Source organism: Actinomadura macrotermitis (genome assembly GCF_009604375.1).
Taxonomy (GTDB): domain Bacteria; phylum Actinomycetota; class Actinomycetes; order Streptosporangiales; family Streptosporangiaceae; genus Spirillospora; species Spirillospora macrotermitis.
The window spans coordinates 615,922-840,737 of the sequence record NZ_WEGH01000001.1; the positions used below are offsets into that span (position 1 = coordinate 615,922).

Annotated in this window: 212 protein-coding genes, 2 tRNA genes and 1 pseudogene (2 of these 215 only partly in view); 93 read left to right on the top strand and 122 right to left on the bottom strand. The window is 73.6% G+C overall.

Annotation, left to right across the window (positions count from 1 at the left end):
* Both ACRB68_RS02805 and lipB read left to right on the top strand, forming a co-directional pair.
* Positions 1–340, top strand: partial view of a Type 1 glutamine amidotransferase-like domain-containing protein gene (locus tag ACRB68_RS02805; RefSeq protein ID WP_153530689.1) — the 3' end only. The gene continues 398 nt to the left of window position 1, outside the view; only the last 340 of its 738 coding nucleotides appear in the window; its start codon lies beyond the left edge, outside the window; it ends in the stop codon at positions 338–340.
* A gap of 38 nt (positions 341–378) precedes the next feature.
* Positions 379–1,101, top strand: a complete 723-nt coding sequence (gene lipB / locus ACRB68_RS02810; protein WP_328594064.1) for a lipoyl(octanoyl) transferase LipB — start codon at positions 379–381, stop codon at positions 1,099–1,101.
* Here the strand turns inward: lipB and ACRB68_RS02815 are convergent.
* Positions 1,098–1,598, bottom strand: a complete 501-nt coding sequence (locus ACRB68_RS02815; RefSeq protein ID WP_328593672.1) for a YfbM family protein — start codon at positions 1,596–1,598, stop codon at positions 1,098–1,100. The genes lipB and ACRB68_RS02815 overlap by 4 nt on opposite strands.
* A gap of 163 nt (positions 1,599–1,761) precedes the next feature.
* Here ACRB68_RS02815 and lipA point away from each other — a divergent pair, with 163 nt between their 5' ends.
* Both lipA and ACRB68_RS02825 read left to right on the top strand, forming a co-directional pair.
* A complete protein-coding gene (gene lipA / locus ACRB68_RS02820; RefSeq protein ID WP_328593673.1) occupies positions 1,762–2,691 on the top strand; it encodes a lipoyl synthase in 930 nt (309 codons plus the stop codon).
* Between the two features lie 36 nt (positions 2,692–2,727).
* Entirely contained in the window at positions 2,728–3,423 is a 696-nt protein-coding gene (locus ACRB68_RS02825) for a DUF4191 domain-containing protein (protein ID WP_153530690.1), read from the top strand.
* A 47-nt stretch (positions 3,424–3,470) separates the two neighbouring features.
* Here ACRB68_RS02825 and ACRB68_RS02830 read toward each other — a convergent pair whose 3' ends face one another.
* A complete protein-coding gene (locus ACRB68_RS02830) occupies positions 3,471–3,947 on the bottom strand; it encodes an RDD family protein (RefSeq protein WP_153530691.1) in 477 nt (158 codons plus the stop codon).
* Positions 3,948–4,123: 176 nt separating this feature from the next.
* Between ACRB68_RS02830 and glnA (ACRB68_RS02835) the strand changes: the two genes are divergently transcribed.
* Positions 4,124–5,548 carry a type I glutamate--ammonia ligase gene (glnA, locus tag ACRB68_RS02835; protein WP_153530692.1) on the top strand — a complete coding sequence of 475 codons (1,425 nt, stop codon included), beginning with the start codon at positions 4,124–4,126 and terminating at the stop codon, positions 5,546–5,548.
* Here glnA (ACRB68_RS02835) and ACRB68_RS02840 read toward each other — a convergent pair.
* The 3 genes from ACRB68_RS02840 to ACRB68_RS02850 all read right to left on the bottom strand — a co-directional run bounded on the left by ACRB68_RS02840 (position 5,536) and on the right by ACRB68_RS02850 (position 7,561).
* On the bottom strand, positions 5,536–5,850 hold the full coding sequence (locus tag ACRB68_RS02840) for a hypothetical protein (protein ID WP_153530693.1): 315 nt from the start codon (positions 5,848–5,850) through the stop codon (positions 5,536–5,538). The two genes, glnA (ACRB68_RS02835) and ACRB68_RS02840, sit on opposite strands and share 13 nt — an antisense overlap.
* Positions 5,851–6,094: 244 nt before the next feature.
* Entirely contained in the window at positions 6,095–6,295 is a 201-nt protein-coding gene (locus ACRB68_RS02845; protein WP_153530694.1) for a hypothetical protein, read from the bottom strand.
* 81 nt (positions 6,296–6,376) lie between these two features.
* On the bottom strand, positions 6,377–7,561 hold the full coding sequence (locus ACRB68_RS02850; RefSeq protein WP_153530695.1) for a helix-turn-helix domain-containing protein: 1,185 nt from the start codon (positions 7,559–7,561) through the stop codon (positions 6,377–6,379).
* A gap of 287 nt (positions 7,562–7,848) precedes the next feature.
* On the opposite strand from ACRB68_RS02850, the gene ACRB68_RS02855 reads away from it, so the two are divergent.
* On the top strand, positions 7,849–8,223 hold the full coding sequence (locus tag ACRB68_RS02855) for a hypothetical protein (protein WP_153530696.1): 375 nt from the start codon (positions 7,849–7,851) through the stop codon (positions 8,221–8,223).
* Positions 8,224–8,550: 327 nt separating this feature from the next.
* A complete protein-coding gene (locus tag ACRB68_RS42350) occupies positions 8,551–9,912 on the top strand; it encodes a hypothetical protein (protein WP_207709556.1) in 1,362 nt (453 codons plus the stop codon).
* 47 nt (positions 9,913–9,959) lie between these two features.
* Here the strand turns inward: ACRB68_RS42350 and ACRB68_RS02865 are convergent, their stop codons facing one another.
* The 3 genes from ACRB68_RS02865 to ACRB68_RS02875 form a co-directional block, all read right to left on the bottom strand.
* Entirely contained in the window at positions 9,960–10,334 is a 375-nt protein-coding gene (locus ACRB68_RS02865; protein WP_153530697.1) for a carboxypeptidase-like regulatory domain-containing protein, read from the bottom strand.
* A gap of 74 nt (positions 10,335–10,408) precedes the next feature.
* Entirely contained in the window at positions 10,409–11,398 is a 990-nt protein-coding gene (locus ACRB68_RS02870; RefSeq protein ID WP_153530698.1) for a trypsin-like serine peptidase, read from the bottom strand.
* Between the two features lie 306 nt (positions 11,399–11,704).
* Positions 11,705–13,639, bottom strand: a complete 1,935-nt coding sequence (locus ACRB68_RS02875; protein WP_153530699.1) for an AAA family ATPase — start codon at positions 13,637–13,639, stop codon at positions 11,705–11,707.
* Between the two features lie 156 nt (positions 13,640–13,795).
* Here ACRB68_RS02875 and ACRB68_RS02880 point away from each other — a divergent pair, with 156 nt between their 5' ends.
* From ACRB68_RS02880 to ACRB68_RS02890, 3 genes are all read left to right on the top strand, one after another.
* Positions 13,796–15,964: a DEAD/DEAH box helicase gene (locus ACRB68_RS02880; protein ID WP_153530700.1), complete on the top strand. Its 2,169-nt coding sequence runs from the start codon at positions 13,796–13,798 to the stop codon at positions 15,962–15,964.
* A gap of 82 nt (positions 15,965–16,046) precedes the next feature.
* Complete coding sequence (locus ACRB68_RS02885) at positions 16,047–16,451, top strand: OsmC family protein (protein WP_153530701.1); 405 nt, start codon at positions 16,047–16,049, stop codon at positions 16,449–16,451.
* A gap of 140 nt (positions 16,452–16,591) precedes the next feature.
* Positions 16,592–17,488: a phosphatase PAP2 family protein gene (locus ACRB68_RS02890; RefSeq protein ID WP_153530702.1), complete on the top strand. Its 897-nt coding sequence runs from the start codon at positions 16,592–16,594 to the stop codon at positions 17,486–17,488.
* 12 nt (positions 17,489–17,500) lie between these two features.
* Here ACRB68_RS02890 and ACRB68_RS02895 read toward each other — a convergent pair whose 3' ends face one another.
* A complete protein-coding gene (locus tag ACRB68_RS02895; RefSeq protein ID WP_328593674.1) occupies positions 17,501–20,566 on the bottom strand; it encodes a bifunctional [glutamine synthetase] adenylyltransferase/[glutamine synthetase]-adenylyl-L-tyrosine phosphorylase in 3,066 nt (1,021 codons plus the stop codon).
* 197 nt (positions 20,567–20,763) lie between these two features.
* Here ACRB68_RS02895 and ACRB68_RS02900 point away from each other — a divergent pair, with 197 nt between their 5' ends.
* Entirely contained in the window at positions 20,764–22,143 is a 1,380-nt protein-coding gene (locus tag ACRB68_RS02900; protein WP_153530703.1) for an FG-GAP and VCBS repeat-containing protein, read from the top strand.
* 71 nt (positions 22,144–22,214) lie between these two features.
* On the opposite strand, the gene glnA (ACRB68_RS02905) is transcribed toward ACRB68_RS02900, so the two are convergent.
* Positions 22,215–23,576 (bottom strand): type I glutamate--ammonia ligase, encoded by a 1,362-nt coding sequence (gene glnA, locus ACRB68_RS02905; protein WP_153530704.1) that lies wholly within the window; start codon positions 23,574–23,576, stop codon positions 22,215–22,217.
* A gap of 259 nt (positions 23,577–23,835) precedes the next feature.
* The gene (locus tag ACRB68_RS02910; RefSeq protein ID WP_328593675.1) at positions 23,836–24,648 is read right to left on the bottom strand and encodes an ABC transporter substrate-binding protein; all 813 of its coding nucleotides are present in this window, start codon (positions 24,646–24,648) and stop codon (positions 23,836–23,838) included.
* Positions 24,649–24,772: 124 nt separating this feature from the next.
* On the opposite strand from ACRB68_RS02910, the gene ACRB68_RS02915 reads away from it, so the two are divergent.
* A complete protein-coding gene (locus tag ACRB68_RS02915) occupies positions 24,773–25,921 on the top strand; it encodes a terpene synthase family protein (RefSeq protein WP_153530706.1) in 1,149 nt (382 codons plus the stop codon).
* Here ACRB68_RS02915 and ACRB68_RS02920 read toward each other — a convergent pair.
* Entirely contained in the window at positions 25,901–26,869 is a 969-nt protein-coding gene (locus tag ACRB68_RS02920; RefSeq protein WP_153530707.1) for an ArsR/SmtB family transcription factor, read from the bottom strand. The two genes, ACRB68_RS02915 and ACRB68_RS02920, sit on opposite strands and share 21 nt — an antisense overlap.
* Before the next feature lie 75 nt (positions 26,870–26,944).
* Between ACRB68_RS02920 and ACRB68_RS02925 the strand changes: the two genes are divergently transcribed.
* Together ACRB68_RS02925 and ACRB68_RS02930 are read left to right on the top strand one after the other, a co-directional pair.
* A complete protein-coding gene (locus ACRB68_RS02925) occupies positions 26,945–28,195 on the top strand; it encodes an MDR family MFS transporter (protein ID WP_328593677.1) in 1,251 nt (416 codons plus the stop codon).
* Positions 28,196–28,228: 33 nt separating this feature from the next.
* On the top strand, positions 28,229–30,022 hold the full coding sequence (locus ACRB68_RS02930; RefSeq protein WP_328593678.1) for an NAD+ synthase: 1,794 nt from the start codon (positions 28,229–28,231) through the stop codon (positions 30,020–30,022).
* A gap of 19 nt (positions 30,023–30,041) precedes the next feature.
* On the opposite strand, the gene ACRB68_RS02935 is transcribed toward ACRB68_RS02930, so the two are convergent.
* On the bottom strand, positions 30,042–31,781 hold the full coding sequence (locus ACRB68_RS02935) for a S15 peptidase family protein (protein WP_207709557.1): 1,740 nt from the start codon (positions 31,779–31,781) through the stop codon (positions 30,042–30,044).
* A gap of 94 nt (positions 31,782–31,875) precedes the next feature.
* Between ACRB68_RS02935 and ACRB68_RS02940 the strand changes: the two genes are divergently transcribed.
* On the top strand, positions 31,876–33,054 hold the full coding sequence (locus ACRB68_RS02940; RefSeq protein WP_153530708.1) for a glycoside hydrolase family 1 protein: 1,179 nt from the start codon (positions 31,876–31,878) through the stop codon (positions 33,052–33,054).
* Positions 33,055–33,100: 46 nt separating this feature from the next.
* Here the strand turns inward: ACRB68_RS02940 and ACRB68_RS02945 are convergent, their stop codons facing one another.
* Together ACRB68_RS02945 and ACRB68_RS02950 are read right to left on the bottom strand one after the other, a co-directional pair.
* On the bottom strand, positions 33,101–35,359 hold the full coding sequence (locus tag ACRB68_RS02945) for a glycoside hydrolase family 3 C-terminal domain-containing protein (protein WP_153530709.1): 2,259 nt from the start codon (positions 35,357–35,359) through the stop codon (positions 33,101–33,103).
* Entirely contained in the window at positions 35,325–36,050 is a 726-nt protein-coding gene (locus tag ACRB68_RS02950; RefSeq protein ID WP_328593679.1) for a TetR/AcrR family transcriptional regulator, read from the bottom strand. Before ACRB68_RS02950 ends, ACRB68_RS02945 begins: the two co-directional genes overlap by 35 nt.
* A gap of 198 nt (positions 36,051–36,248) precedes the next feature.
* Between ACRB68_RS02950 and ACRB68_RS02955 the strand changes: the two genes are divergently transcribed.
* From ACRB68_RS02955 to ACRB68_RS40910, 4 genes are all read left to right on the top strand, one after another.
* A complete protein-coding gene (locus tag ACRB68_RS02955; RefSeq protein ID WP_153530711.1) occupies positions 36,249–37,781 on the top strand; it encodes an ABC transporter substrate-binding protein in 1,533 nt (510 codons plus the stop codon).
* 63 nt (positions 37,782–37,844) lie between these two features.
* Positions 37,845–38,786 (top strand): ABC transporter permease, encoded by a 942-nt coding sequence (locus tag ACRB68_RS02960; RefSeq protein ID WP_153530712.1) that lies wholly within the window; start codon positions 37,845–37,847, stop codon positions 38,784–38,786.
* A complete protein-coding gene (locus ACRB68_RS40905) occupies positions 38,783–40,534 on the top strand; it encodes a dipeptide/oligopeptide/nickel ABC transporter permease/ATP-binding protein (protein ID WP_153530713.1) in 1,752 nt (583 codons plus the stop codon). The genes ACRB68_RS02960 and ACRB68_RS40905 overlap by 4 nt, the downstream gene beginning before the upstream one ends.
* Positions 40,531–41,385: an ATP-binding cassette domain-containing protein gene (locus ACRB68_RS40910; protein WP_328593680.1), complete on the top strand. Its 855-nt coding sequence runs from the start codon at positions 40,531–40,533 to the stop codon at positions 41,383–41,385. Before ACRB68_RS40905 ends, ACRB68_RS40910 begins: the two co-directional genes overlap by 4 nt.
* On the opposite strand, the gene ACRB68_RS02975 is transcribed toward ACRB68_RS40910, so the two are convergent.
* The 4 genes from ACRB68_RS02975 to ACRB68_RS02990 all read right to left on the bottom strand — a co-directional run bounded on the left by ACRB68_RS02975 (position 41,352) and on the right by ACRB68_RS02990 (position 47,352).
* Positions 41,352–42,887: a beta-N-acetylhexosaminidase gene (locus ACRB68_RS02975; RefSeq protein ID WP_153530714.1), complete on the bottom strand. Its 1,536-nt coding sequence runs from the start codon at positions 42,885–42,887 to the stop codon at positions 41,352–41,354. The two genes, ACRB68_RS40910 and ACRB68_RS02975, sit on opposite strands and share 34 nt — an antisense overlap.
* 72 nt (positions 42,888–42,959) lie before the next feature.
* Positions 42,960–45,008: a SpoIIE family protein phosphatase gene (locus tag ACRB68_RS02980; protein ID WP_328593681.1), complete on the bottom strand. Its 2,049-nt coding sequence runs from the start codon at positions 45,006–45,008 to the stop codon at positions 42,960–42,962.
* A 175-nt stretch (positions 45,009–45,183) separates the two neighbouring features.
* Positions 45,184–45,768, bottom strand: a complete 585-nt coding sequence (locus tag ACRB68_RS02985; protein WP_153530715.1) for a TetR/AcrR family transcriptional regulator — start codon at positions 45,766–45,768, stop codon at positions 45,184–45,186.
* An 18-nt stretch (positions 45,769–45,786) separates the two neighbouring features.
* Positions 45,787–47,352: an MFS transporter gene (locus ACRB68_RS02990; RefSeq protein WP_235958716.1), complete on the bottom strand. Its 1,566-nt coding sequence runs from the start codon at positions 47,350–47,352 to the stop codon at positions 45,787–45,789.
* Positions 47,353–47,583: 231 nt separating this feature from the next.
* Between ACRB68_RS02990 and panB the strand changes: the two genes are divergently transcribed.
* On the top strand, positions 47,584–48,432 hold the full coding sequence (gene panB / locus ACRB68_RS02995; protein WP_153530717.1) for a 3-methyl-2-oxobutanoate hydroxymethyltransferase: 849 nt from the start codon (positions 47,584–47,586) through the stop codon (positions 48,430–48,432).
* A gap of 40 nt (positions 48,433–48,472) precedes the next feature.
* Here the strand turns inward: panB and ACRB68_RS03000 are convergent, their stop codons facing one another.
* The 3 genes from ACRB68_RS03000 to npdG form a co-directional block, all read right to left on the bottom strand.
* Complete coding sequence (locus tag ACRB68_RS03000) at positions 48,473–49,135, bottom strand: hypothetical protein (RefSeq protein ID WP_153530718.1); 663 nt, start codon at positions 49,133–49,135, stop codon at positions 48,473–48,475.
* On the bottom strand, positions 49,132–49,470 hold the full coding sequence (locus ACRB68_RS03005; RefSeq protein WP_153530719.1) for a winged helix DNA-binding domain-containing protein: 339 nt from the start codon (positions 49,468–49,470) through the stop codon (positions 49,132–49,134). The genes ACRB68_RS03000 and ACRB68_RS03005 overlap by 4 nt, the downstream gene beginning before the upstream one ends.
* Before the next feature lie 231 nt (positions 49,471–49,701).
* On the bottom strand, positions 49,702–50,394 hold the full coding sequence (gene npdG, locus ACRB68_RS03010) for an NADPH-dependent F420 reductase (protein WP_153530720.1): 693 nt from the start codon (positions 50,392–50,394) through the stop codon (positions 49,702–49,704).
* A gap of 65 nt (positions 50,395–50,459) precedes the next feature.
* Between npdG and ACRB68_RS03015 the strand changes: the two genes are divergently transcribed.
* On the top strand, positions 50,460–51,068 hold the full coding sequence (locus tag ACRB68_RS03015) for a hypothetical protein (protein ID WP_153530721.1): 609 nt from the start codon (positions 50,460–50,462) through the stop codon (positions 51,066–51,068).
* A 3-nt stretch (positions 51,069–51,071) separates the two neighbouring features.
* On the opposite strand, the gene ACRB68_RS03020 is transcribed toward ACRB68_RS03015, so the two are convergent.
* Complete coding sequence (locus ACRB68_RS03020; RefSeq protein WP_153530722.1) at positions 51,072–51,251, bottom strand: hypothetical protein; 180 nt, start codon at positions 51,249–51,251, stop codon at positions 51,072–51,074.
* Between the two features lie 65 nt (positions 51,252–51,316).
* Here ACRB68_RS03020 and map point away from each other — a divergent pair, with 65 nt between their 5' ends.
* Together map and ACRB68_RS03030 are read left to right on the top strand one after the other, a co-directional pair.
* Positions 51,317–52,168 carry a type I methionyl aminopeptidase gene (map, locus tag ACRB68_RS03025; protein WP_153530723.1) on the top strand — a complete coding sequence of 284 codons (852 nt, stop codon included), beginning with the start codon at positions 51,317–51,319 and terminating at the stop codon, positions 52,166–52,168.
* Positions 52,169–52,264: 96 nt separating this feature from the next.
* Positions 52,265–52,909 (top strand): ComEA family DNA-binding protein, encoded by a 645-nt coding sequence (locus ACRB68_RS03030; protein ID WP_235958717.1) that lies wholly within the window; start codon positions 52,265–52,267, stop codon positions 52,907–52,909.
* Positions 52,910–52,918: 9 nt separating this feature from the next.
* Here the strand turns inward: ACRB68_RS03030 and ACRB68_RS03035 are convergent, their stop codons facing one another.
* The gene (locus ACRB68_RS03035; RefSeq protein ID WP_235958719.1) at positions 52,919–53,563 is read right to left on the bottom strand and encodes an NAD(P)-dependent oxidoreductase; all 645 of its coding nucleotides are present in this window, start codon (positions 53,561–53,563) and stop codon (positions 52,919–52,921) included.
* A gap of 69 nt (positions 53,564–53,632) precedes the next feature.
* Between ACRB68_RS03035 and ACRB68_RS03040 the strand changes: the two genes are divergently transcribed.
* Both ACRB68_RS03040 and ACRB68_RS03045 read left to right on the top strand, forming a co-directional pair.
* A complete protein-coding gene (locus tag ACRB68_RS03040) occupies positions 53,633–53,986 on the top strand; it encodes a winged helix-turn-helix transcriptional regulator (RefSeq protein ID WP_153530725.1) in 354 nt (117 codons plus the stop codon).
* A gap of 131 nt (positions 53,987–54,117) precedes the next feature.
* Positions 54,118–54,834 carry a metal-dependent hydrolase gene (locus tag ACRB68_RS03045; RefSeq protein ID WP_194293176.1) on the top strand — a complete coding sequence of 239 codons (717 nt, stop codon included), beginning with the start codon at positions 54,118–54,120 and terminating at the stop codon, positions 54,832–54,834.
* Positions 54,835–54,895: 61 nt separating this feature from the next.
* Here ACRB68_RS03045 and ACRB68_RS03050 read toward each other — a convergent pair whose 3' ends face one another.
* Positions 54,896–56,002, bottom strand: coding sequence for a baeRF3 domain-containing protein (locus tag ACRB68_RS03050; protein ID WP_153530726.1), 1,107 nt, complete (start codon positions 56,000–56,002; stop codon positions 54,896–54,898).
* Between the two features lie 185 nt (positions 56,003–56,187).
* Here ACRB68_RS03050 and ACRB68_RS03055 point away from each other — a divergent pair, with 185 nt between their 5' ends.
* Positions 56,188–57,264 (top strand): S1C family serine protease, encoded by a 1,077-nt coding sequence (locus ACRB68_RS03055; protein WP_328593682.1) that lies wholly within the window; start codon positions 56,188–56,190, stop codon positions 57,262–57,264.
* Between the two features lie 3 nt (positions 57,265–57,267).
* Here the strand turns inward: ACRB68_RS03055 and ACRB68_RS03060 are convergent, their stop codons facing one another.
* The 9 genes and pseudogenes from ACRB68_RS03060 to ACRB68_RS03100 all read right to left on the bottom strand — a co-directional run.
* Entirely contained in the window at positions 57,268–58,953 is a 1,686-nt protein-coding gene (locus tag ACRB68_RS03060) for a class I adenylate-forming enzyme family protein (RefSeq protein ID WP_153530727.1), read from the bottom strand.
* Between the two features lie 79 nt (positions 58,954–59,032).
* The gene (locus ACRB68_RS03065; protein ID WP_153530728.1) at positions 59,033–59,686 is read right to left on the bottom strand and encodes a response regulator transcription factor; all 654 of its coding nucleotides are present in this window, start codon (positions 59,684–59,686) and stop codon (positions 59,033–59,035) included.
* Entirely contained in the window at positions 59,683–60,912 is a 1,230-nt protein-coding gene (locus tag ACRB68_RS41925) for a sensor histidine kinase (RefSeq protein ID WP_328593683.1), read from the bottom strand. Before ACRB68_RS41925 ends, ACRB68_RS03065 begins: the two co-directional genes overlap by 4 nt.
* Before the next feature lie 60 nt (positions 60,913–60,972).
* Positions 60,973–63,021: a bifunctional copper resistance protein CopD/cytochrome c oxidase assembly protein gene (locus ACRB68_RS03075; RefSeq protein WP_153530729.1), complete on the bottom strand. Its 2,049-nt coding sequence runs from the start codon at positions 63,019–63,021 to the stop codon at positions 60,973–60,975.
* A 2-nt stretch (positions 63,022–63,023) separates the two neighbouring features.
* The gene (locus ACRB68_RS03080) at positions 63,024–63,611 is read right to left on the bottom strand and encodes a copper resistance CopC family protein (RefSeq protein ID WP_153530730.1); all 588 of its coding nucleotides are present in this window, start codon (positions 63,609–63,611) and stop codon (positions 63,024–63,026) included.
* A 102-nt stretch (positions 63,612–63,713) separates the two neighbouring features.
* Positions 63,714–65,348 (bottom strand): AMP-binding protein, encoded by a 1,635-nt coding sequence (locus ACRB68_RS03085; RefSeq protein WP_328593685.1) that lies wholly within the window; start codon positions 65,346–65,348, stop codon positions 63,714–63,716.
* 46 nt (positions 65,349–65,394) lie between these two features.
* Positions 65,395–66,660, bottom strand: a complete 1,266-nt coding sequence (locus ACRB68_RS03090) for a DUF5685 family protein (RefSeq protein WP_153530731.1) — start codon at positions 66,658–66,660, stop codon at positions 65,395–65,397.
* 74 nt (positions 66,661–66,734) lie between these two features.
* Positions 66,735–68,033 carry a helix-turn-helix domain-containing protein gene (locus ACRB68_RS03095; RefSeq protein WP_153530732.1) on the bottom strand — a complete coding sequence of 433 codons (1,299 nt, stop codon included), beginning with the start codon at positions 68,031–68,033 and terminating at the stop codon, positions 66,735–66,737.
* 15 nt (positions 68,034–68,048) lie between these two features.
* Positions 68,049–68,396: pseudogene (locus ACRB68_RS03100) on the bottom strand (PucR family transcriptional regulator); the annotation flags it as partial.
* 112 nt (positions 68,397–68,508) lie between these two features.
* Between ACRB68_RS03100 and uraH the strand changes: the two are divergent.
* The 5 genes from uraH to ACRB68_RS03125 all read left to right on the top strand — a co-directional run bounded on the left by uraH (position 68,509) and on the right by ACRB68_RS03125 (position 73,529).
* A complete protein-coding gene (gene uraH / locus ACRB68_RS03105; protein ID WP_153530733.1) occupies positions 68,509–68,859 on the top strand; it encodes a hydroxyisourate hydrolase in 351 nt (116 codons plus the stop codon).
* A gap of 111 nt (positions 68,860–68,970) precedes the next feature.
* Positions 68,971–70,425, top strand: coding sequence for an NCS2 family permease (locus ACRB68_RS03110; RefSeq protein WP_153530734.1), 1,455 nt, complete (start codon positions 68,971–68,973; stop codon positions 70,423–70,425).
* A gap of 58 nt (positions 70,426–70,483) precedes the next feature.
* The gene (locus ACRB68_RS03115; RefSeq protein ID WP_328593686.1) at positions 70,484–71,674 is read left to right on the top strand and encodes a glycerate kinase; all 1,191 of its coding nucleotides are present in this window, start codon (positions 70,484–70,486) and stop codon (positions 71,672–71,674) included.
* Between the two features lie 117 nt (positions 71,675–71,791).
* Entirely contained in the window at positions 71,792–72,910 is a 1,119-nt protein-coding gene (gene ald, locus ACRB68_RS03120) for an alanine dehydrogenase (RefSeq protein ID WP_153530735.1), read from the top strand.
* Between the two features lie 25 nt (positions 72,911–72,935).
* The gene (locus tag ACRB68_RS03125; protein WP_153530736.1) at positions 72,936–73,529 is read left to right on the top strand and encodes a histidine phosphatase family protein; all 594 of its coding nucleotides are present in this window, start codon (positions 72,936–72,938) and stop codon (positions 73,527–73,529) included.
* 12 nt (positions 73,530–73,541) lie between these two features.
* Here ACRB68_RS03125 and ACRB68_RS03130 read toward each other — a convergent pair whose 3' ends face one another.
* Entirely contained in the window at positions 73,542–74,606 is a 1,065-nt protein-coding gene (locus ACRB68_RS03130; protein WP_153530737.1) for an Lrp/AsnC family transcriptional regulator, read from the bottom strand.
* Positions 74,607–74,676: 70 nt separating this feature from the next.
* Here ACRB68_RS03130 and ACRB68_RS03135 point away from each other — a divergent pair, with 70 nt between their 5' ends.
* The 4 genes from ACRB68_RS03135 (at position 74,677) to ACRB68_RS03150 (ending at position 79,356) form a co-directional block, all read left to right on the top strand.
* A complete protein-coding gene (locus ACRB68_RS03135; protein WP_328593687.1) occupies positions 74,677–75,888 on the top strand; it encodes a M20 metallopeptidase family protein in 1,212 nt (403 codons plus the stop codon).
* Positions 75,885–77,270: an MFS transporter gene (locus tag ACRB68_RS03140; protein WP_328593688.1), complete on the top strand. Its 1,386-nt coding sequence runs from the start codon at positions 75,885–75,887 to the stop codon at positions 77,268–77,270. Before ACRB68_RS03135 ends, ACRB68_RS03140 begins: the two co-directional genes overlap by 4 nt.
* An 87-nt stretch (positions 77,271–77,357) precedes the next feature.
* On the top strand, positions 77,358–77,657 hold the full coding sequence (locus ACRB68_RS03145) for a metal-sensitive transcriptional regulator (protein WP_153530738.1): 300 nt from the start codon (positions 77,358–77,360) through the stop codon (positions 77,655–77,657).
* A gap of 163 nt (positions 77,658–77,820) precedes the next feature.
* Positions 77,821–79,356 (top strand): MDR family MFS transporter, encoded by a 1,536-nt coding sequence (locus ACRB68_RS03150; RefSeq protein WP_153530739.1) that lies wholly within the window; start codon positions 77,821–77,823, stop codon positions 79,354–79,356.
* Positions 79,357–79,362: 6 nt separating this feature from the next.
* On the opposite strand, the gene ACRB68_RS03155 is transcribed toward ACRB68_RS03150, so the two are convergent.
* From ACRB68_RS03155 to ggt, 3 genes are all read right to left on the bottom strand, one after another.
* A complete protein-coding gene (locus ACRB68_RS03155; RefSeq protein ID WP_153530740.1) occupies positions 79,363–80,214 on the bottom strand; it encodes an oxygenase MpaB family protein in 852 nt (283 codons plus the stop codon).
* A gap of 126 nt (positions 80,215–80,340) precedes the next feature.
* Positions 80,341–80,706, bottom strand: coding sequence for a divalent-cation tolerance protein CutA (gene cutA / locus ACRB68_RS03160; protein ID WP_153530741.1), 366 nt, complete (start codon positions 80,704–80,706; stop codon positions 80,341–80,343).
* Between the two features lie 29 nt (positions 80,707–80,735).
* Positions 80,736–82,607: a gamma-glutamyltransferase gene (gene ggt, locus ACRB68_RS03165; RefSeq protein ID WP_456356032.1), complete on the bottom strand. Its 1,872-nt coding sequence runs from the start codon at positions 82,605–82,607 to the stop codon at positions 80,736–80,738.
* Between the two features lie 277 nt (positions 82,608–82,884).
* Here ggt and ACRB68_RS03170 point away from each other — a divergent pair, with 277 nt between their 5' ends.
* A complete protein-coding gene (locus tag ACRB68_RS03170) occupies positions 82,885–84,582 on the top strand; it encodes an APC family permease (RefSeq protein ID WP_153530742.1) in 1,698 nt (565 codons plus the stop codon).
* A gap of 13 nt (positions 84,583–84,595) precedes the next feature.
* Entirely contained in the window at positions 84,596–85,357 is a 762-nt protein-coding gene (locus ACRB68_RS03175; protein ID WP_153530743.1) for an NUDIX hydrolase, read from the top strand.
* A gap of 55 nt (positions 85,358–85,412) precedes the next feature.
* Here the strand turns inward: ACRB68_RS03175 and ACRB68_RS03180 are convergent, their stop codons facing one another.
* From ACRB68_RS03180 to ACRB68_RS03190, 3 genes are all read right to left on the bottom strand, one after another.
* Positions 85,413–85,670 (bottom strand): hypothetical protein, encoded by a 258-nt coding sequence (locus ACRB68_RS03180; RefSeq protein ID WP_153530744.1) that lies wholly within the window; start codon positions 85,668–85,670, stop codon positions 85,413–85,415.
* A 93-nt stretch (positions 85,671–85,763) separates the two neighbouring features.
* Complete coding sequence (locus ACRB68_RS03185; protein ID WP_153530745.1) at positions 85,764–86,057, bottom strand: MTH1187 family thiamine-binding protein; 294 nt, start codon at positions 86,055–86,057, stop codon at positions 85,764–85,766.
* A gap of 8 nt (positions 86,058–86,065) precedes the next feature.
* A complete protein-coding gene (locus tag ACRB68_RS03190) occupies positions 86,066–86,452 on the bottom strand; it encodes a DUF7715 family protein (RefSeq protein ID WP_328593689.1) in 387 nt (128 codons plus the stop codon).
* 135 nt (positions 86,453–86,587) lie between these two features.
* On the opposite strand from ACRB68_RS03190, the gene ACRB68_RS03195 reads away from it, so the two are divergent.
* On the top strand, positions 86,588–87,352 hold the full coding sequence (locus tag ACRB68_RS03195) for an enoyl-CoA hydratase-related protein (protein WP_153530746.1): 765 nt from the start codon (positions 86,588–86,590) through the stop codon (positions 87,350–87,352).
* Between the two features lie 33 nt (positions 87,353–87,385).
* Here ACRB68_RS03195 and ACRB68_RS03200 read toward each other — a convergent pair.
* A tRNA-Ile gene (locus ACRB68_RS03200) sits at positions 87,386–87,459 on the bottom strand.
* 168 nt (positions 87,460–87,627) lie between these two features.
* Here ACRB68_RS03200 and ACRB68_RS03205 point away from each other — a divergent pair.
* The 6 genes from ACRB68_RS03205 to ACRB68_RS03230 all read left to right on the top strand — a co-directional run bounded on the left by ACRB68_RS03205 (position 87,628) and on the right by ACRB68_RS03230 (position 94,857).
* On the top strand, positions 87,628–88,338 hold the full coding sequence (locus tag ACRB68_RS03205) for an LppX_LprAFG lipoprotein (protein ID WP_153530747.1): 711 nt from the start codon (positions 87,628–87,630) through the stop codon (positions 88,336–88,338).
* Positions 88,339–88,351: 13 nt separating this feature from the next.
* Complete coding sequence (locus ACRB68_RS03210; RefSeq protein WP_153530748.1) at positions 88,352–89,872, top strand: MFS transporter; 1,521 nt, start codon at positions 88,352–88,354, stop codon at positions 89,870–89,872.
* An 85-nt stretch (positions 89,873–89,957) separates the two neighbouring features.
* A complete protein-coding gene (locus ACRB68_RS03215) occupies positions 89,958–90,956 on the top strand; it encodes an alpha/beta hydrolase (RefSeq protein WP_153530749.1) in 999 nt (332 codons plus the stop codon).
* 124 nt (positions 90,957–91,080) lie between these two features.
* Positions 91,081–92,451, top strand: a complete 1,371-nt coding sequence (locus ACRB68_RS03220) for a WS/DGAT/MGAT family O-acyltransferase (RefSeq protein ID WP_207709558.1) — start codon at positions 91,081–91,083, stop codon at positions 92,449–92,451.
* A gap of 300 nt (positions 92,452–92,751) precedes the next feature.
* A complete protein-coding gene (locus ACRB68_RS03225; protein ID WP_153530751.1) occupies positions 92,752–94,125 on the top strand; it encodes a WS/DGAT/MGAT family O-acyltransferase in 1,374 nt (457 codons plus the stop codon).
* Positions 94,126–94,278: 153 nt separating this feature from the next.
* Positions 94,279–94,857, top strand: coding sequence for an Rv1733c family protein (locus ACRB68_RS03230; RefSeq protein WP_153530752.1), 579 nt, complete (start codon positions 94,279–94,281; stop codon positions 94,855–94,857).
* A gap of 25 nt (positions 94,858–94,882) precedes the next feature.
* On the opposite strand, the gene ACRB68_RS03235 is transcribed toward ACRB68_RS03230, so the two are convergent.
* From ACRB68_RS03235 to ACRB68_RS03245, 3 genes are read right to left on the bottom strand one after another with little or no spacing between them, the layout of a single operon-like run.
* Entirely contained in the window at positions 94,883–95,671 is a 789-nt protein-coding gene (locus tag ACRB68_RS03235) for an ABC transporter ATP-binding protein (protein ID WP_328593690.1), read from the bottom strand.
* A complete protein-coding gene (locus ACRB68_RS03240; protein WP_153530753.1) occupies positions 95,668–96,696 on the bottom strand; it encodes a FecCD family ABC transporter permease in 1,029 nt (342 codons plus the stop codon). The genes ACRB68_RS03235 and ACRB68_RS03240 overlap by 4 nt, the downstream gene beginning before the upstream one ends.
* Positions 96,693–97,709, bottom strand: coding sequence for a FecCD family ABC transporter permease (locus ACRB68_RS03245; protein ID WP_328593691.1), 1,017 nt, complete (start codon positions 97,707–97,709; stop codon positions 96,693–96,695). Before ACRB68_RS03245 ends, ACRB68_RS03240 begins: the two co-directional genes overlap by 4 nt.
* 96 nt (positions 97,710–97,805) lie before the next feature.
* Between ACRB68_RS03245 and ACRB68_RS03250 the strand changes: the two genes are divergently transcribed.
* Both ACRB68_RS03250 and ACRB68_RS03255 read left to right on the top strand, forming a co-directional pair.
* Complete coding sequence (locus ACRB68_RS03250) at positions 97,806–98,825, top strand: ABC transporter substrate-binding protein (RefSeq protein WP_153530754.1); 1,020 nt, start codon at positions 97,806–97,808, stop codon at positions 98,823–98,825.
* Complete coding sequence (locus tag ACRB68_RS03255) at positions 98,825–99,622, top strand: siderophore-interacting protein (RefSeq protein ID WP_153530755.1); 798 nt, start codon at positions 98,825–98,827, stop codon at positions 99,620–99,622. Before ACRB68_RS03250 ends, ACRB68_RS03255 begins: the two co-directional genes overlap by 1 nt.
* Here ACRB68_RS03255 and ACRB68_RS03260 read toward each other — a convergent pair whose 3' ends face one another.
* The 3 genes from ACRB68_RS03260 to ACRB68_RS03270 are packed head-to-tail and all read right to left on the bottom strand — an operon-like array spanning position 99,623 to position 102,486.
* A complete protein-coding gene (locus ACRB68_RS03260) occupies positions 99,623–100,423 on the bottom strand; it encodes a DUF72 domain-containing protein (RefSeq protein ID WP_153530756.1) in 801 nt (266 codons plus the stop codon). It lies immediately after the preceding gene.
* 30 nt (positions 100,424–100,453) lie between these two features.
* A complete protein-coding gene (locus ACRB68_RS03265; protein ID WP_153530757.1) occupies positions 100,454–101,113 on the bottom strand; it encodes an SGNH/GDSL hydrolase family protein in 660 nt (219 codons plus the stop codon).
* Positions 101,110–102,486 carry a DHA2 family efflux MFS transporter permease subunit gene (locus ACRB68_RS03270; RefSeq protein ID WP_153530758.1) on the bottom strand — a complete coding sequence of 459 codons (1,377 nt, stop codon included), beginning with the start codon at positions 102,484–102,486 and terminating at the stop codon, positions 101,110–101,112. Before ACRB68_RS03270 ends, ACRB68_RS03265 begins: the two co-directional genes overlap by 4 nt.
* Before the next feature lie 100 nt (positions 102,487–102,586).
* Here ACRB68_RS03270 and ACRB68_RS03275 point away from each other — a divergent pair, with 100 nt between their 5' ends.
* From ACRB68_RS03275 to ACRB68_RS03290, 4 genes are all read left to right on the top strand, one after another.
* Positions 102,587–103,201, top strand: coding sequence for a TetR/AcrR family transcriptional regulator (locus tag ACRB68_RS03275; protein ID WP_153530759.1), 615 nt, complete (start codon positions 102,587–102,589; stop codon positions 103,199–103,201).
* Positions 103,202–103,468: 267 nt separating this feature from the next.
* The gene (locus tag ACRB68_RS03280; RefSeq protein ID WP_207709559.1) at positions 103,469–104,374 is read left to right on the top strand and encodes a metallophosphoesterase family protein; all 906 of its coding nucleotides are present in this window, start codon (positions 103,469–103,471) and stop codon (positions 104,372–104,374) included.
* 49 nt (positions 104,375–104,423) lie between these two features.
* A complete protein-coding gene (locus ACRB68_RS42355) occupies positions 104,424–105,644 on the top strand; it encodes an MFS transporter (RefSeq protein WP_207709560.1) in 1,221 nt (406 codons plus the stop codon).
* Positions 105,641–106,585: a TolB-like translocation protein gene (locus ACRB68_RS03290; RefSeq protein ID WP_207709561.1), complete on the top strand. Its 945-nt coding sequence runs from the start codon at positions 105,641–105,643 to the stop codon at positions 106,583–106,585. The genes ACRB68_RS42355 and ACRB68_RS03290 overlap by 4 nt, the downstream gene beginning before the upstream one ends.
* Before the next feature lie 32 nt (positions 106,586–106,617).
* Here the strand turns inward: ACRB68_RS03290 and ACRB68_RS03295 are convergent, their stop codons facing one another.
* The 5 genes from ACRB68_RS03295 to ACRB68_RS03315 all read right to left on the bottom strand — a co-directional run bounded on the left by ACRB68_RS03295 (position 106,618) and on the right by ACRB68_RS03315 (position 108,645).
* Complete coding sequence (locus ACRB68_RS03295; protein WP_153530761.1) at positions 106,618–107,169, bottom strand: hypothetical protein; 552 nt, start codon at positions 107,167–107,169, stop codon at positions 106,618–106,620.
* Positions 107,170–107,242: 73 nt separating this feature from the next.
* A complete protein-coding gene (locus ACRB68_RS03300) occupies positions 107,243–107,422 on the bottom strand; it encodes a DUF397 domain-containing protein (protein WP_153530762.1) in 180 nt (59 codons plus the stop codon).
* A complete protein-coding gene (locus ACRB68_RS40920) occupies positions 107,419–107,610 on the bottom strand; it encodes a DUF397 domain-containing protein (protein ID WP_153532233.1) in 192 nt (63 codons plus the stop codon). The genes ACRB68_RS03300 and ACRB68_RS40920 overlap by 4 nt, the downstream gene beginning before the upstream one ends.
* A gap of 22 nt (positions 107,611–107,632) precedes the next feature.
* Entirely contained in the window at positions 107,633–107,806 is a 174-nt protein-coding gene (locus tag ACRB68_RS03310) for a DUF397 domain-containing protein (RefSeq protein WP_153532234.1), read from the bottom strand.
* A gap of 29 nt (positions 107,807–107,835) precedes the next feature.
* Positions 107,836–108,645, bottom strand: coding sequence for a helix-turn-helix domain-containing protein (locus ACRB68_RS03315; RefSeq protein ID WP_153530763.1), 810 nt, complete (start codon positions 108,643–108,645; stop codon positions 107,836–107,838).
* 154 nt (positions 108,646–108,799) lie between these two features.
* Here ACRB68_RS03315 and ACRB68_RS03320 point away from each other — a divergent pair, with 154 nt between their 5' ends.
* Together ACRB68_RS03320 and ACRB68_RS03325 are read left to right on the top strand one after the other, a co-directional pair.
* Positions 108,800–109,183 carry an ATP-binding protein gene (locus tag ACRB68_RS03320; RefSeq protein ID WP_194293177.1) on the top strand — a complete coding sequence of 128 codons (384 nt, stop codon included), beginning with the start codon at positions 108,800–108,802 and terminating at the stop codon, positions 109,181–109,183.
* 1,547 nt (positions 109,184–110,730) lie between these two features.
* Entirely contained in the window at positions 110,731–112,104 is a 1,374-nt protein-coding gene (locus tag ACRB68_RS03325; protein ID WP_153530765.1) for an HNH endonuclease signature motif containing protein, read from the top strand.
* A gap of 562 nt (positions 112,105–112,666) precedes the next feature.
* Here ACRB68_RS03325 and ACRB68_RS03330 read toward each other — a convergent pair.
* Positions 112,667–112,742, bottom strand: a tRNA-Asn gene (locus ACRB68_RS03330).
* A gap of 157 nt (positions 112,743–112,899) precedes the next feature.
* Between ACRB68_RS03330 and ACRB68_RS03335 the strand changes: the two genes are divergently transcribed.
* Entirely contained in the window at positions 112,900–113,229 is a 330-nt protein-coding gene (locus tag ACRB68_RS03335) for a YtxH domain-containing protein (RefSeq protein WP_194293178.1), read from the top strand.
* A 41-nt stretch (positions 113,230–113,270) separates the two neighbouring features.
* On the opposite strand, the gene ACRB68_RS03340 is transcribed toward ACRB68_RS03335, so the two are convergent.
* Entirely contained in the window at positions 113,271–114,176 is a 906-nt protein-coding gene (locus ACRB68_RS03340) for a LysR family transcriptional regulator (protein WP_153530766.1), read from the bottom strand.
* An 85-nt stretch (positions 114,177–114,261) separates the two neighbouring features.
* On the opposite strand from ACRB68_RS03340, the gene tdh reads away from it, so the two are divergent.
* Both tdh and ACRB68_RS03350 read left to right on the top strand, forming a co-directional pair.
* A complete protein-coding gene (tdh, locus tag ACRB68_RS03345) occupies positions 114,262–115,299 on the top strand; it encodes an L-threonine 3-dehydrogenase (protein ID WP_153530767.1) in 1,038 nt (345 codons plus the stop codon).
* 8 nt (positions 115,300–115,307) lie between these two features.
* A complete protein-coding gene (locus tag ACRB68_RS03350) occupies positions 115,308–116,480 on the top strand; it encodes a glycine C-acetyltransferase (RefSeq protein WP_328593692.1) in 1,173 nt (390 codons plus the stop codon).
* On the opposite strand, the gene ACRB68_RS03355 is transcribed toward ACRB68_RS03350, so the two are convergent.
* From ACRB68_RS03355 to ACRB68_RS03395, 10 genes are all read right to left on the bottom strand, one after another.
* Positions 116,477–116,974: a hypothetical protein gene (locus ACRB68_RS03355; RefSeq protein WP_153530768.1), complete on the bottom strand. Its 498-nt coding sequence runs from the start codon at positions 116,972–116,974 to the stop codon at positions 116,477–116,479. The genes ACRB68_RS03350 and ACRB68_RS03355 overlap by 4 nt on opposite strands.
* A 17-nt stretch (positions 116,975–116,991) precedes the next feature.
* On the bottom strand, positions 116,992–118,311 hold the full coding sequence (locus ACRB68_RS03360; protein ID WP_153530769.1) for an MGH1-like glycoside hydrolase domain-containing protein: 1,320 nt from the start codon (positions 118,309–118,311) through the stop codon (positions 116,992–116,994).
* A gap of 64 nt (positions 118,312–118,375) precedes the next feature.
* Positions 118,376–119,179, bottom strand: a complete 804-nt coding sequence (locus ACRB68_RS03365) for an HAD family hydrolase (RefSeq protein WP_328593693.1) — start codon at positions 119,177–119,179, stop codon at positions 118,376–118,378.
* The gene (locus tag ACRB68_RS40050) at positions 119,176–120,288 is read right to left on the bottom strand and encodes a cysteine protease StiP family protein (RefSeq protein ID WP_328593694.1); all 1,113 of its coding nucleotides are present in this window, start codon (positions 120,286–120,288) and stop codon (positions 119,176–119,178) included. Before ACRB68_RS40050 ends, ACRB68_RS03365 begins: the two co-directional genes overlap by 4 nt.
* Positions 120,285–121,658 carry a phosphoribosyltransferase family protein gene (locus tag ACRB68_RS40055; RefSeq protein WP_328593695.1) on the bottom strand — a complete coding sequence of 458 codons (1,374 nt, stop codon included), beginning with the start codon at positions 121,656–121,658 and terminating at the stop codon, positions 120,285–120,287. Before ACRB68_RS40055 ends, ACRB68_RS40050 begins: the two co-directional genes overlap by 4 nt.
* Positions 121,655–122,812, bottom strand: a complete 1,158-nt coding sequence (locus ACRB68_RS03375) for an HpcH/HpaI aldolase/citrate lyase family protein (protein WP_153530771.1) — start codon at positions 122,810–122,812, stop codon at positions 121,655–121,657. The genes ACRB68_RS40055 and ACRB68_RS03375 overlap by 4 nt, the downstream gene beginning before the upstream one ends.
* A gap of 154 nt (positions 122,813–122,966) precedes the next feature.
* Entirely contained in the window at positions 122,967–123,545 is a 579-nt protein-coding gene (locus tag ACRB68_RS03380) for a TerD family protein (RefSeq protein ID WP_153530772.1), read from the bottom strand.
* A gap of 31 nt (positions 123,546–123,576) precedes the next feature.
* On the bottom strand, positions 123,577–124,692 hold the full coding sequence (locus ACRB68_RS03385; protein ID WP_153530773.1) for a DUF475 domain-containing protein: 1,116 nt from the start codon (positions 124,690–124,692) through the stop codon (positions 123,577–123,579).
* A 45-nt stretch (positions 124,693–124,737) separates the two neighbouring features.
* On the bottom strand, positions 124,738–125,316 hold the full coding sequence (locus ACRB68_RS03390; protein WP_153530774.1) for a TerD family protein: 579 nt from the start codon (positions 125,314–125,316) through the stop codon (positions 124,738–124,740).
* A gap of 76 nt (positions 125,317–125,392) precedes the next feature.
* Complete coding sequence (locus tag ACRB68_RS03395; RefSeq protein ID WP_328593696.1) at positions 125,393–125,968, bottom strand: TerD family protein; 576 nt, start codon at positions 125,966–125,968, stop codon at positions 125,393–125,395.
* A 176-nt stretch (positions 125,969–126,144) separates the two neighbouring features.
* Between ACRB68_RS03395 and ACRB68_RS03400 the strand changes: the two genes are divergently transcribed.
* The gene (locus ACRB68_RS03400; protein WP_328593697.1) at positions 126,145–127,395 is read left to right on the top strand and encodes a molecular chaperone DnaJ; all 1,251 of its coding nucleotides are present in this window, start codon (positions 126,145–126,147) and stop codon (positions 127,393–127,395) included.
* Here the strand turns inward: ACRB68_RS03400 and efeB are convergent.
* The 6 genes from efeB to dnaG all read right to left on the bottom strand — a co-directional run bounded on the left by efeB (position 127,392) and on the right by dnaG (position 133,971).
* On the bottom strand, positions 127,392–128,660 hold the full coding sequence (gene efeB / locus ACRB68_RS03405) for an iron uptake transporter deferrochelatase/peroxidase subunit (protein ID WP_328593698.1): 1,269 nt from the start codon (positions 128,658–128,660) through the stop codon (positions 127,392–127,394). The genes ACRB68_RS03400 and efeB overlap by 4 nt on opposite strands.
* Complete coding sequence (gene efeO, locus ACRB68_RS03410; RefSeq protein ID WP_153530777.1) at positions 128,657–129,799, bottom strand: iron uptake system protein EfeO; 1,143 nt, start codon at positions 129,797–129,799, stop codon at positions 128,657–128,659. The genes efeB and efeO overlap by 4 nt, the downstream gene beginning before the upstream one ends.
* 145 nt (positions 129,800–129,944) lie before the next feature.
* A complete protein-coding gene (locus tag ACRB68_RS03415; protein WP_153530778.1) occupies positions 129,945–130,415 on the bottom strand; it encodes a YbjQ family protein in 471 nt (156 codons plus the stop codon).
* A 39-nt stretch (positions 130,416–130,454) separates the two neighbouring features.
* Positions 130,455–130,823 (bottom strand): hypothetical protein, encoded by a 369-nt coding sequence (locus ACRB68_RS03420; RefSeq protein ID WP_153530779.1) that lies wholly within the window; start codon positions 130,821–130,823, stop codon positions 130,455–130,457.
* A gap of 65 nt (positions 130,824–130,888) precedes the next feature.
* Complete coding sequence (gene rpoD / locus ACRB68_RS03425; RefSeq protein ID WP_328594067.1) at positions 130,889–132,034, bottom strand: RNA polymerase sigma factor RpoD; 1,146 nt, start codon at positions 132,032–132,034, stop codon at positions 130,889–130,891.
* A 71-nt stretch (positions 132,035–132,105) separates the two neighbouring features.
* On the bottom strand, positions 132,106–133,971 hold the full coding sequence (dnaG, locus tag ACRB68_RS03430; protein WP_328593699.1) for a DNA primase: 1,866 nt from the start codon (positions 133,969–133,971) through the stop codon (positions 132,106–132,108).
* Between the two features lie 76 nt (positions 133,972–134,047).
* On the opposite strand from dnaG, the gene ACRB68_RS03435 reads away from it, so the two are divergent.
* From ACRB68_RS03435 to ACRB68_RS03480, 10 genes are all read left to right on the top strand, one after another.
* On the top strand, positions 134,048–134,647 hold the full coding sequence (locus ACRB68_RS03435; RefSeq protein ID WP_153530782.1) for a putative glycolipid-binding domain-containing protein: 600 nt from the start codon (positions 134,048–134,050) through the stop codon (positions 134,645–134,647).
* Positions 134,648–134,724: 77 nt separating this feature from the next.
* Entirely contained in the window at positions 134,725–135,027 is a 303-nt protein-coding gene (locus tag ACRB68_RS03440; RefSeq protein WP_328593700.1) for an urease subunit gamma, read from the top strand.
* Entirely contained in the window at positions 135,024–135,335 is a 312-nt protein-coding gene (locus ACRB68_RS03445; protein WP_328593701.1) for an urease subunit beta, read from the top strand. Before ACRB68_RS03440 ends, ACRB68_RS03445 begins: the two co-directional genes overlap by 4 nt.
* Positions 135,336–135,430: 95 nt before the next feature.
* A complete protein-coding gene (locus ACRB68_RS03450) occupies positions 135,431–137,146 on the top strand; it encodes an urease subunit alpha (RefSeq protein WP_153530783.1) in 1,716 nt (571 codons plus the stop codon).
* The gene (locus ACRB68_RS03455; protein ID WP_207709562.1) at positions 137,146–137,820 is read left to right on the top strand and encodes an urease accessory protein UreF; all 675 of its coding nucleotides are present in this window, start codon (positions 137,146–137,148) and stop codon (positions 137,818–137,820) included. The genes ACRB68_RS03450 and ACRB68_RS03455 overlap by 1 nt, the downstream gene beginning before the upstream one ends.
* 12 nt (positions 137,821–137,832) lie before the next feature.
* Positions 137,833–138,483 carry an urease accessory protein UreG gene (ureG, locus tag ACRB68_RS03460; protein ID WP_153530784.1) on the top strand — a complete coding sequence of 217 codons (651 nt, stop codon included), beginning with the start codon at positions 137,833–137,835 and terminating at the stop codon, positions 138,481–138,483.
* On the top strand, positions 138,480–139,196 hold the full coding sequence (locus ACRB68_RS03465) for an urease accessory protein UreD (RefSeq protein ID WP_328593702.1): 717 nt from the start codon (positions 138,480–138,482) through the stop codon (positions 139,194–139,196). The genes ureG and ACRB68_RS03465 overlap by 4 nt, the downstream gene beginning before the upstream one ends.
* A 51-nt stretch (positions 139,197–139,247) precedes the next feature.
* The gene (locus ACRB68_RS03470) at positions 139,248–141,512 is read left to right on the top strand and encodes an ATP-binding cassette domain-containing protein (protein WP_153530786.1); all 2,265 of its coding nucleotides are present in this window, start codon (positions 139,248–139,250) and stop codon (positions 141,510–141,512) included.
* Positions 141,513–141,557: 45 nt separating this feature from the next.
* Positions 141,558–142,025 carry a GNAT family N-acetyltransferase gene (locus tag ACRB68_RS03475; protein WP_153530787.1) on the top strand — a complete coding sequence of 156 codons (468 nt, stop codon included), beginning with the start codon at positions 141,558–141,560 and terminating at the stop codon, positions 142,023–142,025.
* A gap of 452 nt (positions 142,026–142,477) precedes the next feature.
* Complete coding sequence (locus tag ACRB68_RS03480; protein ID WP_153530788.1) at positions 142,478–142,987, top strand: hypothetical protein; 510 nt, start codon at positions 142,478–142,480, stop codon at positions 142,985–142,987.
* 12 nt (positions 142,988–142,999) lie between these two features.
* Here ACRB68_RS03480 and ACRB68_RS03485 read toward each other — a convergent pair whose 3' ends face one another.
* The 4 genes from ACRB68_RS03485 to ACRB68_RS03500 all read right to left on the bottom strand — a co-directional run bounded on the left by ACRB68_RS03485 (position 143,000) and on the right by ACRB68_RS03500 (position 147,662).
* On the bottom strand, positions 143,000–144,583 hold the full coding sequence (locus tag ACRB68_RS03485) for a methyltransferase domain-containing protein (RefSeq protein ID WP_153530789.1): 1,584 nt from the start codon (positions 144,581–144,583) through the stop codon (positions 143,000–143,002).
* A gap of 102 nt (positions 144,584–144,685) precedes the next feature.
* On the bottom strand, positions 144,686–145,444 hold the full coding sequence (locus tag ACRB68_RS03490; protein ID WP_153530790.1) for an ABC transporter permease: 759 nt from the start codon (positions 145,442–145,444) through the stop codon (positions 144,686–144,688).
* Positions 145,444–146,748 carry a DUF1349 domain-containing protein gene (locus ACRB68_RS03495; protein WP_153530791.1) on the bottom strand — a complete coding sequence of 435 codons (1,305 nt, stop codon included), beginning with the start codon at positions 146,746–146,748 and terminating at the stop codon, positions 145,444–145,446. Before ACRB68_RS03495 ends, ACRB68_RS03490 begins: the two co-directional genes overlap by 1 nt.
* Complete coding sequence (locus tag ACRB68_RS03500) at positions 146,745–147,662, bottom strand: ABC transporter ATP-binding protein (RefSeq protein ID WP_153530792.1); 918 nt, start codon at positions 147,660–147,662, stop codon at positions 146,745–146,747. The genes ACRB68_RS03495 and ACRB68_RS03500 overlap by 4 nt, the downstream gene beginning before the upstream one ends.
* Before the next feature lie 134 nt (positions 147,663–147,796).
* Between ACRB68_RS03500 and ACRB68_RS41940 the strand changes: the two genes are divergently transcribed.
* The 3 genes from ACRB68_RS41940 (at position 147,797) to ACRB68_RS03515 (ending at position 150,831) form a co-directional block, all read left to right on the top strand.
* Positions 147,797–148,753 (top strand): sensor histidine kinase, encoded by a 957-nt coding sequence (locus tag ACRB68_RS41940; RefSeq protein WP_207709563.1) that lies wholly within the window; start codon positions 147,797–147,799, stop codon positions 148,751–148,753.
* The gene (locus tag ACRB68_RS03510) at positions 148,750–149,415 is read left to right on the top strand and encodes a response regulator (RefSeq protein ID WP_153530794.1); all 666 of its coding nucleotides are present in this window, start codon (positions 148,750–148,752) and stop codon (positions 149,413–149,415) included. The genes ACRB68_RS41940 and ACRB68_RS03510 overlap by 4 nt, the downstream gene beginning before the upstream one ends.
* A gap of 216 nt (positions 149,416–149,631) precedes the next feature.
* A complete protein-coding gene (locus ACRB68_RS03515; protein ID WP_153530795.1) occupies positions 149,632–150,831 on the top strand; it encodes a hypothetical protein in 1,200 nt (399 codons plus the stop codon).
* A gap of 72 nt (positions 150,832–150,903) precedes the next feature.
* On the opposite strand, the gene ACRB68_RS03520 is transcribed toward ACRB68_RS03515, so the two are convergent.
* Entirely contained in the window at positions 150,904–151,194 is a 291-nt protein-coding gene (locus tag ACRB68_RS03520; protein ID WP_153530796.1) for a hypothetical protein, read from the bottom strand.
* Between the two features lie 140 nt (positions 151,195–151,334).
* Here ACRB68_RS03520 and ACRB68_RS03525 point away from each other — a divergent pair, with 140 nt between their 5' ends.
* Positions 151,335–151,583 (top strand): winged helix-turn-helix domain-containing protein, encoded by a 249-nt coding sequence (locus tag ACRB68_RS03525; protein ID WP_153530797.1) that lies wholly within the window; start codon positions 151,335–151,337, stop codon positions 151,581–151,583.
* Between the two features lie 175 nt (positions 151,584–151,758).
* Complete coding sequence (locus ACRB68_RS03530; protein WP_153530798.1) at positions 151,759–152,625, top strand: LLM class F420-dependent oxidoreductase; 867 nt, start codon at positions 151,759–151,761, stop codon at positions 152,623–152,625.
* Between the two features lie 24 nt (positions 152,626–152,649).
* On the opposite strand, the gene ACRB68_RS03535 is transcribed toward ACRB68_RS03530, so the two are convergent.
* Positions 152,650–153,378, bottom strand: coding sequence for a DUF4389 domain-containing protein (locus ACRB68_RS03535; RefSeq protein ID WP_153530799.1), 729 nt, complete (start codon positions 153,376–153,378; stop codon positions 152,650–152,652).
* Between the two features lie 86 nt (positions 153,379–153,464).
* Positions 153,465–154,532 carry a TetR/AcrR family transcriptional regulator gene (locus tag ACRB68_RS03540; RefSeq protein ID WP_153530800.1) on the bottom strand — a complete coding sequence of 356 codons (1,068 nt, stop codon included), beginning with the start codon at positions 154,530–154,532 and terminating at the stop codon, positions 153,465–153,467.
* A gap of 87 nt (positions 154,533–154,619) precedes the next feature.
* On the opposite strand from ACRB68_RS03540, the gene ACRB68_RS03545 reads away from it, so the two are divergent.
* From ACRB68_RS03545 to ACRB68_RS03585, 9 genes are all read left to right on the top strand, one after another.
* A complete protein-coding gene (locus ACRB68_RS03545) occupies positions 154,620–155,771 on the top strand; it encodes a cytochrome P450 family protein (protein WP_328593703.1) in 1,152 nt (383 codons plus the stop codon).
* 149 nt (positions 155,772–155,920) lie between these two features.
* Positions 155,921–156,823, top strand: coding sequence for an alpha/beta hydrolase family protein (locus ACRB68_RS03550; protein WP_153530801.1), 903 nt, complete (start codon positions 155,921–155,923; stop codon positions 156,821–156,823).
* An 87-nt stretch (positions 156,824–156,910) separates the two neighbouring features.
* On the top strand, positions 156,911–157,624 hold the full coding sequence (locus ACRB68_RS03555; RefSeq protein WP_153530802.1) for a GntR family transcriptional regulator: 714 nt from the start codon (positions 156,911–156,913) through the stop codon (positions 157,622–157,624).
* The gene (locus ACRB68_RS03560) at positions 157,596–158,411 is read left to right on the top strand and encodes an ABC transporter permease (protein ID WP_153530803.1); all 816 of its coding nucleotides are present in this window, start codon (positions 157,596–157,598) and stop codon (positions 158,409–158,411) included. The genes ACRB68_RS03555 and ACRB68_RS03560 overlap by 29 nt, the downstream gene beginning before the upstream one ends.
* Complete coding sequence (locus ACRB68_RS03565) at positions 158,408–159,214, top strand: ABC transporter ATP-binding protein (protein ID WP_153530804.1); 807 nt, start codon at positions 158,408–158,410, stop codon at positions 159,212–159,214. Before ACRB68_RS03560 ends, ACRB68_RS03565 begins: the two co-directional genes overlap by 4 nt.
* Positions 159,211–160,257, top strand: a complete 1,047-nt coding sequence (locus ACRB68_RS03570; protein WP_153530805.1) for an ABC transporter substrate-binding protein — start codon at positions 159,211–159,213, stop codon at positions 160,255–160,257. The genes ACRB68_RS03565 and ACRB68_RS03570 overlap by 4 nt, the downstream gene beginning before the upstream one ends.
* Positions 160,257–161,132, top strand: a complete 876-nt coding sequence (locus ACRB68_RS03575; RefSeq protein ID WP_153530806.1) for an NAD(P)-dependent oxidoreductase — start codon at positions 160,257–160,259, stop codon at positions 161,130–161,132. Before ACRB68_RS03570 ends, ACRB68_RS03575 begins: the two co-directional genes overlap by 1 nt.
* Entirely contained in the window at positions 161,129–162,256 is a 1,128-nt protein-coding gene (locus ACRB68_RS03580; protein WP_153530807.1) for a mandelate racemase/muconate lactonizing enzyme family protein, read from the top strand. The genes ACRB68_RS03575 and ACRB68_RS03580 overlap by 4 nt, the downstream gene beginning before the upstream one ends.
* 14 nt (positions 162,257–162,270) lie before the next feature.
* Positions 162,271–163,689: an aldehyde dehydrogenase family protein gene (locus ACRB68_RS03585; protein ID WP_153530808.1), complete on the top strand. Its 1,419-nt coding sequence runs from the start codon at positions 162,271–162,273 to the stop codon at positions 163,687–163,689.
* On the opposite strand, the gene ACRB68_RS03590 is transcribed toward ACRB68_RS03585, so the two are convergent.
* The 21 genes from ACRB68_RS03590 to ppdK form a co-directional block, all read right to left on the bottom strand.
* Positions 163,686–164,414: an ABC transporter ATP-binding protein gene (locus tag ACRB68_RS03590; RefSeq protein ID WP_153530809.1), complete on the bottom strand. Its 729-nt coding sequence runs from the start codon at positions 164,412–164,414 to the stop codon at positions 163,686–163,688. The genes ACRB68_RS03585 and ACRB68_RS03590 overlap by 4 nt on opposite strands.
* Entirely contained in the window at positions 164,411–165,145 is a 735-nt protein-coding gene (locus ACRB68_RS03595) for an ABC transporter ATP-binding protein (protein WP_153530810.1), read from the bottom strand. The genes ACRB68_RS03590 and ACRB68_RS03595 overlap by 4 nt, the downstream gene beginning before the upstream one ends.
* Positions 165,142–165,927 (bottom strand): ABC transporter permease, encoded by a 786-nt coding sequence (locus ACRB68_RS03600; protein WP_153530811.1) that lies wholly within the window; start codon positions 165,925–165,927, stop codon positions 165,142–165,144. Before ACRB68_RS03600 ends, ACRB68_RS03595 begins: the two co-directional genes overlap by 4 nt.
* Positions 165,924–166,862 (bottom strand): ABC transporter permease, encoded by a 939-nt coding sequence (locus tag ACRB68_RS03605; RefSeq protein ID WP_153530812.1) that lies wholly within the window; start codon positions 166,860–166,862, stop codon positions 165,924–165,926. The genes ACRB68_RS03600 and ACRB68_RS03605 overlap by 4 nt, the downstream gene beginning before the upstream one ends.
* On the bottom strand, positions 166,862–168,355 hold the full coding sequence (locus tag ACRB68_RS03610; protein ID WP_207709564.1) for an ABC transporter substrate-binding protein: 1,494 nt from the start codon (positions 168,353–168,355) through the stop codon (positions 166,862–166,864). The genes ACRB68_RS03605 and ACRB68_RS03610 overlap by 1 nt, the downstream gene beginning before the upstream one ends.
* A 26-nt stretch (positions 168,356–168,381) precedes the next feature.
* Positions 168,382–169,332: a P1 family peptidase gene (locus ACRB68_RS40930; RefSeq protein WP_328593704.1), complete on the bottom strand. Its 951-nt coding sequence runs from the start codon at positions 169,330–169,332 to the stop codon at positions 168,382–168,384.
* On the bottom strand, positions 169,329–170,567 hold the full coding sequence (locus tag ACRB68_RS40935) for a cytochrome P450 (protein ID WP_235958726.1): 1,239 nt from the start codon (positions 170,565–170,567) through the stop codon (positions 169,329–169,331). Before ACRB68_RS40935 ends, ACRB68_RS40930 begins: the two co-directional genes overlap by 4 nt.
* Positions 170,564–171,862, bottom strand: coding sequence for a hypothetical protein (locus ACRB68_RS40940; protein WP_235958727.1), 1,299 nt, complete (start codon positions 171,860–171,862; stop codon positions 170,564–170,566). Before ACRB68_RS40940 ends, ACRB68_RS40935 begins: the two co-directional genes overlap by 4 nt.
* A complete protein-coding gene (locus ACRB68_RS03620) occupies positions 171,859–173,157 on the bottom strand; it encodes a glutamine synthetase family protein (protein ID WP_153530813.1) in 1,299 nt (432 codons plus the stop codon). The genes ACRB68_RS40940 and ACRB68_RS03620 overlap by 4 nt, the downstream gene beginning before the upstream one ends.
* Positions 173,154–174,578: an APC family permease gene (locus ACRB68_RS03625; RefSeq protein WP_153530814.1), complete on the bottom strand. Its 1,425-nt coding sequence runs from the start codon at positions 174,576–174,578 to the stop codon at positions 173,154–173,156. Before ACRB68_RS03625 ends, ACRB68_RS03620 begins: the two co-directional genes overlap by 4 nt.
* A complete protein-coding gene (locus tag ACRB68_RS03630) occupies positions 174,575–175,348 on the bottom strand; it encodes an alpha/beta fold hydrolase (RefSeq protein WP_153530815.1) in 774 nt (257 codons plus the stop codon). Before ACRB68_RS03630 ends, ACRB68_RS03625 begins: the two co-directional genes overlap by 4 nt.
* Positions 175,349–175,450: 102 nt before the next feature.
* Positions 175,451–176,983, bottom strand: a complete 1,533-nt coding sequence (locus tag ACRB68_RS03635; RefSeq protein ID WP_153530816.1) for a dipeptide ABC transporter ATP-binding protein — start codon at positions 176,981–176,983, stop codon at positions 175,451–175,453.
* Positions 176,980–177,969 (bottom strand): ABC transporter permease, encoded by a 990-nt coding sequence (locus ACRB68_RS03640; RefSeq protein ID WP_153530817.1) that lies wholly within the window; start codon positions 177,967–177,969, stop codon positions 176,980–176,982. Before ACRB68_RS03640 ends, ACRB68_RS03635 begins: the two co-directional genes overlap by 4 nt.
* Positions 177,966–178,904 carry an ABC transporter permease gene (locus ACRB68_RS03645; RefSeq protein ID WP_328593705.1) on the bottom strand — a complete coding sequence of 313 codons (939 nt, stop codon included), beginning with the start codon at positions 178,902–178,904 and terminating at the stop codon, positions 177,966–177,968. The genes ACRB68_RS03640 and ACRB68_RS03645 overlap by 4 nt, the downstream gene beginning before the upstream one ends.
* Complete coding sequence (locus ACRB68_RS03650) at positions 178,901–180,601, bottom strand: ABC transporter substrate-binding protein (protein WP_207709565.1); 1,701 nt, start codon at positions 180,599–180,601, stop codon at positions 178,901–178,903. The genes ACRB68_RS03645 and ACRB68_RS03650 overlap by 4 nt, the downstream gene beginning before the upstream one ends.
* Before the next feature lie 99 nt (positions 180,602–180,700).
* Positions 180,701–181,159 carry a GtrA family protein gene (locus ACRB68_RS03655; RefSeq protein WP_328593706.1) on the bottom strand — a complete coding sequence of 153 codons (459 nt, stop codon included), beginning with the start codon at positions 181,157–181,159 and terminating at the stop codon, positions 180,701–180,703.
* Positions 181,160–181,217: 58 nt separating this feature from the next.
* A complete protein-coding gene (locus ACRB68_RS03660; RefSeq protein WP_153530818.1) occupies positions 181,218–181,439 on the bottom strand; it encodes a hypothetical protein in 222 nt (73 codons plus the stop codon).
* Positions 181,440–181,445: 6 nt separating this feature from the next.
* Positions 181,446–182,678, bottom strand: a complete 1,233-nt coding sequence (locus ACRB68_RS03665) for an NAD(P)/FAD-dependent oxidoreductase (protein ID WP_153530819.1) — start codon at positions 182,676–182,678, stop codon at positions 181,446–181,448.
* Positions 182,679–182,848: 170 nt separating this feature from the next.
* Positions 182,849–184,174: a deoxyguanosinetriphosphate triphosphohydrolase gene (locus ACRB68_RS03670; RefSeq protein ID WP_153530820.1), complete on the bottom strand. Its 1,326-nt coding sequence runs from the start codon at positions 184,172–184,174 to the stop codon at positions 182,849–182,851.
* Between the two features lie 19 nt (positions 184,175–184,193).
* Positions 184,194–184,952 carry a YdcF family protein gene (locus ACRB68_RS03675; protein ID WP_153530821.1) on the bottom strand — a complete coding sequence of 253 codons (759 nt, stop codon included), beginning with the start codon at positions 184,950–184,952 and terminating at the stop codon, positions 184,194–184,196.
* Positions 184,953–185,094: 142 nt separating this feature from the next.
* Positions 185,095–187,782 carry a pyruvate, phosphate dikinase gene (gene ppdK, locus ACRB68_RS03680; RefSeq protein ID WP_328593707.1) on the bottom strand — a complete coding sequence of 896 codons (2,688 nt, stop codon included), beginning with the start codon at positions 187,780–187,782 and terminating at the stop codon, positions 185,095–185,097.
* Between the two features lie 307 nt (positions 187,783–188,089).
* Between ppdK and ACRB68_RS03685 the strand changes: the two genes are divergently transcribed.
* The gene (locus ACRB68_RS03685) at positions 188,090–189,967 is read left to right on the top strand and encodes a glycoside hydrolase family 15 protein (RefSeq protein ID WP_153532245.1); all 1,878 of its coding nucleotides are present in this window, start codon (positions 188,090–188,092) and stop codon (positions 189,965–189,967) included.
* Between the two features lie 226 nt (positions 189,968–190,193).
* Positions 190,194–190,868: a hypothetical protein gene (locus tag ACRB68_RS03690; RefSeq protein ID WP_153530823.1), complete on the top strand. Its 675-nt coding sequence runs from the start codon at positions 190,194–190,196 to the stop codon at positions 190,866–190,868.
* Between the two features lie 77 nt (positions 190,869–190,945).
* On the opposite strand, the gene ACRB68_RS03695 is transcribed toward ACRB68_RS03690, so the two are convergent.
* The 3 genes from ACRB68_RS03695 to ACRB68_RS03705 all read right to left on the bottom strand — a co-directional run bounded on the left by ACRB68_RS03695 (position 190,946) and on the right by ACRB68_RS03705 (position 194,210).
* On the bottom strand, positions 190,946–192,334 hold the full coding sequence (locus ACRB68_RS03695) for a glycine--tRNA ligase (protein WP_153530824.1): 1,389 nt from the start codon (positions 192,332–192,334) through the stop codon (positions 190,946–190,948).
* A 214-nt stretch (positions 192,335–192,548) separates the two neighbouring features.
* A complete protein-coding gene (locus ACRB68_RS03700) occupies positions 192,549–193,823 on the bottom strand; it encodes a DUF1906 domain-containing protein (protein ID WP_153530825.1) in 1,275 nt (424 codons plus the stop codon).
* Positions 193,824–193,925: 102 nt separating this feature from the next.
* Positions 193,926–194,210 (bottom strand): antibiotic biosynthesis monooxygenase family protein, encoded by a 285-nt coding sequence (locus tag ACRB68_RS03705; protein ID WP_153530826.1) that lies wholly within the window; start codon positions 194,208–194,210, stop codon positions 193,926–193,928.
* Positions 194,211–194,249: 39 nt separating this feature from the next.
* On the opposite strand from ACRB68_RS03705, the gene ACRB68_RS03710 reads away from it, so the two are divergent.
* From ACRB68_RS03710 to ACRB68_RS03735, 6 genes are read left to right on the top strand one after another with little or no spacing between them, the layout of a single operon-like run.
* Positions 194,250–194,576, top strand: coding sequence for a DUF6703 family protein (locus tag ACRB68_RS03710; RefSeq protein ID WP_153530827.1), 327 nt, complete (start codon positions 194,250–194,252; stop codon positions 194,574–194,576).
* A gap of 38 nt (positions 194,577–194,614) precedes the next feature.
* Positions 194,615–195,556, top strand: coding sequence for a metal ABC transporter substrate-binding protein (locus tag ACRB68_RS03715; protein ID WP_328593708.1), 942 nt, complete (start codon positions 194,615–194,617; stop codon positions 195,554–195,556).
* A complete protein-coding gene (locus ACRB68_RS03720) occupies positions 195,553–196,245 on the top strand; it encodes a metal ABC transporter ATP-binding protein (RefSeq protein ID WP_153530829.1) in 693 nt (230 codons plus the stop codon). The genes ACRB68_RS03715 and ACRB68_RS03720 overlap by 4 nt, the downstream gene beginning before the upstream one ends.
* 5 nt (positions 196,246–196,250) lie before the next feature.
* Positions 196,251–197,111: a metal ABC transporter permease gene (locus tag ACRB68_RS03725; RefSeq protein WP_153532246.1), complete on the top strand. Its 861-nt coding sequence runs from the start codon at positions 196,251–196,253 to the stop codon at positions 197,109–197,111.
* Positions 197,108–197,494, top strand: coding sequence for a Fur family transcriptional regulator (locus tag ACRB68_RS03730; RefSeq protein ID WP_153530830.1), 387 nt, complete (start codon positions 197,108–197,110; stop codon positions 197,492–197,494). The genes ACRB68_RS03725 and ACRB68_RS03730 overlap by 4 nt, the downstream gene beginning before the upstream one ends.
* 51 nt (positions 197,495–197,545) lie before the next feature.
* Entirely contained in the window at positions 197,546–197,971 is a 426-nt protein-coding gene (locus ACRB68_RS03735) for an OsmC family protein (RefSeq protein WP_153530831.1), read from the top strand.
* Positions 197,972–198,034: 63 nt separating this feature from the next.
* Here the strand turns inward: ACRB68_RS03735 and ACRB68_RS03740 are convergent, their stop codons facing one another.
* From ACRB68_RS03740 to recO, 3 genes are read right to left on the bottom strand one after another with little or no spacing between them, the layout of a single operon-like run.
* Complete coding sequence (locus ACRB68_RS03740; RefSeq protein ID WP_153530832.1) at positions 198,035–198,814, bottom strand: TauD/TfdA dioxygenase family protein; 780 nt, start codon at positions 198,812–198,814, stop codon at positions 198,035–198,037.
* A gap of 58 nt (positions 198,815–198,872) precedes the next feature.
* Positions 198,873–199,670: an isoprenyl transferase gene (locus tag ACRB68_RS03745; RefSeq protein ID WP_153530833.1), complete on the bottom strand. Its 798-nt coding sequence runs from the start codon at positions 199,668–199,670 to the stop codon at positions 198,873–198,875.
* Positions 199,667–200,428, bottom strand: a complete 762-nt coding sequence (gene recO, locus ACRB68_RS03750) for a DNA repair protein RecO (RefSeq protein WP_328593710.1) — start codon at positions 200,426–200,428, stop codon at positions 199,667–199,669. The genes ACRB68_RS03745 and recO overlap by 4 nt, the downstream gene beginning before the upstream one ends.
* Before the next feature lie 130 nt (positions 200,429–200,558).
* Here recO and ACRB68_RS03755 point away from each other — a divergent pair, with 130 nt between their 5' ends.
* Positions 200,559–201,587: a M4 family metallopeptidase gene (locus ACRB68_RS03755; RefSeq protein ID WP_153530834.1), complete on the top strand. Its 1,029-nt coding sequence runs from the start codon at positions 200,559–200,561 to the stop codon at positions 201,585–201,587.
* Between the two features lie 43 nt (positions 201,588–201,630).
* Positions 201,631–201,888 (top strand): protealysin inhibitor emfourin, encoded by a 258-nt coding sequence (locus ACRB68_RS03760; protein ID WP_153530835.1) that lies wholly within the window; start codon positions 201,631–201,633, stop codon positions 201,886–201,888.
* A gap of 134 nt (positions 201,889–202,022) precedes the next feature.
* Here ACRB68_RS03760 and leuA read toward each other — a convergent pair whose 3' ends face one another.
* The 8 genes from leuA to ACRB68_RS40950 all read right to left on the bottom strand — a co-directional run bounded on the left by leuA (position 202,023) and on the right by ACRB68_RS40950 (position 210,282).
* Complete coding sequence (gene leuA, locus ACRB68_RS03765; RefSeq protein ID WP_153530836.1) at positions 202,023–203,732, bottom strand: 2-isopropylmalate synthase; 1,710 nt, start codon at positions 203,730–203,732, stop codon at positions 202,023–202,025.
* A 260-nt stretch (positions 203,733–203,992) separates the two neighbouring features.
* Positions 203,993–204,688, bottom strand: coding sequence for an urea ABC transporter ATP-binding subunit UrtE (urtE, locus tag ACRB68_RS03770; protein ID WP_153532248.1), 696 nt, complete (start codon positions 204,686–204,688; stop codon positions 203,993–203,995).
* Positions 204,689–204,764: 76 nt separating this feature from the next.
* Positions 204,765–205,514 (bottom strand): urea ABC transporter ATP-binding protein UrtD, encoded by a 750-nt coding sequence (gene urtD, locus ACRB68_RS03775; protein WP_153530837.1) that lies wholly within the window; start codon positions 205,512–205,514, stop codon positions 204,765–204,767.
* Positions 205,511–206,596 carry an urea ABC transporter permease subunit UrtC gene (gene urtC, locus ACRB68_RS03780; protein ID WP_328593711.1) on the bottom strand — a complete coding sequence of 362 codons (1,086 nt, stop codon included), beginning with the start codon at positions 206,594–206,596 and terminating at the stop codon, positions 205,511–205,513. Before urtC ends, urtD begins: the two co-directional genes overlap by 4 nt.
* Positions 206,593–207,471: an urea ABC transporter permease subunit UrtB gene (gene urtB / locus ACRB68_RS03785; RefSeq protein WP_153530838.1), complete on the bottom strand. Its 879-nt coding sequence runs from the start codon at positions 207,469–207,471 to the stop codon at positions 206,593–206,595. Before urtB ends, urtC begins: the two co-directional genes overlap by 4 nt.
* A gap of 75 nt (positions 207,472–207,546) precedes the next feature.
* Entirely contained in the window at positions 207,547–208,773 is a 1,227-nt protein-coding gene (gene urtA, locus ACRB68_RS03790; RefSeq protein WP_235958729.1) for an urea ABC transporter substrate-binding protein, read from the bottom strand.
* 124 nt (positions 208,774–208,897) lie between these two features.
* Positions 208,898–209,674: a dimethylargininase gene (gene ddaH / locus ACRB68_RS40945; protein ID WP_328593712.1), complete on the bottom strand. Its 777-nt coding sequence runs from the start codon at positions 209,672–209,674 to the stop codon at positions 208,898–208,900.
* Positions 209,671–210,282, bottom strand: a complete 612-nt coding sequence (locus ACRB68_RS40950; RefSeq protein WP_153530839.1) for a zinc ribbon domain-containing protein — start codon at positions 210,280–210,282, stop codon at positions 209,671–209,673. Before ACRB68_RS40950 ends, ddaH begins: the two co-directional genes overlap by 4 nt.
* Positions 210,283–210,382: 100 nt before the next feature.
* Here ACRB68_RS40950 and ACRB68_RS03805 point away from each other — a divergent pair, with 100 nt between their 5' ends.
* Positions 210,383–211,069 (top strand): hypothetical protein, encoded by a 687-nt coding sequence (locus tag ACRB68_RS03805; RefSeq protein WP_153530840.1) that lies wholly within the window; start codon positions 210,383–210,385, stop codon positions 211,067–211,069.
* Here the strand turns inward: ACRB68_RS03805 and era are convergent.
* The 4 genes from era to ACRB68_RS03825 all read right to left on the bottom strand — a co-directional run bounded on the left by era (position 211,060) and on the right by ACRB68_RS03825 (position 219,740).
* A complete protein-coding gene (era, locus tag ACRB68_RS03810) occupies positions 211,060–211,983 on the bottom strand; it encodes a GTPase Era (protein WP_328593713.1) in 924 nt (307 codons plus the stop codon). The genes ACRB68_RS03805 and era overlap by 10 nt on opposite strands.
* A 58-nt stretch (positions 211,984–212,041) precedes the next feature.
* Positions 212,042–215,350 (bottom strand): AfsR/SARP family transcriptional regulator, encoded by a 3,309-nt coding sequence (locus ACRB68_RS03815; RefSeq protein ID WP_153530842.1) that lies wholly within the window; start codon positions 215,348–215,350, stop codon positions 212,042–212,044.
* A 47-nt stretch (positions 215,351–215,397) separates the two neighbouring features.
* Positions 215,398–217,521: an MMPL family transporter gene (locus ACRB68_RS03820; protein ID WP_153530843.1), complete on the bottom strand. Its 2,124-nt coding sequence runs from the start codon at positions 217,519–217,521 to the stop codon at positions 215,398–215,400.
* Positions 217,522–217,610: 89 nt separating this feature from the next.
* Entirely contained in the window at positions 217,611–219,740 is a 2,130-nt protein-coding gene (locus tag ACRB68_RS03825; RefSeq protein ID WP_207709566.1) for a hypothetical protein, read from the bottom strand.
* Between the two features lie 331 nt (positions 219,741–220,071).
* Between ACRB68_RS03825 and ACRB68_RS03830 the strand changes: the two genes are divergently transcribed.
* Positions 220,072–220,407 (top strand): cytidine deaminase, encoded by a 336-nt coding sequence (locus tag ACRB68_RS03830; protein ID WP_328593714.1) that lies wholly within the window; start codon positions 220,072–220,074, stop codon positions 220,405–220,407.
* 4 nt (positions 220,408–220,411) lie between these two features.
* Here the strand turns inward: ACRB68_RS03830 and ACRB68_RS03835 are convergent, their stop codons facing one another.
* From ACRB68_RS03835 to ACRB68_RS03855, 5 genes are all read right to left on the bottom strand, one after another.
* Positions 220,412–221,053, bottom strand: a complete 642-nt coding sequence (locus ACRB68_RS03835) for a hypothetical protein (RefSeq protein WP_153530844.1) — start codon at positions 221,051–221,053, stop codon at positions 220,412–220,414.
* Positions 221,054–221,107: 54 nt separating this feature from the next.
* Positions 221,108–222,430, bottom strand: a complete 1,323-nt coding sequence (locus tag ACRB68_RS03840) for a hemolysin family protein (protein WP_153530845.1) — start codon at positions 222,428–222,430, stop codon at positions 221,108–221,110.
* A 34-nt stretch (positions 222,431–222,464) separates the two neighbouring features.
* Complete coding sequence (gene ybeY, locus ACRB68_RS03845; RefSeq protein WP_153530846.1) at positions 222,465–222,944, bottom strand: rRNA maturation RNase YbeY; 480 nt, start codon at positions 222,942–222,944, stop codon at positions 222,465–222,467.
* The gene (locus ACRB68_RS03850) at positions 222,945–224,003 is read right to left on the bottom strand and encodes a PhoH family protein (RefSeq protein ID WP_153530847.1); all 1,059 of its coding nucleotides are present in this window, start codon (positions 224,001–224,003) and stop codon (positions 222,945–222,947) included.
* 131 nt (positions 224,004–224,134) lie between these two features.
* Positions 224,135–224,479, bottom strand: a complete 345-nt coding sequence (locus tag ACRB68_RS03855; protein WP_153530848.1) for a histidine triad nucleotide-binding protein — start codon at positions 224,477–224,479, stop codon at positions 224,135–224,137.
* Positions 224,480–224,703: 224 nt separating this feature from the next.
* On the opposite strand from ACRB68_RS03855, the gene ACRB68_RS03860 reads away from it, so the two are divergent.
* Positions 224,704–224,816: the 5' portion of a SigE family RNA polymerase sigma factor gene (locus ACRB68_RS03860; RefSeq protein ID WP_153532254.1), read on the top strand. The gene runs 475 nt beyond the window's last position; only the first 113 of its 588 coding nucleotides appear in the window; the start codon lies at positions 224,704–224,706; the stop codon falls past the right edge of the window.

The following is a 224,816-nucleotide window of genomic DNA, read 5'->3' on the forward strand; positions in this document are numbered from 1 at the left end:
GAGCGCGGGCGCGCTCTGCTGGCACGTGGGCGGCAACACCGACTCCTTCGGGCCCGAGCTGCGGCCGCTGGACGACGGCCTGGCGTTCCTGCCCTACTCGTGCGGCGTGCACTACGACTCCGACCCGCAGCGCCGCACGCTGCTGCACGCCTCGGTCGGGCAGGGCGTGCTGCCGGCCGGGTACGCCGCCGACGAGTCGGTCGCGCTGCACTACGTCGGCACCGAGTTCGTCCAGGCCGTCTCCTACCGCCCGCAGGCGGGCGCCTACCGGGTCGAGCCGGACGGCGCGGGCTCGGCCAAGGAGTTCCGCATCGAGCCGCGGCTGCTCACCACGCCGTGAACGGGGCCGCGCCGCATAGGCTGGGCGCCGTGAGCGATGTGGACACAGTGGACACGGCCTCGACCGTGACGGCCGAGGCGGGCGCGCGCGAGCTGGTCGTCGTGCACGCGGGGTTCGGCGCCGCGGCGGTGCCCTACGAGGCCGGCTGGGACCTGCAGAAACGCACCCAGGAGAAGCGGATCGCCGACGAGATCGGCGACACGGTGCTGCTGCTGGAGCACGAGCCGGTCTACACGGCGGGCAAGCGCACCGAGCCGCTGGACCGCCCGATGGGCGACCCGGGCGCGCCGGTGGTCGAGGTCGACCGCGGCGGCAAGATCACCTGGCACGGGCCGGGGCAGCTGACCGGGTATCCGATCGTCAAGCTGCGCGACTCCACCGGCGGGGTGGCGTTCGTCCGGCTGCTGGAGCGGATGATGATGGACGTCTGCGCCGAGTTCGGTCTCGCCACCAAGTTCGTCGAGGGCCGCAGCGGCCTCTGGGTGCCCGGCACGCCGGACCGCAAGCTCGGCTCGATCGGCCTGCGGGTCCGGCGGAACGTGACGATGCACGGCTTCCAGATCAACTGCGACTGCGACATGTCGTGGTTCGACCGCATCGTCCCGTGCGGGATCCGGGACGCCGGCTCCACCAGCCTGTCCCAGGAGCTCGGCCGCCCGGTGCCGGTCGCCGAGGTCGTCCCGCTGGTGGAACGGCACCTGGCCAGGCTGCTGGGCGCCGGCGCGGTGCTGCACCGCACCACCGCCCAGCTCGCGCTCTAGACGGGGGCCATCGCCTTGTAGACGGCTTCGCCGCCGTCGGCCGCCGCCTGGAAGAAGCGCGACAGCTCCTCGTAGGCGGGCCGCAGGACCCGGTCGCGGACGGCCGCGTCCAGCCCCTGCGCGCCCTGGACGCCCGCGGCGGCCATCGCGGCGGGGTCGTAGCGGCCCGCGATCCGCTCGAACGGGGTCGCGGCCAGGTGGTCGGCGGCGGGCTTGACCCGGGCCGCGTCCAGGTAGACCACGTCCAGGCCGAGCTCGTCCGCGCCGTCCTCGGTGAGCAGCCGGCCGCCGCACACCACGTCGGCCTCGGGCTGGCGGCCGTCCCAGGCGTCCCCGGTGATCATGAAGTGCAGCGCCTGCCAGGCGCCGCCGAGATCCAGCGGCCGCCGTTCGGCCCGCCAGCCGGGCGCGCCGAACAGCCGGCGGGCGATCCGGGCCGGATCCGGATCCCCCTCCAGTACCGTCGGCACCCTGAGGTACGACATTGCCAGACCCACGGCGGTCCTCCTGCGAACGTCCTGCTGCTCGATGACAGGGAGTCACCCTAAGAGATCGGCGGCTACGCAGTGTGGAAACACCTGAATCGACGCATGATCGCCGCCGTTTCGTGCCGTAGGCCGCGATGTGCCGAGCCCGGTGATCGGCACGTAGGCTGGCACCGTGACGACGGCGACACCTGAGGGGCGCAAGCTCCTGCGCATCGAGGCCCGCAACAGCCAGACCCCCATCGAGCGCAAGCCCGACTGGATCAAGACGCGGCTGAAGATGGGCCCGCAGTATCGCGAGCTCACCGCGCTGGTGAAGTCCGAGGGCCTGCACACGGTGTGCCAGGAGGCCGGCTGCCCCAACATCTACGAGTGCTGGGAAGACCGCGAGGCGACCTTCCTCATCGGCGGCGACCAGTGCACCCGCCGCTGCGACTTCTGCCAGATCGACACCGGCAAGCCCGCCGCGTTCGACCGCGACGAGCCGCGCCGCGTCGCCGAGTCGGTCGCCTCGATGGGGCTGAAGTACGCCACCGTCACCGGCGTCGCCCGCGACGACCTGGAGGACGGCGGGGCGTGGCTGTACGCCGAGACCGTCCGGCAGATCCACGCGGCCGTGCCCGGCTGCGGCGTCGAGCTGCTGATCCCCGACTTCAACGCCGACCCCGCCCAGCTCGCCGAGGTGTTCGGGTCGCGTCCCGAGGTGCTCGCGCACAACGTGGAGACGGTGCCGCGCATCTTCAAGCGGATCCGCCCCGGCTTCCGCTACGAGCGCTCCCTCGAAGTGATCACCCGCGCCCGGGAGGCGGGCCTGGTCACCAAGTCCAACCTGATCCTCGGCATGGGCGAGACCCGCGAGGAGGTCTCCGAGGCGCTGCGCGACCTGCACGCCGCGGGCTGCGAGCTGGTCACCATCACCCAGTACCTGCGCCCCTCCCCCCGGCACCACCCCGTGGAGCGCTGGGTCAAGCCCGAGGAGTTCGTGGAGCTGTCGGCCGAGGCCGAGGCGATCGGCTTCGCCGGGGTCATGTCGGGGCCGCTGGTGCGCTCCAGCTACCGCGCCGGCCGGCTCTACCAGCAGGCGGTCGACGCCCGGCGGGCATGACCGACGGACGGGTGACACCCGACTATCCTTAGCAACATGTCGAAAAAGCCCACGGACGGGGCCCAGGAGCGTCCGGGCCGCCTCAAGCAGATCCGCATGGTCGCCCAGGTGCTCAAGCAGGCCGACCCCAAGGCCCTGCCGATCGTCTTCGCCGCCGCGCTCGGCACCCTGGTCGTCGTCATCCTCATCGGGCTGCTGATCGGCCAGCTGTGGTTCTTCATCCCGCTGGCGGTGCTGGCCGCGTTCGCCGTCGGCATGATCACCTTCGGCCAGCTGGCGCAGCGCGCCCAGTACAAGGTGATCGCCGGGCAGCCCGGCGCGGCCGCGGCGATCCTGAAGAACGCCCGCGGCGGCTGGACCGTCACCGAGGCCGTGAGCGGCAACCGCAACCTCGACATGGTGCACCGCGCGGTCGGCCGGGCCGGCGTGGTGCTGGTCTCCGAGGGCCCGCGCAGCCGGGTCGGCCCGCTGCTCGGCGCGGAGAAGAAGCGCATCTCGCGCGCCGCCCAGCAGGTGCCGATCTATGACGTCCAGGTCGGCGACGAGGAGGGGCAGGTCCCGGTGGACAAGCTCCAGCGCCACCTGATGAAGCTGCCGCGCAACCTGACCAAGGCCCAGGTCGCCGAGCTGAACGACCGGCTGCAGGCGCTGCCGCGCAACATGCAGATGCCGAAGGGCCCGATGCCCAAGGGCGCGCGGATGCCCAAGGGCCCCAAGCCGAAGACCCGCTAGACGACATGAGAAAAGCGCCCCCGCGGGGGCGCTTTTCTCGTTTCCGGCTAGGCGTTGACGACGACGGTGTTTGCGGCGCGGTCGTGCATGCCGCGGTAGTCGCGGTCCCAGATCATCGCGGGCACCACGAGCACCAGCAGCAGCGTGCGGGCGAGCGACCAGCCGAGGCCGACCGGGCGGCCGTCCAGGCGCGCCACCCGGATACCGCAGATCCGCTTGCCGATGGTGAGGCCGAGCAGCCCCGTCAGCAGCCACACCTGGACCGCGAAGACCACCAGGGTGGCCATGCTGCGCTGCGGCGGCGTCCAGTCCAGGACGCGCGTCAGCAGGCTGGCGACCAGCAGCGACAGCGCCCAGTCGATGAACAGCGCGCCGAGCCGGCGGCCGTAGCCCGCCACCGCGCCGCTGCCGCTCTCGGGCAGCCCGAGGCGCTCACCGGGCTTGCCGAGATCGACCCCCGCCGACCGGGCCCCGCCCAGCCACGTCTGCGTCCACCGCTGCCCGGTCTCTTTCCCGCTGCTCATGAGACATACGGTATCCGTTTCCGGGTAGGGCTCCGTGTCGAGCGTTCGCCCCGGACCCCGCCGGGCCGTGAGCAACGCCACAGAGTGATTCGTAACACAGGCGAAACATACGGGACACGGCCGGGAAACGGCCCTTCCGTAGCCTGCGGAAGCCAAGAGCGCCCCAAGGAGGCTGGATGTTCAGCAGCGCCGACGAGGTCCTGAGCTACATCAGGGACGAGGATGTCCGGTTCGTGGACTGCCGGTTCGTGGACCTGCCCGGCAAGATGCAGCACTTCACGTTCCCGGTGGAGAGCTTCGGCGAAAGCGTCTTCAGCGAGGGCCTGATGTTCGACGGCTCCTCCGTCCGCGGATTCCAGGAGATCCACGAGTCGGACATGCTGCTGCTGCCGGACCCGTCCACCGCGGTGGTCGACCCGTTCCGCCAGCACAAGACGCTGAACCTCAACTTCTTCGTGCACGACCCGCTGACGGGCGAGCCCTACAGCCGCGACCCCCGCAACGTCGCCAAGAAGGCCCAGGACTACCTGCGCGGCACCGGCATCGCCGACACCGTCTACGTCGGCCCCGAGGCCGAGTTCTACATCTTCGACGACGTGCGCTTCGAGACCAAGCAGAACGCCGGCTACTACTACCTCGACTCGATCGAGGGCGCCTGGAACACCGGCCGTGAAGAGCCCGGCGGCAACCTCGGCGCCAAGCCCCCCTACAAGGGCGGCTACTTCCCCGTCCCGCCGATGGACCACTACACCGACCTGCGCTCGGAGATGGTGGCCCAGCTGCTGGACGTCGGCATCCACGTGGAGATGCAGCACCACGAGGTCGGCACGGCCGGCCAGGCCGAGATCGACTTCCGCTTCGACACGCTGCTGAAGACCGCCGACCAGCTGATGCTGTACAAGTACGTCGTCAAGAACGTGGCGCGCGCGGCGGGCAAGACCGTCACCTTCATGCCGAAGCCCATCTTCGGCGACAACGGCTCGGGCATGCACGTCCACCAGTCGCTGTGGAAGGACGGCTCGCCGCTGTTCTACGACGAGGTCGGCTACGCGGGCCTGTCGGACAACGCCCGCTACTACATCGGCGGCCTGCTGAAGCACGCCCCGTCGCTGCTGGCCTTCACCAACCCGACGGTGAACTCCTACCACCGCCTGGTGCCCGGCTACGAGGCCCCGGTCAACCTGGTCTACTCCCAGCGCAACCGGTCGGCGTGCATCCGCATCCCGATCACCGGCTCCAACCCCAAGGCCAAGCGGGTCGAGTTCCGCGTGCCGGACCCGTCCTGCAACCCCTACCTCGCCTTCTCGGCGATGCTGATGGCGGGCCTGGACGGCATCAAGAACAAGATCGAGCCCGCCGAGCCGGTCGACAAGGACCTCTACGAGCTCCCGCCGGAGGAGGCCCGCGCCATCCCGCAGGTGCCCGGCTCGCTCGACGCGGTCCTGGACGCCCTGGAGGCCGACCACGACTACCTCCTCGAGGGCGGCGTCTTCACGCCGGACCTCATCGAGACGTGGATCTCCATGAAGCGCGAGTTCGAGATCGACCCGATCCGCCTCCGCCCGCACCCCCACGAGTTCGAGCTGTACTACGACATCTGATGCGTCACCGAAGGGGCGTGCCGACCTCGGCACGCCCCTTCGGCGTCCCACCACAAAATCGCCGGGTCCTCCAGCACCGCAGCGACCTCCCCCGCCGCGCACACCGGTTCGTCGCAAGGCGCCAACGCAACACCGACCGCCCAGAACCAAGGCACCCCGTCGATCTCGCCGACGACAACCTCGTAGCCGACCCCCGGCGTCTCCGCCCGCCACACCCTGAGCCGCGCCACCTCTTCGGTGATCAGCCGAGAAGGACACCCGAGCGCGCCGGCCAGCCGGACAAGGTGGTTGATCGGCGTCACCGCCCCCTCCCGCAGGACGCGGCGGCACGGACTGCGGGTACGGTGCCGCGCCGCCGCGCCGTCTGAGCGCCGCGCGGCGCCGATCTCCCGCCATGCGCCCACGCCCAGGCCAGAGGACGCGCGGCCTCCCGGTCTTGCAGCGCGGGCTCCGGCGCGAACGGCCCCCGCCACTGCGTCCAGGCCGGCCAGTGGACGGGCAGCCGTACGACGTGCCAGGTAGGCGTACGTCGACGCATGGTCACGTTCATCGCCCCTGCTCCACTTCGTGCAGCTCTTGGAGCTGCTCGCGCAGGAGGGCAGCGGTGTCGGTGACGATCTCGGACACGACATGTGGGCCGGTGCGCAGCGCCCACCATCGGCCCCGGTCACTGATCAGGAACGACCAGCCAGAGAACTCGCGGCGGAGGAGGCTCAGCTCCTCGGCCGCATCGCGTGCCTGCTTCATGACGCACAGGATCGCCGCGCGCACTTTCCGTAGTGCACCAAGATGGTGCACCGCATTCCTTGCCGAAGAGCGAGCGCGGCGCTATGCGCTCATGCGGTGGTGGAGCCTGCGTAGCGGCTCCGGCAAGGTCCGGCGCGCATCGACCAGATGCGCCACGACGGACCGCGCCGTGGGGTGGAAGTGCGTCATCTGCGGGGCGGTCCGTTCGGCGCCCGCCAGCCGCTTGAGAGCCCGCTCGTGGGCGCCCGTCTCCAGCAGCGCGCGGGCCATGTCGATCTCGTGGTGCGCACTCCGCTCCGGCGGCAGGGACGCCAGCGTGCGCTCACCGATCCCCGCGTCGCGGCGGGCCGCCTCGTCCATGTCACCGAGCTCGACCGCGACGGCCGCGCCGTGCACCGCCGCGTTCGGCATCGTGACCTGGAGGCCGTGCACGTCCGGCACCGGGCCGGCCGCGCGCAGGCGCTCGGTCGCGCTGCCGTGGTAGTCCCACGCCCGCGACGCGTCGGCGGCACGGGCCGCGATGATCGCCGACCGCAGCTCGACCGCGCCGGCCAGCTCGACGGCGTCCGGACGGGCCGGGTCCACCGTGGCCGCCGCCCGGTCCAGCAGGGTCAGGGCGGCCGCCGACTGGTCCATCGCGGTGAGAATGAGCACCCTGGCCAGGGTCACCAGCACCATTGGATGTGGGTCCTGGGCCCGGCGCGCGGCGTCGGCCGCGCGCTCGAGCAGGGCCAGGGCGTCACCTCCGTAGCCGAGGCGGCGGGCGAACGAGGTCGCGTCACGGTAGGCGCGTGACAGCAGCGCCCAGGTCCGGGCGTCATCGAGTTCGGCGGCCCAGTACGTCAGCTCTTCCAGAACGGCGGGCAACCGCGCGCCGAGTTTGGTGAGCTGCGCCTGATGGATCAGATGCCGGGCCGTGGCGACCTCGGCGGCGAGCTCGTCCAGCGAGCGCGGCGGGCCGTCCGGCTCCAGCCCGACTCCGGCGGTCGCCATGATCCGGCGCAGCTCGGGGATGGCGGCGTGCACCTGGTCGTCCTGACCGGCGAGGTGGTAGGGCTGGCCGAACAGCTCGGCCGGGTCGACGCCGAGCGCCCGCGCGGCCGCGGCCACGAAGGAGGGCGTGGCGGCCTTCTTGCCGCCCTCGACCTGGGCGATGTGGCCGCGGCTGTAGACTGTGGCCTGCGCGAGGCCCTGCTGAGTGAGGCCGCGCCGCTTCCGTGCGCGAGCGAGCCGCATGCCGACGGTTTCGGGGGGAGCCTCAGACATAGGTCTCGCACCTTCCTGAGTGGTCGCCCCCTCAGGCTACGGTGCGGGGCCTTCCACCGTCAGGGGCAGAGCGGCTCCAGCGCAACCAGCGTGCATTTCCCCAGCGCATCCGGCGCCGGCCTGACAAGGCGACGTATCGACATCTCCCGCACTGGCTGGATCATCCCGACATCGCCGGGTTGAGCGAGGCGCTGCACTGACAGGGCGGCGGGCCGAACCGCCCGGATTCGCCGGTGGTTCAGACGATCTTGGTTGCTGAGCCGGGGCGCGGGCTGGAGGATGGCCCGATGGAGCTGAAGCCTGTGGCCCTTTATCGGGAGATGTACGGCGGGGAGCGGGAGGATCTGCCCTCGATCCACAACGCGAGCGGCCGCATCGTCGAGCCGGATCGGGCGCAGATCCTGGAGTACATGCGCACGGCCAAGTCCGGGCTCGACGTGATGGAGGCGGTGCCGGACCTCTTCACGCCGGGCGAGCACGTCAACACCTCCCTCCAGACCGACGGCACCTGGATCTGGCGCGTCGACAGCGTCCGGTATGCGACGATCCGGCCCCTGGTGCTGCCCGCCTTGTTCATCGAGGACGTCCGGGCCCGCGGCTACGTGCCGCCGGCACCCGAGTGGACCGAGGAGTTGTCGGCCGCCGTCCAGCGCTGGTGGTGACCTCAGCAGCTCGTCGTCCCGGCGGCGTGGAGCGGCGTCACCCATCGCGTGGTGAGACCGTCCCGCTGTTCCAGAGCCGTCCAAGGAGACCGACCGCGACCTCGTCGATTAGATCCGCACCTCTCCTCCGAGAGCCACTGCACGGCGGCGCTCAGCGCCGACGAACGTCCCTCACCACGAAGAACGGCTCTCGATGCCAGTGCCACGACGCTCTGTGCGTGGCGGTCCGCACCGTCGCCGCTCCGGCATTCCAGGCCTGATCGCGAGCTCCCGAACGGAGGCCCACATGCGGTGGATCAGCATGCAGAGCCGCACTATTTTGGGCGCGTGACGAGCCTCGATCATCCGCAGTTGTCCGGGCTGGGGCGCAATCCGGCGGCTCCTGAAGACGTCCTGATCCGTCTGACCGCGCACGAGGCCGGCAGGCACGGGGTGACGCAGCGTCGCGGGCGGTTCTCCGATGCCGTCGCCGAGGCCCTCTTGACGCACGGAGGCGGTGATTCGGCGGTGTCTCTTCACGGCGACCGGATTTCTCCCGCGATGCGGCAGAGGATCGCCGAGCATCCCGATCCTGCGGTCCGTAGCGCCCATGGGGATTTCATCCGCCACATGGTGGACCGCGAAGTGGAGATCGGCATAGACCTTCTAGAGGGTCTCTATGGCCGCCCCCGAGCGTCGCTGGCCGGCGCGTCGGATCCGAAACTGCGGGCCGCGATCGCGCGTGCCTGGCACGACAGGCCGATGGCCGTGCAAGAGGGGTTGCTCGCCGACCCCGATCCGCGGGTCCGTGCAGCCGCCACTTTGCAAAAGCAGCCGGGTGTTCCTCCGGAATGGGCGGACCGATGTCTTGCCGACCCGGCTACGCAAATCAATGTGGCGCGCTACCTGCCATTGACGATGGGCCAGTTCACCGCGCTCATGGAGATCGAGAAAGCAGAGGTCAAGCAAGCAGTCGCCTACAACCCGCATCTGTCCGCTGCGATGGTCGCCCGGCTCCTGGACATCGACGACCCGCTCGTGCGTGTCGCGGTGGCGCAGAGCCGCCATGTCGACGACGAGACCAGAAACCGACTGTATGCGCTGGTGGAAGCCGAGCATGCCGAGGGCAGCTTCGCGGCCAAAGTGGCGCTGCATTGGTATTTCGGCGAGCCGCTCTGGCTGTGTGAATTGCCGCTTGATGAGCGGATGGCCTACCTGGACTGCCCGCATGCGGTGTTCCGGCGTGTTCTGGCCTCCTGCTCGGACCTCCCTGAGGAAGCCTGGAGGCGGCTCGACAACGACCCGGTCGTCTCGGTTCGTCGAGCCGCCGCACGCCGCCCGGACACACCGCCGGAAGTCCTGGAACGGCTGGTACGTGACCATGGTGACGTCGTCAACATCGCGCCGGGCCTGGTCGAGCACCCTAACTTTCCCCGGCACAGGCTGCGCACCTTCATCGACGAACCGAACCCTCGTGTGCGGTACAGCGCCCTGGCCGATCCCGAACTTCCGGTGGCGGCCCTTCAGCGACTGGCCGCCGATGCGGAAGACTCCGTGCGCCGTGGGGCCGCCAGACATCCCAACATCACCGATGCGCTGTTGGAGCAACTGCTATCGGACCCCGATCCCAACGTCGTCGATGATGCCGCTGCCAATCCCGTGCTGCATCCGACCTGGATGTACCGCATCCTCAACGACGCCGACCTATGAAGTCCGGCCTGCCGGTGGCGGGCACGCCTGGGGCGAGTTCGTTCTTCTCAGCCGAGGATGAGGTCGGCGGTGAGTTCTTCGCCGGGGTGCAGGACCAGGTTCGTGGCGTGGGCGGTGCCCTGGGCGCAGCGGGCGGTGAGGGTGTAGGTCGCCGACGGCAGCGGCCAGCGGTAGTGGCCTTCCGCGTTGGTCACGGCGGCCAGTTCGGGGAGGGCCGGGGCCGGGTGGGACGTCGCCTCGGGCAGGACGGGGCAGTCCGGCACGGGGGTGCCGGCGGCGGTCAGGACGCGGCCGGAGATCGCGCCCGCCGGGCGGGGCTCCGCCGGGTCGGGCGGGTCGTCGTTCGAGCGCGGGGTGTCGGGGCCGGTCGTGCAGAGGGCCGTCAGGGCGACGGCTGCGAGCAGGCATCCGGTTCGTCGCATGGCTTCCGCTCCGGAGATGGGGCCGCGCCCCCGGCGGGAGGGATGGAGCCGGGGGCGCGGTGTCCTTCAGTCCGTCATGCCTTCCAGGTGTTGTAGTTGTTGAACGCGGCCTCGGTGATGCGGGTGCCCCGGTTGTAGGACGAGCCGCCGTACAGGCCGTAGGTGTGGACGGCGATGGCGCAGTACGCGCCGCAGCCGGGGATGCGCACCGCCGAGCCGCTCTGCCCGTGGTAGGTGTCGATCGAATAGAACAGCTGGCGGGTCGCCGAGGACGCGATCGGGCCCGACATCTGCCACATGGTGTTGCTCGGCTTGTCGCCCGGGTAGCCGGTGATGTTGACCTGGGTGCCGTCGTAGGACGCGGTCTGCCACTGCAGGCCGAACCAGCCGACGGTGTTGCCGACGGTGCAGTTCAGCTTGATCGCGCCGTAGTCGTACTCGGGGTTCTGGCTGCTGGTCCAGCCGCTGACCGAGTAGACGTTGGTCCAGCCGCACGACCCGTACGGCGTGGAGGTGCCGTTGCGGCCGGGCCAGAACACGAAGTTGCTGCTCCAGCCGTGCACGTTGGCCGCGTTGTCGTGGAAGTAGACGCAGTGGCCCGCGGTGGCGACGGTGTTGTCGTCGTACAGGAACGCGGTACAGCCGTAGGTGCCGCCGTTCGGGGCGGTGAAGGTGAGCTTGCCCGCGACGCGGTTCGGGTAGCTGGCGGTATCGGTGATCTGGGTGCGGCCGTCAGCGCCGATGACGTCCTTGGCCTTCAGATCGCCGCCGAGCATCTTGACGTTCTTGGGGAACTTGCGGGTGAAGCTGACCCCCTTGGCGTCGGCGATGCGGCCGCTGCCCTTGGCGCCGGCCAGCGACGTCTTGGCGGTGCGGGCCGCTGCGGCCCCGACCGTGGTCTTACCGCTGGCCGAGCGGGCGACCGGGGTGTTCGGGGCGGGTGCGGCGGCCGCGCCGGCCGTGGGGGCCGCGAGGACGGCCGCGCCGAGCGAGAGCGTCGCGGCGGCCGTCAGGACGGTCCGGCCCCAGCGTCGCGCGGCGTTGTCGAAGAGAGTGCTGTTCACGCAGAATTCGCCTTTCCTGGTGCGGCCTTTAAGGCCACGAAGGGGGGTTTCCGGGATTGGCGTTCCCGGCGACTTTTCGTCGCCCTATTTATGGCAGCTCACTTCGAAGGAGACCATGGCCGTGTCCTGATGCGGCCGGGGCCGGGAGTTCGGCGAAAGAATGGTGAGCAGGGAGGTGACCGGCACTGAACAGCCCGGAAAGGCGCGTCGTGTGAGGTGCCCCACCCTTCTCTCTGGGGGAAATGGACAGCGGTGAGCATCCGGTGGGCAGGAAATGAGCATTGACAGGGGCCGCTTTTTGGGCCGTCACCGGGCCCCGTCCTGCCAGAGCAGGTCCGCGACCCGTTCGGTCCCCTGCGCCAGGTGCCTGCGGTAGGTGCTGAACGGCACGCCGAGCGCCTCGGCCGCCTCGGCCTGGGTCCGGGCCGGGCGCAGGAAGGTCTGTTCCAGGGTGCGGAAGAGGCGCTGCCCGCGGGGGTCGTCCGCCAGCCGGTGGATCGCGGCGCACAGCTGGTCGCGCAGCGTCTGCGGGTCGCCCGGGCGGGTGGCGAGCAGGGGGTTCGCGGCCAGCCGGTCGGGGGCGTGCAGGTCGCGCAGCGCCCGCTTCACGGCGTTGGTGAACTCCGCGCGGGTCAGGGCGGCGGGGACGGCCGCGTCCGGTTCGCTGGCCAGGTCGAGCCACGCGCCGGCCGTCAGGCGCCGCCAGTCCAGGACGAACGCGGCGTAGCGCGTCTCGCCCACGGTGTGGTCGGCCTCGGGTATCCGCCGGTAGCCCGCGCGCAGCAGCAGCGGCGCCGGGTCGGCCGGGTCCACGAAGCACGACACGAAGTCGAACGTCAGCCCCGGCGTGCTCAGCAGCACCTGCCCCCGGTAGGCCACCCCGGCGTCGCGGGAGGCCGAGGTCCGCTGGTGGCGCTCGCGGTCCATGAACGCCAGCACGTAGGTCACCTGCTCCCCCGGCCGGACGGGCCCGTGCGCCTGCGCGTGCGCCCAGGCCGCCGCGATGCCGGGGTCCTGCGCGCGCTCGGCGTCGGTCAGCGCGTGCAGGCCGACCTGGAGGGTGAAGCCGGTGAGGCGGGCGTCGCCCTCGGTGCGCAGCGCCACCGGCGCCGCCGCCGGGTGCTCCAGCCACCGCGCGACGCGCCGCGCCGCCTGCGGCCCCTCGTGGCGTTCGGTCATCGCCAGCATCTCCGCGTGGTCGGCCGGCGTCGCCCGGTCGGCGTGCGCCTCGCCGAGCCGGGGCCAGTCCCAGTGCGCCCGGAAGTCCGCGTCGTGGCGCAGCAGGAAGCTGTGGTCGTCGATCAGCCGGCGCAGTTCGGGGCCCGTCCCGCCGGTGATCCGCGCCGCCAGGTGCGCGCGTGTCCGCCGGTGCAGGGCGGCGAACCCGGCGGGGTCGCGGCCGCGCAGATCCTCGATGATCACCTCGCGGGCCAGGTCGTGCGGGTACAGCCCGTGCGGGCCCTGCTCGACGAACGCCAGTCCGCGCAGCCAGGCGAACAGCTCCCCCGCCGCGGCGCCGAGGACGTCGCGCAGCAGCGGTTCGGTGGTGTGCCGGGCGTGCGCGCAGACCTGCAGCGCCGTGCGGTGCAGGTCGCTCGGCGCGTCGCCGGTGAAGCACTCCGCCAGCCTGCGGACGGCGCCCGGGTCCGGTGGGCCCGCGAGCAGCGCGAGCGCCAGCGGGTGGCCCTGCGCCGCCGCCAGCGCGGGCCCGTGCCGGTGCCCGGCCATGCCCTCCACCCGCAGCAGCTCGCGGGCCTCGGCCGGGGCGAGGCCGCCGAGCGGCTCGACGCGCAGCAGCTCGCGCCAGCCGGCGTCCTCGCGCCACGGGCGGGCCGGCGGGCACCGGCCCGCGATCACCACCACGGTGTCGGCGGGCAGCCCGGGGACGAGCTCCTCCCGGACCCACCCGTCGAGGGCCGTCAGCGCCTCGTAGGCGTCGATCAGCAGCACCAGCCGCTTGCCGACCCGGCCGGCGAGCGCCTCGGTGAAAACGGCCCTGTCGGCCGTCCGCCCGTCTACGCGCACGGTCTCCGCGCCCGTTTCCTCGGCGACGCGGGCGAACGCGCCGAGCAGTTCGGTTTTGCCGATGCCGCCGGGACCGTGGACGAAGAGCACGCTGAAAGGGGGTTCCGGCGCTTCCAGCGCCTCCCGTAACAGCCGGAGGTGCGTTTCCCTGCCGACGAATCTTCGCCGCCGTGCCTTGTTCAATCGTTCCGACACCGTCATGTCCGCACCGTTCATGGCTGTCACGTTAGGCTCCGGGCCTGCCGCTGCATTTACCCGCGGCTTATAAATCCGCCGCGCCCTTGCTGGCCTTTCCGATACAGCGGCCCGGGCCCGTCCGTCGTACCCCGGTGGCATCATGTCTGCGGACCGCGGTGGAGAGGGCAGGGCACGATGGCGCAGCAGAGCTTGGCGAGGCGCGGCCCCGCCGGTCCCCGGGAGCTGCTGCGGGAGGCGCACGGCCTGCTGGACGCGGCGCGCACGCTGCAGGCCGACGACCGGCGGGCCCGCGCGCAGGTGCACCGCGCGCTGGAGCCGCTGCGCGACGAGGTCGCGCGGGCGCGCCTGGCCGAGATCCCGCTGTCCCGGCTGAAGGACGTCACCGGCGGGCGGCTCCGGCTCGGCCCGCTGGAGGCCGCCGGGTTCGGCACCGCCCTCGACGTCCTGGACGCCACCCCCTACCGGCTCCAGCTGCTGCCCGGCGTCGGCCCGCAGACCGCGCAGCAGCTGCACGCGGCCGCGCGGCAGCTCCACGAGGCGGCGCAGCGCACCGCCGGGGTGCGCGTCGACGTCGACCGGCGCGACGCGGCGTCGTCGGCGCTGGTGACGGCGCTGCACCGGGTGGTGAACGCCGGCCCCGACCTGCCGCGCGCCCGGAAGACCGCGGCGCAGGTGGACGAGCGGCTCAGCCCGCTGCTGGCCGACGCGCGGCCCGCGCGCAGCTGGTGGCGGCGGCTGGTCGCGACACGGGCGCAGCGCGACCGGGCGCAGGCGGCGCTGGCCGAGCTCGCCGCGGCGCTCGGCGAGCTGCGCGAGGCGCCGCTGCTGCTCGGCCAGGCGTCGGTCGACCTGCTGCGCCCCGAGCCCGCGGCGGACGTGGCGTGGCTCGACTACGAGCTGCGCGCCGCCGAGTACCAGACGCAGCTGGCCGAGATCGCCGCGGTGGACCCCGACCGGGAGGCCGCCGAGGGGTTCCTGCCGAACGAGCTGGCCGAGCAGGTGAAGGCGCAGCCGCTGGACGACGCGCACCTGCGGGTGTCGCTGCGCGGCTACCAGGCGTTCGGCGCGCGGTTCGCGCTGGCCCGGCGGCGCGTGATCATCGGCGACGAGATGGGGCTCGGCAAGACCGTGCAGGCCCTCGCCGCGCTGGCGCACCTGCGGGCGGAGGGCGCGACGCACTTCCTGGTGGTGTGCCCGGCCAGCGTGCTGATCAACTGGGTGCGCGAGATCGAGGCGCACAGCGCGCTGCCCGCGCACCCGGCGCACGGCTCGGGCCGGGCGGGGGCGCTGCGGGCGTGGGCGCGCGACGGCGGCATCGCGGTGACGACGCTGGACAGCCTGCACTCGCTGGCGCCGCCGGACGGCGTCGAGGTCGCCATGCTGGTGGTCGACGAGGCGCACTACGTCAAGAACCCCGAGACGCGCCGGTCGGCGGCGGTCGCCGCGTGGTGCGGCCGCGTCGAGCGGGTGCTGTTCCTCACCGGGACGCCGATGGAGAACCGGGTGGCGGAGTTCCGCAACCTGGTCGCGCACCTGCGCCCCGAGCTGCTGCCCGAGATCCGCCAGAGCGACGCCGCGCTCGGTCCGCGCGCGTTCCGCACCGCCGTCGCGCCCGTGTACCTGCGCCGCAACCAGCGGGACGTGCTCGTGGAGCTGCCCGATGTCGTGCACGTCGACGAGTGGGAGGAGTTCAGCGCCGCCGACGCCAGGGCCTACCGCCGGGCGGTCGAGGCGGGCAACTTCATGGCGATGCGCCGCGCCGCCTACGCCGACCCGCAGCGGTCGGCGAAGCTGCGGCGGGTGGTGGAGCTGGTCGGGGAGGCGAGCGAGAACGACCTGAAGGTCGTGGTGTTCTCCTACTTCCGGGACGTGCTGGCCGCGGTGCAGGACGCGCTCGGGCGGGGCGTGCACGGGCCGATCTCGGGGGACGTGCCGGCCGAGAAGCGGCAGCGGACGGTGGACGACTTCGCCGCCGAGCCGGGCCACGCGGTGCTGCTCGGGCAGATCCAGGCGGGCGGCGTCGGGCTGAACCTGCAGGCGGCGTCGGTGGTGATCCTGTGCGAGCCGCAGGTGAAGCCGAGCATGGAGGCGCAGGCGGTCGGGCGGGCGCACCGGATGGGGCAGGTCCGCTCGGTGCAGGTGCACCGGATCCTGACGCCCGGCAGCGTGGACCAGCGGATGCTGGAGATCCTGCGGGCCAAGGCGGGCCTGTTCGACCAGTACGCTCGGCGCAGCGACCTGGCCGAGGCCACCGCCGACGCGGTGGACGTGTCGGAGCCGTCGCTGGCGCTGCGGATCGTCCAGGACGAGCAGGAGCGCCTCGCGGCGGGGCATATGGGGTGATTCTCCGGGAAGAAGACCGCCTGGCCGGTTGTTGTGCGCGGGGCGCACGGCGCGACGATCAACGACGATCAAAGGGGTTGCGATGGCGACGGTGAACGTGGAGCGCACCGAGGACGGCTTCCAGGCCACCAACGACCGCGGTGCGCGGGTGGCGATCGGCGACGGCGACACCGCGGGCGCGTTCACGCCGGTGGAGCTGCTGCTCGCCGCGCTCGGCGGCTGCGAGCTGGTCACGGTGGAGCCGCTGACCGCGCAGCGCGGGCACCGCATGGTGCGCCTGGCCGCGACGGTGTCGGCCGACAAGGTCGCCACCAGCCGGCTCGGCACCATCACGATCAGCTACGACGTGGAGCTGCCCGCGGGCGACGACAAGGCCGGCGACGTGCTCGCCGCCGTCGCCGGGCGGGTGCACGACAGCTACTGCACCGTCGGCAACGCGCTGAAGGAGCCGATGAAGGTCGAGCAGGTCCTGCCGGACGGCGGGTGACCCCCCTCGTCTCCGGTCCTCCTCCCCCTGCCTCCCCCAAAGGTCCGGATGGCTCGTCGAGGACGTACTACTCAAGTCTGAGATGAAGACCATTCGTCGCGGTGATCTCAAAGGGTGGCCGCGCCGCAAAGATAGGTAGCATGGCCCAAACCGCCCCAGCAGCTCCCCGCGGCCAGACCGACCAGGCCCGCGCCGGAGAGCGCGCGTCCGTCGCCGGCCGCTGGCCGCGCGCGCTGACCGCGCCCCCGGTGTGGCGCGAGCTCCTGCTCATCGCGCTGTTCTACACCGGCTATACGCTCACCCGCATCGTGCTGGTCCAGGACGGCACCGCCCCCGCGTTCCGGCACGCCGACCAGATCCTGGCCGCCGAGCGGTTCCTCGGGGTGGACGTCGAGCTCGGCCTCAACCACATGCTGCTGCAGGTGCCGTGGCTCGCGCGGGCCGCCAACGTCTTCTACGCCACCGCGCACTTCGCCGTGACGCTCGGCGTGGTCGTCTGGGTGTACCGGTACCGGCCGCAGGACTACCGCTGGCTGCGCACCTCGATCATGGTGGCGACCGGGGTGGCGCTGCTCGGCTTCTGGCTGTACCCGCTGGCGCCGCCGCGGTTCCTGCACGACAAGGGCTTCATCGACCCGGTGACGGCGCTGCACTCGCTCGGCCTGTACGCCAGCGACGCCTCGGGCAGCCTCACCAACCAGTACGCGGCGATGCCGTCGATGCACGCGGGCTGGGCGCTGTGGTGCGGGTTCGTGGTCGTCCGGCTGGCGACCCGGCGGTGGGCGCAGGTCCTCGGGGTGCTCTACCCGGCGACGACGGTGTTCGTGATCTTGTCGACCGCCAACCACTACGTCCTGGACGCGGTCGCGGGCATCGCGCTGATCGGGGCGTCGCTCGGCGCGGCGTGGCTGCTCTACCACCGCTGCCCGGCGGTGGTGCGGCTGCGCTACGAGCGGGCGGCGGGCGCGGTCGGCTCGCTCACCGCGCGGGTGTGGCGCGACGCCCGGCAGGGCGCGGCGGGCCAGTCGGCCCCCTGACCGCCCCGCCGGCTACTCCTCGGCGCCGTAGAAGACGCGGTCGACGACGGCGCGGGCGCGGCGGGCGTGCCGCCGGTAGTCCTCCAGCAGCTCGCCCGTCGCGGAGTAGCCGAGGACCTGGGTGACGGCGCTGCGCTCCTTGTGGTGGTCGGTGGGCAGCAGGTCCGAGGGGCGGCCCCGCACCAGCATGATGGCGCCGCGGATCCGGGTGGCCAGCTCCCAGGCCTCGGCCAGCACCTCGGCGTCGCCGGGGTCCAGCAGGCGGGCGCCGACGGCGGCGTCCAGCGCCGCCAGGGTCCGGGTGGTGCGCAGCGCGGGGATCTCGGCGGCGTGCTGGAGCTGCAGCAGCTGGGCCACCCACTCCACGTCCGACAGGCCGCCGGGGCCGAGCTTGGTGTGCAGCCGGCGCTCCACGCCGCGTGGCAGCCGCTCGGACTCCATCCGCGCCTTCAGCCGGCGGATCTGGCGCAGCGCGTCCTCGCCGACGCCCTCGGCGGGCCAGCGCACCGGGTCGATCAGCTCGCGGAACCGCGCGCACAGCCCCGCGTCGCCGATCATCGGGTCGGCGCGCAGCAGCGCCTGCGCCTCCCAGGGCGCCGACCAGCGGGCGTAGTAGGCGGCGTAGGAGGCCAGGGTGCGCACGAGCGGCCCCTGGCGGCCCTCGGGACGCAGGTTCGGGTCGATCTCCAGCGCCGGGTCGGCGGCGGGCAGCGCGAGCAGGCGGCGCAGCTCCTCGGCGACCGAGTGCGCGGCGCGCCCCGCGTCGCGCTCGTCGGCGCCGGGCAGCGGGTCGTGCACGAACATGACGTCGGCGTCGCTGCCGTAGCCGAGCTCGTGCCCGCCGAACCGGCCCATCGCCACGATCGCCATCCGGGTCGGCAGCGGCGACCGCCGCTCCATCTCGATCTTGGCGATGGCGGTGGCCAGCGCGGCCTCGATGGTGACGGTGGTGATGTCGGTGAGCGCCTCGCCGACGGTCCGCACGTCGGCCAGGCCGAGCAGGTCGGCGACCGCGATCCGGAACAGCTCGCGGCGGCGGATGCCGCGCGCCGCCTGCACCGCGTCCTCGGCGGGGACGGCCCGGCCGTCCTCGACGCCGGCGTGGCGGTGGACGGCGGCGAGCGCCTCGGCGCGCAGCGACTCGTGCGGGCGCGGCTGCAGGTCGGCGGTGCTGCCGAGCATGGCGACCGCCTCGGGCGCGCGCAGCAGCAGCTCGGTGGCGTAGCGGCTGGAGCCGAGCACCCAGGCCATCCGCTCGGCGACGGTCACCTCGTCGCGCAGCAGCCGCAGGTACCAGGGGGTGGTGCCGAGGGCGTCGCTGACCTGCCGGAAGCCGAGCAGGCCCGCGTCGGGGTCGGGGGCGTCGGCGAACCAGCCGAGCATGACCGGCAGCAGCGTCCGCTGGATCGCCGCGCGCCGCGACACCCCGGAGGTGAGCGCCTCCAGGTGCCGCAGCGCGCCCGCCGGGTCGTTGTAGCCGAGCGCCTCCAGCCGGATGCGCGCGGCCTCGGGGGTGAGGCGCGCCTCCTCCTCCGGCAGCCGCGCGACGGCGCGCAGCAGCGGCCGGTAGAACAGCTTCTCGTGGATGCGGCGGACCTCGCGGGCGTGCCGCCGCCACAGCGCGGTGAACTCGGCGACCGGGTCGGCGCGCAGGCCGAGGGCGCGGCCGAGGCGGCGCAGCCCGGCGGTGTCGTCGGGCACCAGGTGGGTGCGGCGCAGCCGGTGCAGCTGGACCAGGTGCTCGACGCGGCGCAGGAACCGGTACGCCGAGGCGAGCGCGGCGGCGTCGTCGCGGCCGACGTAGCCGCCCCGCGACAGCGCCTCCAGCGCGTCCAGGGTGGTGGGGCTGCGCAGCGCCTCGTCGCTGCGGCCGTGCACCAGCTGCAGGAGCTGGACGGCGAACTCCACGTCGCGCAGGCCGCCGGGCCCGAGCTTCAGCTGCCGCTCGGCCTCGGCGGTGCGCTGGTTCAGGTCGGCCTCGACGCGCCGCCGCATCGCCTGCACGTCCTCGACGAAGCTCTCCCCCTCGGCGGCGGCCCACACGATCGGGGTGATCGTCTCCAGGTAGCGGTCGCCGAGGCCGGCGTCGCCGGCCAGCGGGCGGGCCTTCAGCAGCGCCTGGAACTCCCAGGTCTTGGCCCAGCGCTCGTAGTAGGCGCGGTGGCTGGCCAGGGTCCGCACCAGCGGCCCGGCCTTGCCCTCGGGCCGCAGCGCCGCGTCCACCTCCCACAGGGCGCCCTCGGCGGTGTGCGCCGAGCAGGCGCGCATCATCGCCGAGGCGAGCCGGGTGGCGGTGCGCAGCGCGGCGTCCTCGGCGTGGCCCTCGCGCGCCTCGGCCACGAAGACCACGTCGACGTCGCTGACGTAGTTCAGCTCGCGGCCGCCGGCCTTGCCCATGCCGATCACCGCGAGCCGGCAGGTCCCGTGCTCGGGCACCTCGGCGCGGGCGACGGCCAGGCCGGCGGCGAGCGCGGCGGCGGCGAGGTCGGCGAGCTCGGCGGAGACCTGCGCGACGCCGGCGGCGCCGGTCAGGTCGAGCCCGGCGAGGGCGAGCACGCGGCGGCGGTAGGCGGCGCGCAGCGCGTCGAGCGTGCCCGGGCCGGCGTCGCGCGCGACCGGCTCGGCGGCGTCGGGGTCGGCGCCGACGGCGCGCAGCAGGTCGGCGCACAGTTCCCGGCGGCGGGCCCGCCCGGCCTGCTCGCCGTCCTCGTCGGCCGGGGCGGGGCCGTCCTCGCGCAGCACGGTCCAGTGGCCGGGGTGGCGGGCCAGGTGGTCGCCGAGGGCGGCGCTGACGCCGAGGACGGCCAGCAGCCGCTCCCGGGTGCGCGGCTCCTCCTCCAGGGCGGCGCGCAGCTCGCCGTCCCCGCCGTTCTCGGCGGCGGCCTCCAGCAGCCGCAGCAGGCCGGCGAGCGCGAGGCCGGGATCGGCGGTCCCGCCGGTCGCCTCCAGCAGCGCGTCGCCGGGGAGCACGGGGGTCTCCAGCAGCAGCCGCTCGGCATGGGCCGGGTCGGTGAAACCGAGCCTGACGAGGCGCCCGGCGAGGGAGGGACGGCGGTCGGAACTCCAGGACTCGCTCACGCCAACACCGTAATCCGCCGGGGGCCTCAAGGTGGAGCATGCGGTCACGAGAAGATCCCGGTCTTCCGGGCACGGCCGGAGGTTCGTGGCTTATTCGGACACAGTGTCCGGTTCACCGGACGGCCGGCGAAATCCCGGTAAACCGGCAATGATCTTGCTGCGTCTTCTTCGTGCCCACCCATCGAAGAGAGGCACAGATGAGGCTTCGCACCCTTTCCACCGCCGCCGCGGCGGTGACCGTCGCGCTCGGCGCGATGGCCGTCCCGGCGCACGCGGCCCCCGCCAAGCGGCCCGCGCTGCCCGGCGACTTCAACGGCGACGGCTACCGCGAGGCGGTCTCCGCCGCGCCGAACGCCACCGTCGGCGCGCACCGGGCCGCCGGGCTCGTCGCGATCGTCTACGGCGGCAAGCAGGGCGCCTCGGTCAAGCGGCGCCAGATCCTGACGCAGGCGAGCGCGGGCGTGCCCGGCGACCCGTCCGGGGACGCCTACTTCGGCGCGGCCACCGCCTCGGCCGACTTCGACCGCGACGGCTACGCCGACCTGGCGGTGGCGGCCGGCGTCGACCGCGCCGCCGGCGTGATCGTGTACGGCGGGCCGAAGGGCCTGTCGGCGCGCACCGCCGCGCTCGCCGGCCCCGGCTACACCCGCCACATGGTCACCGGCGACTTCGACGGCGACGGCAAGGCCGACCTCGCCGCGGTCACCGGCGACACCGTCCTGCTGTTCCGCGGCGTCGGCGCCCGGCCCGGCGCACCGCAGGTGATCAAGGTCGCCCGGCCGAAGGGCGAGAGCGCCCGGCTCTTCCCGGTCGCCGCCGACTTCACCGGCGACCGCCGGACCGACCTGGTGCTGCTCGGCACCGCCACCACCGACGGCGAGACCGTGGCGACCTGGGGCGAGCTGCGCACCGGGACCGCGCAGGGCCTCGGCGGCCGCCAGGTCTTCGCGAGCGGCGGCGTCGGCGAGGCCGGCGCGGCCGGCGACGTCAACGGCGACGGCAAGGCCGACCTGGTCCACCAGCGCGACCTCGGCGACGACCCGAAGCCGGGCTCGTTCGCGGTCCGCCTCGGCGGCGCCAAGGGCTTCGGCGCGGCCCGCAACTACACCCAGGACACCAAGGGCGTCCCGGGCAGGGGGGCCAAGGGCGACGGGTTCGGCCAGGCCCTCGCGGTCGGCGACGTCGACCGCGACGGCAAGGCCGACGTGGCGGTGGGCGCGCCCGCCGCGACCGTCGGCAAGGCCCGCCACGCCGGGACCGTCACCGTCCTGTACGGGGCCAAGGGCGGCCTCGGCACCGCCCGGGCGCAGCTGCTGAGCCAGGACGCCAAGGGCGTTCCCGGCGCGGCCGAGAAGGACGACCAGTTCGGCCGCGCGGTCTCCTTCACCGACGCCAACGGCGACGGCAAGGCCGACCTGCTGGCCGGCGCCCCCTACGAGAACAACGGCGAGGGGCGCCTCTACGTCTTCCCGGGCACCCGGGCGGGCGTGGCGGTCAAGGGCCTGGTCGAGGCCGGCCCGGCCACCCTCGGCGTCACGGCCCAGGGCGCCCAGCTCGGCAGCGACCTGCTGCGCTGATCCCGCACCGCAGCACATGAGAAGAGGGGGCCGTTCCGCAGCCGGCGGAACGGCCCCCTCTTCGCCCGTTCTCAGAGAATGGCGATCATGCGCTTGCGCTCGTACTCGCTGACCTGGCGGCGGTAGTCCTCCCACTCCTGGCGCTTGTTGCGCAGGAAGAAGTCGAACACGTGCTCGCCGAGCACGTCGGCCATCAGCTCGCTGCGCTCCATCACGTGGATCGCCTCGTCCAGGCTCTGCGGCAGCGGCTCGATGCCGAGCGCGCGCCGCTCGGCCGGGGTGAGCGCCCACACGTCGTCCTCGGCGCCCGGCGGCAGCTCGTAGCCCTCCTCGATGCCCTTCAGGCCGGCGCCGAGCATCGCGGCGAACGCCAGGTAGGGGTTGGCGGCGGTGTCCAGCGAGCGGAACTCCACCCGCGTCGCGTGGCCCTTGTGCGGCTTGTACATCGGGACGCGCACCAGCGCGGACCGGTTGTTGTGGCCCCAGCAGATGTAGGACGGGGCCTCGCCGCCCGCGCCCGCGGTGGAGCCGACGCCGCCCCACAGCCGCTTGTAGGAGTTCACCCACTGGTTGCAGACCGCGGTGATCTCGGCGGAGTGCCGCAGGATGCCCGCGATGAAGGCGCGCCCGACCTTGGACAGCTGGAACTCCGCGCCGGGCTCGTAGAAGGCGTTGCGGTCGCCCTCGAAGAGCGACATGTGGGTGTGCATGCCCGACCCGGGCTGCTCGGTGAACGGCTTCGGCATGAAGGAGGCGAACACCCCCTGCTCCAGCGCCACCTCCTTCATGACCAGCCGGAACGTCATGATGTTGTCGGCGGTGGTGAGCGCGTCGGCGTAGCGCAGGTCGATCTCCTGCTGGCCCGGGCCGCCCTCGTGGTGGCTGAACTCCACCGAGATGCCCATGGCCTCCAGCATCGTGATCGCGTTGCGCCGGAAGTCGTGCGCGGCGCTGTGCGGGGTGTGGTCGAAGTAGCCGCCGGAGTCGACCGGCGACGGCTCGCGGCCGTCCTCGGGCCGGTCGCGCAGCAGGTAGAACTCGATCTCGGGGTGGGTGTAGAAGGTGAACCCCAGGTCGGCGGCGCGCGCGAGCGAGCGCTTCAGCACGTAGCGCGGGTCGGCGAAGCTCGGCGTGCCGTCGGGCATGAGGATGTCGCAGAACATCCGGGCCACGCCGGGCGCCTCGCTGCGCCAGGGCAGCACCTGGAACGTGGCGGGGTCCGGCTTGGCGATCATGTCGGCCTCGTACACCCGGGCGAAGCCCTCGATGGCCGAGCCGTCGAAGCCGATGCCCTCGCCGAAGGCGCCCTCCAGTTCGGCGGGCGCGACCGCGACCGACTTCAGGAAGCCGAGCACGTCGGTGAACCACAGCCGGATGAAGCGGATGTCGCGCTCCTCCAGCGTGCGGAGCACGAACTCCTGCTGACGGTCCAATGCCCTCTCCCTCTGCTGCGGTGCCGCCCGGGCGGCGGGCGCGGACGCCCGTCTTCACGGCCCATGCCCGTCCCGGACGTGGTCTAACGAGCCGGACGACGTCCGTGCGGGGATCGGCCAGGTACGGATGCTCCGCAGTATGCCCGGCCGCTGTTACCACTACGTTACGGAACTGGGCCGGACCTGGTGGAACACCCCCGCGGGATGCGCCGACTTCACGGCAAACTCTGCCATATGCGGAGGCATGCCCCGGCAGCCGTCACCGGCTCACCGGCGGCGGGCCGATCCACTTCTCGTGGATCCGCTTGTAGGAACCGTCCGCGCGGGCCTGCGCGAGGGTGCTGTTCAGCAGCGCCAGCAGCCCCGGGTTCTCGTCGCGGCGCACCGAGAAGGCGTACTTGCGGCCGATGTCGAAGTCGCCGCGCAGGGCGAGGCCGGCGTTCGCGGGGTCGCGCAGCCAGCCGCTCGCCACCGCGTGGTCGACGACGGCGAGCCGGACCCGGCCGGTGCGCAGGCCGTTCAGCAGCGCCGCGGGGCCGGTGAACGAGACCGGCTCGGCGGCGGTCTTCCCCAGGCTCTCCTCGCCCGCGCTGTTCGCCCACGTGCCGATCTTCAGGCCGGACGCCGCCACCGCGGCCATCGTGGCGTAGCGCGGCCCCTTCCTCCCCACCACCGCCTGGAGGGCGTTGTAGTAGGGGTCGGAATAGCCGATGTAGGCGGCCCGGGCCGGCTCGACCGGCAGCCCGGCGGCCGCCACGTCGCACATGCCCTGGCCGACCGCGATCCCCGACCGCAGCGTCTCGAACGGGGTCTGCACGAACTTCAGCCGCACCTTGAGGCGCTTGGCCACCAGGTCCAGCAGGTCCACGTCGAACCCCGCCACCCGGCCGCCCTGCACCGACTCGAACGGCGGGTTCGGCAGAGACGTGCAGACCGTCAGCCGCCCTTTCTCGATCAGCTCGGCGCCCTGCACGGTGACGCCGGAGCCGCTGCCGCACCCGGCGGCCGGGACGACGGCGAGGGCGGCGGCCGCCGGCCGCAGGACCGCCTGGCGAAGGGATCGTCCGGACACGGGTCCTCCTGTTCCGTTCTCGAAGACCGCCGAACTATGCCATGCCCGCGGCCTCAATGTTTCCGCAAACTTGACGTGGCGCTCACGCCCGCCCCACCCGGGGGTCCCTAACGTGGTGGGCACCGTGAACGTCACCCTGCTGCTCTCGCTCGCCGGCCGCGTGCCGCCGCCGCCGGACCTGCCGCCCGGCCCGCCGCCGCCGCGCCCGGACGCCGGGCCGCTCGGCGAACGGCTGGACACCTGGGCGCGCAGCCGCGGCCTGGTGCTCGGCGACCCCACCGCGTCCGCGCTCGGCCGGGCCCGCTGCGACCGGCTGGCCGCGCGGCTGTTCCCGGTCGCGCCGCTCGGCCGGGTGGAGCTGGCCGCCCGCTGGCTGGTCTGGGCGTTCGCACTCGACGACGCCCTGGACACCGCGCCGCTCGGCGACAGCGCCACCGCCGTGCACGACCTGTACGAGAACCTGCTGACGGCGCTGCGGCGCGACCGGCCCCGGCCCGGCGCCCAGCCGCTGGAGACCGCGCTCGTCGAGCTGTGGCAGCAGACCGCCCCGGGCTTCAGCCGCGTCTGGCGGCACCGGTTCGTGCAGCACATGCAGGAGCACCAGGTGGGCTGCGCGGAGGAGGCCGTCAACCGGCGGGTGGGCAAGACCCCTTCCCCGGCCGGCTACCCGGGGCTGCGGCGCCGCGCGAGCGCCCCGTTCCTGTACGACCTGGTCGAGCCGACGCTCGGCATCGAGCTGCCGCCCCGGCTGCCGCTCACCCCGGGCTGGAAGGCGCTGGTCGAGGGCACCGCCGACCTGGTCGCCTGGTCCAACGACGTGGTCTCCCACCGGGAGGAGGCGGCGCGCGGCGACACCCACAACCACGTGGCGGTGCTGGGCGCCGCGCACGGCCTGACGGCCGGGCCGTCGCTGGACGCGGTCGCCGGCCGGATCGCGGCCCGCGCCGAGGAGGTCACCGCGGCGGTCAAGGCGGTGCACGGCTCGCTGGACCGGCTCGGCTTCTCCGCCGCCGAGCAGGCCGACATCGCGCGGATCATGAAGGTGGTGCGGGACGCGCCGCGCGCGCACCTGGAGTGGCTGTGGGAGTCGGGCCGCTACCGCACGGCCCAGCGGACCGTGGCCCAGCACGTCCCGGAACCGCACGTCCCGGAACCCCACGTCCCCGAACAGCACGTCCCCGAGCGGCACGAGCCCGGGCAGTACGAGCCCGAGCAGTACGAGCCCGAGCAGTACGACGGCCTGCTCTCGGTCTCACTCAGCCGGGTCGACTAGCGCGTCCCCGGCCCGGGTCCGCACGTACAGCACCCGGCGGCCGAGCCGCTGCCCGCTCACCAGCCCGTTGGCCCGCAGCACCCCGAGGTGCTGGCTGACCGCGCCCGGCGTCACGCCGAGGCGGCGGGCGAGCCCGGTCGTGGTGGCCGGGCTGCCGAGGGCGGTGAGCAGCTCGGCGCGGCGGCGCCCGACGAGCGCGGCGAGCGCGTCCGGCGGCGCGGCCGGGGCGGTCTCCCACAGCGTCGCCACGCCGAGGGGCGGGTAGCTGAGCATCGGCCGGTAGGGCGGGACCATCACCGACACCCGCGGCCACACGAACGCGCTCGGCACGAGCAGCAGCCCCCGGCCGCCGAGCTCGCAGTCCATCTCCCACGGCCGGTCCACCCGCAGCGTGCCGCCCCGCCAGGCGACGGCGGGGTGCAGGTCGGCGAAGACCCCCTCGGCGCCGGACGTGGCGAGCGCCCGGGTCCGGCGCAGCACGTCGCCCTCCAGCAGGTCCTGGACCCGCTCCCAGGACGGGGCGAGCGCCACCGCCCAGTACCGCTCCAGCAGGTCGGCGACCAGGTCCAGGGTCCGGCCGGGCTCGGCGGCCAGGGCCGTCCGCTCCGGGCCGGGCGCGTCGCCGCGGCCGACCCAGCGCAGCTCGGCGGCGACCACCTCCGGCGGGGTGGCGCGCACCACGGCCAGCTCGGCGGCGAGGTCGGGCAGCGGGGACTCCGGCGGCGGGGTGAGGAAGTCGGGGACGTAGCCGGCGGCCGGCACCAGGGCGCGCAGCGGCGCCAGGTCCAGCCCGCGCAGCCGGGGCCGCACCGCGCGCGCCCACGGCAGGTGCAGCGCGTGCCCGGCGGGGTCGGCGAGCACCCGCAGGCTGTTGACCAGCTCCCACAGCGGGGAGAAGGCGAACCGGACGCGCGCCACGTCGTCCGCGCCGAACCCGAACGTGATCATTTCCGTCCTGACCTGGTCCTTTCAGCCCAGCCTAAATCAGTTCCGGCGGCGCGGCGCCCGCCGGATGATCGTGGGGTGACCACCGTGGACCCGCCCCCCGCCCTCGCGCCGCCCGGCCGCGTCGCCGCCTTCCTGCACCCGCGCCTCGGCGGCCTGCCGCGCGCCTTCTGGTGGCTGTGGACCGGCAGCCTGCTGAACCGCCTCGGCACCATGGTCGAGCCGTTCCTCGGCCTGTACCTGGCCTCCGTGCGCGGCCTGTCGCTCGCCCAGGCGGGCCTGGTGGTGTCCGTCCTCGGCGTCGGCTCGCTCATCGGCCAGCTCGCCGGCGGGGTGCTCGCCGACCGGTTCGGCCGCCGGATCACGCTGACCGGCGCCACCGTCGCGACCGGCGCGGCGATGCTGGCGGTCGGCTACGCGCGCGGCATCGTGGCGATCACCGCGGCGGCGCTGCTGCTCGGCCTGGTGCTGGACATGTACCGGCCGGCGGCGCAGGCCCTGGTCGCCGACCTGCTCCCGCCGGCCGAGCGGCCGCGCGCGTTCGGGCTGATGTTCTGGGCGGTCAACCTCGGCTGGGCGGTCGCCATGGCGCTCGGCGGATTCCTGGCCGAGCAGGGCTTCCTCTGGCTGTTCTGGATCGACGCGGCGACCTGCGCGCTGTTCGGGTTCCTGGTCTGGCGCGCGGTGCCCGAGACCCGGCCCGCCCGCGACCGGGACGCCCCCTCCCGCGGCGGGTTCGCCGACGTGCTGCGCGACCGGGTCATGGTGGCCTACACCGTGATCACCCTGGTCTACACGTTCGTGCTGATGCAGGCCATGACCACGATGCCGCTGGCGATGCGCGAGCACGGGCTCGGCCCGGGCGACTACGGCCTGGCCATCGCCGCCAACGGGGTGCTGATCATCGTGGTGCAGCCGCTGGCCGGCCGGTGGCTGGAGCGGCGCGACCACAGCCGGGTGCTGGCCGCCGGGGGCGCCCTCGTCGGGATCGGCTACGGCCTCACCACGTTCGCCGCGTCCGTGCCGGGGTACACGGCGGCGATCCTGGTGTGGACGCTCGGGGAGATCATGGCCGCGGCCGTGCTGCAGGCCGTCGTCGCCGACCTGGCCCCCGCGCACCTGCGCGGCCGCTACGGCGCGCTGTACGGGCTGGCCTGGTCGGGCGGGTTCCTGCTGGCGCCGCTCGGCGGCACGCAGCTGCTCGGCCACGGCGGCGCGCCCGCGCTCTGGCTCACCTGCGCGGGGCTCGGGCTGGCCGCGGCGGCGGGCTGGCTGGCGCTCGGGCCGGCGGTCCGGCGCCGCCGCGCCGCCCTCTTCTCGTCAGATTGACGATACCGGGGTGCGGTCCCTTACCCTGGGCGGGTGGCACAGCTCCGGATAGCGCTCGCGCAGGTGAACCCGACCGTCGGCGATCTCGGCGGCAACGCCGATCTCATCGTGGCATGGAGCCGCAGGGCCGCCGAAGCCGGCGCGCACCTGGTCGCCTTCCCCGAGATGATGCTGACCGGCTACCCGATCGAGGACCTGGCGCTGCGGGCCTCGTTCGTGCAGGCGTCCCAGCGCGCCCTGGAGCAGGTCGCGCGGCGCCTGGCCGACGAGGGCCTCGGCGACCTGCCCGTCGTCACCGGCTACGTGGACCGCCGCGCCGTCAGCCTGGTACGCACCGGGCAGCCGGCGGGCTCGCCGCTCGACGCGGCCGCCTGGCTGCACGGCGGTGAGGTGCTGGTCCGCTCGGCCAAGCACCACCTGCCGAACTACGGCGTGTTCGACGAGTCGCGCGTCTTCGTGCGCGGCGACCGGCTGCCGGTCGTCCGGCTGCACGGCGTGGACGTGGCGACCGCCGTCTGCGAGGACCTGTGGCAGGACGGCGGCCCGGTCAGCGTCACCGACACCGCGGGGGCGGGGCTGCTGCTCGTCCTCAACGCCTCGCCCTACGAGCGGAACAAGGACGACGTCCGCCTGGAGCTGTGCGCCCGGCGCGCCCGCGAGGCCGGCTGCGCGCTCGCCTACGTCAACATGGTCGGCGGCCAGGACGAGCTGGTCTTCGACGGCGACTCGGTCATCGTCGGCGCCGATGGCGACCTGCTGGCGCGCGCGCCGCAGTTCACCGAGCACCTGCTCGTCGCCGACCTCGCGGTGCCCGCCGCCGATCCCGCGGCCCGGCCGGGCCGCGTCCCGGCCGACGCGCTGGACGGCACCACCATCACCATCGACCGGCGGGTCCTGTCGCCGGACCCGCTGCCGGCCTACCCGGTCCGGCCGCAGGAGCTCGCCGAGCCGCTGGACGACCTGGCCGAGGTCTACGGCGCCCTGGTCCTCGGCACCCGCGACTACGTCCGCAAGAACGGCTTCCGCTCGGTCCTGGTCGGCCTGTCGGGCGGCATCGACTCGGCCCTGGTCACCACGATCGCCGCCGACGCGCTCGGCCCGGACAACGTGCACGTGGTCATGCTGCCGAGCCGCTACTCCTCCGAGCACTCGGTCTCCGACGCCGAGGAGCTGGTCAAGCGGCAGGGCGTGCACGCGCGGATCGTGCCGATCCGCGGCATGGTCGACGCGTTCGAGGCCGAGGTGGAGCTGCACGGCCTCGCCGCGGAGAACCTGCAGGCGCGCATCCGCGCCACCGTGTGGATGGGCCTGTCCAACGAGCACGGCCACCTGGTGCTGACCGGCGGCAACAAGAGCGAGCTCGCCACCGGCTACTCCACCCTGTACGGCGACTCGGCCGGCGGCTTCGCCCCGATCAAGGACCTGGTCAAGACGCTGGTGTGGGACCTGTCGCGCTGGCGCAACGGGCGGGCCGGGTCGGACCTGCCGTTCCTGCACCCGTTCACGGGCCCGCCGATCCCCGAGGCGATCATCGCCAAGGAGCCGTCGGCCGAGCTGAGCCCCGGCCAGCGCGACAGCGACAGCCTGCCGCCCTACGAGGTGCTGGACCCGCTGCTGACCGACTACGTCGAGCGCGACCTCGGCCGGGACGCGCTGATCGCGGCGGGCCACGACCCGGCGCTGGTCGAGCGCGTCATCCGGCTGGTCGACCTGGCCGAGTACAAGCGCCGCCAGTACCCGCCGGGCCCGAAGGTCACCTCGAAGAACTTCGGCCGCGACCGGCGCGTCCCCATCACCAACCGGTGGCGCGAGCCCGCGGCCGACTGAGCGGTGCCGGCCACACGGGTCAGGCGACCGGCAGGGTGAGGACGCCGGGTCGGTCCTGGTCGGTGCGGACGGTCACCGGCAGGACGGTCCGGTTGCCCAGGTAGGACAGGTCGCTGGAGGCGATGACGACGCGCAGCCGGTGCCCGGCGCCGAACCGGTGCACGATCCCGGGCAGCTGGACCGTCAGGGGCTTGCGCACGTCGGTCACGCGGACCGGGGAGACCAGCCGGTGGGCGAGGGTGGCGGTGCCGTCCGGGGCGACGTCGTAGAGCTTGGCGAACAGGACCAGGCGGCCGTTGACTCCGGCGCGCTGCGACTTCTCGGCGGCGGGTGAGGACAGCCGGACCGCCAGCGTGGGCGAGCCGGCCACGTCGGTGTCGCGCGCCAGCGGCGCGCTGGTCCAGCCGGCGAAGGTGCCGGGCGCGTCGGCGGGCGCGACGTTGTCGAAGCTGCCCTGCAGCACCGACAGTTCGGAGAAGGACGTCGGCCAGGCGCCCAGCGGGTTGCGGTAGGTCGCGCTCCCCTTCGCCACCTTGCTGCGGGCGGCGACCAGCCGGTCCCGTCCCGACAGGTACAGGCGGGTGGAACGGGTGGGTGCGCTGCTGTAGGCGGGGGCGGCGTCGCCCTTGTAAGAGACCCAGGGGCGGAAGTAGGCGAAGCGCGGCCCGTTCTCGGCGGGTGCGCCCTTGAGGTAGTGGTCCAGCCAGGCCGCCGCGCGCCGTCCGACGTAGCTGCTGTCGGGGTCGTCCAGGTTCAGGTCGCCGGGCTGCCAGGTGCCGCTGTGCCCGCCGGAGGCCCAGATCATCTTGGCCGGGACGCCCCGCGCGGTCAGCGCCCGGTAGGTCGCGGTCGCCTCCTGGAGGTTGAACAGGCTGTCGGACTGCCCCTGCACGAGCAGCGTCGGCGCCTTGATCCGCGCCAGGTGCGAGGTCACCGAGGCGGCGCGCAGGTAGGACAGGCTGGCGCGCTGGGGGACGCCGTACCAGAGGCTCTCGCCGACGGCCTGGCAGAGGACGGTCGGGAAGTTCGGGCAGCCGGCCAGCCGCGCGGGGTCGTCCTTGGCGCCGGCGACGCCCCGGTAGGCGCCGAGGCCGAAGAAGCCGGCGGCCCACAGCAGCTTGGTCGCGCCGGGGCCGGTGGTGAGCCTGCCGTCCGCGCCGAGTTCGTTGTTGGGCGCCAGGGAGTAGCTCAGGTCGTTCCAGGTGATCAGGGGGACGAGCGCGTCGATGCGGCGGTCGACGGCGGCGGCCGCGAACTGCGCCCCGCCGCCGTAGGAGCCGCCGATCATGCCGACGCGGGGGTCGCCGGGCGCGTCCAGCAGGACCGCGTCCAGGCGGGTGCCGTCGTCGGCCGCCGCCGTCCCGGCGAGGAAGTCCACCAGCCGGCGGGCCGCCCGGCCGTCGTACTCGGGGTGGTCCAGGGTGATGCGGCAGGTGCTGCCGCCGGCGCCGAGGCCCGAGTAGGCGAGGACGACGTAGCCGCGGCGCGCGAACGCCCCGGCCGTCCCGGCCTGGTCGTCCTTGGAGCCGCCGAACCCGTTGGTGGTCAGCAGCGCCGGTGCCCGCCCACCGGCGGCGGGCCGGTAGAGGTCGGCGACGACGGTGCAGCGCTCCTTGCGGTCGGGGCCGACGTGCACGGTGAAGCGCAGCGTGCGCGCCGGGGCGGTCTCGGCGTGCGCGGCGGGAACGTGGACCAGGGCCGTGACCAGCAGGGGGAGGGCGGCGACCGCGGACGCGGGCAGGGCGGGGCGCAAGGGCACGGGGGGCTCCAGGTGGGGGGCGGGGAGGCCGGGCGAGCAAATCTAACCACCTGGTAAGTTTTTGCGCTAGATCACACGGCCAAGGAGCTCCGGCATGCATCTCCCCTTCCCGAACGGCTTCCTGTGGGGCGCCGCGGGCAGCGCCCACCAGACCGAGGGCAACAACGTCGCCAGCGACATGTGGGCCCTGGAGAACCGGCCCGGCGGCTTCCTCCCCGAGCGCAGCGGCGACGCCTGCGACGGCTACCACCGCTGGCGCGAGGATCTGGACATCGTGCGGGACCTCGGACTGAACGCCTACCGCTTCGGCATCGAGTGGGCGCGGGTGGAACCGGTGGAAGGCCAGGTCTCGCTCGCCGAGCTGGCGCACTACCGCCGCCTGATCGAAGGCTGCCTGGACCGCGGCCTCACCCCCGTGGTGACGCTGCACCACTTCTCCAGCCCGCTGTGGTTCCAACGGCGCGGCGGCTGGACCGACGCCGGGGCGGTCGAGCGGTTCCGCCGCTACGTGCGCGCGGTGCTGCCGATCCTGAACGGCGTCACCTGGGTCTGCACCATCAACGAGCCCAACATGCTCGCGATGATGGCGAACATGGTGAAGCGGGAGAAGCGCGAGGAGAACGTCGCCGGCGCCATGCCGCCGCCCGACCAGGCCGTGGCGGAGGCGCTGATGACCGCGCACCATGCCGCGCGCGAGGAACTCGGCGCCGCCGCCGGGATCAGGTCGGGGTGGACCGTCGCGAACCAGAACTTCGAGGCGGCCGACGGGGCGGAGGCCGAGCGCGACGCGTGGGCGTGGACGCGCGAGGACCAGTTCCTCGACGCCGCCGCAGGCGACGACTTCATCGGCGTGCAGGCCTACACCCGCGTCTGCATCGGCCGGGAGGGGGCGCTGGACGTCCCGGACGGCGCCCGCCGCACCCTCACCGGCTGGGAGTTCTACCCGGCCGCGCTCGGCAACGCCGTCCGGCACACCGCCGCGCGCATCCCCGGCGTGCCGATCCTGGTGACCGAGAACGGCATCGCCACGTCCGACGACGCCGAGCGCGTCGAGTACACCACCGGCGCGCTGGCGGGGCTGCACGAGGCGATGGCCGGCGGCATCGATGTGCGCGGCTACCTGCACTGGTCCCTGCTCGACAACTACGAGTGGGGCACCTACCACGCGACCTTCGGGCTGGTCGCGGTGGACCGGCGGACGTTCGCGCGCACGGTCAAGCCGAGCGCCCGCTGGCTGGGGGACGTCGCCCGCGCCGGTGCGCTGAGCGGCTGACCCGCCGGTCCGCCCCGTCCGCGACGGGGCGGACCGCCCGCGCGGGTCAGCCGCGCGCCTCGGCCTCCCGGACGGCTTCGATGAGCCGGTCGATGCTCTCGGCGGTCAGGCCGATGCCGAAGGTGGTGAACTTGGCCAGCGGGACGCCCCGGGCCAGGGCGCGCAGCGCCGGCGAGCTCGGCGCCGCGCCGGGCGCGCCGCGCAGCAGCCCCTTCAGCACCGGACCGCCCACGGGATGGTCGAGCCACTCCCCCAGGGTGGACATCCGGCCCAGGACCGCGACGTGCCCGTCCCCTGGGGTGGCGAGCTCGGCGCGGGCCCGGATGTCGCGGGAGGACGCGCCGACCTCCACGGTGAACCGGCCCGGGTCGATCGCCCACTCCCCGCGCGCCGGCGACCACCGGGCGATGTCGCGCCCGCCGAGCGTGAACCGCACCCGCGTCCCCTCGCCGGGCTCCAGCCCGACCTTGGCGAATCCGCGCAGCTCGTGCCGGGGGCGGGTGGGCGCCTCCTCGTCGAAGGCCACGTACAGCTGGACGACCTCGTCGCCGGCCCGCTCGCCCACATTGGTGACGGTGACCTCGACGGCCCACTCGTTCGGCGCCGTCTCGCGGGCGTCCAGGCCGGAGTACTCGAACCGGGTGTAGCCGAGCCCGTGCCCGAACGGGTAGGCGACCTCGGTGCCGAGGGTGTCGTGGTGGCGGTAGCCGACGTAGCGGCCCTCGCCGTAGACGACGTGCCCGTCCGCGCCGGGGAAGTGCAGGTAGGAGGGGACGTCGCGCAGGCGCAGCGGGATCGTCTCGGTGAGGCGGCCCGAGGGGCTGCAGGCGCCCAGCAGCAGGTCGGCGATCGCCGCGCCGCCGGCCTGGCCCGGCAGCCACGCCTCCAGGATCGCCGCGACGTCGTCGCGCCACTCGGCGACCGACACCACGCCGCCGTTGGCGAGCACGACGACGACCCGCCCGCAGGCCCCGGCGATCTCGCGCAGCAGGCCGGTCTGCACGTCCGGCAGGTCGATGCCGGCGCGGTCGAACCCCTCGGACTCGGCCTGGTCGGGCAGGCCGAGGAAGACCAGCGCGACGTCGGCCCGCTCAGCGGCGGCGACGGCCTCCTGCGCCAGGCCGGCGTCCGGCTCGCCGTCCAGCCGGTAACCGGCGGCGAAGTCCAGGGTGGCGGCGGGGCCGAATCCGCCGGTCAGGGCGTCCCAGGCGTTGTCGAGCCGGGTGGGGACGACGTGGGAGCTGCCGTGGCCCTGGTAGCGCGGGGTCCGGGCCAGCTCGCCGATCACGGCCACGCGCTGCCCGGCCCGCGGGTCCAGCGGCAGGACGTCGCCGTCGTTCTTCAGCAGGACCGCCGACGCGCGGGCGGCCTCGCGGGCGAGTTCGTGGTGGGCGTCGACGTCCCAGCCGGTGAACCGCTCCGCCGTCCCGGCCCGCCGGGCGAGGGCGATCACGCGTCCGGCGGCCCGGGTGACGTCCTCCTCGGCCAGCCGCCCCGACCGGACGGCGTCGACGATCTCCTGGTCGGTGCCGGTGGGCGGCATCTCCAGGTCGAGCCCGGCGGCGAGCGCGGCCACCCGGTCGTTGACGGCGCCCCAGTCGGAGACCACCGCGCCGCCGAAGCCCCACTCCTCGCGCAGCACCTCGGTGAGCAGCCAGCGGTTCTGGGACGCGTGCACACCGTTGATCTTGTTGTAGGAGCACATGACCATGGCCGGGTCCGCCGTGCGCACGATGTGCTCGAAGGCGGCGAGGTAGATCTCGCGCAGCGTCCGCTCGTCGACGTCCGCGCTGATCCGCATCCGGTCGGTCTCCTGGTTGTTCGCCGCGAAGTGCTTGACGCACGCGCCGATCCCGAGCGACTGGATCCCGGTGACGACGGCGGCGCCCATGGCGCCGGTCAGGTGCGGGTCCTCGGAGAAGTACTCGAAGTTGCGGCCGCACAGCGGGGAGCGCTTGATGTTGACGCCGGGGCCGAGGACGACGTCGGCGCCGAGCGCGGACGCCTCCCGGGCGAGCGCGGCGCCGACCCGGCGGGCCAGGCCGGCGTCCCAGGACGAGCCGAGCGTGACCGCGGGCGGGAAGCAGGTGGCCGGGACGCTGACGTCGAGCCCGAGGGCGTCGCCGCTCCCCTCGGCCTGGCGGCGGATGCCGTGCGGGCCGTCGGCGAGGGTGAGCGCCCGCACCCCCGGCACCGCGGTGGTGTGCCAGGTGTCGCCGCCGGAGGTGAGCGACGCCCGCTCTTGCAGGGACAGGGCGTCCGGGGACGGGTCAGGATTCGCCGGCTGCTGGTCGGGACGGGTCATGCGCCACCTCGTTCGATGGATCGGTGTCGGTCGGCCGGGCCGCGGTTCCGCGGCCCTCGGCGGGAAGCTTGAAGGGCTTGGGCGAGACGTGGACGGTGAGGCCGAACTGCCGCAGGAACGCCACGACGCAGGCCTGCATGTCGATCGCGTCCGGCTCCAGCAGCCACTGGGTCTGCAGGCCGTCCATCAGGCCGAGCAGCTGCCGGGCCGCGAGCGCCGGATCGTGCTCCAGCGGCGGGGACGCCTGGGCGAACAGCTGCCCGAACGCCCAGGTCAGGCGGTCGCGCAGCACCTGGTAGCGCTGGACGAAGTAGTCGTGCGCCGGGTGCTCGGGGTTGACCGCCTCGCCGGAGATCTTCACGTAGAGGCCGACCAGCCCCGGGGTGCGCATGTTGCGCGACACCACGCCGACGATGTCGTCGAGCAGCTCGTCGGCGCGCGGCTCGTGGCCGGGCGGGAACAGCAGCAGCGCGTCGTGGCGGTCCCGGCGGCCCAGCACCTTGATCAGCAGGGCCTCCTTGCTGGGGAAGTGGTGCAGCAGGCCGGCGTGGGTCAGCCCCGCGTGCGCGGCGATGTCGCGCAGCGACACGGCGTGGAAGCCCGACCGGGAGAACAGCTCGGCCGCCGAGTCCAGGATGCGCGAGCGGGTGCGCTCCCCCTTGGTCGGGCGGCGCGGGGAGGGGTCGGTCACGGGCGGGCCTTTCTGCGAGGTCGGCGGATCCGGGCGCCCCGGGGGCCGCGCGCGGGCGCGGCCGGGCACCGCCGCCAACGCTACGGCCTGGACCTCCGCGCACGCCGCGCCAAAAACCTACCACGTGGTTAGTTTTCTCTGTATGCTCGCCGAAATCTCGCCGTAAGGGCGGTTTTGCTCTCAAGACGGAGTGAATCCATGAAGAAGACCAGCAGAGGCGCCGCCATCGTCGCGGCGGGCGCCGCCGCCGCGGCCGTGCTCACCGGATGCGCCGGCTCGGGCGGCGCCAAGGGCGGGACCGATGCCCTGAACATCGCCACGCTGACCCTGCCGCAGAGCCTGGACCCCGCGGACGCCAACGGAAGCGCGATGCCGTTCTTCCAGGCGGTCTACGACACGCTCATCAAGCGCGAGGCGGACGGCTCCTACAGCCCGATGCTCGCCACCAAGTGGGAGTACGACACCGACCGCACCGAGTTGAGGCTCACCCTGCGCGACGGGGTGAAGTTCGACGACGGCACCCCCTTCGACGCGACCGCCGTCAAGGCGAACATGGAACGCTTCGTCAAGAAGACCGGCGCCCAGGCCAAGACACTGAAGGGCGTCAAGGCCATCACGGTGGCCGACAAGACCCACCTGGCGCTGAAGCTGGCCCAGCCCGACCCGGCGATGCTGTTCTACCTCAGCGACGCGGCCGGGCTCATGGCCAACCCGGCGGCGTTCGCCAAGCCCGGCGACCCGCTGAAGACCAGGCCCGACGGCACCGGCCCCTACGACCTGGACGCCAAGAAGTCGGCCATCGGCACCCGGTGGGTCTACAGCAGGGCGCAGAACTACTGGGGCACCAAGCTGCCCTACGACTCCGTCACCATCAGCTACTTCGACAACGAGACCGCGATCGTCAACGGCATCCGGACCGGGCAGATCGACGCCGCCGTCCTCCAGGACGCCGACCAGCAGGCCGGGATCGAGTCCGTCCCCAAGATCGTCAAGACCAAGCAGGAGTTCGACTTCCAGGGCCTGGTGCTGTTCGACCGCGCGGGCGTCCGCACCCCCGCGCTGCGCGACCCCCGCGTCCGGCAGGCGCTGAACTACGCGATCGACCGCAAGACGATGCTCGCCAAGCTCCGCCAGGGACGCGGCGAGGCCACCAGCCAGATCTTCGGCACCGGCGCGGCCGGCTACGTCAAGGAGCTCGACGGCTACTACGCCTACGACCCCGCCAAGGCGCGCGACCTGCTCAAGCAGGCCGGGCAGGCCGGCGGGTTCACGCTGAAGCTGCCGCGCGTGTCGGCCATCGTCCCCGACGCGCTGGCCTCGTCGCTGCAGACCGACCTCGGCGCCGTCGGCGTCAAGGTCGCCTGGGACAACGTCGACGGCGGCGCGATCCGGCGCATCTTCACCGAACGCGGCTACTCGGCCATGGTGATGAACCTCGGGCAGCCCACCACCGACTGGCTCGCCATCAGCGACTACGTCCTGCCCGGCGCCTTCAACATGTTCGGCTACACCGACGACACCGTGAAGGGGCTGCTGCCCAAGATCCAGGCGGCCGAGGCCGGCGGCGCCAAGGCCGAGCTGCGGGCCCTGAACGAGCACCTGGTGAAGGACGCCTGGTTCGTGCCCTTCTACCGGATGTCCTACCTGCACGTCTCCGACGGCACCGTGAAGATCACGCCGCAGTCGGGCATGGCCGTGCCGTCCCTGTACGACTACGCCCCCGCCAAGTGAGACCCGGCCGGGAGCGGGCGCGCGGCCCGCTCCCGGCCGGCCCGTCAACGGATGCCGAGGCCCATGCTGAACTTCGTTGCCCGCAGGCTCGCCGCGGGGGCGGTGCTCCTGTTCGTGATCTCCTTCCTGTCCTATCTGCTGCTGTCGGTCCCGCACCTGGACGTGGGCCGCCAGCTCCTCGGGTCCGGCGCCGCCCAGGACCTGGTCGACGCCAAGAACGCCGAGCTCGGCCTGGACCGCCCGGTGCCGGCCCGGTACGCGGACTGGCTGGCGCACGCGGTGCGCGGCGACCTCGGGACCTCCTGGTTCACCGGCGAGGACGTGCGGCAGGCCGTCGGCACCCGGCTGCCGGTCACCGCCAGCCTGATGATCGGCGTCCTGCTGGTCACCGCCGCGGTGTCGCTGCTCCTCGGCGTGTGGGCCGGCGTGCGGCGCGGCCCCGCCGACCGCCTGGTGCAGATGCTCGGCGTCGCCGGCTACGCGCTGCCGGGCTTCCTGGTCACCCTGGTCATCGTGGTGGTGTTCGCGGTGCGGCTCGGCTGGTTCCCCGCCATCGGCTACACCGGACTCACCGAGTCGGTGCCGGGCTGGCTGTCCACGATCACGCTGCCGGTGCTGTCGCTGTCGCTGGCCGGCGTCGCGGGCGTGTCCCAGCAGGTCCGCGGCGCGGTGATCGACGTGCTGCGCCAGGACTACGTCCGCACGCTGCGCGCCCGCGGGCTGCCCCCGTCGCGGATCCTGTTCCGGCACGTGCTGCGCAACGCCGCCGCCCCCGCGCTCACCACCCTCAGCCTGCAGTTCGTCGGGCTGCTCGGCAGCTCGGTGCTGGTGGAGCAGATCTTCGGGCTGCCCGGCATCGGCAGCATGACCGTCACCTACACCACCCGCGGCGACATCCCGGTGATCATGGCGCTGGTCATGGTGACCGTGGTCCTGGTGGTCGCGGTCAACCTCGTGGTGGACGTCCTGATCGGCTGGCTCAACCCCAGAGCGAGGAGCGTATGAGCGAGACCCCGCCGCCCGCCGCCGCCCGCCGGTCCGGCGCGGCCCGCCGCGTCCTGCGCAACCCGCTCGGGCTCGGCTCGGCGCTCGTGCTGGCCGTCATCGTCGCGGCCGTCCTGCTGGCGCCCGTGCTCAGCCCGCAGGACCCCGACCTGGCGAGCCTGCGCGACTCCTTCGGCGGGCCCGGTCCCGGCCACCCCCTCGGCCTGGACTCCGCCGGCCGCGACATCGCGTCCCGGCTGCTGTACGGCGGCCGCGCCACCCTCGGCGGCGCGGTGCTCGCCGTGCTGGTCGCGCTGGCGGCCGGCGTGCCGGCGGGGCTGCTGGCCGGCTACCGCGGCGGCCGCGTCGACGCCGCCGCGAACTGGGTCGTCAACCTGGTCATGGCGCTCCCGGCGATGGTGGTGCTGCTGGCCTGCCGCGCCATCCTCGGCCCCACGGTATGGGTGCTGATGGTCGTGCTCGGCCTCCTGGTCGCGCCCGCCTTCTTCCGGCTGGTGCGCGGCATCGTCGCCGGCGTGCGCAACGAGCTGTACGTGGACGCCGCGCGGGTGTCGGGCCTGTCCGGCACCCGGATCGTGGCGCGCCACGTGCTCGTCGTGGTGCGCGGCCCCATCATCATCCAGACCGCCCTGGTCGCCGGCATCGCCATCGGCCTGCAGGCCGGGCTGGAGTTCCTCGGCATCGGCAGCGGCTCCGCCCCGACCTGGGGCGCGATGCTGAACGAGGCGTTCAAGAACATCCAGCGCGCCCCGGGGATGATCGTGTGGCCGGGGCTGGCGCTCGGCCTGACCAACGCGTCCCTGGTGCTGCTCGCCGCCGCGCTGCGCGACGCGCTGGAGGACCGCGGGACACCCCCGGCGCGCCGCCGGCCCCGCCCGCCCAAGGCCGCTCCCCCGCCCGGCGGCGAGCCCGGCCGCGCCGGGCTGCTGTCGGTGCGCGGGCTGACGGTCGCCTACGCCCTCGCGGACGGCCGTTCCAAGCAGGTCGTGCACGGCGTGGACCTGGACGTGCGGGCCGGGGAGATCGTCGGGCTGGTCGGCGAGTCGGGGTCGGGCAAGACCCAGACGGCCTTCTCGATCCTCGGCATCCTGCCCGAGGGCGGGCACGTCGGCGCGGGCAGCGTCACCGTCGAGGGCCTGGAGATCGTCGGCCTGCCCGAGCGGGCGCACCGCGCGCTGCGCGGGAACGCCGTCGCCTACATCCCGCAGGAGCCGATGAGCAACCTGGACCCCTCCTTCACCGTCGGCGCCCAGCTGATGGAGCCGATGCGCCACCGGCTCGGGATCTCCCGGGCCGAGGCCCGGCGCCGCGCGCTGGACCTGCTGCGCATGGTGGAGATCACCGAACCCGAGCGCGTGTTCGGGTCCTACCCGCACGAGATCTCCGGCGGCATGGCGCAGCGGGTGCTGATCGCCGGGGCGATGTCGTGCGACCCCGGGCTGCTCATCGCCGACGAGCCGACCACCGCGCTCGACGTCATGGTGCAGGCCGAGGTGCTCGGCCTGCTGCGGCGGCTGCAGCGCGAACGCGGCCTCGGCGTCCTGCTGGTGACCCACGACCTCGGCGTCGTCGCGGACGTGTGCGACCGGGTGGCCGTGATGCACGACGGCCGCATCGTCGAGACCGACACGGCCGAGCAGGTCCTGAGCGACCCGCGCGACCCCTACACCCGGCGGCTGCTCGGCGCGGTGCTGGACCACGCGCCGGCCCGCGCGCCCTGGCAGCCTGCGGCAGAGGAGACGGTGTGACGAAGGACGACGACCTGCTGGTGATCGAGGACCTGCGGGTCTCCTTCCCCGGCAAGGGATGGCGCGCCGCGCCGAACGAGGTGCTGAAGGGCGTGTCGCTGAACGTGCGCCGCGGCGAGACGCTCGGGCTGGTCGGCGGGTCCGGGTCGGGCAAGACGACGATCGGCCGGGCCGTCCTCGGGCTCGTCCCGGTGGGCTCCGGCGGCATCACCTTCGCGGGCGAGCGCATCGAGCGGGCCACCGGACGGCGCCGCAGGCTGCTCAGCCGCGACATCCAGGTCGTCTTCCAGGACCCCTACACCTCGCTGAACCCGTCCCTGACCATCGGCGACACGCTGTCCGAGCCGCTGCGCGCGCAAGGGCAGGGCCGGGCCGGCGCCCGCCGCCGCGTCGGCGACCTGCTGGAGCGCGTCGGGCTGCCGGCCGACGCCGCCTCCCGGCTGCCGCGCGAGTTCTCCGGCGGGCAGCGCCAGCGCGTCGCGATCGCCCGCGCGCTGGCGATCGGCCCGAAGCTGATCGTGTGCGACGAGCCGGTCTCGGCGCTGGACCTCACCACCCGCAAGACCGTCCTGGACCTGTTCCTGGAGATCCAGGAGCGGACGGGGGTGTCCTACCTGTTCGTCTCGCACGACCTCGCGGTGATCCGGTACATCAGCCACCGGGTCGCCGTCATCCACCATGGCGAGATCGTGGAGACCGGCGAGGCCGCCGAGGTGACGACCCGGCCGCGGCACCCCTACACGCGGAACCTGCTGCTGTCGGCGCCGGTCGCCGACGTCGCCGGGCAGCGCGCGCGCAGGGAGGCGTTCGAACGCGCCTACGCGGGGCCGAACACTTCCGCCGAGCGGTAGTAGCCGCCCCAGCCGAGGCGCTCCCACCAGCCGCGATGCGCGGACAGGCGCCCGCGGTAATCGTCCCAGCCGGTCTCCGCGGACGTCCACGCCTTCTCCGCGATGCCCGGCAGGCGGGGCAGCAGCAGGAACGCCAGGTCGTCGAAGTCCTTGACGGTCTCGCACCAGATCGCGGCCTCCACGCCGGCGAGCCGGGCGCCGGCCGGGATCTCCGGCATGGCGTCCGGCCGCCAGGCGAACAGCTCCCGGCACGTGCGCGGCTCGTAGGAGCCGAAGCCGACCTCGGTCCGCCGGGCGGTCTGCCCGTCCAGCAGCGAGTCCTCGGCGTAGCGGCGGTCCAGGTACAGGAAGCTGCTGGCCGAGGCGAGCACCGGCGCGCCGGCGGCGACGGCCGCCGGGACGTCGCGCCCGGCCTCGGCGAAGGCCTCGGCCATCATGTCGACGAACGGCAGGTACTCCGGCGGCGCCGTCGCGCGGGCGGCCTCGGCGTCGAACTCGTCCCCGCGGCCGATCCACGCCTGCACCGTCTCGTGCGGCGTCAGCGCGCCGGACCGCGCGCCCTCCTGCCAGACGACGACCTTCTTCCCGGTGCCGCGGGCGATCTCCAGCGCCCGCGCGGCGAACCGCGCGTACAGCTCGGGCGGCATGCCGAACGCCTCGTCGCCGCCGAGGTGCAGGTACGGCCCCGGAGTCAGCGCGGCGAGCTGCCCGAGCGTCTCGGTGACGAACCGGACCGCCTCCTTCGACCCGGGGTCGAGGAAGGCCATCTGCCGATGCGCGGGCTTGTGGTCGCCCTGCAGCCCGGGGTAGGCGCGGACGGCCGCCAGCACGTGGCCGGGCATGTCGAGCTCGGGGACGATCGTGACGAACCGGGCGGCCGCGTACGCGACGATCTCCCGGTAGTCGTCCTGCGTGTAGTAGGGCCGGCCGCCCTCCTCCGCGGTGAGCTCGCCCTCGGGCCAGCACGCCGGGTCGGTGAGGCGCGGCCAGCCGTCGATCTCCAGCCGCCAGGACTGGCTGTCGGTGAGGTGCAGGTGCAGCACGTTGAACTTGTACAGGGCCAGCAGGTCGACGACCTTCTTGACCTGGGCGACGGTGAAGAACCGCCGCGCCACGTCCAGTGACAGCCCCCGCCACGCCAGGGCCGGGGCGTCGCCGATCCGCACCCCGGGCACCACCGAATCCGGCCCGATCAGCTGCGCGAAGGTGGTGGCGCCCCGGAAGAGCCCTTCGGCGGAGGACGCGCGCACCGTGGCGCCGTCCTCGTTCACCGTCAGCTCATGGCCTTCTCCGGGACCGGCCGCGGCGTCCAGCGCCAGCACCAGGTCTCCCTCGCCGCCGGCCTGGACGACCGCGTCCACCCCGTGCACGCGCGCCAGCAGGTCCGCGACGACCTCCCCCAGGCCGCGCAGCTCCTGCGACGGCACCGCGACGCGCACCCGGGCGCCGAGCCGCAGGCCGGGCCCTTCCGGCGTCATCCGCCGGGGCAGTGGAACGATCAAAACCGGCTCCTTCGCCGTGCCTGTGCGGGCGCATGCCCGCTATGCCGGTGTCTCACCCTGCCGTGCGCCGGGTCACTCGCGGTGGTGGGCCTCGCCCGGCCAGGACGTGACCGGCTCCTCGGGCTCGGGGTCCACGCCCGGGACGACCTGCTCGCACCACACGACCTTGCCGGCGGCGGTGCGGCGGGTGCCCCAGCGGCGGGCCAGCTCGCTCACCACCAGCAGGCCGCGGCCGTTCTCCTCGTCGTCGGCGGCGTGCCGCAGCCGCGGCAGCGCCGCGGAGCGGTCCAGCACCTCGCAGACCAGGGTGCGCTCCAGCAGCAGCCGCAGCTGGATGCCGCCGGGCGCGTACCGCAGCGCGTTGGTGATCAGCTCGGACGCCAGGAGCTCGGTGGTGTAGGCCAGGTCCTCCAGGCCCCACTCGGCGAGCTTGGCGCGGACCAGGCCGCGGGCGCGGCGGACCGCGGCCGGGTCGGTCGGCAGCGACCAGGACGCGCACCGGTCGGCGGGCAGCCGGCGCAGCCGGGAGATCAGCACCGCGATGTCGTCGCGGTGGTGGTCGGCGTACACGCCCGCCAGGGTGGCCTTGGCCATGTCCTCCATCGAGCGGGTCGCGGTGCCGGGCCCGAAGATGCCCTTCAGCCGCGCCAGGCCGTCGTCGATGTCGCGGCCGCGGTTCTCCACCAGCCCGTCGGTGTAGATGACGAAGACGCTGCCGTCCTCGACGGTGAACTCGCGGCTCTCGATCGCGGCGCCGCCCGACACCCCGAGCGGCGGCGCGGGCGGGATGGACAGGTACTCCTTGGCGCCGTCCGGGCCGACCAGCAGCGGCGGCAGATGGCCCGCCGAGGCGATCTCCAGGGTGCCGGTGGTGGCGTCGTAGACGGCGTACACGCAGGTGGCGAAGTGCGGCTCCTGCTCGCCGAGCTCGACCATCAGCTCGTGCATGACGCCGAGCGCGTCGGCGGGCGGCAGCTCCAGGTTGGCCAGGGTGTGCAGCGCGGTGCGCAGCCGGCCCATGGTGACCGCGGCGCGCACGCCGTGCCCGGCGACGTCGCCGACGATCAGCGCGACCCGGGCGCCGGGCAGCGCGATCGACTCGTACCAGTCGCCGCCGACCTCGACCAGCTTGCTGCCGGGCAGGTAGCGGTGCCGCACCTCGACGGTGGAGGGCGCGGTCAGCCGGTTCGGCAGCAGGCTGCGCTGCAGGGTGAGCGCGGTGGCGCGCTCGCGGCTGAACAGCCGGGCGTTGTCGATGACGATCGCGGCGCGGGCCGCGAACTCCATCCCGATCTCGACGTCGTAGGCGTCGAAGCGACGGAACCCCGGCACCCGGGTGCAGGCGATGAAGCCGAGCAGGGTGTCGCGGGCGATCAGCGGCAGCAGCACCATCGACACGCCGGTCAGCAGGTCGCCGGCCGGGCCGCGGCGCCACCGGGCGGCGATGTCGCCGGCCGTCTCGGCGGCGACGTGCGGCAGGTGGACCGGCCGCGCGCTGTCCAGCACCTGCCGGTAGGGGGTGCCCTCGGGGTAGATGAGGACCTCGCCGACCGGGAAGGTGGCGGTCCACATGGGGTTGTTGTCGTCGGAGGTGACCGCGAGGCGGCGCAGCACCGCCGAGCCGGACTCGGCGTGCACCTCGTCGGCGGCGACCAGGCTCTCCAGCACCATCACCGAGGCGGTGGTGCAGTAGTGCGGGACGATCACCTCGACCAGCTCGCGGGCCGACTGGTCCAGGTCCAGGGACGCGCCGAACCGGGTGAGCGGGTCGTCCATCAGGGCCCGCCGCATCAGCGCCGGGTCCTGGTAGCGCTCGCTCGGCGGCAGCGCCACCCGGACGAACAGCAGCCCGGCGGGCCGCTCGCCGGGGTCGCCGACCATGGGCTGGGCGGTGACCACGGCGTCGGTGGTGGCGCCGTCGCCGCGCCGCACGGTCAGCATGCCGGTGCGCTCCTGGCCCGCGCCGACCGCCTCCAGCAGCGCCTCCAGGTCGGCCTTGGCCTCCTCGCCGACCAGGTCGGCGGCGGGGCGGCCGATGAGGGCCGCCGCGTCGTGGCCGAGGACGGCCGGGGCGTTCGGGCCGCACTGCACGATCCGGCGCCCGCCGTCGATGCCCAGCACGAGCGTACGAGAAGCGGAATCGTTGGCGGGCGCATCGCCACGCGGCGCCATCACGGATCTCACCTGACGCGCTCCAGACCGGTCGTCATACCACTCCCCTGCGCCAGTATGGGGCATGAGGCGTGATCCCGGGGAGAAGATCACGCTTACTGGACCGAAATGGTGAAGATGATCCTTAAAGGGCGATTCCGCGGAGCAGCGCGTCCACGACCCGCTCGGGATAGTCCGGCGGCAGCGCCTCCTGGGAGGCCGGCATCCCGAACGCGCCGATGAGCATCGCCAGGGTGACGTCCAGGTCCAGGTCGGGCCGCAGCTCGCCGCGCTCGATCCCGAGGCGCAGCGCCGCCCGCATCATCTCCCGGCGCGGCTCGATGACGTCCTGCCGGTAGCGGGCGAACAGCTCGGGGTACTTCTCGGCGCTGCCGAGCAGGCTGTGGAAGCAGCGGCCGTGCGGCCCGCGCCGGCCGGCCGCCAGCGCGCGGGCCACCATGAGCAGGTCCTCGCGCGCGGACGCGCCGACCGGCGGCGGCACCGGCGCCTTGGCCGTCGCCAGCGCCCCCACGATCAGCGCCTCCTTGTTGGGCCAGCGGCGGTAGATCGTGGTCTTGCCGACCCCCGCCCGGGTGGCCACGGCCTCGATGGAGACCCCGGCCACCCCCGTCTCCTCGGCCAGCAGCTCGAGGGTGGCGTCGACGATCGCCTTCTCGGCGCGCTCGCTGCGCGGGCGGCCCGGCGGGCGGGTGGTCATCGAATCGGTCATAGCGGGTTCACTTTATAGTCACACCCCGGCCGGTTCCTGCTCCGGCGTGGGCGTCGCCGCGGGCGCGTCGTCCCGCTCCTGCCGCCCCGGCATCCAGCGCAGCACGACCAGCGCGCCGGCGAAGGCGATGATCATCGCGACGAGCGACGAGACGTGCATCGCGTGCACGAACGCGGCGTTGGCGGGTTCGGCGAGGCTCGTCCCGGCCGCCCCCATCCGGTCGGCGACCGCGTGCGCGCCGGCGATGGACTGGCCGGCCGCCTCCCGCGCGGCGGGCGGCAGCTCGGCGAGCCGGTCGTGCAGGTCGCCGCGGTAGACCGAGGCGACGACCGAGCCGAGCACGGCCACGCCCATCGCGACCGCGACCTGGCGGGCGGTGTTGTTGATGGCCGACCCGGCACCCGCCTTCTCGCGGGGCAGCGCCGACATCACCGACTCGGTCACCGGCGGCATGACGTTGGCCATCCCGGTGCCCTGGACGAAGAAGACCACCCCGAGCACCCACAGCGGGGTGTGGGCGCCGACCGTCATGAACCCGCCGAGCGCGACGCCGACGAGCGCGAGGCCGACGGCGCACACCGCCTTGGCGCCGAACCGGCGCACCATCGCGGCGCTGCGCGGGGAGAAGAACAGCTGCGCCGCCGCGAACGGCAGCACCATCGCGCCCGACTCCAGCGGCGACAGGCCGCGGACCGACTGCATGTAGAAGGCGGAGAAGAAGAACACGCCGGAGGCGGCGAAGAAGCAGAGCGCGATCGCGGCGACGGCGACCGACATGCGCGGGTCGCGGAACAGCTTGACGTCGAACGCGGGGTCGGGGGTGCGCGCCTCGTGCCAGACGAACAGCGCGAGCACGGCCGCGCCGGCCAGGATCGGGCCGAGCACCGCGGGCGTCAGCCACGCGCCCTTGTCGCCGCCCTGGATGATGCCGTAGGACAGGGCGACCAGGCCGACGATCGACAGCAGCACGCCGAGCGGGTCCAGGCGGCCGGGGAGCGGGTTGCGCGACTCGGGCACCAGGAAGGCCATGAGCAGCGCCGACACCACGATGATCGGGACGTTGATCAGGAAGACCGAGCCCCACCAGAAGTGCGCCAGCAGCAGGCCGCCGGTGACCGGGCCGATCGCCACGGCGAGGCCGACCGCGCCGGCCCAGATGCCGATGGCGCGGGCCCGCTCGGCGGGCTCGAACACGTTGGTGATGATCGACAGGGTCTGCGGCATCACCGCGGCGCCGCCGAGGCCCATCAGGGCGCGCGCCCAGATCAGCTGCTCGGGCGACTGCGCGTAGGCCGAGGCCAGCGAGGCGACGCCGAACACCAGCATGCCGCCGACGAGCACCCGCTTGCGGCCGAGCCGGTCGCCGATCACGCCGAAGGTGAACAGCAGGCCGGCGAAGACGAGCGTGTAGGAGTTGATGGACCATTCGAGCTGGCCCTGGGTGGCGCCGAGGCCCTTGTGCGGGTCGGCGATGGTCTTCAGCGCGACGTTGAGGATGGTGTTGTCGAGCACCACCACCAGCAGGCTGAGCGTCAGCACGCCGAGGATGGCCCAGCGGCGGCGTTGGACGGTCTGCGGATCCAAGGAAGTCCTTCGGGGGGAGTTTCGGTACATCGGGAAGAAGAATCGATACGAGTTCGTTCCGTATCGAAGGTACGCCCCTTCCTAGCGATACGCAACCGTATCGTTTCGATAGCGCGCCGGGCCGCCGGTTCGAGATCCCGGAATGTCGGGGGTACCCGAATCGTTGTGGAAGTGGCACGATCGAACAGGTCTGGGTACGCCACCGTGGCGCCTCAAGACCGGAGGTAACTCATGTCTTCTTCTGCTGCGTCCGCACAGCCGACCGCCCTGTACGGCGGCCAGAGCGGGCGAAGGGTCACCGTACGCGACATCGCCGCGGCCAAGGAGCGGCACGAGAAGTGGCCGATGCTGACCGCCTACGACGCCCTCACCGCGCGGGTGTTCGACGAGGCCGGCATCCCGGTCCTGCTCGTCGGCGACTCGGCCGCCATGGTCGTCTACGGCTACGACTCCACCATCCCGGTCACCGTCGAGGACCTCATCCCGCTCACCGCCGCCGTCGTGCGCGGCTCCAAGCGCGCGATGGTCGTCGCCGACCTGCCGTTCGGCTCCTACCAGACCGGCGTCGCCGAGGGCCTGGCCACCGCGACCCGGTTCCTGAAGGAGACCGGCGCGCACGCGGTCAAGCTGGAGGGCGGCCGCCGGGTGCTGCCGCAGGCCGAGGCGATGGTCGCCGCCGGCATCCCGGTGATGGGCCACCTCGGCCTCACCCCGCAGTCGGTCAACGTCTTCGGCGGCTACCGGGTGCAGGGCCGCGGCCAGGCCGGCGACGAGCTGATGGCCGACGCCAAGGCGCTGGAGGCCGCCGGCGCGTTCGCCGTCGTGCTGGAGTGCGTGCCCGAGGACCTGGCCGCGCGGGTCACCGCGTCGCTGTCCATCCCGACCATCGGCATCGGCGCCGGCGACGGCACCGACGCGCAGGTGCTGGTCTGGCAGGACATGGCCGGGCTCACCCCGCACACCGCCAAGTTCGTCAAGAAGTACGCCGACCTGCAGACGATCCTCGGCGACGCGGCCCGCTCCTACGCCGACGAGGTCGTCGGCGGCGCCTTCCCCGCCCCCGAGCACTCCTACCACTAGCACCCGGCATCCCCGCCCGCCAGGGGACGGACGCCCGCGCTCAGGCGAGCGCGGGCGTCTCGCGTTCGGGGGTGATCTCCTCGCGCATGGTGTCCACGGCCGCGCGCAGCACGTCCGGGCCCGCCACGTTCATCAGCAGCAGCCCCAGGTTCAGCGCCCGCTGCCGGTCGGTCATGTCACTGCCCGCGAGCGCCTCCACCGCGGTGCGCAGCGCGGCCTGGTCCTCGGCCGGCACGTTCTGCAGCAGCCCGAGGCAGTAGGTCGGCAGCGCCAGCTTGGCCTCGGCGAACGAGACCTCGCGCATGATCTGCCCGGCCTCGGCGGCGCGGGTCTTGGCCTGCATCCGGTCCACGCCGCGGTCGGCGGCGGAGAGCAGTGAGGTGAGCAGCGTGCTCGGCCCGACCGCCACGTCCTCGTCGCCGACGCGGACGGTGAACACCGCGCTGCGGAAGACCATCATCGAGCCGAGGCTGGCGACCAGGATCTGGGTGGCGCCGGCCACATCCGGCGACTTCACGCCGAACTTCCAGCCGAAGGTGTGCAGGATCAGCAGCGAGCCGGCCCCGGCGGCGCCGTTGATCAGCACGTACGCCCAGGTGCTCGGCACCCGCACCAGCGTCATCGGGCGGTCCCGGTAGCGGCTGACCAGCTCGGCGACCCCGACCAGGCAGGCCAGCGAGACCGTGACGAGGTAACCGGTCATCCAGCCGACCCGCCCGCCGTCAGGCGGACCGCCTCCTCGGTGCCGGACTCCACGCTGACCAGGCCCCGGTCGCGCAGCAGCTCGACCGCCTCGGCGATCTCCAGCAGGCCGAGGCCGGTGCCGTAGCGGATCTGGTCGAAGGTCTGCGGGCCGTGCGCGGAGGCGAGCTGGTCCAGCACCTTGCGACAGGCGTCCGCCGGGTCGGGGCCGGCCGGGTGCGGCAGGAACGACGGCGGCATCCCCGACTCCCGCGCGGCCTGCGAGCGGGCCGCGCCCTCTCTGTCGGTGGGTGCGAGGAACGTGCTCCACGGATCCGCCGAGCGGTTCTGTCTCATGTTCACCTGCCCTGTCCCGGCCCGATCATAGGCCGCATCGGGGTCAGGGCGCCTGGAAGACCGCAAAAGGGCCTCCGCAGGCCGGGATCGGCGCCCGGGTCCGCCCACCTACTCCCCCACGTCAGCACTTGGACGCGCGGAAGTCGACTACCGCTCCCGTCAGTATCGCCTTAACCGGTACCGCCGTGCCGGGCGGAGCGGGCGGGGGGCGGCCCGCTCCGGAGGCCGGGATCAGACGTCGGTGATGCGCAGGCCCGCGTGCGCCTTGTAGCGCCGGTTGATGGAGATCAGGTTGGCGGTGAACGCCTCGATCTGGTGGGCGTTGTGCAGCCGGCCGCCCCAGACGCCGCGCATGCCGGGGATGCGGGCGGCGAGCGCCTGCACGGTGTCGGTGGCCTCGCGGTCGTTGCCGAGCACCAGCACGTCCAGCTCCATCTCGCCGACCCCGGGGTCCAGGAGCAGCTTGGCCGACACGTGGTGGAACGCCGCGACCACCCGGCTGTCGGGGAGCACGGCGGCGGCCTGCTCGGCGGCGCTGCCCTCCTCCACCGGCAGCGCGTACGCGCCCTTGCCCTTCTCGAAGCCGAGCGGGTTCACGCAGTCCACCACGATCTTCCCGGCCAGCTCGGCGCGCACCGACTCCAGCGTCGCCCTGTGCCCCTCCCACGGCACCGCGACGATCACCACGTCGGCCTGCCCGGCGGCCTCGGCGTTGGCCGCGCCGCGCACCGGCAGGTCCGCGCCGAGGTCGTCGGCGGCCTCCTGCGCCCGCTCGGCCTTGCGGGAGCCGATGACCACCTGGTGGCCGGCCAGCGCGAACCGGCGCGCCAGGCCCTTGCCCTGGTCGCCGGTGCCGCCGAGGATGCCGATGGTCAGACCGCTCACATCGGGCAGGTCGTGCGGGCTCTTCTGCTGCTCAGTCATAGCGCCGAGTCTGCCAGGTGGTCATCGGGGCGAAACCACCTGCCCCGGGCGGCCGGTACGGCACCATGAGAGCCGTGGACGCCGAACAGGTCACGATGCTGCGCGAGGTGCTGTCGGCCACCGGCTGGCTGGAGCGCACCGAGGAGTTCGGGCGGGCGCTGCGGATGTCGACGCGCACCCCGGGCGGGCTGATGCTGGTCGGCACGCCCGCCGAGGAGCCCTGGCACCTGGCCGCCCACCTGGACGACGAGAGCCGGCTCGCCCGGCTGCCCGGCCTCGCGCCCACCCTGGTGCGCTGGTCGCCCCCGCCCGGCGCCCCGCCGCACCTGGCCGTCGGCCTGGAGCGGCTGGAGGCGGCGCGGCGCGGCGAGACGCTGTTCGTGGTCGCCGAGCGGGAGGCGCCCGTCCCGCTGCTGGAGCGGGTCGACGACGCCCGCCGCACCGGCGCGGTGATCCTGTCGCTGGACGGCGGCGACCGCGAGCTGCGCGGCCTCGCGCACGAGACGCTCACGGTGCCGCCGGACGACGCGCTGGTGTCCTTCGACGGCGCCCAGCACCTGGTCAGCGCGGCGGCGGGGCAGCGGCCCGTGGTGCCGGCCGCGCGGCGCCGGCCCGGGCTGCGCGACCGGCTGGCCAGGCTGCTGGACGCCGTCAGCGGCCCCACCCTCGACTAGCGGTCAGTCGTCGTCGTCCTGCTTGCGCCACGCCTCGTTGCGCTGCCGGGCCAGCTCCAGCGCGCCCGCCGCCGCCGACTCCGAGGGGTAGGGGCCCATTCGGTCCTTGTCGGGGCACCCGGGGCCGTGCTCGACCTTCATGTGGGTCAGGCAGAACCACCAGTCGCCGTCGTTCTCGCTCATCACATTTCTCCGATCTTGTCGCCGCCCCGGATCGTGCCCCGATCCGGCTGACTACACTCCACACCATGACGACCGAGCTTCTCCGGCCAGGACAGGTATCGCCCATGCGCAAGGTTCCGGCGCACATCCCGCGCCCGGAGTACGTGGGCAAGAAGCGGCCGAAGACCGGCGAGCCGGACGTCAAGTCCCCCGAGATCATCGAGAGGATGCGGGTGGCCGGCAAGATCGCCGCGCAGGCGCTGCAGGAGGTCGGCAGGCACGTCCGGCCCGGGATCACCACCGACGAGCTGGACGTCATCGGGCACGAGTTCCTGCTCGCGCACAACGCCTACCCCTCCACCCTCGGCTACCGCGGGTACCCCAAGTCGCTGTGCACCTCGGTCAACGAGGTGATCTGCCACGGCATCCCCGACACCACGGTGCTGCGCGACGGCGACATCATCAACATCGACATCACCGCGTTCGTCGACGGCGTGCACGGTGACACCGACGCCACATTCCTGTGCGGCGACGTCGACGAGGAGTCGCGGCTGCTGGTCGAGCGCACCCAGGAGGCGATGATGCGCGGCATCCGCGCCGTCCGCCCCGGGCGCGCGCTGAACGTGATCGGCCGGGTGATCGAGTCCTACGCCAAGCGGTTCGGCTACGGGGTGGTGCGCGACTTCACCGGCCACGGGATCGGCACCACGTTCCACTCCGGCCTGGTCGTTCCGCACTACGACGACCCGTCCGCGACGACGGTCATGCAGCCGGGCATGACGTTCACCATCGAGCCGATGCTGACGCTCGGGTCCTTCGACTACGACATGTGGGACGACGGCTGGACCGTGGTCACCAAGGACCGCAGGCGCACCGCGCAGTTCGAGCACACGCTCCTGGTGACCGATGACGGCCATGAGATCCTGACACTGCCCTGAGCGTTCCGGGAACGCCTCGTCACAGAGCACACCCCGCGGGAGTCGCCTCCGATGAACGTGCCGGCGCCGTACGAGCCTCGTGTCCCCTCCGACAGCATGCCGCCAGGCCGCGCGGCGCTCAGCGTGACCTGGGCGGCGCTGCCGTTCCTCAGCCTCGGCTTCGCCACCCCGTTCGTCTTCGGGGCGGCGGCGCTGTGGCGGCGCTCGGTGCACCTGCTGGTGTCCTCGGCCGCCTACATCGCGGTGTTCGCGCTGCTGATGACGATGCTGCCGGACGCCTCCGGCGACGACGGGTCGCAGAGCGCCGCCGGGGCGCTGATGTTCGCGCTGGCGGTGGTGGGCTGCGGGCACGCGTTCCTGATCCGGCGCCGGGTGTTCGACCCCGACGGCCTGGCCGGCATCGGCAACGACGCGGTGGTGGAGCGCGTCCGCCAGCAGCGGCTGCTGCGACAGAAGGCGCGGGCCCTCGCCGCGAGCGACCCCGGCCTCGCCCGGGAGCTGCGGATCGGCCGCCCGGACCTGCCGCGCCAGTACAAGGACGGCGGGCTGATCGACGTCAACCACGCCCCGGCCGAGGTGCTGACGCTGCTGCCGGGCGTCACCCGGGAGCTGGCCGGGCGGATCGAGCGGGTGCGGGAGGAGGCCGGCGGGTTCATGTCCGCCGAGGAGCTGTCGGCGCTCGCCGGGCTCCCTCCCGCGATCACCGGGGACGTCGCGGACTACGCGGTGTTCATCCGCTGACGTCCCCCGCTAGTAGGCGACGGTGATGCGGCGCCCCACCGCCTGGCCCTTCTCCAGCTCGTCCACCAGCGCGACGGCGTAGTCCTCGGCGGTGATGAAGCTGGTCCCCTTGTCGTCGGCGAGCACCTGGTCGCCGCCCACCCGGTAGTGCCCGGTGCGCTCGCCCGGCTCGATCGCCGCGGCCGGGGAGATGTAGGTCCAGTCCAGGTCGCCGGCCTTCTCCCGGAACAGGCCGAGCAGCTCGCCCTGGGCGAGCGCCTCCTGCTTGTACATCTCGGGGAAGTCCGGGGTGTCGACCAGGCGGACGCCGGGCGCGGCCTCCAGGCTGCCCGCGCCGCCGACCACGACGACGCGGCGGACGCCGGCCTCGCGCGCGCCCGCGATGACGCCCTCGCCGGCGGCGAGCAGCGGCGCGACGGTGGGCGAGCCGTCGCGCGGCGGCGAGACGGCGAGGACGACGGCGTCCTTGCCCGCGGCCAGCGCGGCGACGCCGGCGGCGTCCGCGGCGTCCAGCCGCTCGGTCCCCGCGGCGCCGCCGCGGGTGGTGCCGGTGACCTCGATGCCGCGGGCGCGGGCCTCGGCGGCGACGCGGGAGCCGATCATCCCGGTGGCGCCGATCAGCAGGATCTTCATGGTCTGGACCTCCGTGCTCATGGTGACGGGCTTGACGGTATCCATCGGATACTGGTTACTTCAATGTGCCCTTGATATCTTCTGGAAACTATGGAGAACGGCGACGCTTTCGATCCGAACTGCCCCACCCGGCTGATCCTCGACCGCATCGGCGACAAGTGGTCGGTCCTGGTGGTGCTCTCCCTGCGCGAGGGCCCCCGGCGCTTCACCGAGCTGCGCGACGCGATCGGCGGCGTCACCCCCAAGGTCCTTACCCAGACCCTGCGGGCGATGGAACACGACGGCCTGCTCACCCGCGAGGTGTTCGCCGAGGTCCCGCCCCGGGTGGAGTACACGCTGACCCCGCTCGGGCAGTCGCTGCACGCGCCGATCCGGTCCGTCACCGAGTGGGCCGAGCGGAACGTGCACGCGGTCCTGGCGGCGCGCGCCGCGCACGCCGGCTGACCCGGAACCGCGCCGCGCACCGCCCCGTCCAACCGGACGAACCGCCCCTACGGCGTGCCGCCCGCGATAACGATCTTTAGCGGGCTAACCTGCGGGTCGGGACACCGGACGATTGCGGGGGAACCGGCGCGATGATGGGGAAGACGCACGCGCTCAGCGGGGCGCTGCTCTGGCTCGGCGCGATGCCGCTGCTCAGCCAGGACCGGCTGCTCGGCGAGCACGCCCTGCACCTGGACGCCAAGCAGCTGCTGGCCGGGGCCGTGGTGTGCGCGGGCGCCGCGCTGCTGCCGGACGTGGACCACCACAACGGCCGCATCGCCAACACCTTCGGCCCCATCACCAACGTCTTCTGCAAGTACGTCGGGAAGATCTCCGGCGGGCACCGGCACGCGACGCACTCGCTGCTGTTCGCCGCCGGGATGGGCTGGGCGATGGACTGGCTCGCCACGAACTACGTCTACGGCTGGTGGGCGGCGCTGTTCGTCATCGTCGGGTTCGGCCTGCGCGGCGTCGGCCTGGACTTCGAGGGCAAGGAGCCCCAGTCGGCGATCGCCGACTGCGTGCTGGCGGCCATCGCGGTCTACCTGATGCACGACCTGGACATGACCTTCGTGGGCTTCGCGGTCTTCCTCGGCTGCGTCGCGCACGTGATCGGCGACTGCCTCACCCCGCGCGGCTGCCCGGTGCTCTGGCCGATCCCCTGGCGGATGGAGGTGCCGGTCATCCCGCGCACCGACGGCAAGGTCGAGCGCTGGGTGGTCGCGCCGCTGCTCAGCCTCGGCGTGGCGATCCTGGCGGTCCGCTCGGTGCTCGGCGACGTCGGCGCCCGCTGGCTGACCAAGGGCTGAACCGCCCGGAACGGGACGAGGCCCCGGGGGGCGTGGACCCGGGGCCTCGCGCATGCGGCGCTCAGAAGCGCAGTACCAGGGCGATCCGGCCGTGGTCGACCAGGAAGCCGTCGGAGACGAAGGTGACCTCGCCGCCGTACTCCAGCGCGGACTCGATGACGTTGTCCACCGCGTCGTCCACCACGTCGGCGCCGCGCAGCGCGCCGGGCCTCCCGTCGACCGGGACGAACTCCCCGCCGTCCGTCTTCACCGCGGAGGCGTAGTAGCCGCGCTCGACGACCAGGTGCTCGCCGCGGCCCTCCTCCACCATCCGCATGACGTCGGGCAGGCCGGCCGCGTAGCGGTCCAGGCCGCGGGCGGCCTCCAGCTCGGTGAGGACGGCGACCTCGCGCAGGTCCTCGTAGGCGGCGCGCACCGGCCGGGCCAGGTCGGCGAGCACCGCGGGCGGCGCCTCGTCGTAGCTGCCGTCGATGCGGCCGGCCACGGTCGTCTGCGGCGCGGCGTACTCGTCGAAGAGCGCCTGGTGGCGGGTGACCGCGGCCACGATGACCGGCCGGCGGTCGTGGGCGAGCACCTTGTCCAGCGCGCTGACGGCCTTGCGGACCAGCTGGCGCTGCGGCTCGTCCTTGTTCGGCGAGCCGCCGGGCGCGGACCGGTTGCCGAACTTCTCGTCCAGCCGCAGGGGCCGCACCGGGAAGCCCGCGCCGGCGTGCTCGGTGATCTCCTCCCCCTGCACGTCCATCAGCCGGGTGCACTGCTCGGTCAGCACCAGCAGCCAGTACTTGGAGCTGCGCGAGCGGGTGTAGGCGGCGACGAGGTCGCGGGTGGCGAAACTGGTGTCGACGATCACCCGCTCGTCGACGCTCTGGTCGATGGTGAAGACGTGGTGCTCCCCGTCGGGGCCGGCGAACAGCACCAGGCCGTCCTCGGCCTCGCGGCGCAGGTCGAGCTGCTGGCTGGCCTCCTCCAGGGTGCGGTACATCCGCTCGGCGATGTCGTCGGTGACCCTGGTGTCCTCGTGGAGCCGGCGGCGCACCTCCGTCAGCAGGTTGCGCAGCCGGATCGGATCCTGCTGGTTCTCGGGCGGGCGGCGGGACGTCGGCATGAGCACCGAGACCGCGGGGTAGGCCCGCGGCTTGCGCAGTTCGGACAGAGTGGCTGCGTCCATTGATCCCCCGATCGGATGGGCTGTTCCTCTGTGCCTCATTTCTAACGAACCGCAGGTAAACGAGGTGTAAGCCGGGATTGAGGATCGGGGTCGGGTTAAAGGGCGGCCCCGGCCGGATTCAAGATCGCGGAGCGGCGGTCACGAACCGCGCCGGGCGGGCAGGAACCCGGTGGAGGTGGGCCTTCGTGAAGATCGGGACCAGGGACATCGGGAGCCGGGGCGGCACCTGGCCGGGCGCCCTCGCCCTCGCGGGCGCGCTGCTGCTCGCCGGCTGCGGCGGGGACGGCAAGGCGGCCTCCCCCGCGCCGGCGGCGCCCCCGGCCGGCGGGCAGCCCGCCGGGCAGCTCGAACAGCAGTACGAGAAGATCGTCAACGACGTGCTGCCCTCGGTGGTGCGGATCGCCACCGACCAGGGCGAGGGGTCGGGCGTGGTCTACGACGACAAGGGCGACATCGTCACCAACGCGCACGTGGTGGCGGGCGCCCGGCGGATCGAGGTGACCGCGGCCAGCGGCGGGTCGCCGCTGAAGGCGTCCTTGGTCGGCGCGTTCGCGGCCGACGACCTCGCCGTGGTCAAGGTGCAGGGCGGCGGTCTGCGGCCGGCCCGGTTCGGCGACTCGGGCCAGGCCCGGGTCGGGCAGATCGTGCTCGCCATGGGCAACCCGCTCGGCCTGGCCGGCAGCGTCACCAACGGCATCGTCTCGGCGCTGAACCGCACGGTGTCCACCAAGCGCGAGGGCGCCTTCCCCGGCGCCACCATCGGCAACGCCATCCAGACCAGCGCCGCGATCAACCCCGGCAACAGCGGCGGCGCGCTGGTGACGCTGAGCGGCGAGGTCATCGGCATCCCGACCGCCGCCGCCTCGGACCCGCAGATGGGCGGCGCCGCGGTCGGGATCGGCTTCGCCACGCCGAGCAACACGGTGAAGGCGATCGCGCCGCAGCTGATCCGGAGCGGCAAGGTCGGCAACACCGGGCGGGCCGCGCTCGGCGTCACCGTCCGCACGCTGGTCGACCCGCAGAGCGGGCGGCAGAGCGCGGTCGTGGTCGTCGACGTGGCGGCCGGCGGCGGCGCCGCCAAGGCCGGGGTCAGGCCCGGCGACCTGATCATGGCGGTGAACGGGACGCCGACGCCGAACCAGACCGCGCTCGCCGAGGTGCTCGCCACGCTGAAGCCGGGCGACCAGGCCAAGGTCGACCTGCAGTCGGACGGCGGGCGGCGCACCGTGACCGTCACCCTCGGCGAACTGCCCGGCGGTTAGCGGTCAGAGGCGGTCGCGCAGCTCCCGCTTGAGGATCTTGCCGGCCGCCGAGACCGGGATCTCGTCGACGAAACGGACCTCGCGCAGCCGCTTGTAGTGCACGACCTGCGCGTTGACGTACTCGATCAGCTCGTCCTCGCCCACCTCGCCCGACCGCACCACGAACGCGGTCGGCAGCTCCCCGGCGGTCGCGTCGGGGCGGCCGACCACGGCGGCGTTCGCGACGGCGGGGTGGGCGAACAGCTTCTCCTCCAGCTCGCGCGGGTACACGTTGTAGCCCTTGTAGAGCAGCATGTCCTTCTTGCGGTCGACGATGGCCAGGTAGCCGTCCTCGTCCAGCGCGCCGATGTCGCCGGTGCGCAGCCACCCGTCCGCGCCCAGCACCGCGGCGGTCTCCTCGGGCCGGTTCAGGTAGCCGGTCATCACCTGCGGGCCCTTGATGCAGACCTCGCCCTCCTGGCCTGCGGGCAGGCCGGGGGTGGCGTCGGTCACCGCCGGCTCGTCCACCGCCACGACCTTGACCCGCGTGTCGGCGACCGGCGGGCCGACCGTGCCGATCTTGCGGACGCCCGACAGCGCGGCCGGGTTCGCGGTGGCGCCCATGGTGACCTCGGTGAGCCCGTAGGCCTCCACGACCACCGCGGCCGGGAACGCCTCCCTCAGCCGCGCGATCATCTCGTGCGACAGCGGCGCGGCGCCCGAGCGGACGGCCTGCACCGACGACAGGTCGCGCCCGGCGAACGAGGGGTCGGCCAGCAGCGCCGAGAACAGGGCGGGCGCGCCGCCGAGCGCGGTCGCGCCGAACCGCTCCATGTCGTCCAGGAACGCGGGCACGTCCAGCCGCGGATGCACGATGACCTTGGTGCCGGCGATCAGCAGGTTGCTGAGGTAGCCGACGGTGCCCATCGCGTGGAACCAGGGCGCGACGTTGACCAGCACGCCCTCGCCGAGCGGCACCGGGTAGTCGGGGTCGTCCGGGGCCGTCTCGACGCGCAGGCCGTGCTCGTCCGCCGCCGGGACGGCCCCCGCCCCCGCGCAGGCGAACTGCAGCACGTTCACCACGACGTTGCGGTGCGGCAGCATCACGCCCTTGGACCGGCCGGTGGTGCCGCCGGTGTAGGCGATGTGCGCCAGGTCGCGCCGCGTGTCGATCTCCACCGCGGGCGGCTCGGCGGGCTGCCCCGCGCCGATCTCACCGAACGCCACGCCGCAGGCCGCGAACGCGCCGTCGCAGACCTGCGCGGGGTCGGCCGGGCCGAGCGCCCCCGCCAGCACGACGGTGCGCACCTTGGTGCGGTCCAGCGCCGCCGCCACCGACGCCGCGACCAGGTCCAGCGTCACCACCGCGACGGCGCCGCAGTCGGCCAGCTGGAAGGCCAGGTCGTCGGGCGGCAGCAGCGGGTTGCACGGCGAGAACGTGGCGCCCGCCAGCAGCGTCCCGTAGTAGGCGATCGCGAACTCGGGGACGTTCGGCAGGTGCAGCGCGACCACGTCGCCGCGGCCGATGCCGCGCGCGAGGAGCCCGCCTGCGAACCGGGCGGCCTCGGCGGCGAGCTCGGTGTAGGAGATGTCGCGGCCCATGTAGTGCAGCGCGGTCCGGTCGCCCCACCGGTGCGCCGCCCCGGTCAGGATCGCGCCCACCGGCACGTCGGGGTAGTCGAGGGTCAGCTGCGGAGACGTCGCGCCCATCGTCGTCCTTCCGGAGGATCCGTGCAGGTAACCCACATAGAATCGCGTTCGGAACTCCGGGCGCAAGTACCCGCTTATGTCAGCCGGGGGTGATGAACCCCGTCTCGTAGGCGAAGATGACCGCCTGCGTGCGGTCGCGCGCCTGCAGCTTGCCGAGCACGTTGCCGACGTGCGTCTTGACCGTCTGCGGGCTGACGAACAGCGCGGCGGCGATCTCGGCGTTGGACTGCCCCTTGGCCATCAGCCGCAGCACGTCGGCCTCGCGCTCGGTGAGCCGCTCGTGCCAGCGCGCCCCGGCCGGGCGGCCGGCGTCGCCGTGCTCGGCGGCCAGCGCCCGGATCGCCGCCGGGAACAGCAGGCTGTCGCCGCCGGCGACCAGCCGGATCGCCTGCACGATCTCCTCGGGCCGGGCGCGCTTCAGCAGGAACCCGCTGGCGCCCGCCTTCAGCGCGTCGTAGACGTACTCGTCGTTCTCGAAGGTGGTGACGACGATGATCCGGGGCGGCTCGGCCATCGTCTCCAGCAGGCGCCGGGTCGCCTGGATGCCGTCCAGCTGCGGCATCCGCACGTCCATCAGCACCACGTCCGGCCGCAGCCGCGACACCTGGCCGGGGACCTCCGAGCCGTCGGCCGCCTCGCCGGCGACCGCCATCCCCTCCTCGGCGTTGATGATCGCCGCGAGCCCGGCCCGGATCAGCCGCTCGTCGTCCACCAGCAGCACCTTGATCGTCATGAACCGGACCCTACTGGCAGGGTCACCCCGACGCGCCAGTCGTCGCCGTCCGGGCCCGCGGCGAGCTCGCCGCGCAGCACCGTGACCCGTTCCCGGATGCCGCCGAGGCCCCGGCCGCCGCCGGGGCGCGGCCCGGTCCGCGCGCCCGCCAGGGGGTTGCTCACCTCGATCTCCAGCCGCTCGCCCGCCACCGCGATCCGCAGCCGCACCGGGACCTTCCCGGCGTGCTTCAGCGCGTTGGTGAGGCTCTCCTGGACGATCCGGTAGGCCTCCCGCGACACCGCGGCGGGCACGTGCGCGACGCCGGGGTCCACCGCGGCGTCCAGCGCCACCCCGGCGATGCGGGTCTGCTCCAGCAGCCGGTCCAGGTCGGCCAGGGTCGGCTGCGGGGCGGTGCGGGAGGCGTCCTCGCGCAGCAGCCCGAGCACGTGGTCCAGGTCCTCCAGCGCCGCGCGGGCCGACTCCTCGATCGCCGACAGGGCCTCGCGGGCGAACGCCGGGTCGCTGTCCAGCACCCGGCCCGCCGCGCCCGCCTGGAGCGTGACGACGCTGAGCGCGTGCCCGACCGAGTCGTGCAGCTCGCGGGCCAGCCGGTTGCGCTCGGCGAGCCGGACCGCCCGCGCCTCCAGGTCGGCCAGCCGCTCGGCGGCGGTCGGGCCGAGGAAGCGCGGCGCGAGCCAGGCCAGCAGCGTGCCCGTCCCGGCGATGACGGCGAGGGTCGCGGCGAGCGAGCCCACCCCGACCGGCACCGCCAGCCACTCCCAGGGGCCCCAGCGGCGCGCGTCCAGCCACAGCACGCCCCGGCCCCAGTCCACCACCGGCGACAGCGCGGTGACGACCGCGAACGGCGGCACGGCCAGGCTGAGCGCGCTGATCACCACGCCGGCGTGCAGGTGCAGCGCGAACCAGGCGCCCGCGCGGGCGCGGCTCTCCCAGGAGCGGGCCGCGCCGACCGGCAGCGCGGCCAGGCCGCCGCCGATCAGCTCCTTGGCCGCGGCGCCCTCCAGCAGCCGCACCGCCGGGACGAGCCCGGTGACGAACGTGGCGATGCCCGGCAGCACCAGCAGGATCAGCACGCCCTTCAGCACCGGCCCGCCGAGCGGCAGCGGCGGCACGAAGCTCATGCCGAGGAACCAGTAGGGCATGAGCAGCGCGCCGCCCACCACCAGGTAGGACCAGCGCCGCCAGGTGGTCTTGGCCAACAGGAGGCGGAGCAGTCGGGACACGCCCCGATCCTCGCAGAGCGCACCCGCCGGCCACTCCCCCGCGCGGGGGATATCCCCAGGTCAGCCCTTGCGGGTGCGGTCCTGTTCGGCGAGCTTGGCGAGGCGGGCGTTGTAGGCGCCGAGCTCGTCGTCGGCGGCGCCCGCCTCGCCCCTGGCCTCGGCGCGGTCGGCCCGGCGGTCCTCCCGGCGCGCCTGGCGCTGGTCGTCGGAGAACCACTGGAACGCCAGGACGATCAGCACGATGAAGGTCGGGATCTCCCCGAAGCCCCAGGCGATGGCGCCGCCGGTGTGCTGGTCCTTCAGGATCGAGGTGGCCCACTCGGGGTGCACCGCGGTGTACCAGCCGCGCGCGAGCGGCTCGCCCAGGTTCATCAGCGCGATGCCGAAGAACGCGTGGAACGGCATGGTGACGAACAGCAGCAGGATGCGCCCGGGGTAGGGCAGCTTCCGCGGCGCCGGGTCGACGCCGATCAGCACCCAGAAGAACAGCGAGCCCGCCGCCAGGAAGTGCACCATCATCGCGATGTGCCCGAGGTGGTTGCGCATCGCGCTCTCGAACAGCGGGGTGAAGTACAGCGCGAACGTGCTCGCCACGAAGATGATCGTGGCGACCGCCGGGTGCGCGATGACGGCCGTGTAGCGGCTGTGCAGCGCGGCCGTCAGCCACTCGCGCGGCCCCCGGTCGCCGCGGACCGCGGCGGGCTTCAGCGCCCGCAGCGCCAGCGTCACCGGGGCGCCCATCACCAGGAAGATCGGGGTGAGCATGTTCAGCACCATGTGCTGCACCATGTGCACGCTGAACAGCACCGGCGCGTACCGGGCGACGCCGGTCTGGGTGACGACGACGATGCTGAGCAGGCCGAGGAACCAGCAGGCGGTGCGCAGCCACGGCCAGGAGTCGCCGCGCCGCCGCAGCCGCAGCACGCCGGCCAGGTAGACGCCGCCGAGCACCACCGCGAGCGCGGCGAAGAAGAAGTCGAACTGCCAGAGGGTGGCCAGCCGGCCCGGCGTGATCGCCGGCGGCATGTCGTAGCCGATGAGGGCCTTGACCGGGCTCTCCTCGGTGGTGGGGGCGGGCGGCGCGGTGCGCGCGAGCGCGACGGCCAGGCCCATGGTGGCGGCCATCACCGCCGCCTCCACCCCGGCGAGCCGGGCGAACGCCCCCCGCCTGCCGTCCGCGACGGCGGGCAGCGAGCGGGTGCGGTGCCACCAGCCGAACCAGCCGAGCACCGCGAACGCCACGATCTTGCCGAGGGCGATCCGGCCGTAGTCGGTGGACAGCAGCTCGGCGGGGTCGGGCAGCCGCGCGATGACGTTCACCAGGCCGCTGACGCCGACCAGGACGTAGCACCACAGCGCCATCCGGCTGAACCGGTCCGCCATGACGGCGAGGCGGTCGCGGCCGAGCAGCGCGTGCGCCGTCACGACGGCCAGGCCGCCGACCCACGGCGCGACGGCGGCGACGTGCAGCGCGACGCCGGTGACCGCGACCGAGTGGTTGGCGGCCGAGGCCGAGTGGCCGGTGAGCGGCGGCGGCAGCAGCGCGATCACGGCGAGCGCGAGCAGCCCGGCGGCCGCGGCGGGCGTCGTCGTGGTGCGCGCGAGCAGCGCGACGACGACGGTCAGCAGGACCACCAGCATCAGCGCGGTGCCCTGCGGGAGCTGCCCGACGTAGCTGCTCAGCTCGCTGCCGGTCAGCACCTCGCCGACCGGCTGGCCGAGCACGTCGGCGACGGTGAACACCAGCGTGGCGGCCGCGGCGGCGCCCCACCCGGCGGCGGACCAGGACGCGGCGCGCAGGTAGCCGAGCGCGTCGTCGCCGAGCCGGACCGCGCCCTTGCCGCCGCTGAGCGGCAGCAGCGCGACGGCGGCGAGCAGCGCGCCGACGGTGACCGCGCCGCTCAGGTCCATCAGCACCCGGGCGACCGGCAGGCCCCAGCGGGTGAGCGCGCCCGCGTCGCCGAGGCCGGGGATGACCTTCTCGGCGACGGCGCCGCCGAGCACCAGGCCGGCCACCATGACGGCGATCGCGGCGGCGATCGCGACCACCGCGGTCCGCGCGACGGCGAGAGCGCCCTTGGCCGGGGTCTCGGTGCTGCCCTTGGTCATGGTCACTTCCCGGCGGGGTGCTTGCGCTTGGCGCGGAACACGATGGCGACGCCGATGCCGATGCCGAGCAGCCCCCCGATCACGATCATCGCCCAGGTGACGCCGCCCGAGCCGGACTTCTTCGCGGCCTTCTGCCCGTTCTCCGGCGCGGCGGACGTGGCGGGCGCGGCGGACGTGGCGGCCTGCGACGGCGACGCGGAGGCGACGGACCCGGTCGCGGTGAACGCCAGGTCGGCCTTCTCGATGCGGTGCCCGTCCTCGCCGACCACCGCGTAGGCGACGGTGTAGTCCCCGGCGGGCAGCGGCCCGTCCACCTTCTGGGTGACGGTCTTGCCGTCGCGGACGGCCTCCCCCGCCTGGAACGTCCGGCCCTCGCCGTTCTTCACGATCACCTTGGCGACGCTGATCGTGTCACTGAACTCCAGCCTCACCTCGGTCACCGCGGCGGCCGTCGCGTCCTTGCCCGGCGTGCTGGAGACCAGGCGGGTGTGCGCCAGCGCGGGCGTGGCGAGCAGCGTGCCGAGGGCGAGCGCGAGCGCCGCGACAAGGCCGAGGCGGCGCAGCGGCCGCCGGATCGTTCGGATCATCATGGGAGGCCGGGTTCTCCAGGTGGGGTGGACAGGCCCGTCCAGCCTACTGACGCCCCGCACCACCCCGGCACGGGCTCGCAACCACGGGCTCGCACCACGGGCTCACCAAACCGGCAGGTGGGTCCTGCGGTGCTCGGCGAACTCGCCTACGAGCCACCCGGCCGCGTCCTCGCCGAGCGGCTCATAGGCCAGGTCACGGCCGGGCCGCCACCAGACCGGGTCCCCGGTCGTCCAGCCGGCGCGGCGCAGCGGCTTCTTGTCGACCTTGCCGGTCGCGGTGAGCGGCATGGCCGCCACGATCCGCACGAAGCGCGGCGCCCACTTGGTGCCGAGGTCGGGCTGGGCGGCCAGGAAGGCGGCGAACGCGGCGGGGTCGAAGCCGCCGCGCAGCTCCAGGGCGGCCATGACCTGGTCGCCGGTCCGCGGGTCGGGCACCGGGTAGACGGCGCACATCACCGCCTCGGGCCAGCGCGCGAGGATGCGCTCGACGGGCGCGGCGGCGAAGTTCTCGCTGTCCACCCGGAGCCGGTCGGCGCCGCGCCCGGCGAAGTAGAAGAAGCCCGCCTCGTCGCGGTAGCCGAGGTCGCCGCTCCAGTAGCGGCCGTCCCGGACGCGCTCGGCGGTCGCCTCCGGGTCGTTGTAGTAGCCCTCGAACGCGGCGGCGACGTTCAGGCCGACCAGCTCGCCGATGGCCTCGCCGGGGTTGGCCAGCCGGCCGCCGCCGTCGAAGCGGGCCCGCGCGCACTCGGCGCCGGTCGCCGGGTCCAGCACCGCGACCTCGGTGCCGTGCGCGGGCAGGCCGAGCGCGTCCGGCGGGGTGTCCGGCGTCTTGCGCAGGGCGATGGCGCCCTCGCTGGACCCGTACCCCTCGATGATCCGGCAGCCGAAGCGGGCGCCGAACCGGGCCAGGTCCTGCGCGGACGCCTCGGTGCCGAACGCCGCCCGCAGCGTGTTCCCGGCGTCGTCGGGGCCCTCCGGGGTGGCGAGGATGTAGGCCAGGGCGCGGCCGACGTAGTTGAAGTAGGTCGCCCTGTACCGGCGGACGTCGGGCAGGAACCCCGAGGCGGAGAAGCGGCGGCGGAGCGCGACGGTGGCGCCGGTGCGCACCGCCATCGCCAGGTTCGCCATGATCGCGTTGCCGTGGAACAGCGGCATCGCGCAGTAGGCGACCGAGTCGCGGCCGATGCCCATGAGGTCCGCGCGGCCGGCGATCGCGGCCAGCCTGCCCTGGCTGCACACCACGGCCTTCGGGGTGCCGGTCGAGCCCGAGGTGAACAGCAGCAGGAGGCGGTCGCCCGGCGCGATCGCGGACACGTCCGGTCCGGGCGGGTCCGCGGGCAGGGCGGCCCGGTAGCCGGCCGAGTCGACCAGCAGGGCCGGCAGGTCCGTCTCCAGCAGGCCGGCGTGCGCGGTGTCGGTGACGATCAGGTCGCAGTCGGTGTGCCGGACGTCGGCGGCCAGCTCCGCGCCGCGCCGGGTCGGGTTGATCCCGACGACGGTCGCCCCGGCGAGCGCGGCGCCGAGGATCCAGAACACGTACTCGGGGACGTTCTCCAGCAGCACCCCGACGTGCCGGGGCCGCCCGGGCGGCCCCGGGACGCCGGCCAGCAGCGCCGCCCGGGCGCGGGCCGCGTGCACGACCTGCGCCCAGGTGCGGGTCTCGTCCTCGAACAGCAGGCCGGGGTGATCGTCGCCGGCCCGCTCCAGTACCAGTCGCGCGAAGGTCGCGTTCGCCACGCCGCGAGACTGTCACCAAGCAGGCGCTTGGTCAATAGCCCGGTGGTCAGGCGCCGCAGTCGCAGCACCCGCAGCAGTCACAGCAGTCGCAGCTGCAGCAGTCCCCGCAGCCGCAGTCGCAGCTCCCGCAGTCACCGCAGTCGTCGCAGTGGCGCGTGCACCAGCAGCGGTCGTCGCAGGACTTGCCGTGGTGCTCGCTCCACTCTGGCTGGAAGACGCCGCAGGTGACGCAGACGAGCGCTCCGGTGAAGCAGGGCACGGGGAAACCGGGACGGCGCGGCCTGCCGAAGTGGCCCCCGCCCCCACCACCACCGCCGTGACCCATGTTCGGCGGGATCCATCCACCGCCGCCACCGCCCTGCAGCGGCGGGTAGTCCTGCCCGCCGTAGGACTGCTGCGGCGGATAGGGCTGCTGCGGCTGGTGGGGCGGATACGGCTGCTGGCCGTAGCCGCCGCCAGGGTAGGCGGCGAAGACGCGGTCGACCGAGCGGCGCACCTCGCGGTCCAGCAGGGCGCGGACCAGGCGCCGGTCGGCCAGGTCCAGGTCGCCGAGGGCGAGCTTCAGGCCGTGCAGGGCGTCGTCGCAGTGCCGCCGCGCCTCGGCCGGGGTGGTGCCGGTGGCGATCAGGGGGTTGTAGGCGCCGGCCGCCAGGTCGCCGGTGACGTCCTCGACGGCGTCGATCAGGTGCGCGAGCCGCCCGAAGAAGCGGCCCGCCTCGGCGAGCGTCTCGGCGTTGTGCTCGCGGCCCGCCAGGACGGCGGTGTGCGCGAAGACGGCGGCGACGGCCGTCTCGGCGGGCTCGGTCAGCTCCAGCAGCCCGAGCCCGCCCGCGCGCTCCAGCTCCGGCTGGCGGGCCACCGCGTCGCGCAGCACGGCGGGGTCGAACCCGACGGCCGCGCCGGTGCGCGCCCCGGCGGCGTCCCAGCGCCCGGCCATCCGCCCGGCGGCGGCCGCGACCAGCCGGCGCGCGTACGGGCCGTCGCCGTCGGCCACGTGGTCACGGGTCTTGCCCGCCGCGAGCAGCAGCGACGTCGCGGCGGCGAGCTGCGCGCCCTGCGCCCGCGCGGTGACGACCTCGGCGCCCTTCATCCCGCGCAGCGCGCACGGCCCGGCCGTGCGGCGCGGCGAGCGGTCCGGGGCCTGCGCCTCCACCAGCACCGACACCAGCAGGCCGTCGTAGTTGGTGACCAGGCGCGCGGCCTGGCCGTGCTCGGCCCGCAGGGTCAGGCAGAGGCCGCACAGGTGGGCCATCCAGTCTTTGAACAACGAACCGCACAAGACGTGCTTGCACGGACGCACCACTCCGAACATGCGTGGAGTCCCCCCACCTAGGCGATCGCGACATTATTCACCGACGCGACCGCCCGGGGGGCGGTTCCCTCGGCTCAGACGCCCGCGCAGGTCAGCGCGCGCCGGTAGGCGGCGAGGCGGGGCTCCTCCTGCGCGCCGGTCTCGGCGAGCAGCTCGGCGAGGTCGAACCAGGTCTGCGCGGCCCCGCGGGCCGACTCCATCCGCTCCAGGTGGGTGGCGGCCGCGGTCAGCACCTCCACCGCCCGGTTGCGGCGGCCGAGCCGCACGCACGCCTCGCCGAGCACGGTGAGCGCCCACGCGGTGGCGCGGCGCGGCGCGTCGCCGAGCAGCTCCAGCGCCTGCTCGGCGAGCGCGACGGCCTCGCCGGGGCGGCCGAGCGCGGTCTCGGCGCGGGCCAGCTCGGTCAGGCAGACCGCGACGTCGATCTCCCCGGCGGCGCTGGCGCTGCTCTCGGCGCGCACCCGGTTCAGCAGGTCGCGGGCGTGCCCGGCCTGCTCGGGGCGGGCCCGCAGCAGCAGCCCGGCGTAGGTGACGCGCAGCCGGTTCAGCTCGCGCGGGTCGGGCTCGTCGGCGGCGAGCAGCAGCGCCCGCTCGGCGAGCGCGACGCCCTCCTCGTACTCGCCGCGCAGCTCGGCGACGGCCGCGGCCTCCCGGTAGGCGGCGACCCGCGCCCGCGAGCTGCCGATCCGCTCGGCCCGCTCGACGAGCTGGGCGGCCAGCTGGCGCGCCCGCACCAGGTCGCCGCGCTCGACGAACGCGGCGAGCAGCTCGGCGCCCAGGTGCACCGCGGCGTCGGTGGAGTCGGCGCCGGTCGCGACCAGGTGCCGCTGCGCCTCCTCGGCGACCTGCACGCCCGCGCTGACGTCGCCGCGCAGGCGCAGGCAGCGGCTGAGCGCGACGTGCACCCGCGCCCAGTGGTCCAGGTCGGTCTCGGCGGACGCCTCGGCGGTGAGCGCGCGCAGCTGCCCGATCGCCTCCTCCAGCTCGCCGGCCGCCTCCAGCGCCAGGGCGTGCCCCCAGCGGGCCTGGTGCAGCATGTCGGGCAGCGCGACGGCGTCGGTGCTGGCCAGCACCTCGGCGAAGCGGGCGCGGGCCTCGGCCGCCGCGCCGTTGCGCAGCGCGATCTCGGCGTAGTCCAGGGTGACCCGCAGCTCGTCCACGACGTCCTCGCTGACACCGCTGACCAGGTAGGTGGCCGAGCAGCTCAGCTTGGCGGCCAGCAGGTCGATGACGCTCGGCGCCGGCACCCGCTTGTCGCTCTCGATGAGCGAGATGTAGCTGTCGGACAGCTCGGGATAGGCCAGTTGCGCCTGGCTGATCCCCTGCCGGATGCGCAGCGCCCGGATCCGCTGCCCCAGTGTCTCGCGATCCATCGTGTGACCACCCGCCTACGAGGTCCCCACCGGCTGCGCGGCGCGCAGGGCGAGGAAGAAATCGACTCGATCTTCCAGTGTGCCGAGATCCCGCCCGGTGAGCTCCTCGATCCGCCTGATTCGGTATCGAAGCGTGTTCACATGGACGTGCAGCCGGCTCGCGGTCCTGTTCCAGGAACCCGAGCAGGCGAGGAAGACCTCGAGAGTGTGCACGAGCTCGGCGCCCCGGTCGCTGTCGTACTCCTCCAGCGCGCCGAGCAGCCGCCGGCGGAACGACCGGCGCACCTGCGCGGGCACCGAGGCCAGCAGCAGCGCGTACGAGTCGATCTCGCCACCGGGCGTTCCCGCCAACTCTCGCGTTCGCACCACGGAAGGCTATAGCGGACCGCCGCCGGAAACGCGCACAGGCCCTCCCCCGTCACCACGCGCGACGGCGACCGCACGCGCGCCGCGGCCGTGCGCTGTACTTAACGTCATGACCGTATCCACGCACGTTCTCGACCAGCAGCGCGGCCGGCCCGCCGCCGGCCTGCCGATCCGCCTCGACCGCCACCGCGGCGACACCTGGGAGCCGCTCGCCGAGGGGGTCACCGGCGACGACGGCCGCTGGACGGCCCCGGCCCCCGAGGGGGCGGCGCCCGGCGCCCCCACCGAGCAGGGCACCTACCGGCTGCGGTTCGGCAGCGGCCCCTACTTCACCGGGCTCGGCTCGGCCACCTGCTACCCCGAGATCGCCGTCGTCTTCACCGTCGCCGACGGCGGCGAGCACCACCACATGCCGTTGCTGCTCAGCCCCTTCGGCTACTCCACCTACCGGGGCGCCTGACCTGCGCCGACGCACCCGCCGTCGGCGACGGGGTACCGGTTCAGCCGAAACATGTCACGGGCAGTTAACCTGTGCTGGCATTTTTCCCCGCCGACACCACGGAGCGCACCGATGTCCCAACCCACCACCGCCACGGCGGAGGACACCCCGCCCGGCGGTCCCCGCGGCCCGCTGGACCGGTTCTTCGACCTCACCGGGCGCGGGAGCACCGTGCCGCGCGAGCTGCGCGGCGGCGTCACCACGTTCATGGCGATGGCCTACATCATCCTGCTCAACCCGATCATCCTCGGCGGCGCCAAGGACATCAACGGCGCGGCGCTGTCCATCCCGCAGCTGACCACGATGACCGCCCTGTCGGCGGCGGTCACCACGATCGTGATGGGCCTGGCCGGCAACGTGCCGATGGCGCTGGCCTCCGGCCTCGGCATCAACGCGGTGGTGGCCTTCCAGGCGGCGCCGCAGATGACCTGGCCGCAGGCGATGGGCCTGGTGGTGATCGAGGGCGTGATCATCGTGCTGCTGGCGGTCAGCGGCGTGCGCCAGCTGATCATGGACGCGATCCCGCTGGCGCTCAAGCACGCCATCGCGGTCGGCATCGGCTGCTTCATCGCGCTGGTCGGCCTGGTCGACTCGGGCTTCGTCACCTCCAGCGCGGCCAGCCCGCCGCTCGCCCTCGGCATCGGCGGCAAGCTGTCCACCTGGCCCACGCTGGTCTTCGCGGTCGCGCTGATCCTGATGATCGTGCTCTACGTGCGGCGGGTGCCCGGCGCCATCTTGATCAGCATCCTGGCCGCCACCGTGCTCGCGGTCGTCATCCAGTCCAACGCCAAGATCCCCGCGCGCGGACCTGGCTCGTGGGGCGTGGTCACGCCCGAGCTGCCCGACAAGTACTTCGCGATGCCCGACTTCGGGCTGTTCGGCAACGTCGACCTGTTCGGCGGGTTCGGCAAGGCCGGCGTCATCACCGCCCTGGTGGTGCTGTTCACCCTGGTGCTGTCGGGGTTCTTCGACGCGATGGGCACCATCCTCGGCATCAGCGACGAGGCCGGCCTGGTCGACGACAAGGGCCGCGTCCCGAACCTCGGCCGGATCCTGTCGGTGGACGGCCTGTCCGCCGCGTTCGGCGGCCTCACCAGCTCCTCGGCCAACACCGTGTTCGTGGAGTCGGCCGCGGGCGTCGGCGAGGGCGCCCGGACGGGCCTGGCCAACATCGCCACCGGCGCGCTGTTCGCCGTCACGCTGTTCCTGACCCCGCTGGCCGGGGTCGTCCCCGCGCAGGCCGCCGCGCCCGCCCTGGTCGTGGTCGGCGCGCTGATGATGGCCCAGGTCGCCAAGCTGGACTGGGACGACCTGGACATCGCCATCCCGGCCTTCCTCACCATCGTGTTCATGCCGTTCACCTACTCCATCACCAACGGCGTCGGCGCCGGCATCGTCGCCTACACCCTCATCAAGGTGGTCCGCGGCCGCGCCCGCGAGGCGGGCTGGCTGCTGTGGATCGTCTCGATCGTCTTCCTGCTGTACTTCGGTTTGAACGTCGTGGAGGAGGTTCTGGGTGTCAAATAGTGCCGACATGGCGTAAGGAGAAGGTAGGGCCTTACCCCCCGGCGTGAAAGGCGTGGCTGTGGTCTCCGCGGACTCCCCTTCCCGACATCGCCCGCGCGGGCACGTCCTGCTCGCGCCCGGCCGGTTCAAGGGGTCGCTGACCGCGGCGCAGGTGGCCCGCCACCTGGCCGCCGGGCTGCGCCGCGCCCGGCCGGACGTGCCGGTGGTCGAGCTGCCGGTCGCCGACGGCGGCGAGGGCACCGCCGAGGCCGCCATCGCGGCCGGCTGGCGGCGGGTGCGGGTGCGGGTGTGCGGGCCGACCGGGCGGCCGGTCACCGCGGCGCTGGCGCTGGACGGCGACACCGCGGTGGTCGAGCTGGCCGAGGCGTCGGGGGTGCACCGGCTGCCCGGCGGCGAGCCGCGGCCGCTCACCGCGACCAGCTTCGGCACCGGCCAGCTGCTCGCCCACGCGGTGCGGCTCGGCGCCCGGCGCATCGTGCTCGGCCTCGGCGGCGGCGCCGCCACCGACGGCGGCGCCGGGCTGGTGCAGGGCATGGGCGGCCGGCTGCTGGACGCGCTCGGCAAGGACCTGCCGCCCGGCGGCGCGGCGCTGCGCTCGCTGCACGCGCTGGACCTGCGCGGCCTGCCCGACCTGTCAGGGGTGCGGGTGGTGGTCGCCGGCGACGGCGCCGGGCCGCTGCTCGGCCGCACCGGGGCGGCGGCGGCCGCGGGCGCCCACCGCGGCGCCGGCCGCGAGGAGGTGCGGGCGCTGGACGCGGGGCTGCGCCGCTGGGCCGACCTGGCCGAGGCCGCGTCCCGCCGGCCGGCCCGCGACCGCGCGGGCGCGGGCGCGGCGGGCGGCGTGGGGTTCGCCGCGCTGACCTTCCTCGGCGCCACCGTCGAGCCCGGCACCCCGTTCATGCTGGACCTGCTCGGCGTCGCCGGCCGGGCCCGCGGCGCGCGGCTCGTCGTCACCGGCGAGGGCTCCCTGGACACCGCCTCGCTGCGCGGCCGGGCCCCGATCGGGGTGGCGCGCGCGGCGGCGCGGGCGGGCGCGCCGGTCGTCGCGGTCACCGGCCGGCGCGGGCTGACCGGCGAGCAGCTGCGCCGCACCCGGATCCAGGCGGTGTACGCCCTCACCGACATCGAGCGCGACACCGGGCGGTGCATGCGGCAGGCCGGGCCGCTGCTGGAGCAGCTCACCGTCGCGATCGCCGCCGAATGGCTGCCCCCGCTGCCCCCGGAGAAGGGACCCGGGCAAGTTACATAGTGTCAGCCGATCGGGGAACACCTATACACCTTGGACATGGCATGGAATGCCGTCCAGAGCTCACCCTGAAGGCATAACACCAGGCGGACGCCCTGGCGGCACTGACGGAGGAGACCAATGAAGGTCGGCGTACCCCGCGAGATCAAGACCCACGAGTACCGCGTGGCCATCACCCCCGCGGGAGTGCACGAGCTCACCCGCAACGGGCACGAGGTGTTCGTCGAGCGCGGCGCCGGGATCGGCTCGGCCATCCCCGACGACGACTACACCGCCGCCGGCGCCAAGATCCTGGACGGCCCGGACGCGGTGTGGGCCGAAGGCGACCTGATCTTGAAGGTCAAGGAGCCGGTCGCCGCCGAGTTCCACCGGATGCGCCAGGGCCAGACGCTGTTCACCTACCTGCACCTGGCCGCGTCCCGCGAGTGCACCGACGCGCTGCTGGAGCGCGGCGTCACCGCGATCGCCTACGAGACCGTCCAGCTGCCGAACCGGTCGCTGCCGCTGCTGGCCCCGATGTCGGAGGTGGCCGGCCGGCTCGCCCCGCAGGTCGGCGCCTACAGCCTGATGAGCTCCAACGGCGGCCGCGGGCTGCTGCCCGGCGGCGTGCCCGGCGTCGCCCCGGCCAAGGTCGTGGTGATCGGCGGCGGCGTGTCCGGCCTGAACGCGGCGCAGATCGCCGTCGGCATGGGCGCGGACGTCACCATCCTGGACGTCAACGTCGACCGGCTGCGCGGCATCGACGCGATCTACCAGGGCCGGCTGAAGACGCTGGTGTCCAACGCCTACACCATCGAGCAGGAGGTGCGCGCCGCCGACCTGGTCATCGGCGCGGTGCTGATCCCCGGCGCCAAGGCCCCCACGCTGGTCTCCAACGCCTTGGTCGCGCACATGCGGCCCGGCTCGGTGCTGGTCGACATCGCCATCGACCAGGGCGGCTGCTTCGAGGACTCGCGCCCGACCACGCACGCCGACCCCACCTACCAGGTGCACGGCTCGATCTTCTACTGCGTGGCCAACATGCCCGGCTCGGTGCCCAACACCTCCACCCGCGCGCTGACCAACGTCACGCTGCCCTACGCGGTGCAGATCGCCAACCTGGGCTGGCGGGACGCGCTGCGCGCCGACCCGGCCCTCGCGCTCGGCCTGAACACCCACGAGGGCCAGGTCGTCTACGCCGAGGTCGCCGAGGCGCACGGGCTGGCGCACCAGCCCCTGCAGGCCGCCCTCGGCGCGTGAGAAGGGCGCCACGTACAGTTGGCCCATGGGCGAACTGATCATTGTGCGGCACGGCGAGACCGAGTGGAGCCGGGCCCGCCGGCACACGGGGCGGACCGACCTGCCGCTCACCGCGCGCGGTGAGGAGCAGGCCCGGACGCTGGCCCCGCTGGTGGCGGCGCGCGACATCGTGCGCGTCGTCACCAGCCCCGCCGAGCGGGCCCGGCGCACCGCCGAGCTCGCCGGGCTGGTGGCCGACGACGTCGATCCCGACCTGTGGGAGTGGGACTACGGCGGCTACGAGGGCATCAGCAGCGCCGACATCCGCCAGGACCGCCCCGGCTGGTACCTGTGGGCCGACGGGGTCGTCCCCGGCGACGCCGAGCACCCGGGCGAGAGCGTCGAGCAGGTCGGGGCGCGCGTCGACCGGGTGCTGAAGCGGGTCCGACCGCTGCTGGAGGACGGCGACGTGGCGATCGTCGCGCACGGCCACGTGCTGCGCGTCCTCACCGCCCGCTGGCTCGGCCTGGAGCCCGCCGAGGGGCGGCTGTTCGCCCTGGACACCGGGACGCTGTCGACCCTCGGCACCGAGCACGAGCGGCCCGTCGTCTCCTCCTGGAACGTCCCGCCGCCGGCCTGACCGCCCGCCCGCTCAACCGCCGCGCAGCCGCTCGACGAACGCGCCGAGCTCGGCCTCGCTGCCCGGGTCCTCCCACCGCCAGAACGGCACGTTGCGCAGGTGCCGCCCGTCCGGGTCCAGCAGCTGGCCCGCGTGCTTGAGCTGCCACAGCACCACCGCGCGGTCGGTGATGGCCAGCTGGGGGAAGCGGCGGCCGAGCCCGGCCTCGAACGCCTGGATCTGCTCGACCGACCGCAGCCACACGTTGAACAGCAGCTTGTCCGAGCCGGTCAGCGACGAGCACATCCGGGTCTCGCGCAGCCCCGTCAGCAGCCCGGTGATCCGCGCCACCTCGCCGGGCGGCGCGGCGCCCCACAGGTACACCGAGACCGGGAAGCCCGACAGGGAGCGGGCGACCTCGCACCGGTACAGCAGCGCGCCGCTCTCCTCCAGCCGGGTGAGGCGCCGCCGCACGGTGGTCGGGCTGAACCCGCTGCGCTCGGCCAGCCGGGCGACCGGCATCCGGCAGTCCTCGGCGAGCAGCCGGGCCAGCTCCAGGTCGCCGGGGGCCGGACCGGCCCCCGTCCGGCCCGCCGGGCGGTCCCCGGCGAGCAGGCCGCGCTGGGCCTCGTCCAGCCGGTCCAGCCGCCACCGGCTGCCCTCCACGTGCAGGGCGGTGGCGAGCTGGCTGCGGGTCGCCGCGACGCCCGGCAGCCCGCCGAGCCGGAAGCCGACGTAGCGCGCCAGCTCGGCGTGGTCGCGCAGCACCACGGTGAGCAGCAGGTCGCGGCCGCCGGTGACGTGCTCGACGTTGAACACGTGCGGGTCCTCGGCGATCTCGGCGGCGACCTCGTGCAGCCGCCCGGGCACGCAGTCCACCTCGATGTAGGCGACCACCGGGCGGCGCGGCTCCACCAGCACCGGCAGGCAGGCGATCCAGGCCAGGCCCTCGCGGGTCAGCCGGGCCCAGCGCCGCGCGGCGGTGGTGGCGTCCACCCCGAGCACCGCGCCGATCCGGCGCCAGTCGGCGCGCGGCGCGGTCTGCAGGGCGGTGACCAGAACGTGGTCCAGGTCGTTCAGGGCGGTCGTTCCGTGCATTCGATCACTGGTTTCCGGTGGATTCCGGCGCCTGGCCGGGAGTGTGGCGTGCGTTACGCACGATACCCCCGTGAGCCTCTACGACGACGCCCGCGAGCTGCGGGAAGAACTGTCCGAACTCCGCCGCGACCTGCACCGCGAGCCCGAGCTCGGCCTCGACCTGCCGCGCACCCAGGACAAGGTGCTGGCCGCGCTGGACGGCCTCCCGCTGGAGATCACCACCGGCCGCGGCCTCAGCTCGGTGACCGCCGTGCTGCGCGGCGGGCGGCCCGGCCCGGCGGTGCTGCTGCGCGGCGACATGGACGCGCTGCCGGTGCACGAGGACACCGGCCTGGACTACGCCTCCACGGTCGAGGGGGTGATGCACGCCTGCGGCCACGACCTGCACGTGGCGGGGCTGGTCGGCGCCGCCCGGCTGCTGGCCGCCCGCCGCGCCGAGCTGGCCGGCGACGTGGTGCTGATGTTCCAGCCCGGCGAGGAGGGCCTCGGCGGCGCCAAGATCATGATCGACGAGGGGGTGCTGGACGCGGCCGGGGACCGCGTCGTCGCCGCCTACGCGCTGCACGTGTTCTCCACCGTGCTGCCGCAGGGCATGGTCGCCTCCCGGCCCGGCACCGTGCTGGCCGGCTCGGACGCGGTCCGGGTGACCGTCCGGGGCCGCGGCGGGCACGGCTCCTCCCCGCACGCCGCGATCGACCCCGTCCCGGCGGTGGCCGCGATGGCCGGCGCGCTGCAGACGATGATCACCCGTGAGCTGGACGTGTTCGACCCGGCCGTGCTCACCATCGGGTCGATCCACGCCGGCTCGGCAGGCAACGTCATCCCCGAGACGGCGACGTTCGAGGCGACCGTCCGCTCGTTCTCCGACGCCGCGCACCGCAGGGTCCGCGCCGGGGTCGAGCGGGTGGTGCGCGGCATCGCCGCCGCCTACGGCGTCGAGGCCGACCTGGACTACCGGGAGCAGTACCCCGTCACCGTGAACGCCGCCGGCGAGGCCGCGTTCGCCCTCGGCACGGCCCGCGAGGTGCTCGGCGGGCAGCGCGTGGTGCAGGCCCCGCAGCCGATGGCGGGCTCGGAGGACTTCTCCTTCGTGCTGCAGCAGGTGCCCGGCGCGTTCCTCGGCCTCGGCGCGTGCCCGCCGGACCGCGAGCCGGCGACCGCCCCGATGAACCACTCGCCGCAGGCGGCGTTCGACGACGCGGTGCTGCCGGACGCCGCCGCGCTGCTGGCCGAGCTGGCCGTCCGCCGGCTGGACCGCGCCGCCGCGGAGGCCACGCCGTGACCACCACCGCCCCGCGCCCGGCGGCGGGCGCGCCGGTCTCCTCGGTGACGGCCGTCGTCGGCCTGCTGGTGCTGTTCGAGATCGTCAGCGGCTTCCTGCAGGTCGGCATCGCGCCGATGCTGCCGGGCATCGGCGACGAGCTCGGCGTCTCCGACTCCGCGCTCACCTGGGTGGTGTCGGTGCAGCTGCTCGGCGCCGCGATCTGCGTGCCCGCCTTCGGCCGGCTCGGCGACCTGCACGGGCACCGGCGGATGCTGCGGATCGCGATCGCCTCGGTGGCGGTGGGCTCGGTGCTGGTCGCGGTCGCGCCGTCCTTCCCGGTGCTGCTGCTCGGGCGCGTCCTGCAAGGGCCGCTCGCCGCGTTCCTGCCGCTGGAGATCGCCCTGGTCCGCGACCGGCTGCCGCAGGACCTGGCCCGCCGCGCCATCGCCCGGCTCGTCGGCGCCCTCACCCTCGGCGGCCTGATCGGCGGGCTCGGCATGGGCGTGGCCGACAAGGCCCTCGGCGACGTGCGGCTCGCCCTCGCGGTGCCGGCCGTGCTCGCGGTCGCCTGCGTGCCGGTGTCGTTCGTCGCGGTGCCCGAGACCGCGCGGCGGGCCGCCGGGCGGGTCGACTGGCCGGGCGTGACGGTGCTCGCGCTCGCCATGGTCGCGCTGCTCGGCGGGGTGTCGGGCGCCGCGCGCCAGGGCTGGCTCGCCGCCGGCACGCTCGGGCCGCTCGCCCTCGGGCTCGCGCTGCTCGCCGGCTGGGCGGTGCTGGAGCTGCGCACCGCCGAGCCGCTGGTGGACCTGCGGGCCATGGCGGGACGGCACGTGGCGCCCTACTACCTCACCTCGTTCGCGTTCGGCGTCCTGTTCTTCGGCAGCCAGTCGCCGAACGCGACGTTCTTCGCCGCGGACGCCGCCGAACGCGGCTACGGGTTCGGGCTGTCGGCGCTCGCCATCGCCCTCGCCACGCTGCCCGCCCAGCTCGCCGCGGTGGCCGCCTCCGCGCTCGCCCCGCGGGTGGCCGGCCGGATCGGCTACCGGGCCACGCTGGTCGGCTCGTTCGCGCTGGCCGCCGCCGGTTTCCTGGCGTTCTGCGTGCTGCACGGGCTGCTGTGGGGGATGGTGCTCGCGCTGCTGGTCGCGGGCGCCGGGATGGGCGCCGCGCTGAGCGCGATGCCGACGGTGATCGTCGAGGCCACCGACCCCGGCCGCACCGGCGTCGCGGCCGCGCTCTACAACAACGTCAAGACGCTCGGCGGGGCCGTGGCGGGCGGGGTGTTCGGCGCGCTGCTCGGCGGCACCCCGGGAATCGGGGGGTACATCGCGGTCTGGCTGATCGCCGGGCTGAGCGCGGTGCTGGCCGCCGGGGCGGTGCTGCTCGCCGGGCGGCGCTGACGGACCGGGCGTATAGAATACCCCTAGGGGGGTTTCCCCCCGGGGGTATTCCCCGGGCCCGCCGCCCCGCAGACGAGGAGGACGACGATGGCGACCAGCCAGACCCCCACCCGCGGCTACAGCGCGACCAAGGACCAGCTGCAGACCCGGCTGCGCCGCATCGAGGGCCAGGTCCGCGGCATCGAGCGGATGGTCGAGGACGACCGGTACTGCATCGACGTGCTCACCCAGATCAGCGCCATCCAGGCCGCCCTGGACAAGGTCGCGCTCGGCCTGCTGGACGGGCACGTGCGGCACTGCGTCGCGCAGGGCTCCGAAGAGGGCAAGAGCCAGGAGATGTCGACCGAGCTGATGGCCGCCGTCGGCCGGCTCATGCGCCGCGGCTGAACGCCCCTCCCCAGCCACCGGGCGGCACGATCCCCTGTCCCACGGCTCAGTACTCTCTGTCTTGCGGGCATCCACCCTGCGTGATGCACTCCCGGCATAGCAATTTTCGCGGCATCCTGGATTTAAGGGACATCGAGCCATTCGCGTGCCGAGAGGGTCGATCATGACCGAACGCCCGTCCGTCGCCGGTCCGCCCGCCGTGGGGCCGCACGCCGCGCCGTCCGACCGCCTGGACCGTTCCGTCATCGTGCTCGGCCTGGTCATCGTGTCCGGCACCGTCATGGCGATCCTGGACACCACCATCGTCAACGTGGCGCTGCAGACCCTCGGCCACGACTTCGACACCGGGCTGTCGACGATCCAGTGGACCATCACCGGCTACCTGCTCGCGCTCGGCACCGTCATCCCGCTCACCGGCTGGGCGATCGACCGGTTCGGCGGCCGCCGGGTCTGGATGACCTCGATCGCGCTGTTCGTGCTCGGCTCGGCGCTGTCGGGCGCGGCCTGGAACATCGGCAGCCTGATCGCGTTCCGGGTGGTGCAGGGCCTCGGCGGCGGCATGCTGATGCCGACCGGCATGGCCATCTTGACCATGGCCGCCGGACCGCGGCGGATGGGCCGGGTGATGAGCATCGTCGGCATTCCGATGCTGCTCGGGCCGGTGCTCGGCCCCGTCATCGGCGGCTGGCTGGTGCAGAACGCCGACTGGCGGTGGATCTTCTTCGTGAACCTGCCGGTCGGCGCGCTGGCGTTCGCGCTCGCCTGGTGGAAGGTCCCCGCGGACGGCGCGCACGACGGCGGCGCCGCGCTCGACCTGCGCGGGCTGCTGCTGCTCCCGCCCGGCTTCGTGCTGCTGATCTACGGGCTGTCCACCGCGAGCGGCAGCGGCGGGTTCGGCCAGCCGTCCACCATCGCCTGGCTCGCGGCCGGTCTCGCGTTCGTCGCGCTGTTCGTCCTGCACAGCCTGAGACTCCGCGAGAAGGCGCTGATCGACGTGCGGCTGTTCGCCGACCGCACCTTCGCCACCGCCTCGGTGATGGTGTTCCTGGTCGGCATCGCGCTGATCGGCTCGCTGCTGCTGCTCCCGCTGTACTTCCAGGTCGCGCGCGGCGAGGGCGCCCTCACCGCCGGGCTGCTGCTCGCCCCGCAGGGCCTCGGCGCCGCGACCGCGATGCCGGTCGCCGGGCTGCTCACCGACCGGCTCGGCGCGGGCCGCATCGTGCCGATCGGGGTGGTGCTGCTCGTCCTCGGCACCGTGCCCTTCACCCAGGTCGGCCCGCACACCTCCTACTGGCTGCTCGGCGGCGGCCTGTACGTGCGCGGCCTCGGGCTCGGCTGCACGATGATGCCGACGATGTCGGCGGCGCTCACCACGCTCGCGCGGGCCGCGGTGTCGCGGGCGACGAGCTCGCTGAACATCATCGTGCAGCTCGGCGGCTCGTTCGGCGCCGCGCTGCTCGCCGTCATCCTGTCCCGGCAGATCGGCGAGCGGCTGCCGCAGGCGCCCGGCGGGGGCGGCCGCATGGGCGAGATCCCCGAGCAGGTCCGGGTCCGGGTCGCGCCGCAGCTCGCCGACGCGTTCGGCACCACCTTCTGGGTCGCGCTCGCCCTGACGGCCGTGCTGATCGTGCCGTCGTTCCTGCTGCCCCGCACGGGCGCGGCGCACCAGGGCGAGGACGCGCCCCCGCCGCTCGCCTGAGCGGGATCAGGACGCGATCGACCAGGTGAGCAGGTCGTCCTCGTGCTCGCGGGTGAGCCGCCGGGCGCGCTGGGCGTCGGGCGAGTAGCGGTACCGCTCGGGGATCACCCGCGTGGTGCGGTACAGGCCCTTCAGCGCCAGGGTCGCGGCGAGGTCGGAGGTCGGCAGGCCCGGCAGCCCGTACATCCGGCGGGCCCAGCGCGGCAGCGTGGACACCACCAGCGCGCCGATCGCGGGCGCGGCGAGCTTCAGTGGCAGGAACTGGCGCGGCACGCTGGGGTTGAACAGGCGCCGCATCCCCTCGCGGGCCTCCCGGCAGGCCCAGATCTGCCGCCGCATGTCGGCGTAGTAGTCGCGCATGTCCTGGACCGACGCCGGCACGTTCACCGGGTCCAGCCCGACGACCTCGGCGGCGCGGCGCTGCTCGTCCACGAACGCGTCGGCCTCGGCGGCGGTCAGCGGGACGCCGGCGCGGCGCGCCACGTCCAGGTAGGAGTCGACCTCGCCCATGTGCACCCAGAGCAGGTTCTCGGGGTCGTCCACCGGGAACGTCTCGCCGGTGCGCAGGTCCAGGCCGGTCAGCTTGGAGTGCAGCTTGCGGACGCGGCGGCCGACCCGGTCGACCTCCTCCCGCGTGCCGTAGGTGCGCACGCGCACGAACTCCACCGTCCGGCCGAGCCGCGCCCACGCCGCGTTCGGGTCCATCAGCTCGGAGTTCTGCGCGGTGCCCCACATCGAGCGCGGGTGCAGCCCCTGGAGCAGCAGGGCCCGGACCCCGCCGACGACCAGCACCGGCTCGCCCATGACCTTCCAGGTCACCGAGCCGGGCCCGAACAGCCCGTAGTCCTCGCCCTCCATGACCGGCCCCCTCTCGCCGGATCCCACCGGCGGTCAAAGAGTAATTGCCCGATTATGGCCTGCGTCACACCGGATCGTCACCTGACCGGGGGACACCGGGGCGTCTCGGGGGCCGTCAACGCGCCGTCACACGGGCCCGGAGTCCTCCTCCTCGTCCTCGGCCGGGCCCGCCGCGTCGGCCTGCTCGGAGATCCACGTCAGGTAGTCCAGGCTGCCCGCGACCACCGGCGTCGCGATGATCTCGGGGGTGTCGTAGGAGTGGTTCTCGGTGATCAGCGAGGCGAGCTCGTCGAACCGGGCCACGGTGGTCTTGAACAGCACCATCCACTCCTCGGCCGACTCGATCTCCCCCTCCCACCAGTAGGTGCTCGCGATCGGGCCGACGAGCTGGGCGCAGGCGGCCAGCCGCTCCGAGACCGCCGCCTTGGCCAGCGCGGCGGCCTCGCTGCGCGAGTCGGTCGTGGTCGTGACCTGGACGTAAGCGGGCGCCATGGCCGACTCCTTCCCCTCCGGACCGCGGTTCACCCGCCGGGACGGACCACCAGTGCGCTGCCGCCTCCCCGGCGGGTCGGCTCGGCGACCGCCTGGACCAGGCCGGGCCGCAGGAACTCCAGCGCGGTGGCGGCGCCGATCGTCCCGGCCGGCGGGCCGGGGAACAGCGCCAGCCGGTGGCCGCGGGCGGCCAGCGCCCGCCCGTACCGGTCGATGAACGCCTGCTCGGCGAAGACCTGCGGGGTGTTGCGCTGGGTCGCGCGCGGCGCGGCGAGCGCGGTGGGCAGGTCCATGCCGAGGTCGATCCGGTTGAGCAGGATCTGCAGCACGGTGGTGATGATCGTGGAGCCGCCGGGGGTGCCGAGGGCGAGCCTCGGCCGCCCGTCCTGCAGCACGATCGTCGGGGCCATGCTGCTGCGCGGGCGCTTGCCGGGGCCGGGCAGGTTCGGGTCGGGCGGGCTCCCCGCCGCGGGCGGCTGCAGGGTGAAGTCGGTCAGCTCGTTGTTGAGCAGGAAGCCGCGGCCCGGGACGGTGATCGCGCTGCCGCCGAACTGCTCGATCGTGACGTTGTAGGCCACCACGTTCCCCCACTTGTCGGCGACGACGAGGTGGGTGGTCTGCGGCCCCTCGTAGGCGAGGGCGCGGGTGGCGGTGCCGGGCGGCTTGCACGGGTCGTAGCGGCCGTCGGGGCTGCCGGGCGCGACCGGCGCGGCGGCGGCCTGGTCGGGCTTGATCAGGCAGGCCCGCTCGCGGGCGAACCCGCCCGACAGCAGCTCCTGCAGCGGCACCTTCACCTGCGCGGGGTCGCCGACGTAGCGGCCCCGGTCGGCGTAGGCGAGCTTGGACGCCTCCAGGTAGTAGTGCAGCGCGGTGACCGGGTCGCGCGCGTCCAGCCGGAAGTTGCCGAGGATGTTCAGCACCTCGCCGACCGTGGAGCCGCCCGACGACGACGGCGGCATCCCGTAGACGTCCAGGCCCCGGTAGGAGACGTGGGTGGGCTGGGGCGACAGCGCCCGGTAGGCGGCCAGGTCGCCGGGCTGCATCAGGCCGGGCCGGACCTTGCGGGTCGCGGCCGGATCGACGGGGGGCTTGCGGACCGTCCGCACGATGTCCTGGGCCAGCGGCCCGCGGTAGAACCAGCCGGGCCCGTACCTGGCCAGGCCGCGGTAGGTGCGGGCGAGGTCGGGGTTGCGGAAGGTGGAGCCGATCGCCGGTGGCCGCCCGCCCGGCAGGAACAGCTCGCGGGTCGGGACGATGTCCTTGAACCGCGCCTCGTTGACCTTGGTCTGGTCGTAGAACTCCTGGTCGACGACGAAGCCGCGCTCGGCGAGCCGGATCGCGGGCTGCAGCAGGGTGCCGAGGCGGCGGGTGCCGAACGCGCGCAGCGCGCGGTCCCACTGCGCGACGGTGCCGGGCACGCCGACGCTGAGGCCGCTGGTGATCGCCTCGTCGGCGGGCAGCGCCTTGCCGGTGGCCGGGTCGACGAAGGAGTCCTGGCGCATCGCCCGCGGCGCCGTCTCGCGGCCGTCGAAGGTGTGCACCCGGCGCGTCCTCGCGTCGTAGTAGGTCAGGTACCCGCCGCCGCCGATCGCCGCCACGTACGGCTCGCTGACGCCGAGGGCCGCGCTCGCCGCGACCGCCGCGTCCATCGCGTTGCCGCCCCGGCGCAGCACCTCCAGCGCGATCCGGCTGGCGTCGGGGTCGACGGTGGACACCGCGCCGCCGTAGCCGGTCGCCACCGGCTGCCGCGACGGCGGGGGCGGCGCCGCGACCGCGCCGGCGCCGGGCACGGCCAGCGAGGCGGTGAGCGTGAGGGCCGCGGCGAGGGCGGCCCGGCGGCGGAACGCCTGGCCGGGCGCCGGGCGGCGGGCCGGCTTGGCGGGGAGCGCGTTGTGTGACACCGAACCTCCTGGGGGACGCGGCGCCACCACCGTGCCACCGATGACCGCGCGGCGCCACCGTCACGGCCGACCCTGGACGCGCACCGCGCCCGGGGCCGGACCGAAGATCGTTTTATCAGCCCACTACACCATGCCTTCGCGACTTAGACCCCAATTCGCCGCAGATCATTGCGCTTTTACCTAAACATGGTGAATTCTTAGTGGCTTCCGTAACTCTGTCTCGCGAACAGCGGCGCGAGCCAGGCCAGGGGGGACACCTATGACCTGGGATATCCGCATGCGCAACACCATGTTCCGCCGCCTGCCCGTGGAGCGGGCGACCGGACAGCTCTACGGCGGCCGGCACCGGCTCCGGGTCGTCTACCGGACCCGGGACCTGATCGTGCTCGGGCTCGGCGTGATGATCGGCTCGGGCATTTTCAAGATCTCCGGTGCGCAGGCCGCGACCACCGCGGGGCCCGCGGTGATCCTGTCCTTTCTGCTCGCGGGCGCGGTCTGCCTGCTCGCGGCGCTGGCCTACGCCGAGCTCTCGTCGATCATCCCGGTCGCCGGAAGCGCCTATTCGTTCTCTTATGTCGCATTCGGCGAAGTGTGGGCCTGGGTGGTGGGCTGGTCCCTGATCCTGGAGCTGCTGCTGGCCGCCTCGGTCGTCGCGCGCGCCTGGGCGCTGTACGCCGCGCAGGTGCTGGCCGACTTCCACGTGCCGGTCCCGGCGCCGCTCGCGCGGTTCATGGGCAACCAGACCGGTTTCGACATCCTCGCCCTCGGCATCCTGCTGCTGCTCGTGCTCCTGCTCGCCACCGGCAGCCGGCTCAGCCTGCGCACGCTGTGGACCATGGTGGCGGCCAAGCTGGTGGTGATCGCGCTGGTCATCGTCACCGGGCTGATGTTCTTCGACACCGCCAACCTGCGGCCGTTCGTGCCGCCCGCGCGGCCGGCGCCCCCGGCGAGCGGCCACACCGTGCTGGACGCGCTGCTCGGCTCGGTCACCGGCGGCTCGCCCCAGGTGTTCGGCGTCTGGGGGGTGCTCGCCGCCACGCCCGCGATCGCCTTCGCCTACATCGGCTTCGACCTGATCGCGACCGCCTCGGAGGAGACCGACGACGCGCCGCGCAAGGTCCCGCGCGGCATGCTCTACAGCCTGCTCATCGCGATCGTCGTCTACGCCGGCGTCGCGCTCGCCATGGTGGGGATGGTCTCCTACCGGCGGCTGGACGCCGCCAGGCCGACGCTCGGCACCGCGTTCGGCATGGTCGGCGCCGGCTCCATGGGCAAGATCATCGACATCGGCGCGGTGCTCGCGCTCACCAGCGTGGTGCTGGTGGTGCTGATCAGCCTCACCCGGGTGGTCTACTCGATGTCGCGCGACGGCCTGCTGCCCGAGCCGGTCTCGCACATGAGCCGCTACAAGGTGCCCTCGCGCGCGACGCTCGTCGCGGGCGGCGCGGCGGTGCTGATGTCGCAGGTGCTGGACGTGTTCACGCTGGAGCACATGGTGGTGATCGGGACGCTGTTCGCGTTCCTGTTCGTCGCCGCCGCCGTCCCGGCGCTGCGCCGCTCCCGGCCCGACCTGCACCGCCCGTTCCGGGTGCCGCTGGCGCCGCTGACCTGCACGCTCACCATCGCCGCGGTCGGCTGGCTGATGCTCAACCTGAAGCTGCAGACCTGGGGCTACTTCATGATCTGGATGGCCGGCGGGCTGGTGGTCTACCTGCTCTACGGCCGCCGGCGCAGCCAGATGCGGCGGCTGCTGGACCTGCCGCCGCCGCGCGGGCCCCGGCTGGACGCGCCGCCGCCGCCCGGCGTGCCCATGCCCCGCCCGGCCCCGGCCGGCGCTCCCCGGCCCGGCGCGCCGCCGCCCCGCATGGCCCGCCCCCGCCCGCCCCACGCCGCGCCGGTGCCCGACCCCTTCGACGTCCCGCCGCTGCACGGCGGCCCCCGCCCGCCCGATCCCGGCGGACGGCACCGCCGCTGATACCTTGCTGGGCATGGACGGCGAGCGGGAGCACCTGGCCGGCTACGACCCCAGGGCTTACGATCCGGTCGCCGTGACCGTCGACGTGGTCGCGCTGACCATCCGCGACGGCGCGCTGCACGTGCTGCTCGTCCGCCGCGGCGCCCCGCCCTACGCCGGGCGGTGGGCGCTGCCGGGCGGCTTCGTGCACGCGGTGCGCGACGCCGAGGACCTGCCCGCGGCCGCCGTCCGCGAGCTGGCCGAGGAGACCGGCCTCAGCGCCCGCGACGGCATGCTCGGCCGGGTCCACCTGGAACAGCTCGGCACCTACGGCGCGCCCGGCCGCGACCCGCGCATGCGCGTCATCTCGGTCGCCTATCTGGCCTTCGCCCCGGCGCTGCCCGACCCCGAGGCGGGCGGCGACGCCGCCGACGCCGCCTGGACCCCGGTGACCGCCGCCCGCGACCTGGCCTTCGACCACGCGCGGATCCTGGGCGACGGCCTGGAGCGGGCCCGCGGCAAGCTGGAGTACACCCCGCTGGCCACCGCGTTCTGCGCGCCCGAGTTCACCATCCCCGAGCTGCGCGCCGTCTACGAGACGGTGTGGGGCGAGGAGCTGCACGCCGGCAACTTCCACCGCAAGGTCCTGTCGGTGCCCGGCTTCGTGGAGCCGACCGGGACGACCGCCGACCGCGGCGGCCGCAAGGGCGGCCCGCGGCCCCGCCTCTACCGGGCGGGCGACGCGCGCCTGCTGCACCCGGCGCTGCTGCGGCCGGGCCGCGAGCAGTACCGCTGACACCGGAGCGGCAGGCGCGCATCATGCCCGTCGCCGGAATGCCGCCGCGCGCCCCTCACTCCTCCGCGGCGGCGTAGGCGAGCATCAGCACCGAGCGGGCCGCCTCCGTCCACCGGTCGATGGCGGACGGCGTCAGCGCGCCGCCCGCCGCCGGCAGCCAGGCGATCAGCCCGCTGACCGCCGGGTCCAGCTCCTTGCCCGCCATGACGGGCGTGCCCGCGTAGGTCCCGCCGGACATGCCCGGGTCGCCGGCGAACCGGCCCGCCAGCCGGGCCTGCCCCGGGGACATCTCATGTGCCGCGTTGTTCGACATGCGCAGCAACCTAGCCACGCCGCCGCCGCGGGCGGCGCCTGATCTCCGTCGGCTTTGCCCGGGACGGGGACAAGCATCACCGGGCCCGCCGGGTCACCCGGCCAGGTACCGCTCGACGGTCTCGACCTTGGCGGTCAGCGCGCCGGTGACGCCCGGCCGCACGTCCGCCTTCAGCACCAGGCTCACCCGGGGCGCGCGGGCGGCGACGGCGTCCGCGGCGGCCTTGACCACCGCCATCACCTCGTCCCACTCCCCCTCGACCGTGGTGAACATGGCGTCGGTCCGGTTGGGCAGGCCGCTCGCCCGCACCACCCGCACCGCCTCCGCCACGATCTCCCCGACGTCCTCCCCCGCGCCGAGCGGGGTGACCGAGAACGCGACCAGCATGCGACCTCCTACGGCTGGACCACCTGCCGTACCACGATCTCATCCAGCCGCCGCTCGACGATCACCCCCACCGGCCAGTCGCGCACCAGCGTGCGCAGCCCGGCCGCCTCGTGCTCGGCGTGCGCGGGGTCGTAGCCCTGCTGCTCCAGGCTGCTGCGGATGGCCTCGGCATAGTCCTCCTCGGTGAAGCCGGGGATCTCGCGGACCATCGCCGTGGTGGTCGCGCGGTGGGAGTTCAGGCCGGCGAACGCGCGGCCGCATCCGCAGCCGCCGTCGGGATCGTCGCGGTCGCGCGCGCAGACGACGCCGATATGGACGAGCTCGCCCTCGATGCACCAGTCGAAGTCGTTGTCGCGGTACCCCTGGGTGGTGTTGGTGGCGGTGAGCAGCTTCACGGCAGGACCCCTTCCCTGACGCGCATACCGTACTTCGCGGGTCGGACACCTCACGGCGGAACCGGCAAGGGACAGACCGCCCAGCCTGCCTGATCTGGCAGTGACGCCACCTGCGCACTGGCGTAGCGTCGCGCTATGAGCGATGTCCTGATCGACCGCGACGGCCCGTTCACCACGATCACCATGGACCGGCCGCGCCGCCGCAACGCGCTGTCGCGCGCGTTCCTGCTGGAGCTCACCGCCGCCTTCGAGGAGGTCGCGGCGACCGACGCGCTCGGCGTCGTGCTGGCCGCCAACGGGCCGGTCTTCTCGGCCGGCCACGACTTCGGCGACATGGCGGGCGCGGGCCACGCCGACGTGCGCGAGCTGCTGCGCACCTGCACGAGGCTGCTGGAGACGATCCAGTCGGCGCCGCAGGTCGTCGTCGCCCGGGTGCACGCGCTCGCGACGGCCGCGGGCTGCCAGCTCGTCGCGTCCTGCGACCTGGCGGTGGCGGCCGAGAGCGCGGGCTTCGCGGTGCCCGGCGGCAAGGGCGGCTGGTTCTGCCACACCCCGATGGTGGCGGTCGCGCGCAACGTGGGCCGCAAGCGCGCGGTGGAGATGGCGCTCACCGGCGACGTCGTGGACGCCCGCACGGCCGCGGACTGGGGCCTGATCAACTACGCGGTGCCCGACGGCGAGCTGGGCAAGGCCACCCGCGACCTGCTGGAACGCGCCACCCGGGGCAGCGCGCGCAGCAAGGCCCTCGGCAAGCAGGCGCTGTACGCCCAGCTGGACCGCCCCGAGCGGGACGCCTACACCTACGCGATCGAGGTCATGGCGGCCTCCAGCCAGACCCCCGAGGCCCAGGAGGGCATGACGGCCTTCCTGGAGAAGCGCCACCCCGACTGGCCCGCCTGAGCAGGCGGCGGAGGAACGGAAAAGCCCGGCCTGTGGGGCGGGCGGGGCTCGAACCCGCGACCGATGGATTATGAGTCCACTGCTCTGACCAGCTGAGCTACCGCCCCGGACGGCACCCGTACATACGGAAAACGGGAACGGGGCGCGCCGCGGGCCATGATAGCGGCGGGTCGCTGACGCGGGCCACCGCGTAAGTGATCTCATCCTGCGGGGTGGGGCCGGGTCATACCTGGTACCGAGTGACTTACGAGGTGACCGGTCGGTAGGGTCCCGTTATGCCGATCCGCCGTTCGCATTCCCTCGCCCTCGTCCCGGCCGCCCTCGCGCTGACGCTGCTCACCGCCTGCTCGGGCGACGGCAAGGCCGACGACAAGAAGTCCTCGGCCCCGCTGCCGGACGCGAGCGCCACGCTGCAGCAGGCGTCGCAGGCGATGGCGAGCCTCAAGAGCGTCGGCTTCACGCTGTCCACCGAGGACAAGCCGCAGATCATGGTGAAGAGCGGCGACATGAAGCTGCTGAAGAGCGGTGACGCGCAGGGCACCATCCAGGTGGAGCAGTCCGGTCAGGCCGTCGAGATGAAGATCGTGTCGGTCGGCGACAGCATCTACCTCGACGCCGGGACGGGCGGCTGGCGCAAGGTGCCGAAGGCGCTGGCGTCCACGATGTACGACCCGAGCGCGGTGCTGGACCCGAACCGGGGCATCGCCAAGCTGCTGACGTCGGTGCAGGGCTCGAAGGCCGAGGCGACCGAGAAGGTCGACGGCAAGGAGGCCAGCCGGGTCGCGGTGAAGCTGCCCAAGGACGCGGTCGGCGGCCTCATCCCGGGGGTGAACGAGGACGTGGACGGCAAGCTGTGGATCAGCACGTCCGACCACCGGCTGCTGAAGGTGAAGGGGAACCTGCCCGGCGCGGACGGCGGCAAGGGCGCGGTGATCATCAACTTCACCGAGTTCGACAAGCCCTACAAGATCTCCGCGCCGAAGTAGGGGGAGGGCCCCGATGCTCAGCAGGCGGCGGGTCGCGATCGGTGTCGGCGGTGCCGTGGTGCTGCTCGCCGCGCTGGACGCCTATGTGGTGACCACCATCCTGGTCACGGTGGCCGGGGACCTGGACGTCCCGGTCAACCGGCTGGAGCGGATCACCCCGGTGATCACCGGTTTCCTGCTCGGCTACGTGGCGGCGATGCCGCTGCTCGGCCGGCTGTCGGACCGGTTCGGCCGCCGCCCGGTGATCGAGGTGTGCCTGCTGGTGTTCGCGGCGGGCTCGGCGGTCACCGCGCTCGCGGACGGCGTGCCGCTGCTCACCGCGGGCCGGGTGCTGCAGGGCATGTCGGGCGGCGCGCTGCTGCCGGTGACGATGGCGCTCGCCGGCGACCTGTGGGAGGAGCGGCGGCGCCCGCTGGTGCTCGGCGCGGTCGGCTCCGCGCAGGAGCTCGGCAGCGCCCTCGGCCCGCTGTACGGCGCCGGGGTCGCGGCGGCGCTCGGCTGGCGCTGGATCTTCTGGGTGAACATCCCGGTCGCCGTCCTGGCCATGGTCGCGGTGTGGTTCGCGGTGCCGGGCGGCCGCCCGGCCGGCGAGCGCCCGCGGATCGACGTGATGGGCGGGGCGCTGCTCGCGCTCGGCCTCGGCCTGCTGGTGGTGGCGGTCTACAACCCCGAGCCGGCGGAGTCGGCGCTGCCCTCGTGGGGCGTGCCGATGCTGGCGGGCGGCGCGGTGGTGCTCGCCGCGTTCGTCGCCTGGGAGGTGCGGGCGCGCACCCGGCTGCTGGACCTGGCCGGGACGCGGCGCGGCCCGCTGCTGGCCACGCTCGGGGTGAGCCTGCTGTCGGGCGCCGCGCTGATCGTCACGCTGGTGGACGTGCAGCTGGTCGCGCAGACGCTGCTGGGCAAGGACGCCCTCGGCGGCGCGCTGCTGCTGTCGTGGTTCCTGGTGGCGCTGCTGGTCGCGGCGGTGCTCGGCGGCGTCGCGGCGGTCCGGGCCGGCGAGCGGTGGCCGCTGGTCATCGGGATGCTCGTGGCGGCCGCCGGTTACGCGCTGATCGCGGGCTGGCCGGCCGATCTGGCGCAGGCGTCCTACGGCCCGCTGCCGCGGATGCAGACCGACCTGGTCCTCACCGGCCTCGGCCTCGGCCTGGTGATCGCGCCGGTGTCGTCGGCGGTGCTGCGGGTGGTGCCCGCCGACCGGTTCGGCATCGCCTCGGCCGCGGTCGTCGTGGCGCGGATGATGGGGATGCTGCTCGGCATTTCGGCCCTGTCGGCGTGGGGTTTTCATCGCTTCCACGCGCTGACGGCCGATCTGAGACCGCCGCTTCCCTTCCTGATGCCCAAGGACGAGTTCGCCAGGGCGATGGTGACCTACAAGGCGGCGCTGCAGGACGCGCTGCGCACCGAGTACCAGGAGATCTTCTGGATCACCGCCGGGCTGTGCCTGCTCGGCGCGGTGCTCGCGCTGGCCGTCGCGGGCCGCCCGGCCGAGACCCAAACGTCACCTTCGTCACCGGAGCGCCTCTTGACACCATGATCGGCGCCCGGTCAGGCTGGCCCACGGCCCGAGCGAGCATCCGCTTGGCCGCAACGTCCGTGTTCCGCACGGGGGGAGAGCGCTGATGGACCCGGTGATCGAATCACGGCCCGGCACCACCGTCCGGGCCCGCCTCGCCGCGGGCGGCCTGAAGCTGACCGTCCGGCCGCTGCTGTCGCTGTGGCCCCTTTCCCTGCGCGGCCTGCGCCCCGCCCTGGCGATCGACCTGGCCGCGCCGGTGGCGCTGCCCGTCCCGCGCTGGGCCGAGGTGGAGCCGGTGCGCTTCCGCGACTTCCGCGCCGAGTGGGTGCGGGCGCCGCGCGCCGCCGAGGACCGGGTGGTGCTGTACTTCCACGGCGGCGGCTTCTTCTCCTGCGGGCTGCGCACGCACCGCCGGATGCTCGCGCGGCTGGCCTCGGCGGCGGGCGCGCCGGTCCTGTCGGTCGGCTACCGGCAGCTGCCCGCCGCGCCGCTGGCGGTGTCGGTCGCCGACTGCGTGCACGCCTACCGCTGGCTGCTGGAGAAGGGGTACGCCCCCGACCGGATCGTCGTCGCGGGCGACTCGGCGGGCGGGTTCCTGGCGTTCGCGGCGACCCTGCAGGCGATGGCCGCGGGGCTGCCCTCCCCCGCCGCGATCATGGCGCTCGCGCCGCTCACCGACCTGGACCACACCGCCAAGGTCTCCCACGCCAACGCCCGGCTGGACGCCTACCTGCCCGCGCGGCGGGTGGAGCGGCTGGCGGGCCTGCTCACCGAGGGGTCGGTGCCGCTGGACCCGATGGTCTCGCCGGTCAACGCCGACCTGTCGGCGCTGCCGCCGGTGCTGATCCAGGTCGGCTCGACCGAGATGCTGCTGCCCGACTCCGAGCTGATGGCCGAGCGGCTCGCCGCCGCCGGGGTGCCGTGCCGGCTGCAGATCTGGGACGGGCAGGTGCACGTGTTCCAGATCTTCGCCGACCTGGTGCCCGAGGGGCTGGCGGCGCTGCACGAGGCGGGCGCGTTCGTCCGCGAGCACACCGTCGCCCCGGCCGCGCGGGCCCGGCGCCGCCGTCCCGGCCGCCGCGCCCGCTCCCTCGCCGCCTGATCGCTTCTGCCTCATCCGGCCATATCCGCTAATTGCCATTTCGTCCGATTGGGCGCGGCTGCGCTGGGAAGCCCTTACTTACCCATCCCCCAGCGAGACACAGGCGGTGCGGCACATGGAGCGCATGAGCGGACTGGACGCGGGCTTCTTCTTCGCCGAGTCCGAGAACACCCCCCTGCACATCGCGTCGGTGACGGTCTTCGAAGGGCCGGCGCCGTCGTACGGGGAGGTGATCCGCGCCGTCCTCGCCAAACTCCCGGGCGTCCCGCGCTACCGGCAGCGGGTGCGCACCGTGCCGCTGCACCTCGGCAACCCCGTCTGGGTGGACGACCCGCACTTCAACATCCTCTACCACGTCCGGCACACCGCCGTCCCGGCGCCCGGCAGCCCCGAGCAGCTGCGCAACCTGGCCGGCCGGGTGCTGTCGCAGCGGCTGGACACCGCCAAGCCGCTCTGGGAGATCTGGCTGGTCGAGGGCCTGGAGAACGGCTGCTGGGCGGCCATCACCAAGGTCCACCACAGCGTCGTGGACGGCGTCGGCGGCGTCGACCTGCTGACCACGCTGTTCGACATCAGCCCCGAGTACGAGCTGCCCGAGCACGTGGAGCTGCCCGCGCCCGAGCCGAGCCCCTCGGACCTGGAGCTGCTCGCCGGGACCGCGCGCGACCGCGTCGCCGGCCCGCTCCGCCAGGCGGCGGGGATGCCGCGGCGGGCGCTCGGCCTGGCCAGCGTGCGGACGCTGCGCGGCATCGGCGTGGACGCGCCGCGCACGATCGGGCGGCTGGCCCGCCCGACCACCGGCTCGCTGAACGGGCCGCTCGGCCCGCACCGCCGGTGGACCTGGACGCACGCCGACCTGGACGAGATCCGCGGCATCCGCAAGTCGCTCGGCGGCACCGTCAACGACGTCGTCCTCGCCGCCGTCGCGCACGGCTTCCGCACGGTGCTGGAGGGCCGCGGCGAGCTGGCCGAGGACACGCTGGTGCGGACGCTGGTCCCGGTGTCGGTGCGGGCCGAGGCCGAGAAGGGCGAGCTGGCCAACAAGGTCTCGGGCGTCCTGGTGAACCTGCCGGTCGGCGAGCCCGACCCGCGCCGCCGGCTGTTCGAGGTCCGCCGCCAGATGGACGAGGTCAAGCGCTCGGGCGAGGCGGTCGGCGGCGAGGCCCTCGCCGCGCTCGCCGGGTTCGCGCCGACGCTGATGGCGCTCGGCTCGCGGTACGCGCTCAGCAGCAGCCAGCCGCTGCTGCAGACGGTGGTGACCAACGTGCCGGGGCCGGACTTCCCGCTGTACGTGCTCGGCCGCAAGCTGGTCGGGCTGTACCCGTTCGTGCCGCTCGCCCTCGGCATGCGCGCCGGGGTGGCGATCTTCTCCTACCAGGGGCGGCTCAGCTTCGGCATCACCGGCGACTTCGACGGCATGCCCGACCTGGACGTGCTGACCGAGGGGATCCGGGCCGGCTTCGACGAGCTGACCGCGGTGGCCGCCACCGGCTGAGCGCCGGCCGCCGGCCACGGACCACTGGCCGGATGTGGCCGATCCGGCGGCGCGCCGCGCCCCCTCCGTCACACCGGCACCATGCCCGGCACCCCGGGCGCCTACCGTGTTGTCCCAGCTCCGACGTGAGACCCCGGTCTGGACCACAGGCTTGTGGACGGTCCATGACCAAGCCGTCAAGTCGCGTCAGAGTATTTGTCAACGATCGTCACCGGGTGTTGGCTGGCGATCCTCCACCCCTTTCCCGGCAACCCCCCACACAGCCCCGGCTGCAGAAGAAAAGGTGAGGCCGTGCATCGGATGAGCGGACTGGACGCCAGCTTCTATCTCCTGGAGGACGAGAACACCCCCCTGCACGTGGCATCGGTGATCGTCTTCGAGGGGCCCGCCCCCTCCTACGGCGACCTGATCCGGCAGGTCGTCGCCAAACTCCCCCAGGTGCCCCGCTACCGGCAGCGCGTCCGCTCGGTGCCGCTGCACCTCGGGCGGCCGGTCTGGGTCGACGACCCGCACTTCCAGATCCTCTACCACGTCCGGCACACCGCGCTGCCGCAGCCGGGCACCGACGAGCAGCTGCGCAACCTGGCCGGCCGGGTGCTCGCCCAGCGGCTGGACCCGGGCAAGCCGCTCTGGGAGATCTGGCTGGTCGAGGGGCTGGCCGACGGCCGCTGGGCGATGATCGCCAAGGTGCACCACTGCATGGTCGACGGCGTCGCCGGCATGGACCTGGCGACGATCATGTTCGACCTGTCCCCCGAGTACCGGCCGCCCGCCGAGATCCCGGCGTGGGAGCCGGGCCCAGGCCCCTCGGGCCTGGACCTGCTGCGCGACGCCGCGCAGCGCGGGGTGACCCAGCCGGTCCGCCAGCTCACCGACGTCGCGCGCGGCCTCGGCGGCGTCCGCGAGGTGCGCTCGCTGCGCGACTTCGCGCTCGGCCTGTCGCGCGCCACCGCGCGCTTCGCCCGCCCCTCGGCCGGCACCCTGAACGGCCCGATCGGCCCGCACCGCCGCTGGTGCTGGCAGGCGATCCCGCTGGACGAGGCCAAGGAGATCCGCAAGGCGCTCGGCGGCACCGTCAACGACGTCGTCCTGGCGGCGGTGACCGCCGGGTACCGCGACCTGCTGGCCGGGCGGGGCGCGCTGGAGCCGGGCACGGTGGTGCGCTCGGCGGTGCCGGTGTCGGTCCGCGACACCGGGCAGCGCGGGGAGCTGAACAACCGCGTCGCGGCGGTGTTCGTCAACCTGCCCGCCGGGGAGGAGGACCCGCTGGAGCGGCTGCTGCGCGTCCGCGAGCAGACCGACGACGTCAAGCGCAGCAACCAGGCGGCGGGCACCAAGACGCTGACCCGGCTCACCGACACCGCGGTCGCGCCCGCGCTGCTGTCGCTCGGCGCGCGGCTGCCGGTCCGCCTGCGCCAGGACCTGGTGCAGACGGTGACGACCAACGTGCCCGGCCCCGACTTCCCGCTGTACGTCATGGGCCGCCGGGTGCTGGAGCTGCACCCGTACGTGCCGCTGACCGGCGGGATCCGGGTGGCGACCGCGATCGTGTCCTACTGCGGGACGCTGTACTTCGGCATCACCGGCGACTTCGACGCGATGCCGGACCTGGACGTGCTGACCAAGGGCGTGCGGGGCGGCTTCGACGAGCTGCTGACCGCCGCGCGCCGCTGACGGGGGCCGGGTGCGGCGGGGCTCCGGACGAGCTCCGCCGCACCCGGCCCGATCGATCCGCCCGAGGCCCTACCCGATCTACCGTCACCGGAATATCCTGGTAAAAGACGGCCGATGGCCTCTGGCGGGAGGACTTCCCGGGAGGTGAGGGCGATGCGCCGGACATGGCGGCGGCTCGGCCTGGAGCGCAACCCGCTGCGCCGGCGGATCGACCGGGTGCAGCGGGCGTTCGCTGTTGCGCTGCTGCTGCTGACCCTGCTGATCGCGGTACCCGCCGGTGCCTGGAGCTGGCATCTGGCCTACTCCTCGGGCCTGCGCGCCGAGCAGGCCGAGCACGCGGCGCGCCACCGGGTGGTCGCCACCGTCACGGCCGCCGGCGGCATCGGCACCGCGGGCGACCGCTACGTCCACGAGACGGTCCGCGCGACCTGGACCGGGTCGGACGGTGTGGTGCGCACCGGCACGCTGCCGAGCTGGAAGAACGCCAGGGCCGGCGCCCGGCGGGCCATCTGGGTCGACCGGCAGGGCGTGCCCGTCGTCCGTCCCCGCCCGCACAGCCGGACCGTCACCGACGCCGGCTACGCGGCCGTCGCCGGCGCCCTCGCCGCCGGGGCGCCGATGCTCGGCGCCTACCTGCTGCTCCGCCGCCGCTGCGACCGGCACCGCGCCGACCTGTGGGAGGCCGCCTGGGCCCGGATGGACGCCGACGCGGGCCACAATCGCCCTTCCTGAGCACGGCCCTTCCTGGGCTCCGGGATCAGGCCCGCCGCCGCGCGGCCGGGACGACCAGCGGCGTCCCGGTCTCGGGGTCGTCGATCACCCGGCACGCCAGCCCGAAGACCTCCCGCACCAGCGCGGCCGTGACGACCTCGCCGGGCGCGCCCTCGGCGACGATCCGCCCGCCGCGCATCGCGATCAGGTGGGTGGCGTAGCGGGCGGCGTGGTTCAGGTCGTGCAGCACCGCGACCACGGTGCGGCCCTGCTCGTGCAGGGCGGCGCACAGGTCCAGGACCTCGATCTGGTGGGCGATGTCGAGGTAGGTGGTGGGCTCGTCCAGCAGCAGGATCGGGGTCTGCTGGGCGAGGGCCATCGCGATCCACACCCGCTGGCGCTGGCCGCCCGACAGCTCGTCCACCTCGCGCCCGGCCAGGTCCGCGACGCCGGTCGCGGCCATCGACCCGGCGACGACCCGCTCGTCCTCGGCCGACCACTGCCGCAGCAGGCCCTGGTGCGGGTAGCGGCCGCGCGCGACGAGGTCGGCGACGGTGATCCCGTCGGGCGCGATCGAGGACTGGGCGAGCAGGCCGAGCGTGCGGGCCAGCCGGCGGGCGGGCCAGGTCGCGAGCGCCGCGCCGTCCAGCACCAGCTCGCCCGCCTTCGGCCGCAGTACCCGGGCGAGCGCGCGCAGCAGGGTGGACTTGCCGCAGGCGTTCGGCCCGACGATCACGGTGAACGAGCCGTCGGGCACCGCGACGTCCAGGTCCTCGGCGATGACGCGGCGGTCGTAGCCGAGGGTCAGCCCCGTGCCGTGCAGCCTGGTGTTCACAGTCGTCCCGTCCTTCGTTGGGTGATCAGCAGCCAGATCAGGTAGCCGCCGCCGACCAGGCCGGTGACCACGCCGGCCGGCAGCTGGTGGCCGGGGAAGGCGCGCTGGCCGAGCAGGTCGGCGGCGGTGAGCAGTGCCGCGCCCATGCAGAGCGACGGCAGCAGGTTCGGGCCGGGCGTGCGGGTGAGGCGGCGGGCGAGCTGCGGCGCGGTGAGCGCGACGAACGCGACCGGCCCCGCCGCCGCCGCGGCGAGCGCGACGAGCAGCACGGCGGCGGCGAGCAGCGCTACCCGGACGCGCCCGACGGGGACGCCGAGGCCGTGCGCGGCGTCGTCGCCCATCTCCAGCATCCGCAGCGGCCGGGCGCAGCCGAGCAGCACCGCCGGGACGAGCACGGCGAGCGCGGCCAGCAGCGGGCCGGTGTCGGCCCAGTCGCGGCCGTCCAGGCTGCCGGTCAGCCACAGGACGGCGCGCGCCGCGTCCTCGATCCGCGCCTCGGTGAGCAGGTAGCCGTTCACGCCGGTGAGGATCGCGGTGATGCCGACGCCGACGAGCACGAGCCGCTGGCCGTGCGCGCCGTGCCGGCCGGTCAGCGCGTAGATCAGCGCACCGGCCGCGAGGGCCCCGGCGACCGCGCCGCCCGCCGCCGCCGCGCTGCCCGCGCCGAACAGCACGATCGCCGCCAGCACGCCGGTCGCCGCGCCCGAGCTGAGCCCGATGAAGTCGGGGCTGCCGAGCGGGTTGCGGGTGAGCGACTGGAAGATCGCCCCGGCCAGGCCGAGGGCGGCGCCGACGGCGAGCGCGGCCGCCGCGCGGGGCAGCCGGATCTGGCGGACGATGAAGGCGTCGGCGGGCGCGCCGTCCCCGGCGAGCGTGCGCAGCACCTCGGCCGGGGTGAGCCGGAACTCGCCGCTGCCGATCATCACCACGGCGAGCGCGACCGCGGCCACGGCCAGCAGCGCGGTGCATACGATCGCGCGCGGCCGGTACCGCAGCGAGACCCCGCCGGTCCGTACGAAGCTCATGCGCCTGCCTTCCTGCGGCGGACGAAGTAGAGGAAGAAGGGGCCGCCGAGCACGACCGTCACGACGCCGGCCTGCAGCTCGGAGGGGCGGACCAGGACCCGCCCGAGGACGTCGGCGCCGAGCATCAGCACCGGCGCGAGGACCGCGCTGTAGGGCAGCAGCCAGCGCAGGTCGGGCCCGGTCAGCGCGCGCACCAGGTGCGGGACCATCAGCCCGACGAACACGATCGGGCCGCAGGCGGCGGTCGCGGCGCCGCAGAGCAGCGTCACCGCCGCGATGGCCGCGATCCGCGTCCGGGCGGGTCTGGCGCCGAGGCCGCGCGCGGCGTCGTCGCCGAGCGCCAGGGCGTTCATCGGCCGCGCCAGCGCGAGCGCCAGCACGGCGCCCACCAGCACGAACGGGGCGAGGCGGGCGACGGTGGAGCCCTGCGCGGAGGCCAGGGAGCCGACCGTCCAGAAGCGCATCCGGTCCAGCGACTCGGTGTCCAGCAGCTGCACCGCGTTCACGTACGAGTAGAGGGCGGCGTTCAGCGCCGCGCCGGCGAGCGCGAGCCGCGCCGGGGTGGCGCCGCGCCCGCCGCCGACGGCGTAGAGCAGCACCGCGACGGTCCCCGCCCCCGCGAACGCGAACCACACCAGGCCGAGGAAGGAGGTGACACCGAGGAACGACAGCGCCGACACGACGGCGGCCGACGCGCCGGCGTTGATGCCGAGCACGCCGGGGTCGGCGAGGGGGTTGCGGGTGAGCGCCTGCATCACCGCGCCCGCGAGGCCGAGCGCGACCCCGGCGAGCAGGCCGAGCAGCGTGCGCGGCAGGCGCATCTGGTGCACCACGGTGTAGGCGGGCGAGGCGGCGTCGGTCAGCCCGGCCCACACCTGCCCGGCCGGCAGCGGCCGGGCGCCGACGGCGAGGCTGAGGGCCAGGACGCCGGACAGGATCAGCAGCGCGCCGAGCAGCCCGGCGGCCCGCCGGGGACGGGCGGGCGCCGAGGTCACGGCCTGGATGAGGGTCACGGGGGCTCCTGCTGGACATCGAGTTAGGTTAGGTTAACCTAACCTCGATCATGGCCCCATGCGGGGGTCATTAATGCGCAATGAGAACGGACCGAAATGTCGAAGACCCGTGGTCAGCATCCCTCCCGCCGCGCCCTGCTCGCCGCCGGCGGCGCCCTCGCCCTCGGCGCCCTGCTCGGCGCCTGCGGCGGCACCGGTGCGGCCGAGACGTCCGGCGGCGGCGCCTGGACCTTCACCGACGACCGCGGGCAGCGGATCGAGCTGAAGTCCCGGCCCTCCCGTGTGGTCGCCTACGTCGGCGCCGCCGCCGCGCTGCACGACTTCGGTGTCACCGACCAGATCGTCGGCGTCTACGGCCCGGCCAAGCGCGCCGACGGCAGCCGCGACCCGCAGGTCGGCGAGGTGGACGTGGACAAGACCACGATCGTCGGCAACGCCTACGGCGAGTTCGACATCGAGAAGTACGCGCGGCTGCGGCCCGAGCTGCTGGTCGACCACATGTTCGTCAAGGACACGCTGTTCTACGTCCCGGCCGAGAGCAAGGACAAGATCCTCGGCCTGGCGCCCTCGGTCGCCACCTCCACCGGCGCCCTCCCGCTGCCGAAGCCGATCGAGCGCTACGGCGCGCTCGCCGCCGCCCTCGGCGCCGACCCCAGGTCGGCCAAGGTGACCGCCGACAAGGCCCGCTTCGAGAAGGCGGCCGAGGAGCTGCGCGCGGCCGCCAAGGCGAACGGCGGGCTGAAGGTGCTGGCCGCGTCGGCGAGCCCGGACCTGTTCTACGCCTCCAACCCGGGCATGAACTCCGACCTCATCTACTTCAAGGAGCTCGGGCTCGACATCATCACCCCCGGCAAGCTCGGCAAGGACGGCTACTTCGAGAGCCTCAGCTGGGAGAACGCCGGCAAGTACAAGGCCGACCTGATCCTGCTGGACGCCCGCACCCAGGCGCTGCAGCCGAAGGACCTCGGCGGCAAGCCGACCTGGAAGGAGCTGCCGGCGGTCAAGGCGGGCCAGGTCGTGCCGTGGGACGCCGAGCCCCGCTTCTCCTACGCGGGCGCCGCGCCAATCCTGGAGAACCTCGCCAAGGCCGTCCGCTCGGCGAAGAAGGCCGGCTGATGTACGTCTACCTGGACCTGCGCGTCGCCCGCACCGAGCGGGTGAGCCCGTCGATGGTGCGGGTCACCCTGACCGGCGACCGCGTGGACGAGTTCGCCTCCGGCGGCCGCGACCAGCGGTTCAAGCTGTTCCTGCCGCACCCGCACCAGGACGCACCGGTCGTCCCGCCGATCACCGACGACTCCTGGTTCGCCGCCTGGCAGGCCATGGACGCCGCCGAGCGCGCCGTCATGCGCACCTACACCGTCCGCGCGCAGCGGCCGGGCGAGCTCGACGTGGACTTCGCGCTGCACGGCGACGGCGGCCCGGCGTCCCGCTGGGCGGCGTCGGCGGTGCCGGGCGACCGGGTGGGCGTGCTCGGCCCGGCGTCGGCGGAGAACGAGGCGATCGACTTCCGCCCACCCCCGGACGCCACGACCTACCTCCTGGCAGCCGACGAGACCGCGCTGCCCGCCGTCGCGGGCATCCTCGCCTGGCTGCCTCCGGGCGCCAGGGCCCTCGTCTGGATCGAGGGCGCCCGCCAGGACCTGGCCACCGAGGCCGACGCCGAGATCACCTGGGTCGTGCCGGGCGGCACCGTCCCCGCCGTCCGCGCCGCCGCCCTGCCCCCGATCGACTACGCCTGGATCGCCGGCGAGTCCGGCGGCGTCAAGGCGCTGCGCCGCCACCTGGTGAACGAACGCGGCCTGGACCGCCGCGCCGTGAAATTCACCGGCTACTGGCGGCGCGGCTCGTCGGAGGAGGACATGCTCGCCGAGGTCGTCGCGGGCGGCACCCCGCACCTGGACGAGGACTGATCACCAGGGCGTGTTCCACTCCCGCGAGGCGGGCTGGAGGAGCTCCTCGGGGAACTCCGCCGGGGTGCGCGTCACCTCCCAGCCCGCCGCCTCGGCCCGCCGCGCGAACTGGACGGCGTTGCGCACGGCGGCCCCACCAGGGTCATTGTTGAAATACACGAACACATCTCCCCCGGGCTCCCCGAGGGCCTCCAGCCATGTCGCGAGAACGCCCTCGTCATAAATGGGCCAGGGCTCGGCCGTCCCCTCATGGAAGCGCAGGAACCCCCACCCGGCCGTCCGCCACAGGGGCGTCACGGGCTTGTCCTGCCGGTCGGCCCAGCACAACGCGGCATCGTGCTTCTCCAGCACACCCCGCACCCGGTCGCTCCACCACGACTCATGCCGCGGCTCGACCGCGACCCGCACGCCCTTGGGAAAACAGGCCAGGCACTCGTCCAGCCGCCCCGCGTCGGCCCGGAACGACGGCGGCAGCTGCAACAGCATCGGCCCGAGCTTGTCCCCGAGCCCCCGCGCGGCCTCCACCATCCCCGCGACGAGCTCGGCGGGCTCCTTCAGCCGCCGCTTGTGCGTCAGTTCCCGCCCGGCCTTCACCGCCATGACGAAGTCGTCGGGCGTCCGGGCCCGCCACCCCTCGAACGTCTTACGCCCGACCGGGTAGTAGAAGGCGCTGTTGTTCTCGGTGGTGGCGAAGCACTCGGCATACCGCTCCAGCCAGCGCTTCTTCGCGACGCCGGGCGGGTAGAGCCCGCCGCGCCAGTCGTCGTACTGCCACCCCGAGGTGCCCACGAACATCGGCATGCCGGCTCTCTGCCCACCTGCGCGGGAAATTCACCCCCGGGCGGGGAGGGCGGCGGCGAGGGCGTGCAGGGTGGTGGTCGCGGCGATGGCGTGGCCGCGGGCGTTCAGGTGCAGGCCGTCGGCGCTGAAGATGCCCGGGTCGCCCGCCGCCGGGTGGTCCGGCGGGTGCGGGACGTGCCAGGCGCCGTGCTCGGCCGCGACCTGCTCGGCGACGGCGTTCAGGGCGGCGGTCCGCGCCGCGATCACGTCGCGGAAGCGGGCGTGGCCGAGGCCGGCGGCGGTGATGTCGAACAGGCCGATCGTCACCACGTCCGCGCCGGCGTCCCGCAGCGCGGCGACCAGCGCGGTCAGCTCGCGGCGGACGCCGTCCTCGTCGAACTCGCGGCGCAGCATGTCGTTGCCGCCCGCCGTCACGATCGCCAGGTCCGGCGCGAACGCCAGCGCCGGGGCGAGCTGGGTCGCGCGGATCTCGGCGGCGAGCAGGTCGCGGCGGCCGAGGTTGAGGACGTCGGCGTCCAGCGCCTCGGCGATGCGGTCGGTCCAGGACAGGTCGCGGTAGCCGGGGGCGGGGTCGCGGACGCCCGCGGCGATGCTGTCGCCGAGGACCGCCAGGCGCTTCCAGGGCGCCCCGGCGAGCAGGGCGGACGCCGCGGCGGCGTCCAGCACGAGCGGATCGGTGTGCTCGGTCATGCGGAGGTCTCCTTGCGGAAGGTCAGGGCGAGCCCGGCGATCGCCGCGGCGGCGCTGACGAGGGTGCAGAACAGGTAGACGGCGAGATAGTCGGACTTGCCGGGGTGCTCGGGGAGCAGCGCGGCGAGCGCGGCGATGCCGAGGGCGCCGCCGAGCTGGCGGGCGGTCGTGTTCAGGCCGACGGCGCCGGCGAAGCGGCCCGGACCCGCCGCCAGCGCCGCCGCGCTCGCCGCGCCCAGGGTGAGCGCGCCCATGCCGAGCCCGACCAGCAGCCCGACGGGCAGCCAGAACGTCAAGAAGCGCGGCTCGGACGGCAGCGCCAGCAGCGTCCACACGCCGGACGCCGCCATGACCAGGGCGCCGCCGACCACGGCCGGGCGCGGCCCGAGCCGGCCGGCGAGCCGCCCCATGGCGACGGCGGCGGCGGTCGCGGTGAACGCGCCGGGCGTGCTCGCCAGGCCCGCCTTCAGGATCGAGTAGTGCCAGGGCCCGGTGAGGAAGAGCACGCCGAGCAGCAGCCAGGTGTAGAGCGCCGTCCCGTACAGGAAGGAGACGACGTTGGCGACGGCGAACGCCCGGTCGCGCCACAGCGAGATCTCCAGGGCGGGCACCGGGTGCCGCGCCGAGCGCCACAGGGCGAGCGCGACCAGCGCCGCGCCGCCGATCAGGGCGGTGAGCAGGCGCGGGACGCTCCACTCCCCGGCCTCGGTGACGCCGAGCACCACGCCGCCGACGCCGGCCGCCAGCAGGACGCTGCCGGGCAGGTCGGGCAGCCGCCCGCGCTCCCCGGCGGCGCGGGGCAGCCGGGCGCCGGCCAGCAGCATGGCGGCCCCGACCGGCAGGTTGATCGCGAACAGGGCGCGCCAGCCGAAGGCGTCCACCAGCAGGCCGCCGAGGCTCGGGCCGATGGCGGCGGCGAACGCGCCCGCCGCGCTCCACAGCCCGATCGCGCGGGCGCGCCGCTCGGGCGGGGTGTCGTGCAGCAGCAGCGCGAGCGAGGCGGGGATCATCGCGGCGGCCGCCGCGCCCTGGACGCCCCGGGTCGCCAGCAGCACGGGCAGGTTCGGCGCGAGCGCGCAGGCGAGCGAGGCCAGCGTGAACAGCGCGACGCCCGTCTGGAACAGCGCCCGGCGGCCGAGCAGGTCGGCCAGGCGGCCGGCGGGGGCGAGCAGCGCGGCGAACACCACCGCGTACCCGGTGATCACCCAGGTGAGGCCGGACAGCGACGCGCCGGTGAAGCCGGTGCGCAGGTCGGGCACGGCGAGGTTGGCGACGGTGGCGTCCAGCATCGCCAGGAAGGTGGCGCCCGCGGCGAGCGGGGCGACGGCGCGGGACGCGGCGGGCGCGCGGGCCGGCATGGTGTCGGCGGTCATGGGGCTCCCTAGAAAAGTGAACGAACGGTCGTACTATCTTCTGCCGGCACCGCTCCCGTCAAGCTTGACTTCGACCGAACGTTCGTACAGATTTACCGGCATGTCCCGCACCACCGACGGCCGCCTCCTCAAGGGCGAGCAGACCCGCCGCACCATCCTCGGCCGGGCCGCCGACATCGCCTCCGTCGAGGGGCTGGAGGGCCTGTCCATCGGCCGCCTCGCCACCGACCTGCGCATCAGCAAGAGCGGGGTGTTCACCCACTTCGGCTCCAAGGAGGAGCTGCAGCTCGCCACGGTCGCCGCCGCCGTCGAGGTGTTCCGCGAGGCCGTCATCAAGCCGGCCCTGAAGACCCCGCCGGGCGTCGGCCGGGTCCGCGCCCTCTACGCCGCCTGGCGGGAGTACCAGCGCACGCCGGTCTTCCCGGGGGGCTGCTTCTTCCACACGACGATGCCCGAGTTCGACGCCCGGCCGGGGCGCGTCCGCGACGCCATCGCCGCGACCCAGCGCGACTGGCGGGCCTTCATCGAACGCTGCCTCGCCGAGGCCCGCGACAAGGGCGAACTGGCGGCCGAAACCGACCTGGCGCAGCTGGCGTTCGAACTGGACGCCATTGGCCGCGCCGGCGGCGCCAACGCCCTGCTGCACGACGCCCCGGACTTCTACGACCGCGCCGACCGCGCCATCGAGGCCCGTTTGGAAGCCGCCCGCCCCTGACCGTTTCCGGTCACGCGAACGCGCAGTTCAGCGCCGGAGAGACTTTTCAAACCTTCCAGCGGTGAAACTCTCCGGAAATCCATTTCCGGCCATTCTCGACCCCAACCAAGATATGGGGCCGCCCCATTTCATGACTTTCAAGGTTTACCGATCCATTCAAGGATGTCATTCATTCGGTGGACGGCATCCGCTCGCCGGTTCCTCACGGGGGCGAGTGGTGGCGCGATTACTCTCCGGCATGCCCGATCCCCCCACGAAGGAGCGGACATGTCCCCCAGCAGAACCGTGCTCGCGGCCGCCCTCACCGGCGTCCTCGGCACCGCCGCGCTGACGGCGCTCGCCCCGTCGAGCGGCTCGGCCGCGGCGGCGGCCGACCCGGTGCTGGTCGGCGCCGGCGACATCAGCAACTCCGGCAGCGGCGACACCGCGACCGCGGCGTTGCTCGACAACATCGCCGGCACGGTCTTCACCACCGGCGACAACGTGTACGACAGCGGTACCACCAGCGAGTTCAACACCTACTACAACCCGACCTGGGGGCGGCACAAGGCGCGCACCCGGCCGTCGCCCGGCAACCACGACTACAACACCGCCGGCGCGACGGGCTACTACGGCTACTTCGGCTCCGCCGCCGGCGACCCGTCCAAGGGGTACTACTCCTACGACATCGGCACCAACTGGCACGTCGTCGCGCTGAACTCCAACTGCGGGTCGATCAGCGGCGGCTGCGCCGCGGGCGGCGCGCAGGAGAAGTGGCTGCGGGCCGACCTCGCCGCCAACCCCAAGCCCTGCACGGTCGCCTACTGGCACCACCCGCGGTGGACCTCCGGCGCCAACCACGCCCCGAGCACCGAGGTGGGCCCGCTCGTGCAGGCCCTCTACGACTACAACGCCGACCTCATCATCACCGGCCACAACCACCAGTACGAGCGGTTCGCCCCGATGAACCCGAGCGGCACCGCCGACTCCGCCCGCGGCATCCGCGAGATCGTCGCCGGGATGGGCGGAGCGAGCCACTACTCCTTCGGCACCATCCAGCCCAACAGCCAGGCCCGCAACAGCGACACCTACGGCGTCCTGAAGCTGACGCTCCACCCCTCCGGCTACGACTGGCAGTTCGTCCCCCAGGCCGGAAAGACCTACGCCGACAGCGGCACCGCCGCCTGTCACTGACCGTCCGGGCCCGGCACGGCGACGTGCCGGGCCCGCCCAAGGAGCCGGCGTGTACCTTTCCACCCTCACCCGCCCCGCCCTCGGCCGCCGCGGCGGGCCCGTCGCGGCGAACGTGGTCGCCCTCGGCGCCGTCAGCCTCGTCACCGACGTCTCCGCCGAGATGGTCACCGCGATCCTGCCGCTCTACCTGGTGGTCGGCCTCCAGTTCAGCCCGGCCGCCTACGGGGCGATCGACGGCCTCTACACCGGGGCCACCGCGCTGCTCCGGCTGGCCGGCGGGTACGCCGCCGACCTGGCCGGCCGGCGCAAGCCCGTGGCGGCCCTCGGGTACGGCATGTCGGCGGCCGCCAAGCTCGGCCTGCTCGCCGCGGCCGGCTCCGCCGCCGGGATCGGGCTCGCCATCACCGCCGACCGCGCCGGCAAGGGCCTGCGCACCGCGCCCCGGGACGCGATGATCACCTTGAGCACCCCGCCCGAGCGGCTCGGCCGGGCCTTCGGCGTGCACCGGGCCATGGACGCCGCCGGGGCCTTCGCCGGGCCACTCGCCGCCCTCGCCGTCCTGGCCGCGGTGCCCGGCTCCTACGACTCGGTCATCATGGCGAGCTTCTGCGTCGCGCTGCTGGGGGTGGTGATCCTGCTGCTCTTCGTCCGCGACTCCCCCGGCCCGCGCCCGCCCCGCGAGGCGCTCCGCTGGCGGGCGCTGCTGGACGGACCCGGCGGGCGGCGGCTGGCGCCCGCGTCCTGCCTGCTCGGGCTCGCCACGATCGGCGACGGCTTCACCTACCTCCTGCTGCAGCAGCGCACGCACCTCGCGGTGGGCTGGTTTCCCTTGCTGGCGGTCGCCACCAGCGGCGTCTACCTTCTGCTCGCCGCGCCCCTGGGCGTCCTCGCCGACCGGATCGGGCGGCTGCCGGTGCTGCTGGGCGGCTACCTGACGCTGACCGCCACCTACCTGCTGCTCGGCGAGGCGCCGGGCGGGCTGTGGCTCGTCGTGGCCGTCACCGTCCTGCACGGGACGTTCTACGCCGCGACCGACGGCGGGCTGATGGCCCTCGCCGGCCCGCTGCTGCCGTCCGGGCTGAGGACCACCGGCATCGCACTGGTCCAGAGCGGGCAGGCCCTCGCCTACCTGCTGTCCTCGGTGCTGTTCGGAGTGGCCTGGCAGACCTGGGGGACCCGCCCCGCGCTGCTGGCCGCCGCCGTCACCAGCCTCGCCGCCCTCGCCGGGACCGCCGTGCTGCTCCGCCCCGCCAAGGAGGTGACGGCGTGAACCTGCGCTCCCGCATCGTCGTCCTGGCCGCCTCGATCGTCCTGCTCGCCGCCATGGCCGTCGCCTACACCGTCTTCCGCGGCGCGGAACCCACCCCCGCCGCGGGAGCCGCCACCGGGCGGCCGCTCCAACTGCTCACCAACGGCCGGCTCTCCTACACCTCCGGCACGGGGGCGCGGAAGGTGACCTCGGTGCAGTGCGACCGCGCCTACGCCGCCGCCGGGACCGTCGCGTGCCTGCGGCCGGTCGGGGCGCTGAGCGCGGGTGCGCTGGTCGTCATGGACAGCGGGCTCCACGAACGGCGGCGCGTCCCCCTCACCGGATTCCCCAACCGCCTGCGGGTGTCGGCCAGCGGGCGGATGGTCGCCTGGACGCTCTTCATCGACGGCCACACCTACGCCACCACCGGGTTCTCCACCCGGGCGGGCATCCTCGACACCCGCACCGGCCAGCTCGTCGACTCCCTGGAGGGCTTCACGGTCATCAAGGACGGCACGCCCTACCGGAACAAGGACGCCAACTTCTGGGGCATCACCTTCGCCGCCGACGACAACCGCTTCTACGCGACCCTGTCGACGGGCGGCCGGCGCTACCTCGTCCAGGGCGACCTGGCGGCCCGCACGGTCCGCACTCTGGCGCCCGGCGTCGAATGCCCCTCCCTGTCCCCGGACGGCAGGCGGCTGGCCTTCAAGTCCGCCGTCGGCGGCGACCCGAAGCGGGGCTGGCGCGTGTCCGTCCTCGACCTGGCCACCCTCCGGACCACCCCGCTCGCCGAGACCCGGAGCGTCGACGACCAGCCGGTCTGGCTGGACGGGCACACCATCGCCTACGCCCTCCAGTTGAGCGACGGCACCAACCAGACCTGGACCGTCCCCGCCGACGGGTCCGGAAAGCCGCGTCTTCTTCTCAGCAACGCGAACTCGGTCTCCCCGGCCCCTTGAAACGGCGAAACGCCTTCCGAAGAGGGGCTTCCTTATTCACCGGGAGAAGCCGAGCGTTCCCCGCAGACCCTGCAGTCCTCCCGCTCCGACCAGCTCACTTTCCCCACATCCTCCGGCTTAAGCGGGGCGTTCCCCAGATCGACGCGGACCGCCACGCGAAGCCGCCATATGGCATCGGCGTATTCATGGTAGGCCTCGTGGTATTCCGGGCTTCTGATGGACAGCCCTCGCAGCACCACCTGCTGAAAGGCCCTGGTCCTGCGGAAGGCGGCCTGGGCCGCCCGCGCCACTTCCGGACTCGCGACCACCAGCATGTTCTCGCGGGCCGGGAAGACTTTGGAGTCGTTCACGGCGTCCTGGGTCGCCTGCTCCAGATCGATATCTTCGCCGGTCAGCCGGGTGCACCGCCGGAGGTTGTTGTGTAGGGCGTCCAGGGCCCCGATGAACTCGAGGTACTTGGCCCTTTTCTCGGCCGTGTGATCGCGGACCCTCTGCTCTTTCTGCTTCCGCGTCTCCAGCATGAAAGTCCCGGAGAGAGCGATCGCCGCGCCCCCGAAAGTGCTCACAAGCGGCAGCCAGTCCATGCGCACATGCTGGCAGAGCAACCCGCCCGGATGCCATCAGACCAGACACCCGGCACGGCATGCCCGCCGGGCTCTACCGCCGCTTCAGGCCGGCGACCAGTGCCGCGAAGTCGCGTGGCGCGAGCATGAGATGCCCGCCGCCCGGGTTCTTGGAGTCGCGCACGCCGATAGCGCCCGGGAGAGTGGCCACTTCAACGCAGTCCCCACCCTGCGCGTTGCTGCGGCTCGCCTTACGCCACACCATCCGGGTCATGTCCGTCGCTCCCTCACGCTCTCCAGCAGGTTCGCGAGGGCAGCCCTGCTGAGGGTGAGCCTGGGGCCGTCCGGGTCGATGCTGTCCCGCAGGCCGGTTCCCTCGGGCAGGCGGGCCATTGCAACACATGCGCCGCCCGTGTCATTGGACCTGGAAGCCTTTCGCCACACGGTGCCGCTCATACCCATCACCGTCCAGATCCCTCAGGCCTTACGGATATGACCGCTTGACAGAATCCAGAAACGCGCGGAAGGACTCAGCGTGAAGAGTCAGACGCCCACCGTCCACGTCTTTGCTGTCGCGGATCGCGACCGCATCGAACAGGATCGCCACTTCAATGCAGTTTCCGCCCGTGTCGGTGCTATGCGATGATCTCCGCCACATGGCGCGAGTCAGGTCCACGTCGGTGCCTCCTACATCCAATTCTCAGCCACGACCTTCCGGATCAGGTCGATCGACATATCCACGGGCAGAGCGTGCGCTCGCAGGCTCGACAACGCTTCGGCCATCCGCGCGAGGTCCGCCTCATCGCTCATGGTCACGCCCCGTGCCACGGTCTCGGCGTAGCCTACTTGGCTTCGATCTTCCATCGTCGCCAGCGTAAACGACCCTGAGATTCCCGTATGGAAGCGCTGCGGCACGATCTGCACGATGAGCCGGTCGGAGACCGAGTCGACAAGGTGTTCGAGCTGCCCACGCATGACCTCATGGCCTCCGACATCGCGATAGAGGACGGACTTGTCGAGCAGGACGGCGACCTCGGGCGGCGGGGGTTCCTCGCGAGTCAGGATGCGCTGGCGGCGCATGCGTCCCTCGATCGCTTCTTCGTTCCCCTTCAGGATCGTCGCCGCATACGGACGGCTCTGCAGCAGACCGGTGACGACCCCCAACTCGAAAGCGTGGATGGAGACGGCGTCCTCCTCGATGCCCGGCCAGTCGAACCAGACCGGGTAACCGGCGTCTTCTACGAGGTCGTGCCATAGACCCACCAGTTCACCGTTTGCACCGAGCAGTTGGTCCATGCTCTGGGCGAACTTTTCGGTGCACTTGGTACGGCCGTTCTCGATCATGCCGATGTACTGCGGCTTGACGCCCGCTCCGTTGTACGCCCGCACGGCCAGGGCTTCTTGCGTCCAGTTGTTGGCTTCCCGGAAACGGCGGAGGCGCTTACCGAAGGCGATCAACGTCGGAGCGGTGCCGTTGCGGTTGCGTCGTGGACTCATGGGGACCTCTCACTCAACCGCACTCAAGTGATCTCAAGCACGGAGGGGGCCGACTGCACGAGTTGTACGCATGTCTCTTCTGCTTTGCTGTGGACGCTACGCCGTGGAGGGGAGCCTGTGCAGTAAGTCACAGACATTCCCCCGAGGTGATCAGATGTGCGAGCCGCGTGCCGTCGTGTTGAAGGCCCATCCCGAGTCGATCAAGAAGGCGCGCGACTTCGTCGTCGACGCCATCAGCCCGTGGGGCATCGACCCCGATGTCGCGGCGCTGGTCATCAGTGAGCTCGCGACCAACGCCATCGTGCATGCGGAAGGCGACACGATCATCGTGCGGGCGGCACGCAACGTGGACGCGTCCGTGAGTTTGGAGACGTGGGACAAGGATCCGCGGCGGGGGCCGGCGGTGCGGCGGGCCGATCTCGATGACACTGCGGGCCGGGGCCTGTTCCTCGTTGAGAGCCTGGTCCGCTCTTGGGGAGTGCGGCCGCTCGCCGACGACGCCGGAAAGGTCGTCTTCGCGATCCTCGACCCCGATTAGCCCGGTGCGGGCGCGCTTCCCCGTCGCGTCCGCACCGCCCGGCCCCCGCCGTCCGTCTTCCCCGTGGCGCGGCGGCGGGGGCCTTCCCCCAGGAAAGGGAGAAGGCCACCTCCAGAAGGGAGCGGCCTTGTTGACTGGTTCCTCAGAGACGACCTCAGTACAACGTGAAGTCTCAAGTCAGGACACTGGAGGCGCTGCTGCGCCAACCCCCGGCCACTCAGTACCACTTCCCCCGAAGCAAGCACTTGAAGATGCTCGCATCACCTAGACACCCACACCCACAGAACTAACGAAAAGCTCAGTAGCTGCGCTGGTCGCCGTCACGTGGAGGCGGGTTGCCGGATCCGGCGGACGGAGGGCGAGAGTGAAGGGCGCTGTGGGTGGATGGGCGGCGTGCGGATGCTGCGATTCGCGTGCTGCGATTCGTGCCAAAGAACGCGCCTACGCTATCGGACGCTATGCAGGTCCCGGCGGTCATTGCGGACCAGGGCATGCCGCTGGACTCGGGAAGGCCGTTCCTCGACGGTGTTCTCTCCGGGCATGTGTCCGCTAAAGACTCGCCGAGGGCGGTGAGGGTTGGGGGCGGGGTGCTTGGGTGGCCGCTTGTTGCACCTTGGCGCTCGGACTTGCCTGGCTGGCCGATGGTTGCCGTCGCGGCCATGGTGCGCGTTGGTTCCGCGACGCATTGCGAAGAGAAGGAAAAGCCAGCCTGCGGCGCGGTGGCTGGGCTGGGCGGGTTGGGCTTCGCTTTTGTGAGGCTGCGGGTTTTGCGAGCTGGACATCTGGTGGCTGTGCGGCTGTGGCTGGTGGTTGGGCGGAAGTGGCCGCTGTCGAATGCGCATACTGCGGTTTTTGGCTGGTGACCCTTAAGACTCAGCGAGGGCGGTAAGGGTTGGGGGCGAGGTGCGTGGGTGGCCGCTTGCTGCACCTTGGCGCTCGGACTTGCCTGGCTGGCCGGTGGCTAGGCGGTGCGGTCATATTGCGCATTGGCGACACGACGCATTGCGAAGATATGGAAAAGCCAGCCTGCGGCGCGCTGGCCGGGTTGGGTGGGTTGGGCTTCGCTTTTGGGGAGCTTCGAGGCTTGCGCGCTGCGCGGCTGCGGCGGGTGGTTGGCGGGAGTGGTCGGAGTAGTCGCTGCCGAGTGCGCATACTGCGGTTTTTGGCCGGTGACCCCTAAGGCTCAGCGAGGGTGGTGAGGGTTGGGGGCGGGGTGCTTGGGGGCCGCTTGTTGCACCTTGGCGCTCGGGCTTGCCTGGCTGGCCGGTGGTTGGCCGTCGCGTTCATGGTGCGCATTGGTTCCGCGACGCATTGCGAAGAGAGGGAAAAGATAGCCTGCGGCGCGGTGGCTGGGCTTGGTGGGTCGAGTTCCGCTTTTCGTCGGGAAGCGGGGCGGGTTCGCTGGGTGCATGGTCGATGTGTCTGGCCGCATTGGATAAAGCCGACAAATTGCCGATGGTAAAGAATGGTTTCGCGGGTGGCGGTTGATTGTGGACGATCTTCGCTGGATTTAGAATAGCGGGGAGGCTGAAAGGGGGTGGGCGGGAATGGCTTCTCTGGCCGAGGTCAAGGCTTTTCGCGGTGAGGAGCGGGAGTGGGAAGACCGTTCCTGGTTCCCGCCCGGACCGCAGCTGGCGGTGTGCCTGTCGGGCGATAAGAACCGGCTGGCCGACCTGAGCGATGCGGAGTTGTGTGAGCGGATGGCCGCGGCGCGGCGCCAGGCCTCCTGGGCCCAGGCGCAGGAACTGGCGGCGATCGCCGAGCTCGCCGCCCGCCGCCACGCCCAGGACGAGCACCGCGATCCCGACTACCGAGTCCTGTCGGCGCGCGAATCGCTAATGGAGGAGGTGTCGGTCGCGCTGGCGGTGACCGGGAACGCCGCGGCGACGCTGGTGCACCTGGCCGAACGCCTGGCGCATCAGCTTCCCGAGACGCGGGAGGCGTTGCAGGCCGGGCGGATCGACATGGCCAAGGCCCGCGCCATCAGCGACGCCACCGACCACCTGCCCGACCAGCTCTGCACCCGCATCGAAGACACCGTCCTTGATGGAGCTGAGGAGCGCACGACGGGTCAGTTGCGCGGCCGCATCAAGCGCCTGGTGCGGCGGTTGGCGCCTGCTGAGCTGGCCGAGCAGACCCGGCGGACGGTCAAGGGGCGGCGGTTGGAGTTGTGGGAGAGCGGGCACGGCGCCGCCGGCCTCGCTCTGGTCGACATTCCCGCCGATGACGCGGCCGCGGTGCACAACAAGCTCACTGCTGTCGCGCACGGGCTCAAGCAGGACGGCGACGCCCGGCTGATCGACCAGATCCGCGCCGACCTGGCCCTGCAACTCCTGCGCGGCGTCCCCCTCCCCGAAGCCGTCCACGCTCCTCCGGTGGAAGCGGAGAACCCGCCCTCGACGCCTGCCGTCCCAGACACGCCCGAAGGCGACGGCGACTCGATCGCCGAGATGATCGGCCACGCCGCACAGCGCAGGCTGGAGGAGCTGCGCGCTCATGTGGAGTTCCACGGGCGGCTGGCCGACCTGCCCCGCCTGGCGGCACGGGCCGTCCAGGACCTGCACGAGCGCCTGGCCCCGCTACGCGACACCGCCTGCGACCACGGCAAGCCCGGCTACCGGCCACCCGCCGCGCTGCGCCGCCAGATCGAAGCCCGCCACGCCACGTGCGTCTTCCCCACCTGCAACCGGCGCTCCGAACACTGCGACATCGACCACACCACCCCCTATGGCGCACACGGCGCGCAGGGAACAACCTGCGGATGCAACCTCGCCCCGCTGTGCCGACGCCACCACCGGACCAAGCAGACAACCCGGACCAACGAGACGGCCGGCTGGCGCCTGTTCCAGCCCTGGCCCGGCGTCCTGATCTGGATCACCCCCGCCGGAACCTGGCACATCACCCTCCCCAGCAGGCAGTGACCCCAGCCGGATGCAGGACACCGGATGCAGGCCAACCGCCCCGGCCGGATAGGAGCGACCCGAGGGAACGCGGCCACCTGTCCGGACCCGGTGAGATCACCTCACCGAATCCAGACTTTCGGTGAGGTGATCAGATGTGCGAGCCGTGTGCGGTCGGGTTGCAGGTCCATCCTGAGCCGATCGAGAGGCACGCGACTTCGTCGTTGACGCCATCAGCCCATGGGGCATCGATCCGGGGCTTGCGGCGCCGGTCATCAGTGAACTCGCCACGAATGCCGTCGTGCATGCGGAGGGCGACACGATCATCGCGCGGGCGGCGCGCAATGAGGACGCGTCCGGCAGTCTCGAGGCCTGGGACAAGGGTCCTCAGCGGGGGCGGGGGGCCGCGGCCGATCTTCATGCGACGCGACGAGGCGAAGGCTCTTCCGGGTTGAGAGCCTGGCTCAGGCCCTGGGGATACGGCCGTTGGGAAGGGTGCCGGGAAGGCCGTCTCCGCGATCCTCGAACCCGGTCAGCCGGGAAAGCAACAAGGCCGCTTCCTGGTGGAAGCGGCCTTGTGCGGTGGCTCCCGCGAGTGGACTCGAACCACTAACCTGCCGGTTAACAGCCGGCTGCTCTGCCGATTGAGCTACGCGGGATCGTGCCTGCTCCCGGGGGCTTCTTCCGTCCCCGGCAGCACGATTAGATTAGCGCATCCGGGGACCGGTTCGCGCACACATAACCGTCCGGGGTGGATGAGGCCGCCGATCGTGGGTAGGCCGGTGGCATCCAGTCCACACCCTGGGGGTTTGAGAGATGAAGATCCGCTTTCCGTTCGCCATCGGGGCGGCCGTCGGCTACGTCCTCGGGACCAAGGCCGGCCGGGAGAGGTACGAGCAGATCATGCGCGCCTCCCGCCGGGTGACCGAGAACCCGAACGTGCAGGAGGCCGCCGGCGTGCTGCGCACCAAGGGCGGCGAGGTCGCCGGTGTCGCCAAGGAGAAGGCCGGCACGATCGCGGGCACGGCGCGCGAGAAGATGCCGAGCCAGCTCGGCGACAAGGTGCCCGGCCTCGGCAAGAGCGACACGGTCACCCCGCCGAAGGAGTACCAGGACCCGCGTCAGGAGACCGGGCACATCCACTAGGTGCCAGGCGGCGGCGGTACGGCCGCTGCCGCCTGCCCCGGTCATGAAGGGGCCGGGGTGAGGTTCCGGGCCTTCTCGCGCAGGCCGTCCAGGACGGCCTTCAGCAGCGGGTGGCCCTGGCCGCCGCGCCTGATCGCGGTGAACACCGGACGCGTCGGGGTGTCCCCCAGCACCGGGCGCACGACGGCCCTGGTGCGCCCCGACAGCGCCGAGCGGGGTACCAGGGCGACGCCCGCCCCTACTTCGACCAGTGCGCACACGGCGCGGAAGTCGTCCGACACGCATTCCACCCGCGGCTGGAAGCCGGCGTTCTCGCATGCCCGCAGCACCACGTCCCGCACCGGGTTGCCCGGCCACGGCGTGATCCACGCGGCCGTGGCGAGCGCCTCCAGTTCGACGCCGTCCGCCTCGCGCAGGGGGTGGTCCGGGGGCAGCACCGCGTCGAACGGCTCGGTGTACAGCGGCTGCCGGAGCAGGACGTCCTCGCCGTAGGCCAGGGTGTCGCGGTTGGCGACCGCCACCGCCACGTCGACCTCGCCGTCCAGCAGCAGCCGCAGCGCGGCCCGCCCTTCGGCGTCCTTGACCTTGATCCGTACGCGGGGCGGCGAACCGGCCACCAGCGGTGCCACGACCTCGGTGATCGCCGTGGAGAACGCCGCGATCGTCACCTCGCCCGCCGCGCCCGCCGACACCGCCGCCAGGTCGGCCTCGGCGCGCTCCAGCTGGATCGCGATCTGCGCCGCGTGCCCGGCCAGCACGGCGCCGGTCGCCGTCAGCCGCACCGCCCGGCCGTGCCGTTCCAGCAGGGCGTGCCCGACCTCGGCCTCCAGCGCCGCGAGCTGCTGCGACACCGCCGACGGCGACAGGTACAGCGCCTTGGCGGCAGCCGTGACCGTGCCGTGGTCGGCGAGCGCGCGCAGCACGCGGAGCCTGCGTGGATCGATCATGGCGCTGCTTTTAAGGTCGGCTTCACAAGCACCTGTGGATAATAGCGATGGACTTCACAGTCGCGGGCTCGGCACAGTGTGGGCCATGAGAGCTTTGGCCAAGACGGGCCCCGCGCCCGGCCTCGAGCTGGTCGACGTGCCGGTGCCCCGGGCCGATGGCGACCGGGTGCTGATCCGGGTGCTGCGCACCGGCGTGTGCGGCACCGACCTGCACATCGACGCCTGGGACGACTGGGCCGCGCGCACCGTCCGCGCGCCGCTGGTCCTCGGGCACGAGTTCGTCGGGGAAGTCGCCGCCGTCGGCCCCGACGTCACCCGGACCGCGGTCGGCGACATCGTCAGCGGCGAGGGCCACCTGGTCTGCGGCACCTGCCGCAACTGCATGGCCGGGCGCCGCCACCTGTGCATCCGCACCGTCGGCCTCGGCGTGCACACCGACGGCGCGTTCGCCGAGTACGTCGCGCTGCCCGAGTCGAACGTGTGGGTGCACCGCCACGAGATCGACCTCGACGTCGCGGCGATCTTCGACCCGTTCGGCAACGCCGTGCACACCGCCCTGTCGTTCCCGGTGCTGAACGAGGACGTCCTGATCACCGGCGCGGGCCCGATCGGCATGATGGCCGCCGCGATCGCCGCCCACGCCGGCGCCCGCCACGTCGTGGTCACCGACGTCAGCGAGCCGCGGCTGGAGCTGGCCCGCAAGCTCGGCGCCACCGTCGCGCTGAACGTGGCCGAGACGAGGATCGGCGACGTGCTGCCCGGGCTCGGCATGACCGAGGGCTTCGACGTCGGTATGGAGATGTCGGGGCGCGCGGACGCCCTCCAGGACATGATCGCCACGATGAGCCCCGGCGGCCGGATCGCCATCCTCGGCCTGCCCACCGGCGACGTCCCGGTGGACATGTCCACGGTCGTCACCCGCATGCTCACCCTGCGCGGCATCTACGGCCGCGAGATGTACGAGACCTGGTACGCCATGTCGGTCCTGCTGCAGGGCGGCCTGGACATCAGCCCGGTGATCACCCACCGGTTCGGGTACCGGCAGCACGCCGAGGCCTTCGCCACCGCCCGGTCGGGGCGGTGCGGCAAGGTCGTCATCGACTGGACCCGCGAGACCCTCTAGGAGCCCCCGTGTACGACACCCTGCGCGACGACCTGCGCGGCCGGCTGGCCGAGATCCGCGAGGCCGGCCTGTACAAGTCCGAGCGCGTCCTCACCACCCCGCAGTCGGCGGCCGTCGGCGTCGCCTCGGGCCGGGTGGTGAACTTCTGCGCCAACAACTACCTGGACCTGGCCGACCACCCCGACGTCGTCGTCGCCGCCAAGAAGGCGCTGGAGGAGTGGGGTTTCGGCATGGCGTCGGTCCGCTTCATCTGCGGCACCCAGGCGCCGCACAAGGAGCTGGAGGCGAGGCTCAGCGCGTTCCTCGGCACCGACGACACGATCTTGTACAGCTCCTGCTTCGACGCCAACGGGGGCGTCTTCGAGACCCTGCTCACCGACGCCGACGCGGTCGTCTCCGACGAGCTCAACCACGCCAGCATCATCGACGGCATCCGGCTGTCCAAGGCGGCCCGGTACCGCTACCGCAACCGCGACATGGCCGACCTGGAGCGCTGCCTGCGGGAGGCCTCGGGCGCCCGCCACAAGCTGATCGTCACCGACGGCGTCTTCTCCATGGACGGCTACATCGCCCCGCTGGACGAGATCTGCGACCTGGCCGACCGGTACGGGGCCCTGGTGATGGTCGACGACTCCCACGCCGTCGGGTTCACCGGCCCCACCGGCCGCGGCACCCCCGAGCTGTTCGGCGTCGCCGACCGCGTCGACGTCCTCACCGGCACGCTCGGCAAGGCGCTCGGCGGCGCCAGCGGCGGGTACGTGTCGGGGCGCGCCGAGATCGTGGAGATCCTGCGGCAGCGCTCGCGGCCCTACCTGTTCTCCAACTCGCTGGCCCCGGCCATCGTCGGCGCGTCCCTGTGCGTGCTGGACCTGCTGGACGCCTCCGGCGACCGCCGCGAGCGGCTGGCGGCCAACACCGCGCTGTTCCGCTCGGAGATGACGGCGGCGGGCTTCGACGTCCTGCCGGGCGAGCACCCCATCGTCCCGGTCATGGTCGGCGACGCCGCCGAGGCCGCCCGGATGGCCGCCGCGCTGCTGGAGCGCGGCATCTACGTGATCGCGTTCTCCTACCCCGTCGTGCCCAAGGGCAGGGCGCGCATCCGCGTCCAGCTCTCCGCCGCGCATTCCACCGAGGACGTCGTCCGGGCCGTGGCGGCGTTCCGCGAGGTCCGCGACGCCTAGAGGCCCGTCTGGCGGCGCAGGTCCTCCAGGATCTGCTCCGCCTGGGCGCGCAGGCCCGGGTCGGACGGGTCCGCGCCGTGCTCGAAGACGAACGTCCAGTGCACCTCGCCCCCGGCGGCGGGGCGGCGGCCGGCGACCCGGACCGTCCCGCCGCCGGGCAGCCGGGCCTGGTGCGTCACCGCCACGGTGGAGGTGACGCGCTCGCGCACCGTCTCGGGGACCGAGCCGGGCTCGGTGAGCCGGACGTGGTGCTCGGGGCCGCCGGAGGTCTCGTGGACGTGCAGCCAGCCGTCCTTCCACGACGCCTGGTCGATCCGCTCCCACGGGACGCGGGTGAAGCCGCCTTCCGGCGTCGGCAGGTGCAGCGCGAGCGAGGTGGCGATCACGTGGGAGCCGCCGCGGGTCGGGGCGTGCGCGAGCGTGCGCTCGCCCCGCTCCAGGTCGAGTGCGGCGCGGACGGGGGCGGGCGGCCGGGCGGCCCGGGACAGACGCATGCGCCCACGGTAGGCGATCAGGCGGCGCGCGGCTCGCGCCGGGCGGCGAGCAGGTCCAGGACGAGCGCCGCCGACCAGCTGTAGTCGTGGCTGCCGCGGCCCGTCCCGTCGAAGGGGTCGAAGTACTCGCGGAACCCCGACTGGCGCACCAGCCGCAGCGTGGAGCCGTACAGCAGGTCGGCGACGACGGTGAGCCCGTGGGCGAGCGATCCGTGCCAGATCAGCCAGTTGGTGTTGACCCAGGTCGGGCCGCGCCAGTAGCCGCTCCGGTCGAACGCCGGCGCCTGGATGTCGCAGGTCGGCACCGGGTATCCGGCGGCGCCGGCGAAGCGGGCCGACAGGAGCAGGTCGACGAGGTTGCGCACGATCGGGACGGGCAGCTCGGGGTCCAGCAGCGGGCCGAAGGTGGCCAGGGTGACCACCGGGATCGGCCGGCCGGCGCGCAGGTCGCGGGCGCGGAAGCAGCCGGTCTCGCCGTCCCAGAGCCGGGCGAGCAGGGCGTCGTGCACGCGGGCGGCGCGCTCGCGGTGCGGGACCGGGTCGGCCCCGATGATCTCGGCGATCTCGGCGAGCGCGTGCGCGGCGGCCACGCAGGTGGCGTTGACCAGGGGGTCCTGCACCGCGAAGGGGTGCTCGTCGCGCAGATAGCCGGGGGCGTAGCCGGCCTCGCGCAGCAGGGTGACCAGCCACACGTAGCGGTCGTAGTCCTCGCCGGTCGGCAGGGCGCGGGGCAGGCGGGCGGGCGCGTAGGCGCGCGGGGGCAGCTCCAGCGCGCCGAGCGGGCGGTCCCACGCCGGGCTGTTGTCCAGCCCCGACTCCCACGGGTGGCAGATCGCGACCAGGCCGCTGCCGTCCAGGTCCCGGGCGCACGCCAGGTAGCGCTGCTGGGCCGCCAGGAGCGGGTAGAGGCGGGTCAGGAAGGCGCGGCTGGCCTCGGCGTCGGGCGCGCACTCGTGCAGGCGCAGCGCGGCGACCGCGTGCAGCGGCGGGTGGACGATGCCCGAGGTGCGCACGGCGTTCGGCGCGCCGGCCTGGCGGTCGCTGTGCCACAGCTCGGGCCCGGGGAAGTAGGCGTGCCGGGCCAGGTCGCCGTTGAAGACGATGTGCGGCACCAGGCCGTCGGACCACTGCCCGGCGAACAGGGACGCCAGCTCGCGTTCGGCGCGGTCGCGGCGGTGCCGGGCCAGGCCCATGGCGACGAAGGCCGAGTCCCAGCTCCACTGGTGCGGGTACAGGCCGGGCGACGGCACGGTGGCCGTCCCGGTCCAGTTGGCGTCCAGCACTCTGGCCGCGGCCTGCCAGAGCGCGGACTCGTCGCCGGTGAGACGGGCACTCATGAGCACAGCGTGGACCTCCGGCCGCCTCCTTGCCACCCCTCGGCCGCCGCGATTGTGACTTCGGTCAGGCCCGCGCGCGCTCCAGCAGCCAGCCGGTGATCTCCTGGCCGGCCAGGATGCCGGACGCGGCGGTGACCGCGGTGCCGGGCGCGGCCCAGCCGGTGGCGTGCAGTTCGCCGTGCGCGGGCCGGACGGACACGTCGGCGAACTCCAGCAGCTCGATGTCCAGCAGCGAGTCGCCGGCGGCCAGGACGCGCCCGGCGCCGGCGCGGCGGGCGACCTCGGCCGCGGCGGCGGCCTTGGTCAGCCCGTCCGGCAGGCAGTAGATCTTGCGGCCCTGCAGCGAGGTGCGCCAGCCGCGCTCGGCGCACCAGCCGGTCAGCTCCTCGAACCAGCCCGCCGGGACGGCGGCGCGGTCCACCACGTTGTAGGCGAACAGGTCCGCCGCGGTCCGCCGCTTCAGCACGAACCCGTCGCCGGTCCCGGCCAGGTACGCCTGGACCTCGGCGAGCGGCGCGCCCTTGTCGGCGATCGCGGCCCGCACCGAGGCGGCCCAGTCGGGGTCGTCGACACCGTCGACCAGCAGGTGGCCGCCGTTGGCGCAGATCGCGTAGGCGGGCGGCTTGTCCAGCAGGTGGACGCGCCGGTACTGCTCGATCGTCCGGGTCGTCGTGGGGACGAACGTGGCGGCCTCGGCCAGCCGCTGCAGGCCGCGCGCGGCGGTCTCGGTGACGTACGACAGCGGCGCGCCCTGGTAGAACTCCACGCACAGCACCCGGGGCATGTCCTCGTCGGGCCCGCGCAGGTCCATCGAGGTCGCGGAGTAGATGAGGGTGCGGTCGAGGTCGGAGCAGATCAGGGTGGTCACTGGACGGCTCCCTGGCCGAAGCGGGGGTGGATGAGGCCGACGCAGGCGTAGGGGATCGCGTCCGGGGCGACCTCCAGCACCGGGACGCCGCGCTCGGCGGCCAGCAGCCGGATGTGGTCGAGGCCCGCCCCCGCGTCCGCGCGCGCGAGGACCTTCCAGGGGACGCGGCGCAGCAGCACCCGGGTGGTCTCCCCCACGCCCGGCTTGATCAGGTTGAGGTCGTCCACGCCGTGCTCCTCGCCGACCCGGCGGACCGCCTCCCAGCCCGACCAGTCGGGTGTGCGGTCGGCGGCCAGCAGGGCGGGGGCGTCCTTGGCGACGCGTTCGGCGACGTCGCCGAAGCGCGCGCAGACGGCGTCCAGGAACAGCCCGGACACGTCGTCGGCGGCCAGTTCGGCGTAGAACTTGGCGCCGTGGAAGTCACCGGGACCGATCAGCTCGTCGTTCAGCACGGTCCGGCTGACCAGCCCCGACACCGTGGAGTTCAGGCAGGCCGACGGGATGAGGAAGTCGTCGCGGGTGCCGTACAGCGGGGCGCAGCGGCCGGGATCGGCCAGTACCGCCAGGTCGGGCGCGAAGGGGGTGCCGGCCAGGGCGGCGGCCAGCTCGCGGCTGATGGCGCCCTTGCCCGTCCAGCCGTCGACGAACATCACCTGGGCCGGGTCGTGGTGCGCGGCCAGGTAGTCCAGCGCGACGGTGTCGATGCCGCGCCCCCGGACGATGCTGACGGCGTAGTGCGGCAGGTCCAGGCCGTGCGCGAACCGGGCCCAGCGCCGCACCAGCACCCCGACCGGCGTGCCCGCGCGCGCCAGGGACGCCAGCACGGCGTCCGGCCCGCGCGCGTCCAGGATCAGCTCGGTGACGAGGCCGACCGCGTAGGCGAGCCGCTCCGCCGACTCCGCCAGCGCCTCGTGGAACAGGCGCTGGTAGGCCGGGCCGGGCTGGTACTCGACCGGCAGCGACTCGGCGTAGTGGGCGCGGCCCGCCTGGATGGCGGCCTCGCGCTCCTCGGTCGGCGCCTCCAGCCGCGCGCCGGACAGGTCCTTCAGCAGCCACGCCACGTCCGCGGCGGGGTAGCTGCCGAACGCGGGGCCGTACAGGGGCCTCACGGGCCCTCCTTGGGGATGGTGGCGAGCAGGACGGGCGCGAGCCCGGCGAGCCGGGGCAGCAGGCCGGTGGCGAGCTCCTCGGTGTCGCCCGCCTCGTCGACGACCAGCACGATCGCGTCGTATCCGGCGTCGACGTTGTAGGCGTAGCGCTCCCCCGGCCCGTCGGCGGGGTCGTCGTGGGCGGGGAACACCAGCCGGGTGCGGATCGCGTAGCCGGGGTCGTCGACGGCCAGCACCGGCGAGCGCGTCGTGGTGGAGTAGCGGACCGCGACGCCCGGCAGCGCGTCGGCGAGCGCCTCGGCGACGCGCAGCGGCGCGTACATCAGCTCCTCGAAGCCGAGCACCAGCACCCGGGCCGTCTCCGGCGTGAGCGCGGCGGCGAGGCGCAGCGCCATCCGCGGCAGCTCGGCCTCCAGGCGCCGCCGGTCGTCCCGGACGAACCCGTGCCGCCCGCCGTCCGGCACGCCCGCGGGCCAGCCGAGGTCGACGCGGGAGGTGGCGAACACCCCGGCGGGCACCGGCTCGGGCGTGCGGGCGGTCAGCTCCTCCACCAGGGCCCGGCCGGCGTCCAGCACGCCCATCGGCAGCTCCACCCGGCCGGTGGCGAGGCAGACCGCGTCGATCCGCACGTCCAGCTCGGCGGCCAGGTCGCGCATCCGCGCCCGGTCGACCTCGTTGCGCAGGTCCACCAGGGCGGCCAGGACGTAGCGGGTGCGGGGCCGGACGGCGTGCAGGGCCCGGATGGTGTTGAGGACGGTGCGGCCGGTGGACAGCTCGTCGTCGACCAGCACCACCGGGACGTCGCGGTCCAGCGCCGCCGGGTCGGCGGGCAGCAGCAGGTGGCTGGTGGCGTGGCTGTGCTCCTCCTCGAACCCGCCGTAGGCGGCGAAGCCGGGGACGGGCCGCCGGGTGGAGTGCAGGTAGTAGGCGCCGCCGAGCGCGTCGGCGACCGAGTGGCCGAGCGCGGTGGCGGTCTCGGCGTAGCCGAGGACGATCGCGTCGACGCCGCCCTTCGGCTCGCGCAGCCGGTCGCGCAGCGCGCGCGGGGCGCCGCGGGTGCCGCGCAGCGCGTTGGCCAGGAACGGCAGGTACTGCTCGCCGCCCGCCTCGCGGCCGCGCAGCCGCAGCCGGACCAGCTCGCCGAGCAGCAGCCCGGACCCGTACACCAGGCGCGGGTCGGTCGGGACGTGCTTGCCGAGGACGCTGGACACCAGCAGGTGGGCGCGGCGCGGGTTGCGGCGCACCGCGAGGCCGACCAGGTCGGCCAGGCCGTCGCCGGTGACCCGGACGCCGAGCCGCGACGTCACCCACTCCCCCGGCCACACCCGGCCCTGGCCGTTGTGCCAGGGGTTCGGCTGCCCCTGGCTCACCGGCTCCCCGCCGCTTCGAGCAGTTCCACGAAGGTGACGTCCTCGGCGGCCACGCCGAACACCCGGGCGCGCAGCATCAGCCGCTCGGCCCAGGCGCGGTGCGGCTTGGCCTCGTTCATCTTGTTGGCGTAGGCGCTGGCCATCGCGCCGCCGCCCGCCACGTCCAGGATGTCGCAGGCGTCGGAATACTCCTCGTGCGTCACCACCGACAGGGCGTGCACCGCCGACACGTGCGTCGGGTGGATCACCGTCTTGCCGGTCAGCCCGTTGGCCTTGTCCAGGTGCACCTCGCGGATCAGCCCGTCCAGGTCGGTGCCGATGATCCGCTGGCGCAGCGGCGCGGCGTGCTGGGCCTCGAACGGGGTCTGCCGCAGCTGCGGCTTGAAGATCCGCTCACCGGCCGAGAAGTACTCCCAGACCGGCCCGGTGACCACGAAGCCGCTGCCGTCGGCGCGGCCGAGCACGTTGACCACGTCGGAGATCGCGCCGGCGACCGGGCCGATGTCGTAGATGGTGAGGTCGGGCGGGCGGCGCAGCCCGTAGGCCGCCGACAGGTCGGTGGCGCCGAGCCGGACGGCCAGCACCCGCTCGCGGTGCTTGTCCAGCAGCGCGGCGACCTCGCCCAGCAGCGCGGCGCGGGTCTCGGCGTACACCGCCTCGCGGCTCTCGATCACCGGCATGGCGTACAGCCGCAGCCCGGTGCGCTCGGCCGCCGCGGCGATCGCGTCCAGGAACGGGCCGCCGGACGCGGCGGTGAACTTGGGCAGCACGAACCCGCTGAGCAGCGCGGCGGCGTCGCCGAGCCGGTCCACCAGGTCGCCGATCTGCCCGGCGGCGCGGACCCGCACGAACAGCAGCGGGGCGGGGCCGCCGCGCGCGTGCAGCAGCCGCAGCTGCGCCACCGCGTTGGCCTCGGCCGCGGTCAGCTCGGCGTCGGCGATCGCGTCCTCCAGGCAGACGACCAGGCTGGTCACCCCGCGCCGGGCGGCCTTGGCGATGTCGCCGGCCAGGTCGGGGCGGGTCGCCGGGCTGTAGAGCGTGGCGCCGAGGGCGACGGCGAGGACGGCCGGGTCGTCGTGCCGGTCGAAGCCGCGGGGGTGCCGGAAGAACAGGTGCTTGCGCAGCGCGGTATCGATGTGATCAAAGTGCCGCATGCACGAATTTCCCCCCGCTGTTCCGTCCTGCTCATGATATGCCGCCCCTGACGCCCATTCGCGCAACAATCCGCCGCCCCGCGTGATCGCCCTCCGAACACCCCAAAAGCAATGACCCCGGGCTAAGCCGGGGTCATCGCGACTCACCTGACGCTCACAGGTGCTGCTTCACCTCGGGCAGCAGGTCCTGGAAGGTGCGGCCGTTGGCGGTCGCGCCGACCGCCGTCATCGACCAGCCCGCGCCGTCGCGCCCCACCTTCGCCATGATCTGGGCGTTGTGCCCGCCCGAGCCGCTCAGCTCGTAGCGGGCCAGCTCCTGCCCGGTGGCCTCGTCGACCAGCCGGCAGAACGCGTTGGCGATCTGGGAGAAGTCCTGCCCGGTGAAGGAGTTGACGGTGAACACCAGCTGGGTGACGTTCGCCGGGACCGCGGTCAGGTCGACGTTGATCACCTCGTCGTCGCCCTCGCCCGCGCCCGTCAGGTTGTCGCCGGTGTGCAGCACCGACCCGTCCTTGCTGCGCAGCTGGCGGAACCACACCGAGTCGGCGAGGTTGCCGCTCGCGTCGAACAGCAGGCAGGACGCGTCCAGGTCGATGTTCTGCGTCTTGCCCTTGCCGAACAGGCCCTTCTTGGCGACCGCGTCCCAGCCGAGGCCCATCCGGACCTTGGTCAGGGTGCCGCCGCCGGGCTTGGCCAGCGAGACCTTCTGCCCCTTCTGCAGGGAGATCGACATGTGTTCCGGCTCCTTTGCCGTGTCCGCGGGGTCAGACCCCGGTCGAGTGCAACTGCTTGTCTCCGCCGGACACCGCGTCCGCCCCGCCGCCCCGGTTGCGCAGCACCGAGCTGGCGAACGCCGCGATGATCAGGCCCGCGCCGGTCCCGCCGGTCAGCCACTCGGGCACGTGGTGGCCGACGCTGACCAGCATGCAGACCGCCAGCGCGCCGATCGCCCAGTGCGCGCCGTGCTCCAGGTAGACGTACTCGTGCAGGGTGCCCTTGCGGACCAGGAAGACGGTGAGGGACCGGATGTACATCGCGCCGATGCCGAGGCCGAGCGCGATGATGATCGGGTCGGTGCTGATCGCGAAGGCGCCGATGACGCCGTCGAAGGAGAACGAGGCGTCCAGCACCTCCAGGTAGAGGAACAGGAAGAAGCCGGCCTTGCCGGTGGCCAGCGCGAGCGCGCTCGGGCCGCCGGTCCGCGCGGCCTCCCCGGCGCCCTCCCCGTCCCCGTCCTCGTCGTCCTCGTCGTCGTCGCCGGCCTCGGCGAACAGCTCGCCGAGCCCGTTGACCAGGATGTAGGTCACCATGCCGAGCACACCGGAGATCATGACCTGGCCGGTGTTCTCGGCCCACAGCCAGGAGACCAGCGCCAGCGAGCCGCCCGCCACGACCACCGACAGCTGGTCCAGCTTGCCGATGCGGGCGAGCGGCTTCTCCAGCCACGGCAGCCACTTGTCGGCGCGCTCCTCGAACACGAAGTCCAGGAACAGCATCATCAGGAACACGCCGCCGAACGCCGCGATCATCGGGTACGCGTCGTCCATGATGTGCCGGTAGCGCTCATGGTCGTTCAGCGCCAGGTCGAACGCCTGGACCGGGCCGAGGTCGGCGGTCAGCCCCACGATGACCAGCGGGAACAGCAGCCGCATGCCGAACACCGCGATCGCGATGCCCACGGTGAGGAAGATCTTCTGCCAGAACGGGCTCATCCGGTCCAGCACCTTGGCGTTCACCACGGCGTTGTCGAACGACAGCGAGATCTCAAGGACGGCGAGCACGGCGACGAGCGCCAGGCCGGTGCCGTTGCCGTAGACGAACGCGGCCAGCAGGCCGACGGCGGTGACCGCGAAGGACCACCCGAAGGTGCGAAGAATCATGTGGGTTTCTCTGTTCGGGGCGGGGCGCCGGCCGGTGGCCGGCGATCAGCCGACGTTGACGCCGAAGTCCATGGCGATGCCGGCGAGGCCGGAGGCGTAGCCCTGGCCGACGGCGCGGAACTTCCACTCCCCGCCGTGCCGGTACAGCTCGCCGAAGACCATCGCCGTCTCGGTGGAGGCGTCCTCGGTCAGGTCGAACCGGGCCAGCTCGTTGTTGTCGGCCCGGTTGACGATGCGGATGAAGGCGTTGCGGACCTGGCCGAAGTTCTGGCCGCGCTTGTCGGCGTCGTAGATCGACACCGGGAAGACGATCCGCTCGCACTGGGGCGGCACGCCGGTCAGGTCGACGTTGATGGACTCGTCGTCGCCCTCGCCCTCGCCGGTGAGGTTGTCGCCGGTGTGCTCGACCGAGCCCTCGGGGCTCTTGAGGTTGTTGAAGAACACGAAGTGCTGGTCCGACATGACCTTGCCGTCGGCGCCGAGCAGCAGCGCCGAGGCGTCGAGGTCGAAATCGGCCCCCGTGGTCGCCCGCACGTCCCAGCCGAGGCCGACGGTGACCGCGGTGAGGTTGGGGGCGGCCTTGCTCAGCGAGACGTTCCCGCCCTTGGCGAGCGATACTCCCATGTTCGACAACTCCCTGTGTGAGTCACTGGTGGTGAATGCGGGGTGCTGGTGCTGCTGTGGTGCCGGTACCGCTGGGTCAGAGGTTGACGCCGAAGTCCATGGCGATTCCGGCCAGACCGGAGGCGTACCCCTGTCCGACCGCGCGGAACTTCCATTCGGTGCCGTTCCGGTAGAGCTCGCCGAACACCATGGCGGTCTCGGTGGAGGCGTCCTCCGACAGGTCGTAGCGCGCCATCTCGGCGCCGTCGCCCTGGTTGACCACCCGGATGTAGGCATTGCGGACCTGGCCGAAGTTCTGCCCGCGGCTGTCGGCGTCGTAGATCGACACCGCGAACGCCACCCGCTCGGCCAGGTCGGGCAGCGCGCCGAAGTTGACCTTGATCTGCTCGTCGTCGCCCTCGCCCGCGCCGGTCTTGTTGTCGCCGGTGTGCTCGACGCCGCCGTCGGGGGTGCGCAGGTTGTTGAAGAAGACGAAGTGCTGGTCGGTGACGATCTTGCCGCTCGCGTCCAGCACCAGCGCCGAGGCGTCCAGGTCGAAGTCGGTGCCGGTGGTGGTGCGCAGGTCCCAGCCGAGGCCGACGGTGACCGCGCTGAGCCCCGGCGCCTGCTTGGTGAGGGAGACGTTGCCGCCCTTGCTCAGGCTGACGCCCACTGTGCCTCCAAGATCGCATGTCTGAACGGGCGCCGGACCCGGCGCCCCACCCATACCGACGTTGCAGTGATGCTATCCGTTCCCCAATGATCCCTTATGAGGTCCCGCTCACCCGGGCCAGGTGAAGGCACCGGCCGGGCTGCGCGAGACTGGGGGGCAGGCGAGAGGAGGCAGCGGTGCGGGGAGCGGGCGACCAGCGGCGCCGCGGGCGCGACGGCGCCGCTGCGGACGGCGCGGCCGAGGCCAAGGAGACGGCCGCGACGGCCTTCTACGACATGGACCAGGCGCAGAAGTACCTGCAGGGCCGGGTCACCGTCTTCGCCGACCTGGACGCCGAGGCCGCGGCGCCCGCGCGGCGCGAGTTCGCGGCCCTGTCCGAGGCCGCCGACGCCGCCTCCCTCGCCTACATCGCGGTGGTGGACGCCCATCCCTTCGACGGCCGGGACCGGTCGGCGGCCGACTGGGACGCCGCGCGCCGCGGGTTCGCCGCCGTCACCGAGCGGCTGCGCAAGATCAACGCGGATCTGAACGGGTTCGCCGAGCGGCTGGCGCCCCGGATGACGCGGCTGGAGGCCGCGCTGGACCGGCTCCCGCCGAAGCTGGCGGCGGCGCGCGAGGCCGTCGCGGCGGCCGAGGAGGCCGTCAACGCCGGCCGCGCGGCCGGGATGGACGCGAGCGACCCCGAGGCCGAGCTGAACCGCGCCAAGGAGGGCCTCGCGCTGCTGGGCTCGCAGGGGCTCGGCGGACTGGGGCTGAACGGGGCGATCGACAAGGCCGAGGAGATCCGGCGGATCGCCGAGAGCGCACGCGAGGCCGCCGCGGAACTTCCGCGCATGGCCGAGAAGACGCGCAACTCCCTCACCTCGGTCCGCACGCGGGTGGAGATGGTCGCCGGACGCGTCGGCCCCGTCCAGGAGGCCATGAAGAAGCTTCTGCGGGGTTATTCGCAGGCGTGCTGGCAGGATCTGCGCGGAGCGCCGGAATCCATCCAGGCGGGCGTTGAGCGCGCGCGCGAGCGGCTGGACGAGGCGTCCGCGCACGTGTCCCGTTCCGAGTGGAAGCAGGCGCAGCAGGCCCTCACCGCGGCCCGCACCGAACTGAACGCCGCCGACCGCCGCGCCGGGCAGGTCACCGGCCGTGTCGCCGAACTGGACGCGGCGGCCGCCGACCCGGACCGGCCCGCCGAGACCGCCCGGTTCGCCGTCCGCGACGCGCAGCGGCTCGCCATGGCGCAGCCGGGCGGCCCGGCCCCGCACCACGTGCGGGTGCTGGACGGCCTCGTCGCCCGGCTGGAGCAGGCCCCCGGGCGCCTCACCGGCGCCCATCCCGACTACTGGGCCTACCTTCAGGAGCTGGAGTCGATCAGGACGGAGGCGGGCGACGTGGTCACCCGCATCCGCTCCGAGCGCGCGCAGGGCCACGGCTAGGCGAACAGCGTCTCGCCCCAGTACCCGCCTTCGCGGACACCCGGCGGGCACGCGAACACCCCGGATCCGACGTGCTGGACGTACTCGTTCATCGCGTCGGTCGCCAGGTTGCGCTGCACCCGGATGAACCCGGTGCGCGGGTCGCGCTGGAAGGCGATGAAGAACAGGCCCGCCTCCAGCCGGCCGAGGCCGTCGGTGCCGTCGGTGAAGGAGTAGCCGCGCCGCAGGATGCGCGAGCCGCCGTTGCTGTCGGGGTGGGCGAGGCGCACATGCGCGTCCGGCTTCATCTTCGACAGGTCGGGCTTGTCGCGCTCCTTGGCCTTGCCGGCCGGCGCGCCCTCGCGCTTGTCGCGGCCGAAGACGTCCTGCTGCTCGCGCAGCGGGGTGCGGTCCCAGGTCTCGATGTGCATCCGGATGCGGCGCGCCACCAGGTAGGAGCCGCCCGCCATCCAGTCCGCGCCGTCGCCCTTGCCCGCCCACACGTGCTCGTCCAGCGCGGCGGCGTCGCCGCCGGAGATGTTCTCGGTGCCGTCCTTGAACCCGAACAGGTTGCGCGGGGTCTGCGCGTCGGGCGTGGTGGAGGAGGTCTTGCCGAACCCCAGCTGGGACCAGCGGACCGCGACCACGCCGAACCCGAGGCGGGCCAGGTTGCGGATGGCGTGCACGGCGACCTGCGGGTCGTCGGCGCACGCCTGCACGGCGATGTCGCCGCCGCTGCGGTCGGGGTCGAGGTTGTCGCCCGGGAAGTGCGGCAGGTCGGCCAGGGCGGCGGGCCGCCTGGCCTTCAGCCCGAACCGGTCCTTGCCGTCCTTGTCGAACAGCGTCGGCCCGAACCCGATCGTCAGGGTGAGCCGGGACGGCGGCAGGCCGAGCGCCTCGCCGGTGTCGTCGGGCGGCGCGACGGCGGGGCCGCCGACCGCGCCCGCCCCGACCGGGCGGCCCTGGGTCATCGCCGCCGCGGCGGCGGTCCACTCCTTGAGCAGCCGGACCAGGCGGGCGCGGTCGTCGGTGATCACGTCGAACGTGGCGAAGTGCAGCCGATCCTGCACCGGGGTGGCGATGCCGGCCTGGTGCGGGCCGTGGAAGGCGATCGCGTCCGCGCCGGGCGCGCGGTTCTCCTCGGCGGCGGCGACGCGGTCCAGCCCGGCGCCGGCGGCGGCGCCGACGAGCAGGCTCGCGCCGGAGAAGCCGAGCATGCGGCGCCGTGAGAGGGGCGCGCGCCCCTGAGCGGCGGACTCCCCGGTGTTCCGATCGGCCTCGGTCACTTCCCGATCACTCCCGCGAGCTTGGAGAGGGGTTCGCCGAGCGCGTTCACCGCGTCGGCGAGCTTCTTGCGGTCGGCCTTGCCGACCTTGTCGTAGGAGACGTACCCGTCGCCCTCGGCGTACTTGCCCAGCAGCTCCTCGACATTGGCGAACTGCTTGTCGAGGTCCTGGGCGAGCTGGGCGTCCTTCTCCTGGACGACCGGCTTCAGCAGGTCGTAGATCTTCTTGGCACCGTCCACGTTGGCCTTGAAGTCGACCAGGTCGGTGTGGCTGAAGGCCTCCTCCTCACCGGTGACCTTGCCGGTCGCGACCTCGGTGAGCAGCTCGTTGGCGCCGGCGGCCATGTCGTTCACCGGGTCGATGGCCAGGCCCGGCAGCCGCGACTTCAGGTCCTCCAGGTCCTTGATCAGCTGGTCGGCGTACTTCTCCTTGCCCTTGACCGAGCCGTCCACCCACAGGGCCTTCTCCAGCAGGTGCCAGCCGGACCAGTCCTTCTTCTCCTCCGGCTTCAGGTCGGCCTCGCGGGCGTCCATCTTCGGGTCCAGGTCGCCGAACTTCTCGGCCACCGGCTCGATGGTCTCCCAGCCGACCCGCGACGGCGCGTACAGGCTCTTGGCCTTGGCCACGTCGCCGGCCTTCACGGCGGCGGCGAACCGCCGCGTCTTGGCGATCGTGTCGTCGACGTTGGCGACGACGTAGGCCTTGTAGTCCTCGGCGGCCTTGGTCAGGCGCGGGTCGCCGGCGCCGGCGGCCGCACCGGTGACGGTGACGTCCTGGGTCGGGCCCTTGCCGGTCTGGCCGGGGCTGCACAGCAGCTTGTAGGTGCCGGCCTGCAGGTTGACCACGAAGTCGACGGTGGTGCCGGGGCCGATGTTCTCCCGCTCGGACAGGACCTTGCCGTCGGGCTTGGTCACCTCGAACTCGTTGACCTTGGAGCCCTTGTTGGTGATCTGGAAGGTGGTCTTGCCCGCCTTCAGGTCCTTCTTCGCCACCTCGCAGGTGGAGTCGGTCGCGGTGATCGCGACCGCGTCCCCGTTCCCCTTGCCCGCGTCCTTGCCGTCGTCACCGCCGCACGCGGAGAGCAGGGACAGCGAGACGGTCGCCACGCCGGTGAGGGCGAGGACGGAGGCAGGGCGCATGGGGACTCCAGGACAGGGCACATATGGTTAGGCTCGCCTAAATTAGCTAAGCCTGCCCTGAGTTAGTCAAGTCGCGCGCACGACAGTGACCCATCACACCGGTCACCAGCGGAGATCATCCAGCGCGATCGGCCCGTGCCGCGGTTCAGCGCGGCCGGTCGTGCAGGCCGATGGTGAGGTTGCGCGCGGCCATCGGCGGGCCGCCCGGCTGCGGCTCGCCGTAGGGCGGCACCGGCTGGTGGTGCGGCGGGTACTGCTGCTGGTGCTGCTGATGGGCGGGGTAGCCGGTGTGCTGCGGCTGCTCGGCCCACACGGCGGTGCCGTAGGCGCAGACCTCGTGGCCGCCGCCCGCGAGCAGGGCGGTGTCGAAGCCCATCCCCACCACGGCGTTGGCGCCCCGGCGCCGGGCGTCCTCGGCGAGGCGCTCGATCGCCTCGCGGCGGGCCGCGGCGAGACCGACGCCGGCCTGCTCCCCCGTCACCCGGAAGGTCGAGCTGCTCGGCGAGGAGGGGCCGCCCGCCGGGCCCGGGTTCGCCTGGACGGCCGTCCCCAGGACCTCGCCGAGTACGTTGCGGATGTCGTACCCGGCCAGGCCGTCAGTCGTCACGATCAGCATGCGCCTTACGGTAATCGACGGAACCGACATTCCGCACCGTCATCCCGGTTCGCCCACTTCCTCCACGGCGCTGGTGCCCGACCCCCGCCTGGACTCCCACGCCCACTCCTCGTCCAGCCGCAGCCGGCCGTCCGGCAGCACGGTGACGGCCGAGACGCAGTGCCCGCCGGAGGTCTCGCCCTTGTCGTTCAGCTGGCTGTAGCGGAAGTCCAGGACGTCGCCGCGGCGCGTCCCGACCAGGAAGCCGCGGCGGATCGCGCCGCCGTCGTACTCGCCCCAGATCTCACCGCCGGTCTCGTGGTAGGTGAACAGGGTCGCGGGCGCGATCTCGCCGCCGACGACGTCGGCGACCGCGCGGAAACGCCGCCCGTCCAGCGAGGGGGCGGCCGGGGTGGTCTCGATGCTCATGGCGCGCACCCTACGGGACGCCCCCGGCCTCTCCTCCCGTAGGCCGGGGCGTCCCGCGAGAGCGCCTAATCGAGGTATTCGCGCAGCATCTGCGCCCGCGACGGGTGGCGCAGCTTGGCCAGCGTCTTGGACTCGATCTGGCGGATCCGTTCCCGGGTCACGCCGAACTCGCGGCCGACCTCCTCGAGCGTGCGGGGGTGCCCGTCGGTCAGGCCGAAGCGCAGCTGGATGATGCGCTGTTCCCGGTCCGACAGCGTGCCGAGGATGTCCTCCAGCTGGTCCTGGAGCAGGATGAACGCCGCCGCCTCGATCGGCACGACGGCGTCGGAGTCCTCGATGAAGTCACCGAGGTCGGAGTCCTCCTCGCCGATCGGCGACTGCAGCGACACCGGCTCCTGGGCGATGCGCTGTATCTCCACCACGCGGACCGCCGACAGGCCCATCTCCAGGCCGATCTCCTCGGGCGCCGGCTCGCGGCCGAGGTCCTGGTGGAGCTGGCGCTGCACCCGGACCAGCTTGTTGATGGTCTCCACCATGTGGACCGGGATCCGGATGGTCCGGGCCTGGTCCGCGATCGCCCTGGTGATCGCCTGGCGGATCCACCATGTCGCGTAGGTGGAGAACTTGAATCCCTTGGTGTAGTCGAATTTCTCGACCGCGCGGATCAGTCCGAGATTTCCCTCCTGAATCAGGTCGAGGAACAGCATTCCCCGGCCCACGTAGCGTTTGGCGATCGAGACGACCAGGCGCAGGTTCGCCTCGATCAGACGTTGCTTCGCCCGCATTCCCTCGCGGGAGAGCAGTTCGAGGTCGAGTGTTTTCGCGCGGGAGAGGACGGCGGTGTGCGCCAGCTTCTCCTCGGCGAAAAGTCCCGCCTCGATCGATTTTGCCAGTTCGACTTCATCTTCTGCCGTGAGGAGCGGTACGCGACCGATTTCCCGCAGGTAGATCCGAACCAGGTCGCTCGTTGGCGCCCGCTTGCCGAGGTCTCCCTCGTCCGCCCGCTGGACGTCCTCGGTCTCGTGAGGAGACTCGAGGACCTCCACCCCCTGCTCGGCGAGCATTCGGACGATCTTCTCCAGGGAATCGTCCGGCAAGTCGGAGCGATCGAGTGCGGCAGCGACGTCTTCGACGGTCACACCGCCGCGCTCTTTGCCACGTGCGACAAGGTCCGCCACCTGGTCAACCGATGGCGCCTCGCTTGGCAGCACCGAAGGGCCCACGTGGACAGTGTGCGTCAGCCCGGCCCTAGATCACAGGACCTATTTTGCTGTCCCTTGACTTACTGGCTTCCAAGCCCGCGCTCGCGCATCACCCGTCGCTGCTGCTCAAGCGCGACAAGATCGCCGAACAGGCGCGCATACTCCTCGGCCTGCTCGACCGGATTCAGCCGCCCGAGTTTAGACTTGACGTCCGCGATCTGCCTGGTGAGCTGCCTCTCCTGGATACGGGCCAGCAGTTCTACGGCATACCGGTCACCCGATTCATGCGCGGAGTGCACCGGCTCCACTGCGAGGCGCGTTATCAGCCCCTTGACCTGCTCGTTCGGGGCGTGCTCGAGGAGCAGCGCGACCCACTCGGCGTCGCCGCCCGCGGCCGTCACCCCGCCCGCCGCCGCGATCACCGCGCGCACCTCGGCGTGCGGCGGCGCGATGTAGACCTCGGCCGGCACCCCGTCGAAGACCGGCCCGAGCACGCCGGGCCGCTGCAGCGCCAGCTTCAGCAGCTCCCGCTCGCGCTGCACCTCGGGGTCGTTCGGGTCGTAGGACGGCCGCTCCACGATGGGGGCCTGCGCCGCCTGGCCCGGACGGCCGCGGCCGCGCGCCGTCAGCTCGCGGACCCGGCGCAGCACGAACTGCTCGTCCATGATGCCGAGCCAGCGGTCCAGGCTGACCGCGTACATCTGGCGCAGCGACCGGTCCTTGATGCCCGCCACCACCGGCGCGGCGGCGTCGAGGGCGGCCAGGCGCCCCTCGGCGGTGTCGAGGTTCTTGCCCTCGATCGCGTTGCGCACGGCGAACTCGAACAGCGGCAGGCGGGAGGCGACCAGGTCGCGCACGGCCGCGTCGCCGTGCCGGATGCGCAGGTCGCAGGGGTCCAGGCCGTCGGGCTGCACGGCCACGAAGGTCTGGGTGACGAACTTCTGCTCGTCGGCGAAGGCGCGCAGCGCGGCCTTCTGCCCGGCCGAGTCGCCGTCGAAGGTGAAGATCACCTCGCCGCGGAACTCGTCCTGGTCCATCAGCAGCCGCCGCAGCACCTTGATGTGCTCGTCGCCGAACGAGGTGCCGCAGGTCGCGATCGCGGTCGGCACGCCCGACAGGTGGCAGGCCATCACGTCGGTGTAGCCCTCGACCACCACGGCCTGCCGCCGCCGGGCGATCTCCTTCTTGGCCAGGTCGGCGCCGTAGAGGACGTTGCCCTTGTGGAAGAGCGGCGACTCAGGGGTGTTGAGGTACTTGGGGCCTTCGTCGTCGTCGTAGAGGCGGCGCGCGCCGAAGCCGATGACGTCGCCCGACAGGTCGCGGATCGGCCAGATCAGCCGGCCGCGGAACCGGTCCATCGGGCCGCGCCGGCCCTCCCGGGCCAGCCCGCCGGTGATCATCTCCTGGTCGGCGAAGCCGCGGCCGCGCAGGTGCCGCACGAGCGCCTCCCACTCGCGCGGCGCGAAGCCCACCCCGAACCGGGCGGCGTCGGCGTTCTCGAAGCCGCGCTCGGACAGGAACTTGCGGCCGATCGCCCCCTCGGGCGAGGCGAGCTGCTCGGCGTAGTACTCGGCGGCGGCCTTGTGCGCCGCGAGCAGCCGGGCGCGCTGCCCGCCGTCCTGGCGGGGCGTGTAGCCGCCCTCCTCGTAGCGCAGCTGGACGCCGGCCTTGCCCGCCAGCCGCTCGACGGCCTCGGAGAACGACAGGTGGTCGATCTCCTGGACGAACTTGATGACGTCGCCGCCCGCCCCGCAGCCGAAGCAGTGGTAGAGCCCGCGCGCGGGGGTCACGTTGAACGAGGGGGACTTCTCGTCGTGGAACGGGCAGAGCCCCTTGAGGTTCCCGCCGCCCGCGTTGCGCAGTTGCAGGTACTCACCCACCACCTCGTGGATGGGTGACCGCTCGCGTACGAGCGCGATGTCCTCATTGCGAATCCGGCCTGCCACGACCACGGAGTCTAATCTCGCCCTACGACAGCCAGGGCCCGGTGTGACCCCGCCGCTGCCGGACAGACTGAGGGGCATGACCAGATCCTTGGTGTGGGTGAAGCCCGCGGGCGCCGAACTGGCCGAGGTCGCGCTGGGGGCGGGGCGGCTGGACGCGACCGGGACGGCCGTCGGCGGCGACCCGCTGCCGTACCGGCTGGAGTACGAGCTGACGACCGGCGACCGGTACGTCACGGCGCGGCTCCTCGTGCAGGCGCACGGGGAGGACGCCGAGACGGGGCCGTGGCAGCGGCGGCTGGAACTGCTCAACCGGCCCGAGGGCGAGTGGACGGTGAACGCGCGCGCCGAGGGCCATGTGGCACTGCGGCCGCCGGGCGGCGACGCGACGGCGCTGGCGGGCGCGCTGGACTGCGACCTCGGGCTGTCGCCGCTGACCAACTCCATGCCGGTGCTGCGTTCGGGGCTGCTGGAGGGAGGCGGGCCGCTGGAGCACCTGATGGCGTGGGTGTCGGTGCCGGACCTGGCGGTGCTGCCGTCGCGGCAGGTGTACGAGTTCCTGCGGCGCGACGGCGACCGGTCCGTGGTCCGCTACCGCAGCGAGCGGTTCAGCGAGGAGATCGTGTTCGGGGCGGACGGCCTGGTGCTGGACTACCCCTCGATCGGCCGCCGGGTGTGATCTTGGTTTGTGAAGTCCCTGTAAACAAGGTTCGCCGGGCGTTCCGCCGCCGCCGGGCCTGTCGCTAGCGTCGGGGCGTGCAGATCTCCCCCCGTGAACAGGAGCGCCTGCTGATCCACGTGGCCGCCCAGGTGGCCCGGGACCGGCGGGCGCGCGGCCTGCGGCTGAACCACCCGGAGGCGACCGCGATCATCGCGGTGCACATCATGGAGGGCGCGCGGGACGGACGCTCGGTGGCCGAGCTGATGGAGTCCGGCCGGACCGTGCTGACCCGCGACGACGTCATGGAGGGCATACCGGAGATGCTGGACTCGGTCCAGATGGAGGCGACCTTCCCCGACGGCACCAAGCTCGTCACCGTACACCGGCCCATCCCGTGATCCCGGGCGAGATCGTCCCCGGCGCGGAGCCGGTGGAGCTGAACCCCGGGCGGCCGCGCGTCGCGGTGACCGTCGTCAACACCGGCGACCGGCCCGTGCAGGTCGGGTCGCACTACCACTTCGCCGACGCCAACCCGGCGCTGGAGTTCGACCGGGAGGCGGCCCGGGGCACCCGGCTGGACGTCCCGGCGGGCACCGCGGTCCGGTTCGAGCCGGGGCTGGTCCGCGAGGTGGCGCTGGTGCCGCTCGCCGGGCGCCGGATCGTCCCGGGCCTGCGCCTCGACCCGGCGGGAGCCCTGGATGACTGAGCGGGCCCGCGGCGGCTGGACTGAGGAGCGAGGGACGAGCGACGAGGGAAGCCGCCGCGAAAGAGGCCCGCGAAGCGGCGAGCGGAGGCGAGCCAATGAGCACTGAGATATCGCGGGCCCGCTACGCGGAGCTGTACGGGCCGACCGCCGGCGACCGGATCCGGCTCGCCGACACCGACCTGTTCGTCGAGGTGACCGAGGACCGCAGCCGCGGCCCGGCGGGCGCCGGCGACGAGGCGGTGTTCGGCGGCGGCAAGGTGATCCGCGAGTCGATGGGCCAGGCCCGCGCCACCCGCGCCGAGGGCGCGCCCGACCTGGTGATCACCGGGGCGGTGGTGCTGGACCACTGGGGCGTGGTCAAGGCCGACGTGGGCGTGCGCGATGGCCGGATCACCGCGCTCGGCAAGGCCGGCAATCCCGACACGATGGACGGCGTCCACCCCGACCTGGTGATCGGCCCGAGCACCGAGGTGCTGGCCGGCAACGGCAAGATCCTCACCGCGGGAGCGGTCGACTCGCACGTGCACCTCATCTGCCCGCAACTGCTGGACGAGGCGCTCGGCGCGGGCGTCACCACGCTGATCGGCGGCGGCACCGGCCCCGCCGAGGGCACCAAGGCGACCACGGTGACCGGCGCCTGGTACCTCGGCCGGATGCTGGAGGCGCTGGACGGCCACCCGGTCAACGTGGCGCTGCTCGGCAAGGGCAACACCGTGTCGCAGGACGCCTTGTGGGAGCAGCTGCGGGCGGGCGCGTCGGGCTTCAAGCTGCACGAGGACTGGGGCTCCACGCCCGCCGCGATCGACGCGTGCCTGCGCGTCGCGGACGCCTCGGGCGTGCAGGTGGCGCTGCACTCGGACACGCTGAACGAGGCCGGGTACGTCGAGTCGACGCTCGGCGCGGTCGCGGGCCGCTCGATCCACGCCTACCACACCGAGGGCGCGGGCGGCGGGCACGCGCCCGACATCATCACGGTCGCCGCGCACCCGAACGTGCTGCCGTCCTCGACGAACCCGACCCGCCCGCACACGGTGAACACCCTGGACGAGCACCTGGACATGCTCATGGTGTGCCACCACCTGAACCCCTCGGTGCCCGAGGACCTGGCGTTCGCCGAGTCGCGCATCCGGCCGACGACGATGGCGGCCGAGGACGTGCTGCACGACCTCGGCGCGATCTCGATGATCGGGTCGGACTCGCAGGCGATGGGCCGGATCGGCGAGACGGTGATCCGCACCTGGCAGACCGCGCACGCGATGAAGCTGCGGCGCGGCGCGCTGGCGGGCCCCGCCGACAACCTGCGGGCGCGCCGCTACGTCGCCAAGTACACGATCAACCCGGCGATCGCGCACGGGCTGGACGGCGAGATCGGGTCGGTCGAGCCGGGCAAGCTCGCCGACCTGGTGCTGTGGGACCCGGCGTTCTTCGGCGTCCGCCCGCAGGTGGTACTGAAGGGCGGGATGATCGCCTGGGCGATGATGGGCGACGCCGGCGCCTCCATCCCGACGCCGCAGCCGGTGCTGCCGCGCCCGATGTTCGGCGCCGCGCCGCCGGTCGCCGCGTCGGCGTCGCTGCACTTCGTGTCGCCCGCCGCGCTGGAGGACGGCCTGGCCGACCGGCTCGCGGTCCGCCGCGCGCTGGTCCCGGTGAAGGACACCCGGGGGCTCGGCAAGACGGACATGCCGCTGAACGACGCGCTGCCGCGCATCGAGGTCGAGCCCGACACCTTCACCGTGCGGATCGACGGCGATGTGGTGGAGCCCGCGCCCGCGCGCGAGCTGCCGATGGCCCAGCGGTACTTCCTGTTCTGATGCGCGCTTCGCTGCTGCTGCTGGCCGATTCCCGGCTGCCCGCCGGGGGCCACGCCCATTCGGGCGGGGTGGAGCCGGCGGTGTCGGCGGGCGTCATCGGTGACGTCCCGGCCTTGGCGGACTTCCTGCGGGGGCGGTTGGCCACGTCGGGGCTGGTGGCCGCCGCACTCGCCGCCGCCGCCTGCGCGCACGCGTTGGAAGGCGGCGATGCGTGGGCGCTGCTGGACGCCGAGGCCGATGCCCGCACTCCGTCGCCCGCACAGCGCAAGGCAGCGCGCGCGCAGGGCAGGTCCCTGTTGCGGGTCGCCCGGACGACATGGCCCGCGCGCGCTCTGGAGGCCCTGGCCGTCGTCTCGCCGGACGGCCCGCACCATCCGCTCGTCCTCGGCGCGGCCACCGCCTCACTGGGCGGGACACCGCACGAGGCCGCCGCCGTCACCGCCTACAACGCGGTGACGGGTGGGGCGTCCGCCGGCGTCCGGCTGCTCGGCCTGGACCCGCTGGAGGTCAACCGCGCCCTCGCCGCCCTGGCCGAGGACGTGGACGCCGTCGCCGCCAAGGCCGCCGCCTGCACGGACGGCCCCTGGACGGCGCTGCCCGCCGCCTCCGCTCCCCTGCTCGACATCTACGCCGAACTGCACCTGCGCGCCGATCTGCGCCTCTTTGAATCCTGACGAGGAGACCCCATGGGCGAGCACCATGAGCACGACCCGCACGACGCCGCCCCCGCGCACGGCCGCCCCCTGCGCCTCGGCATCGGCGGCCCCGTCGGCAGCGGCAAGACCGCTCTCACCGCCGCGCTCTGCCGCGCGCTGCGCGGCGAACTGGAGGTCGCGGTCGTCACCAACGACATCTACACCACCGAGGACGCCGACTTCCTGCGCCGCGAGGCGGTGCTGCCCGACGACCGGATCACCGCCGTGCGCACCGGCGCCTGCCCGCACACCGCGATCCGCGACGACATCTCGGCCAACCTGGACGCGGTGGAGGCGCTGCAGGCGCGCCACCCCGGGCTCGACCTGGTCATCGTGGAGAGCGGCGGCGACAACCTGACCGCGCTGTTCAGCCGGGGCCTGGCCGACCGGCAGATCTTCGTGCTGGACGTGGCGGGCGGCGACGACGTCCCGCGCAAGGGCGGCCTCGGCGTCGCCGCCGCCGACCTGCTGGTGATCAACAAGACCGACCTGGCGCCGCTGGTCGGCAGCGACCTGGCGGTGATGGGCCGCGACGCCGCGAAGGTCCGCGACGGCAAGCCGGTCGCGTTCACCAGCCTGCGCGAGCAGCCCGGCGCGCCCGAGGTCGCCGGCTGGGTCCGCGACGCCCTGCGCACCTGGTGACCAGGTCCTACACCGCCCGCGCCGCCGTCACCGCCACCTGCGCGGACGGCGTCACCCGGCTGACCCGGCTGCGCTCGGACGGGCCGCTCGCGCTGCGCGAGGCCGCCGGCGCCGTCCACCTGGTGGGCGCGGCGGCCGGCCCGCTCGGCGGCGACGACCTGGAGCTGGAGCTGCGGGTCGGGCCCGGCGCCCGGCTGGCGGTCCGCTCGGCCGCCACCGCGGTCGCGCTGCCCGGCGACGGCGCGTCGCGGATGACGGTGCGCGCCGAGGTCGGCGCGGGCGGCCGGCTGGACTTCGCGCCCGAGCCCACGGTCGCGGCGCGCGGCTGCGACCACCGCGCCGCCGCCGAGATCGCCCTCGCCGGGGACGCGACGCTGCGGTGGCGGGAGGAGCTGGTCCTCGGCCGCCACCGCGAGCCCCCGGGACGCCACACCGGCCGGTTCGACGTCACCGTGGACGGCGTCGCCCTGCTGCGGCACGAGCTGCGGATCGCCGACCGGTACGCCGGGCCCGCGGTCCTCGGCGACGCGGGCGCCGCGGGCAGCGTCCTGCTGGCCGGGCCCGGCCTCGGCCGCGAGCCGTACGCCGCCGCGGGTCTGGCGGTGCTGCCGCTCGCCGGGCCCGGCGTTCTGATCACCGCCGTCGCGGCCGACTCCGCCGGGCTGCGGCGCCTCCTGGACGAGGGCGAGGATTTTGTCACCGGCATGCCCTAGGCTGACCCCGACAGAAATTCCATAGGCTGTACGGAGTTATGGGGGCGGCGGATGGACCAGCGGCACGAGGCGGACCGGCACGACGTCATCGAGGTGCGCGGCGCCCGGGAGAACAACCTGACCGGCGTCTCGCTCGACATCCCCAAGCGGCGGCTCACCGTCTTCACCGGGGTGTCGGGCTCGGGCAAGTCCTCGCTGGTGTTCGGCACCATCGCGGCCGAGTCGCAGCGCCTGATCAACGAGACCTACAGCACGTTCGTGCAGTCGTTCATGCCGAGCCTCGGCCGGCCCGAGGTGGACGCGCTGCGCAACCTCAGCACCGCGATCGTCGTCGACCAGGAGCGGATGGGCGCCAACGCCCGCTCCACCGTCGGCACCGCCACCGACGCGCACACCATGCTGCGGATCCTGTTCAGCCGCCTCGGCACCCCGCACGTGGGCACCTCCGGCGCGTTCAGCTTCAACCTGGCCGAGGGCATGTGCCCCGACTGCGAGGGCCTCGGCCGCGCCTCGCAGATCGACGTCGACGAGCTGGTGGACCGGGAGCTGTCCCTGAGCGAGGGCGCGATCAAGGTGCCCGGTTTCACCGCCGACAGCTGGTACGTGCAGATCTACGCCCAGTCCGGGTTCGTGGATCCGGACGCCAAGCTCAAGGACTACACGCCTCAGCAGTGGGACGACTTCCTGTACAAGGCCGGCACCAAGGTCAAGGTGGGCAAGAGCAACCTCGGCTACGAGGGCCTGGTCGTCAAGGTCCAGCGGCTCTACCTGGGCAAGGACCGCGAGTCGCTGCAGCCGCACATCCGCGCGTTCGTCGACCGCGCGGTCACCTTCACCGAGTGCCGGGCCTGCGGCGGCAGCCGGCTGAACCAGGCCGCGCTCTCGGCCAAGATCGACGGCCGCAACATCGCCGACTGCGCGTCCATGCAGATCAGCGACCTGGCCGGCTTCGTCCGCGGCATCGACGACGAGTCCGTCCGGCCGCTGCTGGCCACGCTGACCGGCACCCTGGACTCCCTGGTCGAGATCGGCCTCGGCTACCTCAGCCTGGACCGCACCTCCGGCAGCCTGTCGGGCGGCGAGGCGCAGCGGGTGAAGATGGTGCGCCACCTCGGCTCCAGCCTCACCGACGTCACCTACGTGTTCGACGAGCCGACGGTCGGCCTGCACCCGCACGACATCGAGCGGATGAACGCGCTGCTGCTGCGGCTGCGCGACAAGGGCAACACCGTCCTGGTCGTCGAGCACAAGCCCGAGACGATCGCGATCGCCGACCACGTCGTCGACCTCGGGCCCGGCGCGGGCACCGCCGGCGGGCGGATCTGCTACACCGGCGACGTGGCGGGCCTGCGCGCCTCCGACACCCTGACCGGCCGCCATCTGGACCACCGCGCCCGGCTGCGCGCCGAGCCGCGCCCGGCCGCCGGCCACATCTCCATCACCGGCGCGACCCGGCACAACCTCAAGGACGTCAGCGTCGACATCCCCCTCGGCGTCCTCACCGTCGTCACCGGCGTCGCGGGGTCGGGCAAGAGCAGCCTCGTCCACGGCTCCCTGCCGGGCCGCGACGGCGTGGTGGTGGTCGACCAGTCCGCCATCAAGGGGTCGCGGCGCAGCAACCCGGCCACCTACACCGGCCTGCTCGACCCGATCCGCACCGCGTTCGCCAAGGCCAACAAGGTCAAGCCGGCCCTGTTCAGCGCCAACTCCGAGGGCGCCTGCCCCAACTGCAAGGGCCTCGGCCTCGTCTACACCGACCTGGCGATGATGGCGGGCGTCGCGTCGGTCTGCGAGGAGTGCGAGGGCCGCCGCTTCACCCCCGAGGTGCTCACCTACACGCTGCGCGGCAAGAACATCGCCGAGGTCCTCGCCATGCCGGTCGCCGAGGCGCTGGAGTTCTTCCCCTCCGGCAACGCGCACCGGATCCTGGCCCGCCTGGCCGACGTCGGCCTCGGCTACCTCAGCCTCGGGCAGCCGCTGTCCACCCTGTCGGGCGGCGAGCGCCAGCGGCTGAAGCTGGCGATCCAGATGGCCGACAAGGGCACCGTCTACGTCCTGGACGAGCCGACCACCGGCCTGCACCTGGCCGACGTGGACAAGCTGCTGGCCCTGCTGGACCGCCTGGTCGACGACGGCAACACCGTCATCGTCATCGAGCACCACCAGGCCGTCATGGCGCACGCCGACTGGATCATCGACCTCGGCCCGGGCGCCGGCCACGACGGCGGCCGGGTCGTCTTCACCGGCACCCCCGCCGCCCTGGTGGCGGACGCGGGCACCCTCACCGCCCGCCACCTGCGCGCCTACCTCGGCTGATCCCGGCGCGAGGACCATCGGAACAGATCACGAAAGGGGCGGAGCATGCCGGTACGCGTGGCGGAACCGGGCGACCTGGCCGCGGTGGTGGCCCTGATCGAACACGAGGACGCGGTCATGGATCCGTCCGAGGTGCACATCGGCGACGCGCACCGGCGCGCGTTCGCCGCGATCGCGTCCGATCCTCGCAACGAGCTGCTGGTCCTGGAAGACGAGGAGCTCGGCGTCGTCGGCTGCCTCCACCTCACCCGCATCCCCGGCCTCGGCCACGGCGGTGCGGAACGCGCCCAGCTGGAAGCCGTCCGGGTGCGCCCCGACCTGCGGGGCCGCGGGTTGGGGCGCCACCTGGTCACCGCGGCGATCGCCCGCGCCCGTGACCAGGGCTGCACGCTGGTCCAGCTGACCAGCAACAAACGGCGCGCGGACGCCCACCGCTTCTACACCTCCCTGGGCTTCGACCGCAGCCACGAGGGCTTCAAGCTGGACCTGACCAGAACAGACGCCCCGGCCTGAGCCTCGCCTCGCCTGGGATGAAGTTGTCCCGCTTCCCGGCCGCCCTGTGAGCAGGGCGGCCGGGAAGCGGGCGCATGACGTCGCCGCCTTACCGGGCAACCCCCGAGCCGCCGGCCGGGGAGGGAAGCCCGGTTCGAGACTCCTCTTGATTCCTGGTCTGGTTGTGGTCGACTGGCGGTGAGCCCCGCAGCCGCCCGGGATCCCGAACCGGGCGATGGGGCCTGCTTCGAAAGCACCGTGCCGACGTCCGTGGGTGCTCGGCGCGGTGTCCGCTTGGGAGGAAGCATGTCCCGACGCCGTCTCGTGAGCCCTCTGCGAGGAACGGGCCGTGCGGAAGCGTTCGTGCTCGTCTCGCCGGGCACGGTCGCCGCGCTCCGGTCGGTCCGAGCCGCCTTCCTCCGCGGCGACACCACCACCGGCTGCTGAGCGCCGGCCCCAGCGAGGAGACCTCGATGCGCACGAAGGCACTGTCCGCTCTCGCCACCCTCACCCTCGCCACCGCGGGCGCGGCCGTCCCGCACACGGCGCACGCCGCGATCGTCGACGCCCACTGCTCCGGCACGTTCACCCGGACCTACAGCCCGGCGGTGACCAACGTCTCCCAGCCGGTCGCCGTCACCAGCACCGACACCTACAGCACGTGCACGGTCGGCCCGGCCGGCACCGGGGCCACCTCGATGACCCTGCCGCTGTCCTGCGTCAACCTCACCACCGGGCCCGCCACCACCGAGACCATCACCTGGGCCGGCGGCGGCACCAGCACCGTCGCCTGGAACCCCCCGACCATCGCCGAGCAGACCGTCGTCTTCACCGGGACCGTCACCGGCGGCCTGTTCACGGGCGCCACCGCGACCAAGACCACCGCCGGGACCAGCTACCTCACCAGCGTCCTGCAGTGCCTTCAGGGCACCCCCGTCAGCCAGACCACCGGCCTCATCGCCGACCTTCTCATCACCTCCTGAGCGGGCCCGGCGTCAGGAGCGGCGGCGGGCGAACAGGACGGCGTCGTGGATGGTGACGTCGCGGCCCTCCGGGGTCGTCGCGGTGCGGGGGCGGGAGTCGGCGGCCAGGATCTCCCAGGCGGCGGGGTCGAGGGAGGCGGCGACCTCCTCGGCGGTGTACATCATGTCCGGGAAGTGCATCCGGCGGACCGGGGTCCACAGGTCGGACGGGTGGTGGCCGACGATCAGGAGGGTGCCGCCCGGGGCCACGGCGTCGGCCAGGCGGGCGAACAGCTCGCGGCGGGGCTCGGACGGCAGGTGCATGTACTGCGCGGTCACCAGGTCGTAGGAGGCGGCGGCGGGCGGCTGTTCGCGCAGGTCGGCGTGCGTCCAGGTGATGCGGTCCGCGATCTGCGGGCCGGCGGCCGCGGCGTGGGCGGCGGCCCGTTCCAGGGCAGTGGCGGAGATGTCGGCCGCCGTCACCTGCCAGCCTCGCCCGGCGAGCCAGATGGCGTCGGCGCCCTCGCCGCAGCCGATGTCGAGGGCGCGGCCGGGCGGCAGATCGGCGGCCTCGGCGACGAGCCGGGGGTTGGGGTTGCCGCTCCACACCGCCGGGCGGGCGCGGTAGCGCTCCTCCCAGGCGTCCGCCTCGAACATGATGCGCGCCTGGTGGCGGTGATCGTCGACGGCGGCGCGGGTGTCCGCGGCGACGAGGTCGGCGTTGATCGCCGCGCCGGCGGCGAGGCCCGCCGCCGCGGCCGTGATGACCTGCGCGAACGGGTCGGTCACGTTGCCCGCCGCCCACACGCCGGGCACGGCGGTGGCCCCGGCCGGGCCGGTGGGGACGGCCTCGCCGATGACGTGCCCCTCGATCTGCACCTCCTCCGGCTTCAGCCCGAGCGATTCCAGCACGCCGCCGCGCGCGGTGAGGCGCGTGGTGACGACGAGCGCGTCCAGCGCGACGGTTTCGCCCGAGGCGAGCCGGACGCCGGTGAGCGCGTCGCCGGTCACCTCCAGGCCCGCGACGGGGCCGTCCACGACGGCGATGCCCCGCGCGGCGAGCCGCTCGGCCTGCTCGGCGTCCGGCGCCGGCGCGCCGTGCTGGAGCAGCAGCACCTGCGGGCTCCACTGCCGCCACAGGTTCGCCTGGGCGATGGCGAGCGGCCCGGTGGCGAGGACGCCGATCCGCCGGTCGCGGGCCTCCCAGCCGTGGCAGTACGGGCAGTGCAGCACGTCGCGGCCCCAGCGCTCGGCCAGGCCGGGCACGTCGGGCAGCTCGTCGGTCAGCCCCGTCGTCACCAGCAGGCGGCGTGCCCGCACCTCGCGGCCGTCGTCCAGGGTCACGGTGAAGCCGTCGCCCAGCTTCGCGGCGGACTCGACGCGGCCGGTGACGATCTCGCCCCCGTACCGGGTCACCTCGTCACGCCCGGCCGCCACCAGCTCGGCGGGCGGCGTGCCCTCGCGGCCCAGGTAGTTGTGCACGTGGCCGGCGGGGGCGTTGCGCGGGTCGCCGGCGTCCACCACCAGCACCGACCGGCGGGCCCGCGCCAGCGCCAGCGCCCCGCTGAGCCCGGCGGACCCGCCGCCGACCACCACTACGTCGTAAGCCTCGTTCATCGTGTTTCCTCTCCCCTCGTGTGCGCTCAAGGTGCATCAGCGGTCGCCGTTTTGGCGAGAAGATTTGCTGTTATGGCAAACGGGGGCCGCCCCTGCGGGCCGTCAGACGGCGCGGCGGGTGAGCGCGAAGCCGCCGAGGACCAGGGCGGCGGCGGTATAGCAGGCCAGGACGCCGAGCCCCTTCCACGGGCCGATCGGCAGCGTGTTCAGCCGTTCGGTCGCCTGGACGGCCAGGCCGGCGGGCATCGGCGTGTACTTCTCCAGGCGGGCGTGCCAGTCCTTGTCCTTGACGAGCTGGCTGAGGACCGGGGAGAGGAACAGCAGCGCCAGAACGGCGGTGATGCCGCCCGCGCTGTCGCGCAGCGCGGTGCCGAGGCCGAGCGCGAGCAGCGCGATCAGGACCAGGTACAGGACGGTCCCGGCCGCCGCCCGCAAGGTCGTGCCGTCGGTGAGGTCGGGCGCGGCGAAGCCGTGGCCCGGCAGGACGGCGCGGCCGACCAGCAGCGAGCCGGCCACGCCGGCCGTCCCCGCCGCGCCGACGGCGGCGGTGAGGACGGCGGCCTTGTCCAGCAGCACGCGCAGCCGGCGGGGCTCGGCGGTGAGCGTGAGCGCGATCGTGCCCGTCCCGAACTCGGCGCCGACCGCGAGGACGGCGAGCACCGCCGCCATGACCTGCGCCAGCCGGACCCCGTTCAGGCTCAGCCTGGTGGTGTCCTCGAAGCACTCGGCCGGCGTCGGGCAGTGCTCGGTGCTCGCCCCGGCGACGGCGGCGTAGCCGACCGCGACCAGGGCGAGGGCGGTCGCGGCCAGCAGCCACGGCGTGCTCGGGACGGTCCGCAGCTTGGTCCACTCCGCGCGCATCACGCGTCCGTGGCCCGCAGCCGCCACGCGGCGGCGCCGAGCGCGGCGGCGGCGTAGCAGCACAGCACCCCGAGCCCGGCCCAGGGGCCGATCGCGGTGTCGTAGCGCTCGATGGTCTGCTGGACCGCGAACCCGGCGGCCGGGGTGAGCCGGCCGAGCCACACCGCTGCCGACACCGGCAGCCCGGTCGCCACGATGTAGGGCGCCAGCAGCAGCACCAGCGCGATGGTGATCGCGGCGGCTCCGTGCCGGACCAGCGCGCCGATGCCGAGCGCGAACAGCGCGATGACCCCGAACAGCAGCCCGGTGCCCAGCAGGGCCCGCAGCGCCGCGCCGTCCGACAGAGGCGGCAGGTTCCCGCCGCCCAGCAGGAAGGAGCCGAACCCGGCGGCCAGGCCCGCCGCCGCCGCGACCGCGCCGAGCACGACGGCCTTGGCCGCGAGGACCCGGCCGCGCCGGGGGCTGGCCAGGAAGGTGGTGCGGATCATCCCGCGCCGGTACTCGGCGGAGACGAACAGGACCGCGAGCGCGATGATCGCGGCCTGCCCGATCAGGGTGCCCGACAGGGCGCGGCGCGTCTCGTCGCCGGCGAAGCGGTCCGGCCCGATGTCGCCGCCCCCCGCCAGCTCGATCCGCCCGGCCGGCCAGGGCGCGGCCGGTGCGGGCGTCATCGCGGCGTTGTCGAAGAACGCCCGGTTCCCGTCCCCGGTTGGCTGCCCGCTGATGGACTCGCCGCCGAACTGCCGCACGACCTTGACGTCGTCGGGCGAGGCGACGAACAACCCGGCCTGGACGGTGCCGGTCAGGCCGCCGACGGTGAACCGGCCGGCCCGCTGCCAGGTGCGGCCGTCGGCCGAGACGTAGCCGGTGACCGTGGTCCCGGCGCGGGTGAGCCGCAGCCAGCGCGGCGCGCCGCCGGAGCCGGCGGCCCGGTTCTCGCCGCCCGACTGCATCCGCACGCCGTGCCCCTGCGTCACCATGATCGCGACGTGCGGGCCGTGCCGCTGGTCGCCGCGCCGGACGATCAGCCCGGCCTTGGCCCACGCCCGGTCGGCGGTCAGCGCGGCCACGCGGGCCGTCACGGTGCCGCCGGCCGGCAGGTCGCGCAGCTCGAACTTGCGCGGCGCGCCCGGGGGCGCCTCCGGCCCGCCGCCGCCCTTGTGCATGTCGCCCGACGCGGACAGCACCGCGATCAGCAGCGTCAGCGCGACGGCGGCCAGGAGCGTGAGCCCCCAGCGCGGCACCGTGCGCAGCTTGGTCCACTCCGCGCGCAGCAGCCGGGCGAACCCGTCGTCGCCGGTCATGACGCCTCCGCCCGGTGCTCGACGGCGTCGCGGGTCAGTTCCATGTACGCCTCCTCCAGCGTCGCGCGGTGCTCGGTGATCCCGGAGAACTCCACGCCCGCGCCGGTCAGCGCGGCGATGATCCGCTCGGCGGACAGCCCGGCGACGGTGAGGGTGTCGCGGGCACCGGCCGAGACCGTCGCGCCGGCCCGCGACAGCACCGTCATCGCCTCGCCGCGCCGCCCGGTGCGCAGCTCGACGCGGTCGCCGGACGCGGCGGCCAGCAGCTCGCGCACGCCGGTGTCGGCGATGAGCCGGCCGCGGCCGATGACGACGAGATGGTCGGCGCTGCCCTCCAGCTCGCCCATGAGATGGCTGGACACCAGGACGGCGCGGCCCTCGCCGGCCAGCGACCGCAGCAGCCCGCGGATCCACGCGATGCCCTCGGGGTCCAGGCCGTTGACGGGCTCGTCGAACATCAGCACCGGCGGGTCGCCGAGCAGCGCGGCGGCGATGCCGAGGCGCTGGCGCATGCCGAGCGAGAACCCGCCGGCGCGGCGCCGCGCGGCCGACTCCAGGCCGACCGCGGCGAGGACCTCGTCCACGCGCCGCACCGGCAGCCCGTTGGAGTGCGCCAGCCAGAGCAGGTGGTCGCGCGCCTTGCGGCCGGGGTGGACGGCCGACGCGTCGAGCATCGCGCCGACCGCGCAGAGGGGGGTGCGCAGCGTCCGGTAGGGCCGCCCGCCGACCAGGGCGGTGCCGGCGTCGGGCCGGTCCAGCCCGAGGATCATGCGCATGGTGGTGGACTTGCCGGCGCCGTTCGGCCCGACGAACCCGGTGACCTGCCCCGGCCGGACGGTGAACGTCAGGTCGTCGACGGCGAGGGCGGGCCCGTACCGCTTGCGCAGGCCCCGTACTTCGATGCTCGCTTCCATGCCGGGAACGCTACGGAACCGGCCATCCCGGGGCGTCCCACCGCGGAGCCGTCTTTCCCGGCGCCCGCCGGGGGACGCGATGTCCCTCACGTGAGGGACCCCAGGACATGGTCGTTGCCGCCACAATGGCGGCTGTGAAGCGCACCGCGGTCGTCCTCTGCCTCCTGGCCGCGGGCGAGGCCGTGCTCCGCACGAGCGACCCGGGACTGCTGCTGGCCGCCGCCCTCGCCGTCGGCCTCGCCGCGACGGCGCCGCTGGCGCTGCCGGCCACGGCGGCCACGGCAGCGGCGATCACCGTCACGGCGGCGCTGACGGTCGCGCTCTACGGGTGGCCGGCGGTGACGGCGGTGGCCGCCGCCGCCCTCGCCTGGGGCGTGCTCGCGCGGCGCCGGTACCGGCGGCTGCGCGCGGAGCGGGCGGCCCGGCGCGCCTCCCAGCGGGTGTTCGAGGACACCCTGCTGGAGCTGACCGCGCGCGGCGAGCGGGCCCGCATCGCCCGCGAGCTGCACGACGTGGTGGCGCACCACATCTCGATGATCTCGGTGCAGGCCGAGACGGCGCGGCTGGCCACGCCCGGCATGCCCGCGCTCGGCGCCGAGCGGCTGCTGGCGATCGGCGACACCGCGCGCACCGCGCTCACCGAGATGCGCCGGCTGCTCGGCGTGCTGCGCGAGGACGCCGGCGCCGAGCCGACGCGCCGCCCGCAGCCGGGGCTGGAGCAGCTGCTGGACCTGGTCGACGGGGCGCGCGAGTCGGGCGGCGCGGCGACCCGGCTGATCGTGCGCGGCCGGGTCGCGCCGCTGGACCCGGGGCTGGAGCTGACGGCGTACCGGATCGTGCAGGAGGCGCTGACCAACGCCCGCAAGCACGCGCCGGGCGCGGCCGTGGACGTCGAGGTCGACTACGGGGACGGCGAGCTGCGGCTGCGCGTCCGCGACAACGGCCCGGGCCCGGCCGGCGGCCCGCACGGGCACGGGCTGCTCGGCATGCGCGAGCGCGTCGCGACGGTCGGCGGCAAGCTGCGCACCGGCCCCGCCCCCGCCAACGGCTTCCTGGTCGAGGCCGTCCTGCCCACGGGAGGAGACCGATGAGCGCCATCCGGGTCGTCGTCGCCGACGACATGGAGGTCGTGCGGGCCGGGTTCGCCGCGCTGCTGGACACCCAGCCCGACCTGGCGGTCGCCGGGACCGCCGCCGACGGCGCCGAAGCCGTCCGCCGCTGCGCCGAGCTGGATCCGGACGTGGTGCTCATGGACGTGCGGATGCCGGTGATGGACGGCATCGAGGCGGCCCGCCGCATCACCGCCGCCGGCGGGCCCGCGCGCGTCCTCATGCTGACCACGTTCGACCTGGACGAGCACGTCTACGACGCCCTGGTGGCGGGCGCGAGCGGCTTCCTGCTGAAGGACGTCACGGCCGAGCGGCTGTTCGACGCGGTCCGCGTCGTCGCGGCCGGCGAGGCGCTGCTCGCGCCGGGCATCACCCGCCGGCTCATCGGCGAGTTCGCGCGGCTGCGGCCCCGCCCGGCCGCGCCCGCGCTCGCCGCGCTGACGCCGCGCGAGACCGACGTGCTGCGCCTGGTCGCCGAGGGCCTGTCCAACCCCGAGATCGCCGCCCGGCTGGTGATCGGCGAGGAGACGGTGAAGACGCACGTCAGCCGGGTGCTGCGCAAGCTCGGCCTGCGCGACCGGGTCCAGGCGGTGGTGACCGCCTACGAGTCGGGCCTGGTCGTCCCCCGCACCGGCGCCGGCTGACCCGCCGCCGGCAGCGGGCGTGATCTGCACCACAACTCCCGTGTCCACCCGGACGGCGTTCGACGATCTTGCTGCGGGTTCGCCGACCGCGTCCCGGGACCTCTCTCACCAGCGCGGACACGCTTCTCCTCGCGTACACGGGGCGTTCTTCCATGATCCATTCGGCGGGCTCATCCTCCGAATGCCCCGATCCGCTTCCTCCCTAGGGAAGGCCCGATGAGTCAGCCGTCGCGCTGGTTTCTTGTCCCCCTGGCCCTGCTGGCGCTCCTGCCGCTGGCCGTCACCGTCCCCGCACACGCGCAGGCCCCGGCCGGCAAACACTGCGTGCAGCGCGCGAAGGAGACGAAGGTCTCCTGTTACGACACGCTGACCAAGGCGATCGCCGCCGCCACCGGGGGCCGCGTGTCCGACGCCCCCGCCGACCCCGCCAAGGCCATGAACAGCGCCCGGCTCCGCCGCGAGCTGGAGTCGCCCGCGGCCAAGGCCGCCGGCGCCAGGGCGGCCGGCGCCGACACCGTCGTCGGGATCATCTACCGCGACTACGACTTCGGCGGCGCCTCCCTGACGATGGTCGGGTACGGCACCTGCACCGCCAACCGGTCCGCCTGGTTCGCCCGGCTCTTCGACCCGTGGAACGACGCCGTCAGCTCGTTCAAGACCTACAACGACTGCATGGCGACCTTCTACGAGCACTGGGACGGGCAGGGCGAGCGGACCCAGATGATGGGCGGCGCGTGGACGGGCATGCCCGACGGCTGGAACGACCGCGCCAGCGGCGTGCTGTTCAGCGAGGGCCCCTCGATCACCCGGCTCCTCAAGGACTGCGGCAACGCCGCCGGCAAGTGCGAGTTCACGCCGAAGGGGCAGCCGTCCTACTGGACCAAGGGCGCCGAGCAGGTCGCCTGGGACTACAACTGCACCAAGACCAACCAGACGCACACCATGTCGTTCGAGCACACCACCGGCGGGGAGAACTCGGTGTCGACCGAGATCTCCGTCACCGCCGGGTTCGACTTCCTGACCAAGTTCGAGGTCCAGTTCAAGGCCTCCTACGGCCACCGCTGGAGTTGGTCCGACACCTTCCGCGACACGCCCTCGCAGACCGTGCGGCCGTTCTACATCGGCCGGCTGACCCGCGCGGTGCCCATGCAGACCGGGCAGGGCGACTACGACATGTGGTACCCGGGCAAGATGTGGGGCCACTACAACTGGAAGGTCTTCAACTTCTGGGGCACCGGCCCCGTGCCGCAGAAGGCCGGCACCTACGGCTGGCACGAGGAGAAGATGTCGACCGCCAGCAAGAAGCAGCTGTGCGGCTCGGCCAAGAGCGCCGCGCGTGACGCCGGCGTCCAGCGGACCACGAGCACCAAGGGCCTGCCGGAGCTTCCCGACACCCTGCGCGTCGTCGCGGGCTGACCCGCGCTTCCCTGCAGCCGCCGCCCCTGGAACACCCGGGGGCGGCGGCTCTGCACATGTCGGCGGGCGCTGTCACAGCTTCACTCCCGGGTCGCCGTTGAGCAGCGCCTTGATCGCCATCACGGCGTCGGTGACCCGGTCCGCCTCCGCCACCGGGAACCGCCACGCGGTGAAGAACCACAGCCGCCCGCCGTCCTCCGCGCGCGGACCGGCGCTGATCACGTCGGACGGGTGCGCCTGGCAGCAGCCCGCCACGCCGGGGTTCTCGACGCGCAGCCCTTCATCGGTGAGCTGCGCGCGGAGCCCGTGTGCGCGCAGCACCGTGCCCAGCGCGTCGAGCCGCGCCTTGCAGTCGGGGTTCATGGATCGCTCGCCTCCTGAGTGACGGTCCCTCCTGGCCCCGTCCGGCGGCGCGGACACCGGACGGAGCGCCTACATCAATAGGGTAACCCGTGGTTACCCCGTTCAACCGGTGAATACCCAGGGCTCCTTAGGGTTGGATCATGAGCACGCCGCTGGACGGACCCCGGCCCCTCTATCTGCAGGTCGCGGACATCATCGAGGCCCGCATCGCGGACGGCACCTACCCCGCGAACACGCCCGTCCCGAGCGTGCGCGGCATCCGGGAGGAGTTCGACGTGTCCGCCCGGACGGCGGAAGCGGCCCTGGCCGTGCTCAAGGAACGCGGCCTGGTGGTCAGCGCGGTCGGCAAGGGGACCTACGTCCTGCCGGCCGACCAGCGCGGCGCGTGACGGCGGCGTTCGATCCCCTCGGGGCTCGGGCGCCCGTCGGCGGTCCTCCGTGGGGGACATTTCTGCTTCGGTGCCTAAAAGGGTGATTCCCTCGACTTTCCTCCGTGCACATCTTGACCTGGAGCCCCCTCCGGCTCGCACAGTGGAAGGACGACGACGGACGCGAAGGGACCCCATGCGCATCGGCCTGCAGATTCCCAGCTTCACCTTCGGCGGCCCCGACCGGATCGGCCCCGAGTTCGGGCGCATCGCCCGCGAGGCCGACCAGGCGGGCCTGCACTCGCTGTGGGTGATGGACCACTTCTTCCAGATCGCCATGGTCGGCCCGCCCGAGGAGCCGATGCTGGAGGGCTACTCGGCGCTGGCGTACGCCGCCGCGCTCACCGAGGACATCACGCTCGGCACCATGGTCACCGGCGTCCCCTACCGGCATCCGGGCGCGCTGGTGAAGACCGTCACCACGCTGGACGTGCTGTCGGGCGGCCGGGCCTGGCTCGGCATCGGCGCCGGCTGGTTCGAGGGGGAGGCGCGCGGCCTCGGCCTGCCGTTCCCGCCGGTCGCCGAGCGGTTCGAGCGGCTGGAGGAGACGCTGCAGATCGCGCACCGGATGTGGCGCGGCGACGAGAGCCCGTTCAACGGCGACCACTACGTGCTGGAGCGGCCGATCAACTCGCCGCCCGCGCTGCACCGGCCGCATCCGCCGATCCTGATCGGCGGCGGCGGGGAGCGCAAGACGCTGCGGCTGGTCGCCGAGTACGCCGACGCCTGCAACCTGTTCGACTCCGCGGAGCTGCCCCGCAAGCTGGAGGTGCTGCGCGGGCACTGCGAGCGGGCCGAGCGCGACCACGGCGAGATCGAGAAGACGGCGCTGACCAATCTGCCGGACGGCGCGTCGGTGGAGCAGGCCGTGGACACCGTCGGCCGGCTGGCCGGGCTCGGCATCGAGCACGTGATCTTCTCGCAGGGCGCCGGGCAGGACCTGGCCGACCTGCTCGGCGCGGCCCGTGAGCGGAGTGCGGGGATCGTCCCGGCGCGCCCCTGAGCGGGGACGCCGGGACGGCGCGGGTCAGCCCTGGAACCGCGAGTAGTTGTCGTAGATCGTGCTGAGGACGCCGAGCACGATGAACAGGATCACCAGGTTGCGGGCGGGCGGGCCGAGGACGAGCGGCCGGGTGGAGGTGACCCGCGGCCCGCTCCCCTCCTCGTCGCCGAACAGGCCCTTGGGGTAGGCGGAGCTGAGCATCATGCCGTAGGCGCCGAAGCGGGTGGTGTAGCGCAGGACCGCCGCGGTGGCCTCGAACAGCGCCTGCGGCATCCGGCCCTTGACGAGCACGACCAGCCAGATCACGAATCCGGCGAAGGCCCAGCCGGAGGCGACGACGTTGAGGACGATCACCGCCGGGATCATCAGGAAGATCCGGAACAGCACCGCCAGCCGGTTCAGCTCGCCGGGCCGCACCTCGATCCGCACCGGGTAGGCGTGGGCCTCCAGCGAGAACGGCGGGTAGTCGTCGATCATCAGGTAGACGTAGGAGTTGAGCCGGGTGGACCAGGCCAGGTAGCCGGTCAGGAAGTCGGCGATGCCCTGGGGCAGGCGCCCGGTGAAGAGCGCGGCGAACCAGCCGGCGATGAGCGCCAGGTTGGCCGCGATGGCGACGAAGATCAGCACGATGAAGTGCGGGATCGCCAGCAGGACACGGAAGAAGACGGTGGCCCGGGACTGCTCGGCCGGGCCCTCCAGGTCGTACTGGGGAAGCCACTCGCCGTGGGCTTCAGGCGTCAGGGGTTGTGCCATGCAGACTCCTCGTCAGGTTGAAAAGTCAGAGGAGACTACCGTCGGGACCGCCGTCTCACGGGTGATCGTCCGGGTCCGGCCACCGGTCAGCCGGACGAGGCCCGCGCGGTGGCCGCGGCGACCTTGCGGGCGGCGCCCCGGCCGGTCGCGCGCAGGGCGATCCGGCCGCCGGCGATCCGCACGGCGGTCTCGGTCGCGTCGTCCACCTCGGTGATCCCGGCCGTGGCCGCGATCACGCCGGCCGGGTCGTGCACGACCCGCAGCCGCGGCCAGGCGGCCATCGGGAACGCCGCGCGCAGGCAGCCGGCCGGGTCGGCGACGGCGAGGCGGGCGAGCGGGGCGAGCTCGCCGGGGTCGCCGGTGACGACGGCGACGGTGACCTGCTCGCCAGGGGCCGCGGCGCGCACCGCCTCCTCGGCGGCCTCCAGCCGGTGCAGGCCGAGGACCGCCAGGACGCCGTCGGCGGTAAGGCCGGCGGGCTCGCGGCGGACGGCGTCGGTCGCCTCCGGCGGCGTCCAGGGGTCGTCGGCCGGGCGCACCTCGGCGAGGTAGGGCGGGACCAGCGTCTCGTCGGCCAGGTCCAGGCCCGCCAGCCGCTCGCAGGCGGCGACGACGGCGAACGGGTCGACGAAGCCGGGCGCGGCGGCGGCGAGCCGGCTCGCGCCGTGCAGGGTCGTCAGCACGGCCTCGGCGGTCCGCACCCGGCGGCCGGGCGCGCCGAGGTTCTCCAGGGCGAGGCCGAGCAGCACCGCGTTCAGCCGCATGAGCTGCGCGAACGGGACGCGGGTGCGGTCGTCGGTGAGGACCTCGGGCAGCAGGTGCGCGCCGAGCAGCGACTCCTCGCCGCCGCCCGCGAGCGGCAGCCGGCCGGTCCAGGCGCGGGCGAACGCGCCGAGCGCGTCGCGCGGGGTGCGGCCCGGCCCGGCGCCGGGCGGCTCGGGCGCCTGCTCGGCGAGGTCGGCCAGGACCGCGAAGTACAGGGCGCGCTTGCCGGGGAAGTTGGAGTAGACCGCGCCCCGGGTGAGCTCGGCGCGCTCGGCGATGGCGTCGATCTTGGCGTCCTGGAAGCCGCGCCCGGCGAACTCCGCGCGGGCGGCGGCGAGCACCCGCGCGCGGGTCAGCTCCTGCGTCTGCGCCCTGCTGAGTCTGGCCATGGCCCCCATCATCCCAGGTTGCCCGCGGCCCATCATTCAGATACTTTCACCATCCGGATGATCTGAACATCTGAACCGAGGAGCGATGTGTCCGTCCCCGAGATCGACCTGTCCGACGCGGCCGTGCTGCGCGACCCCTTCACCGTCTACGGGCGGATTCGCGAACAGTCCCCGCTGGCCCGGATCCCCATCCCCGGGATCGGCGCGATGTGGGCCCTGACCAGGCACGCCGACGCCCGCGCGATGCTGAGCGACCCGAGGTTCGCGATGAACTCCGGCAGCTTCCTGCGGCCCGGCGTCCCCGAGCACTGCCTGCGCTACATGCGCACCATGTCCGAGCGGGAGGCGCCCGAGCACGCCCGGCTGCGGCGCCTGGTCTCCCCCGCCTTCAGCAAGCGGCAGGCCGAGGCGTTCCGGCCGCGCGTCGAGCCGCTCGTCGCGCGGCTGCTGGACGGGCTCCCGGCGGACGGCCCCGCCGACCTGCTGGAGCGCTTCGCCCGCCCGCTGCCCATGGACGTGATCTGCGAGCTGGTCGGCATCCCCGAGCAGGACCGGCCGCGCTGGCGCGAGTACGGCGCGACCATCGCGGCGGGCTCGGGCCAGGGCTTCGCCGAGGCCGTGCCGGGGATCATGGCGGGCGCCGAGGCCGCCGTCGCCCGCCGCCGCGCCGAGCCCGGCGACGACCTGCTGTCGGAGCTGGCCGCGGAGCCGGGCCTGAGCGACGAGGACCTGGTCACCCTCGTCTGGCACCTGGTGATGGCGGGGCAGACGCCGACGCACCTGATCGCCAACGCGGTGCACGCCCTGCTCGCCCATCCCGGGCAGCTCGCGGCGCTGCGCGGCCACCCCGGGCTGATGCCGGGCGCGGTCGAGGAGATGATCCGCTGGTGCGGGCCGGTCATGATGACGATCCCCCGCTACGCCACCGAGGACGCCGAGCTGTGCGGGACGCCGGTGCGCAAGGGCGAGCCGGTCACCGCGATCGTCGCGTCCGTCAACCGCGACCCGCGCGTGTTCGCCGACCCCGAGCGCTTCGACGTGTCCCGGGCGCCGGCGAGCCACCTCGGCTTCGCGCACGGCCCGCACTTCTGCCTGGGCGCCTCGCTGGCGCGCGTGCAGACCGAGGTCGCGCTGGCGATGCTGCTGGAGCGCTTCCCGGGCCTGGCGCTCGCCGGCGAGCCCGAGCGCGTCCCGGACCCGGGCACCTGGCGCCTGGCGGCGCTGCCGGTCACCTTCTAGGCGCGCCGGTCGGCGAGACGGGGGTCACAGGGGACCGGCCCCCGTCCTCGTTGACAGGACCGATTTGCATGCAACACACTGCAATCCCCACTTTCCAGACTAAACAAGTGGGGAAAGTGGGTTTTCCGGTCGACGCGAGGAGTCCCCCCATGAGATCCGGTTCGCGCGGGATGGCGGCCGTCCCCCTTCTGCTGGCCCTGGCCGCCACCGCACCGGTGGCCGGAGCGGTGCCGGCCTCCGCGGGCATCGCCCGGCAGGCCGCCGCCGTGTCCTACGAGCGCGGCCCCGCGCCCACCCTGGCGGGCATCCGCGCCGCGCGGGGCCCGTTCACCTATTCGACCGTCGCCGTCTCCGCCGCCGCGACCGGCGGGACCTTCGGCGGCGGCACCGTCTACTACCCCGACGACACCACCCAGGGCACCTTCGGCGGCATCGCCGTCTCCCCCGGTTACAACGCCCCCGAGAGCAAGGTCGCCTGGCTCGGCCCGCGGCTGGCCTCGCAGGGGTTCATCGTGATCACCATCACCACCAAGAGCCTCACCGACCAGCCCACCGCCCGCGGCCAGCAGCTGCTGGCCGCGCTGGACTACCTGACCGTCCGGTCCCCGGCCGCCGTCCGGCAGCGCCTGGACGCCGCCCGGCTCGCGGTGTCGGGCCACTCGATGGGCGGCGGCGGCGCGCTGTACGCCGCCTGGACGCGGCCGGGCCTGAAGGCCGCGGTGCCGCTCGCGCCGTACCACACGATCAAGAACTGGTCCGGCATCACGGTCCCGACGCTGGTCCAGGCCGGGTCCCAGGACACCCTGACGCCGCCCGGCACGTTCGCCGAGCCGATCTACCAGAGCCTGACCGGCGCCCGCGAGCGCGCGTACGCCGAGTTCGCCGGCGCCGCCCACCCCACGTTCACCGGCGAGAACGCGGGGATCGGCGCGCTGGAGGTGGCCTGGCTGAAGCGGTTCGTCGACGACGACGCCCGCTATGAGCAGTTCCTGTGCCCGGCGCCGGCGGACCCCGGGCTGGCGGAGTACCGCGACTCGTGCCCCTCGGCGTAGCCGGCGGGCGGCGGGCGGCCGTGTTGACAGGAGCGATTACATGCAACATGCTCCTTCCCGGCAAACTCTACCTATTTAGGGGGGAATATGGTCGCCGCCTTTCCCGAGCTCGAGCCGGTGGCCGTGGGCGACGCGCTGGCCGACCAGGCCTACCGCCGCCTGCGGGCCGCGATCGTGGAGCGCCGGCTCCCGCCGGGGACCCGGCTGTCGGTGCCCGACGTCGCCCGCCGGCTCGGGGTCAGCCGCAGCCCGGCCCGGGAGGCGATCGCCCAGATCGTCGGCGACGGGCTGGCCACCTTCGCGCCCCGCAAGGGCGCGGTGGTCGCCACGGTCACCCTGGCGGACCTGCGCGAGATCTACGAGATCCGCGAGGTGCTCGAAGGGCTGGCCGCCCGGCTGGCGGCCAGCCGGATCACCGAGGGCGAGCTGGACGGGCTGCGCGAGGTGGCCCGCCGGCACCGGGAGGCGATCGAGGCCGGCGACGTGGCCCGGCACATGGACCTGGACCAGGAGTTCCACCTGCGGATCCGGCGGATCGCCCGCAACGGCCGGCTGCTGGAGCCGCTGGAGCGGTTCCAGGCGCAGGTCCGCATCGCCATGGACACCACCCGGCGGTCGCCGGGCGGCATGCCGCAGGCGCTCGCCGAGCACGAGCTGATCATCGCCCGGCTGGCCGGGCGCGACCCCGAGGGCGCCGAGGCGTCGGCGCGGGCGCACATCATCCGGCTGCGCCGGGAGCTGGTCTCCCGCGACGGACAGGAAGGAGAAGGGCATGACGACGGTCACCGCGCCCCCCGCTGAGGCGCCGCCGCGGCGCGGCGCCCCCGAGTGGCCGGCCCGGCTCGGCTACGGGACGGCCGGGTTCGCCCTGCTGGTCGCGGGCTGGTACGGCGCGTACCTGCTGGGCCTGGTCGCCGACGGGCTGCTGCCGCGCCCCGACGAGGTCGCGGTGGCGGCCTGGCGCCGGCTCACCGGGCAGGGCCTGCTGACCGACCTGCGGATCAGCGTCACCCGGGTGGTCATCGGCGTGGCCCTCGGCAGCGCCCTGGCCGTGCCCGCCGGTTTCCTGCTGGCGTGGTACCGGCCGGTGCGGCTGATGTTCGGCCCGCTGGTCGGCTTCTTCCGCGCGCTGCCGCCGATCGCGCTGGTGCCGCTGGTCATCGTGTACTTCGGCATCGGCGAGACGGCGCGGATCTCGATCCTGGCCTACGCGGCGTTCTTCGTCTCGGTCGTGGTGGTGCACGAGGGCGTGGCGTCGATCGAGCCGATCTACATCAAGGCGGCCCGGTCGCTCGGCGCCACCGAACCGGAGGTGTTCCGCCGCTGCGTGCTGCCGCTGGTCGTGCCGCAGTTCCTGGTGGCGGTCCGGGTCGCGCTCGGCGTGAGCTGGGCGACGCTGGTCGCCGCCGAGCTGGTCGCCGCGCACCGCGGCCTCGGCGCGGTGATCCAGAACGCCGGCGACTTCATGCGCGTCCCCGACGTCTACGTCGGCATCGTGCTCATCGGGGCGGTCGCCCTGGTGATGGACCAGCTGCTCAAGGCGGCGATGGGGCGGGCCACCCGCTGGCAGGAGAGGACGGGCGGATGAGCGAGGCGATCGGTTTCCGGAACGTGCGCAAGTCGTTCCGCCGCCGGGGCGGGGAGCTGCCGGTGATCGACGGCGCGGACTTCGCGCTGGCGCGGGGCGAGTTCGTCTCGGTGCTCGGCCCGTCGGGCTGCGGCAAGTCGACGCTGCTCAACATGGCCGCCGGCTTCGAGACCGCCGACTCCGGCGAGGTGCTGGCCGGAGGCGCCCCGGTCACCGGGCCCGACCACACCCGCGGGGTGGTGTTCCAGCAGTACGCCGTCTTCCCCTGGCTGACGGTCGCCGACAACATCGCGTTCGGGCTCCGGCTGGCCGCCTGCGGCATCCCCCGCGACCGGCACGCGGCCATCGTGGAACGTTACATCGGCCTGATGGGGCTGCGCGGCTTCGAGAACGCCTACCCCAAGGAGCTGTCGGGCGGGATGCGCCAGCGGGTGGCGATCGCCCGCGCCTACGCCCCCGGCCCGGAACTGCTGCTGATGGACGAGCCCTTCGCGGCGCTGGACGCCCAGACCCGCGAGTCCATGCAGGAGCTGCTGCACGACATCCAGCTCACCGAGCGCCGCACGGTCATGCTGATCACCCACTCGGTGGAGGAGGCGCTGTTCCTGTCCCACCGGGTCGTGGTGATGACGCCCCGCCCGTCGCGGGTCAGCGAGATCGTCCCGGTCGGCATCCCGTTCCCCCGGACCCCTGAGACCCGGCTCAGCCCCGAGTTCATCGGGCTGCGCCGCCGGTTGGAAGAACTCCTGCGCGGCCTGTCGGCCGCGCAGGCCAGCACGCCCAAGGAAGGCAGGGCCGCATGAGAGCGCGCCGCAAGTTCCCCACTGTCATCGCGACCGCGGTCGCGTTCCTGCTCGCCGTGACCGGCTGCGCCCTGGAGGAGGGCCCCGGCTCGGGCGGCGGGACCAAGGACGGCCGGACGGTGGTCCGCGTCGGCTACCTGCACACCGTGGCCGTCGACGCGCACCTGTGGCTCGGCCTGGCCAAGGGCCTGTTCGCCAAGCACGGCCTGGAGGTCAAGCTGGTGAAGTTCGACACCGGCATCGCCGAGAGCCAGGCGCTGACCGGCGGGTCGATCGACGTGGCCGTCATGGGCGCGGTCCTGTCGAACTTCCCCGCCCGGGGGCAGGGCAAGGTGTTCCTGCTGAACGGCGTCGAGTACGACACCGCCCAGCTCTGGGTGCGCAAGGACTCGGGCATCCGCAGCGTGGCCGATCTGGCGGGCAAGAAGGTCGCCACGACGCAGGGCACGACGGGCCATGTGTTCCTGCACACCGCGTTGAAGAGCGAGGGGGTGGACCCGGCCAAGGTCACCGTGGTGAACTCGCCGATGCCCGCCGCCGTCAACGCCCTGATCAGCGGCGCGGTCCCGGCGGCGGCAATCTGGGTGCCGTTCGACCAGCAGATCCGCAAGAGCCTGCCCGACGCGCGGCTGATCACCTCCGCCAAGCGCTACTACCCGAAGGCGACGGTGGCCGACGGCTGGGTCGCCAACAACGCCTACCACGCCAAGAACCGCGCGACCCTGACCAAGCTCGCCGCCGCCTGGCTGGACGTCAACCGGCTGCTGGTCGGCGACACCGCCGCCAGCCTGAACGTGGTCCACCAGCAGGGCTACAAGAACGACGCGACGCTGCAGGACGTCACCCGCAACTACGGCTTCGGCAAGTCGTTCGGCAACGAGCAGTGGGCGGCCTACTACCGCGACGGCACCGCCGCCGGGTGGATCGGGCAGGTCACGCGCACGTTCGTGGAGCTGGGCGGCCTGCCCGAGTACCGCGACCCGAAGACCTTCTTCGACACGCAGATCTTCCTGGACGCCTACAACGCCTCGAAGGGTTCGTGATGACCGCCGTCTCTGTGATCGGGCTGGGTGCGATGGGCGGGCGCGCCGCCGCCCGGCTGGCCGCCGACCACCCCACCCTCGGCTACGACCTGTCCCCGGCCGCGCGCGAGGCCGCCGCGCAGCAGGGCGTCCAGATCGTCGACACTCCTGAGCAGGCCGCAAAGGCCGACGTGGTGCTGCTGTCGCTGCCCATGCCCGCCGACGTGGTGGCGGTCGCCGAGGACGTCCTGGCGAGCCACCTCGGCGAAGGCGCGGTCGTGGTGGACCTGTCCACCATCGACCCGGCCGGCGCCCAGACCGCCGCAGCGGCGGTGGCCGCGCGCGGCGCGGTCTACCTGGACGCGCCCGTGCTGGGGCGGCCCGCCCGGTGCGGCGCCTGGACGCTGACCGCGGGCGGCGACGCCGCGGCGGTGGAGCGGGTCCGGCCGCTGCTGGAGGCGACGATCGCCCGGGCCGTCGTGCGCGTCGGCGACGTCGGCGCGGGCAGCGTCGTCAAGCTGCTCAACAACCTGATGTTCGGCGCGATCAACGCCGTCACCGCCGAGGTGCTGACCATCTGCCGGCTGGCCGGCGTCGACCCCGCGCTGTTCGCCGGGACCGTGGCCGAGTCGGGTGCCGCGACCGTCAGCGGGCTGTTCCGGGAGCTGGCCCCCAAGATCGTCGAGGGTGATCTCACGCCGGCCTTCGCGCTGGACCTGCTGGCCAAGGACAACCGGCTGGCCGTCGCGCTGGCCGGTGCGAGCGGGGCGCCCACCCTGATCGGCTCCGCGGTCGACCAGGTCAACCGCCTCGCCGTCGCCCGGGGGTACGGCGCGCTGGACACCGCGGCCGTGCACCGCCTGTACGCCGACCTGTCCGCGGACCGGCCGGCGTGACGGCGGCGCTGCCGATCGAGGACCTGCGCGTCCGGGTGTTCGAGGTGCCGCTGGACGAGCCGGTGCCGATGTCGTTCGCGTCGCTGCGCGCGCGCCGCACCTGCGTGGTCGAGATCCGCGCGGGCGGCCTGGTCGGCATCGGGGAGAGCTGGGTCAACCACCCGTCGTGGGCGTGGCGGGAGCGGGTCGCGACCCTGCGCGAGGGCGTGGCCCCCCTGCTGGCGGGCCAGGACGCGGCCGACGTCCGCGCCGTCCACGGCCGCCTCGTCCGGGAACTGCTACCCCTCGGCCGCCAGTGGGGCGCGCCCGGCCCGATCTGGCAGGCGATCAGCGGCGTCGACATGGCGCTGTGGGACCTGGCCGCGAAGGCTGCGGGCGTGCCGCTGGCGGTGCTGCTCGGCGCGCCGGGGCCGCCCGCCCCGGTGCCGGTGTACGCCAGCGGGATCGGCCCGGACCGGGTGGAGGACCTCACCGAGCGGGCGCTCGCGCTCGGCGCGCGCGCCCTCAAGGTCAAGATCGGGTTCGGCCGCGAGCGCGACGAGGCCGTGCTGCGCGCGGCCCGCGCCACGGCCGGGGACGCCGCCCAGGTGTTCGCCGACGCCAACCAGGCGTGGACGCCCGGCGAGGCCGTCGAGATGTGCGCGCTGCTGGCCGACCACGGCGTCGCCTGGTGCGAGGAACCGGTCGCCGGCAACGCCCTGCGCGACCTGGAGGAGGTCCACCGCCGCACCGGGATGCCCCTGGCGACCGGCGAGAACGTCTACACCGAGGAGGCGTTCGCCGGCTACCTGGCCTCCCCCGCCGTCGCGCACATCCAGCCCGACGTGGCCAAGACCGGCGGCGTCACCACGGCCCTGGCGGTCGCCGCGCGTACAGCCGAGCACGGCACGGCCTTCACCCCGCACTGCTACACCGGCGCGCCGACCGTCGCGGCCACCGCCCACGTCGCGGCGGCGGCCGGCGCGGCATGGGTCGAGTTCGACGTGCGCGACAACCGGCTGCGCACCGACCTGACGACCGTGCCGTTCCAGGTCCGCGACGGAGCCCTGGCCGTCCCGGACGGCCCGGGCCTCGGCATCGAGCTGGACGAGGAACGGATCGCCCCCTACGCCCTCCCCGTTTGAGAGGAAGACCCCTGATGAGCGATGTGGTACCCGGCGTCCGCCTCGGCGGCGCCACCACCGGCGGACACGACCACCGCGAGGTGCTCGACCCGGCGACGGGCGAGGTCGTCGGCGTCGTCGCCGAGGCCGGCGCCGACGACGTCGCCGCGGCCGTGGCGGCGGCGTCCGCCGCGCAGCCCGGCTGGGCGGCGGCTCCGCCGGCCGAGCGCGCCCGGCGGCTGCGGGCCGCCGCGGACGCGCTGCGGGCCCCGGACGTCACCGAGGAGCTGGCCGTCCTGGCGTCCCGCGAGACCGGCAAGCGGCTGGCCGAGGCGCGCGCCGAGGTCGGCTTCTCCGCCGCGTTCCTGGACTGGTTCGCCGATGCCGCCGCCACCGGCGTGCAGGAGCACCGGGTGGCCGGAGGGCGGCGCTTCCTCGTCGGGCGCCGCCCGCTCGGGGTCGTCGCGGCCGTCAGCCCCTGGAACTTCCCGCTGTCGATCCCCGCGCGCAAGATCGGCGCGGCGCTCGCCGCCGGGTGCGCCGTGGTGAACAAGCCGTCCGAGCTGGCCCCGCTGTCGGGCCTGCGCTTCGCCGAGGTCCTGGAGCCGTTCCTGCCGGACGGCGCGCTGACCACGGTGACCGGCGACGGCGCGCGCACCACCGTCCCGCTGATCGACGACCCCCGCGTCGCCGCCGTCAGCTTCACCGGCTCCACCCGCGTCGGCGTGCTGGTCGCCGCCCGCTGCGCCGCGTCCCTCACCCGGCCGCTGCTGGAGCTGGGCGGGCGGGCACCGTTCGTGGTGCGCGCCGACGCCGACCTGGACGCCGCCGTCGAGGTCCTCGCGGTGGCCAAGTACCGCAACAACGGCGCCTCCTGCATCGCGGCGAACAACGTGTTCGTCCACGAGAGCCGGTACGAGGAGTTCGTGGCGGCGTTCGCCGACCGGACCCTCGCGCTGCGGCTCGGCGACCCGCGCGCCGACGCCACCGACCTGGGCCCGGTGATCAACGGGGAGCACGCGGCCCGGCTGGCGGAGCTGGTGGCGGACGCCCGCCGCCGGGGCGCCCGCGTCTGGCAGGGCGCCGACGTCCCGGCCACCGGGCACTTCGTGGCCCCGGCGGTCGTGGCGGCCGCCCCGGACATGCCCGTCTGGGACCAGGAGGTCTTCGGCCCGGTCGTGGGCGTGCGCCCCTTCCACGACGACGACGCCCTGGCCCGGGAGATCAACGGCTGGGACTTCGGGCTCGGCGGCTACGTCTGCGGACGCGACACCGCCGCCGCGCTGGCGTTCGCCGAACGCCTCCAGATCGGCATCGTCGGCATCAACACCGGGACGCCCAACACGCCCGAGGTGCCCTTCGGCGGGTTCAAGCACAGCGGGTACGGGCGTGAGGGCGGCGTCGCCGGGCTCCACGAGTTCACCGAGCCGCAGACGCTGTCGATCGCGCTCTAGCGGCGCAGGCGCGGCACGGCGTCCAGCAGTTCGCGGGTGTAGGGGTGGCCCGGGTCGGTGAGCGCGTCCGGGCCCTCCTCGACGATCTCGCCCGCGCGCATGACGGCGACGCGCTCGCTGACGTAGCGGACGGCGGCCAGGTCGTGCGAGACCAGCACCAGGGTCAGCTCCATCCGCCCGGCCAGGTCCAGCAGCAGATCCAGGATCTTGACGCGGACCGAGACGTCCAGCGCCGAGGTGGGCTCGTCGGCGACCAGCACCCGCGGGCGGGGCGCCAGGGCGCGGGCGACCGCGATCCGCTGCCGCTGGCCGCCGCTGAACTGGTGCGGGCGGCGGCCGGCCGCGTCCGGCGGCAGGCCGACGGCGTCCAGCAGCTCGGCGACGCGGGCGGCGCGGTCGCCGGGCAGCCGGAGCGCGGCGAGGGGCTCGGCGACGATGTCGGCGACGCGCATCCGGGGATCCAGCGACGACAGCGGGTCCTGGAAGACGAACTGGACGCTGCTCCGCAAGGTGCGGCGGTCGACCTCGGGCAGCGGGCGGCCGTCGAAGGTGACGGTCCCGGCGGTCGGGCGGTCCAGGCCCGCCATGATGCGGGCGAGCGTGGACTTTCCCGACCCCGACTCCCCGACGATGCCGAGGCGCTCGCCCGGCCGGACGTCGAGCGAGACATCCTTCAGCGCCGTGACGCGGCGATATTCGCGGGTCACCCCGTGGACGGCGATCATGTGCGGGCCTCCAGGTCGGACGCCGCCAGCAGCGCGGCGGTGTACTCGTGGCGGGGCGCGGCGAGGACCTCGGCGACCGGCCCGGACTCCACCACGCGCCCGGCGCGCATGACGAGCACGCGGCTGCACAGGTTCGACACCACGGCCAGGTCGTGGCTGACGAACAGCAGCCCGGCGCCGCGCTCGGCGGCCAGCCCGTCGATGAGGTCGAGCACGCGGGCCTGCACCCGCACGTCCAGCGCGGTGGTGGGCTCGTCGCAGATCAGCACGGCCGGGTCGCGGGCGAGCGCGATGGCGAGCACGATCCGCTGCCGCTGCCCGCCCGACAGCTGGTGCGGGTAGGCGCGGTAGGTGTCGGCGGGCAGCCCGACCAGCTCCAGCAGCTCGCGGGCGCGGGCCTTGGAGGAGACCAGGGCGAGCTGGCGGCCGACGCGCATGACCGGGTCCAGCGCCGTCATCGGCTCCTGGAAGACCATCGCGACGCGGTCGCCGCGCAGCCGGGCGAGGCGCCGCTCGGGCAGGCCGAGCACGTCGGTGCCGTCGATCGCGACGCGGCCGGCGGCGCGGGCGCCGGGCGGCAGCAGGCCGAGGACGGCGAGCGCGGTCAGCGACTTGCCCGACCCGGACTCGCCGATCAGGCCGACGCGCTCGCCGGGCGCGACCGCCAGCGAGACGCCGTCCACGACGGGTGCGCCGCCGAAGTCGATCCGCAGCTTCTCGATCTCGATCATGTGAGGTCCCGGGCGTCGCGGACGCCGTCGCCGAGCAGGTTGAAGCCGAGCACCGCGACCGCGATCGCCAGGCCGGGCCAGACCGCCAGGCGCGGCGCGGTGAACAGGTGCGGCTGCGCGTCGTGCAGCATCCGGCCCCAGGAGGGGGTGGGCGGCTGGGCGCCGAGGCCGAGGTAGGACAGCGACGCCTCGGCCAGGATCGCGATCGCGAAGGCGGCGGACGCCTGGATGAGCAGCGGCGAGGCGATGTTGGGCAGCACGTGCCGGGCCGCGACGCCCGGCGCGCGGCGTCCGGCGGCGCGCGCCGCCAGGATGTACTCGCGGGTCATCACCTGCAGCGTCGCGGCGCGGGCGACCCGCGCGAACAGCGGGACGGTGGCGATCCCGACGGCCGTCATCGCGGTCGCGGTGGACGCGCCGAACGCGGCGGCCAGCAGGATCGCCAGCAGCACGGCGGGGAAGGCCAGCAGCAGGTCCGAGCCGCGCATCAGCACGTCCGACGGCCAGCCGCGCCACATGCCGGCGGCCACGCCGAGCGGCACCCCGGCGAGCGCGGCGACCACGACCGCGACGACGCCCGCGTACAGGGTGGTGCGGGCCCCGGCCAGGATCATGCTGAGGATGTCGCGGCCGTAGTCGTCGGTGCCGAGCGGGTGCGCGCCGGACGGCCGCAGCAGGGTGTGCGCGGGGTCCAGCGCCGTCGGATCGTAGGGGGTCCAGGCGAGCGACAGCAGCGCCATCGCCACCACCAGCCCCGCCAGGATCGTGCCGGTCGTTCTCATGAGGTGCGCAGCCTTGGGTCGAGCAGAAGGTAGAGCAGGTCGGTGAGGTAGTTGACGACCAGGACGGCGGCGACGAGCACCATCACCGTCCCCTGGACCAGGATCAGGTCGCGGCCGGCGACGGCGCGCAGCAGGAGCTGGCCGAGGCCGGGCAGGGTGAACACGCTCTCGATGACGATGGCGCCCGCCAGCACCGAGGCGATCTGCAGGCCGAGGACCGTCACCACCGGCACCGCCGCGTTGCGCAGGCCGTGCCGCCACAGCGCGCCCCACCAGGTGCTCCCGGCGGCGCGGACGGTCCGCACGAAGTCCTCGCGCATCACCTCCAGCACGGCCGAGCGGACATAGCGCGACAGCACGGACCCCTGGACCAGCCCGAGCGCGAGCGCGGGCAGCACCAGATGCCGCAGCCACTCCCCCGGATCCGCCAGGAAGGGGACGTATCCCCCGGCGGGCAGCACGCGCAGCCGGACCGCGAACACGTAGGCGAGCAGGATGCCCGCCGCGAACGCCGGGACCGCCATCCCCGCCTGCCCGAGCACCGACGCGGCCGCGCCGAGCGGGCGGCGGTGGTGCGCGGCGGCGAGCACGCCGAGCGGGACCGCGAGCGCCACGGCGGCGAGCGTGCCGAGCAGCGCGAGCGACAGCGTCACCTCCAGCCGGTCGCCGATCTGCGCGGCGACCGGCAGCCGCGACACCGGCGAGACGCCGAGGTCGCCGCGCAGCAGCGCGCCCGCCCACCCCGCGTACTGCGCGGTGAGCGGCCGGTCGGTGCCGAGCCGGTGGCGGAGGGCGGCGACCGAGGCGGGGTCGGCGTGGTCGCCGAGCAGTACGGTCGCGGTGTCGCCCGGAAGGACCGCGCAGGCGGCGAACACGGCGGCCGACGCGGCCGCCAGGCTCGCCGCCAGCACGGCGGTGCGGCGCAGCAGGATCATCAGGACTTGCCGACGCGGGCCAGCTCGTAGCCCTGCGACACCGCGTTCTTCGGCAGGCCCGTCACGCCCTTGGCGACGACCTGGAGGTTCGGCAGCAGGAACAGCCAGTCGCTGGCGGCGTCGTCGGACAGGGTCCGGGCGACCTGCTTCAGCGCGGCGGTCTGCTGCTCGGGGGTGCCCTCGTCGGCCCGCGCGAGCAGCGCCTTCACGGCCGGGTTGTCGTAGTGCCAGTAGTAGGACGGGTCGCCGTACTTGACGATGTCGCGGGGCTCGACGTGCGCCACGATCGACAGGTCGTAGTCGCCCTTGGTGTAGACGGTGTCGAGCCAGCGGCCGGGGAACTCCAGCTGGGTCGTCTTCACCTTCAGGCCGGCCTGCTGGAGCTGCGCGGCGACGAACTGCCCGGCGGCGGTGGCGTAGGGCAGCGTCGGCAGCTTCAGCTGGAGCTCGGCGCCGGTCGCGCCGGCCTCGGCGACCAGCGCCTTGGCCTTGGCCGGGTCGTAGGGGTAGCGGTTCGCCAGGTCCTCGTACCAGGGGTCGGTCGGCGGGACCATGCTGCCGATCAGCGTCCCGTACCCGGCCCAGGCCGTCTTGACCAGCGCGGCCCGGTCGATGGCGTAGTTGACGGCCTGCCGGACGCGCTTGTCCTTCAGCGGCCCGCGCCCGTTGTTGAGGGCGAGGACGACCTCGCCGTTGGTGGTGCCGTTGATGATCTGGAAGCGGGCGGGGTCCTTGAACTGGGCGAGCGACTGCGGCGCCTGCACGTTGCTGATGACGTCGACGTCGCCCGCGAGCAGCGCGTTGTTCAGCGCGTTCGGGTCGGTGTAGTAGCGGAAGGTCGCCTGCTTCACCTTGGCCTTGGCGCCCCAGTAGGCGTCGTTGCGGTCCAGGGTGATGGCGCTGCCGCGCGTCCAGGTCCCGAAGGTGAACGGGCCGGTGCCGACGGGCTTGGTCGCCAGGTTCGCGACGGCGTCCTTGTCCAGGATGGCGCCGACGCCGCCGGTCAGGCTGAACAGCCAGCCGTTGCTCGGGGTCTTCAGCCGGACCTCGACCGTGGCGGGGTCCTTGGCGGTCACCTTCTGGACGGGGGCGAAGGCGGCCTTGTGCGGGTGCTTGGAGCCGGGCGCGATGACCCGGTCGAAGCTGAACACCACGTCGTCGGCGGTGAGGGCGCGGCCGTCGCTGAACTTCACGCCGGGCCGCAGGTGGAAGGTGTAGACCTTGCGGTCGGGCGAGACGTCCCAGGACGTGGCGAGGCGCGGCTGGACGGCGCCGTTCTCGTCCAGCGCGACCAGGCCCTCGTAGACGTTGCCGAGCAGCGCCTGGGTGATGGCGGCGTCGGGGGTGGTGGTGAGGTCGAGCGTCTGGGGTTCGGCGGTGGCCCCGATGGCGAGCTTGGACGCGTCCGCGCCGCCGGCGGCGGACGAGGAGGAGGCGCAGCCCGCGGCGCCCGTCAGCAGCGCCAGCATGGCCGCGAGGGCGAGGTGTCTCATCTGTTCCGTACTCCTTGCGAGGGTGGTTAGGCGAAGACCGAGGGCGCGAGGTCCCGGTACGAGTGGTAGCCCGCCACGCTGCGCGCGGCGAGGATCGCGTTGACGACCGCCTGGGAGAACACGTCCGCGGCGGCGGCGAGGATGGCGTTGGTCTGCACCGGGTCGGGTGCGGGGGCGGCGCCGGTCGCGAGGGTGAACACGGTGTCGCCGTCGAACAGCGAGTGCACCGGGCGGATGGCGCGGGCCATGCCGTCGTGGGCGACGCCCGCGACCTTCTGGGCCTGCGCCTTGGTGAGGGTGGCGTCGGTGAGGATCGCGCCGATGGTGGTGGCGAGCGGCACGTCCGCCGACTGCGGGATCGCGGCGGCCTCGGCGTCCGTCGGCGCGGCCAGCAGGTCGCGGTCGTCGCCGTACAGGCGGCCGGTGCGCGGGTCGACGCAGGACCCGACGGCGTTGACCGCGACGACGGCCTCCACCTCGAAGCCCTCCTCGATGGTGACCGAGGCGTGCCCGAAGCCGCCCTTGACGCCGCCCGCGACCGCGCCCGCCCCGGCGCCGACGTTGCCGGTGCGGACCCGGCCGCCGCTCGCGTCGGCGCAGGCGAGCCGGCCGAACTCGGCGTCCGGGCGGTTCTCGAACGCGCCGCCCCGGCCGAGGTCGTACAGGACGGCGGCGGGCACGATCGGCACGACCTCGCGCGGTCCGGGGCCGACCGGCAGCCCGATGCCGCGCTCGGCGAGCCAGTCGGTGACGCCGCTCGCGGCGGCGAGCCCGTAGGCGCTGCCGCCGCTCAGCACGACGGCGTGCACGCGGTCCACCAGGTTGCGTGGATCGAGCAGGTCGGTCTCGCGGGTGCCGGGACCGCCGCCGCGCACGTCCACCCCGGCGACGGCGCCGTCCGGGCAGAGCAGCACGGTGGTGCCGGTGAGCCAGCCGCCGCCGATCCGTTCGTGGTGGCCGACCAGGACGCCCTTCACGCGACCACCCGCACCGGCAGGCGCTTCAGGCCGTTGGTGAAGTTCGACCGGATCCGCGCGGCGGGGCCGGCGGCCTCCAGCCGGACGCCGCGCCGCAGCAGCTCGGCCAGCACCGTGCGGATCTCCAGCCGGGCCAGGTGCTCGCCGAGGCAGCGGTGCGGGCCGCCGCGCCCGAACGCGATCTGCGGGTTGGGGTAGCGGCCGACGTCGAAGGCGTAGGGGTCCTTGAACACCGCCTCGTCGCGGTTGGCCGAGGTGTACCAGACGACGACCTTGTCCCCCGCGCGGATGCGGCGGCCGCGCAGGACCGCGTCGCGGGTGGCGGTGCGGCGGAAGTGGTGCAGCGGCGTGGTCCAGCGCAGCACCTCTTCGACGGCCGAGTCCAGCAGGTCGGGCCGCTCGCGCAGCCGCTCCCACTCGCCGGGGTGCTCCAGGAACGCCTGGACGCCGAGCGACAGCGCCGACCGGGTCGTCTCGTTGCCCGCGACGATCAGCAGCAGGAACATCGCGTCCTCCTCCTGACCGGTCAGGCCGGCCGTGGCGAGCCGCGACACCAGGTCGCCGCGCGGCGCGACGCGGCGGCGGTCGTGCAGGCGGCGGCTGTAGGCGTGCATGTCCAGCGCGGCGGGGCTGCGGAAGGGCAGCAGCCGGTAGGCGTCGCTCGCCGGGCTGTCCAGCAGCACCTCGGCCAGGTCGGGATCGGTGTTGGCGATCATGCGGTCGCCGAGCTCGATCAGCAGCGCCTCGTCGTCCTGCGGCACCCCGAGGATCTGGCACAGCACCCGGATCGGGATCGCCGTCGCCACCCGCTCCACCAGGTCGAACGTGGTGTGCGGCAGCGCGGTGTCCAGCACCGCGCGCACGGTGTCGCGGACCCGGTCGCCGTACCCGGCGACCTGGCGGCGGGTGAAGTCGGCGGTGAGCAGCCGGCGCAGCCGGGTGTGCTCGGGCGGATCGGTGTCGATCATCGAGCGGCGGGCGGCGAGGGCGTCGGGCGCCAGGTCCTCCAGCGCGGTCGCGCCGAACTGCGAGGAGTAGACGGCGGTGTCGCGGGAGACCGCGACGACGTCGTCGTGGCGGGTGACGGCCCAGAAGCCCGGCCCGTCGCGCTCGGGGTGCCAGTGCACCGGGTCCTCGCGGCGCAGCAGGTCGAAGTCGGCGTAGGGGACAGCCTCGGCATAGCGGTCGTTGTCGGTCAGGTCGATCGTGGCGAGCGTCTCGGCGGTGACGGTCATGCGTGCCACCGCGCCAGGTGCGAGCGGATGTGGTCGGGGACGGCCTCGCCCGGGTAGTACCGGTCGTAGAAGCCGACGTCCAGGTGGTGCGCCTGGTACCAGACGGTGGTGAGGAACGGGTCGATCGTCGCGGGGAAGCGGCCGTAGGCGTCCCAGACATAGCGGACCCACGTCTTGACGGCGGCGATCGCCTCCTCCGACGGGCGCGGGATGCGCTGGACGACCCGCTCGTCGCGCCAAGGACGCGGCCGGTCGCCGGTGAAGGCGCCGTCGTCGCCCCAGCGCAGGCCGACGACGAAGTCCACGGCGTCCTCGATGGTGTCGTGGTAGGGCGGGACCGCCCCCTCGAAGATGCCGTCGAGACCGACCGGGATCTCCTCGCCGGCGCCGATCGGTGCGTCGTCCGGAACGCGGTGGAACCGGAACCCCAGGCCGCCGGCCGTGCCCTCGCCGCCGATGGCGTGCCAGTGCCGCTCGCCGCCCATCGTCACCCGGCCCTTGCCGCCGCTGAACGGGTGCCCGCCGAGGCCGAGCGCCTGCGTGGCGGTGAGCAGGTTCGCCACCACCAGGCCCGACTCGACGCCGTTGGCGTCCACCATCTGCCAGCGCTCGAAGTCGGCCAGGTCCACCGGGTGGGTGTCGTCGAGCAGGCCCGACTCCACGAACGGGCGGAGCGGGTCGCCGCCGAGCCGCCGGTCGACCAGGTAGTAGCCGTGCGGCCGGTCGAAGTAGAGCAGCAGCGCCGAGATGCACTGCCGGGTCAGGTCGGCGATCGGGATGAACACCGTCGAACCGGGCGCGTTGATGAGCTGCCGGTTGAACGCGAACAGGTTGGGGCGGGCGCGCGGGATGTCCAGGCGCCCCACGCCGAGCCGGACCGCGCCCTTGTGGGCGAGGGCGTGGTCGGCCGGCTCCCGGTCCTGCACGTAGGCGCGGGGGCGGCCGTCGCGCTGCGGCAGCACGAACGTGCCGTCGTCGTTGGTCCAGAACACCTCGGTCGAGTGGTTGGCGAGCGGGCTCGGGTAGGTGCGGCCGGTGAAGGACGCGAGCTTGTCGCCGCCGGTCGGTTCGCCGTCCGCGTCCCGGAACGCCCACTCCTCCAGCACCACGCCGGTGGTGCCGGACGCCGCCGCGACCAGGACGGCCTCCTCCTGCGCGCTGAGCGCGAGCGGCACCTCGGCCGAGGAGTACTCCAGCGGCCCGGTCAGCGTCCCGCCGAGCGGGAACCGCCGCGCCCGCCGGCCGAAGACCGCCTCCAGCGCGGGGAACGCGAGCGCGTCGTCGATCCCGCTCATGCGCGCCTCAGGTAGCGGTCGGTCTCCCAGGAGGTGACCTCGGTGGTGTAGGCGGTCCACTCGGCCTCGGCGAGGACGGCGTAGTCGTGCACCGCGTCCTTGCCGAGGATCTCGGCGAGGACCGCGTCGTCGCGGGTGGCGGCGATCGCCTCGCCGAGGGTGGCGGGCAGCCGGCGGGCGTCGGCGTACAGGTCGCCGGCGCCGCGCGCCGGGGGCCGCTCCCCCGCCTCCAGGCCCGCGACGGTCGCGGCGAGCACGGCCGCGACGGCCCAGTACGGGTTGGCGTCGGCCGAGGAGGCGCGCAGCTCGAACCGGCTCGCCTCGGGCGTCTCCACCAGCGACCGGACGGCGCCGGTGCGGTTGTCGCCGCCCCAGGTGGCGCTGGTCGGCGCGAACGACTCGGCCTCGTAGCGCTTGTAGGAGTTCACCGTCGGCGCGCCGAACAGGGTGAGGCCGGGCAGGTGGCGCAGCACCCCGGCGATGGCCTGCGTCGCCAGGTCGCTCTCGCGGCCGTCGACCGGCGCGAACAGCGGCTCGCCGTGGCGCCACAGCGACACGTGCAGGTGCGCCGAGCTGCCCGACTGCCCGTTGAACGGCTTGGCCATGAACGTGGCGAGCAGGCCGTTGCGGCGGGCCAGCTCCTTCACCGCGTAGCGCAGCCGGAACGCGTCGTCGGCGGCGCCGAGCGCCTCCCGGTAGGCGAGGTTGACCTCCACCTGGCTCGGCCCGTACTCGGTGAGCACGCCCTCGACCGGGACGAACGGCTCCAGCGCGCCGATCTCGGCGAGCAGCGGGTCCAGCTCGTTGGCCTTCTCCAGCGAGTAGGCGTGCAGGCCGTCCTGCAGCGGCGTGCCGTCGGCGTTCAGCACGTAGAACTCCAGCTCGACGCCGACGCGCGCCTCGTAGCCGAGGGCGGCCAGGCGGTCGACGACGCGGCGCAGCACCGCGCGCGGCGAGGTGCGGACCGGGTCGCGGTGGTGGTCCACCACGTCGGCGAGGACGTGCGCGGCGCCGGGCCGCCACGGCAGCCGCCGGAACGTTGCGGGGTCGGGGACGGCGTACACGTCGGGGTAGCCGGTGCCCCAGTTGGTGAGGCGCGCGTCGCCCTGGACCTCGGCGACGGCGTTCCAGGCGAGGGCGGCGTCGCAGAACGGGAAGCCCTCGCCGGTCGCGCGCGGCAGGAACCGGCGGGCCGGGATGCGCTTGCCGAGGACGTGGCCGTACTGGTCGGGCCAGGCGACCTCGATCTCGGTGAGGTCGCCGTGCTCCAGCTCGGCGTCGAAGGGGCTGCTCATGCGGGGTCCGTGCTTTCTGTCAGGGTGCCGAGGCCGCGGGCCCGGCCGGGGTCGCGGCGGTGCAGCGCCGCGTACCAGGCGAGCCCGGCGAGCAGCAGCCCGGCGAAGACGTAGGGCAGCAGGCTCGTCGGCCAGGCGGGGACGGGGACGAGGTTGCGGTAGATGACGTAGCCGATCGCGGCCGCGGCGACCGCGCTGACGGCGGTCTGGAGCGGGCCGAGCTCGCCGCGCCGCCGCAGGTAGACGGGCGCGGCGAGGACGACCAGCAGGTAGGTGAGCAGGTAGCCGAAGGTGGCGGCGGTGGCGATGTAGGTGAACGCGGCGAGCGCCGTGCTGCCCGTCGCGATCAGCGCGAACGGGACCAGTGCGGCGACCGGCGCGAGCGCGTAGATCGCCAGGTGCGGGGTGCGGTGGACCGGGTGCACCCGCCCGGCGGCGGCGGGCAGCACGCCCTCGCGGCCGAGGCTGTACAGGCCGCGGGCGGCGGCGTTCAGGCTGGCCGAGGCGCACGCGACCGCCGACGCCGCGATGCCGAGGTCGATGACGTAGGACAGCCAGCCGACGCCGGCGGCCTTGGCGACGTCGTTCAGCGGCGCCGCCGACTTCGCCAGGTCGGCCGACGACCCGAACCCGATCACCTGGACGTAGGTGGACGCCACGTACAGCACGCCCGCGCCGAGCACCGTCGCCAGCACCGCGCGCGGGATGGCGCGGTAGGGGTCGCGGGCCTCGGCGCCGAGCGACGCCGAGGACTCGAACCCGACGAACGCGGCGACCGCCAGGACGGTGCCGAGCGTGATCGACCCGGCGTTCCCACCGGTCAGCGCGCCGAGCTGGGCGGTGTCGACCTTGACGCCGAAGTGGAACAGGGTGGCGGCGAGCGCGGCCAGGATCGCCGCGATCGACACGCCCTCCAGGACCAGGCCGAGCCGGGTGGACAGCCGCACCCCGCGCACCGGCGCCCAGACCGCGAGGGCGGCGGCCACCAGGACCAGCGGGAGCAGCCCGGCGCGGCCGGTGGCGGGCAGCCCGAACTCCTCCAGGAACGCCCCGAAGTAGAGCGCGGCGCCCGCGATCGTCGCGCCGGCGATGCCGGTGTAGCCGATGATCAGGCCCCAGCCGGCCGCGAACGCCGGGCCGCGGCCGAGCCCGGCGGCGGTGTAGCCGTACAGCGACCCGGCGCCGGCGGCGCGGCGGGCGAACTGGGCGACGCTGTAGCCGACCAGCAGCACGATGAGGGTGCCGAACACGAACGCGTAGACCGTTCCAGAGCCGCTGGTCAGGAATACCCCGGGAACGGTCCCGGCGACGGCGATGCTCGGCCCGGTCGCGGCGAGCGACTGGGCGAAGACGCCGATCGGCGGGACCGCGTCGCGGGCGAGGTCCTCGCGCGGCTCCGGCGGCGCGGCGACGCCGGTCATGCCGCCGCGGCCTTCAGCGTGAAGTCGGCGATGGCGGCGGCGACCTCGCGGTGGACGGTCTCGTTCAGCACGTCGTGCCGGGCGCCCTCGAACCGGGCGAGCTCGGCGTTGTCCAGCCGCACCGCCCACGTCTCGTTGCCCTCGATCGGCGCGATCACGTCGGCGGAGCCGTGCACGAACAGGATGGGCAGGGTGAGCTCGGCGAACCGCGGCCCGATCTCCTTCCAGGCGGCGCCGAGGGCGTCGCCGGGGAAGACCGCCTCGGCCTCGGTGAAGGCGAGCGGGTCGTTCTCCAGCGCGTCCAGGTAGGCGGGGTCGGCCGACAGGGCGGCCGGGTCGAGATCGACGCCGCCGTCCTCGGGCAGCTCGTCCAGCCAGTCCAGGTGGCCGAGCGGCGTGCCCGACAGGACCAGCCCGGCGTAGGGCCCGGGGTCGCGGACGGCGGCGAGGGCGGCGGCGGTGCCGCCGAGCGAGTGCCCGGCGAGCAGCAGCGGCAGGCCGTCCGCGGCGGCGATCTCGGTGAGCGCGCGGGCGTTGGTCACCAGCGGGTCCAGCGACGGGACGTGCCCGCGGCGGCCCTCCGACAGGCCGTGCCCGACCTCGTCGAGCGCCCAGACGCTGATGTCGCGGTGGTTCAGGGCGGCGGCGAGGCGGTGGTAGAGGCCCGAGTGCTCGCCGAAGCCGTGCAGGAAGACCAGGCCGGCGCGCGGCTGCGCGGCCGTCCATGAGCGGTAGTAGACGCGGCCCGCCGCGCCGTCGAAGAAGGGCATGGGATGACTCCGGACCGGGGGATGGGGGTGGTGTGGCGGGAGGGTGCTCTCAAGCTAATCCGCACCCCGTGAGTAGTCAACTAAATTGGTAGGAAAAGTTGTTTAGAGGCGCGGAACGGCCGCGAGCAGCTCTTTCGTGTAGGGATGCGCGGGCGACCCGTACAGCTCGCCGGCGTCCGCCAGCTCCACGATCCGGCCGTCGCGCATCACCGCGACCCGGTCGCTGACCTGCCGCACCACGGCCAGGTCGTGCGAGATGAACACCAGCGTCAGGTCGAACTCCTCCTGCAGCTCGGCGAGCAGCCCGAGCACCTGCGCCTGGGTGGAGACGTCCAGGGCGGTGACGGGCTCGTCACAGACCAGCAGCCGGGGGCGGAGCGCGAGCGCGCGGGCGATGCCGACGCGCTGGCGCTGGCCGCCGGAGAACTCGTGCGGGTAGGCGCCGTAGCGGCCCGGGTCCAGGCCGACGCGCGCCATCAGCTCGCGCGCGGTCTTCTCCGGCTCGGGCTCGCCGTGCACGCGCAGCGGCTCGGCGATCGCGTCGCCGACGGTGCGGCGCGGGTTCAGCGAGGCGCCGGGGTCCTGGAAGACCATCTGCACGTCGCGGCGGCGCCCGTCCCCGGCCACCTCCACCGTGCCCGCCGTCGGCTCCAGCAGCCGGACGATCAGCCGGGCGAGCGTGGACTTGCCACTGCCGCTCTCCCCCACGATGCCGAGGGTCTCGCCGCGGCGCACCTGGAAGGCGACGTCGTCCACGGCGGCCACGGCGCGGCGCCGCAGCGGCGGCCCGGACACGAAGTCGCGGCGCAGGCCGGTGACGGTCAGCAGCGGCTCGCCGGTGATCTCGCGGGTGCGGCCGGACGGGGCGTCCACACGGGGAACGGCCGCGAGCAGCTCACGGGTGTAGTCCGCCCGCGGGTCGCGCAGCACCTGCGCCACCGGCCCCTGCTCGACGGCCTCGCCGTCGCGCATCACCAGCACCCGGTCGGCGGTGCGGGCGACCACCCCGAAGTCGTGGCTGACCAGCAGCAACGCCATCCCGGTGTCGGCGCGCAGGTCGTCCAGCAGGTCCAGCAGCCGGGCCTGGACGGTGACGTCCAGCGCCGTGGTCGGCTCGTCGGCGACCAGCACGCGCGGCTCCAGCGCCAGCGCCATCGCGATCAGCGCGCGCTGCCGCATGCCGCCGGAGAACTCGTGCGGGTGGGCGCGGGCCCGGCGCGCGGCGTCGGGGATGCCGACCCGGTCCAGCACCTGCACCGCCTTCGCCGCCGCCTCCTTGCGGGACGCACCGGTGTGCGCCCGGTAGACCTCGGCGATCTGGTCGCCGACGCGCAGGAACGGGTCGAGCGAGGACAGCGGATCCTGGAAGACCATCGCGACCCCGCCGCCGCGCAGCCGCCGCAGCTCCTCGGGCGAGGCGGCGAGCACGTCGGTGCCCGCCGCCCGGATCTCGCCCGTCACCTCCGCGTCCGTGTGCAGGCCGAGCAGCGCGAGCGCGAGCGAGCTCTTGCCCGACCCGGACTCGCCGACGACGCCGAGCGCCTCGCCCTCGGCCAGCTCGAACGAGACGCCCTTGACCGCCTCCTGGGAGCCGAACCGGATGCGCAGGTCGCGGACCGAAAGGACGGGGGTCATATGAGCTTCACTCTCGGATCGGCCACCGCCGACAGCACGTCGGCGACGGCGTTGGACAGCACGACCGCGGTGCCGGCCAGGAGCGTCACCCCGACCACGACCGGCAGGTCCACCGAGCCGACCGACTCGACGGTGAGCCGGCCGACGCCCGGCAGGCCGAACATCGTCTCGGTGAGCACCGAGGCCGTCATCATCTGCGCCACCTCCACCGCGGTGATGGTGATCAGCGGGGTGAGCGCGCCGCGCAGCGCGTGCCGCCGGATCACCTGGCGCTCGCGCAGCCCGTAGGCGCGGAACGTGCGGATGTGGTCCTCCACCAGCGTCTCCAGCGCGCCGGCGCGGGTGATGCGGGCGAACACCGCGGCCTGGATCAGGCCGAGCGCGGCCCACGGCAGGATCAGGTTGCGCGCCCACTCCCCGGGGTTCTCGGTGAGCGGCACGTAGGCGGGGAACGGCAGCCACTGCAGGTAGGCGCAGAACACCATGAGCAGCAGCAGGCCGACCAGGAACACCGGGGTGGCGTAGCCGACCAGCGTCACCCCGGTCAGGAGGCGCTCCTCGGGGCGGCCCTGGCGGAGCGCCGACAGCAGGCCCGCCGAGACGCCGAGCAGCAGCGCCACGACCTCGGCGCCGAACGCCAGCGACAGCGACACCGGGAACCGGCTCGTGATCAGCTGCAGCACCGGCTGGTCGGACTGGAAGGAGTAGCCGAGGCACGGCGCGGCGCAGTGGTCGACGTCGGGCCCGGCCGCGTAGTCGCGGCCGGCGACCAGCCCCTCCAGGAAGTGCCAGTACTGGGCGTACACCGGTTCGGCGAGGCCGAGCTTCTCCCGGGTGAGCGCGAGCCGCTCGGCGTTGCAGCCGCGCCCGCAGGCGAGGACGGCCGGGTCGCCGGGCGTCAGGTAGAACAGGGCGTACACGATCGCCGACAGGACCAGCAGGACCGTGACGACGGCGCCGAGCCGGCGCAGCAGGTACCAGGTCATGCGCGGGCGCTCCAGCGGGGGTCGGCGGCCTTGCGGACGCCGTCGGCGAACAGGGTGAAGGCGAGCAGCGTCAGGAACAGCAGGCCGCCGGGGACGAGCACGTACATCGGGTCGGTGCGGAACCAGGTCGTCGCGCTGGACAGCATCTGCCCCCACGAGGGGGTGGGCGGGCGGACGCCCGCGCCGAGGAACGACAGCCCCGCCTCCTGGACCATGTTGATCGGCGCCTTCAGCGCCGCCAGTACCAGCAGCGGCGTGGTGAGGCCGGGCAGGATCTCGCGGACCGCGATCCGGGCCGGCCCCGCCCCGCTGAGGCGGGCGGCGTCCACGTACTCGCGGGTGCGCAGCGACAGCGCCTGCGCGCGGGTGACGCGGGCGACGTTGCCCCAGCTCACCAGCGAGATGACGGCGGCGAGCAGCAGCGGGCGCGGCACCGACTGCGGCACGATCGCCATCAGCGCGAGCGCCAGCAGGAACGGGGGGAAGGCCAGCGACAGCTCGATCAGCCGGCTGAGCACCGCGTCCGCCCGGCCGCCGCCGAGGCCCGCGCCGAGCCCGATCACGACGCCGAACAGCATCTCCAGCACGGTCGCGCCGAACGCGACGCCGAGCGAGACCCGGGCGCCGTGCACGACGCGGGCGAACACGTCGCGGCCGGTGCCGGGCTCGACGCCGAGCCAGTGCTCGCCGCTGATCCCGCCGAGCGCGCCCGTGGGGACGCCGCCGCGCGCCGAGTCCAGCAGGCCGCTGTGGAAGGTGGTCGGGTCCTGGCCCTCCAGCCGGGTCAGCAGCGGCGCGGCGAGCGCCACCACGATCATCACGGCCACGATGGCCAGGCCGGCCAGCGCGGCCCGGTCGCCGCGCAGCCGGCGCCACACCCGCCGTTCCCGGGGCGCGGCCCCGGGAACGGCGGCGGCGTCGACGAGGGCGGTCACTTCACCGAGACCGAGGCGACGTCGTACCAGCCGCGCCACTGGTCGACGTAGGTGTTCTTGACGTCCTTGCCGGCCAGCACCACCGTCTTCGGGTGGTACAGCGGCACCAGCAGGGCCTTCTTGCCGATCTCGGCGTCCAGGGCGCCCCAGCGCGGCGCGGCCTGGGCCGGGTCGGTGAGGGTGTTGATCTGGTCGATCTCCTTGTTCACGGCCGGGTCGTTCAGCTGGGCGAGGTTGAAGTTGCCGCCGTCCTTGAGGATCTGCCGCCCGTCGAAGATCGGGATGAGGAACGGGCCGCCGGCCGGCCAGTCGGCGCCCCACGACTGCAGCGTGAGCGCGGGCTGGGTGGCGGGCTTGCCGACGAGCGTGCGGTAGTCCTCCTCGCCGAGCGGCTTCTGCTCGACGGTGACGCCGGCCTGCTTCAGCGCGTCCTGCACGGCCGCGGCGACCTTCGGGCCGTAGCCCTCGCCGTCGGTGTTGGGGAACGACAGCTCGATCTTCAGCCCGCCCGCGTGCCCGGCCTGCGCGAGCAGCTCCTTGGCCTTGGCCGGGTTCCCCGACTCCCCGGCCGGGAAGTGGTCGTAGGGCTGCTGGCCGAACGCCTTGCCCTCGGGCAGGAAGGTGGTCGCGGGCGCGGCGAGCGCGGAACCGCCGACGGCGTTCACCACCGACTGCCGGTTGATCGCGTAGGCGATGGCCTGGCGCACCCGGATGTCGTCGAACGGCTTCTTGGTGACGTCGAAGGCCAGGTACTTGGTCTCGCCGAACACCCCGCGCGCGACGCGCTTGGCGAGGGCGGGGTCGCTGTCCAGCCGGGCCAGCTGCTCGGGGCCGACCGAGGCGTCGGTGGTGATCGCCCTGGCGTCCGCGCCGGCGCTGCTGACCAGGCGCTGGTTGATGACGGAACGGTCCAAACCGGCGGTGACCTCGATCCGGTCGGGGCAGGCCAGGCGCTGGCCGTCCACCGAGCGGGACCAGTGCGGGTTGCGCACGAGCTTGAGGGTCTTGCCCGTCTCGTACTTCTCGACCTTGTAGGGGCCGCTGGAGACCGGGGCGTTCTGGTACTTGGTGCCGGTGTCCTTGGCCTTCGGGACCGGCGCGAACTGGGTGGCGGTGGCCAGGTAGGGGAAGTCGCCGTGCGGGGCGCGCAGCCTGAAGACGATCGTCTTGTCGTCGGGGGTCTCGATCGACTTCAGCTCGCCGCCCTTGTAGGGGCCCTTGTAGTCGGCGCCGCCGACCAGCCAGTCGTGCAGGTAGGGGGCGCCGCCGGGCAGGTCGGGCGAGAACGAGCGCTCGATGCCGTACTTGACGTCCTTGGCGGTGATCGGGCTGCCGTCGTCGAACTTCAGCCCGTCCTTCAGCGTGTAGGTCCAGGTCCTGGCGCCGTCGCTCGGCCGGCCGAGGTCGGTGGCCAGGTCCGGGACGGGCTTGAAGCCGCCCTCGCCGGCGACCCGCTGCCGGGTGGTCAGCGTCCGGTAGACCAGCGACGGCAGCGCGCCGCCGCCGGAGGTGTACAGGGTGGCCGGGTCGAACTTGGACAGACCGCCCTGGTTGAGCACGGTGAGCGTGCCGCCCTGGCAGGTCTTGGGGTCGAACGCGGCGCTGGACGCGGTGCCGGACGCGCCGCCGCAGGCCGCGGTGGCGGCGGCGGTCGTCAGCAGGGCGGCACCGAACAGGGCGGTGGGTCTCATCCTCATGGCGGATGAACGTAATGCGCCACCCGCCGGTTTGCAACTTTTCCTACTTGGTTAGTAGAAATATGGCGGCGCGGAACCCCGCCGCGGCGGGCGGGCAGGTCAGAGGGCGGGGGCGAAGACCCACTTCTTGTAGGACCAGTAGCGGAACGCCGACCCGAGGACCAGGCCGACCAGCAGCCCCATGTTGTAGGCGACGCCGCCGTGCAGGCCGAGCGTGTAGTAGGTGAACCCGGTGCACAGCACCTGGATCAGCATGCCGACGCCGTTCAGCCCGAAGAAGATCACGAACTCCCGGCCGGACGCCGCCGCGTCCTCGCTGCGGAAGGTCCAGTACCGGTTCAGCAGGTAGGAGCTGACGGTGGAGGCGATCGTCGGGACGACGACGCTGGTCAGCGGGCCGCCGCCGAGCAGGTGGCGCAGCACGTTCGCGCCGCCGATGGTGATCACGGTGCCGAGGAAACCGACGAAGCCGAAGCTCAGCAGTTCACGGACGAAAAGGCGGTAATCCCGCGCAGCCTTGACCGGTTTGACCGGTCTTGACCGCTGCAAGGTGTTCACTTGTCCAGACCTTACCCGAGCGTGGCATACCGCCGGGCGGCAACCCGGGTAAAAAGGATCAGCGTCCGCCGCCGGTGCCCGCCCCCGCGACCAGGGCGATCAGCCCGGCCGCCCGCCTCCCGGCCCGGCGTTCCGGACGGCCGGAAGCCCGCCCCGGCAAGCCGGGACGACCGGGCGGGGGCGCCGGGAAGATCCCGGCGGCCCGCACCCCGCCGGCCGCGCCGAAGGTGACCGGCGCCACCACCGCCGCCCCGGCCCCCGACCGGGTGAATCCGGCCACGACGGCCTACCCGGAGACGAGCTCCCCCAGCGGGACGCCGGGATCGGCCAGCCGCGCCGGGTCCACCGGCCAGCCCGACCTGATCAGGCCCTGGATGTCGCCGGTGACGTCCCAGACGTTGACGTTCATGCCCGCCACGACCCGGTCGCCGGCCAGCCAGAACGCCACGAACTCCAGCGACGCCGGATCGCCCCGGAAGACCACCCGGTCGTACTCCCCCGGCGCCGGGGCGCCCGACATCTCCATGCCGAGGTCGTACTGGTCGGTGAAGAAGTACGGGATCTTGTCGTAGGAGACCTGCTGCCCCAGCATGGACCGCGCGGCCAGCGGGCCGCCGTTCAGCGCGTTCTCCCAGTGCTCGACCCGGACCCGGCGCCCGAGCAGCGGGTTGACGGCGTTCGCGACGTCGCCCGCCGCGAAGATCGCCGGATCGCTGGTGCGCAGCGCCTCGTCCACGCGGATCCCGTTGTCGACCTCCAGGCCCGCCGCCTCGGCCAGCCCGGTGTTCGGCGTCGCGCCGATCCCGACGACCACCACGTCGGCGGGGATCTCCGCGCCGCCCGCGGTCACCACCGCCGACACCTGCCCGGCGCCCCAGAACCCCGCCACGCCCTCGTCCGGCCGCAGCACCACGCCGTGCCGCCGGTGCAGGTCCGCGAAGACCCGCCCGACCTCCTCGCCGACCACGCCGTACAGCGGCACCGGCTGCGGCTCGATCACGGTGACGTCGTTGCCGTAGGCGCGGGCCGCCGCGGCCGTCTCCAGCCCGATCCAGCCCGCCCCGGCGATCACCACCCGGCGGCCGCCCGGCGCGAGCGCCTCGCGCAGCCGCGCCGAATCCCCCAGCGTCCGCAGGTAGTGGATGCCCGCCAGCCTGGCGCCGGGCACGTCCAGCCGGCGCGGGGACGCCCCGGTGGCGAGCAGCAGCCGGTCGTAGCCGATCCGCTCCCCGCTCTCCAGCACCACCTGGCGCGCCGTGCGGTCCAGCGCCCGGACCCGGGTGCCGAAGTGCGCCTCGACGCCGTGCCCGTCGTACCAGTCGGCCGCGTGCACGTGCGCCTTGTCCCGGGGTTCCTTCCCCAGCAGGAACCCCTTGGACAGCGGCGGCCGCTCGTACGGCCGCTCGACCTCCTCGCCGAACAGCAGCACCCGGCCGGCGAAGCCCTCCTCCCGCAGCGTCTCGGCCGCCTTGGCGCCGGCCAGGCCGGCCCCGACGACGACGAACGTCTCCTCGGGCATGGCGCTCACCTCCGCGTTCTCGTCTCTGTATCCCTACAGCGGCGATCCGAATGAGACAAGGGCCCCAGACGGCGCGTCAGGTCGGAATGCTCCGGCCGGAGAGAAGCCGGTGGCGGGTGATCGCCCATGTACACAGCGGTGAGCGACGCCGACCGGTCCACCACAACACGTCAGGGCAGGATGCTCCGGCCGGAGAGAAGCCGGTGGCGGGTGATCGCCGAGGTGTCCGTGAGCGACGCCAGCTGGTCGACCACCGCGCGCAGCCGGGCCGCGTCGTCCTCGGCCTCCACGAACGCCTGGCGGAACGCCGGGTCCAGGGTGGCGGGCGCCCCCGCCAGCAGCAGGTCGGCCAGCTCCAGGATCAGCTCGCGCTGCCGGGCCCGGCTCTCCTCGTGGCTGATCCACACGTAGTGCGCGGTGATGCCCTTCAGCAGCGCGCACTCCAGCCGCTGCGCGCGCGGCACGATCAGGTCGGCCGCGTACCGGGTGAGCGGGCGGTCGCCGTAGGCCTGCCGGGTGGCGTGCTCGGCGGCCAGGCAGAACCGGCCGATCAGCGAGCTGGTCAGGTTCTTCAGCGCCGCGAGCGCGCGCTGGGTGCCGTCGTAGCGGTCGGGCCAGTACGGCTCGCCCAGCAGCACCGTGAAGCGCTCCTCCAGCTCGGCGGTCTCGGCCACCAGCGGCGACCCGGCCCGCTCGGGGCGGCGGCCTCGCGGGAACGGCCGGCCCGGGTGGGCGTCGCCCGCCGCCGGCTCGGTGCAGTACAGCTTGACGGCGGTCTCGGCGACCAGCCGGCGCTCGGCGGGGTCGGCCAGCCGGGCGAAGTCGATGTGCCCGACGACCAGGGCGTCCTCCAGGTCGTGCACGGAGTAGGCGACGTCGTCGCTCCAGTCCATGACCTGCGCCTCGAAGCAGGTCCGGCCGTCGGGGGCGCCCTCGCGCACCCAGTCGGCGTAGTCGGTGTCGTCGGAGTAGACGCCGAACTTGCCGTTGACGGCGTCCTGCTGCGACCAGGGGTACTTCATCGCCGCGTCCAGGGCGGCCCGGGTCAGGTTGAGGCCGACGCTGCGGCCGTCCGGCGCGAACGACTTCGGCTCCAGCCGGGTCAGCACCCGCAGGCTCTGCGCGTTGCCCTCGAAGCCGCCGCAGGGCTGCGCGACGACGTCCAGCGCCGCCTCGCCGTTGTGCCCGAACGGCGGGTGCCCGATGTCGTGCGACAGGCAGGCGGTCTCCACCAGGTCGGGGTCGCAGCCGAAGGACCGGCCGAGCTCCCGGCCGACCTGCGCGCACTCCAGCGAGTGCGTCAGCCGAGTGCGCAGGCTCTGCACGTTGTCGGCGGGCTCGGCGCCGGGCGAGGCCACCTGGGTCTTGGCGGCCAGCCGGCGCAGCGCCGCGCTGTGCAGCACCCGGGCCCGGTCCCGCTCGAAGGCGGTGCGGTCGCGGCGCTTGGCGGCCTCGGGGGCCCGGCGTTCCCGGTCACGGTCCGAATAGTCCCTCATCAGGGCACCAGGGTACGCGTCACTCACCGGGACCGGTCTGCTCCGGGTCGGTCTTGATCCGCTTGATCGTCTCGCTGGGCGTCTTCACGCTCTTGCCGAGGAAGACATAGGACAGGTAGCCGCCGGTCTCGCGGACGATGTAGTGGAACTGGGTGTCGCGGGTCTGCACGCTCGGGCCGCTGCGGGTCGGCGACGCCGCCGCCTTGATCCCGTTGTCCTCGGCCATCCGCTTGGAGCGCAGCCCGTGCCACGGGTCGGTGACGATCACGCCGGACTTCCAGCCGCGGGCCTTGTATTCCCGGCCGAGGGCCTGGAAGCTCTGCAGGGTGTCGCGGCCGACGGGCACCGCCACCACCCGGTCGGCGGGCACCCCGCCCTTGTTGACCAGCCACTTGCGGCCCGACTCGGCCTCGGTGAAGTTGTCGCCGGGGGCCTTGCCGCCGACGGTGACGATGCGCGGCGCGACGCCCTGCCGGTACAGGTCCAGCGCGTGCTGCAGGCGCCACTTCAGCGTCGGCGAGGGGACGCCGTTGTACTGCGCGGCGCCCAGCACGATGATGGTGTCCGACACCGGCCGCTCGTCCTGGCGCGCCTGGTACCAGACCCGCGCGCCGACGGCGAGCGGCACCAGCACCACGATCGCGAGCAGGCCGAGGACCACCGACACGGTGATCACGAACGCGCGGGAACGGGGCCTGCGCCCCCGGCGGCCCGTGCGCCGGGCGGGCTCGTCCTGCTCGTCCGGCTCCTGGTCCGGCACCTCGTTTTCCAACGTCATCGCCTTAGCCACGTTAGTTAGATGGTCGGCGCGACGCCCGGAGTTCACAAGCCTCGTGGCCGTTTCGATGTGACATATTAGGGGGCCGCCCCGGGAACCCGGGACGGCCCCCTCACCGTCTCATCGGATCGGCCTCAGCCGGTCAGCGGTGATCGCTGCCGACGGCCTCGATCGCGGCCCGGCCGGCCTCCAGCCGGGCCACCGGGACGCGGAACGGCGAGCAGGACACGTAGTCCAGCCCGACCTCGTGGCAGAAGTGCACCGAGTCGGGGTCGCCGCCGTGCTCGCCGCAGATGCCGAGCTTGATCCCCGGCCGGGCCTTGCGGCCCTCCTCGGCGGCGATCCGCACCAGCCGCCCGACGCCCTCGCGGTCCAGCGTCTCGAACGGCGAGACGCCGAAGATGCCGGCCTCCAGGTAGCGGGAGAAGAACGCCGCCTCGACGTCGTCGCGGGAGAAGCCCCAGGTGGTCTGGGTGAGGTCGTTGGTGCCGAAGGAGAAGAACTCGGCGGCCTCGGCGATCTGCCCGGCGGTGAGCGCGGCCCGGGGCAGCTCGATCATGGTGCCGATCAGCGCCGGGACGTCCACGCCGGTCTCCCGCGCCACCTCCGCCAGCACCTGCTCGGCGTCCTCGCGGACCGCCTCCAGCTCCTGCACGGCGCCGACGAGCGGGATCATGATCTCCGGCCGCGGGTCGCCGCCGGCCTTGCGGCGGTCGGCGGCGGCCTCGGCGATGGCCCGCACCTGCATCGAGAACAGGCCGGGAATCACCAAACCGAGCCGCACACCGCGCAATCCGAGCATAGGGTTCTGCTCGTGCAGCCGGTTGACCGCCTCCAGGAGCCTGCGGTCCTGCTCGGTCGCCTTGTCGCCGGCAAGGGCGATCTTGACCGAGAGCTCGGTGAGGTCGGGGAGGAACTCGTGCAGCGGCGGGTCGATCAGCCGGATGGTGACCGGCAGCCCGTCCATGGCCTCGAAGATGCCGGTGAAGTCCGCGCGCTGCAGCGGCTCCAGGGCGTCCAGCGCGTCCTGGCGCTCGCTGTCGCTCTCGGCCAGGATCAGCTTCTCCACCAGCTGGCGCCGGTCGCCGAGGAACATGTGCTCGGTGCGGCACAGGCCGATGCCCTGGGCGCCGAAGCGGCGGGCGCGCGCGGCGTCCTCGGGGTTGTCGGCGTTGGCGCGGACCTTCAGCGCGGCGGCCTCGTCGGCGTGCTTCATGATCCGGTCGACGGCCTGGACGAGCTCGTCGGCGTCGGCGGCCAGCTCGCCCTCGAAGTACTGCACCACCGGCGAGTCCATGACCGGGACCTCGCCGAGGTAGACCTCGCCGCTGGTGCCGTCGATGGAGATGACGTCGCCCTCGCTGACGACGGTGCCGTCCGGCGCGGTGAACTTCCCGGCCTTGACGTCGACCTCCAGCTCCTCGGCGCCGCAGACGCAGGTCTTGCCCATGCCGCGGGCGACGACGGCGGCGTGCGAGGTCTTGCCGCCGCGCGAGGTGAGCACGCCCTGCGCGGCCACCATGCCGGCCAGGTCGTCGGGGTTGGTCTCGCGGCGGACCAGGATGACGTCCTCGCCCTGCTCGGCGAGCTCCTTGGCGCGCTCGGAGGTGAAGACGGCCTTGCCGACGGCGGCGCCCGGGGAGGCGTTCATGCCCTTGGTCAGCCTGGTGACGCCGTCCATCCTGGCGGTGTCGAAGCGGGGGAACATCAGCTGGGCGAGCTGGTCGCCGGTGATGCGGTCGGTCGCCTCGTCGGCGTCGATGAGCCCCTGGTCGAGCAGCTGGCAGGCGATGCGGAACGCCGCGGCGGCGGTCCGCTTGCCTACTCGGGTCTGGAGCATCCACAGCTTGCCGCGCTCGATCGTGAACTCGATGTCGCACATGTCGCGGTAGTGGTTCTCCAGCCGCTCCATGATGTCCAGCAGCTGGTCGTAGGAGGCCTTGTCGATACGTTCCAGGTCGGTCAGCGGCACGGTGTTGCGGATGCCGGCGACGACGTCCTCACCCTGGGCGTTCTGCAGGTAGTCGCCGTAGATGCCCTGCTGGCCCGAGGCGGGGTCGCGGGTGAAGGCGACGCCGGTGCCCGAGTCCTGGCCGAGGTTGCCGAACACCATCGAGCAGATGTTGACGGCGGTGCCGAGGTCGACCGGGATGCGCTCCTGGCGGCGGTACAGGATCGCGCGGTCGGCGTTCCAGGAGTCGAAGACGGCCTTGACGGCCAGGTCCATCTGCTCGCGCGGGTCGCTCGGGAAGTCCCGGCCGGCGTGCTCGCGGACGATGCCCTTGAAGGTCTCGACCAGGCCGCGGAAGTCGGCCGCGTCCAGGTCGCCGTCGTCCTTGGTGCCCTTGGCGTCCTTGGCGGCCTCGATGGCGTCCTCGAACAGCTCGCCCTCGATGTCCAGCACGGTCTTGCCGAACATCTGGATGAGGCGGCGGTAGGAGTCCCAGGCGAACCGCTCGTCGCCGGCCTGGGCGGCCAGGCCCGCGACGGACTCGTCGTTCAGCCCGATGTTGAGGACGGTCTCCATCATGCCGGGCATGCTGAACTTGGCACCCGAGCGCACGCTGACCAGCAGCGGGTCGCCGGCCTCGCCGAGGCGTTTGCCCATCGCCTCCTCCAGCGCGGCCAGGTGCCGGTCCACCTCCTCCTGCAGCCCTTCGGGAAGGCTCCCGTGGCCGAGGTAGTGACGGCAGGCCTCCGTAGTGATCGTGAACCCGGGAGGCACGGGCAGTCCGAGGTTGGTCATCTCGGCGAGGTTGGCGCCCTTGCCACCCAGCAGATCCTTGAGGTCTTTGTTTCCCTCAGTGAAGTCGTACACGAACTTCGGCACGGGGAGCTCCTTCTCGCTCCGGTTCCACCCAACACCAGGGCACGGCGCCATCCCCCGGGGGACGCCTCCTCGCGTCGTCCCAGGCCATGGCGGCCCGAAGCCCTGTTTGCGGGGACTGTACCCATGAAGTCGACCTTGCCTCGCCGCCCGTTCACCTTCAGGACGTCTTCGCAGGTCAGCGGGGTCTTAATGGTCTACTCCAATAGCGACATCCCCGACAGATCCACTCGGGAACCACCTGAACGCGTGGCGTACGCATGACGAACGAGAGGGAATGATGGAACACGGAGGTGAGGCTGTGAGGCCTATGGTCGCCGGTGGCCGGGCGGGAGATCCGTTCGCCCCGATCGCCGATTTCGGGTTCCTGTCGGATTGTGAGACGACCGCGCTGGTCGCGCCGAGCGGGAACATCGAGTGGATGTGCCTGCCCAAGATGGACTCGCCCAGCGTGTTCGGGTCCATCCTGGACCGGGACGCGGGCTACTTCCGGCTCGGCCCGGCGGGGGTGGAGGTCCCCGCCGCGCAGCGCTACATCCCGGGCACCATGGTGATGGAGACCACCTGGTGGGTGCACGGCGGCTGGCTGGTGGTGACCGACGCGCTGCTGATGGGCCCCTGGCACCACGAGACGGAACGTTCCCACACCCACCGGCGCGCGCCCACCGACTACGACGCCGACCACGTCCTGCTGCGCATGGTGCGGTGCGTGAACGGCCAGGCCCAGGTCCGCCTGGACTGCATGCCGGTCTTCGACTACGGCCAGACCCCGGCGCAGTGGGAGCACACCGGCGTCGGCTACCACGAGGCGGTGGCCCGCGGGAACGGCATCAACCTGCGGCTCACCACCGACATGAACGTCGGGTTCGAGGGGTCGCTCGCCACGTCGCGGACGCTGCTGAAGCAGGGCGACGCGCGGTTCGTGGCGCTGTCGTGGAGCGAGCACGAGCCGCCCGGCACCTACGCCGAGGCCAGCGAGCGGCTGGTGTGGACCGTGCACCACTGGCAGCACTGGCTGGACCGCGGCCGCTTCCCCGACCACCCCTGGCGCAGCCACCTGCAGCGCAGCGCGCTCACCTTGAAGGGGCTGACCTACGCGCCGACCGGCGCGGTCGCGGCGGCGGCGACCACGTCGCTGCCCGAGGCGCCCGGCGGCGACCGCAACTGGGACTACCGCTACACCTGGATCCGCGACTCCACGATGGCGCTGTGGGCCTTCTACACCCTCGGCTACGACTGGGAGGCCAACGACTTCTTCTACTTCATCACCGACGTGGCCGAGGCCGCCGAGGGCAAGCTGCAGATCATGTACGGGCTGGACGGGCGCGAGGAACTGCCCGAGTCCACGCTGGATCATCTGAGCGGCTACGACAACGCCCGCCCGGTGCGCATCGGCAACGAGGCCTACATGCAGGCCCAGCACGACGTGTGGGGCGCGATCATCGGGTCGATCTACATGTTCGTGCGCAAGCGCGACCGGCTCGACGACCGGCTGTGGAAGATCGTGGTGAAGCAGGTCGAGGACGCGGTGCAGAACTGGCGCGTCCCCGACTGCGGCATGTGGGAGGTGCGCGGCGCGCCGCAGCACTTCACCTCCTCCAAGGTGTTCTGCTGGGTCGCCGCCGAGCGCGGCGCCCGGCTCGCCCGCATCCGCGGCGACGACGAGCGCGCGCGCCGCTGGCAGCGGGCCGCCGACGAGATCCACGCCGACGTCCTGGACAACGCCCTGGACGACCGCGGGGTGTTCACCGCGCACTACGGGGCGACGTCGCTGGACGCCTCGGCGCTGCTGATCCCGCTGCTCGGCTTCCTGCCCGCCGACGACAAGCGGGTCCGCGAGACCGTCCTCGCCATCGCCGACGAGCTGTCGGAGGACGACCTGGTACTGCGCTACCGGGCCGCCGAGACCGACGACGGCTTCGACACCGAGGAGGGCACCTTCACCATCTGCTCGTTCTGGCTGGTCAGCGCCCTGGTGATGATCGGTGAGCTGGAGCGCGCCCGTGCCCTCTGCGAAAAGCTGCTGTCCTACGCCAGCCCGCTGCAGCTGTACGCCGAGGAGATCGACCCGCACAGCGGCCGGCACCTCGGCAACTTCCCGCAGGCGTTCACGCACCTGGCGCTGATCAACGCGGTCATGCAGGTGATCCGGGCGGAGCAGGGCGAGCACGAGTCGCCGCTCGCCTGACCCGCCGGCCGCCGCCCGTCCGGGCCCGTCCCTCCCCCGGGACGGGCCCGTCGCCGTTGGCCGGCGGTTCCGGGAGGGGACGCGGCCCCTTCCCTCACTCGCGCCCCGCCAACCTCGTCCGGCTGGCGGGTTCCGGCCAGCCCCCGTGGCTCCTCACCCATTGCCGGGACCGGAAAGGTGAATTACTTTCACGCTACCACCCCGTAACCGGACAAAGGAGTACCCGGTGGCACATTTCAGACAGGCCGTCGTCCTGGGGGCCGCCGCCCTCACCGCCCTCGCCGTGGCCGCCCCGCCGGCCTCGGCGGCGACCACCACCATCCGCAAGGGCAGCGCGGCCGCCGCCCCCTACAGCGGCAACGTCCGCGCCTCGCTCCTCGGCACCGCCTCGGTGACGACCTCGCTCGGCTCGGGCACCTGCAACTCCTCCACCATGTCCGGCTCCATCCAGTCCAACGGCAGCGCGCTGAACATCACCGCGGCCTCGTTCACCAACGTGCCCGGCCCCGCCTGCCCCGGCGGCGGCGGGACCGTCACGGTCACCACGCTGAACCTGCCCTGGACCGGCGGCTCGGTCGTCTACGACTCCGCCCACACCGCCAACCGCGACGCCGCCGTCACCATCGCCGGCTTCAAGGTGAAGGCCGTCGCCAGCATCCTCGGCGGCATCACCTGCTACTTCGGCGGCAACCTGACCGCCAACGGCTACAACCCCGACAACCCCAACCGGCCGAACACCTCCGTCGCGGCCGCCGAGGTCGGCGTGAACGGCGCCACGGTGAGCAAGCAGAGCGGCAGCAACTTCCTCTGCCCGGCCACCGCCACCGTCACCGCCACCTACCAGCTCCAGGGCGAGACGACGGCCGGGAACTACAACCAGCAGCTCTACGTGACCCCCTGACCCCCCGCCGCACAAAGCGAACGGGCCGCCCCGGTGAGGGGGCGGCCCGTTTCACGTGCCCGGTCCTGCGCGGGGTGTCAGCAGCCGATGAGCTGCGCGGCGAGGAACGACTCGACCTGGCTGATCGCGATGCGCTCCTGGCTCATGGTGTCGCGCTCGCGGATGGTCACCGCGTCGTCCTCCAGGGTGTCGAAGTCGACCGTCACGCAGAACGGGGTGCCGATCTCGTCCTGGCGGCGGTAGCGGCGGCCGATGGCGCCCGCATCGTCGAAGTCGACGTTCCAGTTCTTGCGCAGCTGCGCGGCCAGGTCGCGCGCCTTCGGCGACAGGTCGGCGTTGCGCGACAGCGGCAGCACCGCGACCTTGACCGGGGCGAGCCGCCGGTCCAGCCGCATCACGGCGCGCTTCTCCAGCTTGCCCTTGGCGTTCGGGGCCTCGTCCTCGGCGTAGGCGTCCATCATGAACGTCAGCGTGCAGCGGTCCACGCCCGCCGCCGGCTCGATCACGTACGGCACGAACCGCTCGCCCGACTCCTGGTCGAAGAACGACAGGTCGGTGCCGGACGCCTTGGCGTGCGTGGTCAGGTCGTAGTCGGTGCGGTTGGCGATGCCCTCCAGCTCGCCCCACTCGCTGCCGACGAAGTCGAACCGGTACTCCACGTCCACGGTGCGCTTGGAGTAGTGCGACAGCTTGTCGGCCGGGTGCTCGAACAGCCGCAGGTTCTCCTTGCGGATGCCGAGGTCGACGTACCACTGCAGCCGCTCGTCGATCCAGTACTGGTGCCACTCCTCGTCGCTGCCGGGCTTGACGAAGAACTCCATCTCCATCTGCTCGAACTCGCGGGTCCGGAAGATGAAGTTGCCGGGCGTGATCTCGTTGCGGAACGACTTGCCGACCTGGCCGATGCCGAACGGCACCTTGCGGCGCGCCGACTGCTGCACGTTCAGGTAGTTGATGAAGATGCCCTGCGCGGTCTCGGGGCGCAGGTAGGCCAGGCCCGAGGCGTCCTCGACCGGGCCGAGGAAGGTCTTCAGCAGGCCGTTGAACATCTTCGGCTCGGTGAACGAGCCCTTGACGCCGCAGTTCGGGCAGGTGATGTCGGCCAGGCCGTTCGCCGGCGGGCGGCCGTGCTTCTCCTCGTAGGCCTCTTCGAGGTGGTCGGCGCGGAAGCGCTTGTGACAGGACTGGCACTCGGTCAGCGGGTCCACGAACGCGTTGACGTGGCCGCTGGCCTCCCACACCTCGCGGGCCAGGATCACGCACGAGTCGAGGCCGACGACGTCGTCGCGGCCCTGCACCATGGACTTCCACCACTGGCGCTTGACGTTGTTCTTCAGCTCCACGCCGAGGGGGCCGTAGTCCCAGGAGGCCCGCAGGCCGCCGTAGATCTCACTCGACGGGTAGACCAGACCCCGTCGCTTGGCGAGGTTGACGATCGTGTCCAACACGTCGGAACGGCGTGCCATGAGCATTCTCCATCCGGCTGGCGGTCGGCGGGATTGTCTATACACTCTCGGGCCGCCCGCACGGACGGCCGAGGCAAAAGTGTGATCCCCGGGTTGACGGTCATCGCAGCGCGGAGTGACGCGGCGCTGCTCCAAGACCATTTCCCAGCTTACACATGCCGCCCCGGCTCCTCGCGTCGTTTACGCGCCGCCCCCGTGCCGCGCACGGTCCCGGTCAGTAGACGCGCCCGTCGACGGTGTTGCTGTCGACGTTGATGGTCACGCCGCCGTGCCGCTCGCGGTGGCCGCCCCGGTACTGCTTGATGCGGCGGTGCGGGTGCCACCAGTCCTCCTCCAGGAGGTCGTCGTAGATGGTGGGCTCGCCGTCCCAGCGCGCGAACCAGATGGCGTCCGGCTTGGTGATGTCGCCGGCCTTGCCGAGGTCGCGGACGCCCGAGGCGATGCTGCTGTAGACGCCCGGCACGTAGTCCAGCCGCGCCACCTCGCGCGACCAGGCGTCCAGGAAGCGCAGCACCGGCTTGCGGCAGGAGTCCTTGCGGCTGTCGTAGGCCTCCATGTCGTAGTAGATGGGCTTGCCCTCGGGGATGCCGAGGGCGTCCGCCTGGCGGACGGCGTCGCGGGCGGCGCGGGTCCCCTCGCCGGCGGCGTCCTTGGGGTCGAAGTGCACGCGGTAGCGCGAGCAGGGCGACTGGGGCCCGACGTAGGTCGGGATCAGCCGGTAGCCCATCTTGCGGACCGTGCGGACCCAGGCGGCGTCCAGGTTGGGCTGGGCGCAGCCCCGGGCCGCGCCGCCGATGTAGATGTTGGCGACGTCGTAGGCCTTCCGCCAGGCGGCCATGGAGGCCAGCGCCGGGGCGGCGCAGGTGTCGAACCCCTTGCCGGTGGCCCAGGGGCGGTTCATGTCGGCCTCCTCCGGCGTGTCCTCCTCGTCGTCCTCGTCGGGCGCGTCCGGCGTGCCGTGGCGCGGCACGGGCTCGGCGGGCCAGGCGCCGGCGATCCTGGAGGCCCGCAGCGTGTCGCGCAGGGCCTGCTCGTCCGCGCCGTAGGTGCCGGTGACCCGGACGCCGGCCTCGGGCAGCGGCATCTCGATCCGGTGGTCGGCGGTCGTGCGCAGCGGGACCCGGGCGGGCAGGTCGGGCCGGGCCCACAGGCGCCGCCGCGCCGAGGCGTCACCGACCGGCTCGACGAGCACGGCCTCGGTGCGGTCGACGACCCGGGCCGGGCAGTCGGCCTGCGGGCCGGGCCGGCCGAGGTAGATCGCGCGCCGGTCGAAGCGGACGCAGCGGGTGGGGTCGCGGTCCAGCCGGTGCACCTCCCAGCCGGCCGGGACCGGGATGCGCAGGCCCCGGTAGGCCACGAACGGGCGGCCGCTCAGCGCGGCGGGCGGGTCGGCCGCGGACCGCGGGGCGGGCGTCCCGGCGGCGGCGGTGACGACGGGCGCCGCCGCCAGTACGGTGAGTGACAGTCCGAGAACGGCCGCATGTCGCATCACATTCCCCCGTGTTGATCGTGATGCGGCAGTGATGACCTTGACCGTCCGGCGCGAAACCGTGGCCCGGTGCTTCTTTCCCGTCCGTTGAACGGTCCTCGGTCAGCGCCCTGCCACGACCTCGTAGGCCCCGGCCTCGTCGAGGGCATAGGCGGCCAAGGGGATGAACAGCACCCGCACGTCGTAGGCGCCGAGGGCGCGGCGGTAGAAACCCGCCCCGTCCCACTCGGTCACCAGCGCCCACAGGTCGGGCTCGTCGACGGTGCGGGCGAGCCGACCGGAGCGGAAGCCGGCGCTCGCGGCCAGGGTCTCCAGCACGGCGGTCATCTCGGCGGCGAAGCCGTCCGCCCGCTCCTGCGGCACCCGGTAGCGGGTAATGGCGATCATCGGGCCATCCTTCCAGGCCGGGGGCGTTAGGTTGGTCGGGTGAGCGAGCGAGACGGGGCCTCCGGGCGCGGAAGCGGGCAGGCCGGGCCGTCGGGGACGCGCGCCGCGGTGGAGCGGTGGAGCGCCGGGCCGCTGGCCCTGCTGCACCGGCGCCGGTCCGCGCTGCTGGTGGCGGTGCTGGTGCTGCTCGTGGCCGGAATGCTGGCGCCGGGCCCGGCCGGGGCCGGCTGCCTCGTGGTGCTGCTGGCCCTGCTCGGCTGGCTGTCCTATCTCAGCTGGCCCGCGCTGGCGGTCCGGGACCGGCTGCTGCGGCTCGGCGGCATGGCGCTGCTCGTGGCGGTCGCGGTCGAGCGCGCCCTCACCTGATTTTGACAATCGTTTTCATTTACGGACATACTGCAAGGGTGCTCACCCTCCGCGGAACCCCCCGTCTCCTGCCCGCCGCCGCCTTCGCCGTCGCCGGGCTCACCGCCCTCTCCGCCTGCGGCGACGCGGGCGCGGACGGCGCGGGCGGCAAGACCAAGGTGGTCGCGTCCTTCTACCCCATGGCCTGGCTGAGCCAGGAGGTGGGCGGCGCCGACGTCACCGTGCAGACCCTCACCAAGCCGGGCGCCGAGCCGCACGACCTGGAGCTCACCCCCCGCCAGATCGGCGACGTGGGCAAGGCCCGCCTCACCGTCTACGTCAAGGGCGTGCAGCCCGCGGTGGACCAGGCCGTCGCCAAGGAGGCCAAGGGCCGGGCGCTGGACGCCGCCACCACGGTGAAGACGCTGCCCGCCCCGCACGGCGGGGAAGAGGAAGAGGAGGGGCACGAGCACGCCGAGGTGTCCTACGACCCGCACCTCTGGCTGGACCCGAGCCGGATGGCCGCCGTCGCCAAGGCGCTCGGCGACCGGCTCGCCGCCGCCGACCCCGCGCACGCCGCGGGCTACCGCACCCGGGCCGCCGCGCTCGCCGGCCGGCTGGCCGAGCTGGACAAGGCGTTCCAGGACGGCCTGAAGACCTGCAAGCACAAGACGATCGTGACCGCGCACGCCGCGTTCGGCTATCTCGCCGACCGCTACGGCCTGACCCAGGTGCCGATCGCCGGGGTGGACGCGGCCAGCGAGCCGTCGCCCAAGCGGCTCGGCGAGCTGACCCGCCAGGTCCGCGCCGCCGGGGCGACCACGGTGTTCACCGAGACGCTGGTCAGCCCCAAGGTCGCCGAGTCCCTCGCCCGGGAGGCCGGGGTGAAGACCGCGGTGCTGGACCCGGTGGAGGGAATCAAGAAGGGTGCCGGGGGCGATTACCAGACGGTGATGCGCGCCGACCTCGGCACGCTGCGGTCCGCCCTGGAGTGCTCATGAACGACGTCCCCCCCTTCGCGATGACCGGCGGCCGGGTCCGGCTGGACGGCCGCGAGGTGCTGCGCGGCGTCGACCTGCGGGTCGGGGCCGGCGACCGGGTCGCGCTGCTCGGCCCGAACGGCGCGGGCAAGTCCACGCTGGTCAAGGCGCTGCTCGGGCTGCTGCCGCTCAGCGAGGGACGCACCGAGATCTACGGCGCGCCGCCGTCGCGGTTCCGCGACTGGAAGCGGGTCGGGTACGTGCCGCAGCGGCTGCCGATGGGCGGCGGCGTGCCGGCCACCGTGCGCGAGGTCGTGGCGTCCGGGCGGGTGGCGCGCCAGTCGCGCTGGCGGCCCTCCTCGGCCGCCGACCGGGCCGCGGTGGACCGCGCCCTGGAGGCCGTCGGCCTGGCGGACCGGGCGCGCGACTCGGCGCACCTGCTGTCGGGCGGCCAGCAGCAGCGGGTGCTGATCGCCCGCGCGCTCGCGGGCGAACCCGAGGTGTTCGTCATGGACGAGCCGACCGCCGGGGTGGACGCCGCCAGCCAGGCCGCCCTCGCCGCCACGCTGGGCTCGCTGGCCGCGCAGGGCCGCACCGTCGTGCTCGTCGCGCACGGGCTCGGCCCGATGGAAGACCTGATCACCCGCACGATCCACCTGGACCACGGCCGGATCCTGCGCGAGGAGACCGCGATGAGGAAGAGCGCGTGAGCGAGATGCTGTCGTACGAGTTCATGCGCATCGCCCTGGTGATGGCGGTGCTCATCGGGCTGACCGCGCCCGCCGTCGGGACGTTCGTCGTGCAGCGCAGGCTGTCGCTGCTCGGCGACGGCATCGGCCACATCGCGCTCACCGGCATCGGCCTCGGGCTGCTGACCAGCACCTCCCCCACGCTCGGCGCGCTGGCGGTGTCGGTGCTCGGCGCGATCGCCATCGAGGTGCTGCGCGCGCGCAGCCGCAGCGGCGCGGACGTCGTGCTGGCGCTGCTGTTCTACGGCGGCCTCGCGGGCGGGGTGGTGCTGACCAACGCCCAGGGCGGCGGCGCGAACCTGCAGTCCTACCTGTTCGGGTCGATCAGCAGCGTGCAGGCGTCCGACCTGTACGTGGTCGCCGGGCTCGCGGTCGCCGTGCTCGGCATCGTGGCGCTCTTCGGCCGCGAGATGTTCCTGCTCTGCCAGGACGAGGACGTGGCGCGCACCGCCGGCCTGCCGGTGCGCTTCCTCAGCGTGCTGATCGCGGTGACCGCCGCGGTGACCGTGGTCATCGCGATGCGCGCCATCGGGCTGCTGCTGGTCAGCGCGCTGATGGTGGTGCCGGTCGCGGCCGCCCAGCAGCTCACCCGGGGGTTCCGGAGCACGATGCTGCTGGCGATGGGAACCGGTGTACTGTCGGCGGTGACCGGGCTGGCAGGCTCCTTCCAGTACGATCTGCCGCCGGGCCCCTCCATCGTGCTGCTCGCGCTCGCGGTCTTCGTGGCCGCGGTGCTCGCCGGCGCGGTGCTGCGCCGCCGGCGGACGGTGACGGCGGCGGCGGTCCGGCCCAGCGTGGAAGCCGAGGCGGAGGTAGCAGGGGGATGACGACGGCCCGCCGTAACGCGGTGCGGCAGGTCCTGGCAGGCTGCCAGGGCTTCCGCAGCGCCCAGGACATCTATGCCGACCTGCGCGCCGACGGCTCCAAGATCGGCCTCACCACGGTCTACCGGGCGCTGCAGGCGCTCAGCGAGTCCGGCGAGGTCGACGTGCTGCGCACCGACGACGGCGAGGCCGTCTACCGGGCCTGCCGCACCGAGGAGCACCACCACCACCTGGTCTGCCGCGGCTGCGGCCGCACCGTGGAGGTCGCGGGCCCGGCGGTGGAGCGGTGGGCCGACGCGGTCGGCGCCGAGCACGGCTTCGTGGAGATCACCCACACCGTCGAGGTGTTCGGCACCTGCGGCGAGTGCGCCGCCCGCCGATCTTGATCCCCGCCCCCGGTGGCCCGGGGCGGGCGCCCGGCACGAGACAATCGGCCCATGGCTACGACACGTACCGCTAACGCGCACTGGGAAGGGCCGCTCATGGGCGGCCAGGGCACGGTCTCGCTGGACTCCTCGGGGCTCGGCACCTACGACGTCACCTGGGCCTCGCGGGCCGAGGACCCGAACGGGCGCACCAGCCCCGAGGAGCTCATCGCGGCGGCGCACTCGACCTGCTTCTCGATGGCCCTCTCACACGGCCTGGCCGGCGCCGGCACCCCGCCGGAGAAGGTCGACACCAAGGCCGACGTCACCTTCCAGCCGGGCGAGGGCATCACCGGCATCCACCTGACCGTCCGGGCGAGCGTGCCGGGGCTGTCGGCGGCCGACTTCGAGCAGGCGGCGCAGAACGCCAAGGAGAACTGCCCGGTCAGCAAGGCGCTGACCGGCACGAAGATCACGCTGGACGCGGCGCTGGTCTAGGGCATGGCGAAGGGGCGGCCTCCGCGCGGGGCCGCCCCTTCCGCATATCGCGCGACCGGCGGTTCAGCCGAGCGGGACGCCGCGGCGGCCGTCCACCGCGATCGGCGCCTCGCCCGCGACGGCGACGTGCCGCAGCCGGCGCGGCTCGCCGCCGTAGTCGTGCACCACCCGGTGCTGGGTCGCGCGGTTGTCCCAGACGGCCACGTCGCCGGGCGACCAGCGCCAGCGCACGGTGTTCTCCAGCCGGGTCACCCGCTCCTGGAACAGCCGGATCAGCGCCTCGGAGTCGGCCTCGTCGCTCAGCCCGGCCACCGCCCGCGCGTACCCGCCGAGCAGCAGCGCCCGCTCCCCCGTCTCGGGGTGCACCCGGACCAGGGGGTGCTCGGCCTGCGCGGCCCCGTCGGCGTGCCGCAGCCAGAGCCGGTCGGCGACCTCGCGCAGCTCGACCGGCAGGTCGTCGTAGGCGGCGGCGGTGTTGGCCCAGACGGTGTCGCCGCCGTGCGAGGGCACCTCGACGGCGCGCAGCACCGAGAACCCCGAGGGCCGGTCGCGGTAGGACAGGTCGGTGTGCCAGGCGCCGCCCGGCGCGGGCGGCGCCGGGACGGGCTCGCCGAGCAGCCGGGCGAACGCGGTCTGCTCCGCCGCGTCCAGGTGGTGCTGGTCCCGGAAGAACAGGACCTTGTGCCGCAGCAGGGCGGCGCGCAGGCGCCGGACGGCCTCCTCGCCCAGCGCACCCGAGAGACGGACGCGACAGACCTGCGCGCCGATCCGGCCGGCGACGGGTTCGATCTCCATGGACCGCGCCCCGGCGGGGCGCACAGGGTCCAGCAGCTGTGGCGTCATGGCACGACGGTACGCAGCCCCCGCCGATAAATCAACTAAACCAGTAGGAATAGTTTCGTCAGTGCGCCTCCGCGACGGGCACCGGGTTGGGCACCGCGCCGCCGTAGCGGCGGTCCCGGCTGGCGTAGACCTCGCAGGCGTGCCACAGGTGCCGCCGGTCGAAGTCGGGCCACAGCGTGTCCAGGAACACCATCTCGGCGTACGCCGACTGCCACAGCAGGAAGTTGGAGGTGCGCTGCTCGCCCGACGAGCGCAGGAACAGGTCCACGTCGGGGATGCCCGGCTCGTCCAGGTAGCGGGCGAACACCTTCTCGCTGATCTTGTCGGGGTTCAGTTTGCCGTCGCGCACGTCGCGGGCGATCGCGGCGGCGGCGTCGGCGATCTCGGCGCGACCGCCGTAGTTCACGCAGAACTGCAGGGTGAGCACGTCGTTGCCGCGCGTCATCTCCTCGGCGTCCTCCAGCTCCTTGATGACGCTGCGCCACAGGCGCGGGCGGCGGCCCGCCCAGCGCACCCGCACGCCCATCGAGTGGAGCTGGTCGCGGCGGCGGCGGATGACGTCGCGGTTGAAGCCCATCAGGAAGCGCACCTCCTCGGGCGAGCGCTTCCAGTTCTCGGTGGAGAAGGCGTAGGCCGACAGGTTCGGGATGCCGAGCTCGATGGCCCCCATGATCACGTCGAAGAGCGAGTCCTCGCCCCTCTTGTGCCCCTCGGTGCGGGGCAGGCCGCGCTCCTTGGCCCAGCGCCCGTTGCCGTCCATCACGATCGCCACGTGCTTCGGCACCAGGTCGGCCGGGATGGCCGGGGGCCTGGCCCCGTCCTTGTGCGGGTACGGCGGCGAAACGGCCCTTCTCAAACTCGCTCCCTGTCCGAGGTGTCGCCGGTCCCCCGTTCGACGTGCCGCAGGGACCGGATGCCATGTTCCAGGTGCCACTGCAGGTAGGCGGCCACCAGACCGCTGCACTCTATCCGGTGGCGGGGGTCGCTCCCGTCCGCATGCACCCAATCTCCACGCAACAACGCCAACATCAGCGCAAAGGTGGGCGGAGCGGGTGTGGCCGCGCCCGGCTGGCGGCAGCGCGCGCACACCGCGCCGCCCGCCGCGATCATGAAGCCGCGCAGCCCGCCGCGGTCGCCGCAGCGGCAGCACTCGTCGATCGCCGGCGCCCAGCCCGCCACCGACAGCGACCGCAGCAGGAAGGCGTCCAGCACCAGGCGGGGGTCGTGGTCGCCCTCCACCAGCGTGCGCAGCCCGCCGACCAGCAGCAGGAACTGGCGCAGCGCGGGCTCGCCCTCCTCGCTGGTCAGGCGCTCGGCGGTCTCCAGCATCGCGGTGCCCGCGGTGTAGCGCGGGTAGTCGGTGGCCAGGGTCTGCCCGTAGGGCCGCAGCGTCTCGGCCTGGGTGACCAGGTCCAGCGAGCGCCGCTCGTACAGCTGCAGGTCGACGTGGCTGAACGGCTCCAGCCGCGCCCCGAACCTGGACTTGGTCTTGCGGACCCCCTTGGCCGCCGCGCGGATCCGGCCGTGCCGGCGGGTCAGGATCGTCACGATGCGGTCGGCCTCACCCAGCTTCTGGGTGCGCAGGACGACGCCTTCATCGCGGTAGAGAGTCACCCCTCCATTCTCCCGTACGACCGGCGGTGCGGCGGCGCCTCGAAGATCCTTACGTTCCGTGACCGCATTAGGACGGATCAGTATCGGCGAAGCCGTGGCCGGGCCCCCGCCGAGGTGGCAGCGTTGTCCCATGAGATGCACCATCGTGCCGCCGCACATGCTGGAGCACGTCGCCCGGGCCGGTGACAACGCCGCCCTGCGCGACATCGCCCGCCGCACGCTCGTCCTCAGCAGCACCGCCCGGACCGAGCGCCGGGTGCTCCCCCTGGAGCCCCCCTCCCCCACCGAGGACTTCGTCCCCGACCGCACCATCGACGACGCCCGCAACCGCGAGGAACTGCCCGGTGAGACCGTGCGCGCCGAGGGCGGCCCGGCCACCGGGGACACCGCCGTCGACACCGCCTACGACTGGCTCGGCGTCACCTTCGACTTCTTCGAGGCCGCCTACCGGCGCAACTCCATCGACGGCGCCGGGCTGCCGATGATCTCCACCGTGCACTACGGGCGCGACTACGACAACGCGTTCTGGAACGGCGAGCAGATGGTCTACGGCGACGGCGACGGGACGCTGTTCACCGCCTTCACCGGGCCGCTCGACGTCACCGGGCACGAGCTCACCCACGGCGTCACCCAGTACACCGCGGGCCTGGAGTACTACGGCCAGTCCGGCGCGCTGAACGAGTCGCTGTCGGACGTGTTCGGCTCGCTGATCAAGCAGTGGCACCGCGGGCAGACCGCCGACCAGGCCGACTGGCTGATCGGCGAGGGCCTGCTGGCCCCGCGCGTGCACGGGGTCGCGCTGCGCTCGATGAAGGAGCCCGGCACCGCCTACGACGACCCGCAGCTCGGCAAGGACCCCCAGCCCGGGCACATGGACGACTACGTCGAGACCTACCGCGACAACGGCGGGGTGCACATCAACTCCGGCATCCCGAACCGCGCCTTCTACCTGACCGCCGCCGCGATCGGCGGAAACGCCTGGGAAAAGGCCGGAAAGGTCTGGTACGACACGCTCACCGGCGGGAAACTCTCCTCGACCGCCGATTTCAAGGGCTTCGCCGCGGCCACGCTCGCCACCGCGACCGCACTGTACGGCGCGGACGCCGCCGAGACGGCGGCGGTACGGCAGGGGTGGACGGGGGTAGGCGTCCCGCTATGAGGGCCTTCCGCCCCCGGGCGGCGAGGCCGGACGGGGAGGAGGCATGGTGAAGGTCAAGGTGGTCCGCTCGGGCGGTTTCGCGGGCATCCAGCGGCGCGGCGAGTCCGACAGCGCCAGCGATCCGCTGCTGTCGCACCTGGTCGACCGGGTGGACCTCGGCGCCGTGCCGGCGCCAGGACGCATTCCCGACCAGTTCCTGTACGACATCGACATCGACGGCCGGACCACGACCGTCGGCGAGGCCCAGTTGCAGGGGCCGCTGCGGGAGCTGGTGCACCACGTCCTCGACCACACCCGGTAGGGCGCCCGCCCCCGGGAGGCCGGGCCGCGGAGCACGGCGGGCCCCGGCCGTGAGATCGTCACGGCCGGGGCCCGTACGTCGATCACACGAGTGGTTCACATCGTCGTGACCGGGTCTTCAGGCGGCGCGCCTGCCTATGCGGCGGCGCGCGCCACGCGGTTGACGGCCGACAGGATGGCCTTCAGGGAGGCGGTGACGATGTTGCCGTCGATGCCCGCGCCCCACACGGTGGTGCCGTTGACGTCGCACTCGACGTAGGCGGCCGCGCGGGCGTCGCCGCCGGCGCTCATCGCGTGCTCGACGTAGTCCAGCACCCGCACGTCGATGCCGACGGTGGCCAGGGCGGCCTCGAACGCCGACACCGGGCCGTTGCCGACGCCCTCGATCTCGCGGATCTCGCCGCCCAGCCGGATGTCGCAGCTGAGCGCGTCCTTCTCGTCGACCCGGGAGGTCGCGCGGTGCGCCAACAGCCCGACCCGCGGGCCGTTGGCCAGGAACTCGGCCTCGAAGATCTCCCACATGCGCTCGGCGGTGACCTCGCCGCCCGCCGCGTCGGTGTGCTGCTGCACCACGCGGGAGAACTCGATCTGCAGCCGGCGCGGCAGCTCCAGCGCGTGCTCGGTCTTCATGATGTAGGCGACGCCGCCCTTGCCGGACTGGCTGTTGACCCGGATCACGGCCTCGTAGGAGCGGCCCACGTCGTGCGGGTCGATCGGCAGGTAGGGCACTTCCCAGGTGTAGGCCTCGACGGGCGTGCCGGCCGCGGCGGCGTCGCGCCTCAGGTGGTCGAAGCCCTTGTTGATGGCGTCCTGGTGCGAGCCGGAGAACGCGGTGTAGACCAGGTCGCCGCCGTAGGGGTGCCGCTCGTGCACCGGCAGCTGGTTGCAGTACTCCACGGTGCGGCGGATCTCGTCGATGTCGGAGAAGTCGATCTGCGGGTCGACGCCCTGGGTGAACAGGTTCAGCCCCAGGGTGACCAGGCAGACGTTGCCGGTGCGCTCGCCGTTGCCGAACAGGCAGCCCTCGATGCGGTCGGCGCCGGCCAGGTACCCCAGCTCGGCGGCGGCGACGGCGGTGCCGCGGTCGTTGTGCGGGTGCAGCGACAGGATCACCGAGTCGCGGCGGGCCAGGTGGCGGTTCATCCACTCGATCTGGTCGGCGTACACGTTCGGGGTGGCCATCTCGACGGTGGCCGGCAGGTTCACGATCACCTTGCGCTCGGGGGTGGGCTGCCACACGTCGTTGACGGCGTTGCAGACCTCGACCGCGTACTCCAGCTCGGTGCCGGTGAACGACTCCGGCGAGTACTGGAAGTAGATCTCGGTGTCGCCCATGTCGTCGGCCAGCTTCTTGCACAGCTTGGCGCCCTCGACGGCGATGGCGGTGATGCCGTCCTTGTCCTGCCCGAACACCACCCGCCGCTGCAGCGTGCTGGTGGAGTTGTACAGGTGCACGATCGCCTGCTTGGCCCCGCGCACCGCCTCGAAGGTCCGCTCGATCAGCTCGGGCCGGGCCTGGGTCAGCACCTGGATGACCACGTCGTCCGGAATGCGGCCCTCGTCGATGATCTGCCGGACGAAGTCGAAGTCGGTCTGGCTCGCCGCCGGGAAGCCGACCTCGATCTCCTTGTAGCCCATGCGTACCAGCAGGTCGAACATCTTCAGCTTGCGGTGGGCGTCCATCGGGTCGATCAGCGCCTGGTTGCCGTCGCGCAGGTCGACCGCGCACCATCGGGGCGCCTCGGTGATCACCTTGTCGGGCCAGGTGCGGTCGGCCAGCTTGACCGGCGCGAAGGGGCGGTAGCGCTGGAAGGGCATACCGGAGGTGTTCTGCTGCGGATACATCTGGGTGCGTTCCCTCTGCTCAGGTCCTGCGGCCGACGAACACGACGAAGTCCCGCAGCGAGGGAGCCGACCTTTGGTTACAGGCCCCCGCTGCGGCCGCTAAGGAGGAGCAGCGCACCGAACACGTCAGCCAAGCTAACAGATCCCATCCGGGTATCGGAAACAACGTCCCGGATACTGAGACAACGCGTGTCTCCCCCGTCTCACGAACGCACCGCGTGCCCCGTCCCATTCCCCAGGGCCGGGGCACGCGGCGCAGGTCACACGGCCAGCAGCCGCCGCACCTCCTCGTCGTGCAGGTCCGCGGCCGGGCCGGACCGGCACACCCGGCCGCCCTCGATGATCACGAATCCGTCGGCGAGCCGCAGCGCCAGCTCCAGGTACTGCTCGACCAGCAGCACCGCCAGGCCCCGCTCCCGGTGCAGCCGCTCGATCGCCGCCTCGATCTCGGCGACGATCGACGGCTGGACGCCCTCGGTCGGCTCGTCCAGGATCAGCAGCCGGGGCCGGGTGACCAGGGCGCGGGCGATGGCGAGCTGCTGCTGCTGGCCGCCCGACAGGAACCCGGCGCGGCGGCCGAGCAGCTCCTTCAGCCGGGGGAAGACCTCCAGCGCCTCCTCGATCGCGGCGCCGTCGCGGTGCCGGGACGCCTCCAGCGTGACCCGCAGGTTGTCGGCGACGGTGAGCTGCGGGAACGTCTCGTGGCCCTGCGGGACGTAGCCCATCCCCCGCCGCACCCGCTCGTGGACGGGCAGCCCGGTGACGTCCTCGCCGTCGAAGACCACCTTCCCGGCGGTCGGCGGCAGCACGCCCATCACGGCGTTCAGCAGGGTGGTCTTGCCGACGCCGTTGCGGCCCATCACGCACATCAGCCCGCCGGCCTCGACCGCGACGTCCACCCCGAACAGCACCCGGGCCCGGCCGTAGGCGGCCGCCAGCCCGCTCACCTCCAGCAGCGCGCTCACGCGGCCACCTCGCCTAGCGGCTCGGCCATGCGTGAGCTCCACTGCTCTGCTTCCCTGTTCGCTTCGCTCACGCCGCCTCCTCCCGGCCGCGGCCGAGGTAGACCTCCTGGACGCGCGGGTCGGCCTGCACCGTGGCCACGTCGCCCTCGACCAGCACCCGGCCCTCGTGCAGGACGGTGACCTGCGAGGCGTACCGGCGCAGGAACTCCATGTCGTGCTCCACCACGACGACGGTGTGCTCGCGCGCGATCTCGGTGAGCAGCTCGCCGGTGCGCTCGCGCTCGCCGCGGCCCATCCCGGCGACCGGCTCGTCGAGCAGCAGCAGCCGGGGCCGCTGCGCGATGAGCATGCCGATCTCCAGCCACTGCCGCTGGCCGTGCGAGAGCACCCCGGCGGGCCGGTCGGCCAGCGCGCCGAGCCCGATGGTGTCCAGCGCCGCCGCGACGGCGTCGGGGACGCCGCGCCGCCGCAGCAGCAGCGTGGGCAGCGGGCGGCGGAACCCGGCGGCCAGGTCCAGGTTCTCCAGCACCGTCAGCTCCTCGAACACCACCGAGGTCTGGAAGGTGCGGCCGATGCCGAGCCGGACGATGCGGTGCTCGCGGCGGCCGGTCAGCTCGGTGCCGGCGAAGGACACCGAGCCCGCCGCGGGCCGGGTGAGGCCGGTCACCACGTCGATCAGGGTGGTCTTGCCGGCCCCGTTCGGGCCGATCAGGAAGCGCAGCTCGCCGTGGCCGACGGTGAGGTCCACGCCGTCCAGCGCCGTGAAGCCGTCGAACACCACCTTCAGGCCGCGGATCTGCAGCAGTGCGTCACTCATGCGGGCACCTCCTCGGTCTTCGGGCGGTCGGGGACGGGCGCCGGGGCGGGGCGGCGCCGGGCGAGGGCGTCGCGGGCCTGCTCGTACAGGCCGACCGCGCCCTTCGGCGCCAGCGTCATGACCAGGATGAACAGGGCGCCCTCCAGGTACAGCCAGCCGCCCGCCCACTGCTCGCTGAAGGAGGTCTTGGCGTAGTTCATGACGACCGCGCCGAGGACCGCGCCGGCCAGGGCGTACCGGCCGCCGACGGCGACCGCCACGACCAGCTCCAGCGACGGGACGACGCCGAGCAGCGACGGCGAGATGATCCCGACGACCGGGACGAACAGCGCCCCGGCGATGCCGGCCATGCCCGCCGAGACCGCGAACGTGACCGTCTTGACGGTGGCGGGGTTGTAGCCGAGGAAGCGCACCCGGTCCTCGCCGTCGCGGACCGCGACCAGCAGCCGCCCGAACCGGCTGCGCACCAGCTGCCGCGCCGCCAGGTACAGCGCGCCGAGCACGGTCGCGGTGACGAAGTACATGGTGCGCTGGGTGCTCTCGGCCTCGGGGTCCTGGCCGAAGAAGTCGTAGAAGTTGGTGAGGCCGTTGGTGCCGCCGGTGAGGCCCTGGCGGCCGACCAGCAAGATGACGAACGCGGCGGCCAGCGCCTGGGTGAGGATCGCGAAGTAGGCGCCGCGCACCCGCTGCCGGAACACCAGCGCGCCGAGCACGACCGCCGCCGCCACCGGCACCGCGACCACGGCGGCGACCGCCACGGCCGGGTTCGCGAACGGCTTCCACAGCGCGGGCAGCCGTTCCACGCCGCTCCAGGTCATGAAGTCGGGCAGGTCGCCGCCGGCGTCGTGCAGCTTGAGGTACATCGCCATCGCGTAGCCGCCGAGGCCGAAGAAGACGCCCTGGCCGAGGGTGAGCATGCCGCCCTGCCCCCAGGCGAGGCCGATGCCGAGCGCGGCGATCGCCAGGCACAGGTACTTGGCCAGCTCGTCCAGCCGGAACGCCGGCAGCGTCAGCGGCGCCACCACCAGCACGAGCAGGCCGACCGCGGCGAACAGCGCGTATCCGCGCAGCCGGGGGCTCACGTCAGCCGCCGGGTGCGCAGCACGAACAGGCCCTGCGGGCGGACCTGCAGGAAGGCGATGATGACCGCGAACACGATGACCTTGGCCAGGCTCGCGTCGGTCCAGAACTCGGCGAAGGAGTTCAGCATGCCGAGCGCGAGCGCCGCGATGACCGCGCCGCGCAGCCGGCCGAGGCCGCCCGCGACCACGACCAGGAACGCGTCGACGATGTAGTAGGTGCCGAGGGACGGCCCGACCGGCCCGATCAGGGTCAGCGCGACCCCGGCGACGCCGGCCAGGCCCGAGCCGACGAAGAAGGTGAGCTGGTCGACCCGGGCGGTCGCCACGCCGCTGACGGCGGCCAGCTCGCGGTTCTGCATGACCGCGCGCATCCGGCGGCCCTGCCGGGAGCGGTTCAGGTAGACCCAGATCCCGGCGACGCAGGCGACCGCGAGCGCCATGATGAACAGCCGCGGGTACGGGAGGGCGCCGCCGAGGAGGGTGACCCGCCCGGTCAGCCAGGGCGGCGCCGCGACCTGCACGTTGGGGGCGCCGAACAGGTCCCGGGCGGCCTGCTGCAGCACCAGGCTGACGCCCCAGGTGAGCAGCAGGGTGTCCAGGGGCCGGCCGTAGAAGTGCCGGATCGCCAGGCGCTCCAGCAGCCAGCCGAGCGCGCCCGCGACGGCGAACGCCACCGGCAGCGCGACCAGGACGGCCTCGTCGCCGGCCCAGTCCTGGAGCATGTAGGCGGTGTAGGCGCCGGCCATGATGAACTCGCCGTGCGCCATGTTGATGACGCCCATCTGGCCGAAGGTGAAGGTGAGGCCGAGGGCGATCAGCAGCAGCACCGCGCCGATGCTGATGCCGATCGGTAGTTGGTTGAGCAGGGATTGCATGGATGCCGCCTCCTCTGGCACGCCGGTCCGGACGGGGAGGCGGGCGGCGCGCCCCCGGCGCGCCGCCCGCCCGTCTCAGGACAGGCCGGCCGCCCAGGGGTAGGACTTCAGGTAGGGGTCGGGCTTGATCGGCTCCTTGGAGGCCCAGACCTCCTTGATGAGCCCGTCGGGCTGGATGACGCCGATGCGCGCGGTCTTGTAGACGTGCTGGGTCGGCCCGTCGATGGTGACCTTGCCCTCGGGCAGTTCCAGGGACAGCCCGGCGGCGGCCTTCTTCACCGCCGCCACCTCGGTGGTGCCGGCCTTCTGCGCGGCGGCGGCCCACAGGTGCACCGCGTTGTAGCCGGCCTCCATCGGGTCGGAGGTCACCGCGCCCTGGTGCTTGGCCTGGAACGCCTTGACGAAGTCCTCGTTGGCCTTGCCCTTGGTGGTCTGGTAGTAGTTCCAGGCCACCGGCTGGCCCTTGATGTTGTCGACGCCGATGCCCTTCACCTCCTCCTCGGCGATGCTGACCGACATCACCGGCAGTTTCGCCGCGTCGAATCCGGCGCTCTTGAACTGCTTGAAGAAGGCGACGTTGCTGTCGCCGTTCAGGGTGTTGAACACCGCGTCGGGCTTCTGCTCGCCGATCTTGTTGACCAGCGTGCTGTATTCGGTGTGCCCGAGCGGGGTGTACTCCTCGCCCACCACCTGCATTCCGTTGGCCTTGGCGTAGGCCTTGATGATTTTGTTCGCGGTGCGCGGGAAGACGTAGTCGCTGCCGACCAGGTAGATCCTCTTCTTTCCCTTTTCCTTGAGGTAGTCCAGGCCGGGCACGATCTGCTGGTTGGTGGTGGCGCCGGTGTAGAAGATGTAGGGCGAGGACTCCAGGCCCTCGTACTGGACCGGGTACCACAGCAGGGCCTTGTTGCGTTCGAAGACCGGCAGCATCGCCTTGCGGCTGGCCGAGGTCCAGCCGCCGAAGACGGTGGCGACCCGGTCCTTCTTGATGAGCTTCTGGGCCTTCTGCGCAAAGGTCGGCCAGTCGGAGGCGCCGTCCTCCACGACGGGCTCCAGCTTCTTGCCGAGCACGCCGCCCTTGGCGTTGATCTCGTCGATGGCCAGCTGCTCGGAGTTCTTGACCGTCACCTCGCTGATGGCCATCGTGCCGCTGAGGGAGTGCAGAATTCCGACCTTGATGGTGTTCCCGCCGCCGCCGGTCCCGGTTTCCGCCTTGTCACCGGACTCGCCGCCGCAGGCGGTGAGCAGCGCGGCCGGCAGGACGGCCGCCACGGCCAATGGGCGCAGGAATGGTGTCCGCAACTATTGACTCCTCACAGAATCGGCCCCGTGGGTTCGTTCACGTTGCCAATTCTGCGAGCTGTCATTTCTCCGCAACGACCGCCGCGTTACAAATGCCTTACGAGGACCTCACCGCCACGAGCGGTCAGGGAACGAGCACCGAAAGGCAGGTGACGCACCCTTCCAGGGCCTCGAACTCGCCGATGTCGACGGCGGTGACGCGCAATCCGTCCGCGGTGAGCTGCGCGGCGGTGCGCGGCGCGGACGCGGCCATCAGCACGTGTTCGGGACCGAGCACGACCACGTGCGCGCCGGCCGGCTCGGGGGCGACGCGCAGCGCGGGCAGCACCGAGGTGTCGACGCACTCGGGGCAGCCGATGAGGGTGCCGTCGGGCAGCGCCGTCATCGCCGACTTCAGGTGCAGGCAGCCGGCGGTGTCCACCGGCACGACCCGGCGCCCGCCGAGCAGGTGGGCGAGCTGGCAGATGCCCTCCTCGTTGGTGCGCGCGCCGCGCCCGACGTAGACGGTGCCGCCCGCCTGGAGCACGTCGCCGCCGTCCAGCAGGCCCGGCGCCTTGATCCGCTCCACCCGCAGGCCGAGGTCGCGCACCGCGCGCTCGGCGCCCGGCAGTTCGCCGCGCCGGGCCGCCGCGCCGGACCGGCCGAGGACGGCCAGGTCGCCGCAGACCACGACGGTGTCCTCGACGAACACCGCGTCCGGGCAGTCGTCGGCGGACGGCACCGCGCGCACCCGCCAGCCCGCCGCGCGCAGCGCCGCCTCGTAGGCGGCGTGCTGGCGGGCGGCGCGGGCCGGGTCCACCGGCCGCCGGTCGATGTGGGTGACGATCCCCTCGGCCAGCCGGGGGCCCGGCCGCCGCACCAGCGCGGTGCCGGCCGTGCCGCCGGTCCCGGGGGCGCTCACCGGGCCGCGCCCTCGGTGGTGAGGATCACGCCGAGCGCGTACGCGGGCGACATGCCGAGCAGGTGCGCGATGCGGTGCAGGACGCGCCGCTCGGCGTCGCCCAGCGGGCCCGCCGCGAGGCCGACCCGGACCACCTGGGCGAGGAACCACTCCTTGGCCTCGGCCGCCAGGTGCACACCGGCGCGGGCGACCTCCTCCTCCAGGAACGTCTCGCGCAGCCCGAGGTCGGCGCGGAGCGCGTCGTCGTCGTAGCCGGGCTCGCCGTAGCCGCGCACGACCTCGAAGGCACGCTGGCGGGTCGCCTCGGCGGCCGGGGCGCCGGCGCGCAGCAGCAGGCCGACGGCGGCGCGCATCCCGGCCGGCAGGGCGGCGGCCAGCTGCCGGGCCGTCGGCACCCGCAGCACCGAGGTGCCGAACCGGGTCCGGCAGGACCGGCACTCGGCGGTCTCGCCGCGCCGGTCCAGCGGGATCACCGGCACGAAGAACAGGGTGACCCAGCGCCGCGCGGTGCGCCGGCGGAAGCCCCGGTCGCCGCCGCACTGCGGGCAGTGGAAGGTGCCGGTGCTCGCCGTACGGAAGAACACCGAAATGCCGATAACAAGCAACACCGGCTTCTCCTCCCATAACGGACTCCGGCCCAACCTACCGATCCGCGCGCCCCGACGTGGCCCGCCCGCCCGAATGCGGCACTGCCCTTACGCTGGGTCCATGAGTGGTGACCTTGGGACCGCCGGGCCCGGCGAGCCCGCCGGACGGCCCCGCGCGGGGGAACGGCCGAGCTTCCTGCCGCCCGAGGAGACGCCGCCCGAGCGCCCGGCCGCGCCGCCGCCCGAGCCGCCGCTGTCGTGGGGCGCGGCGGTCTGGCCGGTGCTGACGATCGTCGCCGCGGGCGTCCTGCTGGTCTCGGCGTTCCTGCCCTGGGCGCACCGGACCATCGCGCTCGGCCTGTTCGGCGAGCAGGCCGAGCGGACGGTCACGATGGCCGGCATCGAGGCCGGCGGGACGGTGCTGGTGGTGCCCGTCCTCGCGGTGAGCGCGATCGTGCTGGCCGCCTGGGCGCTGCTCGGCCGCGACCCGCGCATCACCGTGCTCGCCGTGGTGCCCGGCGCGCTGGTGCTGCCCGTCTGCGGGCTGTTCCTGCTCCGGCTGGAGCGGCTGCGGGGCGACCTGCCCGTGCCCGGCGGCGTCATGGGCGTGCGGGCCGAGGTCACGCTCGGCTACGGCTGGTACCTGACGGTCGCGGCGGCGCTGCTGACGGTCGGGTTCGCGCTGGCGCAGCCGGTGGCCGCGCGGATCCAGCGGCCCTCTCCCGCCGGGCCCGCCACCGCCGGGCCCCCCACCACCGGGCCCTATCCGGCCGGGCCCTACCCGGCCGGCGAGCCCGATCAGTCGTAGAAGCCGAGGCGGCGCAGCTGCTTGGGGTCGCGCTGCCAGTCCTTGAGCACCTTGATCCGCAGGTCCAGGTAGACCCGGGTGCCGAGCAGCGCCTCGATCTGCTTGCGCGCCGCCGCGCCGACCGCGCGCAGCCGCTCGCCCTTGTGGCCGATGATGATCCCCTTCTGGGAGGACCGCTCGACGTACAGGTGGGCGTAGATGTCGACCAGGTCGGTGCGGCCCTCGCGCGGCGCCATCTCGTCGACGACGACGGCGATGGAGTGCGGCAGCTCGTCGCGCACGCCCTCCAGCGCGGCCTCGCGGACCAGCTCGGCGATCATGACCTGCTCGGGCTCGTCGGTCAGGTCGCCCTCGGGGTAGAGCGCCATCCCCTCCGGCAGCCGCTGGATCAGCAGGTCGCCGACCAGGTCCACCTGGAAGCCGTCGGCGGCCGAGCACGGCACGATGTCGGCGAACTCCCCCAGCCGGCCGACCGCGAGCAGCTGCTCGGCGACCTGCTGCGGGGTGGCGATGTCGGTCTTGGTGACGATCGCGATGATCGGGGTCTTCTTCACGTTGGCCAGCTCGCGGGCGATGAACTTGTCGCCCGGCCCGACCGGCTGGTCGGCCGGCACGCAGAAGCCGATGACGTCGACCTCGGTGAGGGTGGAGCGCACCAGGCTGTCCAGCCGCTCGCCGAGCAGCGTCTTCGGCTTGTGCAGGCCCGGGGTGTCGACCACGACCAGCTGCGCGTTCGGGCGGTGCACGATGCCGCGGATCGCCCGCCGGGTGGTCTGCGGGCGGCTGCTGGTGATCGCCACCTTGGAGCCGACCAGCGCGTTCATCAACGTCGACTTGCCCACGTTGGGGCGCCCGATGAAGCAGGCGAAGCCCGATCGGAAGCCTTCGGTCGTGGTGTTCCCCAGCGATGTCACGCTGTCATTGTCGCCTACCCGCCGCATCGGATCGTCCACTCCCCGCCCCGGGCCGGGCTCAGGCGGCCGGTTCGCCGAGCCCGCCGAGCGCCTGCTCGGCCCGCCCCGCCCAGGCCGGCGCCCCGGCCAGCGCGGCGATCTCGGCCGCCCGCCGGTAGTGCCCGGCGGCCTCGGCCGGGCGCTCCAGGAAGACCGCCAGGTCGCCGAGGGTGTGCGCGACCGGGCCGAGGGCCGCCACCGCGCACGCGCCGCCCGCGATGTAGCCGGCGTAGGGCAGCAGCGCGCGCCGGCAGCCGGCGGCCAGCTCCCGGTCGCCGAGCGCGATCGCGCGCTGCGCGCGCATCGACATCGTCAGGTCGAAGAAGTAGTCGGGCCGGATGGGCCCGGCGCCCTCGGTCGCCCGCCGCGCCTCCTCCAGCCGGCCCTGCCCGGCGAGCGCGAGCGCGTACAGGTCGGCGGTGGCGCTGACGTGCGGCCACTGCCGGGCGAGCCAGCCGGTCTCCTGCACCAGTTCCCCGGCGCGGCCCTGCAGGAAGCGGGCGCAGAAGACGCCGATGAACGCCACGCCCCGCTCGCCGCTCCACACGCCGGTGCGGCCGATGGCGTCGCCGACGCGGCGGTAGACGCGCTCGGCGTCGTCGTAGCGGGCGCCCTGCACGTGCAGGACGGCCTCGTACCAGCTGCCGATCAGGTCGAACAGCGGCAGCCCGTACTGCTCGGCGAGGCGGCGGCCCTCGGCCAGGTGGGCGCGGGCGGCGGGCAGGTCGACGCAGGCGACGGCGGCCTGGTGCAGCTGCAGGTGCGCGAGCACCCGGTGGGTGCCGAGCCGGTGGGCCTCGGCGAGGTCCAGCAGCTCGGCGGCGATCCGCCGGCGCTCGTCGCGGCCCGCCGCGTCCCGGTAGGCGTTGGTGTAGAGGCCGTTCAGCGCGACGGCGAGCAGCTCGGGACGGCCGAGGTCGCGCGCCTGGGCGACGGCCTGCTCGGCGGCGCGCCGCCCCCGGTCGTCCAGCTCGCCCTCCAGTTCCATGGCCAGCATGGTCAGCAGCCGCACGCGCAGCGGGCCGGCGCCCGGGGGCAGGGCGGCGAGGGCGTGCTCGATCGCGTCGATGGCCTCCTGGTCGACGGTGCCGTACTCGCGGTTGGTCCACAGCATCGGGACGTCGAAGCTGGCGATGACGCGGGCCAGCAGGTCCGGGTCGCCGAGCGCGCGCGCTTCGGCGATGGCGCGCAGCCGCCGCAGCCGTGCCGGGACGAGGTCGCCGCCGAGCGCGGACGCGCGGATGGCGCGGATGTCCAGTTCCAGGCGTTCGGGCGCGGGGACGCCGGGGATGTCGGCGGCCCGGCACCACAGGTCGCCGGCGGCGCCGTGCGCGAACCGGGCCTCGGCCTCCTCGGCCGCCGCCCGCGCGTACCGGACGGCCTTGGCGGCGTCGGTGCCGGCCTCCAGGTAGTGGTGGGCGAGCGCGGCGGCCTCGCCCGGCCGGTGCCGTTCCAGCGCGGCGGCGACCCGGCCGTGCAGGCGGGTGCGGCGGGCCCGCGACAGGCCGGTGTAGAGGGTGTCGCGGACCAGCGCGTGCGCGAACCGGATCCGGCCCGCGGCGGGCTCGGTGATCAGGCCGCTGGCCAGGCCCGCCTCGACGGCGTCCAGCACCGCGTCCTCGTCGCCGGCCACCTCGGCCAGCACCCGCAGGTCGGCGTCGCGGCCGACGACGGCGGCGCCGCGCAGCACCGCCTGGGCGCCCTCGGGCAGCCGGGCGACGCGGCGGCGCAGCACGTCGCCGACGCCGGCCGGGACCGCCCCGGTCGCGGCGGCGGGGCCCTCGGCGTCCAGCAGCCGGGCCGTCTCGCGGATGAAGAAGGGGTTGCCGCCGGTGCGCTCGGCGATCGCGGCGGCCTCGGCGTCGCCGACCCCGGCGGCGCAGGTCGCGCGGACCAGGTCGGCGGCCGCGCCGGGCGGCAGGCCGGTCAGGTCGATGCGCAGCGGCTCGTGCCGGGCCAGGGCGGCGAGGGCGGCGGCGAGCCGGTCGGAGACCTCGGTCCGGCGGAACGTGCCGGCGAGCAGGACGGGCAGGCCCCGGACCCGGGCGAGGACGCGGCCGAGCAGCGCCAGCGTCTCCTGGTCGGCCCAGTGCAGGTCCTCCAGGACGAGCAGCAGCGGCGCCCGCGCGGCGAGCCCGGCGAGGTAGTCGCCGACGGCCAGGTGCAGGTGGAAGCGGCCCGTGGTGATGTCACCTGCGGTGATGTCACCGGTGGTGATGTCGCCCGTGTCCGGGACGGTGGCGGTGTCGTCCAGCAGCGGGCCGAGGCGGGCGGCCTGGCCCTCCTCGGGCGGCGTTCCGGCGGCCAGCTCGCGCAGCAGCTCGGCCCACGGCCAGGCGGCGGGCGCGCCGGTCTCCGAGGCGCGGCCCCACGCGCAGGTCCAGCCCCGCTCGGCCAGCAGTTCGGCGAGGCGCTCGGCGAGGGCGGTCTTGCCCATCCCGGCGTCGCCGCCGATCAGGGCGAGGCCGCCGGATCCGGCGGCGTCCGCGAGGCGGGCGAGCTCGTCGTCCCGGCCGAAGAACGAGGGCGCCGGGGCCGGGTCGGACCGGACCAGCCGCAGCGGCGGCCGGACCGGCTCCAGGGCCGGCGCCTGGGCGAGGATGTCGCGCTCCAGGCGGCGCAGCGCCGCACCGGGGTCGACGCCGAGCTCCTCGGCGAGCGTCGCGCGCACCCGGCGCAGCGCGGCGAGGGCGTCGCCCTGGCGGCCCGACCGGTACAGCGCGAGGGCGAGCAGCCGCCAGGCGTCCTCGCGCAGCGGGTTGGCGTCGGCGTGCGCCTCCAGGTCGGGCACCGCCTCGGCGGCGGCGCCGAGGCCCAGCATCGCCTCGGCGCGGCGCTCCACCGCCAGGCGGCGGCGCTCGTCCAGCCGGGCGGTCTCGGCGGCGGCCCAGGGCAGGTCGGCGAACTCGGCGTAGGCGGGCCCGCGCCACAGGCCGAGCGCCTCCTCGGCGCAGCGCCGCGCCGCCGCCGGGTCGTCGCCCGCGGCCTCGTCCACCAGCGCGTCGAACCGCCAGGCGTCGACGGCCGCGGCGGGCAGCCGCAGCGCGTACCCGGGCGGCGCGGTCACCAGGACCCGCGCGGGGGTGCGCGGCGGGCGGTCCGGCTCCAGCGCGCGGCGCAGGTGGGAGACGAACGACTGGAGGCCGGCGGCGGCGCGCGGCGGCGCGTCGCCCGCCCACAGCTCTTCCACCAGCCGGCCCGCCGGGACCATCTGCCCGTGCGCCGCGACGAGCCTGGCCAGGACGGACCGCTGCCGGGGCCCGCCGAGATCGGCCGCGGCCCCGTCCACCTTCACCTCGAACGCGCCGAGGACCCGTACGGTCGCCATGTCCCGGCCAGCTTAGACCGGGACATGGCGGACATCGCAGCGGGGCGCTACACGTGGGCGACCTCACGCGGCCGGTCCTGCTCGGCACCGCCGCCGTGCAGGTCGATCTTCGGCAGGATCCGCTCCAGCGGGCCCGGCAGCCACCAGTTGGCCTTGCCCAGCAGCGCCATCGCGGCCGGCACCAGGACCAGCCGGACGACGGTGGCGTCCAGCGCCACCGCGACGGCGAGGCCGAGGCCCATCTGCTTGATCACCACGCCCGGGTCCAGCGCGAAGCCGAGGAACACCGCCACCATGATCAGCGCCGCGCTGGAGATCACCCGGCCGGTCGCGCCGAGCCCGGCCGACACCGCGCCGCGCGCGTCGCCGGTGCGCAGCCACTCCTCGCGGACCCGCGACAGCAGGAACACCTCGTAGTCCATCGAGACGCCGAACAGCACCGCGAACATCACCAGCAGGATGAAGCTCGACACCGGCACGCTGTGCGGCAGGCCGAGCAGCTGCGCGCCCCACCCCCACTGGAACACCGCGGTGAGCACGCCGTAGGCGGCGCCGATCGACAGCAGGTTCATCGCGGCGGCCTTCAGCGGCGCCAGCAGCGACCGGAACACCACCATCAGCATCAGGAACGAGGTGGCCACCACCACGCCGATCACCGGCCAGAGCCGGTCCGACAGCCGCTGGGTGAGGTCGACGTACGCCGCGGTCAGCCCGGTGATCTCCGCGCCCTTCGGCAGTATCTGGGCGCGGATCCGGTTCACCATGCCGGTGACGTGCTCGTCCTGCGGCCCGTACTTCGGCGTGAGCACGATCACCGCGGCGCTCTGGTCGGGGGACGCCTGCGGCTGCGCGGCGGCGGCGATCCCGTCGGCGGCGGCGAGCCGCCGGTGCAGCTCCGGCAGCGTCCCCTTGTCCACCTTGCGCAGGTCCACCGCGACCAGCAGCGGGCCGTTGGCGCCCGGCCCGTAGGCTTCGGCGACCAGGTCGTAGGCCTTGCGGACGGTGCTGGAGGCCGGTTCGCTGCTGGCGTCGCTCGGCCAGGTCCGCATGCCGAGCATCGGCGCGGCCAGCGTCAGCATCAGCACCAGCGCCGCGGTCAGCCACACCCACGGCCGCCGCGCGATCCGGTCGGCCCAGCGCCGCACCCGCGGCGACCCGGTCTCGATCACCGCGCCCGCGGCGCGGTCGCGGCGGCGCAGCACCCGGCGCCCGGCCAGGCCGAGCACGGCGGGCAGCAGGGTGACAGCGCTCGCCACCGTCGCCGCCACCACCAGGCCGGTCGCGAAGCCCATCGTCATGTACACCGGCATGCCCGACAGGACCAGCCCGCAGAGCGCCAGCAGCACGGTGGACCCGGCGAACAGCACCGACAGCCCGGCGGTCGCGGTGGCCCGCCCCGCCGCCTCGGGCACGTCCAGCCCCTCGGCCAGGCCCTCGCGGTGCCGGGTGAGGATGAACAGCGCGTAGTCGATGCCGACGCCGAGGCCCGTCATGACCGCCAGGGTGGGCCCGGTGGTGGCCACGTCGGTGACCGCGGCGAGCAGGGTGATCCCCGACATGCCGGCGCCGAGCCCGGCGAGCGCGACGGCCAGCGGCAGCCCCGCCGCCACGACCGACCCGAACGCCAGGAACAAGATCACCAGCGCGGCGACGATGCCGACGCCCTCGGCGACCCCGCCCGGCGCGGACACGTTCTCGGGGACCTGCCCGCCGAACTCGACCTGGTGCCCGGCGGCCTTCAGCTCACCGGTCGCACCGCGCAGCGCGTCCAGGGTGGCCTTCGGCGTCAGCCCGGTGACCGGACGGTCGTAGCGGACGGTGATCAGCGCGGTCGCCCCGTCCGGGCTCGGCACCGCCGGATCCACCACCGCTACATGCGGCAGCCGCCGCACCCGCTCGCCGGCCGCGGCGACCTTGGCCTGGTCGACCTTGCCCGACCGGGCGTGCACCACGATCCGCGCGTCCGCGCCCGACAGCGCCGGGAACCGCTCCCGCAGCAGATCGGTGGCCTGCTGCGAACCGGTGCCCTTCAGCTCGTAGCTGTCGTGCAGCGCGCCTCCGCCGACCGCCGCGGCGCCGCCGAGCGCCGCCACCACCAGCACCCACAGCACGATCATCCGCCACGGCCGCGCCGCGGCCGACCGCCCGAGGCGGTACAGCAATCTCGACATATCGATTCCCCCTGCGAGGCTCGTCTTGTTGCCGAGAGCCTCGCGCGGGGCACTTGCGGCCCACTTGCCACCGACTTGCCGCGCTCGTTCTAAGGCCTGTCCGGAGGATCCTTGGTGGATCCTCCGGACAGCCGGGTCGGCGGTTGTACCTGTCCGGCGTGGCCGCCCCGCTTGTCCGCGGGACGGGTCTCATCCGGGGTCGGCACAGCGCGTTGCCGGGTTCGCCGCGCAGAAGCCACCTGGTCGTTCTTCCACTCGCGTCGCCGTGGCGGGCGGGCAGGGGTGGCTGGCGTTCCTGGATGCCCCGGTGGTGCTGGGGTGTCCAGGGTGTCGGTTGACGCGGTCAGGGCCCCTTGCGGCCCGGTGGAAAGCCCGTGCACGCCGATCGCGTGCCGGGAGGCTCGGTAGTCGACCCGCGCGGTGTGCGGATCGTCGGGGTCGGTGAAGGTGATGAAGGCGGCGAGGGCGGCGGCGACCAGGTCCCGGTCACCGGTCAGCCCGCAACCGCCTGCACCATCGCAGCGGTGTGCCCGCTCGGCGAGGGTTTTAGGGGTGCGGTGGCCGCACAGGCAGTGCTGCGACAGCGCAGTGGTGAACGTCGACGCCCGCAGCAGCCGCCCGCCGGTGGCAGCGCACTCGCGGGCGAGCGCGGCGATGAGCAGACCAGGGGTGAAGCGGGCGCAGGCGGCACCCCAGCGGCGCTGCCAGGTGCGGATGTCACAGTCCTCGATGACCAGGTGCGGGCCGTGCACACCGACCAGCGCACCCGCCACCTGCCGCGCCCGCCCGGCCCGCGCCTTCGTCGCCTTGGCGGCGGCACGGGCGTGCCGGGCGCGGATGCGCTGGTGGCTGCGCGAGAGGGTGTCGCGGCGCGGCGATTGAAGCGGGACACCGTCGGCACGGGCACGGCGTGCCCCGCCGGGCACCGGCACTTGCCGAGCGGGCAAGCCACGCTCGGCGCGGCGCTTCTGGCGTTTGCGCTGGCGTTTGCTGAGCTCGTACTGGGCGGCGTTGGCCGCACGACGCGAACGCTCCAGCGCCCGCTGCCGCCCACGCGCCTTGCGCACCGCCCGCTCCAGATCACCGCGCTCGGCCGGCGACAACGTCAACCGGGTGGAGACCACCGATGGAGCGACGTCCAGCTGCCGCGCTTGCGCCGGGTCCGGCGACGCGGGGAAGGACACGGTGGCCAGGTTGGAGACGTTGCCGTCCACCCCACCCCGCCGGCCCTGGGGTGCCGCAACGCGACGCGCCCGGGTGGCCGGTGGAATGTAGGCGGGTTTGAGGATCATCAGGTGCGCCTCGTACACCCAGCCGCGCGCCGTGGCACGGCGCACAAGATCCACCTTGTGCCAGCACTCCGGATCGCCGAGTGCGTACAGCAGGTGCGGCCACTGACCCGCGCCCTGCGGCAACCGCACCGGCAACACCAGCTCGCCACGCGCTCCTGCCGGGCCGCCCGAATACACGATCGCCAGCGGGCCGTTGTGCTCCCACCACAACGCCTTGCCTCGAGCCGCCGGCGGGACCGGGGCGGGCATGCGGCGCGGCTGCGCCAGCACCGAGATCCCCCGCACCTGCTCATGCCGCACCGCTGTCCGGCGCCCGGTCCGGCCGCGTGACCGCCCCGCCCGTCCAGGAGACGACAGGACCGGGGTGGGTTGTCCGGCGAGGGCGGCGGCCTGCACCGGGCTGAGTTCGGCGGGTAGAGCGGGATTGCGATAGGTGGTCAGGTGCCCGTCAAGGGTGCCATGCAACCGCAACGTCTCCCATTTGCGCGGGCGGGTATGGGAACGGGCGCGGCCAGGGATGCGGGTGAACCCCCACCATGAGCCACGGCGGGGACGGCCGTGGCGGCGGCCGGTGGCGTCGGGGAACAGATGCCGCTCCACCCCGGCCCACACCTCGTCGGCGATGTGCATCGCCACCGCCTTGGACAGGTGGTGCTTGAGATGGCCCGAGGCGTCCAGGTGGCGGTACGCCGCCCGCTCCAGCCCTGCCCGTGACAATCCCAGCTCATCCCGCCATTCTGCGGCGGCCTTGCCCGGGACAGCCGACAGGGCTGCGCGGCGGCTGGTGGCCGCGTGGTAGGCGTCCACCCGGGCCCGCGCGTCCCGCCGCAATGCACGTTTGACCTGCCACGCCGCGGCGAACAGCCGCTCCACCCGCACCCGGGTCGCCTCGTCGGGCACCACCAGCGGCAACCGCACCACCGACACCGGCACCTCGACCGGCCGTCGCCACGCGGGCCGTTTGTTCCTGCCCCGCGTCCGCTGCTCCTGGCTCGTAGCCGCCGGGCGTCCGACGGCCCGGCCGGACGCGGTCGACACCTCGCATGAAGCGACAGACGGCGACATGATCGATACGCTACGTCACCATCATCGAACGCGCAGGCGAATCGTTGAACCCACCAGAATCGAAACAGGCCGACCGGCGGACGCCTGACGCGCCATCACCGCACAACGGCCGCTCATGCCTTCGCATCCTGCGGGTTCCCGTCCGACACCCACCCACCTTCGAGAGCCATCAGAAACGCCTTAGGCTTGGCGCGTGATTGAACCGAGCAGCGAGGACGCGAAGATCATTACGCTGGCGCGGGCGGCGCGTGCCCGCACCGGCGCCGCCGAGGGGGCGGCCGTCCGGGACGAGACCGGGCGGACCTACTCGGCCACCAGCGTGGACCTGCCGTCGCTGAGGCTGACCGCGCTGCAGGTCGCCGTCGCCATGGCGGTGTCCAGCGGCGCCGAGGACCTGGAGGCCGCCGCGCTGGTGACCGCCGGCGACACCGCGCGCGACTCCGACGTGGCCGCCGTGCGCGACCTCGGCGCCAAGGCGCCGGTGTTCGTGGCCGGTCCGGACGGGGCCCTGCGCGCCACCCTCGGCTGAGCCGTCAGAGGTTCGCGGCCCGCAGCTTGCGCAGCGCCCGGCCCTCGGCGCGTTCCAGGGCCTGGGCGCCGCCTCCGCCGAGCGCGCCGGGCGCGGCCAGGATGAGCAGGGCGTCGGCGCGGCGGGCCATCATCAGGTCGACGCCGATCCGCTCGTCCCCCGAGCCGGCCCGGTAGCGGACGGCCACCGTGTCGCGGAACCGCCGGTGCAGCGGGAAGCGGCGCAGCCGCACCGTGCCCGACTTCATGCCGATGCTCCGGCAGGACGCGGCGTCGGCGCGGAAGCGGGCGAGCCGTTCGGCCGCCTCGCCCGGCGGCAGCCGGTACACGTGCTCGGTGAGGCTCGCCCCCGGCTTCGGCAGGTAGAACGCCGCGTGCTCCTGCCGGACGTCGCGCGCGTCCGGCAGCCCGCCGGCGACGCGCAGCAGCCGTGCGCAGCCGGCCCGGCCCGGCCGCAGCCCCGACAGGACCCGGACGGCGGTCGCGGGGAAGAAGCCCGGCGGCAGGTCCGCCGCGGCCAGCGCCATCGCCGGCCCCGGCCGCGCCGCCGGCGGCGGGTCCGGCGCGGTCAGCAGGGCGATCTCCCGGCCGCATCCGGTGACGAGCGGCAGCATGGCGGACAACGCCAGCACGACCCTGCGCGACATGAAATCCCCCCGAATTCCACAACGCGCAAGATCATGCCCGGAACGCCCGGCCCGCTAACCCGGCGAAAGCCGCGAAGACCCCGGTTGAGCTGCGGTTTCGACGTCGCCGGCGACGGGTAGCGGCGTCACCAGCACGGTGCCGATCCGGTTCCGGCGGCCCGCGATGCTCTCGGCCTTCAGCGTCAGCCCGGCCACCGTCGCGGTGGAGCCCTCGATCGGCACCCGGCCGAGCGCGTGCGCCAGCAGCCCGCCGACCGTCTCCACCTCGGCCACCTCGATCTCCACCCCGAACAGCTCGGCCAGCTCCTCCACCGGCAGCCGCGCCGTCACCCGCGCCGCGCCGCCCGCCAGCCACTCCACCCGGGGCGCCTCGACGTCGTACTCGTCGGCGATCTCGCCCACGATCTCTTCCAGGATGTCCTCGATCGTGACCAGGCCGGCCGTGCCGCCGTACTCGTCGATCACGATCGCCAGGTGGATCTGCCGCGCCTGCATCTCCCGCAGCAGCTCGTCGATCGGCTTGCTGTCGGGCACGTACGTCGCCGGCCGCATCACCGACCCCACCCGCTCGACCGACTCGCCGCCCGGATGCTCGTGGTTGCGGCGCACGATGTCCTTCAGGTAGGCGATGCCGACGACGTCGTCCTCGTTCTCGCCCACCACCGGGATCCGCGAGAACCCGCTGCGCAGCGCCAGCGACATCGCCTGCCGCAGCGTCTTGCCGCGCTCGATGAACACGATGTCGGTGCGCGGCACCATCACCTCGCGCACCAGGGTGTCGCCGAGCTCGAACACCGAGTGGATCATCTGCCGCTCGTCCGGCTCGATCAGGCTGCGCTGCTCGGCCAGGTCCACCAGGTCGCGCAGCTCGGCCTCGGAGGCGAACGGCCCCTCCCGGAAGCCCCGCCCCGGCGTCAGCGCGTTGCCGAGCAGGATCAGCAGCCGCGGCAGCGGCCCGAACACCCGGGTCACCGGCTGGATCACCCCGGCGCCCGCCAGCGCCACCCGGTCGGCGTGCTGGATGCCGAGCGTGCGCGGCCCGACGCCGACCGCCACATAGCTCACCACGATCATGACCGCGGCGGCGGTCACGTACGCCGCCCAGCCCTCGTCCAGCCAGGAGATGCACAGGTCCGCCACGACCACCGTCGCGACCAGCTCGCAGCCGATCCGCAGCAGCAGGACCATGTTCAGGTAGCGGGCCGGGTCGGCGACGACCTCGGCCAGCCGCTCCGCGCCGCGCCGCCCCTCCCGGACCAGCTCGGCCACCCGCACCCGCGACACCCGGGCGAGGGCCGCCTCGGTCCCGGCCAGCAGGCCCGCCATGAAGACCAGCCCCACCGCCAGGGCCAGCAACCACCCCTGCGCCGTGTTCATGGCCGCGGTCCAGCCGCCGCGCGTCCGTTCGCACTCACGATTTTCTGCGTTTCTCCCGCCAGGAGTTCAGCAGCTCGGCCTGCAGGCCGAACATCTCCTTGTGCTCCTCGGGCTCGGCGTGGTCGTACCCGAGCAGGTGCAGGATGCCGTGGGTGCAGAGCAGCTCCAGCTCGTCGGCGGTGGAGTGGCCGGCCTCCTTGGCCTGCCGCTCGGCCACCGCCGGGCAGAGCACCACGTCGCCGAGCAGGCCCGGGTCGGCCTCCTCGTCGTCGCCGGGGCCGCCGGACATGTGGCCGGGCCGCAGCTCGTCCATCGGGAACGACAGCACGTCGGTCGGGCCCGGCTCGTCCATCCAGCGCACGTGCAGCTCGGTCATCGCCGCCTCGTCCACCAGCAGCACCGACAGCTCGGCCAGCGGGTGCACCCGCATGCCGTCCAGCACGTGCCGGGACAGGTCGGCGATCGTCTGCTCGTCGACCGGCACGCCCGACTCGTTCAGCACCTCGATGCTCATCTAGCGCCCCCGCTTGCGCGCCGGGCCGCGACCCGCCGCGCCCGGCTTGATCTCCGGCACCCGGGCCGCCTCGTCGTAGCGGCTGTAGGCCTCCACGATGTCGCCGACCAGCTTGTGCCGGACGACGTCGTGGCTGGTCAGCCGGCAGAAGTCGATGTCGTCCACGCCGTCCAGGATGTCCTGGACGACGCGCAGGCCGCTCAGCTGCCCGCCGGGCAGGTCGACCTGGGTGACGTCGCCGGTCACCACCACCTTGGAGCCGAAGCCGAGGCGGGTGAGGAACATCTTCATCTGCTCGGGCGAGGTGTTCTGCGCCTCGTCCAGGATGATGAAGGAGTCGTTCAGGGTGCGGCCGCGCATGTAGGCCAGCGGCGCCACCTCGATGGTGCCGGCCGCCATCAGGCGCGGGATCGAGTCGGGGTCGACCATGTCGTGCAGCGCGTCGTACAGCGGCCGCAGGTAGGGGTCGATCTTCTCGTAGAGGGTGCCGGGCAGGAAGCCGAGCCGCTCGCCCGCCTCGACGGCCGGGCGGGTCAAGATGATGCGGTTGACCTTCTTGTCCTGCAGCGCCTTGACCGCCTTGGCCATGGCCAGGTAGGTCTTGCCGGTGCCGGCCGGGCCGATGCCGAACACGATCGTGTGCTTGTCGATCGCGTCGACGTACTTCTTCTGGTTCAGCGTCTTCGGGCGGATGGTGCGGCCCCGGCTGGACAGGATGTCCAGGGTGAGCACCTCGGCCGGGCGCTCCTCGCTCTGGCTCCGCAGCATCGCCAGGCTGCGCTCGACCGCGTCGGGGGTGAGCTGGGCGCCGCCCTTCAGCAGCTCGACCAGCTCGGCGAACAGGCGGGAGACCAGCTCGGTCTCGGCCGGGGGGCCGGTCACGGTGATCTCGTTGCCGCGGACGTGGATGTCGCTGTGGAAGGCGCGCTCGACGACGTTCAGCAACTCGTCCCGGGAGCCCAGCAGGCTCACCATCGAGTGGTCGTCCGGCACCACGATCTTGATCTGCGTGCGGGCACCGGCGCGGTCGTCGCGTCCCGCGTGAGTTGAGTGGACCATCAGCCGGGCCTTGCGGCCTCTCCGACCTGCCTTCTGTCTGCTGGGGTGTGCGTCGTCTGACGTCTCCCATGGTACTGGGCACCCCGTGGCGCGCGCCGCCCGATTAACGGCGGGCGGCGCGGGCGCGACGATCAGCCGGGCGGCCAGTTGAGGTCACGGCCCCCGATGACGTGCGCGTGCACGTGGAAGACGGTCTGCCCGGCCCGCGGGCCGGTGTTGAACACGACGCGGAACCCCTCGCCGGCGACGCCCTCGTCCACCGCGACCTGGTTCGCCTCACGCAGCACCTCGGCCAGCAGCCCGGGGTCGGCGGCGGCGAGCTCGCCCACGTTGGGGTGGTGCTCGCGCGGGATGACCAGCACGTGCGTGGGCGCCTGGGGGTTGATGTCGCGGAAGGCCAGCGCCCGGTCCGACTCACGGACGATCTCGGCCGGCACGTCCCCCGAAACGATCTTGCAGAAGAGGCAGTCCGTCATGGCCCGCACACTATCGGGCCCGGACACGCCGTTCTCCCTTGCCGCGTCGTGCCGCGCGCGGTCCCCGCACGGTTTAGGGTGGGCAATTCAGGCGCTCCCCCCGGCACTGACGCATCCTGCCTGAACCGGTCGGGAACGCCTGTGTCCACGCCGTTTCGAGGGCGTCCGCAGGGGCGGCCGGGCACGGTGAAGGCGGCGGATAGGTGACCGAGGCAAGACAGAAGATGCCCTTTCGTAAACCCGACGGCGAGGGTGCGCGTCCCACTGACGTGACCGAGACCCTCGTGGCCAGGGGCACGGCGGGGGCGGTGGCCGTCGCCTGGGATGCCGACCAGGC

Coding starts and splice junctions, on each gene's coding strand:
- ACRB68_RS03335 (WP_194293178.1), top strand. CDS start 112,900: ATGAAGATCCGCTTTCCGTTCGCCATCGGGGCGGCCGTCGGCTACGTC.
- ACRB68_RS03265 (WP_153530757.1), bottom strand. CDS start 101,113: ATGACCGAGCACACCGATCCGCTCGTGCTGGACGCCGCCGCGGCGTCC.
- ACRB68_RS03300 (WP_153530762.1), bottom strand. CDS start 107,422: ATGACCCGGATGGTGTGGCGTAAGGCGAGCCGCAGCAACGCGCAGGGT.
- ACRB68_RS03065 (WP_153530728.1), bottom strand. CDS start 59,686: ATGACGATCAAGGTGCTGCTGGTGGACGACGAGCGGCTGATCCGGGCC.
- ACRB68_RS02865 (WP_153530697.1), bottom strand. CDS start 10,334: ATGCGACGAACCGGATGCCTGCTCGCAGCCGTCGCCCTGACGGCCCTC.
- ACRB68_RS03310 (WP_153532234.1), bottom strand. CDS start 107,806: ATGTGGCGGAGATCATCGCATAGCACCGACACGGGCGGAAACTGCATT.
- ACRB68_RS03705 (WP_153530826.1), bottom strand. CDS start 194,210: ATGATCGCCATTACCCGCTACCGGGTGCCGCAGGAGCGGGCGGACGGC.
- ACRB68_RS02900 (WP_153530703.1), top strand. CDS start 20,764: ATGAGGCTTCGCACCCTTTCCACCGCCGCCGCGGCGGTGACCGTCGCG.
- ACRB68_RS02875 (WP_153530699.1), bottom strand. CDS start 13,639: ATGAACGGTGCGGACATGACGGTGTCGGAACGATTGAACAAGGCACGG.
- ACRB68_RS03530 (WP_153530798.1), top strand. CDS start 151,759: ATGCGCATCGGCCTGCAGATTCCCAGCTTCACCTTCGGCGGCCCCGAC.
- ACRB68_RS03485 (WP_153530789.1), bottom strand. CDS start 144,583: ATGAACGAGGCTTACGACGTAGTGGTGGTCGGCGGCGGGTCCGCCGGG.
- ACRB68_RS03270 (WP_153530758.1), bottom strand. CDS start 102,486: ATGACCGCCGACACCATGCCGGCCCGCGCGCCCGCCGCGTCCCGCGCC.
- ACRB68_RS03130 (WP_153530737.1), bottom strand. CDS start 74,606: ATGCACGGAACGACCGCCCTGAACGACCTGGACCACGTTCTGGTCACC.
- ACRB68_RS03535 (WP_153530799.1), bottom strand. CDS start 153,378: ATGGCACAACCCCTGACGCCTGAAGCCCACGGCGAGTGGCTTCCCCAG.
- ACRB68_RS03755 (WP_153530834.1), top strand. CDS start 200,559: ATGAGATGCACCATCGTGCCGCCGCACATGCTGGAGCACGTCGCCCGG.
- ACRB68_RS03475 (WP_153530787.1), top strand. CDS start 141,558: ATGCCGGTACGCGTGGCGGAACCGGGCGACCTGGCCGCGGTGGTGGCC.
- ACRB68_RS03455 (WP_207709562.1), top strand. CDS start 137,146: ATGCGCGCTTCGCTGCTGCTGCTGGCCGATTCCCGGCTGCCCGCCGGG.
- ACRB68_RS03315 (WP_153530763.1), bottom strand. CDS start 108,645: ATGAGTCCACGACGCAACCGCAACGGCACCGCTCCGACGTTGATCGCC.
- ACRB68_RS02940 (WP_153530708.1), top strand. CDS start 31,876: ATGCATCTCCCCTTCCCGAACGGCTTCCTGTGGGGCGCCGCGGGCAGC.
- ACRB68_RS03250 (WP_153530754.1), top strand. CDS start 97,806: ATGTCGAAGACCCGTGGTCAGCATCCCTCCCGCCGCGCCCTGCTCGCC.
- ACRB68_RS03275 (WP_153530759.1), top strand. CDS start 102,587: ATGTCCCGCACCACCGACGGCCGCCTCCTCAAGGGCGAGCAGACCCGC.
- tdh (WP_153530767.1), top strand. CDS start 114,262: ATGAGAGCTTTGGCCAAGACGGGCCCCGCGCCCGGCCTCGAGCTGGTC.
- leuA (WP_153530836.1), bottom strand. CDS start 203,732: ATGTATCCGCAGCAGAACACCTCCGGTATGCCCTTCCAGCGCTACCGC.
- ACRB68_RS03155 (WP_153530740.1), bottom strand. CDS start 80,214: ATGGAGGGCGAGGACTACGGGCTGTTCGGGCCCGGCTCGGTGACCTGG.
- ACRB68_RS03820 (WP_153530843.1), bottom strand. CDS start 217,521: ATGTCGAGATTGCTGTACCGCCTCGGGCGGTCGGCCGCGGCGCGGCCG.
- ACRB68_RS02880 (WP_153530700.1), top strand. CDS start 13,796: ATGGCGCAGCAGAGCTTGGCGAGGCGCGGCCCCGCCGGTCCCCGGGAG.
- ACRB68_RS02985 (WP_153530715.1), bottom strand. CDS start 45,768: ATGACCGATTCGATGACCACCCGCCCGCCGGGCCGCCCGCGCAGCGAG.
- ACRB68_RS03720 (WP_153530829.1), top strand. CDS start 195,553: ATGAACGACGTCCCCCCCTTCGCGATGACCGGCGGCCGGGTCCGGCTG.
- ACRB68_RS03090 (WP_153530731.1), bottom strand. CDS start 66,660: ATGTTCGGAGTGGTGCGTCCGTGCAAGCACGTCTTGTGCGGTTCGTTG.
- ACRB68_RS03030 (WP_235958717.1), top strand. CDS start 52,265: ATGCCGCCAGGCCGCGCGGCGCTCAGCGTGACCTGGGCGGCGCTGCCG.
- ACRB68_RS03520 (WP_153530796.1), bottom strand. CDS start 151,194: ATGAACCCCGACTGCAAGGCGCGGCTCGACGCGCTGGGCACGGTGCTG.
- ACRB68_RS03220 (WP_207709558.1), top strand. CDS start 91,081: ATGAGCGGACTGGACGCGGGCTTCTTCTTCGCCGAGTCCGAGAACACC.
- ACRB68_RS03205 (WP_153530747.1), top strand. CDS start 87,628: ATGCCGATCCGCCGTTCGCATTCCCTCGCCCTCGTCCCGGCCGCCCTC.
- ACRB68_RS03600 (WP_153530811.1), bottom strand. CDS start 165,927: ATGAGAACGACCGGCACGATCCTGGCGGGGCTGGTGGTGGCGATGGCG.
- cutA (WP_153530741.1), bottom strand. CDS start 80,706: ATGGCGCCCGCTTACGTCCAGGTCACGACCACGACCGACTCGCGCAGC.
- ACRB68_RS03605 (WP_153530812.1), bottom strand. CDS start 166,862: ATGATCCTGCTGCGCCGCACCGCCGTGCTGGCGGCGAGCCTGGCGGCC.
- panB (WP_153530717.1), top strand. CDS start 47,584: ATGTCTTCTTCTGCTGCGTCCGCACAGCCGACCGCCCTGTACGGCGGC.
- ACRB68_RS03060 (WP_153530727.1), bottom strand. CDS start 58,953: ATGGGCGCGACGTCTCCGCAGCTGACCCTCGACTACCCCGACGTGCCG.
- ACRB68_RS03180 (WP_153530744.1), bottom strand. CDS start 85,670: ATGTCGAACAACGCGGCACATGAGATGTCCCCGGGGCAGGCCCGGCTG.
- ACRB68_RS03725 (WP_153532246.1), top strand. CDS start 196,251: ATGCTGTCGTACGAGTTCATGCGCATCGCCCTGGTGATGGCGGTGCTC.
- ACRB68_RS03050 (WP_153530726.1), bottom strand. CDS start 56,002: ATGGACGCAGCCACTCTGTCCGAACTGCGCAAGCCGCGGGCCTACCCC.
- ACRB68_RS03295 (WP_153530761.1), bottom strand. CDS start 107,169: ATGGACTGGCTGCCGCTTGTGAGCACTTTCGGGGGCGCGGCGATCGCT.
- ACRB68_RS03375 (WP_153530771.1), bottom strand. CDS start 122,812: ATGCGGCACTTTGATCACATCGATACCGCGCTGCGCAAGCACCTGTTC.
- ACRB68_RS03735 (WP_153530831.1), top strand. CDS start 197,546: ATGGCTACGACACGTACCGCTAACGCGCACTGGGAAGGGCCGCTCATG.
- ACRB68_RS03125 (WP_153530736.1), top strand. CDS start 72,936: ATGGGCGAACTGATCATTGTGCGGCACGGCGAGACCGAGTGGAGCCGG.
- ACRB68_RS03075 (WP_153530729.1), bottom strand. CDS start 63,021: ATGACCAAGGGCAGCACCGAGACCCCGGCCAAGGGCGCTCTCGCCGTC.
- ACRB68_RS03650 (WP_207709565.1), bottom strand. CDS start 180,601: ATGAGGATGAGACCCACCGCCCTGTTCGGTGCCGCCCTGCTGACGACC.
- ACRB68_RS03695 (WP_153530824.1), bottom strand. CDS start 192,334: ATGGCACGCCGTTCCGACGTGTTGGACACGATCGTCAACCTCGCCAAG.
- ACRB68_RS03610 (WP_207709564.1), bottom strand. CDS start 168,355: ATGAGACACCTCGCCCTCGCGGCCATGCTGGCGCTGCTGACGGGCGCC.
- ACRB68_RS03385 (WP_153530773.1), bottom strand. CDS start 124,692: ATGATTCTTCGCACCTTCGGGTGGTCCTTCGCGGTCACCGCCGTCGGC.
- ACRB68_RS03490 (WP_153530790.1), bottom strand. CDS start 145,444: ATGCGCGCGGAGTGGACCAAGCTGCGGACCGTCCCGAGCACGCCGTGG.
- ACRB68_RS03740 (WP_153530832.1), bottom strand. CDS start 198,814: ATGACGCCACAGCTGCTGGACCCTGTGCGCCCCGCCGGGGCGCGGTCC.
- ald (WP_153530735.1), top strand. CDS start 71,792: ATGAAGGTCGGCGTACCCCGCGAGATCAAGACCCACGAGTACCGCGTG.
- ACRB68_RS03760 (WP_153530835.1), top strand. CDS start 201,631: ATGGTGAAGGTCAAGGTGGTCCGCTCGGGCGGTTTCGCGGGCATCCAG.
- ACRB68_RS03225 (WP_153530751.1), top strand. CDS start 92,752: ATGAGCGGACTGGACGCCAGCTTCTATCTCCTGGAGGACGAGAACACC.
- ACRB68_RS03340 (WP_153530766.1), bottom strand. CDS start 114,176: ATGATCGATCCACGCAGGCTCCGCGTGCTGCGCGCGCTCGCCGACCAC.
- ACRB68_RS02885 (WP_153530701.1), top strand. CDS start 16,047: ATGGCGACGGTGAACGTGGAGCGCACCGAGGACGGCTTCCAGGCCACC.
- ACRB68_RS40940 (WP_235958727.1), bottom strand. CDS start 171,862: ATGAGCGGGATCGACGACGCGCTCGCGTTCCCCGCGCTGGAGGCGGTC.
- ACRB68_RS03595 (WP_153530810.1), bottom strand. CDS start 165,145: ATGATCGAGATCGAGAAGCTGCGGATCGACTTCGGCGGCGCACCCGTC.
- ACRB68_RS02845 (WP_153530694.1), bottom strand. CDS start 6,295: ATGAAGCAGGCACGCGATGCGGCCGAGGAGCTGAGCCTCCTCCGCCGC.
- ACRB68_RS03210 (WP_153530748.1), top strand. CDS start 88,352: ATGCTCAGCAGGCGGCGGGTCGCGATCGGTGTCGGCGGTGCCGTGGTG.
- ACRB68_RS03280 (WP_207709559.1), top strand. CDS start 103,469: ATGTCCCCCAGCAGAACCGTGCTCGCGGCCGCCCTCACCGGCGTCCTC.
- ACRB68_RS03020 (WP_153530722.1), bottom strand. CDS start 51,251: ATGAGCGAGAACGACGGCGACTGGTGGTTCTGCCTGACCCACATGAAG.
- glnA (WP_153530692.1), top strand. CDS start 4,124: ATGTTCAGCAGCGCCGACGAGGTCCTGAGCTACATCAGGGACGAGGAT.
- ACRB68_RS03685 (WP_153532245.1), top strand. CDS start 188,090: ATGGTCGCCGGTGGCCGGGCGGGAGATCCGTTCGCCCCGATCGCCGAT.
- map (WP_153530723.1), top strand. CDS start 51,317: ATGACGACCGAGCTTCTCCGGCCAGGACAGGTATCGCCCATGCGCAAG.
- ACRB68_RS03325 (WP_153530765.1), top strand. CDS start 110,731: ATGGCTTCTCTGGCCGAGGTCAAGGCTTTTCGCGGTGAGGAGCGGGAG.
- ACRB68_RS40920 (WP_153532233.1), bottom strand. CDS start 107,610: ATGGGTATGAGCGGCACCGTGTGGCGAAAGGCTTCCAGGTCCAATGAC.
- ACRB68_RS03815 (WP_153530842.1), bottom strand. CDS start 215,350: ATGGCGACCGTACGGGTCCTCGGCGCGTTCGAGGTGAAGGTGGACGGG.
- ACRB68_RS03555 (WP_153530802.1), top strand. CDS start 156,911: ATGGTCGCCGCCTTTCCCGAGCTCGAGCCGGTGGCCGTGGGCGACGCG.
- ACRB68_RS03095 (WP_153530732.1), bottom strand. CDS start 68,033: ATGGATCGCGAGACACTGGGGCAGCGGATCCGGGCGCTGCGCATCCGG.
- ureG (WP_153530784.1), top strand. CDS start 137,833: ATGGGCGAGCACCATGAGCACGACCCGCACGACGCCGCCCCCGCGCAC.
- ACRB68_RS03570 (WP_153530805.1), top strand. CDS start 159,211: ATGAGAGCGCGCCGCAAGTTCCCCACTGTCATCGCGACCGCGGTCGCG.
- ACRB68_RS03620 (WP_153530813.1), bottom strand. CDS start 173,157: ATGAGCAGCCCCTTCGACGCCGAGCTGGAGCACGGCGACCTCACCGAG.
- ACRB68_RS03420 (WP_153530779.1), bottom strand. CDS start 130,823: ATGAGCATCGAGACCACCCCGGCCGCCCCCTCGCTGGACGGGCGGCGT.
- ACRB68_RS03635 (WP_153530816.1), bottom strand. CDS start 176,983: ATGACCCCCGTCCTTTCGGTCCGCGACCTGCGCATCCGGTTCGGCTCC.
- ACRB68_RS03230 (WP_153530752.1), top strand. CDS start 94,279: ATGCGCCGGACATGGCGGCGGCTCGGCCTGGAGCGCAACCCGCTGCGC.
- ACRB68_RS40935 (WP_235958726.1), bottom strand. CDS start 170,567: ATGACCGTCACCGCCGAGACGCTCGCCACGATCGACCTGACCGACAAC.
- ACRB68_RS03525 (WP_153530797.1), top strand. CDS start 151,335: ATGAGCACGCCGCTGGACGGACCCCGGCCCCTCTATCTGCAGGTCGCG.
- urtD (WP_153530837.1), bottom strand. CDS start 205,514: ATGAGTGACGCACTGCTGCAGATCCGCGGCCTGAAGGTGGTGTTCGAC.
- ACRB68_RS03040 (WP_153530725.1), top strand. CDS start 53,633: ATGGAGAACGGCGACGCTTTCGATCCGAACTGCCCCACCCGGCTGATC.
- ACRB68_RS03625 (WP_153530814.1), bottom strand. CDS start 174,578: ATGACCGGCGTCGCCGCGCCGCCGGAGCCGCGCGAGGACCTCGCCCGC.
- ACRB68_RS03630 (WP_153530815.1), bottom strand. CDS start 175,348: ATGCCCTTCTTCGACGGCGCGGCGGGCCGCGTCTACTACCGCTCATGG.
- urtB (WP_153530838.1), bottom strand. CDS start 207,471: ATGCAATCCCTGCTCAACCAACTACCGATCGGCATCAGCATCGGCGCG.
- ACRB68_RS03565 (WP_153530804.1), top strand. CDS start 158,408: ATGAGCGAGGCGATCGGTTTCCGGAACGTGCGCAAGTCGTTCCGCCGC.
- ACRB68_RS03000 (WP_153530718.1), bottom strand. CDS start 49,135: ATGACCGGTTACCTCGTCACGGTCTCGCTGGCCTGCCTGGTCGGGGTC.
- ACRB68_RS03110 (WP_153530734.1), top strand. CDS start 68,971: ATGTCCCAACCCACCACCGCCACGGCGGAGGACACCCCGCCCGGCGGT.
- ACRB68_RS03080 (WP_153530730.1), bottom strand. CDS start 63,611: ATGATGATCCGAACGATCCGGCGGCCGCTGCGCCGCCTCGGCCTTGTC.
- ACRB68_RS03670 (WP_153530820.1), bottom strand. CDS start 184,174: ATGAGGGACTATTCGGACCGTGACCGGGAACGCCGGGCCCCCGAGGCC.
- ACRB68_RS03540 (WP_153530800.1), bottom strand. CDS start 154,532: ATGGCCAGACTCAGCAGGGCGCAGACGCAGGAGCTGACCCGCGCGCGG.
- ACRB68_RS03550 (WP_153530801.1), top strand. CDS start 155,921: ATGAGATCCGGTTCGCGCGGGATGGCGGCCGTCCCCCTTCTGCTGGCC.
- ybeY (WP_153530846.1), bottom strand. CDS start 222,944: ATGAGCATCGAGGTGCTGAACGAGTCGGGCGTGCCGGTCGACGAGCAG.
- ACRB68_RS03320 (WP_194293177.1), top strand. CDS start 108,800: ATGTGCGAGCCGCGTGCCGTCGTGTTGAAGGCCCATCCCGAGTCGATC.
- ACRB68_RS03255 (WP_153530755.1), top strand. CDS start 98,825: ATGTACGTCTACCTGGACCTGCGCGTCGCCCGCACCGAGCGGGTGAGC.
- npdG (WP_153530720.1), bottom strand. CDS start 50,394: ATGACTGAGCAGCAGAAGAGCCCGCACGACCTGCCCGATGTGAGCGGT.
- ACRB68_RS03260 (WP_153530756.1), bottom strand. CDS start 100,423: ATGCCGATGTTCGTGGGCACCTCGGGGTGGCAGTACGACGACTGGCGC.
- ACRB68_RS03700 (WP_153530825.1), bottom strand. CDS start 193,823: ATGCGACATGCGGCCGTTCTCGGACTGTCACTCACCGTACTGGCGGCG.
- ACRB68_RS03240 (WP_153530753.1), bottom strand. CDS start 96,696: ATGAGCTTCGTACGGACCGGCGGGGTCTCGCTGCGGTACCGGCCGCGC.
- ACRB68_RS02960 (WP_153530712.1), top strand. CDS start 37,845: ATGCTGAACTTCGTTGCCCGCAGGCTCGCCGCGGGGGCGGTGCTCCTG.
- ACRB68_RS03510 (WP_153530794.1), top strand. CDS start 148,750: ATGAGCGCCATCCGGGTCGTCGTCGCCGACGACATGGAGGTCGTGCGG.
- ACRB68_RS03495 (WP_153530791.1), bottom strand. CDS start 146,748: ATGACCGGCGACGACGGGTTCGCCCGGCTGCTGCGCGCGGAGTGGACC.
- ACRB68_RS40905 (WP_153530713.1), top strand. CDS start 38,783: ATGAGCGAGACCCCGCCGCCCGCCGCCGCCCGCCGGTCCGGCGCGGCC.
- ACRB68_RS03575 (WP_153530806.1), top strand. CDS start 160,257: ATGACCGCCGTCTCTGTGATCGGGCTGGGTGCGATGGGCGGGCGCGCC.
- ACRB68_RS03145 (WP_153530738.1), top strand. CDS start 77,358: ATGGCGACCAGCCAGACCCCCACCCGCGGCTACAGCGCGACCAAGGAC.
- ACRB68_RS03675 (WP_153530821.1), bottom strand. CDS start 184,952: ATGACGTTGGAAAACGAGGTGCCGGACCAGGAGCCGGACGAGCAGGAC.
- ACRB68_RS03840 (WP_153530845.1), bottom strand. CDS start 222,430: ATGAACACGGCGCAGGGGTGGTTGCTGGCCCTGGCGGTGGGGCTGGTC.
- ACRB68_RS03355 (WP_153530768.1), bottom strand. CDS start 116,974: ATGCGTCTGTCCCGGGCCGCCCGGCCGCCCGCCCCCGTCCGCGCCGCA.
- ACRB68_RS02825 (WP_153530690.1), top strand. CDS start 2,728: ATGTCGAAAAAGCCCACGGACGGGGCCCAGGAGCGTCCGGGCCGCCTC.
- ACRB68_RS03215 (WP_153530749.1), top strand. CDS start 89,958: ATGGACCCGGTGATCGAATCACGGCCCGGCACCACCGTCCGGGCCCGC.
- ACRB68_RS03480 (WP_153530788.1), top strand. CDS start 142,478: ATGCGCACGAAGGCACTGTCCGCTCTCGCCACCCTCACCCTCGCCACC.
- ACRB68_RS03170 (WP_153530742.1), top strand. CDS start 82,885: ATGCGCAACACCATGTTCCGCCGCCTGCCCGTGGAGCGGGCGACCGGA.
- ACRB68_RS03515 (WP_153530795.1), top strand. CDS start 149,632: ATGAGTCAGCCGTCGCGCTGGTTTCTTGTCCCCCTGGCCCTGCTGGCG.
- ACRB68_RS02830 (WP_153530691.1), bottom strand. CDS start 3,947: ATGAGCAGCGGGAAAGAGACCGGGCAGCGGTGGACGCAGACGTGGCTG.
- ACRB68_RS03150 (WP_153530739.1), top strand. CDS start 77,821: ATGACCGAACGCCCGTCCGTCGCCGGTCCGCCCGCCGTGGGGCCGCAC.
- ACRB68_RS03450 (WP_153530783.1), top strand. CDS start 135,431: ATGAGCACTGAGATATCGCGGGCCCGCTACGCGGAGCTGTACGGGCCG.
- ACRB68_RS02945 (WP_153530709.1), bottom strand. CDS start 35,359: ATGACCCGTCCCGACCAGCAGCCGGCGAATCCTGACCCGTCCCCGGAC.
- ACRB68_RS03590 (WP_153530809.1), bottom strand. CDS start 164,414: ATGATCGCCGTCCACGGGGTGACCCGCGAATATCGCCGCGTCACGGCG.
- ACRB68_RS03665 (WP_153530819.1), bottom strand. CDS start 182,678: ATGCCCGAGGAGACGTTCGTCGTCGTCGGGGCCGGCCTGGCCGGCGCC.
- ACRB68_RS03380 (WP_153530772.1), bottom strand. CDS start 123,545: ATGTCGATCTCCCTGCAGAAGGGGCAGAAGGTCTCGCTGGCCAAGCCC.
- ACRB68_RS03470 (WP_153530786.1), top strand. CDS start 139,248: ATGGACCAGCGGCACGAGGCGGACCGGCACGACGTCATCGAGGTGCGC.
- ACRB68_RS03045 (WP_194293176.1), top strand. CDS start 54,118: ATGATGGGGAAGACGCACGCGCTCAGCGGGGCGCTGCTCTGGCTCGGC.
- ACRB68_RS03360 (WP_153530769.1), bottom strand. CDS start 118,311: ATGAGTGCCCGTCTCACCGGCGACGAGTCCGCGCTCTGGCAGGCCGCG.
- ACRB68_RS02850 (WP_153530695.1), bottom strand. CDS start 7,561: ATGTCTGAGGCTCCCCCCGAAACCGTCGGCATGCGGCTCGCTCGCGCA.
- ACRB68_RS02890 (WP_153530702.1), top strand. CDS start 16,592: ATGGCCCAAACCGCCCCAGCAGCTCCCCGCGGCCAGACCGACCAGGCC.
- ACRB68_RS03835 (WP_153530844.1), bottom strand. CDS start 221,053: ATGTCGCGCAGGGTCGTGCTGGCGTTGTCCGCCATGCTGCCGCTCGTC.
- ACRB68_RS03560 (WP_153530803.1), top strand. CDS start 157,596: ATGACGACGGTCACCGCGCCCCCCGCTGAGGCGCCGCCGCGGCGCGGC.
- ACRB68_RS03390 (WP_153530774.1), bottom strand. CDS start 125,316: ATGGGAGTATCGCTCGCCAAGGGCGGGAACGTCTCGCTGAGCAAGGCC.
- uraH (WP_153530733.1), top strand. CDS start 68,509: ATGACCGTATCCACGCACGTTCTCGACCAGCAGCGCGGCCGGCCCGCC.
- ACRB68_RS03185 (WP_153530745.1), bottom strand. CDS start 86,057: ATGCTGGTCGCGTTCTCGGTCACCCCGCTCGGCGCGGGGGAGGACGTC.
- efeO (WP_153530777.1), bottom strand. CDS start 129,799: ATGCGCCCTGCCTCCGTCCTCGCCCTCACCGGCGTGGCGACCGTCTCG.
- ACRB68_RS03855 (WP_153530848.1), bottom strand. CDS start 224,479: ATGACGGACTGCCTCTTCTGCAAGATCGTTTCGGGGGACGTGCCGGCC.
- ACRB68_RS02920 (WP_153530707.1), bottom strand. CDS start 26,869: ATGATCACGTTCGGGTTCGGCGCGGACGACGTGGCGCGCGTCCGGTTC.
- ACRB68_RS03005 (WP_153530719.1), bottom strand. CDS start 49,470: ATGAGACAGAACCGCTCGGCGGATCCGTGGAGCACGTTCCTCGCACCC.
- ACRB68_RS03415 (WP_153530778.1), bottom strand. CDS start 130,415: ATGCTGATCGTGACGACTGACGGCCTGGCCGGGTACGACATCCGCAAC.
- ACRB68_RS03585 (WP_153530808.1), top strand. CDS start 162,271: ATGAGCGATGTGGTACCCGGCGTCCGCCTCGGCGGCGCCACCACCGGC.
- ACRB68_RS03435 (WP_153530782.1), top strand. CDS start 134,048: ATGACCAGATCCTTGGTGTGGGTGAAGCCCGCGGGCGCCGAACTGGCC.
- ACRB68_RS03195 (WP_153530746.1), top strand. CDS start 86,588: ATGAGCGATGTCCTGATCGACCGCGACGGCCCGTTCACCACGATCACC.
- ACRB68_RS02855 (WP_153530696.1), top strand. CDS start 7,849: ATGGAGCTGAAGCCTGTGGCCCTTTATCGGGAGATGTACGGCGGGGAG.
- ACRB68_RS03035 (WP_235958719.1), bottom strand. CDS start 53,563: ATGAGCACGGAGGTCCAGACCATGAAGATCCTGCTGATCGGCGCCACC.
- ACRB68_RS03730 (WP_153530830.1), top strand. CDS start 197,108: ATGACGACGGCCCGCCGTAACGCGGTGCGGCAGGTCCTGGCAGGCTGC.
- ACRB68_RS03175 (WP_153530743.1), top strand. CDS start 84,596: ATGGACGGCGAGCGGGAGCACCTGGCCGGCTACGACCCCAGGGCTTAC.
- ACRB68_RS03500 (WP_153530792.1), bottom strand. CDS start 147,662: ATGGAAGCGAGCATCGAAGTACGGGGCCTGCGCAAGCGGTACGGGCCC.
- ACRB68_RS03805 (WP_153530840.1), top strand. CDS start 210,383: ATGAGTGGTGACCTTGGGACCGCCGGGCCCGGCGAGCCCGCCGGACGG.
- ACRB68_RS02955 (WP_153530711.1), top strand. CDS start 36,249: ATGAAGAAGACCAGCAGAGGCGCCGCCATCGTCGCGGCGGGCGCCGCC.
- ACRB68_RS03640 (WP_153530817.1), bottom strand. CDS start 177,969: ATGACCTGGTACCTGCTGCGCCGGCTCGGCGCCGTCGTCACGGTCCTG.
- ACRB68_RS03850 (WP_153530847.1), bottom strand. CDS start 224,003: ATGGTCCACTCAACTCACGCGGGACGCGACGACCGCGCCGGTGCCCGC.
- ACRB68_RS03015 (WP_153530721.1), top strand. CDS start 50,460: ATGAGAGCCGTGGACGCCGAACAGGTCACGATGCTGCGCGAGGTGCTG.